The organism is Stenotrophomonas sp. AC248, from assembly GCF_979258185.1.
The window spans coordinates 3230667-3461352 of the sequence record NZ_OZ409840.1; the positions used below are offsets into that span (position 1 = coordinate 3230667).

A 230686-nucleotide genomic window follows, 5' to 3' on the forward strand; every position below is an offset into this window, starting at 1 on the left:
CCCTGCCGTTGAAATGGGTGTCCACGCGATTTTTTCAACGTTTTGACGCCACCCTCCCACCCCGCTTACTACGCTGTCCGTGTCCAAGGAGTCCGCATGACCATCCACGTTGGCGACCGCATTCCCGAAGTCACCCTCAAACGCATCCGCGAGGGCATGGAGACCATCGACACCCATGCCCTGTTCGACGGACGCCGGGCGGTGCTGTTCGCCGTGCCCGGTGCGTTCACGCCCACCTGTTCGGCCCGCCACCTGCCCGGCTATGTGGAGCACTTCGCCGATTTCCGCCACCGCGGCATCGACGTGTTCTGCATGGCGGTCAACGACCCGTTCGTGATGAAGGCCTGGGGCGAAAGCCAGCACGTGCCCGACGGCCTGCAGCTGCTGTCCGACGGCAACGGCGAGTTCACCCGCGCGCTCGGGCTGGAGATGGATGCCAGCAGTTCGGGCATGGGCCTGCGGTCGCGCCGCTTCGCGCTCTACGTCGAAGACGGCGTGGTGCGCCAGACCTTCATCGAGGAACCCGGCCAGTTCGAGGTGTCCTCGGCAACGTACGTGCTGGAGCACCTGCCCAGCTGATCCCCCGCAACAAAGGAACCCGGCCAGCCATGTCAACGCCAGCCAAGCAATCCAGCACCGCCCCCGCCACCCGCCGCACCGGCCCGGACGGCATCAGCGATACCGCCACCCTGCGTGCCCGCGCGCGCAAGGACATCGAGGACGGCGCGATCACGCCGACCTACAGCGCCGACCGCGAGGCGGTGATCAAGCTGCTCAACGATGCACTAGCCACCGAGTACGTGTGCGTGCTCCGCTACTACCGCCACTACTTCATGGCCAAGGGCATGCTCGCCGACGCGGTCAAGGGTGAGTTCCTGGAGCACGCCCAGCAGGAGCAGGCACACGCCGGCAAGCTGGCCGAGCGCATCGTGCAGCTGGGCGGCGAACCGGATCTCAACCCGGACACCCTGACCGCGCGTTCGCATGCCGAATACAAGGAAGGCAAGGACCTGCGCGACATGGTCCGCGAGAACCTCATCGCCGAGCGCATCGCGATCGACAGCTATCGCGAAATGATCAATTTCGTCGGCGACAAGGACACCACCACCAAGCGCATCCTCGAAGAGATCCTGGCCCAGGAAGAGGAACACGCCGACGAGTTCGCCGACCTGCTGGACGGCTGGATCGGGGAATAACCCCCACGCATCTGGAACCGGTAGTGCCGGCCGCTGGCCGGCTCTTCCGGTCCCCCTGCCGGAACCGCTGCTGCCCCGGCCCCTGCTCGCGGATGATCAAACCGGTAGGGTCGCGCCCCAGCCGACTGCCGATACGCCCTCAACATTCGGTGATGGCATGACCTGTGGCGAGGACGGCGCTGTTGCGCTTTTCCGACACAGGTCATGCCCTACCGGATGCGGAAGATGCACCGGCAGTCGGCTGGGGCGCGACCCTACCGGTGTCACCGCGTGACGTTGGGATGGATGCGGGTGCCGTTGGATGGATGCGCGGGGCGTTGCGATCGGTGCGCGCCACCGCGGGTTGCTACCGCAGGATGCGGAACCGGACCTGCGTCCACGCACCATCGGAGGCGAGCGCGGTAAGGGTGTGCTCGCCGGTTTCGTCGAAATCGCGCTGGAACAGGCGCGCGCCCTCGGTGCGGGCGATCCAGCGACCATCCAGCAGCCAGTCGATGCTGTTGTCGTTGCCGAGCGCGCGCAGCTGCAGGCGCACGCCGTGCTCGGCGTTGGGCGCGCGGGCCAGTGTGGCGCGGTCGTTGAGGCCTTCGATGTGCAGGCTGCCCCCGCTCTCGCGGCCATCGTCGCTGCAGTCCAGCGACAACGCCGGCAGCTGCGACGCATGCCGCTGTGCCAAGGGCAACCACGGGGACAACAGGGCCGGCCAGCGCGCGATCTCGCGCGCCTCGGTCTCGTGCGGCAGGCGGCAATCCGGCGACACCCGCAGGCCGCTGCGTGCGTCCACGTTGAACCGCTGGCGCCCCGGCTGCCACAGCCGCGCGTCGCGTTCGGCGAAGGTGGGCGGCACCACGCCGTCCAGCACGAACGCATCCAGGCGGCGTTGGCACAACGCGTCCTCGGTGCGCTCGGCCAGCTCCCCGGTCGGCCAGCAGATCGCCTCGCGGGTCACGTTGGGCGGCATCGGCGCGCCACTGGCGTCGCCGGCCTGGCGCGGCAGGCTGTCCACCACCTCGAACATCAGCGGCAACGCGGTGACCGCACCGTACTGCCCGGGCAACGGCGTGCCATCGGGCCGCCCCACCCACACCCCCACGGTGTAGTGGCGGGTACTGCCGATCGCCCAGGCATCGCGGTAGCCGTAGCTGGTGCCGGTCTTCCACGCCACCCGCGGGCGCCCGGTGACATCGAAGGTGCCGCTGCCGTACCCCGGCCGCGGGTTGGACTCGAGCACTTCGCGGGTGATCCACGCCGCACCCGGCGACATCAGGCGGCGTTCGATCACCGGATCGGCCGCGGTATAGCGCACACGGCCGGCGATGCCGTTGCGGTTGAATCCGGCAAATGCCCCAACCAGATCTTCCAGGCGCGCACCGGTGCCGCCGAGGATCAGCGACAGGTTGGGCGCGCTGCCATGCGGGAAGCGCAGCGTGATGCCGGCGTGCGACAGCCGCGCGGCGAAGCGCGCCGAGCCGACCCGGTCCAGCAGGTCCACCGCCGGCACGTTGAGCGACAGCCGCAATGCCGTGGCCGAACTGACCGGCCCGTTGAACGCCGCATCGAAATTGCCCGGGCGGTAACCACCGAACGCCTGCGGTGCGTCCACCATCAGGCTTTCCGAATGGATGAGCCCATCATCCAGCGCCATGCCGTACAGGAACGGCTTGAGCGTGGAGCCGGGCGAGCGCCAGGCCTGCACCATGTCCACGTGGCCCAGCCGCTGCTTGTCGCCGAAAGCCACCGAACCGACGTAGGCGCGGGCCTCCAGGGTGCGGTTGTCGACCACCAGCAACGCCGCCGACGTACGTTCGGGCAGCTGCGAGAAGTACGACGACACCCGTTCTTCCAGCGTGCGCTGCAGGCCGATGTCCAACGTGCTTTCGATCCGCGCCGCACGCGGTTGCGCCGACCGCAGCCGTTGCGCCAGCAGCGCGGCATGCAGCGGCGGCTGCAGCGCGCGGGTGACCACCGGCTCGATGCGGGCATCGTCCACGTCGTCACGGCTCCACACGCCCAGCGCGACCATGCGCTCGAGCACCTTGTCGCGCGCGCGTTGCGCCGCTTCGGGGTGGCGGTCCGGGCGCAGCCGGCTGGGCGCCTGCGGCAACACCGCCAGCAATGCGGCTTCGGCCTGCGACAGCCGCGCAGCCGGCTTGCCCAGGTAGGCCCAGCTGGCCGCCTCCACGCCTTCGATGGTGCCGCCATACGGTGCGCGTTCCAGGTACAGCGCCAGGATCTGCGCCTTGCTCAGGTGCACTTCCAGCTGCACCGCACGCAGCATCTGCTTGGCCTTGCCCCACGGCGTGCGCGTATGCGGGTCGAGGATGCGCGCCACCTGCATGGTCAGGGTGGAACCACCGGACACGATCCGCCCCTGCAGCAGCCATTGCTTGCCGGCGCGCAGCAACCCCCACGGGTTGATCCCGGGGTGCCGCCAGAACCAGCGGTCTTCGTAATTGAGCAGCGCCTGCAGGTACAGCGGCGACACGCTGTCGATGGACGCCGGGTACCGCCACACACCGTCGGCATCGGCGAACGCGCGCAGCGGCGTGCCGTCGCGGGCGACCACCAGGGTACTGGTGTCGCGCAGCTTCGGCAGCGGCGGCGGGAACGCCAGGTCAAGCACCAGCAGCAGGCTGAGCACGGCCACCGTGCCCCACCGCAGCGTGGGCAACAGCCACTGCCGCGCCCGCAGTGCCAGGCGCTTGAAGGGGAATGACGTCATCGGCTGAACGACAGCGTGGTGCGGGCCATCGCGGCGGCGATGGCCCGCACCCGGCTCACGGTTGGACCACGGTCAACGTGGTCGGGTAGCTGCGGCCCACCCCACGCAGATCGGGGCGGTACATGTCTTCCACCAGCGGCGGCGGCACCGTGTAGGTGCCCGGGGTGACCGCGCGCACCAGGTAGAACACCTTGGCGGTGCTGCCCCGCGACAGCTTCACCGCGGCCACGTAGCGGTCGTCGCGGAACTCCTCGTGGCGCAGCGTGGCGGCATCGCCGCGGTCGTTGACGTTGAGCCCGTCCACCACCACGTCGGCCCACTGCTTGGCGTCGCCCAGGTTGAAGTTCTCGATCTCAAGGCCAGCGGGCAACAGGTCCGTCAGCAGCGCGTCGGGCATGTCCACGTTCGGGGTGATGCTGACCCGCACGATCAACGCCTCGCCTTCCTTCAACGCGCGCGGCGTCCACGGCTTGCCGTCCGTGGTGTACCAGGTGCGTTCCACGCCCAGGTGGCGGCTGTCCGGCTCCGGTGCGGTGCGCGGGATGCCGGCCACGTCCAGGCTGGCGAACATCGGCGGCTCCCCCTGCGGGGTGAAGCGCACGCCCTTGGCCAGCGCGGCGTAGTCGAAGCTGCGCCCGAACAGGCGACGCGCGGCGATGGCCTCCACCTCACCGCCCACAGCCAGTTCGCCGGACACCAGCTTCTTCTGGTTGGCCGACAGGGCCTTGCCCAGGCGCGCGATGGCGACCTGTTCCTGCGTGCTCAACCACAGCCCGCTGCTGCTGCGGCGTGCATCCAGGGCCCGGCCCAGGTCGACCGCACGGGCGTCATAGCCCGGCTTGGACAGCTTGCGCTCGTGCAGCAGCGCGATCATCAGTGCGTCATCGCGCACCGCGCTGCCGTAGTCACCGAAGTACTGCGGGCGTTCGCTGCTCGGCTTGGCAAAGCCGGCGGCAATGGCCGCATCGCCACGCTTGTGGTCGCCCTGCAGCGACAACGCGATGCCCAGGTGGACCAGCGGCAGGCCGGTCAGTGCCTTGCTGCGTTCGTTGTCATACAGCGCGCGCAGCGTACCCAGCGGCGCGCGGTTGACTCGCGCCAGCACGTAACCGGAGTACGCCTGGTTGGCGAACTTGAGGTTCTCGCGGCGGTCTTCACCGTAGAACTGGTTGCCACCGGACAGCAGGTCTTCGCTCAGGCGGTTGAGCGCCTTCTGCAGCACGCTGTCGGGCACCGCGAAACCTCCGTCCTTGGCATCCAGCAGGAACTCGGCGATGTACGGGGTGAGCCATGGGTTCACATAGCCGTCGTCGCCCCACATCGAGAAGTTGCCGTTGGCCACCTGCATCGAGGCCAGCCGGCCGAACGCGCCTTCCATGCGCTCACGGCGGGTCTTGGCATCCAGGCCGTCGGCACCGAGCATGGCCGAGGTCGCCTCGTCCAGCATCAGTGCCGCGTAACCCTTGCTGGTGGTCTGCTCGGCGCAGCCATACGGATACTTCAGTGCGTCGTTGAGCGCGCTGGCAAACGGAATCGGCGGCAGCGCGCTGACCAGCATGCGGGCGGTCACCGAATCGCTCATCAGGCCATCGGCCAGGCCGCTGCCCATCTCCACTGCACCCAGCGGGTCCAGCGTGCGGGTCTGCGAGCGAAGGATCTGCGGCCAGGCGGCGCGCACCGGCAGGTCGTAGCGGCGATCCACCTTGAATCCGTTGCCGTCCACCCGCACCCGCACCTTGGCCACCGTGTAGCCCTCGCGCGCGGTCAGCGGGAAGCTGAGGGTGGTCTTGGCGTCGGCCTTGAGCTGCAGCGTGCGGGTCGGTTCACCCAGGGCGAGCGGACCGATGCCGTCGACCTGCACCTTGAACTCGCCCGGCGTGCCGGTGAAGTTCTGCACGTCCAGGGTGACCGTGCTGCGGTCGCCCGGCGCCATCACCCGCGGCATGCTGGCTTCGGCCAGGATCGGCGCGCGCACCACCGTTTCCACATCGCGCTTGCCGTACTGGTCATCGGAATACACCACCGCCGACACCCGCAGGGTGCCGTTGAAGTCCGGCACCTTCAGCGCGATCCGGGCGATGCCCTTGGCATCGAGCTTCACCGGTCCGGAGAACAGGTCCACGGTCTGCACACGCGCGGTGGGACGCTTGGCCTGGGGCATCGCCGCCAGCGCCATGTCGCCGCCGAACTTGAGCTTGCCGCTGCTGCCGTCGAAGCTTTCGATCACGCGGCTGTAGATGTCATAGGCATCCACGTCCAGGCGGCGCTGCGCGAAGAAGTGGCCGGCCGCGTCGGGCACCGGGAAGCGGGTGATGTTGAGGATGCCCACGTCCACCGCCGACACGGTCACGTGCGCGACCTTGCCCGCCAGCTGCGGCGCGCTCACCGTCACCGGCAGGATCTGCTCGGGGCGCATCTGCTTGGGCGCCGACAGGCCGACCGCGATCTGGCGCGCCTTGCGGTCCATCGGCACGTGCACCACGCCCACCGCACGGGCCGGGGTGATCTTGCTCGGCGCACTGCCGCCACGGAACACCAGCGCGGTGATGTAGACGTCGTGGCGCTCCCACTCGGCGGTGACCGGGATGTCGAAGGTGCTGCCCGGCTTGGCGTCGATCTCCTGCACGTACAGCATCTTGTCGCTTTCCACCATCAGGATGCCCTTGCCGGCATGCGGCGGGGTGACGGTGACGCGGACCTTGTCGCCGGCCTTGTAGCCGGTCTTGTCCAGGCCCAGCTTGATCTTGTCCGGGCGTGCATCCAGGCCGCGGTTGTCGTCGTTCCAGCTCCAGCCGGCGCGGAACGGATAGCGGCTGGTCAGCCCGGTGGTCGGATCGAACACCTCCAGGCGGTACTCGCCCCACTCCACCGGCAGGTCGACCGTGGTGGCCGCGGTGCTGGCGTCGACAGTGCGGGTGTCCTTGTTCTCGAAGCGGCGGGTGAAGTCGTAATCCCAGCGGTTGTCGTTGAAGGTCCAGTGGTAGTCGCGCAGCTCGCGCACCAGGGTGATCTTCAGGCCCTTGGCCGGCTGCGGCTTGCCTGCGGCGTCCACACGCATCACTTCGAAGCGCGCGCTGCTGTTGGCATCGGCGCCGTCATCGGGATTGAACAGCGGACGCACGCCGACCAGCGCCGGCGCCGGCCACATCACCCGCTTCAGCGTGCGGGTGACGGTGCGCCCGCCGGTTTCGTACACGCTGCCGGACACCACCACCGCGATCGGGGCGGTCGGCTTGACCTCATCGGGCAGCGCCACGTCCTGGCGCAGCTTGCCGTCGGCCGGGAATTCGGTGTCGATGATGTCGCGTGCCTCACGCGGCAGTGCAATGGTGGGGTCACCGAAGAAGTAGCCCGGCAACGCCTCCACCGGGGACTGCTCGGCCGCCACGGCCAGGCGCGCGGTGAAGCGGTTGCCGTCGGCGGGCGCGCCGTACAGGTAGGCCGCATCGGCGATCAGCTTGAGCGGCTCACCCGGCTTGAGGGTCTTCTGGGCACTGTCCAGGTCCAGCTTCATGCGCTCGGGCAGGAACTCCTCGATGCGCAGGGTCATGCCCTGGATGGCTTCCTTGCTGGCCGGGTTGGTGCGGAATTCCACCTGCCAGCGCCCGGTCGGGGCTTCGGCCGGAATGGTCTGTTCGAAGCTGAAATAGCCCTGCTCGCCCGGCTGCAGGCGGGTTTCGCGGAAGGTCTTGCCGTCCGGCTGCTTCAGGCGCAGGAAGACCGGCTGCGGCTTGGTCGGCTTGCCATCGTTGTCGCGCAGCAGCGCGGAGATGCGCACCGTTTCACCGGGGCGGTACAGGTCGCGGCCGGACCAGGCGAACACGTCGAACCAGGCGTTGTCGCGCCCGGCCACCGCGAACTCGCTCAGGTCCAGCGCCGGCTGGTTGAACGGCAGCATCGAGGTGTCCGCACCGCTGCTGGCGATCAGCACGTGGCTGGCATCGAGCGTGTAGTTGAGCAGTGCATTGCCGTTGCCGTCGGTGCTGCCCTTGAGCACCACCTCGCCCTTGCCGTCGAGGATGCGCAGCTCGATCTTCTTCAGCGCCGCCCCGCTCTGCAGCGAGGCGGTATGCACGAACAGCTTGTCCTTGTAGGCGCGGGTGTGCAGGCCGATGTCGCTGACGGTGAAGAAGGCGGTGTCGAACTCGCTTTCGAACGAGCCGCTGCGCTTCATCACCGCGAAGTACAGGCCGGGCTCCTGCAGCTGCTTGATCTCCTGGGTGGGCAGGTAGGTCAGCACGCGCTCGTTCTGCTTGCCGCCCAGCACGAACCGGTTGACGTACACCGGCTCGGCCAGCTTGGACATCGGCACGCGGTCGTCATAGTCGCTGTCCAGGTCCCAGCTGCCGCGACGCCCGCCGCGCTGGTACTGGCTGAAGAAGGTGGGCAGCTGGTTCTCGCGCACGCGCAGGAACTCCACGTCCACTTCCTGCACGTTCACCGACACCACCGGCAGGCCACGGCTGTCCTTGGCCGGCAGCACGCTGCCCTGCGAAGCGAAGCCGGCCACCGGCTTGAGCTCGCCGGTGAACACTTTCTGGCGAAGCTCCTTGCCGATCCGGCTGCCATCGGCGGCCAGCAGGTCGGGCGAGACGATCAGGTTGTATTCCTTGGCCGCCTCGACGAACGGGTAGCGCAGGGTCAGTCCGTCATCGGACAGGGTCCAGCTGCTGTCCTCGGTGCCCACCTTCTCGGCGAAGCGGACCAGTGCGTCGAAGTCCTGGGTGCCCACCAGCGGGCGCGAGAATTCCAGCGCCAGCGACACGCCGTCACCCTTCTGGTCGGGGTAAGCCCGCACCAGGGTGAACTCACTGACCTTCTCGGCCTTGGCCGCGATCGGTGCGCCGGACGGGGTGGGCAGCTGTCCGCTGTTGTTGCGGTTGCAGCCCCCGATGCCCAGGGCCAGGCCGGCGACCAGCGCCAGGCCCGCGATTCCCTTCCAGCTCCACTGCCCGACCCGACTGCGGCTAGCCATGATGACGCTCCTTGATCAAGGCGGCCAGTATAGAGGGCGACCCGGCTCGAGCGGAGCCGGGTGACGGTCGGGTCTGCGTGGCGTCCGGGGTAGCCGACCAACGGTCGGCTCTACCGGGGATGTGGTGTGGCCGACCGCGCGTCGGGTGCGGCCGGCTGGGGATGTGCCAGCCGACCGACGGTCGGCTCTACCCGGCTACGTAGAGGTTTACGTAGTCGTGTACGGGCATCGCTTCCAGCACCACCGGGTCCAGTGAGGCGTCGAGGATGCGGCGCTGCTGCTGGGTCGGGTAGGTGGCGGTGAGGTGGGCGCGGAACTTGTCCTCCAGCAGCGGGATGCCCTCGGCGCGGCGGCGGGCGTGGCCCAGCGGGTACTCCACCTCGGCCTCCAGGGTGCTGCCGTCGGTGAACGCCACCGCCAGCGCGTTGGCGATGCTGCGCTTGTCCGGGTCCAGGTAGTCGGCGGTGTAGCGCGGCTCCTCGACGCAGGTGATCTTCGCGCGCAGCGCATCGATGCGCGGGTCGGCGGCCACGTCGTCCTCGTAATCCTCGGCCACCAGGCGGCCGAAGATCAGCGCGATGGCGACCATGTACTGCACGCAGTGGTCGCGGTCGGCCGGGTTATGCAGCGGGCCGGGCTTGTCGATGATGCGCAGGCAGGCCTGCTGGGTGCGCAGGGTGATGTGGGCGATGTCCTCGCTGCGCTTGCCGGCCGCGCGCATGCGCGCATGCAGCTGCATCGCCGCCTCCACGGCGGTCTGCCCGTGGAATTCGGCCGGGTAGCTGATCTTGAACAGCACGTTTTCCATCACGTAGCTGCCATACGGGCGCTGGAAGCGGAACGGCTGCCCGCCAAAGCTGACGTCGTAGAACCCCCAGGTGGGTGCGGTCAGCGCACTCGGGTAGCCCATCTCGCCCGCCGCGGCCATCAGTGCCAGCCGCACGGCGCGGCTGGTGGCATCGCCGGCCGCCCAGCTCTTGCGCGACCCGGTATTGGGGGCGTGCCGGTAGGTGCGCAGCGACTGCCCGTCCACCCAGGCCAGCGACACCGCGTTGAGCATGCGCTCGCGGTCCAGCCCGAGCAGGTGCGCGACCACGGCGGTGGAGGCCACCTTGACCAGCACCACGTGGTCCAGCCCGACCCGGTTGAATGCGTTTTCCAACGCCAGGCAGCCTTGGATCTCATGCGCCTTGACCATCGCCACGAGCACGTCGCGCATGGTCAACGGCGGCCGCCTCAGTGCTTCGGCGTTGCGGCTGAGCCAGTCGGCGGTGGCCAGGATGCCGCCGAGATTGTCGGACGGATGGCCCCATTCGGCGGCCAGCCAGGTGTCGTTGAAGTCCAGCCAGCGCACCATCGCGCCGATGTTGAAGGCGGCCTGCACCGGGTCCAGTTCGAAGCGCGTGCCCGGCACGCGCGCGCCGTTGACCACCCGGGTGCCAGGCACCAGCGGTCCGAGCAGCTTGCTGCAGGCGGGAAACGCCAGGGCCGCCAGGCCGCAGCCAAGCGTGTCGATCAGGCAATGGCGCGCGGTGCTGAAGGCCAGCGGCGACTCCACCCGGAAGTCGCGCACGTAGTCCACGATGTCGGTCATGACCGCATCCCATGGCGGTCGCTGGTTGCTGCTGTGGTCGTGACCGGACATCGTGATCTCCTGTTGAACCTACAAGGTGTCGGCGGGTACCCGCACCGCGCCTTCCATCAGCACGCGTGCACTGCGGCTCATGATGGCCTTGGTGACCGTCCACTGCCCGTCAACGAACGCCGCCTGTGCGCCCACCCGCAGCGTGCCGGACGGATGCCCGAAGGTGACCGCTTCACGCTCGCCGCCACCGGCGGCCCGATTGACCAGCGTGCCGGGGATCGCGGCGGCGGTGCCGATCGCAACCGCCGCCGTGCCCATCATCGCGTGGTGCAGCTTGCCCATCGACAGCGCGCGCGCGTGCAGGTCGATGTCGCCCGCCGCGATCTGCTTGCCGCTGGAAGACACGTAGTCCTGCGCCGGGGCGACGAACGCCACCTTGGGCGTGTGCTGGCGGGTGGCGGCCTGGTCGATGCTGTCGATCAGGCCCATGCGCACCGCGCCGTGCGCACGGATCGCCTCGAAGCGGGCCAGTGCGGCCTTGTCCTCGTTGATCGCCGGCTGCAGTTCGGTACCGGTGTACCCCAGGTCGGCCGCGTTGAGGAAGATGGTGGGAATGCCGGCGGTGATCATCGTCACCTGAAAGCTGCCCACGCCGGGCACGTCCAGGGTGTCGACCAGGTTGCCGGTCGGGAACATCGACCCGCCCTCGCCGTCGCCGTCATCGGACGGGTCGAGGAACTCCAGCTGGATCTCGGCCGCCGGGAAGGTCACCCCGTCCAGCTCGAAATCGCCGATCTCCTGCACCTGGCCATCCACGACCGGCACGTGGGCCAGGATGGTCTTGCCGATATTGGCCTGCCAGATCCGCACGGTGCAGATGCCGTTGTGCGGGATGCGCGCCGGGTCGATGAAGCCGTTGCTGATCGCAAACGGGCCTACCGCGGTGCTGAGGTTGCCGCAGTTGCCGCTCCAATCCACGAACGCGGTATCGATGGCGACCTGACCATACAGATAGTCCACGTCATGATCGGGCACCGACGCGGCGGCGATGATCACGCACTTGCTGGTGCTGGAGGTGGCACCGCCCATGCCGTCGGTGTGCTTGCCATACGGGTCGGGCGAGCCGATCACGCGCATCAGCAGCGCATCGCGGGCCGGGCCCGGCACCTGCGCCGCCACCGGCAGGTCGGTCAGCCGGAAGAACACGCCCTTGCTGGTACCGCCACGCAGGTAGGTGGCCGGAATGCGGAGCTGGGGGAGGAAGGTCATAACGGATGCCTTGGAAGTCTCGGAAAAATCAGCGCTGGGCGACCAGCGCAGGAAGAGGATGACGTTTGTGCGCGGCCATGGCGCTGCGCTGCTCCCAGCGGAACAGCCACAGGATGGCCAGCTTGGTGCTGCCGCTGACCACGGCCAGCAGCAACAGCGGCCAGCCCAGGCGCAGCCCCATCGCGAAGGCGAAGACGACCGTGGAAACATCCATCAGCAGGATCAGCTGGCTCATCCGCAGCGATACCGCACCGGTGCGGCCGGAGCGCCAGATCAGCAGGATCTGGTGCGCATACCCCTGCGCCAGCAACGCGGTGATGGCCACGATCATCGCCGAGGCCAGTACCCGCCCTTCGTCGACGTGGCGCTGCCCCCAAACCAGCCCGGCCAGCGCACACAGCAGTGCCAGGCAGGCCAGCGCCAGCCCGGTGGTGGCCGCGCGGCTGCGACGGTCCGTCCAGATCTCGCGCAGGATCAGCAGCACCAGCACCGAGGCGAGCAGGCGCGGCCAGACAATGAAGTGGTTGAACGGCTGGATGGTGTAGCCGTAGACGAAGAACGACAGATAGGCCAGGAAACTGACCGTGAACTGGTTGAGCGACAGGATGTCGGTGGCGCCACCGTTGGCCGCGCCCGCGCTGCGGCGTCGCCAGACCTTGCGCAGCTGCGCCCACACGCCGACCAGGCTGAGCAGGATGAACGCGGTGTTGATGATGCCCGCCACGGTGTAGAACATGTCGCCGACCGTCCTGTCTGGTATCGCTTGCCAGCGCATCGGTGGCCCCATGCCACCGACGCTGCGGGCGCGCACACCGGGTGCGCGCCCGTGTTGCCCTCACGCCACCTGCGACGCTTCCAGGAAGTCCTGGGCGAAGCGCTGCAGCACGCCACCGGCCTCGTAGATGGACACCTCCTCGGCAGTGTCCAGGCGGCAGGTGACCGGCACCTTCAGCTGTTCACCGTTGCGGCGGTGGATCACCAGGGTCAGCTCGGCACGCGGCACGCGTTCGCCGATCACATCGAAGGTTTCGGTGCCGTCGATGCCCAGCGTCTTGCGGTTCACGCCGTCCTTGAACTCCAGCGGCAGCACGCCCATGCCGATCAGGTTGGTGCGATGGATGCGTTCGAAGCCTTCGGCGGCAATCGCCTCCACGCCGGCCAGGCGCACGCCCTTGGCGGCCCAGTCGCGCGAACTGCCCTGGCCGTAATCGGCACCGGCAATGATGATCAGCGGCTGCTTGCGCGCCATGTAGGTTTCAATGGCTTCCCACATGCGCGTGACCTGCCCGTCCGGCTCCACGCGCGCCAACGAGCCCTGCTTGACCTGGCCATCGACCACGGCCATTTCGTTGATCAGCTTCGGGTTGGCGAAGGTGGCGCGCTGTGCGGTGAGGTGGTCGCCGCGGTGGGTGGCGTAGGAATTGAAGTCCTCTTCCGGCAGGCCCATCTTGGCCAGGTATTCACCGGCGGCGCTGCTGGCCATGATCGCGTTGGACGGCGACAGGTGGTCGGTGGTGATGTTGTCGCCGAGCACGGCCAGCGGACGCATGCCACTGAGCGAGCGCGCACCGGCCAGAGCGCCTTCCCAGTACGGCGGGCGGCGGATGTAGGTGCTCTGCTCGCGCCACGCATACAGCGGGCTGATCGGCGCGCCGTGCTCCACCTTGAAGGTGAACATCGGGTCGTAGACCTGGCGGAACTGCTCCGGCTTGACGCAGGCCTTGACCACCGCATCGATCTCGGCATCGCTGGGCCACAGGTCCTTCAGCGTGATCGGGTTGCCATCGGCGTCGTGGCCCAGGGCGTCCTTCTCGATATCGAACCGCACGGTACCGGCGATCGCGTAGGCCACCACCAGCGGCGGCGAGGCCAGGAACGCCTGCTTGGCGTACGGATGGATGCGCCCGTCGAAGTTGCGGTTGCCCGACAACACCGCCGTGGCGTACAGGTCGCGGTCGATCACTTCCTGCTGGATCTTCGGGTCCAGCGCGCCGCTCATGCCGTTGCAGGTGGTGCAGGCGAAGGCCACGATGCCAAAGCCCATCTGTTCCAGGTCGCCCAGCAGGCCGGCCTCTTCCAGGTACAGCTGCACGGCCTTGGAACCGGGTGCCAGCGAGCTCTTCACCCACGGCTTGCGGGCCAGCCCGGCGCGGTTGGCGTTGCGCGCCAGCAGGGCGGCGGAGATGACGTTGCGCGGGTTGCTGGTGTTGGTGCAGCTGGTGATGGCGGCGATGATCACCGCGCCATCGGGCATCAGCCCCTGTTCCTGCTCCAGCTTGCCCGAGGCCAGCTTGGCTTCATCGGCGATGCCGCGTGCGGCCAGCTCGCTGGTGGCCACGCGCTTGTGCGGGTTGGACGGGCCGGCCATGTTGCGCACCACGCTGGACAGGTCGAACTGCAGCACGCGCTCGTACTGCACGTTGGCCAGGTCGTCCGACCACAGGCCGGTGGCCTTGGCGTAGGTTTCCACCAGCTGCACCTGGGCTTCCTCGCGGCCGGTCAGGCGCAGATAGTCCAGGGTCTGCTGGTCGATGGAGAACATCGCCGCGGTGGCGCCGAACTCCGGGGTCATGTTGGAAATGGTGGCGCGGTCGCCGATGGTCAGCGCGGTGGCGCCTTCACCGAAGAACTCGATCCACGCCCCCACCACGCGCTCCTTGCGCAGGTATTCGGTCAGCGCCAGCACGATGTCGGTGCAGGTGATGCCCGGCTGCGGGCGACCGGTGAGTTCCACGCCGATGATGTCGGGCAGGCGCATCCACGAGGCGCGGCCGAGCATCACGCTCTCGGCTTCCAGGCCGCCCACGCCGATGGCGATCACGCCCAGCGCGTCCACGTGCGGGGTGTGGCTGTCGGTGCCCACGCAGGTATCGGGGAAGGCCACGCCGTCGCGCACCTGCACCACCGGGGACATCTTCTCCAGGTTGATCTGGTGCATGATCCCGTTGCCCGGTGGAATCACGTCGACGTTCTTGAACGCCTTCTTGGTCCAGTTGATGAAGTGGAACCGGTCTTCGTTGCGACGGTCCTCGATGGCGCGGTTCTTCTCGAACGCAGCCTTGTCGAAGCCGGGGAATTCCACGGCCAGCGAGTGATCGACGATCAGCTGGGTCGGCACCACCGGATTGATCTGGGCCGGGTCGCCACCGGCATCGGCGATGGCATCCCGCAGGCCGGCCAGGTCCACCAGCGCGGTCTGGCCCAGGATGTCATGGCACACCACGCGCGCGGGGAACCACGGGAAATCCAGGTCCTGGCGGCGCTCGATCAGCTGCCGCAGCGAGGCCTCGAGGGTGGCCGGGTCGCAGCGGCGCACCAGGTTTTCCGCCAGCACGCGCGAGGTATACGGCAGCGTGGCATAGGCGCCGGGCTGGATCGCATCGACCGCGGCCCGGGTATCGAAATAGTCCAGCGCGGTGCCGGAGAGGTTCTTGCGGTACTGAGTATTCATGGCTGGCGATAGCTGCTTGTTGGCGGGCCGGGGCGTCGTGACACCGGCGAAGAAGGAGTAGCGACGCCGCAACGGAGTAGACCGGCATCACGCCGGCCTGCTCCGCAAGGCACCCGCGAACGGGTGCGGTACGTCTGTCTTACCTGCGCTGGTCGATCGGCACGAAGGCCTGGTCTTCCGGGCCGGTGTAGTTGGCGCTGGGGCGGATGATCTTGCCGTCGATGCGCTGCTCGATGATGTGCGCGCTCCAGCCGGAGGTGCGTGCGATGACGAACAGCGGGGTGAACATCGCCGTGGGCACGCCCATCATGTGGTAGCTGACCGCGCTGAACCAGTCCAGGTTCGGGAACATCTTCTTGATGTCCCACATCACCGTTTCCAGGCGCTCGGCGATGTCGAACATCTTTACGTTCTGCTGCTCGGCCGACAGGTCGCGCGCCACTTCCTTGATGATGTTGTTGCGCGGATCGCTCACGGTGTACACCGGATGGCCGAAGCCGATCACCACTTCCTTGCGCTCGACGCGGGCCTTAATGTCGGCCTCGGCGTCGTCCGGGCTGTCGTAGCGCTTCTGCACTTCGAAGGCCACTTCATTGGCGCCGCCGTGCTTGGGACCCCGCAGCGCGCCGATGCCGCCGGTGATGCAGCTGTACATGTCGCTGCCGGTGCCAGCAATGACGCGGCAGGCAAAGGTGGACGCATTGAATTCATGCTCGGCGTACAGGATCAGCGAGGTGTGCATCGCCTTCACCCACGAGTCCTGCGGCTTCTCGCCATGCAGCAGGTGCAGGAAGTGGCCGCCGATGGAGTCATCGTCGGTTTCCACGTCGATGGCGCGGCCGTTGTGGCTCCAGTGGTACCAGTACAGCAGCATCGAGCCCAGGCAGGCCATCAGCTTGTCGGCGATGTCGCGCGCGCCCGGATGGTTGTGGTCATCCTTTTCCGGCGACACGCAGCCCAGCACGGACACACCGGTACGCATCACGTCCATCGGGTGCGCCGACGGCGGCAGTTCTTCCAGCGCGGCCTTGACCGCGGCCGGGATGCCGCGCAGCGATTTCAGCTTGGACTTGTAGGCCACCAGCTCGGCGCGGGTGGGCAGCTTGCCATGCACCAGCAGGTGGGCGATTTCCTCGAACTCGCTGGTGTTGGCCAGGTCCAGGATGTCGTAGCCCCGGTAGTGCAGGTCGTTGCCGCTGCGGCCCACCGTGCACAGCGCGGTGTTGCCCGCAGCGGTGCCGGACAGGGCGACGGATTTCTTCGGCTTGAAGCCGGGCGCGGTGGTTGCTTCGCTCATGATCCCTCCAGAAAACAAGTGGTGCGACGTTACTTCTTGGCGGCGAACAGCGCATCGAGCTGCTGCTCGAAGGCGTGGTAGCCGATACGGTCGTACAGCTCTTCGCGCGTCTGCATCGCATCGACCACATTACGCTGGTGGCCGTCGCGGCGGATGGTCTCATACACATTCTCGGCGGCCTTGTTGGCGGCGCGGAACGCGGACAGCGGGAACAGCTGGATGGCAACGCCGGCCGAGGCCAGTTCGTCGCGGGTGAACAGCGGGGTCTTGCCGAACTCGGTGATGTTGGCCAGCACCGGCACCTTCACCGCGTCGACGAAGCGGCGGTAGGTGGCCAGGTCGTAGGCAGCCTCGGCGAAGATGCCGTCAGCGCCGGCCTCGACGCAGGCAATGGCACGTTCGATGGCCGCATCCACGCCGTCCACCTGGATGGCATCGGTGCGCGCGATCAGGAAGAAGTCCGGGTCGGTCTTGGCGTCGGCGGCCGCCTTCACCCGATCGACCATCTCGCCCTGGGTGACGATTTCCTTGCCCGGGCGGTGACCGCAGCGCTTGGCGCCGACCTGGTCTTCGATATGGCAGGCGGCGGCGCCGGCCTTGATCAGCGACTTCACGGTGCGCGCGATGTTGAACGCGCTGGGGCCGAAGCCGGTGTCGATGTCCACCATCAGCGGCAGGTCGCACACATCGGTGATGCGGCGCACGTCGATCAGCACGTCTTCCAGGGTGTTGATGCCCAGGTCCGGCAGGCCCAGCGAACCGGCCGCGACGCCGCCACCGGACAGGTAGATGGCGCGGTAGCCGGCGCGCTGCGCCAGCAGGGCGTGGTTGGCGTTGATCGCGCCGATCACCTGCAGGGGCGATTCGGCAGCCAGTGCGGCGCGGAAACGGGCGCCAGCGGAAGAAACAGGGGTGCTCATCGGGCAGCATTCCAGGGTGGTTGACAGGAGTGAAGGCGCAAGGGCCGTGCCAAGTGCCAAGTGTCTGATTTGATTGAGACAGGGCGGTAACAGGCACGTTTCACCGTGCAACATTGAAACACCTGTAACATGGACGGAACTGAAACATTGAAACGCCGCCATGTCGATCAGCCTGCCCCGCCACCGTTCCCGCCTGCCCGACCCGGACGCCGGCAGCCTGCCGGTGATCTGGACCGTCAGCGTGTCGCGCCTGACCGGGCTGCTGGGCGATGTGATCCCCGAGTTCGACCGCCGCGCGCGGACCGTGCCGATCAACCTCGGCTTCGAGGAAGCGGTGGACGTGATCGGCCAACGCCTGCGCCGCGAGCACTGCGACGTGGTCATCGCCGGCGGCTCCAACGCGGCCTACCTGCGCAGCCGGCTGGAGGTGCCGCTGGTGCCGATCCAGGCCAACGGCTTCGACCTGATGGAGGCGCTGGCGCGGGCGCGCCGGATCGCGCCCCGGATCGGTCTGGTTACCCACGCCACCGACGTGCCCACCTTCGGCAGCTTCCAGCACAGCTTCGGGCTGGACATCGAGCACCGCCGCTTCGTGACCCGTGAAGACGCACGCGACTGCATCGCCGACATGCGCGCCAACGGCATCGAAGTGATCGTCGGCACCGGCATGGCCATCGACCATGCCGAACAGGTGGGCCTGCCCGGGGTGCTGTTGTACTCGGCCGATTCGGTGCGCCAGGCGTTCGAGCACGCACTGGAACTCACCCAGACGCTGGCGCGGGTGGGCGCCCCCTCGCCGCGGCGTCGTCCGCCGGCCCGTCGCCGCGATGCCGACCACGCGCTGCTCGGCGACAGCGCCGCGATGCAGCAGGTCCGCGACCGCATCGCACTGTATGCCCCGCACGACAGCACGGTACTGGTAACCGGCGCGACCGGCACCGGCAAGGAACTGGTGGCCCGGCAACTGCACGGCAGCAGTGGCCGGCGCGGGCGGTTTGTCGCGCTCAACTGCGGGGCCATCAGTGAATCGCTGCTGGAAGCGGAGCTGTTCGGCTACACCGAAGGCGCCTTCACCGGCGCGCGGCGCGGCGGCCGTGTCGGCCTGGTCGAGGCGGCCGATGGCGGCACCCTGTTCCTGGACGAGATCGGCGAGTTGCCGCTGCCGTTGCAGACACGGCTGCTGCGGGTACTGGAGGAGCGCGAAGTGCTGCGCGTGGGTGCCACCGAACCTACCCCGGTGGACGTGCGCGTGGTTGCGGCCACGCTGCAGACGCTGGAATCGCTGGTGGATGCCCAGCGCTTCCGCCGCGACCTTTACTACCGCCTGGCTGCGTTGCGGATCGCGTTGCCGACCCTGCACGAACGCCGCGACGACGTGCCGCTGCTGCTGGAACACTTCTTCACCCTGCTGGCCGGTACGCCGTCACCGCTCGCCGCCGCGGCGCTGCAGCGGCTGTGCGATTACGCGTGGCCGGGCAACGTGCGCGAGCTGCGCAACACGGTCGACCGGCTGCGCATCCATTGGCCGCATGGGCAGGGCGAGCTGTCGCTGGCGCAGATGCAGGCCTGGCTGCCGGAGCTGTCATCGGTCCCCACCGCGCCGCTCGCCTTGGCCGGCGCAGTGCCGGGTGGCGTGGCCCAGCGCGTGGGGGCGCGCCCCGGCAGCGACACGCTGCAGCAGCTGCTCGACGACCACGGCGGTAACCGTGAGCAGGTCGCCCAGCGCCTGGGCGTGTCGCGTACCACGCTGTGGCGCTGGCTGCGCAGCACCACGGAGTAACGATGCGGCTTACGCCACGCCGCGCAGGTCCACCGTGGGCCGCTGCGCTGCCGAGCCATTCCAGTCCACCGCCAGCCCCGCCGCACTGAACGCATCCACGATCATGCGCCCCACCTGTTCCATGGCGGCGCTGGCGCCCTCCGGCCCGGCCCAGAAGCCCAGGCTGAGATCGCTGCTGCGCTTGGCGCGGTTGAGATCCTGGCGGGTGTAGAAGCACAGACCCACCAGGCCGGCGTCCATACCGCCGCGTTCGATGAACTGCTGGGCGGTGTCGGCGAAGCCATCGTCCTGGGTCAGGCCAATGTCCTGCGCGGTGACGATGCCCTCGGCCTCAAGACCGGCGAACACCGCCGTGATCTTCGCGTGGGCGGCGCGCCAGTCGGCGGCCCGCATCTTCTGCGGCGGCCGGGGCTCAACCTGCACCGGAATGGGAAAGCCGGTCACCGCAGACAGCAGCGCCTGTACCTCCGGCATCATCGCGTTGACGACGATATGGTTGCCGCCGCCGTCGCGCACCGCCGGGTTCGCACCGGCGTCGAGCAGCATCTGCACCGGCGCGCAATCCAGCGCAAATTCAGCGGCCAGGTACAACGCGGTCCGACCGCCGCCACCGAGATGTTCCAGCGGGCTTCCTGCATCGATGAGCAAACGCAGTACCTGCAGATGCTGGGCCGCCGGGGTGTCATTGGTTGCGCGCGCCGCACATTCCAGCGCAGTGAAGCCATGGGCGCTTTCTGCGCTGACATCGGCGCCCGCCGCAAGGCCGGCCTGCACTGCCGCCACGTCGGCCGCCAGGGCGGCCGCGCAGAGATCGATGGCCGGCGAAGAAGCGGGTGCGATGGTCATGCGGCAGATCCGTGTGTGGGTGGATGTCTCCGCAAGTATGCAGGAGCCCGCATCGCGGGCGCTGCGCGCCACCGTTCATGCCATGGGCGAAGCGCCGCGTCCCGTCCACAGCGCATAACGCCCCGCGCCCAGCACGCACACCCACGCCAGGGCCACGCCCAGTGGCACCTCCGGCAGATACAGGAACCAGCTCAGCCAATCCAAAGGCCCCAGGCCGGCCGGGATGCGCCCGATACCGTCGGTGAAGGCCGCTACCGCGCAGATCATCATCAGCGCTGCGGCCGACAGGCGCGGCAGCACGCCAAGCACCAGGGTGGCTCCCAGCACCCACTCCACCATCGCCACTGCAGGGGCACTGGCCGCCGGCCACGGGATACCCGCCTCGGCGAGTGTGGCCAGCATGCGATCCCTGCCGTCATCGGTGAACAGCTTGTTCCATCCCGATACGGCAAACATCGTGCCCGCGACGATGCGCGACAGCAGCAACAACAGCGAGGCGGGGATACGGGTCTCGACAGGCAGGGCAGAAATGGGCATGACAGCGCGGTTCCAGGGCAGACAGTGTCGTCCGCCCCGATCCTAACCGGCGGTTTCCCACCCCCGCGTGCCGCGCGCAGTTTTCGATGGACGCGCCCTTACGGGAACAGCAACCGCTTGTTCCACTGCCCGTCGTGATCGACCTCGTAGCACCAGCGCTCGTGCAGCCGGAACTGCGCGCCGTACCAGAACTCGATCCGCTGCGGGACCACGCGCAGCCCGCTCCAGCCCTCCGGGCGTGGCACCTCGCGGTCGGCGAAGCTGGCTTCGGTGGTGGCTACCCGCGCGTCGAACTCCTCGCGCGATGCCAGCGTTTTGGATTGCAGCGAGGCCCATGCGCCGATCTGGCTCATGCGCGGGCGCGAGGCGAAGTAGGCGTCGGCTTCGGCATCGTCCACCTGCTCGACACGGCCTTCGATCCGCACCTGGATGCCCGCCTCGCGCAGGCTGCGCCACAGGAACAGCAGGGCCGCGCGCGGGTTGCTGCGCAACTCGCGGCCCTTGTGGCTGTCCAGATGGGTATAGAACACGAACCCACGCGCGTCGAAGGCCTTCAGCAGCACGGTGCGTGCCGACGGCTGGCCGCTGGTGTCGGCTGTCGCCACAGTCATCGCATTGGGTTCGATTTCCGCGCTGTGCTTGGCCTCCTCGAACAGCGCGGCAAAGGTGGACAACGCTTCGGTATACAGATCGGTCATGGTTGGTTTCTTGCCATTCGATTTGGGTTTATTGTCACCGCATGCCTGCTACCGCGTACATGCCCCGCAACAAAGGATTTCCCGATGCACTGGTCGCCCAGGCACTGGAAGATGCGCTGGCAGCGGGCACGGAAGTGCCAGTATTGGCGATCAGCGGGCTGCAGGGCAGCGGCAAATCGACGCTGGCAGCCCAGGTGGTGGCGCTGGCCGAACAGCGCGGGCTGCGCGCAGCGGCCCTGTCCATCGACGATTTCTACCTGACCCGCAGTCAACGCCAACGCCTGGCCCGTCAGGTCCATCCGCTGCTGCTTACCCGCGGCCCGCCGGGCACGCACGACCTGCCACTGGCGCATGCCACCCTGGACGCCATCGCCGCACGCCAGCCGGTGGCATTGCCCCGGTTCGACAAGCTGGCCGACGAACGTCTGGCGCAGGCCGAGTGGCCGCGCGTGAGCGGTCCGCTGGACCTGCTGGTGTTCGAAGGCTGGTTCCTGGGCACGCCTGCCCAGCCCGAGGTGGACCTGCAGCCGCCCTTGAACGCACTGGAGCGCGACGCCGATGCTGACGGACGCTGGCGGCAGTGGTGCAACCAGGCGTTGGCCGCGCACTACCCCGCGCTGTGGCAGCGCTGCGACCGCCTCTGGTTCCTGCAGCCGCCGGACTTCGCGGTGGTGCCGCGCTGGCGCTGGCAACAGGAACAGAACCTGCAGGCTGCCCAGCCGGAACGCAGCAGCATGAGCCGCGCCCAGCTGGAGCGCTTCGTGCAGTACTACGAACGGGTCAGCCGCCAGGCGTTGCGCACCCTGCCGGGGCTGGCCGACCGGGTCATCGCGCTGGACGAGCAGCGGCAGGTCGTCACGGCGCCTGTGTAGGCGGCGCCGATCCCGGTCAAATCGACCGGGCGGCCACCGTTTTTCTCAGCCCACCACGAAGGTCACCCGCAGGTTGACCCGCCATTCGGTGATGTTGCCCTCCCCGTCGGTGACCACCTTGGTTTCGTTGATCCATGCGCCCTGGATGCCCTTGACCGTTTCGGACACCTTCTTCAGCCCGCTGCGCACCGCGTCTTCGACGCTGGTCTTGGAGGACGCATTGATCTCGATGATTTTGGCCACTGACATGGGCACGCTCCGGCTGCCTGCGGGACATTCCGCAGCCCCCACCATGGGGGCCGGTGCGTAAAGGCCACGGCACGGAAATGTTAGGATCGGGGGTAATGAACCCTGCTCCGAACCTGATCCTGATTGGCCCGATGGGCGCCGGCAAAACCTGCATCGGGCGCCGCCTGGCCGAGCGCTTCACGCTGGACTTCGTGGACGCCGACCAGGCCATCGTGGACGCCGCCGGGGCCAGCATCCCGGCGATCTTCGAGCACTCCGGCGAGGCCGGCTTCCGCCAGTACGAACGTCAGGCGCTGCAGACCCTGCTGCGCGGGCGCAACCAGCTGGTCTCCACCGGCGGCGGCGCCGTGCTGGACCCCGACAACCGCGCCATCATCGCCGAACGTGGTTTCGTGGTGTACCTGCGGGTCAGCGTGGGCGGGCAGCTGGAACGGCTGGCCCGCGACCGCACCCGGCCGCTGCTGCAGCGCCCGGACCGCGAGCAGGTGCTGCACGAGATGGCGGCGCTGCGCGACCCGCTGTACCGCGCATTGGCCGACCTGGCCCTGGATACCGACCTCTACACCCCCGCCGAGGCCACCGCGCAGCTCGTGCTGCGGCTGGCCGCCCAATGGCAGCGACAGGACCCACCCGCATGACCCCCGCCCCCCGTACCGTCGCCGTTGGCGGCGACACGCCCTACACCATCCATATCGGCCCCGGCCTGCTGGGCCAGGGTGACCTGCTTGCCCGCCACGTGCGCGGCCGCCACGTGCTGCTGCTCAGCGATTCCTCGGTGGCCCCGCTGTACCTGGCCGGCGTGAAAGCAGCGCTGCTGGCCGCACGCCCGGACCTGCGGGTCGGCGAGCTGGTGCTGCCGGCCGGTGAAGCGTCCAAGACCCTGGCCAACTTCGGCGCGGCCATCACTGCCTTGGCCGCCCTCGGCGCAACCCGCGATGCCTGCGTGCTGGCCCTGGGCGGCGGCGTTGCCGGCGACCTGGCCGGCTTCGCGGCCGCCTGCTGGATGCGCGGCGTCGACTGCGTACAGCTGCCCACCTCGCTGCTGGCGATGGTCGACTCCTCGGTGGGCGGCAAAACGGCCGTGGACATCCCCGAAGGCAAGAACCTGGTCGGCGCGTTCCACCCGCCGCGCGCGGTGATCGCCGACACGGCCGCGCTGCGCACCCTGCCCCCGCGCGAACTGCGCGCCGGGCTGGCCGAGGTGATCAAGTACGGCGCCATCCGCGACCCGCTGTTCTTCCAGTGGCTGCAGGCCGAACACGCCGCGCTGCTGGCTGGCGACGATACCGCGCTGGCCCAGGCGATCGCGCGCAGCTGCGAGCACAAGGCCGAGATCGTGGCCCGCGACCCGCATGAGAAGGGCGAACGCGCCCTGCTCAACCTCGGCCACACTTTCGGCCATGCAATCGAAACCGAACAGGGCTATGGCGCGCCCGGCAACGACAACCTCAACCACGGCGAAGCGGTCGCGGTGGGCATGGTGCTGGCGGCGCGCCTGTCGGCCCAGCTGGGCATGAGCAGCGAGGCCGACACCGCGCAGCTGCGCGACCTGCTGCTGCGCTACGAATTGCCGGTGGAAATTCCCGCCGGGCTGGCCCCGGAGGCGCTGCTGGCGCGCATGCGCCTGGACAAGAAGAACATCGCCGGGCGCCTGCGCCTGGTGCTGTGGCGGGGCATCGGCCGCGCCGAAGTGGTGGCGGACGTCGACGAACCCGACGTGCTGCGCGTGCTGGCCGCCCGCTGACCTGCGACCGTTGGCCGCAGGTGGGGTGGGCCACCACGGCCTGCCCCGGCGTTCACGGCTACAATCGCGGCCATGCGCGTCTTCCTGCAGCACCACCCCGGCGGCACTGAACCGGCCCGCTACCTTCAGCTGACCCTGCAGCCGGACCTGTTCGGCAGTTGGGAACTGCTGCACGAATCGGGCGTGGTTGGCGGTCGCGCGCGGTTGCGGTGCGAGGTGTTCACGGAGGCCGAACCGGCCCAGCGCGCCTTCGAGAAGACGCGCGACATCCACCTGCAACGTGGCTACCAGATCACCTACACCAGCGGCACCGCGCCGCGCTGAGCGCCGGCCCGGCCCCGCTCTTTCACCCCGGCCCCGTGCCACCAGAGTCCAAGGAAGCGTTACGTGACCAGCCCCTCCCGCCATGATCGCCTGCTGCGCGCCCTGCGCCGCGAACCGGTGGACTGCACCCCCGTCTGGCTGATGCGCCAGGCCGGCCGCTACCTGCCCGAATACCGCGCCACCCGCGCCAAGGCCGGCAGCTTCCTGGCCATGGCCAAGAACCCCGACATCGCCTGCGAAGTGACCCTGCAGCCGCTGCGTCGCTTCGACCTGGATGCGGCGATCCTGTTCTCGGACATCCTCACCATTCCCGACGCGATGGGCCTGGAGCTGTACTTCGTCGATGGCGAAGGCCCCAAGTTCCGTCACCCGGTGCGCGACACCGCCGCCATCGCCAAACTGGCCGTGCCGGACATGGAAACCGAGCTGCGCTACGTCATGGACGCGGTCCGCGTGATCCGCCGCGAACTGGACGGCAGCGTGCCGCTGATCGGCTTCTCCGGCAGCCCGTGGACCCTGGCCTGCTACATGGTTGAAGGCGGCGGCAGCAAGGACTTTGCCCGCATCAAGGCCATGGCCCTGAACGAACCGGCCGCCCTGCACCAGCTGCTGTCGGTGGTCACCGACGCGGTCATCGCCTACCTGGCCGCCCAGCGCGCCGCCGGCGCGCAGGTACTGCAGGTCTTCGACACCTGGGGCGGCGTGCTCAGCCCCGGCATGTACCGCGAATTCTCGCTGCGCTACCTGACCCGCATCGCCCAGGAACTCGAACGCGGCCAAGGCGACCAGCGCACCCCGCTGATCCTGTTCGGCAAGGGCACCGGCCTGCACCTGGGCGCACTGGCCGACACCGGCGCCGACGCCCTCGGCGTGGACTGGACCCTCGATCTGTCCGACGCACTCGCCCGCACCGGCGGCCGCGTCGCCCTGCAGGGCAACCTGGATCCCGCCACCCTGTACGGCAACCCCGCAGCCATCGAACGCGCCGCCGCCCGCGTGCTCGACAGCTACGCCGACGGCAACGGCGGCTCCCGCGAAGGCCACGTGTTCAACCTGGGGCACGGCATGTCCCCCGACATGAACCCCGAACACGTGGGCGTGCTGGTCGAGGCCGTGCACCGGTTGAGCAAGCGCTGATCCATCGGCGCGGAGGGCAGCCGACCAACGGTCGGCTCTACCTCCAAACACCGGCGGTCACACCAACCACCCCGCCACCGGCGGTCACACCGAGCCACCCCGCCACCGGCATTCGCACCCAACAACCCCGCCACCGGTAGAGCCACCCCATGGGTGGCTACACGTAAGGCCGGAAAGAACAGCCGCCACGCGAGCCCGTGCATCGGTTGATGTAAGCGTTGATCGATCGGCGTGGAGGGCAGCCGACCAACGGTCGGCTCTACCCCCAAACACCGGCGGTCACACCAACCATCCCGCAACCGGTAGGGCCACCCGGTATGTGGTTACGCAGCACCGGCAACAACAGCAGTCCCGCATGGCGTGGCTCTACCGCTGTCGCCATGCACACCGACAAAGTGTCGGGGGCTGGCGTGGGTGGGTTGGCGGGACCGTTGGGCGCCATGGATGGCGCCCACGAGCCCCCATGGATGGGTTTACGGCGTGTCCCGCCAACCCACCCACGCCAGCCCAGCCAGGTCGCCACCGAACCAAGCGCTCCGGCTCCGGCTCCGGCTCCGGCTTCGGCTCGAGCTCTAGCTCTGGCTCTGGCTCTGGCTCCAGCTTCTGAAAAAAGACTTTGCCAATCCAGTCCACAACCACATCTTGACCACACCCTGATCCCACATCGGCGATCATGTGCGCCTCGTTGATGAAGGCCCCCACGATGACGACCAGCAGCTACGCCTCGATCCGGCCCCTGTTGTGGCTCGTATCGCTGGCAATCTTCATGCAGATGCTGGATTCCACAATCGTCAACACCGCCCTCCCCGCCATGGCCCGCAGCCTCGGCGAAAGCCCCCTGCAGATGCAGTCGGTCGTCTTCAGCTACGCCCTCGCCGTCGCCACCTTCATCCCCGCCTCCGGCTGGATCGCCGACCGCTTCGGCACCCGGCGCACCTTCCTCGTCGCCATCATCCTGTTCACCCTCGGCTCGCTCGCCTGCGCCCTGGCCCAAACCCTCCACCAACTCGTCGGCGCCCGCGTCCTGCAGGGCATCGGCGGCGCCATGCTGCTCCCCGTCGGCCGCCTCGCCGTCATGCGTTCCGTCTCGCGCGAAGAATTCCTCCGCGCCATGAGCTTCATCGCCATCCCCGCCCTCATCGGCCCCCTCATCGGCCCCACCCTCGGCGGCTGGCTGGTCGAAGTGGCCTCCTGGCACTGGGTCTTCCTGATCAACCTGCCCATCGGCGTCATCGGCTACATCGCCGCCACGAACGTCATGCCCGACCACTACGCCGAACACCGCACCCGCTTCGACATCGCCGGCTACCTCATGCTCGCCTTCGGCATGATCGTCCTGTCGCTCGCACTCGACGGCATCTCCGGCATGGCCACCCCGCACGCCCTGGTCATGCTCATGACCGTCGCCGGCCTGGCCGCCCTCGTCGGCTACTGGCTGCACGCCGCCAATTCCACCGCCCCGCTGTTCTCGCTGGCCCTCTTCCACGTGCCCAGCTACCGCATCGGCATCCTCGGCAACCTGTTCTCGCGCATCGGCAGCAGCGCCATGCCGCTGCTGATCCCCCTGCTGCTGCAGGTAGGCATGGGCATGAGCCCGATGAATGCCGGCCTGCTCATGATCCCCGTCGCCGCCGCCGGCATGCTGGCCAAACGCTACGCGGTCAAACTGGTCGAACGCTTCGGCTATCGCCGCGTGCTGATGGTCAACACCGTGCTGGTCGGCCTGGCCATGGCCAGTTTCATCTTCATGACCCCCGGCCAGCCGCTGTGGGTACGCGTCATCCAGCTGGCGCTGTTCGGCGCCGTCAATTCCCTGCAGTTCACCGTCATGAACACTGTCACCCTGCGCGACCTCGACCGCGACTTCGCCAGTGCCGGCAACAGCCTGCTCTCCATGGTGATGATGCTCGCCACCGGCTTTGGCGCCGCCGCCGCCGGCAGCCTGCTGGCCGCCTTCGCGCACCTGGACCAGCTGCATGGCGCCACTGCCGCCCTGCACGCCACGTTCGTCTGCGTCGGCGCCATCACCCTGACCTCCACGCTCATCTTCTGGCAGCTGCCCGACACCCGCCCATCGCCGCGCGATGTGGAGGAGGTCGCCGAATAGGCGACCTCCGGGTAGCATCGGACCGTTGGTCCGATGACCTTTAAAAAACGCGTTTACCCACCGCGCCCGTTGGTCCGATGAAAGGCCAGCGCACCAACGGTGCGCTGCTACCCTGGTTCGTCCGATGACCCACCAGCGCACCAACGGTGCGCCGCTACCCTGGATCGTCCGATCACCCCCCAGCGCAGCAACGGTGCGCTGCTACCCGCGCGGTTGCCGCAGCGCCCGCGCGATCGCCTCCACCAGCAGGTCGCCGGTCACCGGCTTGCGCAGGAAGCCGCTGAAACCGGCCTCGTGCACCTGCTGCTCGATCCCCGGGTCGGTACGCGCCGTCACCGCGATCATCGGCATCTCGTAGCCCTGGTTGTGCAGGTGCCCGGCCAACTCGATGCCGCCCAGACCCGGCAGGTCCAGGTCCAGCAGCGCCACGTCGAACGGCGTCCCGCTGACCTCGCGCAACGCAGCCAGCGCATGTTCGGCATGGACCATGTCATGCCCGCGCGCGCCCAGCAGACCGGTGATCACACTGGCCACCGTTGCATCGTCCTCCACCAGCAGAATGCGCAGCGGCGGCAGGCGCAGGCTCTCACTGCCCGGCTCGCCGCCAGCCGGCAGCGCGGCGATGTGCAGCGGCAACGGCAGGCTCACGCTGAAGCGCGTGCCCACGCCCAGCTGGCTCTCCACCCCGATCTGGCCCTGCATCGCCAACGCCAGCTCCCGGCAGATCGCCAGGCCCAGCCCGCTGCCGCCGTACTGCGCCGCCGTGCGCGCCCCGTCGGCCTGCTCGAAACGCCGGAACAGGCGCTGCTGCTGGTCGGCGCCGATGCCCGGCCCGGTGTCGGATACCTCGAAATGCAGGCCACGCTCGGACGACAGCGTGGTTGCCTTCAGCCGCACCTCGCCATGCGTGGTGAACTTCACCGCATTGCCCAGCAGGTTGAGCAGGATCTGCCGCACCCGCACCGCATCGCCCACGCTGGCCAGGCCCGGTGGCAACTGGTTGTCCACCACGAAACGCACGTGCTTCTGCTCGGCAAGCGCGGCCATCAGCGTGCAGACATCGCTCACCACGTTGTGGACGTCGAACGGCTGCGACTGCAGCTGCAGCCGCCCGGACTCGATGCGGGCCAGGTCCAGCGCATCGTTCACCAGATGCAGTAGATGCTCGCCGGCATGCCGGATGGACGCGGTCCAACTGCGCTGCTGCGGGTCCAGCGACGACCCCAGCAGCAGCTCGCTCATGCCCAGCACGCCGGTCATCGGCGTGCGCACCTCATGCCCCAGGTTGGCCAGGAAGCGGGTCTTGGCCGCTGATGCCTGCTCGGCCAGTTCCTGCTTCTGCAAGGCCAGCTGGTAGGCATGCCGACGCTGCAACCGGCGACGGTACAACCACGCAATCAGGCTCATCAACAGCAGCGTCATCGAGGTCAGTACCAGCAGCCCGGACATGCTCCGCCACCACGGCGGCATCACCCGGAATTCCAGCGACTGCACCCGCGACCACACCTGGTCGGCCGAACGCGCCTGCACCTCCAGCCGATAGCGACCCGGTGGCAACCGCGAGAACACGCGCTCGCCGGCCGGCCCCACTTCCACCCAGTCCGGGTCGTAGCCGGCCAGCCGGTAGCGGTAGCTGTTGGACGACGAATCGGCGAACGACAACAGACGCGCCACGATGCGCAGATCGCGGTCGGCGTCAGCGACCTCCAGCGGGGTCAGGTGGGTCAGGTCGGCGACGCGGTCGCCGCGACGCACCTCGACCCGTTCGATCACCAGCGGCGCACGCCGGTTGGACGGCCGCACCTGGCGCGGGTCGAACACCACCACGCCGGCCGGCGTGCCGCCAACGATGCGGCCGCTGGCGGTGCGGCTCAGCGTGCTGCGACGGAACTCCTGGCTGGGCAGGCCATCGTGCACGCCATACAGGCGCACGTTGCCCATCTGCGGGTCGACCCGGATCAGGCCACGTGCGCTGGCCGCCCACACCACGCCCTGCGCATCGACCACCAGCCCGGTTGCCGACACTTCCGGATAGCCCGCGCCACCGCCGATGACCGCCTGCAGCAACAGCCGTCCGTCCTGCCACCGGTACTGGCTCAACCGCCCTTCTTCGGACAGCCACACGCTGTCATCGTCGGCGCGCGCCAGCGCGTGGATCGCCGCCGCTGGACCACCCGGCACGGGTTCAAACCGTGAACGGCCCGGCATCCACTGCAGCAGGCCCTGGTTGGTGGCCACCCACAGCGTATCGTCCGGTCCGCACAGCAGGTCCAGGGCCAGTTGCCCGGCCGCGAGCCCGGCATGCCCGGCCGGCACCCGGTGCAGCACGCGACCGTCCAGGTCGCGCTGCTGCAACCCGGTCGACGCAGCGCTCCACAGGCGTTGGCCGTCGCAGACCGCCAACGATTCCAGCTGGCCCTCCATCGCCGCGTCAACGGCAGCATCGTGCCCCCAGCGGCGGATCGATGCATCCTTGGGGTCATAGCGCAGCAAGGCCGACGCCGAGCCGATCCAGACCTGGCCGCGGGGATCTTCCTGTACCGATTGCAGCCACTGCGTCCCGTCCACACCCCTCCGATGCTGGGTCACACGGCCGCTGACCGGATCAAACTTGTCCAGCGCCCCGTGCGTTCCCACCGCCCATACCCCGCCGTCGGCGGCGGCGGACGTGCCCAGCACGTAACCATTGCGCAGCGACCCCGGATCGTCCTCCAGGCGCGACAGCACCGAGAACTGCCACCAGCGCGGCAACAGGTGCCACAACCCGCCGTTGATGCTGGCCAGCCAGATCCCGCCTTCGCGGTCTTCATAGGCGCCGGTCCAGTTCGGGCGTACCTGGCCACGCGCCACCGCGCTGTACAGCGGCACCTGCTGAAACTGGTTGTCGTAGGCGCGCCCCAGCCCGGACCGGGTATCGAGCCAGTAGCCGCCCTGCTCGTCGCGCAGCATCATGCCCAGCACCTGGTCGCCGGCCGCCACCTTCCACGGTGCCGGTTCGAAGCGTCCGTCCGGCCGCCGCACCAACACGCCGGTATTGGTGCCGATCCAGAGGCTGCCATCGATCTCGGCGGTCAAGCCGTTGATCACCTGCGCCGGCACATCGCGGGTGGATACCCGTTCGAAATCCGTGCCGGTCCAACGTGCCAGGCCAGCCTGCGTGCCCACCCACAGGCTGCCATCGCGGGTGGTGGTCAGCTGTGTCACCGACGCGGCGGGCAGGCTGCGCGGATTGCCGCGCTCGGGCATGAAACGGGTGACCTTGCCGTCACGGTCCAGGCGGTGCAGGCCGCCTTCGTAAGTCCCGAACCACACGGTGCCATCGGCGGTGGAGGTGATCGACCAGATGGTGTTGCTGCCGATCTGCGGGTGGCTGGCGCGGTCGAAGAAGCGCAGCTCGCGGCGGTCGGCCGACATCATCGCCAGGCCGGCATTCTCGGTGCCGATCCACAGCTGGTTGCGGGCATCCACATGCACGCTCCACACGTGGTTGTCGCGCAGGCCATCCTCGGCGCGCCAGACCCGGTAGTTGCGCCCGTCGTAGCGGGCCAGCCCGTCGTTGGTGGCGATCCACAGGTAGCCGTAGCCATCTTCGGCCATGCGGTTGACCGTGTTGGACGGCAGTCCATCGAACACGGTCAGCTGGCGTGGCGTTGGCGGCACGGGCTGGGCCTGGCCGAAGGTCGGCCACAGCCATGCAATCCCGATCAGGAGCAGCCAACGCAATGACACCACTGGTGGATCTCCCCATCGTCCATGGATGCACCCCAGGGGCTACGGGCGCGCGTTGCTGCCGGCGCGCCGATCCTGGGCCAGTCCGCATGGTAAACGGTTCGCTACGCGGCGACGATCCGCTCAGGCCTGCCGCGCCGCACGCACCGCCGCCAGCAACTGCTCGCCGCTGGCCGGCTTGTGCAGCCATCCTGCCGCGCCGGCCGCCGCCGAACGTCGGGCGAGGTCGGGCTCACGGCGTGCGGTCAGGACCACCACCGGCACCGCGCATCCCTGTGCAGCCAGCATGTCCAGCAGTTGCCACCCGTCCACGCCGGGCAGGTCCAGGTCCAGCAGCACCACATCGAATGGCGCCACCGCCAGTTCGCCCAACGCGGCCAGGGCATGCGCGGCGGTCACCACCTGCGCGCCGCCTGCCGCCAGCAGGCCGGCGTGCACGTCGGCCACCAACGGCTCGTCTTCGACCAGCAGAACCCGCTCACCGTGGCGTATCGCCGCCGTGTCCGCGGCCACCCCCGACGGGGCCGGTATGCAGGTGGCGCATTCCGCGCCCGTCACCATCGGCAGGCTCAGCAGCACGCGCCCACCCGACCCGCCCCCGGCGCTGACCAGCCGCACGCATCCACCCAAGGCGTGCGCGCCGGCCTGTGCGGACTCCAACGCGTCGCCGGACAACGTCCCTGACGGCAGCGGCGCTGCTGACGTGGCGACCGCGTCGATATCCACCAGCAGGCCGCTGCGGCCTGGCAGCCAGCTGGCACGGAACGACATCCTGCACGCGCCCAGCGTCTGCACCATCACATCCACTACCCGTTGCAGCACCTGCTGCACGCGCGCCGGGTCGGTATGCACGGGCGCCGCGCCGGGCAGGTCCACGCACGCCGCCAGGCTGCTGCCACGCGCGCACAGGTCCAGCTGCGCGGACTGCCGCCAGCGCTGCAGCAGCGTCGCCAGATCAACGTCGCTGCACTGCAGTGGCAACCGGCCTGCATCCATGCGGGCGTCATCCAGTGCCTGGTTCACGATCGCCAGCAACTGCCGACCGCCCCGATCGATCCGTTGCAGCCGCTGCCGTTGCTGTGCGTCCAGCGGCGAGGCCAGCAGCAGCTCGGTCATCCCCAGTACGCCGGTCAATGGCGTGCGTACCTCGTGCCCGAACGTGGCCAGGTAATGCGCCTTGGCCTGCGCCGACTGCTGCGCCCACGCGTGCCGCTGCTCCGCGGCGCGGCGCGCGCGCGAACGCGCCAGACTCCGCCCGCCCAGCCAGGCCAACAGCCCCAGCATCGCGACCACGCTGGCGGCATGCACAACCGACGGCTGCCGGTGCGGCCAGCCATCGGGCTGCACGTTGAGCACCAGGGTCTGCACGGCCGACCAACGGCCCTCGCCGCTGCGCTCCTGGTAATCCAGCGCATGCCGACCCGGCGCCAGCGTCGGAAACTCCACCGTCCCACGGCTGCGGGTTCGGCGCCATCCACGTGTGCCATCGCGCAGCCGGAAGCGATACTGCTGGCCCGGGTCGAGCTGGGCCGACAGCACCCTGGCGGTGATCTGGATTTCACGATCCCCTTCATGCAGCTGCAGCGACGCCGCCGGGGGCAGCGTGAGCAGGCGCTGGTCGCGACGCAGCTGCACCCGCTCGATCACCAGCGCCGATGGCGTGGCCGGGCGCGCCAGCAGGGAAGGATCGAACGCGATCGCGCCGTCGGCATCGATGGCCAGCATCTGCCGACCCTGCGCCTGCAGGCGGGCCTTCAGCAGGGCGGGTGGGATGCCGTCGTCGCGCGTGTAGATGTGCACCTCACGCCAAGGGGCTGCAACCCGCAACAGGCCATGGTGGGACACCCCCCACAGCACGCCGTCGGCGTCGGTGGCCAGTGCATGCACCGCCTGTTCCGGCATGCCATCGCGGTCGTCCAGGCGCAGGCTGCGCAACAGGCGTCCCTGCTGCCACTGGTAACGTTGCAGGGCGCCGGTGCTGGCCACCCACAAGTGCCCATCGGCGGCAACGTGCAATGCACTGATCGCTGCGGGTGCACCGGCGACCGGGTGCAGTTGCGCGCCGTTCCAACGCATCAGCCCATCGCGGCTGCCCAGCCACACGCCACCGTCGCCGGCGCAGTGCAGCGACACCGGCCCGCGCAGCGGTGCCTGCCCAGCCCCCTGCAGCGGCCAGCGCACCTGGCGGCGCCGCGCCGGTCCACGGCCCTCCAGCATGCCGTTGTGGATGCGCCAATAGCGTGCGTCGTCGCAGGCCAGTTCCTCACTTACCCGCGCCGATTCGGGCAAAAATCCGTCCAGCCCCAACCGACGCACGGGCGCATGCTGCCGCGCGAACCGGGACCAGCGCGGCAGCAGGCGCCACATGCCCAGGTGGCGTCCCAGCAGCCAGACGCCCCCATCCCGATCCTCGAAGACCGCCCGCAGGCTGGGCGGTGCGCCACGCCCGGCCGCGGCGAGCGACACCGGCGTTGCAGCCGCGCCGTCCACTGGCTGGCGCCAGATCCGGTCGGCTTCGGCCAGCCAGTGCGCCCCATCGGAACCGATGCCCAACAACCGGCGCTGTGCAGGCACCGGTGCGGCCTGCAACGTGCTGCACGCGGTGCCATGCCACTGGCCCACCGCCGTGCTGGCCCACACCACGCCTGCGGTGTCCTGGTGCAGTCCGGTGACCGACGCGTGGGCCAGGCGGGGATCGGGCGGCCGATGGAAGCGCCCGGCCTGCCAACAGGCCAACCCGTGCGATGTGCCTATCCACAGCACGCCACGGTCATCGGCCAACAAGTACCCGACATCGCCCGCCGGCACCCCGTCATCGCGCAGGGTCGGCAGGAACTGGCGGATACGCTGTTGCCGGTCCAGCCGGAACAGTCCGGCGCCACGGGTGCCGAACCACACCCCGCCTTCTGCGTCGGGCAGCACCGCGCTGATCGGCACCCCGGCCAGGGCCGGGTGGGTGTCGCCACCAAACCCGTCGATCCGGCTGCGATCGGCCGACATCCGCATCAGCGTGCCATAGCCGGTGCCCATCCAGAGCTGGTCCTGGGCGTCTACGGCCAGACTGAGCAGCGCGTTGTCGGCCAATCCCTGCTCGCGGCGCCAGAGGCGGAACTGGCGTCCATCGAAACGCGCGAGCCCATCGTCGGTGGCGAACCACAGGTACCCCTGCCGATCCTGGACAACCTGGTGCACGGCATTGGAAGGCAGGCCATCGGCGGTAGTGAAACGGGCGGCCTCGGGCAAGCGCGCCGCCGCGGCCGATGCGACCAATGCCAGCAGCAACAGGGCCATGCACCGGCATGCCGACCGGCACGTCATCGTCCTGCCCGGCACTGCAGCAGGGCCGCACGCAGGGCAGCATCGCCCAGGGGCAGCCGGATGAACGCAGCGTAGCCAGCCGCCATCGCATCGCGTTCTGCATCAGCATCGGCACGCGCGGTCAACGCCAGTCGCGGCACCCCGGGCCAGCGCCGCGCCAGCCACGCGCCGGCCAACACATCGCCGATCCGCAGATCCGGATCGGTTGCCAGCAGCTGCCACGGTGCGTCCGGTACGCCGGGCACGGCCCTCGGATCATCACACCCCACGACCACCCGACACCCCTGCGCGCGCAAGAGCGCCGCAACGACCTCGGCGATGTCCGGATCGGGCAACACCAACAGGACCGACATGCCAACCAGCACCGCCTCACCGGTCACCGCGTCCGTGGCAGACGCGATTGCCGGGGGTGATGTGGTTGCCAGCGGCACCTGCACCTCGAACCGGGTGCCGAGCCCCGGCCGGCTGTCGACCGTGATATCGCCCCCCATCGCCTGGGCCAGTTCGCGGCTGATCGCCAACCCCAGGCCACTGCCGCCGTGGCGCGCCATCGTCGCGGCCCCATCGGCCTGTTCGAAGCGCTGGAACAACCGCTGCACCTGGGCTGCGGTCATGCCCGGTCCCGTGTCGGCCACCACCAGCTGCAGGCCCTGCCCTCCCGCGCCCGGTTGCACCGATACCTCGACGCTTCCCTGCGCGGTGAACTTCAGCGCATTGCCGACCAGGTTGAGCAGTATCTGACGCAACCGCCGCGGGTCGCCCAGCAGCCATCGCTGCGGGTCCAGGTGGCTGCTCCAGTGCAGCCGCACGCCCTTTGCATCGGCCACCGGCGCCATCAGCGCGTGCAGGTCGTGCAGCAGGGCGACCGGCGAAAACGCCACGTGGTCCAGCTGCAGGCGCCCGGCTTCGATGCTGGCCAGGTCCAGGGCGTCGTCCACCAGTTGCACCAGGTGCAGGCCTGCGCGGCGCAGGCTGTCGGCGCGTGCCTGCTGTGGCGGCGAGAGCGGTCCTTGCAGCAGCAGTTCGCTCCAGCCGGCGATGATTGTCATCGGGATGCGGATGCGCCTGCCAAGACGCCCCAGGAACCGCGTGCGGCGCGCCGACGCCTGCTCGGCCAGGCAGCGCTGCACGCGCGCCTCGCGCAGGGCGGCCCGCTGCCGCAACACGCATGTGACCAGCCGGCCCAGCAGGACCACCACCAGGGTCACCAACATCAGTACTACACCCTTGCCTGCGGCGGTCTCCCACCACCCCGGCGCAACCCGCAGCAGCCGCTCGGAAGGCGCCGACCACGTCCCTTCGCCCTGCCGTGCCTGTATCTCCACGCGGTGCTCGCCCGGCGGTAGGCGCGCGAAAGTGCGCAGCGCAACCGGCCCGGTCTCCACCCAGTCCGGGTCGTGCCCGTCCAGTCGGAACCGATGCTGGATGCGATCGGCATCGCCCGCGCCCAGCAGATTGACCGCGATCTGAATGTTGCGGTCGCTGCTGGCCAATGCCACGTTCGCCGCATCGGCGCGCACGGTCACCGGGGTGCCATTGCGCTCGACGCGCACCGCGTTGACCACCAATACCGGCGGCGGGCCACGCTCGACCACGGCCGCCGGGTCGATCAGCAGCAGTCCGCCCTCGCGCACGGCGGCGGCCAGCGCCCCGGTGCCCAGCCGTACCAGCCGGTGCGCAAGAATCTCCTGCACCGGCAGGCCCTCGGCGCTGCCCAGCACGCGCACCCCACCGCGCGCCGGGTCCAGCCGCACCATGCCGCGCGCGGCACCGGCCCACACCACGCCCTGGCCATCCACCACCAGTGCCTCGGCGCGCAGCAGCGGGTAGCCCTGCGCGCCATCGAACCGGCGCAGCCGCTGCAGCGCGCGTCCATCCCAGCGATGCTGTTCCAGTGCATCCTGGCGGCTGAGCCAGAGGCTTCCATCGTCGGCCTCGGCAATGGCCGCCACTGCAGCGCCCGTGCGTTCGGCGGCCACGAAGCGGCCACGGGGCGCATCCCAGGTCTTGAGCCCGTCGCGGTCGGTCGCCCACAGCACACCGTCGCGCGCGCACAGCAGCTGCCGTCGCGACATTGCCCCGCTCAGGCCCAAGTCGCCCGGTGGCTGCGCCAGTTGTCGCTGGCCATGCGGCGACCATTGCTGGATCTGCCCGCTTCCGGCCAACCACACCGTGCCATCCGGGCAGACCTGCAGATGCAGCGCACCGTCGGCCGATGGCCAGTCCAGCGGCCACCGGCGTACCTCGCCCCGTGCAGGGTCGTAGCGGGTCAACTGCCCGGCACTGGCGATCCAGAGCCGCTGCTGCCGATCCTCGGCCATCCCCACCGGCTGCACGCTGAGCCCGGCGTGGGGAAGGTCAAGATGATCGCTGCTTGCACCGGTGCGCAGGTCCAGGCGTTGCAGCCGCCCCTGGCTGCCGGCCACCCACAGCCGACCATCCGCCGCCCCGGCCAGGGCCAGCGCGTAGTGGCTGCGAATACCCGGAAGCCCCTCGCCCGCCATGGGCAATGCGGTGAACTCACGCCACCGCGCCGGCAGCCGCCACACGCCATGCGTCCTGCTCAGGAACCAGATGTCGCCGTGCCGGTCCTGCACCGCCGCGTCCATCTCCACCGCGCGCGTTGACGGCCCCTGCAATGGCCGGAGGGGAACGCGCTGGGTGTGCGTTCCGCGCGACAGGTACAGGCCCGTGTCGCGCTGAGTCCACAAGGCGCCATCGGCGCTGCGCAGCAGCGGTCGCCCGGCCCCCGGCGCGGTGCCGGACGTCCGGCCCACGGCTTCCCGCCATGTGCGCACTCCGTTGCTGGCATGGATGCCGCCTTGGGGATCGGGCCACACGGCCTGTATGGGACCGTCAGCAGCCGGGGGGGTACCGGCCCGCTGCAGGCGGCCGTCGGCGAAGCGACGCAGTCCCTGCGACGTTCCCACCCACAGACGCCCGGCGTGGTCGATGGCCAGGGCGGTGACGGTATCCGCCGCGGCATCCACCACCTGCCAGCGCGCATCCAGCGCCGGCAGCATGTAGAGACGATGATCCGACCCGATCACCCATAGCGTGCTGCCACCACCGCCCGCAATGCCGTGGATGGTGCCGCTACGCACGGCCCACGGCATCTGTGTACCGGCGCGCTCGAAGCGGCGACGGTCGCCTCCCAGCATCAACAGCCCCTGCGAGACGGTGCCAACCCATACCCTGTCGGCGGCATCGACATGCAGCGCGCGCAAGGTGGTGTCGTGCAACCCGTGTTCGTCCCCCCACACCCGCGACCGCCGCCCGTCGAAGCGCAGCAGGCCCTCGCTGCTGGCCATCCACAGATAGCCGGTGGCATCTTCGGCCATGGCGTGGATGCCGGTGGTGGGCAGGCCATCGATGACCCCCAGCTGCCGGGGCCATGGCAGATCGAGCACGGCCGCCAGCAGGGCCCATGGCCAGCACCCGAGCACCAGTGCTATCAGCCAGCGGCTGCCGATGCGCCGCATTGTCCTGCTCAAACGCACCTGTCAATCGAACGGCAACCAAGTCATCGCGGGAACGATAGAGCGGCGACAGCAGGAACACAGCCCCCGCCTCGGCGCGGGATCACATTCTGGAGAATTCCAGATTGGATCGAATGCCGACTATCGACTGATGCGATGAATCACGAGCGGCGTTCAACTCTCCCGCTGACGCAATGCACGCGCCTGGGCAATGGCATCGATGAGTAGGTCACCGGTCACCGGCTTGCGCAGGAAGCCGTCGAAACCGCCCTCCAGCACCTGCTGTTCGGCGTAGGCATCGGACCGTGCCGTGACGGCGATCAGCGGCAACTCATAGCCCATGGCTCGGAGCTGGCCAGCGATGGCGATACCGTCCAGCGCCGGCAGGTCCAGATCAAGCAGCCCCGCATCGAAGCGGCCCGCAGCCACTTCCGACAACGCGGCCAATCCGTGCAGCACGTGCACCACCTCGTGGCCACGCGCCTGCAGCAGGCCGGCAATCACATCGGCCACGGTCGGGTCGTCTTCCACCAGCAGCAGTCGCAAGGGCGGCAACTGGATCCGCGCGGCGTCCGACGCGTGGCTGGCGACGTTGCCCTGCTGCTGCGTCCACGGCAGCGGCAGCTGCACGCTGAACCGTGCGCCATGGCCAAGCCGGCTGTCGATGTCGATACGCCCGCCCATCGCCACCGCCAGTTCCTGGCAGATCGCCAGGCCCAGCCCGCTTCCGCCATAGCGCGATGCGGTACGCGGGCCATCGGCCTGTTCGAAGCGATGGAACAGGCGCTGCTGCTGATCGGTGTTGATGCCGGGCCCGGTGTCGGCGACCTCGAAAATGATGCCCATGCCGCCATCGATCAGCTCGGCGCCCAGGCTTACGTGCCCGCGCTCGGTGAATTTGATCGCATTGCCCAGCAGGTTCATCAGGATCTGCCGCACGCGCATTTCGTCGCCACTGACCAGGATCGGGCCGGGCAGATTGAAACTGCGCTCGAACGCCAGGCCACGGTGATGCGCCATCGGCTCCATCAGCGCCTGCACCTGGGCCAGCATCGACATCAGGTCGAACGGACGGATGTCCAGTTCCAGGCGACCGGCTTCGATACGGGCCAGGTCCAGCGCATCGTTGACCAGCCGCAGCAGGTGCGTGCCGGCATGCTGGATCGAGGCCGCATAGCCACGCTGCAGTTCATCCAGCGGCGTGGCCAGCAGCAGTTCGCTCATGCCCAGCACGCCGGTCATCGGCGTGCGCACTTCGTGGCCCAGCGTGGCCAGGAACTGGCTCTTGGCCTGCGATGCCTGCTCCGCGATCTGCTGCTTGTGCACGGTCAGCTGCCATTGCTGGCGACGGCGCAGGCGCACGCGTGCCACGTACACCACCACGGCCACCAGCAGCAGCCACAGCAGCAGATAGCCCAGAATCGCCCAGCTGCTGCGCCACCAGGGCGGCAGCACTTCCACGCTCAGCGTACGCGAGGGCGTCCACTGCCCCTGCGGCGTGGCCGCCTGCACGTCGATGGCATAGTGGCCGGAGGGCAGGCGCGACAGCAGGCGTTCGCCATCGGCTGCCTGCATCACCCAGTTCTGGTCGTAGCCGGACACGCGGTAGCGATAGCGGTTGCCCTGCGGATTGGCGAAGGACAACAGCCGTGCGGTGATGATCAGGTCGCGGTCCTGCGGCCCCAGCACGATCGGCGCATCCGGTGGCAGCGACTGCTGGCCTTCGGCGTCGTCGCGGCGTACCTGCACGTTGTCGATCACCAGCTGCGAGGGCGGCAGCGGCACATCGGCGGCATCCGGGTCGAAGCCGACCAGCCCCGTCGCGGTCACTGCCAGCATCCGCCCGTTGGCCGCACGCACCGGCGGCCGGCCACTGAATTCCACGTCGGGCAGCCCGTCGCGCTCACCGTAGACGCGCAACCGGCGCTGCGCGCCATCCCAGCGCACCAGCCCGCGCGGCGTGGTGGCCCAGACCTGGCCCTGACGGCCGGTGACCACCCCGCCCATCGATACCGCCGGCAAACCCTGCGCAGCACCCACGCGCTCGCGCAGGGTCATGCTCAGGCCGTCCCAGCTGTACCGCTCCAGCGCGCCGTTGCGCGCCAGCCAGACGTCGCCGGGACTGGTCCAGGTGATGTCGTAGATGCTGCCCCGTGAAATGCCCGGGACCTGCTCGAAGCGGTCCTCGTTCCAGCGCAGCAGGCCCATGTCGCCCATGATCCAGAGCTGCCCGCGCGGGTCGAACAGCATCTGCTCGACCGGGTTCTCGGTCAGCCCGCGGCCTTCTTCAATGCGGATGGTGTCCAGCAGGTTGCCCTGCGCATCGCGCCGCTGGATGCCCAGGCTCATGACCGACAGCCACAGCTCACCGTTGGGTGCCTGGCGGATCAGATCGATGCGCTGACGTACATCCGAACCGCCGCCGATCTTCCATTCGCGCAACTGGCCGGTACGTGGCTGGTACAGGCCCAGCCGCCCGCCCCGACCGATCCACAGCGCGCCATCGGCGCGCGGCAGCACCGACCAGATGGCGCCCACGCCCACCTGCGTATCGTCGGCGATCTGGCGCAGCGTGCCCTGCACGTCCAGCTGGTAGATGCCGTGCGCACCGCCGATGTAGAAATCATTGCCGGCCGCGGCGGCGCTCAGCAGGTAGACACTGTCCAGCGGCTTCCCATCCAGCTGGTACCAGGTGGAAAAGCGCTTCCACCCCGGCGGCAGGTAGGCCAACCCCTGGGTCAGCATGGCCACCCACAGTCCGCCTTCGTGGTCCTGCAACATGTCCAGCACGCCACTGCGCGCGGTCAGGAAACCGCTACCGGCGTCGCCGGCCAGCAGGTGCACGCCGGCCGCGTCGCCGCGGTACAGGCCATCGGCCGTTCCCAGCCAATAGCCGCCGTTGCGGTCATGGATGACGGTGGCCGCACGCACATCGGCGCTGAGCGTCCACGGCGCCTTGCGCACGCTGCCATCGGCATCAATGCGGAACAGACCGCCTTCGGTGCCGGCCCACACGGTGCCATCGGGTTCGCGGGTCAGGCGGAACACGCTCTTGCCGCCCAGCAATGCCGGTGCGATGCGATGGAAGCGCTGTCCGTCCCAGCGGGCCACGCCACTACCGGTGCCCACCCACACATGCCCCTTCGGGTCGGCCAGCATCGTGTAAATGGTGTCATCGGGCAGGCTGGTGGGATCGTTGGGATCGGCGTGGTACTGCACCAGGCTGCCGTCTTCGCCCCGCCGGCAGATGCCGTGCCGGTTGGTGCCGATCCACAGCGACTTGGCCGCATAGGCCAGCGACCAGAACTGGCCATCGCAGCGGGCATTGAGGTCGGTGAAATGCTGGAACGCCGCACGCCCGGGGGCCAACATGCTCAGGCCGACGCCGTTCACCCCCACCCACACGCGGTCCATGGGGTCCACCAGCAGGGTTTCCACCTCGTTGCCGGGAATCGAGCCGGGGTCGGCCGGGTCGTGCCGCCAGACCCGCAGGCCCACGCCATCCACGCGTGCCAGGCCGTCGTCGGTGGCTGCCCATATGTAGCCCTGGCGATCCTGTGCCAGCGCCAACACCATGCGCGACGGCATGCCGTCGGCAGCGCCGAGGCGACGCATGCGCGGCGTTTCTGCCGATGATCCAGCCGTTGTTTCTGCGGCCCATGCCGCCGCCGGCACCAGGCACAGTGCCAGTACCAGCAGCACGATGCCCGCGCAGCAGCCACGCGTTCCCATCGCCATCCAGATCTCCCTGTAGCCGCTGATTGTCCCACAGCCCCTGCGCCCGCGCGCGGGCGTCAACTGCCGCCGGGCCGCCCGAACCGGAAAGTTGCACCACGATCTGTTGCAGCCATGACACTGCTGCCGATAACGGTGCAGTGCGTATGATCGGCCCTGACCTTCCCGGAGCCCGGCCATGATCCAGCGCCTGACCCTTGCCCTGCTGCTGTGCACTGCCCCCTGGGCAGCGCATGCCGCGCCCGATACCTACCGCCTGGATCCGGTCCACACCCGCGTGCTGTTCGCGGTGGAACACGCCGGCTTCTCCCACGCGCTGGGCACGGTGTCCGGCAGCGAAGGGGTGCTGGTGTTCGATCCGCAGGACTGGCGAACCGCCACCCTCAGCGTGAGCGTTCCGATCCAGCGGCTGGACCTGGGCGATGAAAAATGGAACACGGCTACCCTGGCACGCAACCTGCTGGATGCCGAGCGCTTCCCGCAGGCCCGGTTCGTCTCCACCCGGGTCGAGCCCATCGACGACACCCACGCCAACGTAACCGGCCAGCTGACCCTGCACGGCGTCACCGCCGAGGTCACCCTGGCGGTCACCCTCAACGCCCTCAAGCGTCACCCGCTGCCCCCGTTCCGCCGTACCGCCGGTTTCTCCGCCACCGCCACGCTCAGCCGCAGCGCGTTCGGCGTATCTGGCTGGCCGTCGATGATCGGCGACGCGGTGGACCTGCGGATCGAAGCGGAAGCCGTTCGCGACAGAAACGCCGCCGATCCGGCCGATACGCCGCCGGTCGATGCCACGGGAACTCCCGTGCCGCGCGACGACTCCCAGGTTCCATCCCCACCGCCGGTCGAGGAGACCACGCCATGACTGCCAAGAACACCGCGACCCGCTGGGGCGGCGTCAGCCAGACCCTGCACTGGGTGATCGCCCTGCTGATCCTGGCCATGGGCATCCTGGGCCTGACCATGGGCGAGTTCCCCAAGACGCCCAAGTACTTCTGGATCTACACGCTGCACAAGTCGGTGGGCATCACCGTGCTGGCGCTGGTGGTGGCCCGGCTGGGCTGGCGCCTGTACGCCGGCGCCCCGGCCCCGGTGCCCGGCACGCCGACCTGGCAGGAACGCATCGCCTCGGCCACGCATTGGCTGCTGTACGTGCTGATGTTCGCCCTTCCGCTGTCGGGTTGGCTGTACGACTCGGCCAGCGGGCTGCGCCCGTTCCGCTGGTTCGGGCTGGTCAACGTGCCCAAGCTCAGCGGTCCGGATGAACGCACCACGCAGCTGTCCCATGCCATCCACGAATGGGGCTTCTGGCTGCTCATCGCGGTGGTGCTGGCCCACGCCGGCGCCGCGCTTTACCACCATTTTTACCAACGCGATGCCACCCTTGCGCGCATGCTGCCGCAGCGCTGGCTTGCCTCCCCCCAGAAGGACTGACCATGAACATCAAGCTCTCCACTCCCGCGGCCGTGGCCGCTGCCCTGGCCGGGCTGATGGCCACCGCGCCGGTGCTGGCCGCCGATTACGTGCAGGCGCCGGGTTCGGTGCTGGTGTTTGCCACCAAGTACGACGGTGAAGTGTTCACCGGCAGCTTCCCCGGTTTCGACACCAAGCTCAGCTTCGACCCGGCCAAGCTGGACGGATCGAAGCTGGAAGTGACCATCCCGCTGGCCGGCGCCAAGAGCGGCAACAACGACCGCGATTCCACGCTGCAGGGCGCGGACTTCTTCAACGTCGGCAAGTTCGCCCAGGCCAAGTACAGCGCCAGCAAGTTCCGCGCCCTGGGCAACAACCAGTACGCCGCCGACGGCACCCTGGAACTGCGCGGCGTCAGCAAGCCGGTCACCCTCACCTTCACCTGGACCCCGGGCGCGCAGCCGGTGCTGAGCGGCAAGGCCACGGTCAAGCGCCTGGACTTCGGCGTGGGCGGCGGCGACTGGGCCGACACCAAGACCATCCCGAACGAAACCGCGATCAGCACCAAGGTCGTGCTGAAGGCAAAGTAACCCGCCCAGGTGCCGGCCGGCTCGCCCAAACCGGGTAGAGCCGACCGTTGGTCGGCTGCCGTCGTCCGCGCAGCCGACCAACGGTCGGCTCTACCGGATCCAGGCTTCCACCGCCGCCACATCAAACGGCCAGTCCAGTTCCCGCCCCTGCGCATCGCGCAGCACCGGCACGCGCAGGCCGTAACGGGCCTCCAAGGCTGCATCGTCGTCAACGAACACACTGTCCAGCCCAGGCACCCGGGCCTGGGCCAGGACCGCCAGGGCCTGGTCGCACAGATGGCAGTCATCACGCTGGAACAAGGTAAACACCGGCCCACCCGCCTTCGGAAATGTTGCGCCGCACTCAAGGCTGGCGCCTGCGACAGCATAGAATAGTGCTCCATCCGATACCCGCAGTTTGGCAATCATGGCTGTCAGCACGTTCGACGTTTTCAAGATCGGCATTGGCCCGAGCTCCTCGCACACCGTGGGACCGATGAAGGCCGCCGAACGCTTCGTGCACCGCTGGTTGCTGGACCCGGGCCGCCTGCAGGACGTGGTGCGCATCCGCGCCGACGTGTACGGCTCGCTGGCCCTGACCGGGCGCGGGCACGGCACCGACAAGGCGGTCCTGCTCGGGCTGGAAGGCCAGCGCCCCAACCTGATCGACCCGGACATCATCCCCGAGACCCTCGAACGCATCCGCAGCAGCAAGCGGATCCAGCTGATGGGCACCCACGAGATCGCCTTCGACGAGAAGCGCGACCTGGGCCTGAACAAGCGCCAGAAGCTGCCGTACCACACCAACGGCATGCGCTTTACCGCCTATGACGCCGACGAGCAGGTCATCGCCACGCGCGATTACTACTCGGTCGGGGGCGGCTTCGTGGTCAACCAGGACGATGCCGCCGACGACCGCATCGTACCCGATGAAACCCCGCTGCCCTACCCGTTCAAGAGCGGCGACGAACTGCTGGCGCAGACCGCGCGCAGCGGGCTGAGCATTGCCCAGATGATGTTCGAGAACGAGAAGTGCTGGCGCAGCGAAGACGAGATCCGCGAGCAGCTGCGCGAGATCTGGGGCGCGATGCAGGCCTGCGTGGCCCGTGGCATCCGCCAGGAAGGCACCCTGCCCGGCGGCCTGCACGTGTCCCGTCGCGCCCCGGCGCTGTACCGCGAGCTGTCGTCCAAGCCCGAAGCGGGCATGCGCGACCCGCTGACCACCCTGGACTGGGTGAATCTGTACGCGCTGGCGGTCAATGAAGAAAACGCCGCCGGTGGCCGCGTAGTCACCGCGCCGACCAACGGTGCGGCCGGCGTGCTGCCGGCGGTGCTGCATTACTTCGACCGTTTCTGCCCCGGCGCCAACGAACAACGCATCTTCGACTTCCTGCTGACCTCGGCGGCCATCGGTATCCTGTACAAGGAAAACGCCTCGATCTCCGGCGCCGAAGTGGGCTGCCAGGGCGAGGTGGGCGTGGCCTGCTCGATGGCGGCCGGCGGCCTGGTCGCCGCGCTCGGCGGCAACCCCAGCCAGATCGAGAACGCCGCCGAAATCGGCATGGAGCACAACCTCGGCCTGACCTGCGACCCGATCGGCGGGCTGGTGCAGATTCCCTGCATCGAGCGCAACGCGATGGGCGCGGTGAAGGCGATCAACGCCAGCCGCATGGCCATGCGCGGCGACGGCAAGCACAAGGTCTCGCTGGACAAGGTGATCAAGACCATGCGCGACACCGGCCGCGACATGCAGGACAAGTACAAGGAAACCAGCCGCGGCGGGCTGGCGGTCAACGTCATCGAGTGCTGATCGACCGCCCCCGGCGGTAGAGCCGACCGTTGGTCGGCTGCTCCCTGATTCCGCCCAAGGCAGCCGACCAACGGTCGGCTCTACGCGGGCATGCCATCGCTGCCGCTGCACATTTGCTCCGAGGTAGAGCCGACCGTTGGTCGGCTGCTCGCATGCGCATGATCGGCCCGCCTGCACGGCCGCTCCGGTACAGTCGGCACTCCCCTGTTCCGGAGACCGCCATGCGCATCCTGGCTGCCGCCCTGCTTGCCTGCCTGCCGCTGACCACGCTTGCCGCCGACACCTACGGCCCCCGCCTGGAGGGCTTCGACTACCCGTGGCCGGTCAAGACCTTCGACCTGGAATCACAGCGGCAGCCGCTGCAGATGGCCTATCTGGATGTCCCCCCGTCCGGCACGGCCGTGGCGGGCACGGTGGTGCTGCTGCACGGCAAGAACTTCTGCGCGGCCACCTGGAAAGACACCATCACCGCGCTCAGCGCGGCCGGCTACCGGGTGATCGCGCCGGACCAGATCGGGTTCTGCAAATCCAGCAAGCCCGAGCGCTACCAGTACTCGTTCGGCCAACTGGCTGCCAACACGCATGCGCTGCTCGCCCACCTCGGCCTGGATGCGGCCCAGGTCGACCTGGTCGGCCATTCGATGGGCGGCATGCTGGCCGCGCGCTATGCGCTGATGTACCCGCAGCAGCTGCGCCGGCTGGCGCTGGTCAACCCGATCGGACTGGAAGACTGGAAAGCCAAGGGCGTGCCCTGGCGCAGCGTGGATGCATGGTATGCGGGCGAACTGAAGACCAGCTTCGAGAGCATCAAGAAGTACCAGCTGGACGTGTACTACAACGGCGACTGGACGCCGGCGTACGCGCAGTGGGCGCGCATGCAGTCAGGCATGTACGACGGCCCCGGAAAACAGGCGGTTGCCTGGAGCCAGGCACTGACCTCGGACATGGTGTTCAACCAGCCGGTGGTCTACGAGCTGCCGGACATCCGCGTCCCCACCACGCTTTTCATCGGGCAGAAAGACCGCACCGCGATCGGCCGCGACCTGGCGCCGCCCGCCCTCAAGGCCACCCTCGGCGACTATCCCGCATTGGGCAAAGCCGCAGCAGCCGCCATCCCCGGTGCCACCTTGGTGACCTTCGACGACCTGGGCCATTCGCCGCAGGTGCAGGCGCCCGCACGGTTCAACGCCGCGCTGCTGAAGGCGCTGTCCACCGCCCCCTGACCACCGGCGTAGAGATGCATAAGCAACAACATGCCAGGTCCGCCGCTGCGCCCGCACCGGTAGAGCCGACCGTTGGTCGGCTGCCGCTCGCGCGAGGCATGACATCAAGGGCAACCCACCAACGGTAGGCGTTACCGCCGCACGATCGCCAGTACGTCATCCAGCAACGCCGCCGCAGTGACGTCCGCGCCTGCACCCGGCCCCTGGATCAGCAGCGGCTGGGTGGGATAGCGATCGCTGTGGATGGCCACGCGGTTGTCGGTCTGGCCGCCACCGGCCAGCGGATGGCCCAGCGGCAGGATGCGCAGGCCCACCGTTGCACCGTCATGGTCGAAGCCGCCCACGAACCGCAGGCAGCCGCCCTGCTCCTGCGCCTGCTGCCAGAACGCCTGCAGCGGTGCATCCAGCAACGACAACTGTGCCAACGCGGTGTCAGTCGGCAGCGCGGCGAGCGCGGCCGGTACCAGCGAGGTCACCGCCACCTGCTCACCGCGCAGTGCGATGCCACTGGCCCGCGCCAGGATCAGCAGCTTGCGGCGCACGTCCTCACCGGACAGGTCCACGCGTGGATCCGGCTCGGTATACCCGGCGCTGGCCGCCTCGCGCACCCATTCTGAAAATGCGCGCTGGCCGTCGTAGTGATGGAACAGCCAGGCCAACGAACCGGACAGCACGCCTTCCACGCGGTGGATGCGGTCGCCGCCGGCCACCAGCGCGCGCAGGCTGCTGAGCAGGGGCAGCCCGGCACCGACCGTGGCGCTATCGCCGTACTGCGCACCGCCGCCCAGCCGCCCTTCGGTGATCGCCTGCGCCCGCGCCAGCTGCGCACCCTGGCCCAGCTTGTTGGCGGTCACCACGTGCACGCCACGCGCCAGCCATTGTTCGTGCCAGTTGGCCACGTCGTCGCTGGCCGTGGCATCCACTACCACGTCGCCACGTTGCAGGCCTTCCGCTTCCGCCCACGGTTGCAGCGCCGGCGCGCCGCGCACGGCCAGGTTGGCCTGCTGCAGTTCGTGGTCGGGTGCCTGCGCGCAGGCACGGGCGGTACGCGAATTGGCCAGCCACGAGAACGCCGGCAAGGCCACGCCGCGCGCCTGCAGTGACTGGTAGCGCTGCACGAACGCAGTGCCCACGGTGCCGGTACCCAGCAGCGCCAGGCGGCGTGCGGGCGCGGCCACCAGGGACAGAACCGCGCTCATGCATCCACCTGTTTGCGCACCACGGCCTGCGCGTGCAGGTCGATCACCGCCTGCGCGCGCTCCAGCCCGGCCTGCAGGTCGGCCACCAGGTCTTCCGGCGACTCGATGCCCACCGACAGGCGCAGCAGGCCCTCGCTGATGCCGGCATGCGCGCGCGCTTCGGGCGTCATGGCCGCGTGGGTCATGGTGGCCGGGTGCGCCACCAGGCTTTCGACACCGCCCAGCGATTCGGCCAGGGTGAAACAGCGCAGGCCATCCACGAACGCGCGCACCGCCGCATGCGGATCATCACCCGGGCAGGAGGCCAGTTCGAAGGACAGCATCGCGCCGAAGCCGTCCTGCTGCCGGGCGGCAATGGCATGGCCGGGGTGGTCGGCCAGACCCGGGTAGTAAACCTTGGCCACCGCATCGCTGGCGGCCAGCAGGTTGACCACCTCGGTGGTGTTTTCCTGGTGCGCGCGCAGGCGTGCACCCAGCGTGCGCAGGCCACGCAGGGTCAGGAACGCGTCGAACGGGGAGCCGGTCAGGCCCAGCGCGTTGGCCCACCACACCAGCTGCTCGTGCAGGGCCGGATCGCGCGCGATCACCGCGCCGCCGACCACGTCGCTGTGGCCGTTGATGTACTTGGTGGTGGAATGCAGCACCAGATCCGCGCCGAAGGCGATCGGCCGCTGCAGCGCCGGCGACAGGAACGTGTTGTCCACCACCACCTTGGCCCCGGCCTTGTGCGCGGCATCGATGACGAAGCGCAGGTCGGTGATGCGCAGCAGCGGGTTGGACGGGGTTTCCACCAGCACCAGCGTGGGCGACTGTGCCAGCGCATCGGCCAGCGAGCGCGGGTCGGTGAGGTCGGCGGTGATCAGGCCGAAGTGGCCCTTCTTCGCCAGTGCGTTGAACAGGCGCCAGCTGCCGCCGTAGGCATCGTGCGGCACCACCAGCGTGTCACCGGGCTGCAGCAGCGCGTTGAGTACCAGGTTGATCGCGCCCATGCCGGTGGAGGTGATCACGCCGCCCGCGCCGCCTTCCAGCTCGGCCAATGCTTCGCCCAGCAGGTCGCGGGTCGGGTTGCCACTGCGGGTGTAGTCGTACTGGCGCTTGTTGCCGAAGCCATCAAAGCTGAAATTGGAGGACAGCACGATCGGCGGGGTCACCGCGCCGTGGGCGGTGTCGCGGTCGATGCCGGCGCGCACGGCGGCGGTGACACGGCTACAGGACGGCTCGGTACCGGTGGACAGGCTCATGCGGTTTCTCCCAGGGAACGGATGGCGTTGGCGAGGATCGCGTCGATGCGATCGGTTTCTTTGAGGAAGGCGTCGTGCCCGTAGGGCGAGCGCAGCACGCGCAGGCTGCCGCGCGGACCCAGCCCTTCGACCAGGCCGACGCAGTCGGCCAGCGGCACCAGGCGGTCGCCTTCCACGGCCACCACGACGGTCGGCACCAGGATGGCGGCCGGGTCGACGCGATGCAGGTCGATCGATTCGGACAAGCGCAGGTAGGCATCCACCGGAGTGCGCGCGGCGTACTGCGCGCCGGCGGCATCCAGGTAGTCTTCGGCGGCGACGCGCACGCGACCATTGACCACTTCCGGCGGCGCATCGAAGCGCTCGCCGAATTCTTCAGGCGTGCGGTAGCTGAGCATCGCGAACTGGCGGGCCAGTGCCAGCCCGTGGCTTTCAGCGCACTGCAGTTGGCCCAGCGCTACGGCACGGCGCTGCAGCGCGCGCCACGCGGCGGCGTAAGGATGCGGGCGATGCGCGCCACTCACCGCCACCAGCTTGAGCAGGCGCTGGCGGTGGCGGATGGCAAACTGCTGTCCCACCAGCGCGCCGTAGGAGTAGCCAACGAAGCACTGCAGCTGGGGGATGCCAAGATGATCGAGCAGCAGCGCCAGCGCGTCGGCCTGGTCGGCGGTGTCGATCGGCAGGTCGAGCGCGCCATCGGCACCGATGAAATCGAACGCCAGGATGCGCTGCACCGCAGGATCCAGCGCGCGGCCGGCCGCGACCAGTCCTTCGGCCCAGCCCTTCTCGGGGAACTCGGCATTGGCGGCCACGTGGCGATGCGCGGAAATGCCCCCGGCCAGCACCACCACCGGCGCATCGCCACGCCCGACCAGTTCATAGCGCAGCCGGACCGGGCGCGGGCCGTTGTGACGCATCGACAGCACCGCGGCGAATTCGCCGCGCACGGCGTGCAATCCGGCGTCGAGCGGGACGCTGACGGGGGCGAAAGTGTCGGTGGCAACAGCGGCGGCAGTGGCGAAACCCATGGCGGTATCCAAAGTAGGAAAACGGCCATCGAGCTTTCGCGGAGCTCGCGTTCGAAGCGCACGCACGGTGCACGGTTCGAACCATCTTTCGGAAGACGCCAACGGTCTCCGCAGGATTTGGCACCTACGCAGGTCGCTTTCGCGTCTGCGGGCTGCCCCGGCTTCAAAGGGCCTGTCCCTCTGCCGGTCTCGATGGTGGAGCCACGATGCCAGCCCTTTCCGGGCATGTCAATCCTTTCATCGGGATGAAGCGATATAGTTTTTTCTCATCAGGCGCCCAGGCCCGCCCGCAGCGGCACCTTTCCTGAATGAACCGTGTTGCGTACAGTCGCGCCCATCGTCATTGGATGCCTGCCATGCGCCGTACCCTGCTGCTGACCGTGCTGCTTGTTCCCCTGGCCCTGCAGGCGGCCACCGTGCCCGGCGGCGCGGGCTGGCGCGCGGGCTGGGGCCTGGTCGGAACGCCCCCGGCCAACGCCCCCACGGCGCCGGTCAGCGCGGGCATTGCCACGGTCCGGCTGGAGGGCGCCGGCAGCCGCTGGCAGGCCCGGGTGGACAACCACCTGCTGGGGCCGGTGCAGGTGGCACTGCGCCAGCCGGCCGGGGCCACCGCCCTGCCGGGACTGCCGATGCAGACCGTGCTGGCGGGTTCGGCCAGCGTGGTGGTCAGCCGGCTGCAGCTGCCCGGCGACGTGCCGCGCCTGGACCTGTTGCTGGACGCCGTACCGGGCGACCCGGCTGCCAGCCCCCAGGACGTGCCATACGCGCTGCCCTTCGACGCCAAGCGTTTCCAGGTCAGCCAGGCCCCGCAGGGCCGCTTCAGCCATACCGATGCCGAGAACCGCGATGCCATCGACTTCGCCCTCCCCGAGGGCACCCCGGTGCTGGCCGCGCGGGCCGGCCGGGTGATGCAGGTGCAGGGCAACTTCGTTGACCACGGCCTGGATCCGCAGCGCGATCGCGACCGGGCCAACTTCATCCGGATCCTGCACGAGGACGGCAGCATGGCGGTCTACGCCCACCTGCAGGCCAATGGCGTGCTGGTGCGCAGCGGCCAGCGGGTGGAAGCCGGCCAGCGCATCGGGGTGTCGGGCAACACCGGCTACAGCACCGCCCCGCACCTTCACTTCGTGGTCCAGGCCAACAGCGGCATGCAACTGCGCTCGGTGCCGGTGCGTATCGTGACCCCGCAGGGCGAGCTGCACTTCGCCCGCGAGGCCGCCGCCGGCGGCGACGCCGGGCAACCCTGACCCCGGCCGCCCCCTACCCCCGCTATACTGGGCGGCTTATCTCCATGAAAAGCGCCCCGGGCGGGCGCGTCACGCCATGTCCGAAGTCGCTACCGAAGCTGCGCGCCGCCGTACCTTCGCCATCATTTCCCATCCTGACGCCGGCAAGACCACGCTGACCGAAAAGCTGCTGCTGTTCGGCGGTGCGATCCAGATGGCCGGCTCGGTGAAGGGCCGCAAGGCCGCCCGCCACGCCACGTCCGACTGGATGGCGCTGGAAAAGGAGCGCGGGATCTCGGTCACCTCCTCGGTGATGCAGTTCCCGTATGAAGGCAAGATCGTCAACCTGCTCGACACCCCCGGCCACGCCGACTTCGGCGAGGACACCTACCGCGTGCTCACCGCGGTGGACTCGGCGCTGATGGTGATCGACGTGGCCAAGGGCGTCGAAGAGCGCACCATCAAGCTGATGGAAGTGTGCCGCCTGCGTGACACGCCGATCATGACCTTCATCAACAAGCTGGACCGCGAAGGCAAAGAGCCGATCGATCTGCTGGATGAAGTGGAGAGCGTGCTGGGCATCCAGTGCGCGCCGGTGACCTGGCCGATCGGCATGGGCCAGCGCCTGAAGGGCGTGGTCCACCTGATCAGCGGCGAAGTGCACCTGTACGAGCAGGGCCGCAACTTCACCCGCCAGGATTCGACCATCTTCCCGTCGATCGATTCGCCGGGCCTGGCCGAGAAGATCGGCGAGCGCATGCTGGCCGACCTGCGCGACGAACTGGAACTGGTGCAGGGCGCCAGCCATCCGTTCGACCTGGAGGCTTACCTGGCCGGAAAGCAGACCCCGGTATTCTTCGGCTCGGGCGTGAACAACTTCGGCGTGCAGCCGCTGCTGGACTTCTTCGTCGAGCACGCGCCGTCGCCGCAGCCGCGCGCCACCACCGGCCGGGTGATCGCCCCGCAGGAAAACAAGCTGACCGGTTTCGTGTTCAAGATCCAGGCCAACATGGACCCGCAGCACCGCGACCGCGTGGCCTTCATGCGGGTGTGTTCGGGGCGTTTCGTGGCCGGCATGAAGACCTTCCACGTGCGCACCGGCAAGGAGATGAAGTTGGCCAACGCGCTGACCTTCATGGCCAGCGACCGCGAGATCGCCGCCGAGGCATGGCCGGGCGATGTGATCGGCATCCACAACCACGGCACGATCTCCATCGGTGACACCTTCACCGAAGGCGAGGCGGTGAGCTTCACGGGCATCCCGAACTTCGCCCCGGAACTGTTCCGCCGCGCACGCCTGCGCGATCCGCTGAAGCTCAAGCAGCTACAGAAGGGCCTGGCGCAGCTGTCCGAAGAGGGCGCCACCCAGTTCTTCCGACCGCTGATGAGCAACGACCTGATCCTGGGCGCGGTGGGTGTGCTGCAGTTCGACGTGGCGGCCTACCGCCTGAAGGACGAGTACGGCGTGGAAGCCACCTTCGAGCCGGTCAGCGTGACCACGGCGCGCTGGGTGACCTGCAGCAATGAAAAGAAGCTGGAGGAGTTCCGCGAGAAGAACGCGGGCAACCTGAGCATCGATGCCGCCGGCCAGCTGGTTTACCTGGCACCGACGCGGGTCAATCTGCAGTTGGCGCAGGAACGCGCACCGGACGTGCGGTTCGCGGCCACGCGCGAGGCGGCGCACAGCATTTCGGTGTCCTGAGACAGCGGCTGAACAGGCACGCGTGCATGCGCGTGCCAACGCGGCGATGATAGGGGGGAGCGGGTCCCCCTCCCCGCACCGTCGATGGCCATGACTACAGTTGCTTCTGTTCGTGAAGAAATCGCCAGCGCCTTGACCCACGGGCTGGGCGCGGTTGCCGCGCTCGCCGCCAGTGCGGTGCTGATCACCCTTGCCGCCATCCATGGCGACGGCTGGCAGTTGGCCAGCGCGATCGTGTTCGGGGTGGCACTGTTACTGCTGTACACGGCATCGACGCTGTACCACGCGATCCAGCACCCGGTGGCGAAGGGGCGGCTGAAGGTCTTCGATCATTGTGCGATCTATGTGTTGATCGCCGGTACGTATACGCCGTTCACGCTGATCGGTCTGCGCGGGGGGCCGTGGGGCTGGGGGATGTTCACAGCGATCTGGGCGCTGGCGCTGGCCGGGGTGATCTTCAAGCTGTTCTTTACGGGCCGCTTCAAGCTGCTGTCGACGATCATCTACATCGCGATGGGCTGGATGGTGATGGTGGCGATCAAGCCGATGTGGGCGTCGATCGACGGCTGGACGTTGGGCTGGCTGCTGGCCGGCGGGCTGTCCTATACGTTGGGCACGTACTTCTACCACCGCGAGTCGATCCGCTATTCGCACGCGATCTGGCATCTGTTCGTGATCGGCGGCAGCGTCTGCCATTTCGTCGCGGTTACTGCGCAGATTCTTTGAGGTTGTTGGTTTTTTTCGGCAACTTTTTAACGGCCAGGTCAACGTCAAGGTCAACTTCAGCTTCAACTGCTGGAGCCGGTTGGCCGGTGCTGTCGGTCGGGTCGGGGCGGGTGGGTTGGCGGGACACGCCGTGAATCCATCCCTGGAGGCTCGTGGGCGCCATCCATGGCGCCCAACGGTCCCGCCAACCCACCCGCCCCGACCCCTGACAGTTTTTCGGGCCTCTTGGTGAAAGCGGTGGAGCGGAGCTGAGCTATTGCCGCTTTTGTGGGAGGGGTAAGGGCATGCCGACCGGAGGTCGGCACTGAGCGAGTGCAGGAGCGACGGCAAGGCAACAGCCAGCGCCTCTCCTCCCCCTCCTCCCCCACACACGTTCCCCAATACCCCAAACGCCCAAATCCCCGCCCGAGAATCGACGGCCCACACACCTCGGCATCCATCAAGATCAGCCACCCATGGGGTGGCTCTACTCCTGGCACACCGGGGTCTGTCGGGGGGTGGCGCGGGTGGGTTTACGGGACCGTTGGGCGCCATGGATGGCGCTCACGAGCTTACATGGACGTACTTGTAGCGTGTCCCGTAAACCCACCCGCGCCGCGCCAACCAGCAAAACCCTCAGCCAAAGGCCGTTGAAGTTGCAGTTGCAGTTGCTGTGGCTGTTGCTCTTGCTGTTGCTGTTGCTCCAAAGCTTCTAAAAAAAACCGCACCCTGACACCATCCTTACCAATGCTTCGCACCCCCTGCACGATGAACAGGGAAGGATGGAGCATGTGAACACTGTCGACTCCCCTGCCCCATCCCCCGTGTCGCGCCGTTGGCGCTGGCGTCGTCCCGGCAAACGTGGACAGCGCTGGCTGGCCATCCTCGTCTTCCTCTTCGCCGCCATCCTCCTGCTCATCGCGCTGTGGGACTGGAACTGGTTCAAAGGCCCCGTCGAACGCGCCGTCCAGGCCAAGACCGGGCGCGAGTTCCATATCAACGGCGACCTCGACGTCGACCTTGGCCGCACCACCACCATTCGCGCCGACCGCCTCACCTTCGCCAACGCCACCTGGGCGAAGACCCCGCAGATGGCCAGCGCCGACCGCGCGGAAATCGCCATCCGCGTCTGGCCCCTGCTGCGCGGCCAGGTTCATATCCCCGAAGTCCGCCTCACCCGCCCGGACCTGCTGCTCGAAACCGGGCCCGGCAAGGACACGCCCGGCAACTGGGATTTCCTGGGGCCCTCCACCGGCAACCCGCCGCAGTTGCAGCGCCTGCTCATCGATGATGGCCGCCTGAAGTTCCTCGATGCCGCCGGGCGCACCGACGTGCTGGTGGCCCTCAACAGCGGCAAACCGCGCAGCGCAGACAGCGCCCCGCCCCTGCTGGTCAGTGGCAAGGGCCGCTGGAAAGGCAACCCGTTCTCCCTGGACGGCAGCACCGAATCGCCACTGGAACTGACCAACAGCGACCACCCGTTCCGCATCCACCTGGACGGGCGCGCCGGTGGCACCCATGCCATCGCCAGCGGCACCCTGACCAACCCCTTCGCGCTGCGCACCTTCGATCTTGAACTGATGCTCAGTGGCCAGGACATGGAGGACCTGTTCCCGCTGATCGGCGTGGCCATGCCCTCCACGCCGCCGTACCGTTTGAAGGGCCGGCTCAAGCGCAACAACGACATCTGGCGCTACGAGAATTTCACCGGGACCGCCGGCGACAGCGACCTGGGCGGCACCGCGCAGATCGACGTCGGTGGCGAACGCCCGTTCCTGAAGGCCGACCTGGTCTCCAAGCGCCTGGACTTCGATGATCTGGCCGGCTTCATCGGGGCGCCCCCGAAGACCGGCGCCGGCGAGACCGCCAACGCCGAACAGAAGGCCAAGGCCGCCGCGCTCGCCGCACGCGCCAAGGTGCTGCCGGACACTCCGTACAACCTCACCAAGCTGCGCGCCATGGACGCCGACGTGCGCTGGAAGGCGCAGCGGATCAATTCGCCGGTGCTGCCGCTGGACGACATGGACGCGCACCTCAAGCTGGAGGCCGGCCTGCTGCGCCTGGAGCCGCTGAATTTCGGCGTGGCCGGCGGCGACATCCGCAGCACCATCCGCATGGATGCCCGCAAGGACACCATCGCCACACAGTTGCAGGCCAGCCTGCGCAAGATCCAGCTCGGCAAGCTGATGCCTGATTCCAAACTGGCCGAGCAGGCCTCCGGCGGCATCAGCGGCGACCTCACCTTGGCCGGCACGGGCAACTCGGTTGCGGCCATGCTGGGCAGTTCGGACGGCAACGTCGCCCTCGGGATCGGCCGCGGGCATGTCGGTAACCTGGTGATGGAGTTGGCGGGGCTGGACGTGGCCGAGTCGCTGAAATTCCTGTTCACCGGCGACAAACAGATTCCGCTGCGCTGCGCCTTCGGTGACTTCGGCGTGGCCAACGGGGTGATGACTTCGCGCGCGCTTGCCTTCGATACCACCGACACGCTGATCGTCGGCGAGGGCACCGTGGACCTCAAGCAGGAGCAGCTGGACCTGCTGCTGCGACCGCGCCCGAAGGACATCAGCATCCTCGCCCTGCGCTCGCCGCTGCGCATCGGCGGCAGCTTCAAGGACCCGTCGTTCCGCCCGGACTTCAAGGCACTCGGCATCCGCGGTGCGATCGCCCTGACCCTGGGCAGCATCGCCCCGCCCGCCGCGCTGCTGGCCACCATCGAAACCGGTCCGGGCAAGGATTCGAACTGCGGCGGTCGTTACGCGAAGTGAGTGCGCCGCGTCAGCGTACCGACCAACGGTCGGTACCTACCGGGAGCGGTGTGCGTGTATCGCGCGATCGGACTAAGCACAAGGTAGGTGTCGACCGTTGGTCGACACGCTCCGCCCCTCTTCCAACCGCGCGCTCAAGAACTGTCCAGAGCCCGTGGGCAGGCCGGTGCAGGACCGTTGGGCGGCATGGATGCCGCCCACGAGCCCCCACGGATGGGTTCACGGCGTGTCCTGCACCGGCCTGCCCATGGGCTCAGCCACGTGCCAGCAACGCGCCAACCGCGCTTACTTACCCCGCGACGATGTACTGCTGCAGCTGGTCCAGCTTCTGGGCCTGCTCGTCGATCACCGATTTCACCAGGTCACCGATCGAGATCACGCCCACCACGCTGCCGCCGTCCACCACCGGCAGGTGCCGGATCCGGTAGTCGGTCACCAGTTGCAGGCAATGCTCCACCTGCTCGGACAGCGCCACCGTCACCACCTTGGCGGTCATGATGTCGCTCACCCGCGTGGTCCGCGACGACCGCTCATGCAGCACGATCTTGCGCGCGTAATCGCGCTCGGACAGGATGCCAACCAGTTGCCGGCCCTCCATCACCAGCACGGCGCCGATGCCTTTTTCGGCCATCAGCCGGATCGCGTCGATCACCGCCGATTCCGGGCCTACCGCGAAAACCTCAGGGGACTTGCCGTCCAACAGCTGTCGTACCGTGGTCATCTCGTTGCTCTCCACCGATGGGATGCACGGCCGAGTCTGCCACGATCGGGGGCTGCCAGGTGTCAACCAGGTACAACGGCCGCTGCTTGGATTCTTCGTACAGGCGCCCCAGGTATTCCCCGATCAGGCCCAGCGCGATCAGCTGCACCCCGCCCAGGAACAGGATCGCCGCCATCATGGTCGGCCACCCCGCCACGCGGTCGCCGTACATCGCCGCCTTGGCCACCACCCATACGGCGAACACGAACGCCACGCTGGCCGTGAACAGCCCCAGGTAGGTGGTCACCCGCAGCGGCGCCGTGGAGAAACCGGTGATGCCCTCCAGCGCGAAATTCCACAGCTTCCACAGCCCGAACTTGCTGTCGCCCACCATCCGCGCGTGCCGATGGTAGGGCAGCGCCTTGCGTCGGAAACCGACCCAGCCGAACAGCCCCTTCATGAACCGGTGGCGCTCGCGCAGCTGCCCCAGCGCCTGCAGCGCGCGCGGCGAAAGCAGGCGGAAATCGCCGGTGTCGGCCGGGATCGGCGTCTTGGACAGTCGCCCGATCACCCGGTAGAAAGCGGCGGCCGCGCTGCGCTTGAGCCAGCTTTCACCGTCGCGCGCCAACCGCGTGCCGTACACGTTGTCATAGCCCTGCTGCCACAGCGCGACGAACTCGGGAATCAGCTCCGGCGGGTCCTGGCCATCGGCGTCGAGGATGATCACCGCGCCGTCGTCGACAAAATCCAGCCCCGCCGTCAGCGCCGCTTCCTTGCCGAAGTTGCGCGACAGCCGCAGCACGCCCACGTCGGGATCGGCCGCGGCCAGCGCCTGCATCACCGACCAGGTGGCATCGCTGCTGCCGTCATCGATGTACAGCACCCGCCCCTCGATATCGTCCAGCCCGTCCAGCACCGCGCGCAGGCGCGGATGCAGCAGCGGCAGGGCCAGTGCTTCATTGTGGGCGGCGATGACAACAGTCAGGCGTTGGGCAGTCATGCCGGGATTGTAGGCGGGGCGCGTCACGATCATGAATCGTCAGTCGTCGGCCAGGTACGCAGTGCCGCCCAGCTGCCGGGCCTGGCGCTGGATCCAGGCCGCGCGGCGCTGCACGAACGGCCCCGGCTTGGCCGCGTTGTAGCGCCGCGGCGCCGGCAACACGGCGGCCAGGCGGGCGCTTTCGGCCGGACTCAGCCGCGCCGCGTCCTTGCCCCAGTACTGCCGTGCGGCCGCCTGGGCGCCGTAAATGCCGTCGCCGAACTCGGCGATGTTGGCGTACACCTCCAGGATCCGCGACTTCGGCCACAGCGCCTCGATCAGCACCGTGTACCAGACCTCCAGGCCCTTTCGCACCCAACTGCGGCCCTGCCACAGGAACAGGTTCTTGGCCACCTGCTGGCTGATCGTGCTGGCCCCGCGCAGGCGGCCCCCCTTGGCATTGTGGTCGCGCGCCTTTTCGATGGCCTGCAGGTCGAAGCCGTTGTGCACGGGGAAGCGCTGGTCCTCGGCGGCCACCAGCGAAATGGGCAGGCTGGGCGCCATCTGGTCCAGGTCGCGCCACTGGTAGTGCAGCCGGTAGCCCCACTCGCCCTGGCCCAGTGCCTCGCCGTACCGCCACAGCATCACCGTGGACACCGGCGGGTCGATGAAACGCAGCACCAGTACCTGCAGCACGCTGAACGCGGCAAACAGCACCGGCAGCCACAGCAGTCGCTTCCAGTGCCAGCGTCGCGGGCGCGGTGGTTCCAGGCCCGGTTCGGCCTTGAGGTTGCTGCGCTCTGCCCCCATTAGTGGTGCATCCTTTGCTTGCACGGTTGTCGGCGCATTATCCGGCAACTGCATCCCACTTCGCGCGCCCATAGAACCGATGACCGCCCAATCCGACACCCTTGTCCGTTTCCTGCTCCCCGATGCCGGCGTCCGCGGCGTGCATGTCCACCTCGATGCGAGCTGGGCTGAAATCCTGTCGCACGCGGTCTACCCGCCGGCCGCTGCCGAGCTGCTGGGCGAAGCCGCCGTCGCCTCGGCCCTGTTCACCGGCCACACCAAGGTCGATGGCCGCCTGTCGATCCAGCTGCGCAGCAACACCGCCATGCGCACGCTGTTCGCCGAATGCACGGCCGCCGGCACCCTGCGCGGCATCGTGCAGCTGGCCGACGGCGGCGATGCCCCGCGTGACCTCACCACCCTGGGCGATGACGCGCTGCTGGCCATCACCATCGAAAACCCGGGCCTGGACCCGCGCGAACCGCAGCGCTACCAGAGCCTGGTCGGGCTGACCGCCGCCGGCCTGGACGAGGCATTCGAAGACTACTTCCGGCAGTCCGAGCAGTTGCCCACGCGCCTGCTGCTGGCCGCCGACGGCACCCGGGCCGCCGGCCTGCTGCTGCAGAAGCTGCCCGGCGACGAAGGCGACAACGACGGCTGGTCACGCGCCAGCGCCTTGTTCGAGACCCTGGGCAAGCAGGAACTGCTGGACGTGGCGGGCAATGACCTGCTGCACCGCCTGTTCCATGAAGAGAGGCCGGAACTGCTCGGCGAGCGGGGGCTGCGCTTCGCATGCTCGTGCTCGCGCGAGCGGGTGGAAGGCATGCTGCAGTCGCTGGGCGAGGAAGAAGCCCGCGCGGCCGCCGAACCGACCGGTGCGGTGGAAGTGCGTTGCGAATTCTGCGGACAGGAGTATCACTTTCCGTTGACGGAGTTCGCCATACTGTTCAGCGACACCGGTGTTTCCTCACCGGCACCTGAACGGCTTCAGTAATTGCCGCACGAGTTTTGTTCTGGGGAGAACCAAGACTTGTTAAGAATTCATAAACGCCCTAGGATCAGTGTCCCGCTTCGGCGGGAACTTGTGCTCACCGCTGCTGTCTGAGAGTTCCCATGCGCTCCCTTCTGCGTCTACCGCTGGCCCTTGTGATCGCCCTCGCCGCGATCACGGGCGCGCATGCGCAGAACAAGCCGCGGCAGGACAGCACGGTGATTCCGGTGTGGAACAAGGGCAGCGGCAAGGTCGAGGCCCTGTTGTACCTGGAACCCACCGGCGAACAGGCCGTGGGCGCCCGCTGGCACTTCGGCCGCAGTTCGCTCGACGCCGCCTTCGGGTTGTCCTCGGGCGACTCGCTGGGCCTGCTGTGCAACAGCAGCCGCGGCACCAGCATCAGCGGCCTGGCCAGTCATTGCATGCTGGCCAGCCTGGGCGATGACGACGAGAACACCGCGTTGAGTCGCCGGGTCAGCGGTACCGCTGCGTTCAACCGCCCCGGCGGTCGCCTGGGCATCACCGCCGGCACCGGCCGTGACACCCTGCCGGCGTGGTTGGCCGGCCCGAACAAATCCCCGGCGTTGCGCGCCGAGCAGAACGACCTGACCGTGTTCGGCCAGAAGAACATCGGTCGCGAAGGCTTCGTCTCGATCGGTGGCACCTACGCCAAGGCGCGCCTGGTGCCGCTGTCCGACGCCTCCCCGGCCATCGTGGACCGCTGGGACAGCAAGAGCCTGACCATCGGCGCCGGCTACGGCAACTTCAGCGGCAACATCATCGGCCGCGTGGTCGATGTGCCCGGCCAGCCCGGCAAGTGGGAAGGCCTCGGGGTCGGCTTGACCTGGCGCACCCCCTGGAGCGGCCAGCTCACCGTGGGTGCCGAGAACGTGATTACCCGCGGCAAGAATCCGTTCGCACCGCGTAACGAGAGCACCGACGAAGGCACCGTGCCGTACGTCCGTTACGAACAGGATCTGTGATCGGCGGGCGCCGAGCGGCGCCGTCGAAGTAGTCAAAAACACGCGCCTCATGGCGCGTTTTTTTATGCCTGCACTCCTACCCTCAAACGGCATCGCCCCTGCGAGCCGGTGCCAGGGCGTGCCCGGTGTATCGCCGATGTCGCATTTGGCGTGCCGATGCGACGTGTCGATACGCGCTGATACATTCCGTTACAAATCAACTGCAACTATTTTCATCACAAATGCTTAACCAATGAGACCCGAAAGGCGTGTTTCTGCGGAAAATCATTGATCCACAACGACTTTGCCGAATTTAACCTAGTTCACACCTTCCATTAACGTGGCTTTAATTCTCTCCGGTCGGCAGTTACTATCGAGTCAGCCTCGTGGTGATTGGCGCTCATTTGGTGCCGCTGCAGGCAAACACCCCAGTGAATACCCAAGATTCCCTTGGAGAGAGAGAGCAATGAATTTCAAATCCAACAAACTGCGTGACGCGGTAATCGTCGCGTTGGTCGCGACGGGTGCCACCGGCGCCGTGCAGGCCCAGGATGTTCCGGCCTCCGGCCCGACCAACCTGGATCGCATCCAGGTCACCGGCTCGCGCATCCGCTCGGTTGATCTGGAAACCCAGCAGCCCGTCCTCACCCTGACCCGCGAAGCCATCCAGCAGACCGGTCGCACCAACGTCGCCGAAGTGCTGCAGCAGATCGCCAGCAACGGCGCGGCGATCAATACCCAGTTCAACAACGGCGGTGACGGCTCGGCCGGCGTCGACCTGCGCAACCTGGGTTCCTCGCGCACCCTGGTGCTGGTCAACGGCCGTCGTTGGGTGCAGGCCCTGGACGGCACCGTCGACCTGAACACCATCCCGACCGCGATCGTGGAGCGCATTGAAGTCCTCAAGGACGGCGCCTCCTCCATCTACGGTTCGGACGCCATCGCCGGCGTGGTCAACATCATCACCCGCGACAATTTCAACGGTGGCGAAGCGCACGTCTACTACGGCCAGTTCAGCAAGGGCGACGGCCAGCGCCAGGCGCTCGACCTGACCCTGGGCAGCAGCAACGACCGCGGCAGCCTGGTGTTTGGTGCCAGCTACGTGGAAGAGAAGCCGGTGATGGCCCGCGCGCGCAAGATCTCGCGCGATCCGGTGTACAGCCTGGGTGCTTCGCAGTACAGCGGCCAGACCTCCTCTGGCGGCCTGTGGGACCTGACCATTGATGGCGTCGGCACCGACGACGTCGACACCTGGTCCGACCTTTCCGGCAGCGAAGATGCGGCTACCCGGGCACGTGCCGGCATCAACCGTCTCGTGATCAACCCCGACGCGGCCGGTACGAACCTCGCCAACTTCCACAAGTTCACCAGCGCCGATGCGTACAACTATGCGGGCGACAACTACCTGCGTACGCCGCAGGAGCGCAAGTCGATCTTCATCCAGGGCCGTTACGACCTGACTGACTCGATCGCCATCCGCACCGACGCGCTGTACAACCAGCGCCTGTCGGCCCAGCAGCTGGCCGGCTACCCGCTGAGCGCGGGCAGCTACCTGGGCAGCGGCCCGGGACTGTCGGCTGACAGCTACTACAACCCGACCAAGAACACCGGCAACCCGCGCGAGCTGAACTGGAACCGCCGCCTGGTCGAGCAGGACCGCTTCTACGAACAGGACGTCAAGACGTTCCATTGGTACGGCGGCCTGGAAGGTTCGTTCCAGTTTGCTGACCGGTTCTTCAGCTGGGATGCGGGCGTGAGCTACAACGTGTCCGACCAGATCGACACCCAGGTTGGCGACGTCAACATGGGCAACCTGTTCGCCGCCACCGGCGCGTCCTTCCTGGACACCGACGGCGTGGTCAAGTGCGGCGCCCCGGGCGCGGTAGTGGCCGGCTGCGTGCCGTTCAACCCGTTCTCCAGCGCCGGCAACATGCCGCAGGATCAGCTGGACTACATCCTGTTCAACGCCAAGGACAAGTTCCAGAACAAGTCCAAGGCCTTCACCGCCAACCTGTCCGGCGACATCGTCGAACTGCCGGGCGGCATGATGGGCTTCGCGGCCGGTGTGGAAAAGCGCAAGGAATCGGGCTACGACATGCCGGACGCCTTCGTTTCGGCCGGCCTGAGCTCGGGCAATGGCCGCCAGCCCACCTCCGGTGGCTACGACCTGACCGACGTCTACCTGGAACTGGCCGTGCCGCTGCTGAAGGACCTGCCGGGCGCCAAGCTGCTGGAACTCAGCGCCGCGACCCGTCGTTCGGACTACAGCAACTTCGGCGACACGCTCAACAGCAAGTTCGGCTTCAAGTGGAAGCCGATCGAAGACGTGATGGTGCGTGGTAACTGGGCCGAAGGCTTCCGTGCCCCGTCCATCTCCAACCTGTTCGGCGGTGCCGGCGAGTCCTACGACAGCTACGGCGACCCGTGCTCGGTCGGCAGCCCGTACATCTCCAACGCGTCGGTAGCTGCCCGTTGCGCCGCTGCAGGCATTCCGAGTGGTTACGAGCAGCGTGAAGGCTATGGCGCCCAGACCGCCTATCCGTTCGAGTGGAAGTCCAACACCGCGCTGAAGCCGGAAACCTCCACCTCCAAGAGCCTGGGCATCGTGTACAGCCCGAGCTACGTCAGCGGCTTCGACATCTCGCTTGACTGGTGGAAGATCAACATCAAGGACGTGATCAGCCGCCCGACCGCCGATTACATGCTGGAACAGTGCTATGTGGAAGGCAACGCGGGCTGGTGCGACGTGCTGGGTAATTCCGGCCTGACCCGCAACTCGCTGGGCCAGATCACCTACATGGCGCGCTTCCTGCAGAACCTGGGCGAGCTGGAAGTCGAAGGCTACGATCTGACGCTGCGCTACTCGATCCCGGATACGCGCTTTGGTTCGTTCTCCTTCGTGTCCGACAGCGTGTACATGTCCAAGTACCGCACCAAGTCCACCCCGGAATCGGAGTGGGATCCGTCTGACGTGGGTACCTACTCGCGCGACTCGCCGGTGTGGCGCATCCGTTCCAACCTGACCGCGAACTGGACCTACGGTGACTTCGGCGCAAGCTGGACCGTGCGTTACTTCTCGGCCCTGAAGGAAAACTGCAAGTTCCAGCTGGAACCGCAGCTGTGCAGCGATCCGAACAAGCTCGGCATCGATGGCAAGCCGGATCCGAAGAACAAGCTGGCCGCGACCACGTACCACGACCTGCAGATGCGCTACAACCTGCCGTGGAACGGTACCGTCTCGGTGGGTCTGAACAACGTATTCGCCAAGGAACCGCCGGTGGCCACCCAGGCCTTCGCCAACTCCTTCGACTACCAGTACGACACCCCCGGGCGTTACATGTACATGGAGTACCGTCAGCGCTTCTGATCGCAGTTGACCGCGATCTGACGGTGTAAACCAACGGCCCCGAAAGGGGCCGTTGTCTTTTGCGCAGCATCGGCACTCTTGATGCGCGCCCACGAAAAAGGCCGCGTTTCCGCGGCCTTTTCTTCGTCGCAACACAGGCACCTGCGTCAGCCGAGCGGGATCAACGTCTCGATCACATGCTCCACGTAGGCCTCGAAATCCTCGCGGGCCTGCTTGGGCTGCTGCAGCTGCAGCGACAGCTGCAGGAAGCCCACATACGCCGCATACGCCAGGCGCGCGCGGTGCTGCGCATCGGTACGGCTCAGCCCGGCCTGGCGGAACGAGGCCACCAGGTACTCCAGCCGGCGGTGCGAGACGCGGTCGATGACCGGGCGCACCATCGGGTGGTCCAACGCCTTGAGCAGCTCGCTGTAGATGATGTGCGGCTGCACTTCATGGGCCACCACCTGGAACAGCTGGCGCAGGCGCGCACGCGGGTCCGGCACGTCTTCCAGGCTGCCGAACACCTGCTCCTGCTCGAACAGTTCCCAGCGTTCCAGCGCGGCCTGCAGCAGCGCATCACGAGACGGGAAGTGCCAGTAGAAGCTGCCCTTGGTGACCCCCAGGCGACGCGCCAGCGGCTCCACCGCCACGGCACCGACACCTTGTTCTGCAATCAGGTCCAGGGCGGCCTGGGCCCAGTCTTCCGCGCTCAGGCGGCTGTTGCGGCCGGCACGTGGCTCGCCGGCGGAAGCTTCAGGTTCATTCATGGCGTTGATTTAACCATACGCCGGGGTCCGTGTCCGCCAAAATGGCACGCCGCGACCCGCGCCAACGCCCGCAGCGTGGCGGACTTGGCGCCCTTCCGGCGGTCCGCGGCAGGCCTCCATACCCCCAAGTATTGACATGCCCACGGGCAGGTCCATACTAGCGAGTATGGTCATTCCTTCTTCTACCCTGCCCCGCGTTGACGATGAGCGACTGACCGGCGCGCACGATGCCGTGCTGGCCGCCACCCGCACCTCGCCCGGGCGCCGCGGCACCGTGCTGTTCGCCCATGGCTTCGGCCAGACCCGGCATGCCTGGACGTCCACCGCACAATCCCTCGCCGCCGCCGGTTACCAGACGTTGGCCTACGATGCGCGCGGCCATGGCGACTCGGACTGGAACCCGGCCGACCTGCCCTACCACGGCGAACAGTTCGCCGATGACCTGATCGTCCTGGCCGGCGAACAGCCGCAGCCGCCGATCCTGGTCGCCGCGTCGATGGGCGGGCTGTTCGGGCTGCTCGCCGAATCGCGCTGGCCGGGCCTGTTCTCGGCGATGGTGCTGGTGGACATCACCCCGCGCTGGGACACCGCCGGGGTCGAAAAGATCCTGATGTTCATGACCGCCCATCCGGACGGCTTCGCCTCGCTGGCGCAGGCCGCCGATGTGATCTCGGCCTACATGCCGCATCGGCCGCGCAAGTCCGAAGACTCGCTGCGCGCCCTGCTGCGCGAGGATGGTCATGGCCGCTGGCGCTGGCATTGGGACCCGCGCCTGGTGGCCGAACTGGCGCGCGACAGCGAACAGCACCAGGACGCGCTTGCCGAGGCGGCGCGCCAGGTCAAATGCCCGTTGCTGCTGGTCAGCGGCGGGCGCAGCACGCTGGTCACCCCGCAGACGGTGGCCGAATTCCTCGCGTTGGTGCCGCATGCGCGCCATGTGCAGTTGCCGGAGGCCACCCATATGGTCGCCGGTGATGACAACAACGCCTTTACCGCTACTGTGTTGGACTATCTGGACGTGTTGCCCTCGGCCTCCGCCGTTGCACAGTCCGCCACTACCGAGCACGTCACCGGAGCACGCTCATGAGCATTGTCGTTCCCTTCCTGGCCATCCTGCTGGCGGGCGCCATCGTCGCCTACCACCGGATGCGGCTGATCACCTGGACGATCGTCAGCCTGGTGCTGCTGGCCGCCTGCTGGTTCATCCCGTACATCAACCAGACTGCCACCATCGTCGCTGCGGCCATCGTGGCGGTCATCGCCGTGCCGCTGCTGCTGCCCTTCATCCGCAAGCCGCTGCTGACCGCGCCGATGATGAAGGTGTTCCGCAAGGTGCTGCCGCCGCTGTCGCAGACCGAGCGCATCGCGCTGGAAACCGGCTCGGTCGGCTTTGAAGGCGAGCTGTTCACCGGCGACCCGGACTGGAACATCCTGCTGAACTATCCCAAGCCGCAGCTCACCGCCGAGGAACAGGCCTTCCTGGATGGCCCGGTCGAAGAGCTGTGCAAAATGGTCAACGACTGGGAAATCACCCACGTCTACGCCGACCTGCCGCCGGAACTGTGGAGCTTCATCAAGAAGAACAAGTTCTTCGGCATGATTATTCCGAAGGAATACGGCGGCCTGGGCTTCAGCGCGCTGGCCCACCACAAGGTGATCCAGAAGCTGGCCTCGGTGTCGAGCGTGGTCAGCTCCACCGTCGGCGTGCCCAACTCGCTCGGCCCGGGCGAACTGCTCAACCATTACGGCACCCAGGCACAGAAGGACCAGTACCTGCCGCGCCTGGCCGATGGCCGCGAAGTGCCCTGCTTCGGCCTGACCGGCCCGTTCGCCGGCTCGGACGCCACCTCGATTCCCGATTACGGCATCGTCTGCAAGGGCGAATGGAACGGCGAGCAGGTGCTCGGCGTCAAGCTCACCTTCGACAAGCGCTACATCACGCTCGCTCCGGTGGCCACGCTGATCGGCCTGGCGTTCCGCATGTACGATCCGGACGGCCTGATCGGCACCACCCGCGACATCGGCATCACCCTGGCGCTGCTGCCGCGTGACACCGCCGGCGTGGAAATCGGCCGCCGCCACTTCCCGCTCAACTCGACCTTCCAGAACGGCCCGATCCGCGGCAAGGACGTGTTCATTCCGCTCACCCAGCTGATCGGCGGCGCCGAGAAGGCCGGCAAGGGCTGGAACATGCTCAATGAGTGCCTGGCCGTGGGCCGCTCGATCACCCTGCCGTCCACCGCCAGTGGCGGTGCCAAGGCCGGCGCGGTGGTGACCGGTGCCTACGCGCGCATCCGCAAGCAGTTCGGCCTGTCGGTCGGCCGCTTCGAGGGCGTGGAAGAAGCGCTGGCGCGCATCGGCGGCAAGGCCTATGCGATCAGCGCGCTGTGCCAGGCCACGGCTGCTGCGGTGGACCGCGGCGACGTGCCGTCGGTGCCGTCGGCGATTGCCAAGTACCACTGCACCACCATGAGCCGTGAAGTGATCTCGGACATGATGGATGTGATCGGCGGCAAGGGCATCATCCTGGGGCCGCGCAACTTCGCCGGCCGCAGCTGGCAGGCCGCGCCGATCGCCATCACGGTGGAAGGCGCCAACATCATGACCCGCAGCCTGCTGATCTTCGGCCAGGGTGCGATCCTCTGCCACCCGTGGGTGCTGAAGGAAATGAAGGCCGCGCAGGATCCGGACACCCGTGCCGGCCTGCAGGAGTTCGACCGCAGCCTGTTCGGCCACATCCGCTTCGGCATCTCCAACGCCGTGCGTTCGTTCTGGTTCGGCCTGACCGGCGCGCGCTTCGGTGCCGCCCCGGGCGATGCCTACACCCGCCGCTATTTCCGCAAGCTGGACCGTTACTCGGCGAACCTGGCGCTGATGGCCGACATCTCGATGATGACCCTCGGCGGCAAGCTGAAGTTCAAGGAATCGCTGTCCGGCCGCCTGGGCGATGTGCTGAGCCACATCTACATGACCAGCGCCATGCTCAAGCGCTACCACGACGAAGGCGCGCCGGTGGCCGACCAGCCGCTGCTGGCCTGGGCCTTCCATGACAGCGTGCACACGATCGAAACGTCGCTGTCGGCGGCGTTGCGCAACTTCCCGATCCGTCCGATCGGCTGGCTGATGTGGCTGCTGATCTTCCCGTTCGGCCGCCGTGCCGAGGCCCCGGGCGACCGCCTGGGCCACCGCGTGGCCGCGCTGCTGATGGCCCCCAACGAAGCCCGCGACCGTCTGGCCAGTGGCGTCTTCCTGACCCCGTGCGAGAACAACCCGGGTGGCCGCATCAACAGCTACCTGTCCAAGGCGATCATGGCCGAGCCGGTCGAGCGCAAGTTCATCAAGGCGGTCAAGACCAAGGGCATCGAAGCCCTGGACTTCACCACCCAGCTGGACGAAGCGGTCGCCGAAGGCGTGATCACCCAGGACGAACGCACCCTGCTCGAAGAGCTGCGCGCGCTCACCCTGGAAACCATCACCGTGGACGATTTCGATCCGCACGAACTGCGCTCGGCCGGTTACTACGACCGCGAGCGCAAGGACGCACAGTCGCAGGAAGCGGCGTGATCGACGCAGCAACGTAATCCACAACGGCGGACTTCGGTCCGCCGTTTTTTTGAGAGGCGTCCATGTCCGCTCCCCTGTTGAATCTGTATCGCCGCATGCAGCGCTGGCCTGCCGGCAGCTGGCTGTTCTCCCGCGCGGTGTGTTTCAAGGCGCCCTACTTCGCCAGCATCGCCCCGCGCATCACCCTGCTCGAGCCCGGCCGTTGCGAAGGGCGCATCGCGCACCGGCGCAAAGTCACCAACCATATCGGCACCGTGCACGCGATCGCGCTGTGCAATCTGGCCGAGCTCACCGCGGGGCTGATGGTCGATGCCTCGCTGCCCAAGGGCATGCGCTGGATCCCCAAGGGCATGGAGGTGCAGTACCTGGCCAAGGCAACGGGCACGCAGCATGCCGTGGCCACGCCGGAGCAGCCGATCGTGGCCGCCGAGGCCGGCTATGCGCTGCCGGTGAATGTGCAGGTGTGCGACGACGCCGGCACGGCCGTGTTCCAGGCGCGGATCGCCATGTGGGTGTCACCGGTCAAGCGCTGATTGGTGCCGCGCAGCCACCCATGGGGTGGCTCTACCGCAGGGGTCAGGCGGGGACCATCCACCACGCGGCCACGGCCAGGATCGCCGGCACGGCCTGGATGAAGAAGATGCGCTTGTTGACGCTGTAGGCGCCGTAGCAGCCGGCCACGATCACGCAGCCCAGCATGAAGTTGACCAGCATCGGCAGGTGGTCGAACAGCCCCCAGAACAGCCCGGCGGCGAGGAAGCCGTTGTAGAGCCCCTGGTTGGCCGCCAGCACGCGGGTGGTTTCGGCCTTTTCCGGCGTGTTGCGGAAGGTCTTCAACCCCAACGGCTTGGTCCACAGGAACATTTCCAGCACGAGGAAATACACGTGCAGCAGGGCGACCAGCAGGGTCAGGGTCAGTGCGGTCCAGTACATGGGCAGGCCTTGAAGAGGGTCGATGAAGCTTACTCCGGGCGCTCGCCCGGCAGCTTCTTTTCTTCGTGCAGCAGGCCGATGGCCGCGGCCGTCATGCAGCCAGCAACCACCACGCCCCCGGCGAACACCGCGTGCGACCCGAACAGCGACAGCCCCTTGTGCACCCAGGCGAAGGTCAGGTCGGCCCCGCGGTAGACCACCGTGTCGATCGCCGCGCCGGCCTTGTAGCGCCACTGGCGGTCCACCCGGGTGTAGATCGTTTCGCGCGCGGGCTTGGCCAGCGAGAACTCGCTGGCGCGGGTCATCACCTGCACGATCGCCACCATCAGCGCCAACGGCCAGGCGGCCAGCAGCAGGAAGCCGAAGATGATCGCCACGCCGGGAATCAGCAGTGCTGGCGCGATGCCGTGGCGCGACAGCAGCCACCGGGTCAGGCCCAGCTGCAGCACCAGGGTCAGCGCGTTCACCGCCAGGTCGATCTGCGAATAGAACGCGGTCCGCGCCGCCTCGTCCGGATAGAACTGGCGGGCGATCGCGGCCTGCTCGTTGTACAGCAGCGTGCCCACCCCCACCCCGAACAGCACCAGCACCGCCAGCCAGCGCAGCAGCGGCTCACGCGCGATCAGCTTCAGGCCATCGAGCACGCTGCCACCCATCGGCGTTTCACCGGAGGCCAGCTGCTGCTCCTGCTCGCGCGCCACCGCCCACAACCGCAGCCGCCAGATGCACACCAGGCAGGCGCTCAGGAAGCCGGCCGAGACCAGCATCAGATTGGCGATCCCGACCCGCTGCACCAGCGCCGCGGTGATGATCGGCCCCAGGAACGCGCCGAGGGTGCCGGCCGCCCCGATGTAGCCGTACACCGCGCGCGCCTGGGCGTTGGAGAACACGTCGGCCATGAAGCTCCAGAACACCGCCACCGCAAACAGGTTGAACACCGCGGCCCAGAAGAAGAACGCCATGCCACGCCCCGGCACGCCGCTGTCGAACATCAGGTAGAAGCCCAGCAGGCAGACAATGAAGAAGCCATACACCGCCGGCAGGAATACCCGCCGCGCGTAGCGGCTGACCACCGCGCCATACAGCGGCTGCAGCACCAGCATGATCAGGAACACACCGGTGAACAGGAACTGCAGCACGAAGTCCTGCATCGCGATGCCGTGTGCGCTGAACCAGTTGATCAACACGGGCGGGAACACTGCCTGCGCGTCGGCCGAGGCGGCCATCGCCTCACGCACCGGGCGCAGCACGTAGTAGCCGCTGAGCAGGCAGAAGAAGTACACGCACGCCCAGATCAGCGGCGGCGACTGCCGCAGCGCCCCGCGCAGGCCCGGCCGCACCGGGGCCGTTGCTGCAGCACTCATCGCACCCACTCCCGGTACGGGCGGCGTGACAACGGCGGCATCGTGGAAACTCCGGGCAGGAAAGCGCGCAAGGTAAACGATGCACCGCAACATCGCCAGTAGCAGCGCCCCTCATCCGCGCAACGCTGCGTAGCCATGATCGCGTTGCCCCGCCGCGGGCCGCGCTGCCCTATGCTCGGGGCTACCTATCGAAGGGGCCGCCAGCCGTGGGGACGGACACGTACGACTACATCATCGTCGGCGCAGGGTCGGCCGGCTGCGTGCTGGCCAACCGGCTCAGCGCCGACCCGCGTTGCCGCGTGCTGCTGCTGGAAGCCGGTCCGCGCGACCGCAACCCGTTCATCCACATGCCGGCCGGATTGGCGCGGCTGGTCAACAACCGCCGCATCAACTGGAACCTGGACACCGACGCCGAGCCGGCCCTGGCAGGCCGCCGGCTGTGGTGGCCGCGTGGCAAGGTGCTGGGCGGTTCCAGTGCGATCAACGCGATGTGCTATGTGCGCGGCGTACCCGCCGACTACGACGGCTGGGCCGCCGACGGCGCCGAGGGCTGGGGGTGGGCGCAGGTGCTGCCGTGGTTCCTGTACAGCGAAACCAACAGCCGCGGCGGCAGCACCCTGCACGGCGACGCCGGCCCGTTGTCGGTCGCCGACCTGCGCCACCACAACCCGCTCTCCGACGCGTTCCTCGATGCTGCCGTGCAGGCCGGGCATGCGCGCAACGACGACTTCAACGGCGCCGGGCAGCTCGGGGTGGGCCTGTACCAGGTCACCCAGCGCGATGGCGCGCGGTGCTCCAGCGCGACCGCCTACCTGCACCCGGCCCGTGCCCGGCGCAACCTCACCGTGCTCACCGGCGCGCATGCCACCGCGCTGGGCTTCGATGGCGACACCGCCACGGGGGTGTATTTCCGCCACGGTCGCCGGCATCGGCATGCCGCGGCCAGCGCCGAGGTGATCCTCAGCGCCGGTGCGGTGCACTCGCCGCAGCTGCTGATGCTGTCGGGCATCGGCGGGGCCGCCCCGCTGCGCGCGCAGGGCATCGACGTGCGTGCCGACCTGCCGGGCGTGGGTGCGAACCTGCAGGACCACCTGGACATCTGCACGCTGGTGCATACCCATCCGGGCGTGAGCTACGACCGCAGCAGCCAGGCGCGGATCGCCTTCGACTACTTCCTGCGTGGCCGCCGCGGCGCCGGCACCAGCAACATTGCCGAAGCCGGTGGCTTCGCCCGCTCACCGCTGGCCGGCGACGCACGCGCCGACGTGCAGTTCCACTTCGTGCCGGCGATGCTGGACAACCACGGCCGCCACCGCCTGCCGGGCGACGGCTACACGCTGCATGCGTGTGCCCTGCACCCGCGCAGCCGGGGCCGGATCAGTCTGCGCGATGCCAACCCCGCCTCGCCGCCGCGGATCCAGGCCAACTACCTCAGTGACGCCGAGGGGGCGGATCTGGCGATGATGAAAGCATGCGTGCGGATGTCGGCCGAGATCCTGCGCCAGCCGGCGTTCGACCGCTGGCGCGGGGCGCCGATCTACCCGCCGCGCCAGGACCTGGACGAGGCGGCGCTGGAGGCCTTCATCCGCGCCAAGGCCGAGACCATCTACCACCCGGTGGGCACCTGCGCGATGGGCACCCATGCCGACGCCGTGGTCGACCCGCAACTGCGCGTGCGCGGCGTGCGCGGTCTTCGCGTGGTGGACGCGTCGGTGATGCCCCGCCTGGTCAGCGGCAATACCAACGCACCCACCATCATGCTGGCCGAACGCGCCGCGCAGTGGATCATCGAGGCGGCCGGGGCAAGCTGAACAGGGCTGCGCCGCCGGTGCTGGCAGGGCGCACGCTACGGATGCAAAAACCGCGCCTTTTCAACCAGATACGCATTCATCTTCGCTTGGTTTGTGCAATCAGGAAAAGCAGCGCTAGAATCACGCACAGCAGTTGCGCACGGGTCCAGAACGATGAATCAGAACAGCAGGCGTCGCCCGATCCGTTCGGCGGCCACCGGGTTGCTGGGCATGTTGATGCCCATCGCCATGTCGTCTACTGCACAGACGCCCAGTGCTGCGCCGGGCGCCTTCCCGGTCAACATCGAAAACACCGCGACGATCGCGCACACCCAGCCGGCCGCCTATCGCACCACGTCCGCGAATGTGCAGGTGCTGCCGCCGGCACAGGGCTTCAACGTGGCCGCGATCGAAGCCATGGCCCAGCAGCTGACCTACGGCGAGCGCGTGCCCGGCATGGCCGTGGCCATCGTCCAGGGCGGCCGCGTGCTCAGCGCGCGCGGCTACGGCGTCACCGACGTCAACAACCCGCAGATGGTCGATGCGCACACCGTGTTCCGCCTGGCATCGCTGTCCAAGGCCTTCGCCGGCACCATGGCCGGCCTGCTGGTCAACGACGGCACGCTGCGCTGGGACAGCAAGGTCACCGACTACGTGCCCGGCTTCCAGCTGAGCTCGCCGGAGGCCACCGAACGCCTGACCGTGGCCGACCTGCTCAGCCACCGCGTCGGCCTGCCCTACAACGCGTACGACCGCGACGTGGAAGCCAACGCCGAGTACTACACGCTCACCCACAAGCTGGCCTCGACCTCGCTCAAGTGCCTGCCGGGCGATTGCTATGCCTACCAGAACGTGGCCTTCAGCCTGATCGGCGACGTGGTCTACGCGGCCTCCGGCAGCTTCTACGAACAGTCGGTGGAACGCCGCCTGTTCAAGCCGCTGGGCATGGACGACGCCAGCCTCGGCCTGGCCGGCATCCAGGCCAGTTCGCGCTGGGCGCGCCCGCACGTGCGCAGCCGCAACGGCTGGGTGTCGCTGAACCCCAAGCCCACCTACTATCGCCTGGCGCCTGCAGCCGGCGTCAATGCCAGCGCCAGCGACATGGCGCAGTGGCTGCTGGCCCACACCGGCCACCGTCCCGACGTGCTGCCAGCGCCGCTGCTGGCCACGCTGCACTCGACCCTGATCAACACCCCCGGCGAGATGCGCTCGGGCTGGCGCCGCGAGCGCCTGCACTCGGCCGGGTATGCACTGGGCTGGCGCAACTTCGACTACGCCGGGCATGAGGTGATTTTCCACGCCGGTGCCGTGCAGGGCTATCGCGGCCTGGTCGCGCTGGTGCCCGAACGCGACCTGGGCATCGCCATCATGTGGAACGGCGAAAGCAGCCTGCCCAGCGGCCTGCTGCCGACCGTGCTGGACCAGGCCATGGGCCTGCCCACCCAACGCTGGCTGGACGTGGACACCGACTTCGGCAGTGACAACCTGATGGTGGAAGACGGCGCCCCGGCGACCAAGCGCAAGGGCGTGTCGTCCAACCGCGCGGTGGCGTCGCCACGCTGATCGCGGCGCGGGATGGATCGAAAAGGCGGCCGGTTGGCCGCCTTTTTTTTTGGTTTGGGGTGCGATGGGGAGCCTACCGACCAACGGTCGGTACCTACCGGGATGCGGGCGTACCGCCCAACGTCGGGCCGACGGAAAAGATGTCGTAGAGCCGACCGTTGGTCGGCTGCCGTGCAATCGCCGCAGAGGCAGCCGACCAACGGTCGGCTCTACCGGACACCGTGATCCGCATACGGAATGCGGGGCCGTGCCGACCAACGTCGCGGCCGACGGGAATCGGGGCAGCGTGCAGATGCCGTAGAGCCGACCGTTGGTCGGCTGCCTTGCAATCGCCGCAGGGGCAGCCGACCAACGGTCGGCTCTACCGGACACCGCGATCCGCATACGGAATGCGGGGCCGTGCCGACCAACGTCGCGGCCTACGGGAATCGGGGCGGCGTGCAGATGCCGTAGAGCCGACCGTTGGTCGGCTGCCTTGCAATCGCCGCAAAGCCAGCCGACCAACGGTCGGCTCTACCGGACACCGCGCGCTGTGATCCGCATACCGAATGCCCATAAAAAAACCCCCTCCCCGCTGGGCTGCCAGGGAAGGGGTTTCAGTTACGGCATCGGGAACTGCGTTAGATCAGCGGTGCCGGGGTTGCCGGCAGGGCGACCGGAGCGGCCTTCTTCTTGCGAACGGCCGGCTTGCGCTTTGCAACCTTCTTCACCGCTTTCTTGGCGGACGCCTTCTTGGCCGGAGCCTTGCGCGCGGTCGCCTTCTTCGCGGTGGCCTTCTTGGCTACCTTGCGTACGGCCTTCTTTGCTGTTTTCTTTGCAGCCTTCTTGGTCGCCTTCTTGGCCGTGGCCTTCTTGGCTACCTTGCGAACGGCTTTCTTGGCGGTCTTCTTGGCGGCGGCCTTCTTGGCGACCTTGCGGACTGCCTTCTTCGCCGTCTTCTTCACTGCCTTTTTCGCGGTCTTCTTGGCGGCGGCCTTCTTGGCAACCTTGCGGACTGCCTTCTTTGCCGTCTTCTTCACTGCCTTGCGGGCGGTCGCCTTCTTCGCTGCCTTCTTCACCGTCTTCTTGGCAGCCGCCTTCTTGGCTACCTTCTTCACGGCCTTCTTGGCGGCGGCTTTCTTGGCTACCTTCTTGACGGCCTTTTTGGCGGCCGGCTTTTTCTTCGCAGCTTTCTTGGTTGCCATGGGATGGCTCCTCGTCAGTGATCTATGGAGTGGAAACGCCCAGGTAAAGCAAACCCGCAGTGCGACATCGCGGGGACCGCCGTCGCGTCAAGCGCGTCGTGACGGATACGGGGATACCCACCGCAGGTGGCCAGGCGGGTATCGAATGGGAAGGGGCCTTGCGGTTCGCTGAGGGAAGCGAAGCCATCTCCACCGTCTTCTGACGCGAGGTGGATGTCCAGGTTGTGCTTCGCGACTGGATGTCGATTCTGCTCACTCTGTTCGCAGCAAGGTCTGCTGTGGCGAAACCTAATCACGCTTTTTTTCACTGTCAACAACCCCGGCGAAAAATTTTCACACCGAACGCCCCCGCAACCGGTTGCCGGCACCCTCGCCGAACACCGCCAGCGGCGTGCAATGCTGCCGCGCGCGCAGCGACCGGACACGCGACACACGCACTACGCGAAAAGAAAACCGCTTAAAAGAAGCACTTTCGTATTTTTGGTGCGCACGCACCGCGTGTATCCGGGCAACCGTGCACGCGCACCCGGTGGCGCGCCGGACGCTACCCACACCGCACCCAAACGGAGGCGAAAACTTTTCACATCTTCGATCGCTTTTTGCTACCGGATTTACGCAAATGCGCAAACTTTCAGGCGGTCGCCGCCACCCCGATCGCACCGGTTCGACGTGCCGCGACCGACGCGCGCGACCCGGATGTGCACCGCGCACGCGCTCGGCGAGGACACCCGACGCACGCGCCGACACCCCGACGCGTGCTCATGACCGGACACCGATGCGTACCCCACCGATGCGCATAAGCCGGCGACGGCGTCGCGATGGACGACCACATCGCCGGGGTTTTCGTCACACACGGATAACGATGACGCCGACGGCCACCGCGCAGGCAAAAAAACGGCCGCACCAGGCGGCCGTTCTTCGCGATCAGGCGACGATCAGTGCTCGTCGTCTTCCAGCAGCTCGGCGTACTCGTCCGGGCCCAGCAGATCGTTCAACTCGTCGTTGGCCGAGAACTCGACCACGTAGATCCAGCCTTCGCCGTAGGCATCTTCGTTGATGGTTTCCGGCTTGTCCGACAGCGCTTCGTTGACTTCGACAACGGTGCCGGTGACCGGGCTGTACACGTCCGAGGCGGCCTTCACCGACTCGACCACGGCGGCCTGCTGGCCCGCCTTCACTTCGTCGCCCACCGCCGGCAGTTCGACGTACACCAGGTCGCCAAGCAGGCCCTGGGCGTGGTCGGAAATACCGACGGTGACGCGGCCATTGCCTTCGACACGTGCCCACTCATGGGATTTGAGGAATTTGAGGTCGCCGGGGATCTCGCTCATGGGACTGCTCCGAGGAATTTCAGGGGTCAAGAAACGGGGGTAGTGTAACCACCGGCGCCGACCACTGACAGGTCGGCGCCGGGAAAAAATCAGGCGTCGGCGAGCACGCCCGGCTGGGCCTGGCCTTCGCGCACGAACGGGAACTTCACCACGCGCACCGGCACCTGCTTGCCGCGGATGTCCACGTGCACCTGGCCCAGTTCGCCGGCCGGCACCCGCGCGAACGCGATGCCCTTGCCCAGCGTCGGGGAGAACGTGCCGGACAGGATCTCGCCCTGGCCGCTGGCGGTGAGCACCGGCTGGCCGTGGCGCAACACGCCCTTCTCGTCCATCACCAGGCCGATCAGCTGGCGCGCGTCGCCCGCCGCCTTCTGCGCTTCCAGCACGTCACGGCCGATGAACGGGCGGCCCTCGTCCAGCGCCACGGTCCAGGCCAGCGCGGCTTCGTAGGGGGTGATGTCTTCGTCCATGTCCTGGCCGTACAGGTTCATGCCGGCTTCCAGGCGCAGCGTGTCGCGCGCGCCCAGCCCGGCCGGGCGCACGCCTGCGGCGGCCAGCGCATTCCAGAACGCCACCACGTCGGCCTGCGGCAGCAGGATCTCGAAACCGTCTTCACCGGTGTAGCCGGTACGCGCCACGAACAGCGGCGTGCCACTGGCAGCGGTAGCCTCCAGCGCGGCGAAGCGGCCCAGCTTCTCAAGCGCGGCACGGTCGCCGTCGGCGGCCAGGCCGATCACCCGCTCACGCGCGGTCGGGCCCTGCACGGCGATGATCGCCAGGTCGTCGCGCTCGGTGACGTCCACGTTGAACGCGGCAGCCTGCTCGCGGATCCAGGCCAGGTCCTTTTCGCGGGTGGAGGCGTTGACCACCATGCGGAAGAAGTCGTCGGCCAGGTAGTACACGATCAGGTCGTCGATGACCCCGCCGCGCGGGTTGAGCATGCACGAATACAGCGCCTTGCCGGTGGCCTTCAGCTTGTCCACCGAATTGGCCAGCAGCGTGCGCAGGAACGGCTTGACCTGCTCACCGCGCAGGTCGACCACGGTCATGTGGCTGACGTCGAACATGCCGGCATCGGCGCGCACCAGGTGGTGCTCGTCCAGCTGCGAGCCGTAATGGATGGGCATGTCCCAGCCACCGAAATCGACCATCTTTGCGCCGAGTGCGCGGTGGGTGTCGTTGAGAAGCGTCTTCTGGGTCATGACCGTTTTTCCGGGGGAATGAAGGCAAGACCGGCATTATCCCAGAACCGTCTTCACAACGCCTGCGGCGTTGCGTCAGACCGGCTGCACCTGCAGTGTCATGCCCTCCACCGCCACCACCCGCACGCGGGTGCCCGCCGGCAGATCCGGCCCGGCCACCACCCAGAACGCGTCGTCGATCTTGGCCCGGCCCTTGCCCGCCACGATGTCCTGGTCGATCACCACCACCCGCCCCACCAGCTGCTCCGCGCGGCGGTTCAACAGCGGCGTGTCGCTCTGCCGGTCGCGGCCCCGTCCCCAGTGCCGGTAGCACTGGATGGACACCACCGACAGCAGCACGAAGGCCACCACCTGCCACAGCAGGGGAACGTCGCTGAACACTGCCACCAGCACGAAGACCGCCGCCGCACCGATGCCGATCCACAGCATGAAGGCACCCGGCGCCAGCGCCTCGGCGGCGAACAACACCAGCGCCAGCGCGCCCCACCCGACAACTTCCCAGCGCATCTCAGCCTCCTGCCCGCGGCGGAACGGCGCGCGGGGTTCGCTTGTCTTCCTGTTTGGCAAACGCCTCGCGCGCCAGTTCGGCAACGCCGGCGATCGAGCCGATGACGCCGCTGGCCTCCATCGGCATCAGCACCAGCTTCTGGTTGGGCGAGGTGGCCAGCTCCTTGAACGCTTCCACATACTTCTGCGCGATGAAGTAATTGATCGCCTGCACATCGCCCTGGGCGATGGCTTCGGACACCATCCGGGTCGCGTTGGCCTCGGCTTCGGCCGACCGCTCGCGTGCTTCGGCATCGCGGAACGCGGCCTCCTTGCGTCCTTCAGCCTCCAGCACGGCGGCCTGCTTCTCGCCTTCGGCGCGCAGGATCTCCGACTGCCGCGACCCTTCGGCCTCCAGGATCTGCGCACGCTTCTCGCGCTCGGCCTTCATCTGCCGCGCCATGGCGTCGAGCAGGTCGCGCGGCGGCTGGATGTCGCGGATCTCGATCCGGTTGACCTTCACTCCCCACGGGTTGGTCGCGTGATCGACCACGTTCAGCAGCTTGGCGTTGATCACCTCGCGCTGGCTGAGCGATTCATCCAGGTCCATCGAGCCGATCACGGTGCGGATGTTGGTCTGCACCAGCGCGATCATCGCCACCTCCAGCACCGACACCTCATAGGCCGCCTTGGAGGCGTCCAGCACCTGGAAGAACACCACGCCGTCCACGCGCACCGCCGCGTTGTCCTTGGTGATCACCTCCTGGCCGGGGACGTCCAGCACCTGCTCCATCATGTTCACCTTGCGCCCTACCCCGTACACGATGGGGATCAGGAAGTGCAGGCCGGGCGACATGGTTTGGGTGTAGCGCCCGAAGCGCTCCACCGTCCATTCATACCCCTGCGGCACCATCCGCACCGCCTTGAACAGGATGACCACGGCCACGAAAGCCAGGACCAGCGAAAACAGTACGGTTGGAAACATCGAAGTACTCCTTTACCCCGGGCGTGGCCCGGGCATGGCGACGCTGACGCTACAGCCGGATCCGGCCACGGAGGATGTCCCAGAACATCACCCAGTCGCCGGCGAAGGAATAAAACGGATGCTGGAAGGTGGCGGGCCGGTTCTTCTCGAAGAAAAAATGGCCGACCCAGGCGAACCCATAGCCACAGCCAAGCGCGGCCAGCAGCCAGCCGGGGTGGCCGCGCACGATCGCAACGGCCACCAGCAGCAGCACGCCGCAGCTGCCGATGAAATGCAGCCGGCACGACACCGGATGGCGGTGTTCGTCCAGATAGAACGGATAAAAGGCACGGAAGCTGGCGAAGCGGGACATGGCACGCCCTGCAGGACCGGATGACCGCAGCATAGCGCGTTACCCGGGCAGTGCCGGCCGCTGGCCGGCTCTGCACAGACGTCGAGGAGCCGGCCAGCGGCCGGCGCTACCGCGTGCGTGGATGGTTTCCGGGGAGCCGGCCAGCGGCCGGCACTACCGCGTGCCTGGGTGGTTTCCGTGGAGCCGGCCAGCGGCCGGCGCTACCGCGTGCGTGGATGGTTTCCGGGGAGCCGGCCAGCGGCCGGCACTACCGCGTGCGTGGGTGGTTTCCGGGGAGCCGGCCAGCGGCCGGCACTACCGCGTGCGTGGATGGTTTTCGTGGTGACCGCCGGCGATCGGTGGCACCGGTTTACGCGGTGCGCGGGGCGAACATGATGACCATCATGCCGGCCAGGCACAGCCCGACCCCGAGCAGGTCCCAGCGGCTGGGGCGAATGCCGTCCACCAGCCACAGCCACATCAACGCGGTGCCGATGTAGACCCCGCCGTAGGCCGCATAGACCCGCCCGCTGGCCGCCGGATGCAGGGTCAACAGCCACGCGAACAGGGCCAGGCTGGCCGCCGCCGGCAGCAGCAGCCAGGCGCTGCCGTCCTTGCGCAGCCACAGCCACGGCAGGTAGCAGCCGACGATTTCAGCCACGGCGGTGAGGATGAACAGCAGCAGCGTTTTCACGGGGTGGCTTCGTCGGCCTTGGCCTGCTGCCACAGCTGTTCCTGCGCGTCCAGGTCCAGCGCAGCCATCGACTGGCCGGCGGCCGCGGCCTGCGCTTCCATCGCCCGGAAGCGGCGTTCGAACTTGTGGTTGGCCTGGCGCAGCGCCGCGCCCACGTCCACCTTGGCGTGGCGGGCCAGGTTGGCGCAGACGAACAGCAGGTCGCCCAGTTCTTCCTGCAGGCGGGCGTGGTTGTCCTCCACCGCGCCATGCGCGAACTCGGCGGCCACCTCGTCCAGTTCCTCGCGCACCTTGTCGATCACCGGTGCCGGGCCGGGCCAGTCGAACCCGACCCGCGCCGCACGCGCCTGCAGCTTCATCGCCCGCTGCCACTCCGGCAGGCCGCGCGAAATGCCGGCCAGTGCGGAGGTGTCGGCATGGCCCTTGGCGGCACGCTCGGCACGCTTGATCGCTTCCCAGTTCGCGTTCACGTCCTCGGCGCCGTCGACCTGCACCTGCGCGAACACGTGCGGGTGGCGGCGCTGCATCTTGTCGCTGATCGAACGGGCCACGTCGGCAAAGCCGAACGCACCCTGCTCACTGGCCATCTGCGCATGGAACACCACCTGCAGCAGCAGATCGCCCAGCTCGTCCTGCAGGTCGACCAGATCACCGCGGTCGATCGCGTCGGCTACTTCGTAGGCTTCCTCGATGGTGTACGGCGCGATGCTGGAAAAATCCTGCTGCAGGTCCCAGGGGCAGCCGCCCTGCGGGTCGCGCAGCCGCGCCATGATGCCCAGCAGGCGGTCCAGTTCAGCGGTGGCGGTCATGCAGTGCTCCTTCGGCAGCGGGTCAGGCCGGCAGCCACGCGCGCCACGGCAGGCGGGTGTCGCCGAGGGCGATGAAATCGCCGTTCAACAGGCTTTCGCGGCGGTTGTAGCGGAACGGTTTGCCGGTGGCCGCCGACAGCACCGCGCCCCCGGCGGCGTGCAGCACGCACTGGCCGGCGGCGGTGTCCCATTCGGAGGTGGGGCCCAGCCGCGGGTACACGTCCAGCGTGCCTTCGGCGATCCGGCAGAATTTGAGCGAGGAGCCCTGTGCAACCACCTCGATGTCCCCCATGCGCGCCAGCAGGGCCTCGGTCTGCGCGCTGCGGTGCGAGCGGCTGGCCGCTACTTTCAGCGGCGGCGTGGCCGGTGCGCGCGCGCGCAGCACGGTGTCGTGCATGCCCAGGCGGCGGTAGGCCAGCTCCCCGCGCATGGCGTGCCAGGCAATGCCGCTGACCGGGGCCAGCACCACGCCGAAGGCCGGCGCGCCCTGGTAGATCAGGGCGATGTTGACGCTGAATTCGTCGTTGCGCTTGACGAACTCGCGGGTGCCATCCAGCGGGTCCACCAGCCAGTAGGCGCCCCAGTGCTGGCGCACCTCCCACGGCACCTGGGCCGACTCTTCGGACAGGATCGGCAGGTCCGGGGTGAGCTGCTGCAGACCGCGTTCGATCACCGCGTTGGCGGCCAGGTCGGCGGCGGTAACCGGGCTGTGGTCGGATTTGATCGTCACATCGAATGGCGTGGCATACACCGCCATGATGGCGGCGGCGGCGTCCTGGGCGATGGCGATGGCGGTTTCGCGCAGATCGGTGGTGAGCTTGATCATTCCCCGCGTTCCAGCCACTGCCGGGCGATGAACAACGCCGCCAGTGATCGGCCCTCGGAAAAATCCTCACGCAGCATCAGCTGGTCCAGCTCGGCCAGCTTCCAGGGCACCACTTCCAGTTCCTCGGGCTCGTCGCCGACCAGGCGCTCGGGATACAGGTCGCGTGCCACCACCAGCCACGACTGGTGGCTCATGTAGGTGGGGGCCAGGGTCATCGCGCGCAGCACGTCCAGGCGCCGGGCGCCGTAACCGGCCTCTTCCTTCAATTCACGGTCGGCGGCCTGCTCGGGGCTTTCGCCGGCATCGATGCGGCCCTTGACCAGGCCAAGCTCGTAGCGGTGCATGCCAGCGGCGTATTCACGCACCAGCAGCACCGTCTCATCGTCCAGCATCGGCACCACCACCACCGCGCCGTGGCCATGGCTGACCAGCCGCTCGAAGCGGCGGCGCTCGCCATTGGAGAATTCCAGGTCAAGGTGCTGGCGCTGGAACGGCCCGCTCTGCTCGTCCGTGATCTTGTGGATGATGGGCAGGCGACGGCTCATACGAGCATCTCTAGAATGGGAGCTGGTGAAAACGTCTTCATGAGCCTGAAATGCTAGCAGACCCAGCCCCCTTAACGCTGGCCGATCGGTGGCGGCAACGCGACCTGGCCGTGCTGTGGCATCCGTGCACGCAGATGCGCGAGCACCCCGACACCCTGCCGCTGGTGCCGATCGCGCGGGGCGAAGGCCCGTGGCTGATCGATCACGACGGCAAACGCTACCTGGACGCGGTCAGCAGCTGGTGGACCAATCTGTTCGGCCATGCGCACCCGCGGATCGGTGCGGCCATCGCCCAGCAGGCCACCCAGCTGGAACAGGTGATGCTGGCCGGCTTCAGCCATGAGCCGGCCGTGGCGCTGGCCGAGCGCCTGCTGGCGATCGCCCCGCGCCAGGCCGGGCGTGACCCGCTGGCCAAGGTGTTCTATGCCGACAACGGCTCGGCCGGGGTCGAGGTAGCCCTGAAGATGGCCTTCCACTACTTCCGCAACCGGGGCGAGCACCACCGCACCCGCTTCGTGGCGCTGGAGAACGGCTACCACGGCGAGACCCTGGGCGCGCTGTCGGTGGGCGACATCCCGCTGTACCGCCGGGTGTATGCGCCGCTGTTGACCGAGGCGCTGTTTGCCCCCTCGCCGGACGCCTACCTGGCCGAGGACGGGCAGACCGCCGCGCAGCGCGCGCACCAGGCGGCCGATGCGCTGGCCACGCTGTTCGACCAACACCCCGGCGAGATCTGCGCGGTGATCCTGGAACCGCGGCTGCAGTGCGCCGGCGGCATGCGCATGCACGACCCGGTGTACCTGCAGCGTGCGCGCGAACTGTGCGATGCCAACGGCGCGTTCCTGATCGCCGACGAGATCGCCACCGGCTTCGGGCGCACCGGCACGATGTTCGCCTGCGAACAGGCCGGGGTGATGCCCGACCTGCTGTGCCTGTCCAAGGGCCTGACCGGCGGCTTCCTGCCACTGTCGGCGGTGCTGGCCACCCAGGCGTTGTATGACGCGTTCCTGGACGATTCGCGCGAGCGCGCATTCCTGCACTCGCACAGTTACACCGGCAATCCGCTGGCCTGCGCCGCGGCGCTGGCCACGCTGGACATCTTCGCCGGCGAGGACGTGATCGCGCGCAACCGCAGCACCGCCGAGGTGATGCGCACGCTGGCCGCCCCGTTCACCGACCACCCGCATGTGGCCGACGTGCGCCAGGCGGGGATGGTGGTGGCCTTCGAACTGACCCGCAACGGCGACAAGCGCACCCCGTTCCCCGCCGAGGCACGGGTGGGCCTGCATGCCTACACCGCCGCGCTCAAGCGCGGCGTGGTGCTGCGCCCGCTGGGCAACGTGCTGTACTGGATGCCGCCGTACTGCGTGGACGACGACCACCTGGACCTGTTGGCCCAGACCACCCTGGCCGCGATCGAGGAGGCTGTTGCATGCGCGTGACCCGGTGCCATGTAGAGAATCCGCTGGCGGTGGGCCAGACCCTGTCGCTGCCCGAGGAGGCGGCCAATCACCTGGTCCGGGTGATGCGCCTGCGCGAGGGCGACGGCTGCGTGCTGTTCAACGGCGACGGCCACGATTACAGCGCCACCCTGGTGGTGGTGGGCAAGCGCGATGCCCAGGTGCGCATCGACGCCGCGCTGGCGGTGGCCAACGAATCGCCGCTGCACATCACCCTGCTGCAGGGCATCGCCCGCGGCGAGAAGATGGACCTGATCCTGCAGAAGGCCACCGAACTGGGGGTCAACGCGATCGTGCCGGTCAACGCCGAACGTACCGAAGTGAAACTGGATGCGGCGCGCGCGGAAAAGCGGCTGGCGCACTGGAACAGCGTGGTGGTGTCGGCCTGTGGCCAGTCCGGGCGTGCGCGGGTGCCGAGCGTTGCGGCGCCGCAATCGCTGCTGGACGCCGCACGGCAGGTGCCGGCCGAGGCGCTCAAACTCACCCTGGACCCGCTGGGCGAGCATCGCCTGTCCACCCTGAAGCCGGCGCCAGGTGGCGTGGTGATCGCCATCGGTCCGGAGGGCGGCTGGTCGCCACGGGATCGGCAGGCATTGGCCGAGGCGGGCTTCCAGGGGCTGCAGCTGGGTCCGCGCATCCTGCGCACCGAAACGGCCGGGTTGGCCGCCATCGCGGCGGTACAGGCGCGGCTGGGCGACCTGGGCTGACCGATCACATTGCGGTGGGTGCCGACCGTTGGTCGGTGCACGAATGGCCGATGCGTGATGTGCCAGCGCACGCCGAGCCAGCGGGTGGAACAGCCCCCTTGAGTCAAGGGGGCGCGCCGCCAGGCGCGGGGATCTGGAGAATTGTTTGCGGGGGGCCCGCGATCTGCGCCGCAGATCGTGGGAGGTTTCGCGAATGCGAACCTACCCCGCGACGGGGTAGGCCTCGTCCAGCGCGGCTTCCAGCGCGTCCAGGTCGGGCAGCAGCGCGCTCTGTTCGCCCAGCAGCACGCGCATGTGCACGCCCTGCGGCAGGGTTTCCTCGGAGGCGTCGGCGAGCAGGCCGTCACGCGGCACCGAGATCAGCTGCGGGAAGGTCTGGGTGAGCAGCGCGAAATACGGGCGCTTCGCGTTGCCGCCCAGCGCCTTGAGCACCACCACCTTGTTGTTGCTGGTGACCAGTTCGTCGCCCAGCCCGGACAGCCGCGCGAACGACAGCAGCGGCACGTCCCAACCGTGCCAGGCAATCTGGCCGACCAGCCAGGCCGGCGCATCCGGCACGCCCTGCACGGCCACCTTGGACATCATCTCGGCCACGGTGGCATTGGGCAGCAGCACGCGTTCGTGCCCGGCCTGGATCAATACCCCGCGGATTTCGTCGTTGCTGGCGTAACTCATGGCGTGATTCCTGAAAAGGGTACGGCGCGGCGATTACTCGCTCACACCCCAACGTTCGACGATGCTCTGGGCCAACTGCGGGGGCTCGCCCGCGTCCATCCCGGCGGCCACCGCGGCGTTTGCGGCGGCCGGGTCGTAACAGCCTTCGCCGACCTGTGCGCCTACCCAGGCGCCGGCGGCGGCCAGGGCCAGCACGTCGTCGACCTGGGCCGTGTCGGCGCCACTGAGCAGCACCACGGCGCTGTGCGCCGGCGGCAGCGTGGCCACCTGGACGCCCTGTGCATCACCGTGGAAATACAGGCCGCGCTGGCGTTCGGCCAGGCCGATGTCGTCGGGCAGGATGTAGGCGTTGCCAGCCTGGACCGGCTGGTCGGCTTCGGCCAGCAGCACCGGCAACGCGGACACGCGCGCCATCTGCTTGACCAGGTTGCCGTAGCGGCCGCCATCCAGGCGCATGTGCACCAGCACCGGCGTGGCCAGCCCCGCCGGCAACGTGGCCAGCAGGCGGCGCAGCGCGTCCGGGCCGCCGATACCGGCCAGCACCAGCACGGCACCTGCGGCGGCGCCGTCGTTGGGGCGCTCGGCCTCCAGTTCGACCAGCGACAGCCGTTCGATATCGAACGCAGACAGCGGCGGCGGTGCCGCGTCGGTGCCGGCCGACGCGCTTGCCGGCGCGGCAGCGGCGGTGTCGGCACTGTCATCCACCAGCGACCAGCTGCTGTGGTCGCCCAGCGGCGCGCGGGCAACGGCCGGCGGCGCCGAAGGCGGCACCGGCGGCGGCACGGATGGTGCAGCGGCCGGCGAAGGCGGCTGCAGGGCGGCCAGCGCTTCTTCCAGCGACATCGGTTCGCTCAACGCATCCGGGGCCTGGTACAGGCCATCGGCCGGAACGTCCGCGGCGGCATCGAAGGCCTCGCGGACGTGGAAGTCCAGCGGGGCATCGGCATGCAGTTCGGCCGGCGTGGTGGGCATGCCGGGCTCGGGCTGGAGCAGGCTGTCCTGTTCCGAACCCGGCGGCAACACGTCGTGGTGGCCGTGCAGCTTGGCCACCAGGTGCCGTGCCCAGCGCTGCGCTTCCCAGCCTTCACGGCGGGCGGCCAGTTCGGCTTCGTCGAAGATCAGGGTCAGCGACGGCGAGCCCAGCACCGGGTCCAGGCGCTCCAGCGCGTCTTCGATCGCCGGTTCCAGCGCGATCAGCACCGCGCCCGGCGCCGCATCGCGCAGCACCTGCACGTCCAGCGTGTTGGGATCCTCTTCCAGCACCAGGGTGGCGCCGGCCTGGGCCAACGCGTCGCGCAGGCGCTCGCGGGCCTGCCCCGGACGCGCCAGCAACGCTACCGACAACAGCAAAGGCAGGTCATTCGCGGACACGGGCGATCCCCAGCAGGTCGTACACGTTTCGCATCAGATCCAGTTCCTGGTAAGGCTTGCCCAGGTAACGCTGGACGCCGATTTCGAAGGCGCGCTGACGGTGCTTGTCGCCACTGCGCGAGGTGATCATCACGATCGGCACATCCTTGTAGCGCGGATCGGCGCGCATCGCCGTGGCCAGTTCATAGCCATCCATGCGCGGCATTTCGATATCCAGCAGCATCAGGTCGGGGACCCGCTCCTCCAGACGCTCCAGTGCTTCCACACCATCGCGGGCCACCGCCACTTCGAAGTTGTGGCGCTCCAGGATGCGGCCGGTGACTTTGCGCATGGTCAGCGAATCGTCGACCACCATCACCAGCGGTGCCTGGCGGTCGCTGACCTGGCTGGTCACGGCGATCGGCTTGTGCGGGTTGGCCTGGAAGCGGCGGACCAGCGGTGCAACGTCGAGGATGACCACCACGCGGCCATCGCCGGTGATGGTGGCGCCGTAGATACCCGGCACCGACGCGATCTGCAGGCCCACCGGCTTGACCACGATTTCGCGGTTGCCCAGCACCTGGTCGATCGCCACGGCCGCGCGCAGTTCACCGGCACGCACCAGCAGCAGCGGCACCTGCGCCTGGCCCTCGGCACGCGCCGGGCCTTGGCCCACCAGCGTACCCAGGTCGTGCAGGGCGAAGGCTTCGCCACCGTAGTGGTAGTCGCCGTCGATGGTTTCAAAGCGCTCGCGCGAGATCCGGCCGATACCGCTGACCGAGGCCACCGGCACTGCGTAGGTGGTCTCGCCGATCTGCACGAACACCGCCTGGGTGACCGCCAGCGTCTGCGGCAGGCGCAGGGTGAAGGTGACGCCCTGGCCGCGCACCGAGTGGATGTCCACCGAGCCGCCCAGCTGCCGCACTTCGTTGTGCACCACGTCCATGCCCACGCCGCGGCCGGCCAGCTGGCTGACCTGGTCGGCGGTGCTGAAGCCTGGCGAGAAGATCATCGCGTCCAGTTCGGCCTCGCCGAGCACGGCATCGGCCTGCACCAGGCCACGCTGTTCGGCGCGGCGACGGATCGCCTCGCGGTCCAGCCCGGCGCCGTCGTCGGCCACTTCCAGCACGATTTCCGAGCCTTCGCGGCGCAGACGGATGGCGATCTCGCCCTCTTCCGGCTTGCCGGCAGCGCGGCGCTGTTCCGGCGTCTCCAACCCATGGGCAACCGAGTTGCGCAGCATGTGTTCCAGCGGCGCGACCATGCGATCCAGGACGTTGCGGTCCAGTTCGCCGTGGGTGCCTTCCAGGATCACGTGAACCTGCTTGCCGGTGTCCTGGCCGGCCTGGCGGACCACGCGACGCAGGCGCGGCACCAGACCATCGAACGGCACCATGCGCGCACGCATCAGGCCATCCTGCAGTTCCGAGCTGACGCGCGACTGCTGTTGCAGCAGCACGTCGTACTGGCGCGACAGGTCGTCCAGCACGCCCTGCAGGCCGCCCAAGTCGGCGGCAGACTCGTTCAGCGCGCGGCTGAGCTGCTGCAGCGTGGAGAAGCGGTCCAGTTCGAGCGGATCGAACTTGTGGTCGGCCTGATCCTGCTCACGCTGGTAGCGGGCAACGATCTGCGCTTCGGTTTCCAGGTCCAGGCGGCGCAGCTGGTCGCGCAGACGCGCGTTGGTGCGGTCCAGTTCGCCCATGGCGCCACGGAACGCGCCAAGCTGCTGTTCCAGGCGCGAGCGGTAGATCGCCACTTCACCGGCGTGGTTGACCAGGCGGTCGAGCAGGTCGGCGCGCACGCGCACCTGTTCCTGCTGCGGACGGGCCAGGGCATCGTCGTCGCTGCTGGTTTCCAGCGGCACCGGTGCCGAGAGCGGCGCCGCGGCGACGGCCGTATCGACCTCGACCGGTGCGCTGTCCTGCACGGTGTCGGCACGGGTATCCACGGCCACGTCCACCCGGCCCAGCGTGCGCTGTTCGAAGGCATGGATCAGGTCGTCGGGCATCGACACGCTGCGGTGCTGCCCGGTCCGGGTCAGCAGCTGATGCAGGCGATCGAAGCCGCGTTCAAGCAGGTGCACGTCGCTGCGGTCGATGTCGGTGCGGTTGGCCGCAACGGCTTCCAGCAGCGATTCGATGCCATGGCCCAGGTCGCCGATCGGGTTGATCCCGGCCATGCGTGCGCCCCCCTTGAGGGTGTGCAGGTCACGCTGCAGGCCGGCAATGACATCGCGGTCGTTGGGCGCGGCGCGCAGTTCGCTGATCAGGCCATCGCAATGGTCGAGCAGGTCCTTGCCTTCTTCCACGAAGATGTCGACCAGCTCCTGGTCGAGCACGCTGAAGTCCAGCGCGTCGGCGCTGTCTTCATCGTCGGCGTCATCGGCGTCGGTATCGAGCACGGTGTCGGTGACAACGGTTGCCTCGGCCGGGCTGGCCGGATCCTCGTGCGTGGACAGCGCGGCCAGGGCGGCAACCGATGCGCCGGCGGCAGCCACGGGCGCATCTTCCAGTTCGAAGAACGGCGTCGGCGTGGTGGTGTCGGTGTCGGTCACATCCTCGGCGAAGGCGTCGGCCTCGTCGCGCTGTTCCTGCGCGTCGTGGACGGCATCCAGGCCCAGCACGCTGTCGGCCGCGTCGTCGGCCTGCGGCGCGTCGATCACGGTCAGCCCGTCGTCCAGTGCCTGCTGTTCGTCGACCAGTTCGCCGAACGCCGGCGTCGGCGGCAGGGCCTCGTCCAGTGCGTCGCGCGTGTCCTGATCGTCTGCATCCAGCGCCTGTTCCGGTGCGGCGGGTGCCGCGTCGTCGGTTGCGTCGAGCGGCGCGTCCAACGAGGTGTTGGCGTCTGCGTCTACGGTCGCTTCGGCTTCGGCTTCGGCTTCGACTTCGACTTCGACTTCGACTTCGGCCACAGGGTCCGGCGTCTCAGCGCCAGCAACTACCGGCGCGTCATCGAGGACCACGTCTTCGATCGAGGTGTCGTCTGCGGCGGCGTCCGTAGCGGCGGCAACGTCGCCGCTCGCCTCGGCCACCGGCGTCACCTCGGCGTCGAAGAAGCGCGACAGGTCGTCGGCGCCGGTCAGTTCGACCGCCTCCAGACCGTCGTGCGCGCCCTCCCCGTCCGCTGCGGCATCGTGCGGTACCGCATCGAACGCTGCGGCTTCGGCAACGCCTACGTCTGCGCGGCCTGCGTCAGGCTGTGCGTCGTCCAGCGTGATCTCGTTGCCCGCGGTGGGCGCGGCATTCACCGGAAGATCGGCATCGAAGTACGCCGACAGGTCATCGCTGCCGGTCAGTTCGTCCACCACCAGCGCATCGGCGTCCAGCGCGTCACCGGCCTCCGTCTCAACCGCAGCGGTCTCAACCGCGATCGGCTCGACCACGGTCAGGGCGTCGGCATCGATCTCGGCCAGCTGCAGGTCGGCATCGGCGCTGTCGTCCAGGCCCGCGTAACCGCCCTGCGCGTCTGCCTGCGGCAGCGTGGCCAGGGCGTCGTCGTCGTTCGCGGCGACGTCGTCGCCGGTCCGCGGAGCGGCTGCATCGAGGGACGCGACGGCGTCCACGGCGTCCGGATCCACGGCCTGCGGCTCGGCAGCGCCCGGCTCGACGGCATCGCCGTCCAGCGCGTCCTGCTCGAAGGCCAGGTCGTCTTCTTCATCGTCGGCCACCAGGGCCGGCCAGCGCGCTTCGGGCAGCGTGTCGGCCAGCGCCTGCAGGCGCGCGGCAAGCGCGGCCTGCACCGGAATACGCGGCGCGTCGGCCTGCAGGGCCGTCATCGTGGCGGTGATCGCCTCGGCGGTGGCCGACAGCGCGTCCACGCCATCGGCGTCCGGGGTGGTATCGGCCGCCAGCGAGCGCTTGATGAAGCTCTCGGCGCCCCCGGTGACGGCGGTGATTTCAGGCACGTCGGTCATCGCGAACGCACCGTTCATGGTGTGCACCGCGCGCAGCAGGGTGTCGGTGACCGGCTGCGGAGCCACGCTGGCCTCGCGCAACCAGGCCTGCAAGGTGGCCTGATGGGTATCCACCTCGGCTTCGAGGATCTCGCGCAGCACTTCGTCGATGTTGGCCGGGGTACCGGCGGCTTCGACGACGGCGGTGGCTTCGGGGGCTTCCGCCACCTCCACCGGCGCGGCCACGACGGGCGCGGCCCGCTGCAGCGGCACATGGAAGGTTTCTTCGCCGGCCGCCACGCGATCGGCAATAGCCTGCATGGCCTGCAGGTCGGCCGTCACGCGACCTTCGCCGCGCAGCGCTGCGTTGAGCTGCGGCAGCACCTCATACGCCTGGGTGACCATGGCCACCACGGCCGGGGTGGCCGGCCGGGTACCGTCGAGCACGCGGTTGAGCATGCCTTCGATCTTCCAGCTGAACTCGCCCAGGGTACGCGCGCCGACGAGTCGGCCGCTGCCCTTGAGCGTGTGGAAAACGCGGCGGATCGGACGCAGACGGTCCAGGTTGTCCGGCGCGGCGCGCCAGACCGGCAGCAGGTTGCCGAGGTTGACCAGTTCCTCGTCGAACTCTTCGATGAAGACCTCGCGGATGTCCTGGTCGATGTTCTCGCCATCGTCTTCGAACCCGGCTTCGATGCTGTCGGTGTCACTGACCGCATTGGCCGGCGATACCGCGGCCAGGGCATCCGGGGTGATCGCAGGCGCGGTGCTGAACTGCGCGGCGGCCGCATCCAGCTCGGCCAGGAAGCGCGCGGACTCGTCGTCCAGCTCGATCGTGCCGATCACTGCGGCATGCACGCCGGTGCTGCTGTGGGTCACGACCGGGGTCGGATCCGGCGCAACAACGTCGTCAAGGCGGGTGTGGTCGTCGGTGTCGGTCAGTGCTGTCGCATCGACGGATGCGTCTGCGACGGCGCTGTCGTCTGCGACCAGGGCCGGCGCGATAGCCTCGACCGGTGCAGCAATGATCGCGTCGATGGGCTCAACGGCATCGGCGTCGGTCGCCTGCAGGAACGAGGGCAACTGGGCCACGTCCAGGTCGGGCGCGGTATCGGCAACCGGCGCCACGGCGGGCGCGACGGTATCGTCGATCTGCAGCGACAGCACGTCGCCGGCATTGTGCAGCGGCGCATCGAAGGTGAATTCGATCGGCTCGTCGCTGAACTCCAGCGCGTCATGCTCGGCGGCAACGGGGTCGAACCCACCGCTGAAGGACACCTCTTCCTGCACGTGCGCGTCGGCCTGCGCGGACACCGTCTCGGTGGCGTCCAGCGTATCCAGGGCGACATGCATCGGCGGCAGCGCGTCCCAGCGCACCGCGGGGTTGTCCTCGGCAATCACCGGGTCGAAACGGGCGAAGCTCGGTTCGGTGTGGTCGGCGGCCGCATCGGCCTCGGCGGACAGCGTCCACTGCGGGGCCTCCGGCGCGGGCGCGGTCGATGCGTCGAACACCAGCGACGCACCTGCTGCCGCGGTGGCGGCCAGGGCGGTGTCAGGCAGCGGGTCGAAGGTGAGGTCCGGGAACGACGGCGGCACGCTGCCCGGCGGCGGTGCGCTCGGGGTGACGGCCACGGCGATCGGCTCGACCGACGGCGCATCCCACTGCGTCAACTCGATCGGCTCGGCGGCCACCGGCAGGGCCTCTGCGGTGGTATCCGGCTGGACGGCATTGACGTCCGGCAACGGCCAGTAACGCAGCGTTTCCAGGCTGGTGCGGGTGATATCGAGGATCTCCTCGCGGCCCGGGCGGCGTTCGCGCAGGGCTTCGAGGTAGTACTCCAGGCTGGCCATGGCATCGGCCAGCGTATCCAGCTGGCGCCCGCTCGGCACGCGCTGGCGGCCGATCAGTTCCACCGTGATGTACTGGCGCACACCCTGCAGGTAGTCGGCCGGCGTGGCCAGGTCGAGCATGCGCAACGCACCGGACACCTCGCCCAGCAGGCGCGGCACTTCCGTCAGCTGCTGGTGGTTCCAGTTGGTTTCGATGAAGGCGACGAAGTGCTCGCGCGCGGCGGCGAAATTGGCGATGGCTTCATGCGCCAGCACCTCCACCGTGCGCCGGTTTTCCACCGCGCTCGGATCGTCCTCGCCACTGCCGCCGGCGCCCAGATGGGCGACCTGGTCGTCCAGCGAGGCGTCCACGTACAGCAGCGCCCCGGCGATATCCAGCAGCAGGCTTTCGTCGATCTGCTGTTCGCCCTGTACCACGCCGCGCAGCGCATCGCGCTGTTGCACGACCACGCCGCGGGCCACACCCAGGCCCATCATGCCCAGGGTGTCGGCAACCGCACCCAGTTCGTTGACCTGGGTCTGCAGCTGTACCGGATCGCCACCGGTGCGCAGGTGCAGGTCCAGTGCGTCCTTGATCCGCAGCAGCTCTTCCTTGACCGCATTGCCCACGGTATCGAGCAGCTCGCGGTTGCGCCCGCTCAGGCTGCCACGGGCGTGGTCGAGTTCGGCCTCGGTGGCGGTCACGCTGTCCGGGGCAAATGCGAACAACACGCTCTCGTTGATACCCGGCGCGGCGCGTGCCGAGCGGATGTCGTTGAGCAACGGCAGCAGCACGATGGGAATGTCGCGGTGACCGTTCTGCAGGCGCTCCAGGTAGTCGGGCAGCAGCACGCTGCCGCGCATCAGGGTGGCGCAGGCTTCGTCACGGTCGGGCACCTCGCCGGCGCCGATGGCGTTGGCCAGCTGCTCCAGTTCTTCGGCCACCATCGCCGGGGCATACAACTCCACCATGCGCAGGGTGCCCTGCACCTGGTGCAGGTAGCCGGCGCAGAAGCGCATGCGGCCGGCATCGGAGGGGTCTTCGGCGTAGTACTCCACCTCGTTGCGCACCTGGCGCAGGGTTTCGTCCAGTTCCGGCTTGACCCAGCCCAGGGCGGCGTGGCTCATGGCATCGCGCAGCGTGCTCATGCCAGGTCTCCCGGCAGGGGCGCGCGCGTGTCGTGCTGTGGTTTATCGCGATGCATCATCTGCTGATTCCTTCCCTCTCCGCCCTGCCCGCGGCTCACGCCGGCAGCTTGAAGTCGGCAACCGAGCGGCGCAGGTCGGCCGCCAGCTGTGCCAAATGACCGATCGACTCGGCGGTCTGTCCCGCACCCTGCGAGGTCTGGCCGGTAATCTGACGGATCACGCCCATGGTGCGGGTGATGTCCGAGGCGGCCGACGACTGCTGCTGGGCGGCGATCGAGATGTTCTTGATGAGGTTGTTGAGCGCGTTGGACACGCGTTCGATTTCAGTCAGTGCGGTACCGGCGTCTTCGGCCAGGCGCGCACCGGACACCACTTCGGCGGTGGTCTGCTCCATCGAGCTGACCGCTTCGTTGGTATCGGCCTGAATGGCCTGGACCAGGCCTTCAATGCGTCGTGTCGCACCGGAGGTGCGTTCTGCCAGGCGCTGCACTTCGTCGGCCACCACGGCGAAACCACGGCCGGCCTCACCGGCCGAGGCCGCCTGCACTGCGGCGTTCAACGCCAGGATGTTGGTCTGCTCGGAAATGTCGTTGATCAGTTCCACGATCGAGCCGATTTCCTGCGACGATTCGCCCAGGCGCTTGATGCGCTTGGAGGTTTCCTGGATCTGGTCGCGGATCTGGTCCATGCCCTGGATGGTCTCGCGGACCACGCCGGCGCCTTCGGCGGCGATCACCACCGAGCGTTGTGCCACGTCGGCCGACTCGGCCGAGTTGCGCGACACCTGTTCGATGCTCGAGGCGATTTCGCCGATGCGGTCCGATGCCGAGGTGATCTGGTTGGCCTGGTGGCCGGCCGCTTCGGCCAGCTGCATGGCCGTGGCCTGGGTTTCCTGGGTGGACAGCGCGACCTTGGCCGAGGTGTCGTTGATGGTGGTCACCAGGTGGCGCAGTTCGTCCACGGCGTAGTTGATGGCGTCTGCGATCGCGCCGGTCATGTCCTCGGTCACCGAGGCCTTCACCGTCAGGTCGCCCTCACCCAGCGAGCTGATTTCGTCCAGCAGCCGCATGATGGCCTGCTGGTTGCGGCTGTTGAATTCCACCTGCGTCTGGTAACGCAGGTCCTGCTCGCGCGACCGGCTGCGCACGGTGCTGCTGACGAAGCCGATGATGGCGATCAGCGACAGCGCACCGGAAATCACACCCAGCCAGAAGTTCGGGAACAGGCGCGTGTCGCGCACCGAACCGAACGAGGAGAAGGCTTCAAACAGCTTCTTGCTGTCGTCCAGCATGCGGGTGGCACCACCGGTCAGCGCGGCTGCCGAGGACTGCGCCGAGAACAGCTGGCGCGAACTGGCCAGGATCGCGTCGGCGTCCTTCTTCATGGTGTCCCACTGCTTCTGGGACTGCTCCAGCGCAGCCAGCGCGCCGGCATTGCGCACCGGGGTGATGCCCAGTTCTTCGTTGCCGTTGCGCAGGGCGTCCAGCACCTGGGTGAACACCACCGAGTCGCGGGCGAGCGCGTCGCCCGCCGCGGCGGCATTGGCACCGCCGGCGCGCATTTCGGTGACCCGGCGGGCCATCGAGCCCACCACCACCACCTGCTGCAGCGCGTTGTACACCTGCGAGGCCGGCGCACCGCCAGCGGACATCGCGCGCACCACTTCGTTCAGCTGTGCCTGCAGTGCCGGCACGCCGTTGACGAAGTTGTTGGCGTTGCCGGCCAAGGCCAGCACCGCCGGCTCACTGGCCACCAGCTGGGCGGCGCTCTTGCCGAGCGGCTCCCAGGTCTGGCTGAGCTGGGTGAGCGGGCCGGACACGTTGGCCTCGGACCCGTAGCGGCCCTGCAGGCTGCTCACCGTGCTCTCGATGCGGGTCTTGGTGTCCTTGAAGGCGGTGAACGCCTGGGCGTTGCCCGAGACCGCTTCACGGCCCTGGTTGGCCAGCTGCTGGGACAACACCTGCAGATCGGCCGCGCCGGTACTGGCGCCGGCCAGGCGACTGCCCTGCCAGGTGGCGACGCCGGTGTTGACGCCGAACACGATCATCGACAGGGCCAGCAGGCCGAGCCAGAAATTGGTTCCCACCGACCCGAGCTTGCCGGCCTTGGCGGATTCCGAAGTAGTACTCATCGTTCAACCTCGATCATCAAATACGGTGAGACAGGCGGCAGCGATCAGGCTGCGGCCTGCCTGAATTCGGGAGTGCGCGACAGCAGCGACAGCGAGAACACGCCCCAATCGTGGCCATCGCCGTGGAAGGCACGGTCGATGAAGTGGGCGTAGCGGCCGCTGGCGAGGTCGCCGATGGCGATGTCCTGGCCCTGGTCGAAGCTGCGCTGGCCAAACAGTTCATCGATGGTCAGCGCGACGTCGCCGCCGGCCTGGCGCATGATCAACACGCGCTGGCCTTCCTGGTGCACGGTGCGCTCGCCTTCCAGGAAGTACTTCAGGTCCACCACCGGGAACAGGTTGCCGCGCAGGTTGCCCACGCCCAGCAGCCACGGCTGTGCGCCGGGCACCGGGGTGATCGGCGGCATCGGCACGATTTCAACCACTTCGCGGAAATCCGACACCAGGTGGCGCTTGCCCACGCGGTAACCGACGCCACGCCACAGGTCCTGCGCGAACTGACGTTCGGGCAGCTGCACGGCATGGGCCAGGCTGCGCCGTTCGTAGGCTTCGAGGATGTCGAAAGGAGAACGCATCAGACCACCAACTGGTTGATCCGCGCGATCAGTTCCTCCTCGCGCGGCGGCTTGACGATGTAGTCGGCCGCCCCCTGGCGCAGCCCCCACGCCTTGTCGGTCTCCATCGCCTTGGTGCTGACGATGACGACCGGAATATGTTTGATGGCCGCATCACGCGCCATCGCACGGGTGGCCTGGAAGCCACTCATGCCCGGCAGGACGACGTCCATCAGCACCAGCTGCGGCGCATGCTCGCGCACGAGCACCAGCCCGTCCTCGGCGTTGTCCGCTTCCAGTACTTCGTGCCCGGCCTTGGTCAACCACTGCGTGAACACCGCACGGTCGGTCGGTGAATCCTCGATCAGAACGATTCGAGCCATTGTGCCTTTCCCCCTGGTCAGGCGTTGACGTATGTGCGGATGGCACCCAGCAGTTCTTCACGCGTGAATGGCTTGGTCAGGTACTGCTCCGAGCCGACGATGCGCCCGCGCGCCTTGTCGAACAGGCCGTCCTTGGAGGACAGCATGATCACCGGGGTCGACTTGAACAGCTGGTTGCCCTTGATCAGCGCACAGGTCTGATAGCCATCCAGCCGCGGCATCATGATGTCCACGAAGATGATCTGCGGCTGTTGGTCGGCGATCTTGGCCAACGCCTCGAAACCATCGGTCGCGGTCACCACCTCGCAGCCTTCGCGCTTGAGCAGTGTTTCGGCGGTCCTGCGAATGGTCTTCGAATCATCGATGACCATGACCCTAAGCCCTGCGAGTTCCCCACCCGCAGCCATGTTTTCAGTCATTACCTTTCCCCGGGCGCGCGACGCTTCTGCTTGGTCCGGCGTCGCTGCGAAAGCGTATCTATATCGCACTTCCCGCGCAGGCTACAAGCGCGGCCACTTCAGCCAAGCCGCAGACGGGTCGGACCGGGCCGGATCGGCCGGTTTTGCGCAAACCCGGGGCCGGGCGGACGCAGCGTTGCACCCCGCCGGGCAGGCAACCGGGCCCGGTTGCGGCTACCATCATCGCCCTGCCCGCCAGGTTGCGACCATGCCGTTGAATGTCATCGTGGTGATGGACCCCATCGCCCACATCAAGATTGCCAAGGACACCACCTTCGCGATGCTGCTGGAAGCCCAGCGCCGCGGCCATGCCCTGCACTACGTCAGCCCCGGCGGGCTGGCCCTGCGCGACGGCCAGGCGGTCGCCCGCACCGCGCCGCTGCAGGTGCGCGAGGACAAGGCCGACTGGTTCACCCTGGGCGAATTCAGCCAGACCGTGTTCGGCCCCGGCCAGGTCGTGCTGGTGCGCAAGGACCCGCCCGTGGATGCCGAATTCATCTACGACACCCATGTGCTCAGCGTGGCCCAGCAGGCCGGCGCCCTGGTGGTCAACGACCCCCAGGGACTGCGCGATTTCAACGAGAAGCTGGCCGCGCTGCTGTTCCCGCAGTGCTGCCCGCCGACCCTGGTCAGCCGCCGCAACGCCGACCTGAAAGCCTTCGTGCTCGAACACGGCCAGGCCGTGCTCAAGCCGCTGGACGGCATGGGCGGGCGCTCGATCTTCCGCAGCGGCACCGGCGACCCCAACCTCAACGTGATCCTGGAAACCCTGACCGACGGCGAGCGCACGCTGGCCCTGGCGCAGAAGTTCATCCCGGACATCACCGCCGGCGACAAGCGCATCCTGCTGGTCGACGGCGAGCCGGTGGATTACTGCCTGGCGCGGATCCCGCAGGGCGACGAATTCCGCGGCAACCTGGCCGCCGGTGGCCGCGGTGAAGGCCGCCCGTTGAGCGACCGCGACCGCTGGATCGCCGCCCAGGTCGGGCCGGAAATGAAGCGCCGCGGCATGCGCTTTGTCGGCCTGGACGTGATCGGCGACTACCTGACCGAAGTCAACGTCACCAGCCCCACCTGCGTACGCGAGCTGGATGCCCAGTTCGGGCTGAACATCGCCGGCACGTTGTTCGACGCCATCGAGGCCAGCCTGCCGCGATGAGTGCGACGGTTGCACCGCTGACGCCGCTGCAGGCGCGCGAATCGCAGCGCCTGGGCGCGACCCTGGCGCTGTCGCTGCTGGTGCATGCGCTGCTGATCCTGGGGGTGGGCTTTGCGGTGACCGACAAGGCCGCGCTGGTGCCCACCCTGGAGGTGATCTTCAGCCAGACCCAGACCGCGCTGACGCCCAAGCAGGCCGATTTCCTGGCCCAGGCCAACCAGCAGGGCGGCGGCGACCACGACAAGGCCCAGCGCCCGCGCGACAACCAGGCCGGGATCGTGCCGCAGCCGCAGGCCGGGCTGTCGCCGGTGCCGCAGCAGCGCCAGGACGCGGCCAGCCCACCCCCGCCGCAGACGCGGGTGGTGTCCAGCCGCAACAGCACCGAGCAGGTGGCCAGCGCGCAGCCGCAGCCGTTGCCCGAGCACCCGCAGCCGGACGCCCCGCTGAATGCGCGCGAGCAGCGCGACGCGGAAATGGCCCGGCTGGCCGCCGAGGTGCACCTGCGCTCGGCGCAGTACGCCAAGCGCCCGAACCGCAAGTTCGTGTCGGCCAGCACCAAGGAATACGCCTACGCCAACTACCTGCGGGCGTGGGTGGACCGCGCCGAGCGCGTGGGCAACCTCAATTACCCCGACGAAGCCCGCCAGCGCCGCCTCGGTGGGCAGGTGGTGATCACCGTCGGCGTGCGCCGCGACGGCAGCGTGGAAAGTGCGCGGATCCTGCGCAGCAGCGGCACCCCGTTGCTGGATGAGGCCGCCCTGCGCGTGGTCCGCCTGGCCCAGCCGTTCCCGCCGTTGCCCAAGACCGAGGACGGCGTGGAGATCCTGCAGGTGACCCGGACCTGGGCGTTCCTGCCCGGCGGTACGTTGCGCGACGACCGGTGAGGTTGGGGGCGGCTGACTGACGGTCGGGTTTACGGGAGATCAGCCGACCAACGGTCGGCTCTACCGGTGTTGCGGGCAGCCGACCAACGCTCGGCTCTACCGGGCGGCCTTGGCGGCGCGGGCGGCCTGCTGTTCCACGAGCGTCAGCGCCACGTTGTTGCGCAGGTAGGCCGGTTCGACACGTTCCGGGGCCACGCCTTCGCCGCGCGCGAACGCCGGCACTGCCAGCGTCAGCAGGTCCGATGCACGCGGCAGCGCCTGCGCATCGACGCCGTCGAGCTGATCGGCCAGGCGCGTGGCCAGCAGACCGTCGGCAGCGCCGAAGCCGGTGCCCACGCCGAACCAGCGGCTGCCCTCGGGCAGGACCACCGCCTCGGGCGCACACACGATTTCTTCGCCCTGCAGCTGCCACTGGCCGTCCACGCGCACCTGCCGCGCCGCATACACCTCGCCCATGCGGGCATCGATGCTGCTGAGCACCAGGTCGGCGCCGGCCGGCGCACGCAGCGCCAGCACCTGCAGCGTGGACACCGGCACCAGCGGGCGGTCCAGCGCCAAGGCGATGCCCTGCGCGATGGCAATGGCCAGGCGCACGCCCGTGAACGCGCCGGGGCCGCGCCCGAGCGCGATGGCATCCAGCTGCGAACGCGCGATGCCGGCTTCGGCCAGCAGTTGCTCGGCCCACGGCAGGCTCAGCTCGGCGTGGCGGCGCGGGGCGATCTCGAACCGCTCACGCACCTGCCCATCCACATACAGGGCGACGGAACAGGCTTCGGTGGCGGTTTCAAAGGCGAGCAGTTTCATGGCGGTCAGAACAGGGAAGTGGGGAAGTCATCGGGTGCCGCGGGTGACACAGGGGCTGCAGCGGGCGCCGCCGTTACCGCGCGCGGTGCCGGCAGCGCTTCAGGCGGCCATTGTGGCGCAAAGAAGCCGCGCACATCGTCCAGCGCGCGGGTGCGCCGGAACGGTGGCAGCGAATCCAGGAAGATCCGCCCGTAGCTGCGGCTGAGCAGCCGCGGGTCGCACAGCACCAGCACGCCGCGGTCGGTCTCGCTGCGGATCAGCCGCCCGACGCCCTGCTTGAGTGCGATCACTGCCTGCGGCAGCTGCTCATCGCGGAACGGATTGCCGCCGTCGCGCCGGATCGCGTCCAGCCGCGCCTCGAACACCGGATCATCCGGCGCGGCGAACGGCAGCTTGTCGATCACCACCACGCTCAGCGCATCGCCCACCACGTCCACGCCTTCGCGGAAACTGGCCGAGCCCAGCAGCACGCCGTTGCCCGATTCGCGGAAGCGCTGCAACAGGGTCGCGCGCGGCGCCTCGCCCTGCACGAACAGGGGCCACGGTGCATCACGCAGCGCTTCGGCCGCTTCACGCAGCGCGCGGTGCGAGGCAAACAGCAGGAACGCCCTGCCCTGCGATGCCTCCAGCACCGGGGTGAGTGCCCGGATCAGGGCGGTGCCGAACCCGCGCGCCGCCGGGTCGGGCAGATCGGTGGGCAGGTAGCACAGCGCCTGCGTTGCCCAGTCGAACGGGCTGGGTTGCAGCAGGGTGACCGGATCGTCCAGCCCCAGCCGCTGCGAAATATGCGCAAACCCACCGTCCACGGTCAGCGTGGCCGAGGTGAATACCCAGGCCGCCATCGAGCGCTGCCGATGCTCGCGCAGCGGCCCGGACACGTCCATCGGGGTGCGCTGGCAGCGGAAGCCGCGCGGGGTCAGTTCGTACCACAGCACGTCCGCCGGGGCCGCGGCCAGTTCCGGGTCGGCGTCGAAATCGAGCATCGGGGCGTCTTCGCCGAGCCAGCGCGACAACCGCGCCACCGCTTCCAGCGCCCGTGCGTGGCAGGCGTCCAGGCCCGGCGACGCCTCGCGCACGCCGACCAGCGCGTCGCGCAGCGACACCAGGGCCGACATCGCCGCATCGAAGCCATCGCGCACCTGCGGCACCGCCAGCGCGCGCCATTGGGTGCCGCGCGGTGGCAGCCCGTCCATGGCGGTGCGCAGGTCGCGCAGGGTCTGTTCCAGCGCGGCAGCGGGTACCTGCAGCGCGGCCTGCGCACCGGCCACGCTGCGGCTTTCGGCCAGGCAGTCGCGCGCCAGTTCCTGCCACGGCCGCATGCCGAACCCTTCGCCGAAGAAGTTGGCGGCCAGTTCCGGCAGCTGGTGCGCCTCGTCGATCACGAAGGCCTGCGCGCCCGGCAGGATCTCGCCGAAGCCTTCCTGCTTGAGCGCCAGGTCGGCCAGCAGCAGGTGATGGTTGACCACCACCACGTCGGCCGCCTGTGCACGCTGGCGCGCCTGCACCACGAAACAGTCGTCCCAGAACGGGCACTCGTTGCCCAGGCAGTTGTCGACGGTGGAGGTGACCATCGGGTACAGCGGCGAGTCTTCCGGCAGCGCTTCCAGCTCGGCCATGTCGCCGAAGCGGCTGCGCCCGGACCAGGCCAGGATGCGCTGGAACTGCGCCACCTGCTCAGGCGAACTGAAGCGGGGTTCGCCGCGGGCCTGCTGCAGGCGGTAGCGGCACAGATAGTTCGCACGGCCCTTGAGCAACGCACTGCTGTGGCCCACCCCGAGCGCCGCGCGCACCCGCGGCAGGTCGCGGTGGTACAGCTGGTCCTGCAGCGCGCGGGTGCCGGTGGAAATGATGATCTTCAGCCCCGACAACAGCGCCGGCACCAGGTACGCATAGGTCTTGCCGGTGCCGGTACCGGCTTCGGCCAGCAGCACGTCGCGCTGGTCGAAGGCTTCGGCGATGGCAGCGGTCAGGCGCAGCTGCGCCGGGCGAGCAACGAAGGCATCCAACTGGCTGGCAAGCGTCCCGCCCTCGCTGAGGGCTTCGCTGCTGGCATGGGCAAGGCGTGACATGCGCCCATGATAAAGGCTGCCACCCGCCCCATGGATCGCGCGCGCGCAAGGAACGTAACCCCCGCATGGACTGCGCGGGCGGAACGCAAACCCCACGTAGAGCGGGGCTCTGCCCCGCTGCCCTGAATCCGGTGCAGCGGGGCAGAGCCCCGCTCTACGGGGGTTGCCTGCGGTCAGTACCGCTTGATGCCCGGCACCGTGCAGCCTTCCAGCTGGGCGTGCGCGGAGGCGGCGTTTTCCTTCTGGCCCCGCGCCAGGCGCGACTGTTCGATGGTGGCCCAGTGACGACGGCACAACGGGCCGGTCTTCGAGCCCAGGTCGACCGCCTTGCGCGCCAGCGATTCGGCACGCGGCCAGTCGCCCTGCAGCAAGGCGATTTCGGCGCGTTCCTGCAGGATAGACGGATCGCCTTCGGAGATCAGCAGCGCCTGGTTCAACGCTTCGGCGGCGGCGGGCAGGTCGTTGGCCTGGCGGCGCACCTGCGCGGTCATGCGCAGGTCTTCGATCTCGGCGTCGCGCAGCGGCTGCACGGCCAGTTCCTTGTCATCGGCCCCCACGGCCACCGCCTCCACGGCCGCCATGCGCTGGGCCGGGGTGGTGGTGTCCACGGGCGCCTTCACCGGCGGTGCCGGGGTGACGCACGCAGTGAGTGCCAGGCCCAGGCTGAGCAGGCAGGCGGAACGGATCAGGGTTCGGGTAGTCATGCGGGCCGGCCTCGCTCCGGAATCATCGCGCTGGGGGAGTGGTGGCAGGTGCCGGCGCCGGCTCGGCGGCTGGCTCCGGCTTCTTGCCCATGCCGAACCAGCTGCGCCAGCCACCGCCTTCGGTGCTGCCTTCGCCACCCTCTTCTTCAGGCAGGGCGGCCGGCGGCGGAGCGCACGGCGCATACGCCGGTGCGTAGCCCACCACGAACGGGAAGCGCCGGGCGCCCGGGCAACTTTCATCGGTGCTGGACGTGCCGCTGGCTTCCACGTACTGCCAGTCCAGGCCCTTGCTGCTGACCTTCAACGGCGCGCTCGGCAGGCGTTGGAAAATGCTCGACCACACGCGCATCGAACCAGTGGCGCCGTACAGCCCGGCCTGCTCGTTCTGGTCGTTGCCCATCCAGATCACGGCCAGGTGGTCGCCGGTGTAGCCGGCATACCAGCTGTCGCGGCCATCGTTGGTGGTGCCGGTCTTGCCGGCCGGCTGCAGGCGGCCCAGGCCGTCGGCATTCAAGCGTTGCGCGGTGCCGCTGGCCACCACCTGCTGCAGGCCGATGCTGATCAGGTTGGCGGCGATCGAGTCGCCTTCCTGGGCCGGTGCGGGCGACTTGTCGTAGCGCTTCATCAGCTTGCCCTGCGGGTCCAGCACGCCACGCACGGCATGCAGCGGCTGGATCTCACCGCCGGAGGCGAGGAACTGATACAGCTGGGCCATCGCATACGGGCTCTGGTCGGTGGAGCCGAGGATGACTGCCGGATTGGGCTCGGCCTTGATCCCGGCCAGCACGTGGATCAGCTGGGTCACGCGCTCCGGGCCGACCTGCATGCCTACCCGGACCGTGGCCTGGTTGTAGGAATGGGCCAGCGCGTCGATCAGGCGTACGGTGCCGTGGCTGCGGTTGTCGGCGTTGCCGGGCGACCAGTTGCGGCCACGCGACAGCTGCACCGTCACCGGCGAATCGTCCACCCAGCTGGCCAGCGAATAGCGATCCGGCTGGGCCAGTGCCAGCAGGTACACGAACGGCTTGAGCAGCGAGCCGACCGGGCGCTGCGCCTCGATGGCACGGTTGAAGCCGGGCTCGGCGAAATCGCGGCTGCCCACCACGGCCAGCACGTCGCCGTTGTGCACGTCGGTCAGCACCATGCCGGCCTGCAGCTCGGGGCGCTTCTTGCTTTCCAGCGACTTGATCGTCTTGGTGACCGCGCCTTCGGCGTAGGCCTGGGCCGACGGCGCCATGCCGGTCATCACGCTCAGCCCGGCGCCCTGCAGCACCGATTCGGGGTAGTCGTGGCCCAGCTGGCGACGCACCAGGTCCACGTAGGCCGGGAACCGGTTGGCGGCGATCAGGCCCGGGGTCTTGGGCACGCCCAGCGGCGCCTTCAGCGCACGCTGGTATTCGGCGTCGTCGATCAGCTGGCTTTCGTGCAGCTTGCCCAGCACGAAGTTGCGGCGGTCCAGCGCGCGCTCGGGATTGCGGCGCGGGTCGTAGTAGGACGGACCTTTCACCAGGCCAATCAGCAACGCGACATGTTCGGTGTTGAGCGAGGACAGATCGCGGCCAAACCAGAACTCGGCACCGGACGACATGCCGTGGATGGCCTGGCTGCCACGCTGGCCCAGGTACACCTGGTTGAGATAGGCCTCCAGGATGGTGCGCTTGTCGTAGCGCGCTTCCATGATCAGCGCGTACAGCACTTCATTGAACTTGCGGGTGACGGTCTGTTCCTTGCCGATACCCAGCAGGCCGCTGCGGGCCAGCTGCTGGGTGAGCGTGGACGCGCCCTGGCGGCTCTGGCCACCGGAACGCACGGTCACCCAGATCGCGCGGGCGATGCCGCTCAGGTCGATGCCGTGGTGGCGGTTGAAATCCTTGTCTTCCACCGCCTGCAGGCCGGTGACCAGCAGTTCGGGGGTTTCCTCGATCCGCACCAGCCGGCGTTCTTCCTGCTTCTGGCCGTACAAAGTGGCGATACGCGCCGGATCCAGGCGCGCGGCCTTGAGTGCCTTGCGGCTGTCGGCATCGCGCAGCGAGGCGATCTGCCCGCCGGACAGACTCAGCTCGACGCGGCGCGGGGCCACCGGGCCATCGACATCGCTGTAGCCGCGGCTGGCAATGACGAAGCGACCGCCTTCCTGCTGGTAGGTGGCCGCCGATTTGCCGGTGCCGTCATCGCGGTAGGCCGCGGCGGCCAGCTCGGTCTTGAGCGTGGAGGCATCCATCGCCACGCCCGGCGCCAAGGCCAGGGGGCGGGCATACACCCGGGTCGGGATCTGCCAGCGCAGCTCACCGAAACGCTGGGTGACCTGCTTGTTCAGATAGACCGTATAGGGAATCAGGAAGCCCAGCGACAGCGCGACTGCGGCCATCCCCCAGGTGATCAGCCGACGCCGCCACAGCGGGCCGTGGCTGTCGGTGTCGTCGTCGAACTCGTCGGTGTCGTCGGTATCGTAGCGTCGGGGCACGGGCATCGGGAAACAGTGGGCTCGGCGCAGTCTAACGCAGCACACCAGCGCCGGCGGTATCGCGGCGGCGCCCGTTCGGGCGCACTACAGCAAGCGTTAGGGCGTTGGCATGGGACCGCTGCGGCCGCGCACGCCGTCCCACAGCCCCCGGCACATGAACCGCAGTCGAATCCAGCGGGGCGCGATGAACATCCCATTGCCGATCAGCTTGAGCACCAGCCGCGGCAGGTCCTGGGCCACCCACACCCGCGGCGTGCTGGCGCGCGGGTACAGCAGCACCCGGTTGCGCATGATGTAGTACAGCCGGAACGGCTTGTGCACCACCACCCCATCGCGCTTGACCCGCGAGGCACGCAGCTGTTCGCCGATGCGATGGTGCATCTGCGCGTCGCACACGCCATACAGGGCCAGCCCCGCCGCCTTGGCCCGGAAGCACCAGTCCATGTCGATGTTGTCGATGAACAACGATTCGTCCATGCCACCGACCCGGTCCAGCATCGTCAGCGGAATCAGCGAGCCGGAGGTGATCAGGAAATCGCAGGAGACCGTCTGCCCCGGCCCGCCGTAGTCCTTGTCGTTGAGCGGAAAGCCCATCCGCACGAACGGCGCCGGCCGGCCGCTGCGCGCATCCACGAACTGCGGCCCCACCGCTGCCACCGGCCCCTGCTGCGACAGCGTGGCCAGGGCCTGCGCCAGGGTGGCCACCATGCCCGCATCGAGCACGCTGTCCTGGTCCATCAACAGCACATGGCCGAAACCCAGCGCGCGTGCGCGTTCGATCGCACGGTTCAACGCCGCCGCCAGCCCCACGTTGGAGGCCGAGGCGACCACGCTGACCGCCGCCCTCCCTGACAGTCCGGCAGCGACATCCATGCCGGGGCTGCCGTTGTCGAACACCACCACATGGCCCACCTGGGGCTGCACGCTGTCCAGCACCTGGGTCAGCAGGTCCGGTTCGGGCGCGTAGGTGACGATCACCGCACAGATGTCGGCGGCGGCGATGGCAGGGCGCCCGCTGGCCGATGGAAGGGTGCGGGTGGCAGCGGGTTCTGGAGGGGTCATACCAAGGACAAGGCAGGCAAAAACGCGCCCGCACTATAGCCGACCCACCCGACCACGGTGGTGCGCTGTGTTCAGCGTTCCAGCGTGGCCGCGTCGCGCAGCCGCGCCTGCAGCGGTTCGATCTCGCTGGCCGGCACGCCCAACGCCTGCGCCTGCTGCAACGCCTCGCGGGCGTAGCGCGCGTCCCCTGCCCCCAGCCGCTCGCTGCCAATGGCCAGCCAGCGCCGCCCCAACCGCCGTCGCGCCTCGCCCAGTTCGTTGTCGCGTGCGGCCAGTGCCTGCCAGGCCTGCAGGCAATCGCCCGCCGCGCGCACGCGGTTGCGCCGCAGTTCATCGTCAAAGCACGTCACCAGCACCGGCAACAGCTGATGCGCGGCCGCCAGCACGGCCGGGTCGGTCGGCGCCAGCGCCTGCGCGGCGCGCAAGGCATCGAATGCGCTGCGGCCCGGCGGCAGCAGCCAGTCGCCGCGCGCCTGCGCCTGTTCGAAACGCGCCAGCAGCACGCGCAATTCGCCCTTGGTGCGGGTCGACGGCGGAACGCGCAACGCCTGCTGGGCATGCCGGGCCTGATCGATGGCAGTGCGCGCGGCGGCCAGCGACGGTGCCTGCGGGTCGATCGCCATCGCTTTATCCAGGGCCTGGCTGGCCTGCGCAAAGCGGAAATCACCCGCCAGGCGCGTGGCGTGGCGGGCCTGGCGATCGGCCAGTTCGCGCAGCCCGGCCTGGGCGCGGGCATGCCCGGGCGCCGCTGCCGCTGCCGCGCGGTAGCCCGCCCAGGCCGCGTCCGCACGCCCGCGTGCCAGATCGCGGTCGGCACGGCCGAGGGCCTGTTCCAGCGCCGCATTGAACTGCGCCTCGGTCTGCGGCAGGTCCACATGCCCGGGGTCGTAGCGGCGGGCGCTGCCAAGCAGTGTCGCCGCCAAGGCCAGGTCACCGCTGGCGCAGGCGCTGCGTGCCTGCAGCAGCAGGTCGGACAACGCATCTTCGCGCCCCTCCAGCGCGCGCAGCTGGTTGGGCGCCACCGCCAGCACCTGCTGGAACAACGGCAGCGCACTGTCCGGGCCGTCATCCAGGCGCTGTGCCTGCAGCGCCGCCTCGGCGCGCCCCAGCAGCACCGCAATGCCGGCGTGGGCACTGCCGCGTTGCTGCAGCTGGTGTGCCAGTTGATCGGCATCGCGCTGTGGCACCTGCAGTTCGCGCGCCAGCGCCAGCGCACGCCGTGCGGCGTCCAGGTCGCCCGCGTCCAGCGCATCGCGGGCCTGCTGCAGCGCCGCCTGCGCCGTGCGCGCCAGGCCGGTGCGGGCTTGGCTGCGGTCCCCGTCCAGCGCCAGTGCGGCCTGGTACCACTCCCGCGCGCCGCTGCCGTCGGCTGCACTCAGGCGGCCGGCGGCCAGCGCACGATCGCCCTGGTCCAGCAACTGTTCGATCTGGGGTTCGTTCCAGAACCAGTTGGCCAAGGGACGCCGCAGCAGCACCAGTGCCACGAACAGCAGCACGGCCACCAGCAGCGCCCAGCGCCACACGCGGCGTGCATGCCGCGCCTGCAGCCACCACCAGCGTCCTTCGCGGCGCACCCGGCGCAGCGCGGGGTGGACGGCATCCTCGCGGTCGGAATGACGGCTCATCCGCTGAGCCTAGCGGCTGTCACGTGATGTCAGCCTAGACGCCGGGCATCGCTGACACCGGGCAGCGCATCCAGCTTGCCCAGCAGCGTGGAGAGCTGGCCGTAGTCGCTGACCTTCAGGCGCAGGCGCAGATGCGCGCGCCCGCTGTTGCGCACGTTGTCGCTGTGAATGTCCAGCACGTAGGCATCTTCTTGGGCGATCAGGTTGGTGATGTCCTTGAGCAGCCAGCGGCGGTCCACCGCATCGACCACCACGTCCACCTCATAGCCACCGCCGGCCTGGCCCCACTCCACCGGCAGGATCCGCTGCGGGCTGGCCGCCGACAACCGCGCCAGCGCGGCGCAGTCGGTGCGGTGCACGGTCACGCCGCGGGTACGGGTGAGGTAGCCGACGATCGGTTCGCCGGCCACCGGCTGGCAGCAGCGCGCCAGCTGCACCAGCAGGTTGCCCACGCCCTGCACCGTGAATTTGGACTTGCCCAGGCTGTCGCGGCGCGCGGTCGGGCGCGGCAACGCCGGGGCAGCAGGCTGGCTGGCGGCGCGCTCGGCTTCCAGCAGTGCACGGCTGACCTGGTTGGGCCCGGTGTCGCCCAGCGCCACCTGGATGTACAGGTCGTCCACGCTGTCGGCATGGAATTTCTTCGCCGCCACGGCGAGGTCGGCATGTTGCAGGCCAAGCCGCTTCAGTTCGCGGTCGAGCAGGTCGCGACCGGCCTGCACATTGCGGGCGCGATCGAGCTTGTGGAACCAGCCGCGCACCTTTTCGCGCGAACGGTTGCTGGCCAGGAAACCGTTGGACGCCAGCAGCCAGTCGCGGCGTGGATCGGCTTCCTTGGAAGTCAGGATTTCCACGCGGTCGCCGCTGCGCAGCCGGTAGGTCAGCGGCACGATGCGGCCGTTGACCTTGGCCCCGCGGCAACGGTGCCCGACCATGGTGTGCACGTGGTACGCGAAATCCAGCGGGGTGGCGCCCTGCGGCAGATCCATCACCTCGCCCTTGGGGCTGAGCGCGTACACCCGGTCTTCGGTGAGCTCGGCATCCAGGGCACCGGCCAGTTCACCGGCGGGGCTGTCCTGGGCGTGTTCCAGCAGCTGCCGCATCCAGGTGATCTTGCGGTCGAACGCCTTCTCCGCGCCCTTGCTGCCTTCCTTGTAGCGCCAGTGCGCGGCCACGCCAAGCTCGGCCTGGGCATGCATGTCGTGGCTGCGGATCTGCACTTCGATGGTGCGCCCGTCCGGACCGATCACCGCCGTATGCAGCGAGCGGTAGTCATTGGCCTTGGGCCGGGCGATGTAATCGTCGAACTCGCTCGGCACCGGCGCCCACAGCGAATGCACCACGCCCAGCGCGGCGTAGCAGGCGGCCACGTCCTGCACCATCACGCGCACCGCGCGGATGTCGTAGAGCTGCTCGAAGGCGAGCTTCTTCTTCTGCATCTTCCGCCAGATGCTGTAGATGTGCTTCGGGCGGCCACTGACCTCCGCGTTGATGCCCTGGGCGAGCAGTTCGCGCGACAGCACCTTCTTGACCGTCTCGACGTAGCGCTCGCGCGCCAGCCGGGTCTCGTCCACTTCGCGCGCGATGCGGCGGTAGGTGTCCGGTTCCAGGTGGCGGAAGGCCAGGTCTTCCAGTTCCCACTTGAGCTGCCAGATGCCCAACCGGTTGGCCAACGGGGCATGGATGTCACGGGTCAGCTGCGCAAGTGCCCGGCGCTCTTCTTCGGGCAGGCGGTCGGCGCCGCGCATGCGCGCCAGTTGCCGCGCCAGCAGGATCGGCACCACCCGCAGGTCCTGGATGATCGACAACAGCAGCCGGCGAAGGCCTTCGCTGTTGCGCCCGGCATCGCGCCCGGCGTGCAGCGCCCAGACCTGGTCGGCCGCATCCTGGCCGTCCAGCAGGCCAGCCACCGCCGGCTTCAGCGTCCCCAGCGGCAGCGTGTCCAGCCCGGCGCGCAACCCGGGCAGGTCGAACAGCAGCGTGGCCAGCAGCGCGCTTTCATCGGCCGACAGCAGCGCCAGCGCATCCAGCGTATCGGCCAGCACCGACCAGCTGGAGTGCATCTGCGCGTCGGCATCGGGCAGCTGCCAGCGCTGCAGCAGCGCCTCGCGCAGGGCGGGCGGCAGCGACGCCGCCGAGGGTCGGTTCAACAAGGCATCCAGGCCGGGGACAGAAGCGCGGTTCACAGCATCGTGCAGGCAAGACAGAGACCCCTACACTAGCGCCGAGGCCGGTCGCGGACAATCAAAACCACCGCATCGGCCGGCATGTCGTCATGCCGGGCCCGCGCCAACACCACCCCGCTGGCCCTACACTGCGGCAAACCCAAGGAGATCTGCCATGCGCTTTTCGCGTCTTCGCCTGCTGGCCAGTGCGGCCGTCCTGTTGAGCCTGGCCAGCCCGGCGCTTGCCCAGCGCGTGGTCGACGGTGACCTGCAGCAGCAGATGTCGCCGGCCGAGTTCAAGGCCGCCGGCCTGGACAAGCTCAGCCCGGCCGAACTGACCGCGCTCAACGGCTGGCTGCAGGGCAAGGTGGCGGCGGTGGCCGCCGATACGCGCGAGCAGGTGCGTGAGCAGGTCCGCGAACAGGCGCGTGAGGAAGGCCGCCAGGAAGTCATCGTCAAGAACCGCGGCTTCTTCGACTTCGGCAGCAACGAGCCGATCACCAGCACCCTGCAGGGCGAGTTCCGCGGCTTTGGCAAGGCGCGCACGTTCGTTCTGGCCAATGGCCAGGAATGGGAGCAGGAAGACGACACCGTGCTCTCCGGCGTGCGCAAGACCAATCCGGCGGTGTCCATCAGCCCCGGCGTCATGGGCGTCTGGTACCTGCGCGTGGACGGGGTGAACACCCGCGCCAAGGTCCACCGCACCAAGTAGGCGAGGCGTCGACCCGGGCGCGGGGCGTTCTCAGAGCTGGCGCAATGCGTCCATCCGCTGCGCCAGCTTCTTGGCCGAAATGCCGGTCTTGGCCCCCAGTTCCTGCGCGAACAACGACACCCGCAGTTCCTCCAGGTCCCAACGCAGCGCCTGCCACTGCGGGCGTTGGCGCAGACCGCGGCGCTCGGCCTCGTCCAATGCGTCGATGAACGGCCGCAGTTCCAGCATGCGTGCCTGGTCACGCGGTGGGTCGCGCTTGGCCCGTTCGCTGCGCAGGATCATCGCGCGCAGGTAGCGCGGATACTGGGCCAGTGCATCGGCCGGGGTATCCCGCAGGAACCCGGGGTGGACCAACCCGGCCAGCTGCTGCTCCAGGTCGTCCAGGTTGCCGCGCGCCCAGCCCATCAGCGTGGACTGCAGCGACGGCTTGAGCTCGGCCACGTGGGCCAGAATGTTCTCGGCCAGCTTCAGCCGCGCCATCGCCTCGGCGAACAACCCCTTGCCGGCCGCATCGCGGCGCTGTGCAAAGGCGGCCGGGTCGCGGATATCGCCCAGGCCGTCGGCCAGCACCGCGTTCAAGGCGGCATCCACCAGGTCGCCACGCAGGCGCTCCTGTGATTCGATCGCGGCGTACAGCAGCCCGGTCTTGGGCGGCACGGGCAGCTGCTTGCGTGCCTGCTTGGCCTTGTCGGCCAGGGCAATGTCGAACAGGCGACGGACCCCGTGTGGGTGCTGCTCGGCCGCTTCGTTGCGGTCGGCGAAGATCCGCAGCGCCGCACTCTCGCCGGTATCCACCAGCGCCGGGTAAGCGGGAACGCCGGCTTCGCCGGGCACCTGCACCGGGATCGGCGTGGCCGGGAAATCGCGCAGGCCTTCCACCGCCAGCGCGCGCCCGGCGCGGGCGGCGAACGCCTCGCCGGCCTGCCCGCCGAAGCGTGCGCGCAGTGCATCCAGGTCGCGGGCACTGGCCAGCAGCTTGCCCTGCGCGTCGAACAACCGCAGGTTCATGTGCAGGTGGGTGTCCAGCGCAGCCAGGTCGAAATCGGTGGCCGCCACCTGGGCACCGGTGGCCCGCGACAGGAACCGCGCCAGCTCACCGCGGATGTCGTCGGCACTCGGGTCGGGGAACGCTTCGGCGAAGGCACGCCCGAAATCCGGCGCCGGCACGTAGTTGCGACGCATCGCCTTGGGCAGGCTGCGGATCAACGCCGATGCCTTGTCGGCGACGAAGCCCGGGGCCAGCCACGACAGGCGCGCGGCATCGAGCGCGTTGAGCAGGTGCAGCGGCACGTCCAGGCTGACGCCATCGTCGTCGCTGCCCGGCTCGAAGCGGTAATGCAGCGCCAGGCGTGCGTCGCCCAGCGGCAGGTACTTGGGATAGCGCTCGGCATCGCTGCCTTCGCCGGGCAACAGGTCGGCCAGCGACCAGGCCAGGCCATGGCGTTTCTCCGGGGTCAGGCCCTTCCACCAGGTATCCAGCGCGGTGGCCGAGTGGATCTCCGACGGCACCCGGTCCAGGTACCAGCGCGCCTGCCAGGCTTCGTCGGCGACGATACCGGCGCGGCGCAGCTTGGCCTCCTCCTCGCGCGCCTGTTCGAGCACGGTGAGGTTGTCGGCGATGACGCTGGCGCGGGTGTTGATCTCGCCGGTCACCAAACCCTGGCGGACGAAGATGTCGTGCGCCTCGCCGGGGGCGATGCGACCGTAGTGCACCGGCTTCTTCGGTGCCAGCACCAGCCCGAACAGGCTGATCTGCTCCGACGCCAGCACCTGGCCCTGCGCACGCGACCAATGCGGGTCGAAGTGTTTGCGCAGCAGCAGGTGCGGCAACTCGGCGATCACCCAGTCCGGTTCGATCGCTGCGTTGGTGAGGCCCCAGATCTTCTGCGTGTCCAGCAGCGTCGCGGTGAGCAGCCACGGTGGCGGCCGCTTGGCCAGCACCGAGCCGGGGAACGGCAGGAAGCGCCGCTGGCGCGGCGCAAGGAAATCGCCCTTGTCGCTGCGATGGCCGATCTGCGTGGGCAGCCCGGCAATCAGCGCACGGTGCAGGGTCTGATAGGCCGCGGCACGCACCTTCTCGCTGAAGGCACTGCGCGCCTCGCGGCCCTCCACGGCCGACGCAGCGGCCGGCACCGGGGCGGCCGGCTCGCTCTTGCCTTCGCGGGCCAGGCGCGCGGCGCGGTGCTGCTGGCCGCGCGTCACCTTGGCCTTGGCTTCGTCATCGCGCGCCGGGGCCGGCGCCGACGAACCGGCCAGCAACGGGTCCAGCGCACTGGTGGCCGGTTCTTCGGTCCAGCCCAGTTCCTCGCACAGCACGCGCAGCTGGCGATGCAGCTCGCGCCATTCGCGCATGCGCAGGAAGCCCAGGAAATGCCGCTCGCACCACCCACGCAGCTTGGACTGGGTGAGGTCCTCGTGGGCCTGGCGGTAGCCATCCCACAGGCGCAGCACGCCCACGAATTCCGACCGCCCATCGGCGAACAGTGCATGCGCGGTATCGGCCGCGCCACGGGCTTCCGGCGGGCGCTCGCGCGGGTCCTGGATGCCCAGGAACGAGGCGATCACCAGCATCGGCCGCAGGCAGCCCTGGGCCTGCGCGGCCACCAGCATCCGCGCCAGCTTGACGTCCACCGGCAACCGCGCCATCTGCCGCCCGACCGGCGTCAGCCGGCGCTGGTCATCCACCGCACCCAGCTCGCCCAGCTGCTGCCAGCCGTCGGCGATGGCGCGCTCATCGGGCGCTTCCAGGAACGGGAAATCCTCGATCCGGCCCAGGCCCAGCTGCAGCATCCGCAGGATTACCCCGGACAGGCTGGAACGGCGGATTTCCGGATCGGTGAATGCATCGCGCGACTGGAAATCGGCTTCCGAGTACAGCCGGTAGCAGATGCCTTCGGACACGCGCCCGCAACGGCCCTTGCGCTGGTTGGCGCTGGCCTGCGACACCGGTTCGATATGCAGCCGGTCCAGTTTCTGGCGCGGGCTGTAGCGCTTGACCCGGGCCAGGCCGGGATCGACCACGTAGCGGATACGCGGCACCGTCAGCGAGGTTTCGGCCACGTTGGTGGCCAGCACGATGCGGCGCTTGCTGCCGGGGTTGAAGACTTCGTCCTGGTCCTTCACCGACAGCCGCGCATACAGCGGCAGCACCTCGGTTTCGCGGTACTTGCGCCGTTCCAGCGCCTGGTGCGCGTCGCGGATCTCGCGTTCGCCGGGGAAGAACATCAGGATGTCGCCGCGCGGATCGATGCGCGTGATCTCGTCCACTGCGGCCACGATGGCCTCGTTGACGGTGCGCTCGCCATCGCGCCCGCCCTCCTTGTCACCCCCGCCCTCGCCTTCCAGCGGGCGGTAGCGCACCTCCACCGGGAAGGTGCGGCCTTCGACGCTGATCACCGGCGCATCGTTGAAATGCTCGGCGAAGCGCGAGGTGTCGATGGTCGCCGAGGTGACGATCAGCTTCAGGTCGGGGCGCTTGTGCAGCAGCTGCTTGAGATAGCCCAGCAGGAAGTCGATGTTGAGACTGCGCTCGTGCGCCTCGTCGACAATGAGGGTGTCGTACTGGGACAGATAGCGGTCGCTGCTGATTTCAGCCAGCAGGATGCCGTCGGTCATGAACTTGATGCGGGTGTCGTCGCCGACGCGATCGGTGAAGCGCACCTGGTAGCCCACCACCGTGCCCAGTTCGGATTTCAGCTCCTGCGCGACGCGGGTGGCCACCGCACGTGCGGCAATCCGTCGCGGCTGGGTGCAGCCGATCATGCCGGCCACGCCGCGACCGGCGGCCAGGCACAGCTTGGGCAGCTGGGTGGTCTTGCCCGACCCGGTTTCGCCGGCGATCACCACGACCTGGTGGTCGCGGATCAGGGCGGTGATGCGCTCGGCTTCACGCGCAATGGGCAGGCTGTCGTCCAGACTGATCGACGGCTGGTGCCGGGCGCGGCTCTCGCGCCGCTGCACCGACGCCTGCAGGGCCTGTTCGAACGCGGCGGCCACGCCTGCATCGTTGGGCTTGGACTGGCAGCGCGAGAGCAGGCCGAGCAGGCGACCACGGTCACGGCTCATGCCAGCGTCGATCGCGGCGCGCTGTTGGCGCAGGCGGGAAGCAGATTGTTTGTCGATAGTGCTCATCAATCGAATCGGTTAGAACTTTGATTACTACTGAAAGGTTAGTCTGATCTATTGTGAAGGCCATCCATTCCACAAGGAGAATCACCCCCATGGCGAAGACCAAGACACCGGTGAAGAAGACCCAGACCGGTAAGCAGAAGCTGGCGTCGGCCGCCCCTTCGGCCCCGAATATCGATATCGGGATCAAGGAAGGCGATCGCAAGAAGATTGCCGATGGGCTGGCATCGTTCCAGGCCGATGCGTTCACGCTCTACCTGAAGACGCACAACTTCCATTGGAATGTCACCGGGTCGATGTTCAACTCGCTGCACACCATGTTCGAGACCCAGTACACCGAGCAGTGGGCAGCCCTGGACGACGTCGCTGAACGTATCCGCGCATTGGGCTTCAATGCCCCGGGCTCCTACCGCGAGTTCGCGGCCCTGACCTCGATCGCCGAGGAACCGGGCCTGACCGACAGTGCGGACTGGCGTGAGATGGTACGCCAGTTGGTGGCCGCCAACGAGGCGGTGTGCCGGACGGCGCGCAAGGTGCTGGACGTGGCCGACGACGCCGACGACGCACCCACCGAGGACCTGATGACCCAGCGCCTGCAGACGCACGAGAAGTACGCCTGGATGTTGCGGTCGTTGTTGCAGTAACAGTAAAGCGTTTGCGCTTCTGTTATCTGAGCGCGGCGAGGGTTCCACCCCCTTGCCGGGACACGCCGTAAATCCATCCTTGGAGGCTCGTGGGCGCCATCCATGGCGCCCAACGGTCCCGGCAAGGGGCTGGAACCCTCGCCCAGATGGATTTGTGCATCCGGCGGTTGGGAAGAGATAGAAGCATGCAGAACAGGCGCCCGGTGGCGCCTGTTCTGCGTTTTGGGCCCCTTTTCCAGCGATTGGGGAAAGAAATCCGGCTCTGGCTCTGGCTCTGGCTTCTGCTCTGCCTTTGCCTTTGCCTCTGCCTTTTGCCCTTGCCTCTGCCTCTGCCTTTGCCATTGACTCAGCCTCTGCCCTCGGCTCTGCCTTCGCCTTCGGCTCCACCCCCAAACGCACCGGAAAACTGTCGGGGCGTGGGGTGGGTGGGTTGGCGGGACCGTTGGGCGCCATGGATGGCGCTCACGAGCCTCCAGGGATGGATTTACGGCGTGTCCCGCCAACCCACCCACCCCGCGCCAACCATCGGCAGTGAAACCATGGGCTCTGGCTCTGGCTCTGGCTCTGGCTCTGGCTCTGGCTCTGGCTCTGGCTCTGGCTCTGGCTCTGGCTCTGGCTCTGGCTTGAGATTCGGCCTGGGGAGGCCAGTGGGCAAGCCCCTACCCACTGATCCGCTGTTGGAGGACACGGCCGGCCCGCGTCGCGGGGTAAACTAGTGCGATGCCTTCCAGCCCCGCGCACGACCTGCTCAGCCGCATTTTTGGTTACGACGATTTCCGCGGTCCGCAGCAGGCGATCGTTGAACATGTCGCTGCCGGCAATGACGCCCTCGTATTGATGCCCACCGGCGGCGGCAAGTCGCTGTGCTACCAGGTGCCTTCCCTCCTCCGCGAGGGTACCGGCATCGTCATCTCCCCGCTCATCGCCCTCATGCAGGACCAGGTCGAAGCCCTGCGCCAGCTCGGCGTGCGCGCCGAATTCCTCAATTCCACCCTCGACGGCGACACCGCCGCCCGGGTCGAACGCGACCTGCTCGCCGGCGAGCTCGACATGCTTTATGTCGCCCCCGAGCGCCTGCTCACTGGCCGCTTCCTGTCCCTGCTCTCGCGCAGCCGCATCGCCCTGTTCGCCATCGACGAAGCCCACTGCGTCTCCCAGTGGGGCCACGACTTCCGGCCCGAATACCGCCAGCTTACCGTCCTGCATGAACGCTGGCCCGACGTCCCGCGCATCGCCCTCACCGCCACCGCCGACCCGCCCACCCAGCGCGAAATCGCCGAACGCCTCGACCTCACCGGCGCCCAGCACTTCGTCAGCTCCTTCGACCGCCCCAACATCCGCTACACCGTCGTCCAGAAAGACAACGCCAAGCGCCAGCTGCTCGACTTCCTCAAAGTCCACCGCCAGGAAGCCGGCATCGTCTACTGCATGTCGCGGCGCAAGGTCGAGGAAACCGCCGAATTCCTGTGCAAGGAAGGCCTCAACGCCCTGCCCTACCACGCCGGCCTGCCCGCTGAAGTGCGTGCCGCCAACCAGCGCCGCTTCCTGCGCGAGGATGGCATCGTCATGTGCGCCACCATCGCCTTCGGCATGGGCATCGACAAACCCGACGTCCGCTTCGTCGCCCACACCGACCTGCCCAAGTCCATGGAAGGGTATTACCAGGAAACCGGCCGTGCCGGCCGCGACGGCGAACCCGCCGAAGCCTGGCTCTGCTACGGCCTGGGCGACGTGGTGCTGCTCAAGCAGATGATCGAACAGTCCGAGGCCGGCGAAGAACGCAAAAGCCTCGAACGCAACAAGCTCGACCACCTGCTCGGCTACTGCGAATCCATGCAGTGCCGGCGCCAGGTGCTGCTGGCCGGGTTCGGCGAAACCTACCCCCAGCCCTGCGGCAACTGCGACAACTGCCTGGTGCCCCCCGACGCCTGGGATGCCAGCGTGGCCGCCCAGAAAGCGCTCAGCTGCGTCTACCGCAGCGGCCAGCGCTTCGGCGTGGGCCACCTAATCGACATCCTGCGCGGCGGCGAGAACGACAAGATCCGCCAGTTCGGCCACAGCGAACTGAGCACCTACGGCATCGGCAAGGACCTCGATGCCCGTACCTGGCGCAGCGTGTTCCGCCAGCTGGTGGCCGCCAGCCTGCTCGAAGTGGACACCGAAGCCTACGGCGGCCTGCGCCTCACCGACGGCAGCCGCGAAGTCCTCAAGGGCCAGCGCAAGGTCATGATGCGCCGTGAAAACCCCAAGACCCGCGAGCGCGACCGCAGCGGCCAGCGTACCGGCCTGTCCGTGCTGCCCGAAGACCTGGTCCTGTTCAACGCGCTGCGCAGCCTGCGCGCCGAACTGGCCAAGGAACAGAACGTACCGGCGTTTGTGATCTTCCACGACAGCACCCTCCGCAACATCGCCGAACAGCGCCCTACCAGCATCGACGCGCTTGGCAAGGTCGGCGGCATCGGCGGCACCAAGCTCGCCCGCTACGGCGAGCGCCTGGTCGAGATCGTCCGCGAGGAAGGCTGATGCCCACCTGCGCCCGCACCGACCTGCCTCCAGAGTTGAACGCCGCGTTCAGCCACAGGTGCGCACGCCCCGGTTTGGCGCTAGGGTGACGCCCATGACCCCCGGTGGCCTGCTCCTGCGCGTGGTATTGATGCTCAGCCTGTTGCTCAACGGGCTGAACGCCGCCATGGCCGGCCCGATGACCCTGGCCATGGCGCATGCCACCAGCGCCGAGCCCGCAGCGCCCTGCCACGGCGATGCTCCGGCCTCTGCCATGCCCGCCTATCACGACCACGCCGCTGCCGACACCGCCGGCACCCAGGCGCCGCACGATGGCGACCACTGCAAGATCAAGGACTGCCTGCGCAGCTGTGCGCAGCAGCCCAGCCTGACCGTGTCCGTCGCGTGGCTGCCCAGCCCGCCGCCGCCCGCGCTGGCGCCCCTGGGCCACACCCGCGCGGCGTTGCCGATGCCGCCCCTGGACCGCATCACCCGCCCTCCGATCGGCTGAGCCTGCGCTCACTGCGAGCGCCTGTGCGAAGCGATGCCGTGCGCCCCCGTGCGTATGCGTCTTGACGGCACCTGCGTGCCTTTCGAATCCGATGCGGAGTTGCAATGTCCTTTTCCCTTCCCCCCGGCCCGGGCGCACCGCCCATGCCGTCGCGCCGCCTGTTCGTGCAGGGCGCTGCCGCCGGTGGCGTGGTCGCCGGCCTGGTGGCCAGCGGCCTGCCCGCCCGCGCCTTCGCTGCCGCCGGCCCGGTCGTGGCCACCGCCCCGCAGGTGCTCAGCGGACCCGACGTCCAGTTGAGCATCGGCGAATCGCTGGCCAACTTCACCGGCCGCACCCGCCCGGCGATCACCGTCAACGGCAGCCTGCCCGCCCCGATCCTGCGCTGGCGCGAAGGCGACACCGTCAGCGTGCGCGTGGCCAACAGCCTGCAGGCCCACCCCACCTCGATCCACTGGCACGGCATCCTGCTGCCGGCCAACATGGACGGCGTGCCGGGCCTGAGCTTCAACGGCATCGCCCCGGGCGAGGCCTACCAGTACCGCTTCACCCTCAAACAGTCCGGCACCTACTGGTACCACAGCCATTCGATGTTCCAGGAGCAGGCCGGCCTGTACGGTGCGCTGATCATCGATCCGCTGCAGCCGGCTCCGTACCGCTTCGACCGCGAGCACGTGATCATGCTCTCGGACTGGACCGACATGGACCCGGGCGCGCTGTTCCGGCGCATGAAAAAGCTGGCCGAGTTCGACAACTACTACAAGCGCACCCTGCCCGATTTCCTGCGCGACGTGCGCCGTGACGGCTGGGGCGCGGCCACCGCCGACCGCGGCATGTGGGGCCGGATGCGGATGACCCCCACCGACATCTCCGACATCAACGCGCACACCTACACCTACCTGCTCAACGGCACCGCGCCCGCCGGCAACTGGACCGGGCTGTTCCGCAGCGGGGAGAAGGTGCTGCTGCGCTTCATCAACGGCGGCTCGATGACCTACTTCGACGTGCGCATCCCCGGCTTGAAGATGACCGTGGTGGCCGCCGATGGGCAGTACATCCATCCGGTCAGCATTGATGAGTTCCGCATCGCGCCGGCGGAAACCTTCGACGTGATCGTGGAGCCCACCGGCCAGGACGCGTTCACCATTTTCTGCCAGGACATGGGCCGGACCGGCTTCGCTGCCGGCACCCTGGCGGTGCGGCATGGCCTGCAGGCGCCGATTCCCGCCCGCGATCCGCGACCACTGTTGACCATGGGCGACATGGGCCACGACATGGGCAGCATGGGCCATGACATGGCCGGCATGGGCCACGACATGAAGGGCATGGAAGGCGGCTGCGGTGCCAGCATGGGGCATGCCGCACACGGCGGCAGCGACAAGGCCCCGCGCCACCCGGCCAGCGAGAAAGGCAACCCGCTGATCGACATGCAGAGCATGGCCACCGAGCCCAAGCTGGATGACCCGGGCATCGGCCTGCGCGACAACGGCCGCAACGTGCTGACCTACGGCGCGATGCGCAGCCTGTTCGACGACCCGGACGGCCGCGAACCCAGCCGCGAGGTCGAGCTGCACCTGACCGGCCACATGGAGAAATTCAGCTGGTCGTTCGACGGTATCCCGTTCGCCAGCGCCGAACCGCTGCGCCTGAACTACGGCGAGCGCATGCGCATCGTGCTGGTCAACGACACCATGATGCAGCACCCGATCCATCTGCACGGCGTGTGGAGCGATCTGGAAAATGCCGACGGCCAGTTCCACCTGCGCAAGCACACCATCGACATGCCCCCGGGTACCCGCCGCACCTACCGCGTGCGCGCCGACGCGCTGGGCCGCTGGGCCTACCACTGCCACCTGCTGTACCACATGGAAGCGGGCATGATGCGCGAAGTGAGGATCGAAGAATGAGCCGCTTCCCCACGCCAACCCGCCGCCTGCTCACCGCCGCGCTGCTGATCGCGCTGACCACCCCGGCCTGGGCGCAGTCGCATGCGCACGGCACCGCCGCTGCACCCGCGGCCACCAAAGAAATGCCGGTGGATCCGCCGGTCGACCACGGCAGCATGGATCACAGCCAGATGGACCATTCGAAAATGGACCATGGCAGCATGGACCACAGCCAGATGGACCACTCGAAAATGGACCACGGCAGCATGGACCACGCCGCGCACAAGACGACCGCGCCGAGCGAACCGCGGGAGCCGATTCCCGCCGTCACCGCCGCCGACCGCCTCGCCGCGTTCCCGCCCATCGAACACGGTGCGATGGGACACCCCCCGACGATCCACAGCATGCTGCTGGTCAACCGCCTGGAGCAGTGGGATGGCCAGCACGGCAACGGCCAGGCGTGGGAAGCCAGCGGCTGGATCGGCGGCAACATCCACCGGGTGTGGGTGCGCAGCGAAGGCGAGCGCAGCGGCGGGCGTACGGAAGCGGCCGATGTCGAAGTGCTGTACGGGCGCAGCGTGTCACCGTGGTGGGATGTGCTGGTGGGCGTCAAGCAGGACCTCGGCCCCGGCGATTCGCGCACGTGGGCGGCGCTGGGCATCCAGGGCCTGGCACCGTACAAGTTCGAGACCTCGGCCACCGCCTATGTGGGCGAAGGGGGCCAGGTGATGGCCAGTGCCGAGATCGAGTACGAACTGCTGTTGACCAACCGCCTGATCCTGCAGCCGTTGCTGGAGGCCACGCTCGCGGCCAAGGACGATCCGCGCCATGGCACCGGCAGCGGCTTGAACAAAGTGGAAGCCGGGCTGCGCCTGCGCTACGAGTTCAACCGGCGTTTCGCGCCGTACATCGGCATCAGCCACGAACGCCTGTTCGGCGATACCGCCGATTACCACCAGGCCGCCGGCGAGCGCGCGCGTGATACCCGCTGGGTGGCCGGCGTGCGCGTCTGGTTCTGAGGCCGGCACCGGCGTAAAAAAGTCCCGGGCGCGGCATGCGCCCGGGACAACACAACAGGGATGGTGCAAGCCGGATCCGACGGGCCCGAACGGGGCGTCACAGGACGTGCGCGTACAGCGGCGCGCCCTGCCCGACACCCGGGTGCCGTGCTCAGCGGCGCTCCCGGATAGTGATGTGATGCGCCGGGGCCAGGGTTCCGCCATCCTCGCCCGGTTTTTGTCCGGGGCACCCCGGATGGCGTACGCTGCCACCCCCTTCCGTGCACCCCCTGCCATGTCCCTGCAGATCCGTCGCGCGACCCCGGCCGATGCACAGGCTGTGTCGGCGATCGCCATCGCCACCTACACCGAAACCTTCGGCGATTCCTACCCGCCGCAGGACCTGCATGCGTTCCTGGAAGAGCACTACAGCCCCGCACCGCAGCGGCGCGAACTGGAGGATCCCCGCAGTGCGGTATGGCTGCTGGAAGAGGACGGGCGCGCGGTGGGCTACCTGGCCGCCGGTGCGAATACCCTGGCGCACGCCGATGCCGTCGACGGTGACGTCGAACTCAAACGTTTGTATGTGCTGGCCAGCCACCAGTCCGGTGGCCACGGTGCACGCCTGATGGAGGCGTTCCTGCAGTGGCTGGATCACCCGGCACGCCGCACCCTGTGGGTGGGCGTGTGGTCGGAGAACTTCGGCGCGCAGCGCTTCTATGCACGCTACGGCTGCGTCCAAGTCGGCACCTATTACTTTGTGGTGGGGGACAGCCGCGACCTGGAATTCATCCTGCGCCGGCCCTGATCAGACAGGGCTGGCACCCGGCTCAGAAATCGAACAGGTCCGACAGGAAGCCTTCTTTCTTCTTCTTGCGGTAGCCGTGCTGGTCGCCGTACTGCTGCTGGCCCAGGTGGCGGGTATCGCGATGCTGCACGGCCTGCGGCGGCGGTGGCGGCGTGGCGGCCCGTACCGGGGCGGCCGCATCGGTCGAGCGCTCGATGATCTTGTCCAGTTCGCCGCGGTCCAGCCACACGCCGCGGCACTGCGGGCAGTAGTCGATCTCGATGCCCTGGCGCTCGGACATCACCAGCGCCTGGGTCTTGCATACGGGGCATTGCATCGTCGCGGCTCCATGGTTCAAACCCCGACTCTACCCTGCCGCGCCTGAGCGCCGCGCAACGTGCGCATGACCGGGGTCCCCCCAGACCTATGCCCCACGACTCACTGAACATGGCCTGGAACGTCATGCAGGTCAGCGAAACCACGGCGATCGGCTGGCAGGGCAACAGCCTGCGGCTGTCCGCCGCGCTGCTGGCGGTACTGGGCCTGCTGGCACTGCGACGCTGGCGGCAGCGCGCGGAATGCCGCCGCGCCTGACGTGCACGATCCCCTCACCCGGTGCCGCCGCATACTTGCGCGCCATTCCGAACCACTGCCAGGGAACATTGCGTCATGTTGCTGTCCAAGCGCCACGTTGCACCGCGCGTGCTGTTGATCGAAGACACCGAAGAAACCCGCGAACTCAGCCGCATGGTGCTGGAAAGCCAGGCCTGTGATGTCGCCGCCGTCAGTTCGGCAGAAGCCGCGCTCGGCCTGCTGCAGGCCGGCGAACGGTTCGACCTGGTCTTCACCGATGTGTGCCTGGGCGGGGTGAGCGGCATCGAAGCGGCGCACCGCATCAAGCAGTACCAGCCCAGCCTGCCGGTGCTGGTGACCTCGGGACTGGAACCGTCCGACGTCCTGCCGCAGCTGCGCCCGGGCATCCACTTCCTGCCCAAGCCGTATTCGATGAGCGAACTGCTGGACGCCATCCGTGCCTGCTTCCAGCAGCAGGACGTCGGCCAGGCTGCCTGATCGGCGGGTCTTCATCCGGTTTTCATCGGCAACTGTCATCGTCCGGCTCGACAGCCCGCTGTCGCGCCCGCCCGGGCCAGCGGTGCACAGCTTCCCTGCCACCGGAACCGACACCATGCAGATCCGCCTGTTGCTGACCGCTCCGCTGTTGTTTGCCGCGTCGATGGCCGACGCGCGCGCCGATGATGTGGTGACCTGCGAAAGCCGCAACAACCGCTACCAGTCGTGCACGCTGCCCCGCGCCGGCTACGTCAGCTTGGAGCGCACCTTGTCCGGAGCCGAGTGCCGTCAAGGCCGAAACTGGGATTACGACCGCCGCCAGGTGTGGGTGGATGACGGGTGCCGCGCCACCTTCCGCGTACACGACGGCGGTTCGCACGACGGCGACGACCATGGCGACAACCACGATGCCAAAGTGGCCGCCGGTGTGCTGATCGGCGCGGCCATCCTTGGCGCGCTGGTGCACAACGCCAACAAGCAGGACGACCGCTACGACGACGACTCCTACCAGGGGCCGCGCCACAGCTCCTATGTGCCGGGCTGGATGGTGGGCGAGTTCGAAGGCTACAACCCCATCTACGGCGCCGACATCCGCATGCGCATCGACAGCGACGGGCGCATGCCTGCCCAGGCCCGCGGGCAGAACCTGAGCGGGTGGGTCAACGGCGGCCAGCTCAACGTGGGCAGCAGCGTGTTCGACATCAACCAGAGCCGGGACGGCTTTGTCACCACCGAGGTGGGCGACCGCCAGAACGAAGTGCGCTACCGCCGGGTGCGGTAGCGCACCGGGTTCAACCGCCGGCCTTGCAGCTCAGCGTGGTGCCGTAGAAGTCCAGCGTTGCCTCGCCCTGGTGTTCCCAGAACTCCACGCCTTCGCGGGTGTAGCGGCTGCCGCTTGCGGCCTGGGCCGGGAACACGATCGCCTGGTCCTTGCCCAGGCTGACCACCGCGGCCTGCGGGTCCAGTTCGTTGTAGAACACCACGCTGACCGGCTTGCTGGCGTCATCGCATTGGTAGTGCACCGGGGTGGGCGCCGGCATGCCGCCACTGCCGATGTTCAGTTCGACAATGCGGGTCTGGTAGGACTCGATCAGGCACCGGTGCCGGTCGACCGCCTGCCAGCAGGCGTCACGGCCTTTGACCCAGCCCCGTTGCTCGGCGGCGATATCCAGTTCATCCGGGCTGGTCTGCACGCGCTTGTAGAGCGCGGCCAGCTGACGGTCGAGCGCGGCCAGGCGGGCGTCACCGCAGACCAGTTTCTCCGACTCGGACTGCGCCTTTGCGCAATCAAACGACGGCGGCTGCAACGTGGCATCGGTCGCGGCGGCCGGCGCGCTTGGTGTCGGCGCAGGCGTAGCGGCGGCGGGCGGTTGCGCCGGCGCGGCGGTATCGGACGGGGCCGGTTTGGAACAGGCCGCGAGCGCAAGCGCCCCCACCCCCAGCAGGACGAATCGGTTCATGGCACCTCCAACAACAGTCAGCAAAAGACGCGCTATTGTGCGCCCGCCGCCGCGTGTTGGGTGTGCACAAACAGATCGATCGTGGACATGAACGCGACACCGCGCATGAACGCCAGGCAATGCTCACGGCCACCCTGACCCTACCCTCATGCGAGTGCGACCGCTGCGTAACAGCACCCGGTCCAGTGTGGATCGCACGACATCACGTCGTCCTGGAGTACCGCAATGTCCACCATGCAGAACAACGAAAACAACGTCCAGAAAAATGCCGCCGCGCAGACCGACCAGCAGAAGGAGCAGGAGCGCAAGGACACGTTGGCCAAGCAGCAGAAGCAGCAACAGGACAACAAAGACGCCCCGAAGAACCCGCAGCAGAAGTAACCGCGGCGCACATAGTGGGGCTGCGCGCTGCGCGCAGCCTCATGCTGCCGGTGGCGCTTCCCGGCACCTTCTGGTGAGCAGCGCTACACCTGGCGCGCGCGAAGACCGTTCAGCCGACCATGCAGTTGCTGCCAGTCGTGCTGCGCATGACGCTCCATCTCTTCCAGCACCTGCCGTGCATCACCCGGCAGTGTTTGGTCGTGCAACGCAGCCTGCAGGACGCTGATCAGCCGGGCCCGTGACGCCTGCCCCTGGCTGACGTACTGAATGCCGGCATCCCCCAGCACCGTCCCCAACCAGCCGAAGCCTGCGCGCACGCCACCGAGCACGGTGCCATGCCGTGCGGGGCGCCCGCCGGCCTGACGCACGTGCCTGCCAAGCGTATCGATGATGGCCGCGCTTGAGCCGGCCATGCGCATCATCACCGCGCACAGCGGAGCATCGTCGCCCTGCGTCCGGGCCACGGCACGGGCATGCAGGGCGTGGCCGTCGTGCGCCACCGCGATGATGCGGTTGAGCAGGCGGATGTAGTGTTGGCGGCTCACGGTGTGCGTCGACATCACACGGCTCCGCTGGAGTACGGCCCCAGCTTTTCCATCGCCTCCAACCTGCGCCCGGCAGTGGAACGGCAATGTGAGGCCAATGTTATGCCACGCCCCTGCGCGCTTTCGCCACCGGGCCGGGTTGGCTAGGATCGGGGTTCGCAGGCGCAGGCAGCGCCTTGGCAGGGAGCAATGCGATGTCGGCAGGACACACACCGAAAGCAGGGGCGCTGATGGCCATGGCGCTGTCGATGGCGTTTGCCAGCCACGCCGCCCCCGGCATTGATCGCGATGCCTGGCGCGGCGATCTGGCGGTACTGAAGCAGACCCTGCAGGACGACTATGCGCACCTGGCGTGGGTGGCCTCCGCGCAGAGCGGCGTGGACCTGCCCGCGCTCGAACGCGATGCGCAGCATGCCATCACCACCGCCAGCAGCGATGCGCAGGCGGAACAGGCGCTGCGCACGTTCCTGGCCGGGTTTCACGATGGCCACCTGAAACTGCTGGACCGGCAGGCAGCCGGCACGTCCTCCCCTGCCCCTGCCGCGGTGGACCCGCGCACGCTGGATGCGTCCACCGGCTGCGCGGCGCTGGGCGTGCTGGACGAAGGCCGGCACGACTACAGCGTGCCACTGCAGGCCTTGCCCGGCTACCACGCCACAGCCCGTGGGGCTGACCCGGCGCTGCGCAGCGGCGTGATCGCGCTGGCCGATGGCCACCGCCTGGGTCTGCTGCGCCTGCACGAATTCGACGCGCTGCGTTACCCCGGCCTGTGCCACCGCCTGTGGGGTCAACTGCGGCATGCCGACGCGGTGAACGACATGCGGTCCACGTTGAATGACGCGTGGGTGGCCGAGATCGCCGCCACGCTGCGGCGCTTCCAGCAGCAGGGCGTGGATGCGGTGCTGGTGGATGTGGGCACCAACCCGGGCGGCGACGACAGCGGCGACACGCTCACGCGCCTGTTCACTGGCGCGCCGGTGCAGTCGGCGCCACTGTGGGTCAGCCAGTCGGCGGCCGGCCGCGACTACCTGCAGGAGCAGTACGAGCGCATCGACGATGCCCTGCGCCACCATCATCCCGACGCCACCGCACGGCCGCTGCTGGTCCAGCAGCGCGACCGCTTCGCCGCGTCCCTGCGCGCCACGCAGTCGCCGCCCTGCGACATGACGTGGGTGTGGCAGTCGCCGCGCGACTGGCAGGCGCTGCCCTGTCGGCACCTGGTCGCCGCCGGCAGTTCGGGCGGTCCCCTTGCCACCCCGGCAGTGGACGCGATCCCCGATTTCCTGATTGCCCACCGCCTGGACTGGGCGCAGGACCTGCGCCGACACTGGGCCGCCTGGCAGGGGCCGGTGTATGTGCTTACCGATGCGAAGACCGCCTCTTCGGCAGAAATGTTCGCCGCACGTCTGCAGGACAACAGCATCGCACGCGTGGTCGGTAGCACCACCGGCGGCTATGGCTGCGGCTTCATGAGCCCGCCGCCACCGCGCACCTTGCCGCACGCGCAGCTGCGCATGCGCATCCCGAACTGCGTGCGCCTGCGTGCCGATGGCAGCGACGAAGTGGCCGGCATTACGCCGGACCTGCCCATCGACATGCGCGCCAATGAATCGGCCCGCGCCCGCGCGCAGCGGGTGCTGGATGCGGTGGGCGTGGACCTGGCCCGGCACTGACCCGCGGCGGTCAGTCCACCGTGCAGTCTGCGTCGCGCATCGGATGCGGCAGCACTTCGATGGAGTGCTCGGCCAACTGCGCCAGCACCGCTTCCGGCCCGCGCTGGCTGCGCCAGCCCAGGCCGATGCTGGCCGCAGTGGCGTCGTGGATGCGGTCGATCACCGGCAGCGCCCAGCCGCGGCGGTCGTACTCGGCCAGCCACTGCGGGCAGCGCCGCGCCAGCACCGCGCGCGGGTCACTGACCAGCCGTTCGCAGTCTTCCGGGCCAAACGGCGTGGCGCCGCTGGCGATATAGCGCTGGAACATCGGCCCGGTGTTACGCAGGGCCGCCGCATGCGCATCGGCCACATCGCGCACGTCGATGCCACGGTGCAGGCGATACAGCAGCATGCGCTGGGCGGTTTCAGGGAAGCACCGCGACATCCGGATCACCCGCACCTGGAACGCGGGGCTGGCGGCCTCCTCCAGCCAGTGCTCGGCCGCCAGTTTTGACCGGTGGTAGACCGTGCGCGGTTGCGGCGGGGTGCGCTCGTCGATCCACGTGCAGCGGCCGGGCACGATCGCATGGCCGTACAGCGCGGTGGTGCTGGTGAACACGAAGCGCGACACCCCGGCATCGCGGGCCAGCATCGCCAGGGTGCGGGTGCCTTCGACATTGATGCGATGGAATTCGGTGTCGGGCATCAGCCCCACGTGCGGGGCGTGCAGCGCTGCGCAGTGGATCACGGCATCCACGCCCACCAGCGCCGTGCGCAGCGTGCGCATATCAGTGATATCGGCCACGTGCCGGGTGGTGTTGAAGGGGCTGCGGTCAACCCCGACCACCTCGTGCCGTGCGGACAGCGCGCCGAAGATCGCGCGCCCCACCCGGCCTGAACTTCCTGTCAGGAGAATCTTCACTGTGTGGCACTTGGTCAGCGCCCGGGAGCTACCGGGATGGTTTGATTGTAGCCAGAGTCGACGCCCGGGCGTCCACGGCTGCTGCCGGCCAGCCGTCGGAATCGTTGCGACCTGTGCACGCGCTCAGCGCCCGGCCTGGCCTACCGGCTGTGCAGTGGACCCGCAGGTGTCCCAACGCAGCGCGCCGTCCTTTCCCTGCTGGACCGCGTTGATCTTCGGTGCGCCGCCTGCGTCAACTACGCAGAAGTAGCCGTTGAACCAGCGCGACTGAGGCGGCCCGCGCTGTGCCGGTGCACTGCCCCACATTTCCACCTGGTACCGCTTGCCAGGCTGCAGGCGCGGCGGTGGCGACGTACCACCGTCGCCGTAACGCAGGCATTGATCCGGGGCGAGCGTGGGTTCGGCCTGGCCATCCCGCAGAAAATCACGTTCCCAGATCGCCGCGCCGCCCGAGCCGACCTCCATCACCGACACCCCAGTTATCTTCGCAGGCGCATCGCCCGTGCGGATTGCCGGCACGCCAAAACAGGGCACGCCCTGCTGTTCCTTGACCAGCGCCTGCTGATACCGGCCGGCGGGCGAGGCGCAGCTTGCCAGGCCCGGCACCAGCACACCGATCAACAGCAGGGAAACATGCAAACGGCTCATTGCGTCGTCCTGGGCAGGTTGTTTTTGTCACTGCGCGCGGCAAGGAAGGGCTGCAGGGTGCGCTCGAGCTGCGCACCGATATCGGGCACGGTACGGTAACGCACATTATTCATGCGTGACTGGGAACCGCGGAAGGCCACCAGAAAATAGTCGGCCAGCATGTCGCCCTGCGCTTCCATGTTGTAGTCGGGGAACAAGCGGATCTCATCCAGCACGTAGTCGTAACTCATGTTGGGACGCGGCGCGCGGACCAGTTTGACGTTGTAACCGAGCTGGTATTGCCAGACATGCGTCATTTCATGGATGAAGAACTGCTGGAAGCTGACGCTGTCGGTCGAATAGTCGTCCTTGTAGATACCCTTGGGGAAATACATCTCCCCGTTGGGTGTCACCGCGGTGTCCTTGTTCTGGAACCCGAAGAACATCCAGTAGCCGTGGTTGTGGACCTTCACCTGGGCGTAGTCGACCGCATCGCCAAAGACCAGGCGGGCCATGTCGATCTCCCCCGGCGTCAGGCCGCGCTCGTGGCCGGGCGCGGTAACCGGGGCGATCGACGTGCCCAGTGCCTCCGATGTGGTCACCACGCCGTCGACGTCGAAAACCTCCACGTCTTCGGCGTCGTCCGGCGCCACGCGCGCGCAGCAACCGACCGGCTGTGCGGGCGCGCGCAGTTCCGCGCGCACGATGGTCTGGCTCTGCTCTGTCGAGACGCGCGTGGTTTCTCCTTGGGCATCGGTGGTTCCAGACACCGTGCGGCCATCGGCCAGGTGCAGGGTGTAAGGCACCTCGGCCAACGGCGTACCCCCTTTGCCAACGAAGCGGATTGCCTGATCGAACGTCGCCGCCGAGGCCAACACCGCTTTCAGGACACCTGCTGCGCCAGCCGCCGCACTGCCCGCCCCGGCGGCGGCAGCGGTGCCTGCGCCAGCGGCGGCGGCGCCTCCCGCGGCCGCACCACTTTCAGCGAAGACGTTGGCCTGCTGGCCAGACAGTACGCGACACCCACAGGCCAACGCGCAACCGTGCAAGGCCACGGGCTGTCCATCCACCAGGATCGTGATGTCCCCATCGACGATAGGGAAAATACCCTTGTGCAGCTTCGGGCAAGTGGCCTTGTCGCCTATCCGCGCAACGCCCATTCCCATGATGTCGGTTTCGTTCGATGCCGTGATGACCTGCCCGCCACTGCTGGTGGGGTCTCCCATCACAATCCAGTTCCGTGCCATGGCGCCATCCTTGGATTCGTCAGAGTAAATGGAGCGAATAATCATCTACTGCTTTATCACGCCGATTGAACACCAAACCGCGCGCTTGATCACAAAACCGACTATACATAATCCCCGTGGAAGACGAAGGATGGTCCGGCCGTGGCGGTAAACGGGCTCCGGCCACCCCCACGAAAGCGTGCCGTGCGGCGCTCAGCGACACGCCATGGATACGCGTTGCCCGCCGATGCGGCAGGGGGCAGACGGCGGGTGCCCTCCGTGCGCGCGCGTGTTGGGCTACCGTCCGTACGCTGCAACTTTTTCCTGATGGAGATCCCATGCTGCTGGATGCGTACCTGCGCGATTACTTTGTCGACAGATCCACCTGCGCAGCGCTGGCAGGCATCACCGTGCAGCGTCTGGATGCGCTGATTGCGGCCGAGGCCATTCCCGCGCCGACGTACCGCTGTAACGCGGGGACGATCCACTCCGCCGCGTTCGGATCGATCGACACCGATTCGCGGGTATCCGGTGCGTTCTTCCGCCCCGAGTGCACACGCTGGGTCCGCATCGCCGCAGACGCCGCCGCAGGCGAGGAGCGCGCGGCAGTGGTCTCGACGTTGGCGGGCGAACTGGCGGCGCATCTGCGCACCTGCGGCGACGACGCGCACCGGGTGGACGCAAAGGTAGCAGCGCTGCTTCCCCACTTTTTCAACGGCACATTCGGCCTGTGCGTCGCCGATCCGTCCAGTGGCAGGGGCATTGTGCGAAAAGAGCTGCTGCAGGAAACCCTGGTTGCGTTGACCTGCAACGGAAGCGACCCCGCCCCGCACGGCATCACCGCTGGCGAGCTGCTGACGTTGATCGATGATTACGCCGACTCCGCCATGCCCTTCTCGCCTGCCGAGTACGCGCGCAGCAGCAGGAAGCGGCTGGTGGAAGACCTGCGTCCACGCGTGCTCAGCGCCCATCAGGCTACCCAGGAAGGCGCGGCATAGAGTTGCGGGGGCGCGACGTGCTCCCAGCGGGATGCATCACAGCAGCAAGGAGATGGAGATGTCAGCGGAGTTCGTGCTGTCGTTTGAAGACAAGGGGTGGTATGCGTCCCATCGTGACGAGGTGAAGCAGCAGATCACCCAGCTTGAGACGTTTTCCCGCTGTGTGGGCGCGCACGAATTCCGGCTGGTAGGCACGGAGCCGAGGGGCGCGGATGCGTGGTGCCACGACGTACGCGTGTTCCTGGAAGAGGGACGCGTGTTTCTTGAGATCAGCGCTCACCCGACCAGCATCGAAGCGGATCTTGCGCGGCTGTTTGGCTGGGTTCGCACCTGCACCGGGATGTCGGTGGACGATGAGGATGGCGAGCCATCTGGCTGGTAGCGGGGATGAGCTGCGCTGCGGTAGCGGCGGCACGCTTTGGATCCCTGACCGGGCCGTCGCGCGGCGGTACTGCCGAGCGGGCAGTGATGGCCCCAGGCCACAAAAAAGGCGCCCGATGGGCGCCTGATTCGTTGCTGCAATGGTGGGCCGTGATGGATTCGAACCATCGACCAAAAGATTAAAAGTCTTCTGCTCTACCAACTGAGCTAACGGCCCATTGCATGCCCCGGCATCGCTGCCGGGGGTGCGCATTCTAACCCACAAGGCGCTCAGGCGAAACCACTTATCGCTCAGGCGTAACGGGTCGGGTCGGCCACGCCGGCATCGGTGAAGCCCTGCGCGCGCAGGCGGCAGGCATCGCAATGGCCGCAGGCCGCGCCGGTGTCGTCGGCGTTGTAGCAGGACACGGTCAGGCCGAAGTCCACGCCCAGGCGCACGCCTTCACGCACGATGTCGGCCTTGCTCAGGAACTGCAGCGGCGCGTGCACCTGGATGCCCGCGCCTTCGACGCCGGCCTTGGTGGCCAGGTTGGCCAGGGCCTGGAAGGCGGCGATGAACTCGGGGCGGCAATCGGGGTAGCCGGAATAGTCCACGGCGTTGACGCCGCAGAAGATATCGCTGGCGCCCAGCACTTCGGCCCAGCCCAGCGCGACCGACAGCATGATGGTATTGCGCGCCGGCACGTAGGTGACCGGAATGCCCTCACCGCCCGCCTCGGGTACGTCGATGTCATCGGTCAGGGCCGAGCCGCCGATGCTGCGCAGGTCCACGTTGACGGTCTTGTGTGCCACCACGCCCAGCGCCTGGGCAACCGCGGCGGCCGCATCCAGTTCAGAGGTGTGGCGCTGGCCATAGCGCACGCTGAGCGCATGCACGGCGAAACCCTGTTCCTGGGCGATGGCGATGACGGCGGCGGAGTCCATGCCGCCGGACAGGAGGACGACTGCTTTTTTCATGAGGGGGTGTTTCCGGTGGGTTGCGGGAGCCAGCACGCTGTCCCGCGCCGGGATGAAAACTGGAAAATGAGGCGTGGCGAGCGGGCGTCGCGCGCTCGATAGCCGACCTCAGCGGCCGGGTTCGTCGTTCCAGAGCAGCTTGTGCAGCTGCATCTGGAAGCGCACCGGCAGGCGGTCTTCGACGATCCAGTCGGCCAGCTGGCGCGGGCTCACCTGGTCCTTGCTGGGCGAAAACAGCACCATGCTGCGTTCGTTGAGGCGGTGCTCGGCGACCATGCCGCGTGCCCACTCGTAGTCCTCGCGGCTGCACAGCACGAACTTGATCTGGTCGCGGCGGGTCAGCAACGGCAGGTTCTCCAGCCGGTTGCGGGCCAGTTCGCCGGAGCCGGGGGTCTTCAGGTCCACCACGCGCGATACGCGCGGGTCAACCGCGCTGACGTCCAGCGCGCCGGAGGTTTCCAGCGACACGTCCAGGCCTGCGTCGCACAGCTTCTCCAGCAGCACCAGGCAACGCTTCTGCGCCAGCGGCTCGCCGCCGGTCACGCAGACGTGGTGCACGCCCTGGGCCAGCACCTCGGCCACGATCGCATCGATGTCCCACCAGGTGCCGCCATGGAAGGCGTAGGCGGTGTCGCAATAGGTGCAGCGCAGGGGGCAGCCGGTCAGGCGCACGAACACGGTCGGCCAGCCGGCGGTATCGGCTTCACCCTGCAGCGAGGTGAAGATCTCGGTGATCTTCAGGCGCGGGAGGGGTGACTGCACGATCTCGCTGGGGAGCGCGGCGGCGGCGGACAGGGAAACGGTCATGGCGGTGATTCTTGGGAATGCGGCATCGGAAACGACAACAGCCGGACGTGCCCGGCGGTTCATGCAGCCGGGCAGAGCCCGGCTCTACGAGGGATCATTATAGCGGGGCGGCCTTGACGGTGCCCGGACGGCGGTTCAGCGGATCTGCTGGCCCAGCCGGATCGACTGCAGGCGGTCCTGCGCGGTGCGCGCGGCATCGCTGCCGGGATAGGTGGACACCACCTGTTCCAGGGTGGCCTGGGCCTGGTCGACCTTGCCTTCGCCATACTGCGAGAGGCCGATCTTGAGCAGGCCGCCCGACGCCTTGTCGTGGGTCGGGTAGCGCGAGATGAGGTCGCGGAACTGCGCCTCAGCCAGCGGGAAATTTCGGGTGGCGTAGTAACTCTCGCCCAGCCAGTACAGCGCATTGGGGGCGTAGACGCCGTTGGGGTACAACTCAAGGAAGCTCAGGAACAGCTGCGCCGAGTCGTCGTACTTGCCGGCCTTGAGCGAATTGAAGGCGACGTTGTAGGCAGTACGCTCGTCACCATTGGCAGCCAGGCTGCCGGCATCGCCATGCACGGAGGGCGGCCGCTCGGAAGCGGCCGTTGCCGGTTTCGGTGCTGCAGCGGCGGGCGCAGGTGCGCTCGCAGCGGGTGCGGCAGGCAGCAGCGGGGCGCCACCTTCCAGTCGGTTCAAGCGGCTGTCCAGGTCCAGGTACTGGTCCTTGGCGGTCTGCTTCAGCTGCTCGTTGTCATGCTGCAACTGCTCCACCTGCGACTGCAGGGCCTGCACCTGGGTGCGAAGCTGGGTGAGCTGGTTGAGCATGTCCATGTTGGACTGGTTGTTCTGGGCCTGCTGCTCAAGCGCGCCAACGCGGTCGGCCAGGCTCTGGCGCTGCGCATTGGCCGGTGCGGCAGCCACGAGGGCTGCCGCAACGATCATCGATAGAAATCGAAAGCGCATCTATTACTGAGCCGTGTACACGATCTCGACGCGACGGTTCTGCGACCAGCAGGACTCGCCCGACTCGGTGCAGACCGGACGCTCTTCGCCGTAGGACACGACGGTCAGCTGCGAAGCCGAGCCACCGTTGGCCTGCAGAGCCGAGTTGACGCCGTTGCCACGACGCTCGCCCAGGGCCTGGTTGTACGCGCGCGAACCACGCTCGTCGGTGTGGCCCTGCAGGGTGATGCGCGAGGACGGACGGTCACGCAGGTACTTGGCGTGGCAGGCCATGATGGCCTGGAATTCCGGCTTCACTTCTTCCTTGTCCAGGTCGAAGTACACCACGCGCTGGCGCAGGCAGGAATCGGTGTCCAGGTCGCCCGGGCCGTACAGGCCGGAGGTCGACGGGCCGCTCGGGGTGGTGGTCGAGGAGCCGGTGTCAACCGGGGCTGCCGGCTGTTCCTTCACCTTCTTGGAGCAACCGGCCAGGGCGGCCACGGACAACAGGGAGACAAGCAGAACGCGGGTGGTCTTGTTCATGGCGATACCTTTGAGGCTCCTAAAGCCGGATGTGGGATGAATACGGTGGAAATCTTAACACTCTGTTAGCGCTTTGTACGGTAAGGCGACCAAGAAGGCTCACGGACGTCACCGTCGGCCAACACCAGCCGCTGGCGCACGCGCGCATCGGCCGAGACGGCGTACAACACGCCGCGCCCACCCTCACGGGCGGCGTACAGCACCATGCTCGCGTTGGGCGCAAAGCTCGGCGATTCATCCAGCGACCCCGGGGACAGCGTGCTCCAGCGCGCCGAACCCAGGCTGCTGTCCATCATCGCGATCTTGTAGGTATTGCCGCTGCCCTGGGCCACCACCAGCTTCTTGCCGTCGAAGGACAGGCTGGGCGTGGCGTTGTAGTTGCCTTGGAAGGTCACACGCGAGGCGCTGCCGCCACTGGAGGGCACCTGGTAGATCTGCGGGCGGCCGCCACGGTCGGAGGTGAAGTAGACGTTGGAGCCGTCGGCGCTCCAGGTCGGCTCGGTGTCGATGGCGAAGTGGTTGGTCAGCTGGGTCAGCTGCTTGCTGCCCAGGTCCATCACGTAGATCTCCGGGTTGCCGCTGCGCGACAGCGACAGGGCCAGGCGGCGGCCGTCCGGGGAGAACGACGGGGCGCTGTTGATGCCGCGGAAGCTGGTGACCAGTTCGCGGGCGCCGGTGGAGATGTTCTGGATGTAGATGGCGGAATTGCCCCGCTCGAAGCTGACGTACGCCAGGCGGTTGCCATCCGGGCTCCACGACGGCGACAGCAGCGGCTCGGCCGAGCGCACGATGGTCTGCGGGTTGAAGCCGTCCGAATCGGCCACCATCAGCGCATAGCGCATGGCATCGCCCTTGCCGCTGGCGGTGACATAGGCGATACGGGTCCAGAAGGCGCCGCGGACGCCGGTGATCTTTTCGTAGATGGCGTCGGCCATCTGGTGGGCAACGTCGCGCATGGCATTGCCACGGGCGGTCATCGCCAGGCCCAGCAGGCGCTCGCCCTTGGGCACGTCATACAGTTCGTATTCGACCCGGTAGGCGCCGGCACCGGCGTCCATGACCCGGCCCACCACGATGTAGTTCTGCTTCAGCGCGCGCCAGGTGGCGAACTGGATCTCGCTGCCCCGGGTCGGCTTTTCCACGATCTGCGCTTCCGGCAGGGTGCGGAACTGGCCCGAACGCTCCAGGTCGGCGCGCACCACGGCGGCGACGTCGGTCTGCGGTGCACCCGCCGAGCCCTGGTAGGGCATCGGGACCACGGTGATCGGGGTTGCGGACGAATTGCCGCCGATGATGTCGATATCCAGCCCCTTCTGCTGCGCCAAGGCAGCAAAGGGCAACAACAGGGCCGCAACAACGGCAAGCCAACGAGGCATTTTCTTCATGGACCACTCAAGGGAAGGAAAACCGGAACGAGGGATAGCAGGACGGCGGTGAACCGTTTCGCAATCATGAACCAAAGGGACGTGAAAGCAGAGTCACCGCGGTACAAAACTCACATTGCATTAACGATTGGCATCCCTGCCAGCGCCCCTGCAGGATCAGGGCGAGGTAAAACCGATGTTGAGGCTGCGGTCGAACACGGCCTCGAAACCTTTATAAGGCAGCGGCTGGGCGCGCAATACCGCCCGCTCCAGCGCCGCCTTGCCGGCCGCATCGAACTGGCAGGCCGCATCCAGCTTGACGCTGACGATCGTTCCGCCCGGCAGTTGGGTAATGGCCGACCCGGCAGTGCTGGCCCGATGCCATCGACGCCGGGGGCAACCAGGACGCGATGATCCGGTCCCGGATCGCCACCGCATAGGCGGTGCGCAGGCTGACCTGGCCCGGCACCGGCGCGGCATGGGCCAGCGCCGGCAGCAGCAGGGGCAGCAACAGGGCCATGGCCATCCGGGGAAGCATCGTCATCATGCGGCGCTCTGCGCAGGCAGGGCCCAAGGCCAACGGCCCGGGCTCAGTCCTGCGCGGTGAAGGTGAAGTTGATGGTGCGCTGGAAGACCGTCTCGAAGCCCCGGTACGGCAGCGGCTGGGCATTGAGCACGGCGGCCTCGATCGAGCGGCGGCCGGCCTCGTCGAACGGGCAGTCCGGGCTGACCTTGGCGCTGTTCACGGTGCCACCGGGCAGCTGCTGGATGACGATCTTGCAGCGCTGGCCGAACGGCACGTTGTCCGGGCGGGTCCACGAGGCCAGCACCTTCTGCTGGATCGCGGCGGCGTACTTGGCCTGCAGGTCGTCGCTGGTGCCGCCCGCGCCGGCCGCCGGCTTGGCGACGCCGGTCGCGCCGGTGGTGGCCGCGGTGCCGCTGGCCGCGCGCGCCGCTGCGACCTGGCGCAGCTTCTGCTCGGCCAGCTTGGCTTCCTTCTCGGCCTGCTCGCGCTTGCGCCGGATCTCGGCGATTTTCTGCTGGCGCTCGGCTTCGGCCTTGGTGTCGTTGGCCTTCTGCTGCTGGTCGGCCAGCTTCTTCTTCTCGGCCTCTTCCTGCTGCTTGGCCAGGCGCAGCTTCTGCTCGGCCTGCTCCTGGCGCTGGCGCTCGGTCAGGTCGATCTGTTCCTGGCGGCGCTTGGCTTCCTGCTCCTGCTTGGCCTTCTCGGCCGAGATCGCCAGCGCGTTGACCGCGTCCTGGTCGATCTTGTCGGGCTGGGCCACGCGCTCCTGTGCCTGTTGCTGCTGCGGGGTGGGCGCGTCCTGCGGGCGCGGCTCCTCGATCGGCTGCGGCGGCGGCACGGTGTCTTCGGGAATGGGCTCGGGCTGGGCGACCGGTTCGGGCAGGTCGGGCAGCTTTTCCGAGGCACGCAGCGCCTGGCGCGCGGCGGCGGCCTCAGACGCGGACAACTGCAGGCTGGCCTCGATCGCCGGGTCGCCGGCGGCGGCTTCGGTGGTGCGTTGCGGCGACCACAGCCAGGCGCCGATGAACACCAGCGCGAGCAGCAGGTGCACGCCAAGCGCCAGCGCGATCGGCAGACCCCACTTTTCTTCCGGCTGGCGCTGCGGTGGCAGGGCTTCAGCGTGCATCGGTCGCCAGGCCCACCTTTTCCACGTTGGCGCGCTTGATCACGTCCATCGCCGCGACCACCTTTTCATAGGCCACGGCCTTGTCGGCGGCCACGATGACGCGCAGGTTCTTGTCCTGTGCGGCCAACGCGCCCAGCTGCGCCTGCAGCTGGTCGGGGTCCATCGGGGCCGGTTCCTTGGCGTCGGGCAGCTTCAGGCTGAGCTGGCCGTCCAGGCGCACCGACACGATCACCGGGTCCTGCTTGCTTTCCAGGGCCTTGGCCTGGGAGCTGGGCAGGTCGACTTCAAAGCTCAGCGTCAGCAGCGGCGCGGTGACCATGAAGATGATCAGCAGCACCAGCATGACGTCGATGTACGGCACGACGTTGATTTCGGATTTGAGCTTGCGGCGCTTGCGGCGGCCGATGGCAGCAGTCATGGCAGGGTCCTTGGTGCGGGGCGCTTACTCGTCGCCGGCGCTCTGGCGCTGCAGGATCGAGCTGAACTCTTCTGCGAAGGTTTCAAAACGGACCGACATGCGCTCCACGCGGGTGGTGAAGCGGTTGTAGGCCCACACCGCCGGGATGGCCACGAACAGGCCGATGGCGGTGGCGAACAGGGCTTCGGAGATGCCCGGGGCCACCGAGGCGATACCGGCCTGCTCACCGCTGTTGATCATGTCGTGCATGGTCACCATGATGCCGAACACGGTGCCGACCAGGCCCACGTACGGGGCGGTCGAACCGATGTTGGCCAGCAGCTCCAGGCTGCGCTCCATCTGGTCCACTTCGCGGGTGTAGGTGGTGCGCATGGCGCGCTGGGCACCTTCCAGCTGCGCGCGACCGTCCAGCCGGCGCTTGTCGCGCAGGCGGGTGAACTCGCGGAAGCCGGCTTCGAAGATCGCTTCCAGGCCGCCCACCTTGCGGTTGCGGTCCGTGGCCGAGCTGTACAGCTTGCCCAGGTCGGCGCCGGACCAGAAGCGGCTTTCGAACTCGTCGGCTTCGCGGTTGGCGGCGTTGAACACGCGCGCCTTGCGGAAGATGATCACCCAGCTGATGAACGACCCGGCCAGCAGCAGCAGCACGATGATCTTCACCGGCAGGCTGGCCTTGACCATCAGGTCCAGGTAATTGATGCCACCGCCATGCGCGGCCTGCGCAACCGTCTGCGCCGCAGCACTGGTCACTTCCTGCGGCAGCGCCTCGGTCACCGTGGCCTGCAGGGCCAGGAGCATTGCGATCATCCGTTGTTCCTCACTGTGCGGATACTTGAAGTTCGTAGGGTTTCAACGCGGCAAGGAGGACATCGTCCATGCCGCGCGGTTTGAAAGTGGAGGCATCCAATGCCGCGATCCTGACCTGGGCGGTCAGCAGCGTTTCATCGCCGCGACACACGCGCTGGTCGAACACCATGCTGGCGCGCTTGCACTGCACCAGCGTGGCGGTCACCTCCAGCGCATCGTCCAGCCGCGCCGGCTTGAGGAAGTCCATGGTCATCGCGCGGACCGCGAATACCAGGCCATGGTCGGTGCGCGTGCGCTCCTGGCCAAAGCCCAATGCCCGCATCCATTCGGTCCGTGCCCGCTCCATGAAGGCCACGTAGCGTGCGTGGTAGACCACGCCGCCAGCGTCGGTATCTTCCCAGTAAATGCGTGTCGGCCAACTGAACCGGGGCTCAATTTCCATCAATGGCCTCGGCAAACAGATCGGCCGGCGGGTTTTTCGGCTTCAGCCCCATGTGCCGGTAGGCCTTGTGGGTGCACATGCGGCCGCGCGCGGTGCGGATCAGGAAGCCCTGCTGGATCAGGTAGGGCTCGACCACGTCTTCCAGCGTGCCGCGTTCTTCGGACAGGGCGGCAGCCAGCGACTCGATGCCCACCGGGCCGCCGTCGAAGTAGTCGACCATGGTCCGCAGCATGCGCCGGTCCAGCTCGTCGAAGCCTTCCGGGTCCACCTTGAGCATCTGCATGGCCGCCTGCGCCACGTCCTGGTCGATATGCCCGGCGGCCTTGACCTGGGCGTAATCGCGCACGCGGCGCAGCAGGCGGTTGGCGATACGCGGGGTGCCGCGCGAGCGCCGCGCGATTTCGGCCGCGCCTTCGGCGGTGCAGTCGATGTTGAGGATGGCGGCCGAGCGACGGACGATCTTGGTCAGCTCTTCCGGGGTGTAGAACTCCAGCCGGTGCACGATGCCGAAGCGGTCGCGCAGCGGCGCGGTCAGCAGCCCGGCGCGGGTGGTGGCCCCGATCAGGGTGAACGGCGGCAGGTCGATCTTGATCGAGCGGGCCGCCGGGCCCTCGCCGATCATGATGTCGATCTGGAAATCTTCCATCGCCGGGTACAGCACCTCCTCGACCACGGGCGAGAGGCGGTGGATTTCGTCGATGAACAGCACGTCGTGCGGCTGCAGGTTGGTCAGCAGCGCGGCCAGGTCGCCGGCCTTTTCGATCACCGGGCCGGAGGTGACCCGCAGGGCCACGCCCAGCTCATTGGCGATCACGTGGCTCAGGGTGGTCTTGCCCAGCCCGGGCGGGCCGAAGATCAGCACATGGTCGAGCGCGTCGCCACGGGCCTTGGTCGCCTCGATATAGATCGACAGCTGCTCGCGCACCGGCGCCTGGCCCAGGTAGTCGGCCATGCGCTTGGGGCGGATGCTGGCGTCGGTGCCCTCGTCTTCACGGGTGGCACCGGCACCGATGATGCGGTCGTCTGTCATGCGGCAATTATGCGGCAAAAGGGGCGCGATCCGCGCCCCGGTAGTGCCGGCCGCTGGCCGGCTCCACGCGCTCCACGCTCGAGGTAGTGCCGGCCGCTGGCCGGCTCCACGCAATGCAGGGGTCATGGGGAGCCGGCCAGCGGCCGGCACTACCGGGAACGCGCGGAGGGGCACGCCGAAGGCGCGGGGATCAGGTGGAATGCCCCGGGGCCCACGGTTTGCGTAGCAAAGCGTGGGGCGTAGCGCAGGTGGAGATTAAATCTCCACCTGCGCCCCAAGCTCCACGAGCCGGTTGCCCGGAATCCGGAAGAACCCGGTCGCCGGGGCGGCGTTGCGGTGCATCAGCGCGAACAGCTTGTCGCGCCAGATCGGCATGCCCCGGTTGGCGGTGGCCACGATGGTCTCGCGGCTGGCGAAGAAGGTGGTGTCCATCGGGTCGAAATAGATCCCGCCGTGGTCGCACGAGCGCATCAGCGCCAGCGGCACGTCCGGGGTTTCCATGAAGCCGAAGCGCACGTAGATGCGGTAGAACTCATCGCCTACCGACTCGATCTTCAGGCGCTGCCCCTCCGGCGCGTACGGCACCGGCAGGGTCACCACATGCAGGAACACGTTGCGCTCATGCAGCACCTTGTTGTGCTTGAGGTTGTGCATCAGCGCATGCGGGGCCACGGTGGGGTCGGCGGTGAGGAACACCGCGGTGCCCGGCACCCGTACCGGCGGGGCCAGCATCAGCCCGGGCAGGAAGGTGTCGATGCGGATGCCGTCCTTGCGGATCTCATCACGCAGCAGCTCGCGGCCACGCCGCCAGGTGCGCATCATGGTGAACAGCACGATGCCCAGTACCACCGGGAACCAGGCGCCCTGCAGCAGCTTGGCGCCGTTGGCGATCACAAAGCCCAGGTCGATGATGAAGAACACCACGCACAGCGGGATGATCCAGTAGCGCGAGGTCGGCCACAGCGCGCGGGCCACCAGCGCCAGCAACAGGGTATCGATCAGCATGGTCGCCGACACCGAGATGCCGTAGGCCACGGCCAGGTTGGACGAGCTGCGGAAGGCCAGCACCAGCCCGATCACCATCACAGCGATGCCCCAGTTGATGCCCGGGATGTAGATCTGGCCGATGGTGTCGTGGGAGGTGTGGGTGATGCGCATGCGCGGGATGTAGCCCAGCTGCATGGCCTGGCGCGAGACCGAGAAGGCGCCGGTGATCACCGACTGCGAGGCGATCACCGCGGCCATGGTCGCCAGGATGATCATCGGGTACAGCGCCCAGTCGGGCACGGCCTCGAAGAACGGGTTCTTCACCGCTTCGGGGTTGTTGAGCACCAGCGCGCCCTGCCCCAGGTAGTTCAGCACCAGGCACGGCAGCACGAAGAAGTACCACGCATGGCGGATCGGCTTGGCACCGAAGTGGCCCATGTCGGCGTACAGCGCCTCGCCACCGGTGACCGCCAGGACCACCGCGCCCAGGATGAAGATGCCGTGCCAGCCGTGCTCCATGAAGAAGCGCAGCGCCCACATCGGGTTGAAGGCCTTGAGCACTTCCGGCGCGTCGACGATGTTCCAGATGCCGATCGCGGCCAGCGAGATGAACCAGATCGAGGTGATCGGCCCGAACAGTTTGCCGATCTTCTCGGTGCCAAAGCGCTGCACCGCAAACACCGCCAGCAGCACCACCACCGTGATCGGCACGATGAACGCATGCAGCCCGGGCGCGGCGACCTCCAGGCCTTCGACCGCACCCAGCACCGAGATGGCCGGGGTGATCACCCCGTCGCCGAAGAACAGCGAGGCCCCGAAGATGCCCAGGATGCCCACCACGTAGGCCGAGCGCGAGCCGTGCCGCAGGGTGCGCTGGGTCAGCGCCATCAGCGCCATGATCCCGCCCTCGCCCTCGTTGTCGGCGCGCATGATGATGGTGACGTACTTGAGCGTGACCACGATGTTCAGCGCCCAGAACGCCAGCGACAGCACGCCCAGGACGGTGTCGTGGTCGCTGTTGAGGCCGTAATGCGGCGAGAACGCTTCCTTCAACGTGTACAGCGGGCTGGTGCCGATGTCGCCGAATACCACGCCGATGGCGCCGATCATCAGGGCCATGCCGCCGGCCGCCGGCGCGTGGCCGTGCGCGGCGTGGCCGTTGTCGTGCTGGGTGGAAGAGGTGGACATGGTGCTCCGGGCGGACGCGGTCGGTATCAGGAAGTAGGCAGCGCGCGGGTCAGCGCAGCGCGGCCTGCAGGGCCTTGCGGATGACGGTGGCGACATCGTCGCCCTCGGCGTTGGCATCGCGCGCCATGCGCGCCGCCTCGGCCGGCTTGTAGCCCAGCTGCTGCAGGGCCACGGTGGCCTCGGAGACCGGGTCGGTGGCCGGCGCGGCACCGGCCAGGGGCGCACCGCCCCCGCCGAAGTTGGCCGCGCGGTCGCGCAGCTCCAGCACCATGCGCTCGGCGGTCTTCTTGCCGATGCCGGGAATGCGGGTCAGCGCGGTGATGTCACCGGCCTGCAACATGCGCGCGAACTCGTCCACGCTCACCCCCGACAGCACCGCCAGCGCGATCTTGGCGCCGATCCCGCTGACCTTCTGCACGTCGCGGAACAGGCGGCGCTCGCCCTCGCGCAGGAAGCCATACAGCGACACGCTGTCTTCCTTCTGCGCGTAGTGGGTGAACAGGGTGACCTCGCGGCCCAGCTCGGGCAGGTCGTAGAAGGTGCTCATCGGCGCCTCCAGCTCGTAACCGACGCCGTTGACGTCGATGAGCAGCCACGGCGGCGCCTTGTAGGCCACGATCCCGCGCAGACGACCAATCATGCAGCTTTCCTCATTTGCGGCTCCAGGCCATGCGGGCGTTGACGCCCAGGCGTTGCGCCGTTGCCCGTACGTGGGCGTGGGTGATGGCCACGGCCAACGCATCGGCGGCGTCGGCCTGCAGCTTGGTTTTCAGGTTGAGCATGAGCCCGACCATGTGTTGGACCTGTTGTTTTTCCGCGCCACCGCGGCCGACCACGGCCAGCTTGATTTCGGTGGCCGCGTACTCGCTGACCGGCAGGTCGCGCATGACCACGGCCGAGATGGCCGCGCCGCGGGCCTGGCCCAGCTTCAGGGCCGAGTCGGGGTTGCGCGCCATGAACACTTTTTCGATCGCCACTTCGTCGGGGCGGTATTCCTCGACCAGAGCGTTCAGGCCCAGCACCAGCAGCTTCATGCGCTGCGGGAAATCGTCGGCGCCCAGCAACACCAGCGGCAGGTGGTGCACGTGCACGACCTTGCCGGTGGCATCCACGTCAATGATGCCCACCCCGGTGCGTTGCGAACCGGGGTCGATGCCGAGGATGCGGGTCATGCGGCACGCACGCGGCCGGGCAGGACCCGGAACGGAGCAGTGCGGCGGCGATGGCAGGGAACGGCGGGAGTCGTCATGGTCCGCATTGTCCGCCCACCGGTCGCCAAAGGCGACCGGTAGCGCGTCCGGTCAGGCGTAGGCGTCCGCGCCGAGGTCGGCGTTGGAGAACACGTCCTGCACGTCGTCCAGGTCTTCCAGCATGTCCAGCAGCTTCTTGACCTGCAGGGCGGTGTCGCCTTCGACCTTGATGTCGTTGTCGGCGCGGAAGGTCAGTTCGGCGTGGTCCGGGGTCAGCTTGGCCGCTTCCATGGCGTCCTTGACCGCGTGGTAGCTGTCGGCGGCGGTCAACACGTCGATCGCGCCGTCTTCCGGGTACACCACGATGTCGTCCGCGCCGGCCTCGATGGCCGCCTCGGTGATGGTCTCTTCATCGGCGCCGGCGGCGAAATGCAGCACGCCCACGCGCTTGAACATGAAGGCCACCGAGCCTTCGGTGCCCATGTTGCCGCCGCACTTGCTGAACGCGTGGCGGACATCGGCCACGGTGCGCACGCGGTTGTCGGTCAGGCAGTCCACGATCACGGCCACGCCACCGGGGGCATAGCCCTCGTAGCGGATCTCTTCGTATTCCACGCCTTCCAGTTCGCCGGTGGCCTTTTTGATGGCGCGCTCGATCACGTCCTTGGACATGTTCGAGGCCAGGCCCTTGTCCATGGCAACCCGCAGGCGCGGGTTGTTGTTGGGGTCCCCTCCACCGCCGCGCGCGGCAACGCCGATCTCGCGGATGATCTTGGTGAAAATCTTGCCGCGCTTCGCGTCAGACGCGTTTTTGCGGTTCTCGATCGAGGGACCTCTACCCATGGGTATTACCGTGCTTGCATGAGGAACAGGGCGCGGATTCTACCTGATCGCCCGCCGCGACCGTGTTAGTCGTGGCCGGGGGGCCGCCCGGGCTCAGGCGGCGTGGGCGGCGCGGTCGGGCCGGAAGCGACCATCGCGCAGGAACGCGGCGGTCTGGCGCGCGGCCTCGGGGGAAAACACCAGCCCGCTGTGGCTGGCCGGGACCACGCAATGGTCGGCCAGGCCCGGCAGGTGGGTCTCATCCAGCGCCACGGTGCCGTCGGAGGCCTCGCCGATGGCGCCCAGCAGGCTGCCCAGGCCGTGCGGGACCGAGCCGGCAATCAATCCCACCTGCGCCCTGCCCTCCCAGGCCGGCAGGCCGTCGAGCAGCAGGTCGCTGCTGCGGCCGAGCGCCAGCGACCAGCCATGCTCGGCCAGCGACCGGGCGGTGCCGCTGCCGCGCAACGGCGAACCCAGGCAGACCACCCGCGACACCGGCAGGTCCGGCTGCTGGCGCAATGCCTCCAGCGCCACCAGCCCGCCCAGGCTGTGGCCGACCAGCGACACCGGGCCGCTGCCCTTGAGACGTTCCAGCAGTTGCGGCACCGCCACGTCGGGACCGCCGAAGACGCTGGAATAGCCGAAGGTGTCCACGCTGAAGCCACGCGCGCGCAGCCGCCAGGCCAACGGGCCAACCCACGCGCGGGCATTCCAGATGCCATGAAGCAGTAAAACAGGGGGATTCATGCACTCAGCCTAGCCGGTTGGCTTGGGACCTGCGGGAGAAAACACGGCCATTAGACGAATAGACCGTGCAACGGCGGGTGAAGCCGTTGCGGTCCAGTGCGATGGAGGCGGAAATGGGCCGGGCGCTCAGCGCGCCGGGCCGGCCGGTCGGCGCAGGATGAATTCCAGGTCGCGCACGCTGCCGACCGGGAATTCGTAGCTACCCACCTTGTTGAAGCCGTAGCGGGCATAAAAACGCTGCGCGCCGAAGTTCTCCGACCACACGCCCAACCATAGGGTGTGCGGGCCGTCGCGTTCGAGCCAGTCCAGCGCCGTTTCCAGCAACCGGCTGCCCCAGCCGCAGCTCTGTTCGTCCTTGATCAGGTACAGGCGCTTGAGTTCGCGATCGCCCGGCTGCACGTCCGGGTGCGGCAGGCCACAGGGGCCGGCCGCGGCATGGCCAACCGCCACGCCGTCCCGTTCCAGCAGCCACACCGCGTAGTCCGGGTGGGCCAGGATGGTGTGCTGGCGGTCGACCGCATAGGCCTCGTCGAGGAAATCCTGCAGGTCCTGCGCAGGATAGAGATGGCCGAAGGTTTCCACGAAGGTACGCGTGGCCAGCACCGACAGGGTCGGTGCATCGTCAACGGTGGCGCGGCGGATGGTGTACATGGCGGGCGTCCGGGCAGGCCTCAGGCCTGCGCTCCGTGGGGGGCGTCTTCTTCCTCGTCGCCCTCCTCTTCGTCCTCGTCCTCGTCCTCGTACTCTTCCTCGTCCTCTTCCTCGTCCTCTTCGCCTTCTTCTTCCTCTTCCTCGTCGAGGTCTTCTTCGTCTTCTTCGTAGTCTTCCACGCCGAAGTCCTCGCCATCCCAGCGACCTTCGCCGTCATGCACGAAGGTCAGGGCCATCGCGGCGGGACTGGTACCCACGCGCACCAGCCAGCCACCGAACACGCGTGCGCGTTCGGTTACCAGGGCGGCGTCGGCGCCTTCATTACCCAGCCTTTCCCATTCCAACGAAAACGCGAATTCGCTCATTACAGGATCTCCGGGGTTTGGTGGGGCTTGCCGGGCAGAGCCCGGCACTACGTTGGCGGGGTCAGGCCTTGCGCGGGCGAACCTGGATGTGCACTTCGGCCAGCTGCTCGTCCGGGATCGGCGATGGGGCGCCGGTCATCAGGCACTGCGCGCCGGTGGTCTTCGGGAACGGAATGACGTCGCGGATCGACTCGGTGCCGGCCATCAGCGCGGCGATGCGGTCGATGCCGAAGGCGATGCCACCGTGCGGCGGCGCGCCGAAGCGCAGCGCGTCGAGCAGGAAGCCGAACTTGGCCTCGGCCTCTTCGGCACCGATGCCCAGCAGGTCGAACACCGTGCTCTGCATGTCCGAGCGGTGGATACGGATCGAACCGCCGCCGATCTCGTTGCCGTTGAGCACCATGTCATAGCCGCGCGACACGGCGGTCTTGGCGTTGGCGCGCAGGTCGGCGATGTCGTCCACGGCCGGAGCGGTGAAGGGGTGATGCAGGGCGACGTAGCGCTGGGCTTCGTCGTCGTACTCGAACATCGGGAAATCGGTGACCCACAGCGGCGCCCACCCGGCAGCGACCAGGTTGAATTCCTTGCCGGCCTTCAGGCGCAGCGCGCCCATGAAGTCGGACACCTTGTTGTAGCCACCGGCGCCGAAGAACACGATGTCGCCGTTGCCGGCGCCGACGTGGGCCACCAGCGCGGCGAAGGCCTCCTCGCTGAAGAACTTGGCGATCGGCGAGCTGACTTCGCCGGTGTCGCCGATCTTGATGTAGGCCAGGCCCTTGGCGCCGTACTTGGCGGCATGCGCGGCGTACTCGTCGATCTGCTTGCGGCTCAGCGTGGCACCGCCGGGGATGCGCAGCGCGGCCACGCGGCCGTCGGCGTCGTTGGCGGCGGCGGTGAACACCGGGAACTCACTGGTCTTGACCAGTTCGGCCACGTCCACCAGCTCCAGCGCGATGCGCAGGTCCGGCTTGTCCGACCCGAAGCGACGCATCGCCTCGGCCCAGGTCAGGCGCGGGAAGCTGGCGGCCAGCTCCACGTCCACCACTTCCTTGAAGATGGCGCGGATCATGTCTTCGACGAAGTCCTGCACGTCGCGCTCGCGCACGAAGGCGAACTCCATGTCCAGCTGGGTGAATTCCAGCTGGCGGTCGGCACGCAGGGCCTCGTCGCGGAAGCAGCGCGCGATCTGGTAGTAGCGGTCGAAGCCGGCCACCATCAGGATCTGCTTGAACAGCTGCGGGCTCTGCGGCAGGGCGTAGAACTCGCCCGGGTGCATGCGCGCCGGCACCAGGAAGTCGCGGGCGCCTTCCGGGGTGGCCTTGGTCAGGATCGGGGTTTCGATGTCCTGGAAGCCGGTGGCGTCCAGGTGGCGGCGCAACGCCTGTACCAGCTTGATGCGGGTGCGCTGCATGCGCTGCATTTCCGGGCGGCGCAGATCCAGGTAACGGTACTTCAGGCGGGTTTCCTCGCCCGGGTTCTCGTGGGCGTGGAACGGCAGCGGCTCGGCCTTGTTGAGGATGGTGATGGCCGTGGCGATCACTTCCACCTTGCCGGTGCGGATCTTGTCGTTGACCGCATGACGCGCGCGCACCACGCCTTCCACCTGCAACACGTCCTCGTAGCCCAGGCTGGCGGCCACGGCGAACACGGCCGCGTTGTCGACTTCCACCGTCACCTGCACGATGCCTTCATGATCGCGCAGATCGATGAAGCACACGCCGCCCTGGTTGCGGGCAACGTCGGTCCAGCCGGCGAGGGTAACGGTTTGGCCAATCAGGGTCTCATCGACCAGGCCACAGAAGTGGGTACGCATGGGGGTAAAGCTCCGCAGGAGAATGCCGGCACCAGGTTGCGCCGGATAGCCCTTTATTCTGCGGCGTAGCCTGCGCCGGGGCAAATGGGCCGTGGCCCGCCCCCTGCCCCGCCCGCCCCTGCGACCCCGCCCGGCGGGCATCACGCGCCGTGAACCCGGCCCGTTCCTATAGTCCGCGCACCAACGACCGCAAGGGGATGTCGCCATGAACCGTCGTCTCACCGTTGTCTGCCTGGCCCTGGCGCTGGGCTGTAGCGCCCCGGCCGCCCAGGCCCAGATGAGTACCCGCGCCTACGCCCCTGAGAACCTGTCGCAGCTGTCCTCCAGCGACCGCTCGCGGGTGATCACCCAGGAATATGCCGATCAGTCCAATGGCCGCCGCATTCCCGACGACCAGCTGCGCTTCTATCTGGCCCAGGTCAATTCGGGCTGGGGCTTCTCGCGGATCAAGCAGGACATCGCCACCTCGTTGCGCGGCAGCGGCGGCGGTGGGGGCTGGAACGGTGGCGGCGAGGGCAACAACGGCGGCACCGTGCGCTGCGAGAGCCAGAACAACCGCGAGCGGGTCTGCAACACCGGCTGGCGCAGTGCCCAGCTGTCGCGGCAGATCTCCGGCTCGGCCTGCCAGGAAGGGCGCACCTGGGGCTCGCGCAACGGCACCGTGTGGGTCACCGGCGGCTGCCGCGCCGAGTTCGTCGAAGGGCGCGGCAATGGCGGCAACTGGGGCGGTGGCGGCGGCAGCACCGGCGGCACCATCCGCTGCGAAAGCCAGGACAACCGCGAGCGCAGCTGCAACACCGGCTGGCGCAACGCCACCCTGGTCCGGCAGATCTCGGGCTCGGCCTGCGTGGAAGGCCAGACCTGGGGCGTGCGCAATGGCGCGGTATGGGTCAACCGCGGCTGCCGAGGCGAGTTCGCCGAGGCCCGCGGCGGCTGGGGCGGCGGTAACGGCGGCGGCAACAGCAACTACAGCGTGACCTGCAGCAGCAACAGCAACCGCCAGCAGACGTGCGCCTGGGACGCCCGCCAAGGCCGCCCGGTGCTGCAGCAGCAGCTGTCCGGCAGCGCCTGCGTGGAAGGCCGCAGTTGGGGCTATACCAACAGCAGCCTGTGGGTCAGCAACGGCTGCCGCGCCCGGTTCGGGGTGCGGTAGACGCAGCAACGGGTAATGCCGCCGCTGGCCGGCAACCTCGTGAACCCGTGGCAGGTGCGCGAACGGCAGCGGGGCAGAGCCCCGCTCTACGCGGCGGCGAACGGGCGCCCCCGCACGAAACGGTAGTGCCGGCCGCTGGCCGGCAACCCCATCAATCCGTGGCAGGTGCGCAAACCGCAGCGGGGCAGAGCCCCGCTCTACGCGGCGGCGAACGGGTGCCCCCGCACGAAACGGTAGTGCCGGCCGCTGGCCGGCAACCTCGTGAACCCGTGGCAGGTGCGCAAACCGCAGCGGGGCAGAGCCCCGCTCTACGGGGTGCTGCCCCACGGCGCGGGCGGCAGCGCGACTGGCTTGCTCAGGTCGAACTCGACCTGGAAGCGGCGACCGCCCGGGCGGGTGAGTTCGTAGATGAAGCGCTGGTCCGGCTCGATGTCCATCGCCCAGGTGTTGTGTACGGACGGCAGCATGTCGGCTTTGCGGAACATCGCCACCGAGTCGGCATCCACCGGGAAGCTCTGGCGCTGCGCGGTACCCGGTGGCTTGCTGTCACCGCCGTACATGGTCACCGCATCGGGGCTGCCATCCTGGTGGCGGTGATCGTGCTTCAGGCGCAGGCCGGTCTCGGTGCGGCTGATCACCCAGGTACGCGAATGATCGTCGCCGACATGGAACGGAATGCGTAGCCCGTGTGCGGGGTCGTCGCACCCGCGCACGTGCATCACCAGCCGCTTGCCCTCGAAGGGATCGGGTGCATCGGTGCGCGGTTCGTTGGCAATCACCTTGCCTTCGTAAGCCTTGCCGCAATGGGCGGCGACCGCGGCAAGGAATGCATCGGCCGGTGCATTGGCTACGTCGTGGGCCACGCTGTCCTGCCGCCCACCGCAGGCGGCGAGCAACAACGCAATGGCGAGCGGTGCAACAACGTTGGGAACATTCATCGCCCTACCCTAGCCTGCATGCACAGGCAGTGCAAACGCGCGGGCGTGGCTGCAACCAGGGCTTCATCGTGGCTGTGTTACGGTAGATCAGGTGTTGTTTACTGCCTTCCCACCCAGGCCGCGCGCATGCTGCGGCTGACCGCCCTGCTCACCGGCGTCGCGCTGCTGCTCACCGGCAGCGGGCTTCTGGGCACCCTGCTGGCGGTGCGCGGCGGCCAGGCCGGCTTCGGTGCCGGCACGCTGGGGCTGGTGATGTCCGGGTATTTCGCCGGCTTCTTCATCGGTACCTTTTTCGCGCCCTCGCTGATCGGCCGCATCGGGCATATCCGTGCGTTCGCGTTCTTCGCCGCCCTCGCGGCGATTGCCGTGCTGCTGCATCCCCTCTGGCTGCATCCCGTCGCCTGGGGCGTGCTGCGCATTGCCACCGGCATCGCGCTGGTGGGGCTGTATACGGTGATCGAGAGCTGGCTCAATGCCGAGCCCGATCCGGCCCGGCGCAGCCGCGCGTTCTCGCTGTACATGGTGGTCAATCTTTCTGCGCTGGCGCTGGGCCAGGTGCTGCTGATGCTGGGCGATGCCAGCGCGATGGCGATGTTCATGCTGACCGCGATCCTGATCTGCGCGGCGGTGTTGCCGGTGACTGCCACCCGGCTGCGTCAACCGGACGTGCCGGTCGTATCGCGGCTCACCCTGGGCCGGCTGTATGCGATGGCGCCGGTGGCCACCGTGGCGGCGGGCCTGTCCGGGCTGGCGATGGGTGCCTTCTGGGGCCTGCTGCCGGTGTATGCCGGTGCGGTGGGCCTGGATGGCAATGGCGTGGCGCTGTTCATGCTCACCGCGATCCTGGGCGGTGCGTTGCTGCAGTGGCCGCTGGGCCATATCAGCAACGGCCACGATCGCCGCAGCGGGCTGGTGGCGCTGAGCCTGGCCGCCGCCGGCATCGCGGTGGTGGCATCGCTGCCGATGATCCAGTTGCAGACGCACCTGCTGTTTGGGCTGTTCTTCTGCTACGGCGGGCTGGCCTTCGCGCTGTATCCGTTCGCGGTGGCGCACATGCTCGACTACCTGCCGCGCCAGCACCTGCTGTCGGGTTGTTCCAGCCTGCTGCTGGTGCACGGCGTGGGCGCGGCCTTGGGCCCGGCGCTGGCCGGTGCGGCCATGCAGCGCTTCGGTCCCGCCGCACTGCCGCTGTACTTCGCCGTGGTGCTGATGCTGCTGGCGCTGTTCACCGGCGCGCGCCTGCTGCGGTTCCAGCGGGTGCGCACGCATCCGGTCGGGTTCCGGCTGATGCTGCGTACCACGCCGTCGGCGCTGGAGCTGATGCCCGAGACCGACCTCGAGGCGCCGCCCGACACCCCCTATTCCACCCGTTCCGATAAGGAAGCCCATTGACTGTATCGACACCCTCTCTCTCTACTCCGACCCGTACACCGCCGGCCACGCCGGCACCGCAACTGATCCTTGCCACCGACCTGGATGGCACCTTCCTCGCCGGCGATGCCGCCGCGCGCCACCGGTTGTACCGGCTGGTTGACCAACACCCCGGCATCGCCCTGATCTTCATTACCGGCCGCGGCCTGGAAGCGGTGATGCCGCTGCTCTCCGACCCGGCGATCCCGCGCCCGGACTACGTGGTCTGCGATGTCGGCGCGACCGTGGTGGATGGCCACACGCTGCAACCCCTGCAGCCGCTGCAGTCGATGATCGATGCGCACTGGCCCGGCGAACACGTGGTGGCCGCGGCGATGCGCCCGTTCACCGCGCTGCAGCGCCAGGATGTGCCGCAGGAACGGCGCTGCTCGTATTTCTGCGATCCCCAGACGCTGGCGCCGCTGCGCGCGCAGATCCAGGCCGCCGCCCAGGCGCTGGGCTGCGACGTGCTGTATTCGGCGGACCGCTACCTGGACATCCTGCCGCCGGACACCGACAAGGGCCGTACCCTGGCCGCGCTTGCGCGCCTGCTGGACCTGCCGCGCGAGCGCATCCTGGTGGCTGGCGACACCCTCAATGACCTGTCGATGTACACCGCCGGCTTCCGCGGCGTGTGCGTGGGCGATTCCGAGCCGGCGCTGACCGAGGCGACCGCCACGCTGGCCACCACCTTCCACGCGCAGGCGCCGGGGTGTGGCGGCATCCTGGAGGCGATCGAGCACTTCGCGCTGCTCGCCGACGATGACCGTTACCTGTACCCGCCCAAGCAGGCCCGCGCCGCCGGCGCTGACCTGGTGATGGTCTACCACCGCCTGCCCTTCGACGAAGTGATGGAGAACGGCGTGCTGGTGCAGCGCCCGCCGCGCTCGCCCAACGGCATCATTCCCTCGCTGCTGAGCTTCTTCGAAGGCGGCCAGAAAGGCTCCTGGGTGGCATGGGGCATCGACGATCCCAAACGCGGCCCGTTCCAGACCCACCTGGCGGTGGACGCCGAGCGCTACCCCACCCTCACCGCCGCACGGGTGCCGTTGAGCCGGCAGGAAGTGGACATCTTCTACAAGCGCTTCTCCAAGGAAGCGTTCTGGCCGATGCTGCATGTGTTCTGGGAACGCGCGAAGTTCCGCGAGGACGACTGGCAGGTGTTCCTGAAGGTCAACCGCAAGTTCGCCGAGGCCACTGCCGCCGAAGCCGCGCACGGGGCCACGGTGTGGATCCACGACTACAACCTGTGGATGGTGCCGGCCACGCTGCGCGAACTGCGCCCGGACCTGAAAATCGCCTTCTTCCACCACACCTACTTCCCGTCGGCGGATGTGTTCAACGTGGTGCCGTGGCGCCGCGAGATCATCGGCAGCCTGCTGTCGTGCGACTACATCGGCTTCCACATTCCGCGCCAGGTGGAGAACTTCGTGGACGTGGTGCGCGGCGCCGTGCCGGCCGAGCGCTTGGCGTGGGAGAGCTGTGCCCCGCGCTTCCTCACCTATGGCTGCGCGGTGGGGCTGGACACCATGACCACGCGCCTGCGCGTGGGCGACCGTGAAATCGCACTGGGCGCGCACCCGGTGGGCACCGACCTGCGCCGCATCCATAACGTGCTGGCGCGCAGCGATGTGCGCAATGACATCTTCAAACTGCGCCGCGAGATCGGGGCACGCAAGCTGGTGCTGTCGGTGGAGCGGCTGGACTACACCAAGGGCACGCTGGCCAAGCTGGAGGCCTTCGAACGCCTGCTGGAACAGCATCCCGAACGCCAGGGCAAGGTGACCTTGTTGATGGTGTGCGTACCGGCCGCGCGCGAGATGACCGTGTACCGCACCCTGCAGAACCAGATCGAGCAGGCGGTGGGACGCATCAACGGACGTTTCTCGCGGCTGGACTGGACGCCGGTGCGGTTCTTCGCGCAGGCACTGCCGTTCGAGGAGGTAGTGGCGCACTACGCGGCGGCGCAGGTGATGTGGATCACCCCGTTGCGCGATGGCCTGAACCTGGTGGCCAAGGAGTTCGTGGCCAGCCCATGGCATCGAAGGCAGCAGCGGCGTGCTGGTGCTGAGCGAGTTCGCCGGCGCGGCAGCGGAGTTGAAGGGCGCGGTGCTGACCAACCCGCACGATCCAGCCGACCTGACCGCGGGGCTGCTGCAGGCGTTGTCGATGCCGGAGGAAGAGGCCACCGGGCGCATGCGGCAGTTGTTCGGCAGCGTGGAGTATTACGACGTGGACCGTTGGGGGCGCGAGTTCCTGGAGGCGGTGCGCGGTTGAGGTGTAGAGCCGGCCTCTGCCCGGCGGCCATTGAATCCGGCATTGCGTGGAGCCGACCAACGGTCGGCTCTACCGAGAGGATGCAGCCGACCAACGGTCGGCTCTACCGGGGGATGTGCTGTTCGGCGATGACGGCCACCTGGCGCAGGACATCGTTGCGGCCAGCACCATCGAGGCGGGCGCCTTGCAGGTAGCTGGTGAGCACCCACGGTGCGCCGCCGGTCAGTGGCCAGAGGATGGCGATGTCGTTGGTGGTGTCTTCGCCGTTGCTGCCGGTCTTGTCGCCTACCCGCCATGCGTTGGACAGGCCGGCGCGCAGGTGCGCATCGCCGGTTTCGTTGTCGATCAGCCAGTCGGCCAGTTGCTGGCGCGAGGCCGGCTGCAACAGCTCGCCCAGCAGCAGCCGCTGCAGGCTGGCGGCCATCGCGGCCGGGCTGGTGGTATCGCGCGGATCGCCGGGGGCGAAGCGGTTCACCTCCGGCTCGTAACGGTCGTTGCGGGTCACGTCATCACCGCTGGCGCGCAGAAACGCGGTCACGCCGGCCGGGCCGCCCACCACACGCAGGAGCAGGTTGGCGGCCGGGTTGTCGCTGGTGACCATGGTGGCGCGGCACAGGTCGCGCACGGTGACGTCCTTGCCCACGTGGCGGGCGGTCACCGGTGCATGCGACAGCAGGTCCTGCGTGGTCATGGCAAGGCGCCGGTCCAGCGAGAGTTTTCCCTGGTCTGCCAACCGCAGCACGGTCGCGCACAGCGCGAACTTGAACGTGCTGCACATCGGGAAGCGCTCGTCCTGGCGGTGGCCGATACGCTGGCCGCTGCCGGTGTTCAGCAGCGTGACCCCGAGGCGGCCGCCACTGGCCGCTTCAAGCGCGGCGAAGTCGCGGGCGGTGGACCGGGGCGCTGCCGCCACGGCGGGGGTCTTCGCAAACGTACTGGCGGCCAGCGCCGAGAGGGCGGCAGCGCCGGTCCATTGCAGAAAATGACGTCGAGCGAGCATGCGGATCCTCCGTGGCAAAGGCAGAGTATTGCCAGTGCCCCGCCCGGCCCACCAGCAACCATTTTCAGCGGAAGACATAATGTGACCTAATGCGTGTCGATCGCGACAAAGAATGACGCCAAGGGAAAACCGCCTCTGCATTCACTCCAGGCGGCATACGCGCCGCAGGAATGCGATGATCCCATCACTCCAGCTCACGGCTCCCCTGCATGCTCCGCCCCCAGTTGCCGCTCAATGCCCTGCGCGCCTTCGAGGCCGCCGCCCGCCACCAGAACTTCACCCGGGCCGCGCTGGAGCTGTGTGTCAGCCAGGCCGCGCTCAGCCACCAGATCCGGGCGTTGGAAGACCGTCTTGGGGTGTCGTTGTTCAATCGCCTGCCGCGTGGGGTGGCGCTTACCGATGAAGGGGCGCGGCTATACCCGGTGCTCAATGAGGCCTTCGACCGCATCGCGGTGAGCCTGGACCGGTTCGTCGGGGGACACTTCCGCGACGTGCTCGGGGTGGGCGTGGTGGGCACGTTCGCCACCGGCTGGCTACTGCCGCGGCTGGCCGATTTTTCCGCGCGCCATGCCGATATCGACCTGCGCGTGCAGACCCACAACAACCGCATCGACCTGGCCGGCGAAGGCCTGGACCTGGCGATCCGGTTCGGCGATGGCGACTGGCAGGGCCAGGTGAGCACGCCGGTGCTGGATGCTCCGTTCGCCCCGCTGTGCGCGCCGGCCCTGGCGCGTACGTTGCGCGATCCGCGCGACCTGGCGAACGTGGCGTTGCTGCGGTCCTACCGCAGTGACGAATGGCCGCGCTGGCTGCAGGCGGCCGGCGTGGCCGAGCTGGAGGCGCGCGGCCCGGTGTTTGATTCGTCGCTGACGTTGGCCAGTGCAGCGGCGTCCGGTGCGGGCGTGGCGCTGCTGCCGTTGAAGATGTTCGAGCAGGACCTGGCGCAGGGGCGATTGGTCCAGCCGTTCGCGCGGACCCTGGACCTGGGGCGATATTGGCTGACGCGCCTGCGCTCGCGCGCCGAAAGCGATGCGGTGCGGCGGTTCCGGGAATGGTTGGAGGCGCAGGACGGCGCCCCCCGTAGAGCCGGGCCCTGCCCGGCTTGCCTGACGGAAAGGCGCACCCACCGGCGTCCCGTTCTTGCGCGTCCCGGTGAAGCAGCCGGGCAGAGCCCGGCTCTACGCGGCTTGCCCGATGCAGGCACCCACCGGCACCGCTTGCCCGGTAGATGCCGACCGTTGGTCGGCATACCGTTTACGCGTCCAGCAGTTCCATCCAGGTCTGCTCGGCCTTGCTGAGCAGCGTGGCGGTGGCCTCGCGGTCGCGGCCGAGCACGGCCATGCGGGTGCTGTCGGCGTAGTTGGACGGATCAGCCAGCTGCCGGTCCAGATCCGCCAGCAGGGCTTCCAGTTCGCCCACCTTGGCTTCGGCCGCGGCCAGCTTGTGCGGGTTGACCGGCTTCTTCGGCGGCAGCGGCGGGGTCGGCGGCACCGGTTCCGGCGCGGCGGCGGCCATCTTCTGCTTGGTGCCCTGCGCGGCAGGACGCGAGCGCAGCCACGCCGCGTACGCATCCAGGTCGCCGTCGAACGGCTCCACCACGCCATCGGCCACGCGCCAGAAGGTATCGCAGACCAAGCCGATCAGATGGCGGTCATGCGACACCATCACGATCGCGCCCTCGAAGTCGGCCAGCGCCTCGGCCAGCGCTTCGCGCATTTCCAGGTCAAGGTGGTTGGTCGGTTCGTCGAGCAGCAGCACGTTGGGCTGCTGGAAGGCGATCAGCGCCAGGGCCAGGCGCGCACGCTCGCCACCGGAGAACCCATCCACCGGCTCGAAGGCACGGTCACCGGCGAAATTCCACTTGCCGAGGAAGTCGCGGAACACCTGGTTCGGCGCATCGCGGTCCAGGTCGCGGAAGTGCTCCATCGGCGACTGGCCTTCGTGCAGCGACTCCACCGTGTGCTGGGCGAAGTAGCCGATGCGCAGGTCAGGGTGCGCGGCGCGCTCACCGGTCAGCGGGGCCAGCTCGCCCACCAGGGTCTTCACCAGCGTGGTCTTGCCCGCGCCGTTGGGACCCAGCAGGCCGATGCGCTGGCCGGCTTCCAGGCCGAACCCCACGTTGTGCAGGATCACCGAATCGGCGCCATACCCGGCGTCGACGTGGTTGAGGCGGATCAGCGAGAACGGCAGCTTGGCCGGCGGCGAGAACTCGATGCGGAACTCGCGCTCGGCGCGCACCGCCTCGGTGCCGGCCAGCTTGGCCAGGCGCTTCATGCGGCTTTGCGCCTGGGCGGCCTTGCTGGCCTGCGCCTTGAAGCGGTCGATGAAGCTCTGCAGGTGGGCGCGCTCGGCTTGTTCCTTGTCGTGCGCGATCTGCTGCTGGCGCAGCTGCTCGGCGCGCTGGCGCTCGAAATCGGTGTAGCCGCCCGGGTACAGCTTGGCGCCACCACCATGCAGGTGCAGGGTGTGGGTGGCCACGTTGTCCAGGAACTCGCGGTCATGCGAGATCAGCAGCAGCGTGCCCGGGTACTTCAGCAGCCACTGTTCCAGCCAGAACACCGCGTCCAGATCCAGATGGTTGGTCGGCTCATCGAGAAGCAGCAGGTCGCTGGGCATCATCAGCGCGCGGGCCAGGTTCAGGCGCACGCGCCAGCCGCCGGAGAACGAGGACACCGCCCGCGAGTGGGTCTCGGCCGGGAAGCCCAAGCCATGCAGCAGCTTGCCGGCACGGGCTTCGGCGTCGTAGGCGCCGATCTCGGCCATCTTCTGGTGCGCGGTGGCCACCGCCTCCCAGTCTTCGCGCGCGGCGGCATCGGCCTCTTCGCGCATGACCGCGGCCACCTCGGTGTCGCCCTCCAGCACGAACTGCAGCGCCGGGTCGGGCAGCGACGGGGTTTCCTGGGCCACGCTGGCGATGCGGACCTTGCCGGGCAGGTCGACATCGCCCTTGTCGGCCTCCAGCTCGCCCTTCACGGCGGCAAACAGGCTGGACTTGCCGGCACCGTTGCGGCCGACCACGCCAACGCGGTACCCCGCGTGCAGGGTCAGGTCGACATTGGACAACAGCAGCCGCTCGCCACGGCGCAAGGCGAAGTTACGGAGGGAAATCATCTTGGGGGGTCCATATAACGGAATGGAATGTGCTGGTGAGCACCCTTCCTGCGACGTAATTCTAACGTTAACGAATACTTGACGCGCCCCGGGATGCGCAGCAGGCCTCGTTCCTCTCTCCCACGACCCTGCCTGCGCTTCCCCGGGACCCTGATGTCGGGCCTGCCAGTTCACGTAAATGGTTGCTTCTGCAACGTTTTTTGCAGATATGGCGGTTATTTGACAAGCGATGAATATCCCGTTAATTCCTTTATTGCGCACCGCAACACCCGCCTTCGCCGACCCGCTTCCTTCCGTCGAGATGTCGTTCCGGTGCCGCATCGTCCCTACCGGAGCCACGCCCTGATGAACCGCAAGACCAGTACGCTCGCCGCCGCCGTAGCTGTCGTGCTCGGTGTCTCCAGCTTCGCCGCCAGCGCCCAGGACACCCCTGCGCGCACCGCCGCCAACACGCTGGACACCATCATCGTCACCGGCACCCGGGTCGCCGACCGCACCGTGGCCGAGTCGCAGTCGCCGATCGACATCATCACCCCCGAGGCGCTGCAGTCCACCGGCACCACCGAGCTGGCCACCGCGCTGTCGCGGGCCCTGCCCTCGCTGAACTTCCCGCGCCCGGCCCTCACCGACGGCACCAGCGGCATCCGCCCGGCGCAGCTGCGCGGGCTGTCGCCGGATCAGGTGCTGGTACTGGTGAACGGCAAGCGCCGGCATACCTCGGCGCAGATCAACGTCAACGGCAGCATCGGCCGGGGCTCCTCGGCCGTGGACATCAACGCGATCCCGATCTCGGCGATCGAACGGGTGGAAGTGCTGCGCGATGGCGCCTCGGCCCAGTACGGCTCGGACGCGATCGCCGGCGTGGTCAACATCGTGCTGAAGGGCTCGTCCGCCGGGGGCAGCCTGGCCGTGGACGCGGGCCAGTACTCGGCCGGTGACGGCAACAAGTACCAGCTCTCCGGCGATGCCGGGATCGGCTTCGCCGACGGCCGCGGCAGCGTGCACGTGGCCGGACAGATCCTGCAGCAGGACGAGAGCAACCGTGCCGGCCCCTACCAGGGCACCACGCCGAACACCGGCAACTTCCCCGACATCGGCCAGACCACCTTCGTGGTCGGCGATCCGCGGGTGGACGCCACCGCCGCCTCGGTCAACGCCAGCTTCCAGTTCAGCGACCACGTGTCGGCCTACGCCACGGCGATGGCCAGCAACCGCGACATCACCTCGTTCGCGTTCTACCGCTCGCGCACCAACAGCGGCCAGGGCCCGTTGCTGGCGCAGACCTACCCGGACGGCTTCGTGCCGCAGATCAACCAGTACTCCAAGGACCGCTCGCTGGTGGCCGGGGTCAAGGGCAACACCGACAGCGGCTGGACCTGGGATGTGAGCGCCAACCACGGCGAGAACACCATCGATTTCCACACCCGCAACAGCATCAACTACAGCCTCGGCCTGCCCAGCCCGCGCTCGTTCTACGACGGTGCGCTGAAGTACACCCAGGACATCTTCAACGCCGACCTGACCAAGTCGCTGGACTGGGGCCTGGCCTACCCGGTCACGCTGTCCTTCGGCGGTGAGTACCGCCGCGAGAACTGGGAGCAGTCGGCCGGTGAAGCCAACGCGTACTTCGGCAGCGGCGCGCAGGGCTTCGGCGGCTTCACCCCGCTCAACGCGGTGGACGCCGACCGCCACAACTACGCGGTATATGCCGGGCTGGAAGCCGACCTCACCGACAAGTTCTCGGCGGGCGTGACCGGCCGCTACGAGGACTACTCGGACTTCGGCGACAAGTTCTCCGGCAAGCTGTCGGCACGCTATGCGTTCACCGACAAGATCGCGCTGCGCGCCACCGCCTCGTCCGGCTTCCGCGCTCCGTCGCTGGCCCAGCAGAGCTACCAGGCGGTCACCAGCACGATCATCAACGGTGCCTTCGTCGAGCGCGGCACCTTCCCCACCACCAGTGCCGCCGCACAGGCGCTGGGTGCCAGCCCGCTGAAGGCCGAAAGCTCCACCTCCTACAGCGTGGGCCTGGTGCTGCAGCCGATCGATCGCCTGTACCTGACGGTGGATGCGTACCAGATCGACATCGACGACCGCATCGTGCTGTCCACCAACATCACCACCAATGCCGCCGCCAATTCGCTGCTGGCCGGGTTGGGGCTGCCCGGTGTCACCGCGTTCTCGTACTTCACCAACGGCGTGGATACCCGCACCCGCGGCATCGATGCGGTGTCCAGCTACTCGATCCCGTTCAGCGCCAGCACGCTGGAACTGACCGCGGCCTACAGCTACAACGACACCGAGGTGAAGCAGTTCATCGCCTCGCCGCCGGTGTTCGGCACGCTGGGCATCACCCAGCCGCTGATCGGCCGCGACGAGATTGGCCGCATCGAAGACAGCTACCCGCGCAACAAGACCATCCTGAGCGGTACCTGGCGCAGCGACCATTGGGACCTGAACCTGGCGGCCACGCGCTACGGCAGCTTCACCGTGCGCAACTCGGCCACCGCGCTGCGTGACCAGACCTACGACGGCTCGTGGGTGCTGGACGCCTCGGTGAGCTACAAGCCCAGCGAGAACTGGGCCCTCACCCTGGGCGCGGACAACCTGCTGGACGAGTACCCCGACCGCACCGTGGACCTGCAGAACTCCACCTGGGGCATGCTGCCGTACAGCAACTACTCGCCGTACGGGTTCAATGGCGCCTACGTGTACGGCCGCATTACGTACAAGTGGTAACAGGGTAGTGCCGGCCGCCGGCCGGCAACCCCATGAAACCCCGGGCATCGCGTGGTTGCCGGCCAGCGGCCGGCACTACCGATTGCACATGAACCTTGGCGTCGCGTGACTGCCGGCCAGCGGCCGGCACTACCGATTGCACATGAACCTTGGCATCGCGTGGTTGCCGGCCAGCGGCCGGCACGACCGATTTCCCCATGCCCCGGTCTTCCGGGGCATGTGCGTTTTCGGCCCGCACCGGGGCGATTCCGCGCATTCATGCCTGTCATGCGCGTCTGTCCCGGACAGCACATCACCTGACCACGCGGACATAGCAGCATTGCGGTCGCCGATGTTTGCTCGATACCACCGCATCGGTGAAAATCGGGACATCCCCTATTTCTGCGAGCCCCGATGCACCATGACACCGACCTGATCAACATCGTTGCCGTTGGCCTTGGGCTCGCCTTCATCTTCGGCGCGCTGGCCAACAAGCTGCGTTTGTCTCCCCTGGTCGGTTATCTGGTTGCGGGCATCTGCGTAGGACCGTTCACCCCCGGCTTCGTCGCCGACCAGGCACTGGCCAACCAGCTGGCCGAGATCGGCGTGATGCTGCTGATGTTCGGGGTGGGCCTGCATTTCTCGCTGAAAGACCTGATGGCGGTCAAGGCGATCGCCATTCCCGGCGCGATCGGGCAGATCCTGGTGGCCACCCTGCTCGGCTGGGGGTTGGCGGCCCTGATGGGCTGGCCGGTCATCCATGGCGTGGTGTTCGGCTTCGCGTTGGCCACTGCCAGTACCGTGGTGCTGCTGCGCGCGATGGAAGAACGCCGCCTGCTGGAAACCCAGCGCGGCAAGATCGCGGTGGGCTGGCTGATCGTCGAGGACCTGGCCTGCGTCCTGGCACTGGTGATGATGCCGGTCCTGGCCGGCGTGTTCGGGCCGGACTCGGCCAATGAAACCCACACCCTCGGCAGCGTGCTGGCCAGCATCGGCTGGACATTCGTGCAGCTGGGGCTGTTCGTGGCGGTGATGCTGGTGGTCGGCCGCCGGGTGATTCCGTGGATCCTGGAGCGCATCGCCGGCACCGGCTCGCGCGAGCTGTTCACCCTGGCGGTGCTGGCCATCGCGCTGGGCGTGGCGTTCGGCTCGGCGATGCTGTTCGGCGTGTCCTTCGCGCTGGGTGCGTTCTTCGCCGGCATGCTGCTCAACGAATCGGAGTTGAGCCACAAGGCCGCCAACGATTCGCTGCCGCTGCGCGATGCGTTCGCGGTGCTGTTCTTCGTCTCGGTAGGCATGTTGTTCAACCCCGCCATCCTGATCGAACACCCGTGGCAGGTGCTGGCCACTGCGGCGATCATCATGTTCGGCAAGTCCGCCGCCGCGTTCGTGATCGTGCGCGCGTTCGGCCACCCGACCGGCACCGCGCTGACCATCTCGGCCAGCCTGGCGCAGATCGGTGAGTTCGCCTTCATCATCGCCGGGCTCGGCGTGACCCTGAAGATCCTGCCGCCCACCGGCCAGGCGCTGGTGCTGGCCGGCGCGCTGATCTCGATCATGCTCAACCCGGTGGTGTTCGGCCTGCTCGACCGCTGGTTGCTCAAGCACCAGGAGACCACGCCGACCGCAGTGGAAATCGATTTGCCGCCGGGCCCGTCGCTGGACCTGCACGACCATGCCATCGTGATCGGCTACGGCCGCGTTGGCAGTGCGCTGGCCCAGGTGCTGCGTGACCGCGGCGTGCCGGTGCTGGTGATCGACGACAACAAGGAACACGTGGCCGAAGCCCACGCGGCGGGCCTGCCCGGCATCCGCGGCAGCGCCGCCTCGGACAAGGTGCTGGCCGAAGCCCACCCCGAGCGCGCGAAGATCGCGGTGCTGGCGATCCCGCAGCCGCTGGAAGCCGGTGAAACCCTGGCCAAGCTGCGCGCGCTCAACCCGGGCCTGACCCTGCTGGCCCGCGCGCACAGCGACGCCGAAGTGAAGCACCTGCTGGAGCACGGCGCCGACGGCACGGTGATGGCAGAGCGCGAACTGGCCTATTCGCTGGCTGAAATGGTCATGGCCACCCCGCCGTACCGCACCATGGGCAAGCACAGCATCCCGGTGGTGTAACGCCCTGCCATGCGGGATGCCGGCTGGGGTTTGGCATCGCGTGCAGCCACCCATGGGGTGGCTCTACCCCCGGCGCGCCGATACACCAGACACCGCCACATCGATGCGCCACGTACCACCGCACCGATGCGCCACGTATCACCCCGTCAACGCACCGCCGGTAGAGCCACCCCATGGGTGGCTGCTTTTCATTCCGGCCACGCGTACCGGCCTTGTGTCCGGTCAGCGCACCGGCATGCAGATGTCCGCGCGCAGGATCGCCTCGGGCACGTCTTCGGGATCGTCCAGGTAGTGGTAGTACAGCGGCGCGTCGCGCAGTGCGCGCCCGCTGTCGGGCAGCCACTGGCGCAGCAGGGCGTCGGTGGCCGCTTCCAACCCGGCGTAGCTGCCCACATGGCGCAGCACGGCATACTCACCGCCACCCAGGGTTAGCGCGCGCAACGGCGCGGGGATGTCGGCCAAGGCGCGGCCAAAGCCCATGCCGCACTCGAACTCGCACGCATCGGCCGGCACATCGCGATGGTCGTTCAGCGCGATGCCCACCAGCGCCTGCAGGTGCTCGGCCAGGCCCTGTTCCGCGGCCCAGGCATACACCTGCCCGAACGCCTGGTCGGGGTCGTCGAAGGCGCCGCGCGTGCGCAATACCACCACGTCGAACGGCTCCAGCGCGGTCACCTGCACCTGCAGCGGGGGCGTGTCGTCGTTGCCGTCACCGGCCGGCAGCGACAGCCGTTGCTGCCAGTGCGCGCGCAGCGCCGCATCTTCGCGCAACGCGCTGGGGGTGGCGTCCACGGCCTGCCGGCAGGCGCGGGCCAACGCCTGCGGGCTTTCAAAGCCCACCTCCAGCGCCACCTCGGTCACCCGGCTGTCGGCGTGGGCCAGCAACTGCAGCGCGCGCAGCAGGCGAAGACGGGCCACGGTGCGCCCCGGGGTTTCGCCGGTCAGCGCGCGGTACAGGCGATGAAAATGGAACGGCGACTGGTGCGCAATGGCGGCCAGCGCATCCAGATCGGGCAAAGGCTGGCCGCTACGCAGGCACTGCTGCAGGTGGGCGATCACACGGTCGATGCCGTGGCGCTGGCGTAGCTGGGCAATGCGGCTCATGACGGGCTCCGTGTCGGGGTGACGTCCAGCATGCGTCGGTGCCCGCCACGGCGCGTGGCCGATCTTGCGCAGTTTCAGGACCCGTCATCATCGGTGCCGAGCGTTGGTCGACACGCGCAACCAGTCTAGTCCGCGCCGCCGCCCCCGCGTGGCCAGCACGCGCCCCGGTCCGACAACGCAGCTTCGGGGACGTCAAAAACCCCACGGCGGCCGGCCCGCACCGGCCGCCGTGGGCCCCACCTCTACGCCTTCGCCAACGCCTGCTGCAGGTCGGCCAGCAGGTCGTCGATATGTTCGATGCCGATCGACAGCCGCACGGTGTCCTCGCTGACCCCGGCCTTTTCCAGTTCGGCCGCGTCCAGCTGCCGATGGGTGGTCGAGGCCGGATGGGTCGCCAGCGACTTCGCATCGCCCAGGTTCACCAGCCGGGTGAACAACTGCAACGCATCCAGGAAGCGCGCGCCGGCCGCACGGCCGCCGGGCAGGCCGAAGGTGAGCACGCCCGAGCCGTGGCCGCGCAGGTACTTCTGCACCAGCGCATGCTCGGGGTGGTCCGGCAGCGCGGCATAGTTCACCCAGTCCACCTTGGCGTGGTCGCGCAGGAACGTGGCCACCGCCAGCGCGTTGGCGTTGATCCGGTCCAGGCGCAGCGCCAGGGTCTCGATGCCCTGCAGGATCAGGAACGAGTTGAACGGCGAGATCGCCGCACCGGTGTTGCGCAGGGGCACCACGCGTGCGCGGCCGATATAGGCGGCCGGACCCAGCGCCTCGGTGTAGACCACGCCGTGGTAGCTCACGTCCGGCTCGTTGAGCCGGCGGAAGCGCTGCTTGTGCTCGGCCCATGGGAAGCGGCCCGAATCGACGATGGCACCGCCCAGGCTGGTGCCGTGGCCGCCGAGATACTTGGTCAGCGAGTGCACCACGATGTCCGCGCCGAAGTCGAACGAGCGCTGCAGATAAGGGGTGGCCACGGTGTTGTCCACGATCACCGGTACGCCGTGCGCGTGGGCGATCTTCGCCACCGCTTCAATATCGGTGATGTTGCCGCGCGGGTTGCCGATCGATTCGACGAAGACGGCCTTGGTGCGATCGTCGATCAGGGCCGCGAACGCCTCGGGGTCGTTGTAGTCGGCAAACCGGGTCTGGATGCCGAACTGCGGCAGGGTATGCGCGAACAGGTTGTAGGTGCCGCCATACAGCGCGCTGGAGGAGACGATGTTGTCGCCGGCTTCGGCGATGGTCTGGATCGCGTAGGTAATGGCCGCCTGCCCGGAGGCCAGCGCCAGCGCGCCGATACCGCCTTCGAGCGCGGCGATGCGCTGCTCCAGCACGTCGGTGGTGGGATTCATGATGCGGGTGTAGATGTTGCCCGGCACCTTCAGGTCGAACAGGTCCGCGCCGTGCTGGGTGTCATCGAAGGCATAGGCCACGGTCTGGTAGATCGGCACCGCCACCGCGCGCGTCGTCGGGTCGGGTTTGTAGCCGCCGTGCACGGCGATGGTTTCCGCTTTCCATTCGGGACTGCCGTGCTCAGACATCGCGCCTCCTCCGGTTGAATGCCGACGATACCGAACAAAAACCCCCGCCGGAGCGGGGGTTGATGGTCATGCAGCATGGCCTGAGCACGAACGGTTATCAGCAGGCCAAGGACGGGGCTCAGCCCTTGTTGAAGACCAGCTTGCCCTCGGCCGCATCGACCTGGATCACCTCGCCACTGGCGAACTCGCCGGACAGGATCTTCTGCGCCAGCGGATTTTCCAGCTGCGACTGGATGGCGCGCTTCAGCGGCCGCGCCCCGTAGACCGGATCGAAGCCGACGTTGCCCAGCAGCTGGAAGGCGTCGTCGCTGACCTCGATGCGCAGCCCGCGTTCGCTCAGGCGCTTCTCCAGGCCCTGCATCTGGATGCGGGCGATCTGCTTGATCTGCACCTTGTCCAGCGGATGGAACACCACGATGTCGTCCAGCCGGTTGATGAACTCCGGGCGGAAGTGCGCCTGCACCACGCCCATCACCGCGGCCTTCATCTGCGTGTAGGCCTCCGGCGTGTCGTCGCCACTCATGTCCTGGATCTGGTGCGAGCCCAGGTTGGAGGTCATCACGATGACCGTGTTGCGGAAGTCCACCGTGCGGCCCTGGCCGTCGGTGAGGCGGCCGTCGTCGAGCACCTGCAACAGGATGTTGAACACATCCGGGTGCGCCTTCTCCACCTCATCCAGCAGGATCAGCGAATACGGACGGCGACGCACGGCCTCGGTGAGGTAGCCGCCTTCTTCGTAGCCCACATACCCCGGCGGCGCACCGATCAGGCGGGCGACGCTGTGCTTCTCCATGAACTCGCTCATGTCGATGCGGATCATCGCGTCGGTGCTGTCGAACAGGAACTCGGCCAGCGCCTTGCACAGCTCGGTCTTGCCCACGCCGGTGGGTCCGAGGAACAGGAACGAACCGCTGGGGCGATCCGGATCGGACAAGCCGGCACGCGAACGCCGCACCGCGTCGGACACGACCTTGATCGCCTCCTCCTGGCCCACTACGCGCTCATGCAGCATCTGCTCCATGCGCAGCAGCTTGTCGCGCTCGCCTTCCAGCATCCGGTTGACCGGAATGCCGGTCCAGCGCGACACCACTTCGGCGATTTCCTCGGCGGTGACCCGGTCCTGCACCAGCTTGAACTCGGTGGTCTCCACTTCCTGCGCCGCGGCCAGCTGCTTTTCCAGCTGCGGCAACTGGCCGTACTGGATCTCGCTCATGCGGCCGAAATCCTGGCGGCGCTGGGCAGACTCCAGTTCCAGCTTGGCGTGCTCGATCTGCTCCTTGATCTTCGTGGCCCCCTGCAGCGTGGCCTTCTCCGACTTCCAGATTTCATTGAGATCGGAGAACTCGCGCTCCAGCGCGTCGATGTCACTTTCCAGGTCGGCCAGGCGCTGGCGCGAGGCCTCGTCCTTTTCCTTCTTGAGCATTTCGCGCTGGATCTTCAGCTGGATCAGGCGCCGCTCCAGGCGGTCCAGCTCTTCGGGCTTGGAATCGATCTCCATGCGGATGCGCGAGGCGGCCTCGTCCATCAGGTCGATGGCCTTGTCGGGCAGCTGGCGGTCGGCGATGTAGCGGTGCGACAGCGTGGCGGCCGCCACGATCGCCGGGTCGGTGATTTCCACGCCATGGTGCACGGCGTACTTTTCCTTCAGCCCGCGCAGGATGGCGATGGTGTCTTCCACGCTGGGCTCGCCCACCAGCACCTTCTGGAAGCGGCGCTCCAGCGCGGCGTCCTTCTCGATGTACTTGCGGTACTCGTCCAGCGTGGTGGCGCCCACGCAATGCAGCTCACCGCGCGCAAGCGCCGGCTTGAGCATGTTGCCGGCATCCATCGCGCCATCGGCCTTGCCCGCGCCCACCATGGTGTGCAGCTCGTCGATGAACAGAATCACCTGCCCCTCGCTCTTGGCCAGGTCGTTGAGCACGCCCTTGAGGCGTTCTTCGAATTCACCGCGGAACTTGGCACCGGCAATCAACGCGCCCATGTCCAGTGACAGCACGCGCTTGCCGCGCAGGCCTTCGGGCACTTCGTCGTTGATGATGCGCTGGGCCAGGCCTTCCACGATCGCGGTCTTGCCCACGCCGGGTTCGCCGATCAGCACCGGGTTGTTCTTGGTCCGGCGCTGCAGCACCTGGATGGTGCGGCGGATTTCCTCGTCGCGCCCGATCACCGGGTCCAGCTTGCCGCTCTCGGCACGCGCGGTCAGGTCGATGGTGTACTTTTCCAGCGCCTGACGCTGGTCTTCGGCATTCTCCGACTGCACGCTTTCGCCACCGCGGATCTTGTCGATCGCCGCGTCAATGCGGGTCTTGTCGGCACCGGCGGCGCGCAGCGCCATACCCAGCGTGCCGCCGTCGTCCAGCGCCGCCAGCACGAACCACTCGCTGGCGATGAAGGCATCGCCGTGCTGCTGGGCCAGCTTGTCGGTGTTGTTGAGCAACCGGTTGAGGTCATTGCCGATCGACAGGTTGCCTTCCTGCCCGGACACCTTGGGCAGCGCATCCATCGCCTCGTTGAGGCGCTCGCGCAGCACCGGCACGTTGACCCCGGCCTGGGACAGCAGCGGGCGCGTGCTGCCGCCCTGCTGGTCCAGCAGCGCGGTAAATACGTGCACCGGTTCGATGATGTTGTGGTCGCGGCCCACGGCCAGCGACTGGGCGTCTGCCAGCGCCTGCTGGAAACGCGAGGTGAGCTTGTCCATCCGCATGGGGAATTCCTCTTTCATGTCATGGCCAGCGTGGCTGGCAGATGTAACGGATATGCGGTTGTCGCGCAGTGATTCAAGACAATCCGCGCTGGCAATACAGCCTCCGTATTGCCATACTTGCGAATCATTCTCATTCTTATCCAGTGACCGGCATTGCCGTGCCTGGCCTTCCGGGCGACTCCCATGCACCCACAACGCGAGATCGTCGGCGCCCTGTACCGGGACCATCGCCGCTGGCTGCAGGGCTGGCTGGGCGGTCGCGTGGGCTGCCGGGAAACCGCCGCCGATCTCACCCAGGACACCTTCGCGCGCCTGCTGCAGGACCGCGACCTGTCGGCCCTGCGCGAGCCGCGCGCCTTCCTGACCACGGTGGCGCGCGGGCTGGCGGCCAACTGGTTCCGGCGGCAGGCGCTGGAGCGGGCGTATCTGGAGCAGCTGGCATCCCTGCCCGACGCATGGGTCCCATCGCTGGAGGACCAGGCGCTGGTGCGCGAAGCGCTGCAACAGATCGACGCGATGCTCGACGCCCTGCCCGCCGCGGCCCGCCAGGTGTTCCTGCTGGCCCAGTTCGAAGGCCTGCGCTACGAGGCCATCGCGCAGCGCCTGCAGCTGTCGCTGAGTACCGTGAAGCGGCACATGAAGCGGGCGCTGGTGGGATGCCTTGCGCATGCCGGCTGATCCGGCCGCGGCCGACCCGGCTCTATCGGCGGTCGTGCTGGAGCAGGCCGCCGAGTGGCTGCTACGGCTGCACGACGACGACAGCACCCGCACCCGCGCTGCCTGCGCGCAGTGGTGCGCAGAGCACCCCGACCATGCGCGCGCGTGGCAGCGTGCGCAGCGGTTGCAGGCGCTGGTGGCGCAGGTGCCCTCCGGTTGGGCGCTGCCGGTGCTGGGCCGGTCGCGCGGCGGCGCCCGCAGCCGCCGTGCGGCGATCAAGCGCATCGGCCTGTGGCTGACCCTGGTTCCGGCCGGCTGGGCCGGCTGGCAGCTGGCCGTTCCCGGCGCACCCGGGCAGCGCGAACGGACCGCGGTCGGCCAGCGGCGTCTGCGGATCCTTCCCGATGGCAGCACCGTGCACCTGGACACCGACACCCAGCTGCAGGTGCAGTTCGATCCGCTGCAGCGCCAACTGCAACTGGTACGCGGCCAGGTCCTGGTGGAAACCGCGCCGGATCGGCAGTCGCCCGCGCGCCCCTTCCAGGTGGTCACCGCGCACGGGCAGATACGCGCCCTGGGCACGCGCTTCAACGTCCGACTCGATGACCAGCGCACCGAGCTGTCCCTGTATGCGGGCGGCCTCGAAATCCGCGCAGGTGGCAGCGACGCGTGGCGACTGCACGTCGGTGAGCAGGCCTGGTTCGATGCCGCCGGCGGGCATGCCGTCGCCGCACTGGATGACAGCGCCAGCGCGTGGGTCGAGGGCATGCTGGTGGTCGACGCCCGGCCGTTGGGAGAGGTGGTGGCCGAACTCGCCCGCCACCGCCGCGGCGTGCTGCGCTGCGACCCGCAGGTAGCGCTGTTGCCGGTGTCCGGCGCCTTTCCACTGGACGACAGCGACCGCAGCCTGGCCCTGCTGGAGGCAACGTACCCCGTGCGCGTGCAGCGCAGCCCGGGCGGCTGGTGGGTGCTGGTGGCGGCACGCTGACACTTTTTTCGATCTCACGGGGCAACACAGAGAACCCCTGCATTCCAGACCCCCACCATGACCCGATCTTCCCGCCTGCTGACCCTGAGCGCCCTGTCGCTGGCCGTGCTGTCCACGTCCATGCTGCACGCCGCTGCCGCCGATGCGCCGTCCACCTCCCCCGCCCTGCAACGCGTGGTGCCCCTGGGCCGGGCGCTGTCCAACTTCGCCAGCCAGCACGGCGTCGCACTTGCGTTCGATCCGGCGCTGACCGCCGGGCGGCGCGCGCCCTCCGTGCCGGCCAACCTGCCGCTGGAAGACGGCCTGGCGGCATTGCTGGCCGGCACCGGACTACGCGCCGTGCGGCGCGACGATGGCAGCTACACCCTGGAACAGCCCGCCCAGACCAGCCGCGGCGGCACCATGCCCGCGCTGAGGGTGGGCAGCACGGGCGCGTCCCTGTTCGGCGAAGGCATGACGCTTGGCCAGGATTACGTGCAGGCCCAACCGGCCGGCAATGGCGACATCACCAGCCTGTTGAAGATCAACCCGGCGGTGCAGTTCGACAACGCGCAGCTGGGCAGTTTCAACCCGGGCGAGATCAGCCCCGCCGAGATCAGCATCAACGGCGCCAAGTTCTACCAGAACGCGTTCCTGGTGGATGGCGTGAGCTTCAACAACGACATCGACCCGGCCGCCGACGCTTCGCCCTACCGGCTGGACAGCGTCCCCGGCGGCGCGCAGGCCCTGGCGCTGGACACCCACCTGCTGGAGGACATCACGGTGCTCGACAGCAACATCTCGGCGGCCTATGGCGGCTTCAATGGCGGCGTGGTCGATGCGACTACGCGCCGCCCGAGCCGCACGCTGTCCGGCAGCGTGTCCACCCAGATGGCCCGTTCGGAATGGACGCGCTACCACCTCAACGGTGACATCGCCGACAGCTACAACAAAGCCTCCAGCTACAACGATGGCCAGCCGGAGTTCAAGAAGGAAATCACCCGCGCCACCCTGGAAGGCTACGTCACCGACACCGTCGGCCTGCTGGCCAGCGTGACCCGCAAGCGCTCCACCATTCCCAGCTATTTCTATTCCTCGCACCTGGTCGATACCTACGGCGCGCAGAAGGAAACCCAGCGTCGCGCCAGCGACAACGTCTTCGTCAAGGCCGTCTGGGAGGCCAGCGACCGGCTCGACCTGGACGCGAGCGTGACCTACGCGCCCAGTGAGAATCACTACTTCCGCTCCAACAGCGCCGACGGCGCGTTGGACATCGACAGCGGCGGTCTGCAGGCGCAGGTAAAGGCAAACTGGCAGGCCAACTGGGGCCGCCTGCAGCACCAGCTGAGCTGGAGCGACACCGAGCAGTCGCGGCAAGCCGACGCCAACGACTTCTACACCTGGCTGCACTCGGCGTCCAAACCGTGGGGCACCACGGCGTCGTCGACGCAGGGCGAGTACGGCAGCATCGAGCAGCAGAGTTCGCGGCTGCAGTACAAGGTGGATGCCAACGCCGATGCGTTTCAATGGCTGGGCATGACCCATCGGCTGTCGGCCGGCCTGCAGGTGGCGCACGAGCGCGTGTCCTTCGAGCGCCTGGAGGACGCAAGCTCCTACGTGGTGCCGGTACGCACCGACACCTGCACCAACCGCGCCGGTGTCACCGACACCGCCACCTGCTCGCTGGGCCTCACCGACACCGGCGCGGCCCGCACCACCGGGTGGCCGGGCCAGTACTTCAGCCAGCGCACCCGCTTTGCCGCCGGTCGCATCGGCTTCAACGTGGACAGCGGCGCCGCCTATCTGGAAGACGACATCCAGATCGGCGCGCTGCAACTGCGCCCGGGCCTGCGTGTCGACGCGGACAGCTACATGGACCAGACCACCGTGGCCCCGCGCCTGGCCGCCGCCTACCAGCTGCACGATGCCGGCAACACCCGCCTGCTGGCGGGCGCCAACCGCTACTACGGTCGCAATGCGGCCACCTGGCAGCTGCGCGATGGCGTCAACCGCCTGCGCTACAACAGCGAGCGGCGCAGCAGCCTGGACGCCGAATGGACGCTGGGCACCCAGGCCACCAACCAGGTGCGCTTCAACGAACTGAAGGTGGCCTACGACGACGAATGGATGCTGGGTGCGCAGCAGCAGTGGGGCGGTTTCGACGTGCTGTTCAAGTACGTCAACCGCACCGGGCGCGACCAGGTGATCCAGGTGCCCGGCCGTGACCTCGGCGCGCCGGCCGACGACCCCACCCTGTCCAACAGCTACACCACCTGGACCAACGACGGCCGCAGCCGCACCGACATCTACAGCCTGGTGATCAAACCGCTGCGCGCCCTGCGCTGGGGCAACACCTACACCACCGGCATGCTCGCCCTGGACTGGACCGACAGCCGCGCCTCCGCCCCGGATTACGAGAATGAAGACGGGCGCATGTACTACCTCGACCCGATCATCCGCTACCAGGGTGACTTCATGCGCTACCGCGACCGCCCGGCGGACAACTTCAACCGCCCGTGGACCGCGCGCCTGACCACGATGACGCGCATTCCCGCCGCCCACCTGACGGTGAGCAACTTCCTGCGCTACCGCGCCGCCTTCAGCGCCGTGGCCGACACCAACCTCAACACCATGTACGAGGGCCAGTCGGTGGACATCTGGGAGGAACGCAGCTTCAGCCCCGCCCTCACCTGGGACCTGCGCCTGGCCTGGGAACTGCCGGTGGGTACGCGTGGGACGGTCTTCAGCAACGTGGATGTGTTCAACCTGCTCGATGCCAGCAACGTGAACGGCGTATCCAACGGCCCGGTGTCGGTGCCGTACTACGAGATGGGCCGTTCGTTCTGGGTCGAGGTGGGTTACCGGTTCTGAGTGCGACAACCGCCCGATCGAGCGTCCTGCACCGCTGGCTGCGCCGCCTGGCAGCCAGCGCTCTGTTGCTGTGCGCGCTGCCGGCGGGCGCCCAGCGCGACAGACTGCAGGCGCCGCCGGCCGGCTGCGGGCCGACGCTGCCAGACACGCCGATGCCCAGCGCCGTGTGCCTGCGCTATCGCTACACCCAACCCACCGCGCAGTGGCCGGCGCCGCACATCGACCCCGGCGTGGCCTGGCAGGAACTGGCCCCGCTCGGGCCACCACCGCAACCGCGCGACAATCCGTCCACGCCGGCCAAAGTCGCCCTGGGCCAGCGCCTGTTCAACGACCCGCGCCTGTCGCGCTCGGGGCAGATCGCCTGCGCGAGCTGCCACGAACGCGACCTCGGTTTCGCCGATGGTCGGCGCGTGTCGTTCGGCCACGACCGCCAGCCCGGCCGCCGCAATGCCCCCAGCGTGGCGATGGCCGGTTACGCGCACACGCTGTTTTGGGACGGTCGCGCGGCCACGCTGGAAGACCAGGCGCTGGAGCCGATCGCCGACCCGAAGGAAATGGCCTTCCATGCCGAGGATGCGGCTACGCGCGTGCGCGCCGATGCCGACTACCGCACGGCCTTTGCCGCCGTGTTCGGCGATGACCGCGTGGATACCCGCCAACTGGCCCAGGCCATCGCCGCCTTCGAGCGCAGCCTGGCCCCCTCCCGCAACCGTTTCGACCGCTTTCTCGGTGGCCAGTCCAGCGCCCTGGACGACGCGCAGCTGCGGGGTCTGCACCTGTTCCGCACGCGCGCTGGCTGCATGAACTGCCACAGCGGTCCCGCGTTGACCGACAACGGCTTCCACAACCTGGGCCTGCATTTCCACGGCCGCGCGCGCCAGGACCTGGGACGTTATGAGGTGACCGGACACCCGGCCGACAGCGGCCGTTTCCGCACGCCCTCGTTGCGCGGCGTGGCCAACACCGCGCCTTACATGCACAACGGCCTGTTGCCGCGGCTGGACGGCGTGCTGGCGTTCTACAACGTGGGCGGTGGCAAACCGCGCGCGCCGGCAGGGGCTGCTGCCGACGCGTCGCCCTTCCCGCAACCGGACCCGCTGCTGCGCCCGCGCGGGCTCAGCCGCCAGGAGCTGCAGGACCTGGAAGCGTTCCTGCGCGCCCTGTAGCGCGTGCGATCAGCCGCGGCTGATGGCCGCGCGGATCGCCCGCAGCTGCTGCTTCACTGCGCGCGCCTGCGCGGCGTCCATGCGCAGCAGCAGTTTCTGCCCCACCGAGCGTGACTGCAACGCAGGATCGACAAAGCGATAGCGGCCGCGCTCATCGCGCGTCACCGCCAACGGACGCGGCGGCTCCGGTGTCTGCAGCAGGTGGTCGATCACCGCCACCAACCGGTCGTTGAAGTAGGCGTTGGGCTGGCCCAGTTCGGCATACACCTGCTGCAGCAACGGGTAGACGCGCACATAGGCCTTACCCGCTGCGCCCGCATCCAATGCAGTAAACGCCTTCACGTAGGGAGCGTAGCGCTCGGCATTGGCCTTGGCGATGTACACCGTGCCATCCATCGTCTCGACCTGCAGGCTGCCGGGCAACGCACGCACCGCCATCGCGGGCGTTGGCACGCTGGGCTTGTCGAGGTTGTCGATATGGGTGACCACGCGCTGGACCAGATGGTCGCGTAGCAGCAGTGCCAGTGCGCCGTCGCCATTGAACAGCGCGCTCAGTGTGTCGAATACCGGGCCGTCGCTGTCGGCCAACGTGGGCAGTGCCGGATCAGCCGCATCACGGGGATCGACCGGATGCTGGATGGGAGGCGGCGCCGGCGCCGCAGGTGATGCAGGAACGGGCGGTATCTTCGTAGCCGCGCCCTGTTGTACTGCCGGCGCCTGCACCGGCACCTGTATGTCATCAACAAGACCGCGCACGGTGTCGCTGAACAACCACGTTCCCGCACCGCCGATGACCACCACACCCAACACCCATGGCCAGATCGCCTTTCCGCTCTTCTGCATGTTGCCGTACCTCGCGTTTCACGTGCCTGGACACCGTATGACCCCCGCCATCGGACGGGGTTCCCCGCGCACCTGCATGACCGCAGCGCGCGCGTTGTCACCGCATCATCCCGCAGGCGCGATGAACCGCTGCCACGTGAACCACCACACGCTCACGCCCGCTTTGCATGGGCACGCCGATGCTGTGCACTGTTCTTGTGGAGCACCGTGATGCATTACGAGCTTTACTACTGGACCGGCATCCAGGGCCGTGGCGAGTTCATCCGGCTTGCGTTGGAAGATGCCGGCGCTGCTTACACCGACATGACGCGCGTGCATGGCGACGCGGTGATGCAGCCGTTCCTGCAGGGCAAGGAAGACGGCCTGCGCCCGTTCGCCCCGCCCTTTTTGAAGAGTGGCAGGCAGGTAGTCGCCCAGGTGGGCGCGATCCTCGACTACCTTGCGCCGGAGCTCGGCCTGGTGCCGGAGGCCGCCTCACGCCGGCAGCAGGCCCTGCAGCTGCAGCTGACCATCGCCGACCTGGTCGCCGAAGTGCACGACACCCACCACCCGATCTCCGCATCGACGTACTACGAAGACCAGAAGCGCGAAGCCAAGGCACGCGCCGAGGCAATGCGTGCCGAGCGGCTGCCGAAATTCCTGGGCTACTTCGAAGGCGTGCTGAAGGACAACGGCGAGCGCCATCCGCTGCGCGAGCATTCCTACGTGGACCTGTCGCTGTTCCAGCTGCTGAGCGGGCTGGACTACATGTTCCCGCGGCGCATGCAGGCGCTGTGGCCCACCGTGCCGTTGCTGCGCGCGCTCAAGGACCGGGTGGAACGGCGACCGAACATCGCCGCCTACCTGGCATCCGACCGCCGGCTGGCGTTCAACACCAACGGCATCTTCCGCCATTACCCGGAACTGGACGGCGACCGGTAATCACGACCGTTGGTCGTGATTACCCTGCTGCGATTCCGCACCGACCAACGGTCTGTGCCTACCGGGTAGTGATCGGTAGATCACGACCGTTGGTCGTGATCCACGCGCGGCTGCTTCTGCAGCGACAGCAGCGCCAGCAACCCGGCCAGTGCCACGTAGGCCCCGGCGAACTGCCACATGATGAGCTTGGGCAACCCCTCCAGCTGCCACGGCAGGTAGATGCCGCCGCGCGGGTCCACCGAGTGGATCAGCCCGAACAGGGTCAACGCCGCCGCCACCAGCAGGAACCCGGACGAGCGCAGCAACCTGCCATCGATCATCGCCACCACCGCGGCAATCCACAGCATCGAGGTGATGATGAAGCCGTTGCCCAGGGTGAAGATCACCGCCAGTTCCGGCAGGCCGTGCCCGTCCAGCGTGGTGGTCATCGCCGCCAGCTGCTCCGGCGCGATCCAGCCCGGTGCCTTGATCGCCAGCAGATAGGCCACCGAAGGCAGGAAGCCCAGCACCATCGCCCCGGCATGTTCGCGCGGGGTGGCCTGGAAGGCCTGGGTGGTGATGTCGATGGCCACGTACACGATGATCGGCGCCAGCACCGCCAGCGGCAGCCACTGCACCAGCCCGGAGATCACCCCGAGGATGCCGCCGATACCGACGAACAGGCCGGTCAGCAGCGTGTAGCCGCTGCGCGCGCCCATGTGCTTGTAGGCCGGCTGGCCGATGTAGGGGGTGGTCTGCGCCACGCCACCGCACAGCCCGGCCACCAGCGTTGCCACCGCTTCCACCAGCAGGATGTCGCGGGTGCGGTAATCGTCGCCGGCCGCGCGCGCGCTCTCGGACACATTGATGCCGCCCACCACCATCAGCAGGCCGAACGGCAGCAGCAGCGGCAGGTAGGTCATGGCCGTGGGCAGGCCGTCGATGAAGCCCAGCGTGGGCCACGGCAGCACCACCTGCGGCGGCGTCCAGGCCGGTACGTGGAAGCCCGGCGCTCCCAGCCCGGCCAGCCCCAGCCCGTAGTACAGGGCGGTGCCGAACACGAAAGCGACCAGCACGCCCGGCGCGCGGATCGGCAACTTGCGCTTGGCGATCAGCACGTACAGCAGCAGGCCCAGGGTGACGAATCCGACGACCGGCGAGCGCAGCGTTTCCAGCAGCGGCAGGAAGCCCATCAGCACGATGGCGATGCCGGCGATGGAACCCAGCAGCGACGCGCGCGGCAGCGCGCGGGTGACCGCCTCGCCGAAGAAGGAAAGGATCACCTTCAGCACGCCCATGATCACCAGCGAGGCCATGCCCAGCTGCCAGGTGGCGATCGCCGCGTCGTGCGGCGCCAGGCCCTGCGCCTTGAAGGCGATGAAGGCCGGGCCCAGCACCAGCAGCGCCATGCCGATGCTGGTGGGCGCGTCCAGGCCGAGCGGCATCGCGGTGACATCGTCACGGCCGGCGCGCGTGGCCAGCCGCCGCGCCATCCACGTATAGAGCACGTTGCCGACCAGCACGCCAAAGGCGGTGCCGGGGAACATGCGGCCGAACACCACGTCGGCCGGGAACTGGAAGATGCCGACCAGCGCCATCGCGATGAAGCCCAGGATCGACAGGTTGTCGACCACCAAGCCAAAGAAACCATTGAAATCGCCGGCAACGAACCAGCGGAGGGGTCCGGAGCGGACGGGAGCGGGGGCGGACATGCGCGGCACTGCCGTGGGGAGGGGGTAGCCGATGGTAGGGCCTCACCGCCGCCAGTAACAGGCGCATGGGTGGAACGCCGGGGGTGTACGCGTCAGCGCATACGCGCTGCCGCCCCGTGATCCAAGCGGCCATTGCATCCGGTAGTGCCGGCCGCTGGCCGGCTCCTCAGATGCATCCGGCGGTATCGGGAGCCGGCCAGCGGCCGGCACTACCTTGGTGGGTCCGACGGTGCCGGGAGCCGGCCAGCGGCCGGCACTACCGGGGTGGGTCCGACGGTGTCGGCAGCCAGCCAGCGCCGTTCCGACCAACGGTCGGCACCCACCCGGTAGGTCACCACCGTTGGTGGTGACCCTCCACGGGCTCAGGGCTTGTTGAGGAAATTGTTCGCCAGCAGATCACGCACGTCGCCCACCCGCCCGCTCAGCAACGCCTTGGCCGCATACAGCGCGGTGCCGGCCACCTGCTTGGCTTCCACCTGGGGCGGCATTACCAGCTCGGTCGGGCTGGTGTGCACGTCCAGCAGCGCCGGGCCCGGATGGGCCAGGAAATCCTTCACCGCCTGCTCCAGGTCTTCCGAGCGGGTCACGGTGCGCCCGTAGAAACCGATCACCTCGGCCAGGCGGCCGAAATCGGGGTTCTTCAGGTCGGTGTAGTTGTCGAGCAGGCCTTCCACCTTCTGCTCCAGCTCCACGAAGTTCAGCGAGCTGTTGTTGTAGACCACCACCTTGATCGGCAGGTCTTCCTGCACGGCGGTGAGCAGGTCGCCCAGCAGCATCGCAATGCCGCCATCGCCCGACAGCGAGATCACCTGCCGGCCCGGATACGCCTTCTGCAGGCCCAGCGCCTGCGGCATCGCATTGGCCATCGTGCCGTGCAGCAGGCTGGTCAGGGTGCGGCGGCGGCCATTGGTGCGGATATGGCGCAGGATCCACACCATCGGCGAGCCACCGTCGGCGGTGAACAGCGCATCGTCGTTGGCGTGGCGGTTGATCAAGGCGGTGAGGTGCTGCGGATGGATCAGTTCGCCCTCGCCCGGCTGCTCTTCCTTCTCGCGCGTGGCCAGCGCCTTTTCGCGGTGTTCGATGCACTCGTCCAAGAAGCTGCGGTCCTGCCGCGGGGGCAGCATCGGAAGCAGGGCGTCCAGGGTCGGGCCAATGTCGCCCACCACGCCCAGGGTGACCGGGTGGCGGCGCCCAAGGTGGCTGCCATCGCGGTCGACCTGGATCAGCGTGGCCTTGTCCGGGTAGTACTGGCCCCAGGCGAAATCGGCGCCGAGCAGCAGCAGCGTGTCGCAGGCCATCAGCGTGTGGTAGCCCGATTCAATCCCGAAGATGCCGGTCATGCCCATGTTGTAGGGGTTGTCATGCTCGACGAAATCCTTGGCCCGCGAGGTGTGTGCGATCGGCGCCTGCAGCCGCTCGCCCAGCGCCACCAGCGCGTCGTGCGCATGCTCGCAGCCAGCCCCTGCGTAGATGCCCACGCGCTTGCCGTCACCGATCAAGGCCACGATGCGCTGCAGCTCGTCATCGCTGGGGCGCAGCACCGGCTGGGTGTGGTGCACCGAGAACGGCACGTCGTGCTTGACCATCGCTTCGCTGATGTCGGCCGGCAGGATCACCACGGCCACGCCGCGCCGGCTGATGGCCGCCTGGCAGGCCAGCGCCACCACGCGGCGCGCCTGTTCGGGGCTGTGCACCTGCTCGCAGAACACGCTGCAGCTGGCATACACCGCCTTGAAATCGACCTCCTGCGGAAACTCCATGCCCAGCTCGGCAGTAACCACCTGGCTGGCAATCAGCACCATCGGCGCGCGGTTGCGGTTGGTCTCGAATACACCATTGATGAAGTGCAGCCCGCCCGGCCCGCACGAACCGGCGCAGGCGGTGAGCTGCCCACTGATCAGCGATTCGGCGCCGGCGGCGAACGCGGCCACTTCCTCATGGCGCATATGCACCCACTCGATATCGCTGTGGTGGATGGCATCGGTGACGTAGTTGAGGGTATCGCCGACGATGCCGTAACAATGACGGACACCGGCAGCCTGCAGGGTTTCAACCACGATCTCGGCAACGCGCTTGCTCATGGGGGAACAGCCTTGGACGGGGGACCCCCAGCCTAGCCAGCCGCAGGTGATCTTCCTGTAGGCAGGTGGCGTGAAATGCCTATACATTGGCTGGCCCGTTCACTGGCCTTCAGGCTCATGCAGATTGCGCTGCGCTGCGCCACCACGCAGCAGTTCCTGTCCTTCCATGAGCAGCAGTGGCTGCACGCCATCGACCCGGCGGCACACCCGTGGCTGGCGCAGCTGCTGCGTGCACCCCGCGGCGGTGTCGCGCCCGATGACCTGCCGGCCGCGATGGACGAACTGCTGGCCTGCCTGGCCTTGCAGGACTCCACCGATACGATCATCCGCCGCAGCGGCCTGCGGCTCCTGCTGTTGCTAGCCACCGGCCAGCGCCAAGGCCAGCCGGTGAGCTGGCAGCACCGGTGAGCCCGGGAGGCGCGCATGGCATTTGACCTGTACCTGGACGACGCCGGGCCGCGCATGCGGCATGCGTGGATCGACACCCACGAAGAGGCCATTCTCAGCCCCGACACCAGCCGCTACCCGCAGCTGAGCCGGCTACAGCAGGAGTTCTACGGCGCGCCGCGTATTTCGCCGGGGCAGGCCGCCGCGCTGGTGCAGGAAGTGATCGACCGGTTGCTGGAGCAACCCGATGGCGCGGAGGGGCCGTTGGCCGAGGTGGGCCTGCGCCTGATCCTGCTGTTCGACCAGGCGCAGCGCCACGGCCTGCATATCCAGTGCGAGGGCGACTGAGCGTGGCTCAGGGGTTGGCGTTGACCCAGCCCAGAATCTCGCCCCGGGTCGGGTTGGCGTAGCGCACCTTCACCCAGCCGTCCTTCTCGTCCAGCAGTTCCACCCGGTCCTCGCGCACCAGATAGCGGCGGGTGGCGGTGTCGCCGGGACGGGCGTACAGCGGCAGCCGCGCCGGCACCACCTGGCCGCTGAAGGCCAGCAATCGCCGGTCACTACGCGGTGCCACCAGCCCGTCGGAGATCGCTGTTTCCAGCACCTTGCCGGTAGGGTCATACGTGGTCCAGACCGCCATCGGGCCACTGTCGGCGGTCTGCTTGACGAAGATCGTCGCCTCCAGCGCGTCGCCCAGCATCAGCGTGCGCTCGGCGCGGTACAGGTAGAGGCGCCCGTCGTGGTAGCGGTATTGGTCCACGTACCACATCGGGCCACTGCGGCAGCTGCTGCTCAGGGTGCGGTTGGCCGCGTCCACGTCCAGCCCCATCAACCCACCGCATTGTTCGTGCGAACTGGCGGGTAGTGCCAGTGGCACGAACCGCGCCTGCGGGATGTCGAACCGGTAGACGGCCACCGCTTCGTTGACCTGCCCCACCGAAGCACGCGCCACCAGCTCGGGACGGCCATCGAAATCGACGTCCAGCTGGCTCAGGCGCGCGCCGCCGTCGGCATCGGCCACGCCGTCCAGCCGCTGCTGGCGGCCTGACGGCAGCAGCAGCGCCAGGGTACCCTGCGTTTCCACCCGCGCGGTGGCCACCTGGTACGGCCCGACCACCATGCGCAGCACTGGGTCATCGGCGGCCGCCGACACACCCATCCACAGCAGCGCGGCGCACAGCACCGCGTAACGCCCGCCCTTGACCTTGTTCATCGTTGCATCCTGCCGCGCCCCGCGGGCGCACTGGATCAGAACGATACTTCAACCGCCTGCTGCGCCCACAGTACCGACTGGTGGCCGGTGGCCTGCTTCCAGGCCAGCCGGATCGCTTCGATGTCGGCGCGGCGCTGCGGGGTGTTCTCGTGCAGCACCACCAGCACCTTGGTGCGCAGGCGGTTGGGCTCGGCCGCGCCGCGGAACAACCACTGGCCATAGGCGTCGAACACGGTCAGCCCGTCGGGAAAGCGCGGGGTGACCTGCTTGTCGAGGAAAGCACGCCACTGCGTGTCGGTGATCGCGTCGGTCTGCGTGCGCTCGGAGGCGCCGCTTTCCTCGCCCACGCCGAAGTACAGCTCGCTGCGCACCCACCCGGCGGCGGCATCCGGGCGGGCGGCATCGCCCTGCAGGGTGGCGGTGGCCGTGGCCGGCGGGGCCGGCTTGGCGGTGGGCGCGGCGGTGGCGCAGCCGCTGGCGGCCAGCACCAGGGCGAACAGAACAGCGTAGGACTTCATCGAAAGGCTCCAGGAAAGCAGGCGTACAGGGGGAGGAAGGGTGCAGGACATCCGATGCCTGCATGGATCACCAGCGGTTATCTGTTGATGACCATAGGCAATGGGACTTGCATCACATCGGCCATCACGCCAAGATAATATATCGCTTCATCCGGATGGATTGGTAGTGCCAACCACTGGTCGGCAACGCCAGCTCCCCCCGCCCCTCCCTCCCCCTCGTCGTCCTGCTGGAGTCCGCATGTCCCGTCCGTCCGCGTCGCGCCTTGGCCTTGCCATCGCGCTCGTCCTCTCCTCCCCCTGCTCGCCCAGGACGTACATGCGCAGGACGCGCCCGGCTCGGCCACCACGCTGGACACCGTCATTGTCACCGGCACCCGCGCGGTGGACCGCACCGTGCTGGAGTCCACCTCGCCGGTGGACGTGCTCACCGCCGAGGACATCCGCAAGGCCGGTGTGGTCAATGGTGAACTGGGTAGCGCGCTGCAGGCGCTGCTGCCCTCGTTCAACTTCCCGCGCCAGTCCAACTCCGGCGGCGCCGACCACATCCGCGCCGCGCAGCTGCGCGGCCTGTCGCCCGACCAGGTGCTGGTGCTGGTGAACGGCAAGCGCCGCCACAGCAGCGCGCTGGTCAACACCGACAGCAAGATCGGCAAGGGCACCACGCCGGTGGACTTCAACGCCATCCCGATCAGCGCGATCAAGCGCATCGAAGTGCTGCGCGACGGCGCCGGCGCGCTGTACGGCTCCGACGCGGTGGCCGGGGTCATCAACGTGATCCTCGACGACGCCCCGGAAGGCGGCGCGTTCGAGGCCAGCTTCGGTGCCAACCACACCGACCTCAAGCCGATCGACCGCACCATCACCGACGGCCAGACCAGCTACGCCAGCGCCAAGGTCGGCACCCGGCTGGGCGATGAGGGCGGCTTCCTGCGCGTGGGCCTGGAGCTGAAGAACCACGAAGGCACCAACCGCGCCGGCTTCGACCAGATCCCGCCGTGGGACCAGAGCGCCACCAACCTGGCCCTGCAGGGCAAGCGCAACTACGTGCTGGGCGACGGCAAGACCAAGGATCTGAACGCCTGGATCAATACCGAGCTGCCGTTCGGTGAGACGTCCAAGTTCTACTTCTTCAGCACCTTCAACCAGCGCGACAGCGAAGGCGCCAACTACTTCCGCTACCCCGACAGCGACGCCAACTGGGCGCAGGTGTACCCGAACGGCTACCGGCCGATTTCCGAGGGTGAAAACCGCGACGTGCAGGCCGTGGCCGGCGCCAAGGGCCAGTGGGGCGAGTGGAACTACGACGCCAGCCTGGACTACGGCACCAACAGCTTCACCTACCGCCTGCGCAACTCGCTCAATGCCTCGCTGGGCCCCACCAGCCCAACCCGCTTCAAGACCGGCGATTACCGCAACGAGCTGACCGTGGCCAACCTCGACCTGGGTCGGGTGTTCAGCCAGGGCGAGAACATCACCCACAGCCTTGGCCTGGGCGTGGAGGCGCGGCGCGACCACTACCAGACCCGCCCGGGCGACCCGAGCAGCTATGCCGCCGGCCCGTTCACCGACCGCCCGACCGGCTCGCAGGCCGGCGGCGGCCTGACCCCGCAGGACGCCACCACGCTGTCGCGCGACGTGGCCAGCGCCTACGTCAGCCTGTCCAGCCAGTTCGGCGAGCACTTCTCCAGTGACCTGGCCGCGCGTTACGAGCACAGCGACGACTTCGGCGGCGAGCTCACCGGCAAGCTCGGCCTGCGTTACGAGTTCGCCCCGGCGTTCGCGTTGCGTGGTGCGATCTCCAACAACTTCCGCGCCCCGTCGCTGGCGCAGATCGGCTACGAATCCACCTCCACCGGCTACAACGCGGCCGGGCAGCTGGTGCAGGGCCGGGTGCTGTCGGTGAACAACCCGATCGCGCGCGGCCTGGGCGCCACCGCGCTGAAGCCGGAGAAGTCGCTCAATACCAGCCTGGGCTTCACCAGCCGCATCGGCGACCACTTCGATGTGTCGCTGGATTTCTTCCAGATCGATATCGACGACCGCATCGCGCTGTCGGAAAGCATCACCGGCGATGCCCTCACCGACTACGTGCAGCAGCAGTTCGGCGTGGCCGGCCTGCAGAGCGCCAGCTTCTTCGTCAACGCCGCCGACACCCGCACCCGCGGTGCCGAGCTGGTGAGCAACTGGCGGCAGTCGCTGGGCAACGGTGAGCTGGTGCTGACCGGCACCTACGCGTACACCAAGACCACGCTGAAGAACGTGCTGGCCACGCCGGCCAGCCTGCTCGCGCTGGACCCGGACTACGTGCTGTTTGGCGTGGAGGAAACCAACACCCTCACCGACGCCACCCCGCGCACCCGCGGTTCGGTGGCGGCCAGCTGGAGCAATGACCGCTGGTCGCTGAGCAGCCGGGTCAACCGTTATGGCAGCGTCACCCGCGTGTTCAACTTCGGCGACGGCTTCATTCCGCGCCAGACCTACGGCGCCGAGTGGCAGCTGGATGCGGAAGTGGAGTTCAAGATCACCCCGCAGTGGAGCGTGGCGGTGGGCGGGCAGAACCTGACCGACAACTACTCGGACCTGTCCAACGACGATATCTACTACTACGGTAACCTGCCGTATGACGTGTTGTCGCCGGTGGGCAGCAACGGCGCGTATTACTACGGACGCGTGCGGTATACGTTCTGACCGGGGGTGCAGCCGACCAACGGTCGGCTCTACCGTATTGTGCAGCCGACCAACGGTCGGCTCTACCGGGCGGTGAACGGGAACAGGTAGAGCCGACCGTTGGTCGGCTGCTCTGATCCCGGCCGCCATACATGCGCCGCGGCGGAATGCACCGCCGCACCGCGTGTGAAAACAACGCGCCGCGCCATGCCATGACCTGACGATCACACCCACGCTGGCATGTTGGCGGGCATGGCCAACGACCTCCCCCCACGTCCGCCGCCGCCGTTGCTGGACGATGCCTGCGCGTTGTTCCTCGACGTGGATGGCACCCTGATTGAATTCGAACGCGACCCCGAAGCGGTCACGCTGCTGCCGGAAGTGCGTGATGCGATCGGGCGCATCAGTGATCGCCTGGAAGGCGCGGTCGCGCTGATCAGCGGCCGTCCGCTCGGCCAGCTCGACGATCTGTTCGCCCCCCTGCACCTGCCTGCCGCCGGCCTGCACGGCCACGAGCTGCGCAGTGCCAATGGCCGCCTCGACAGTCCCACGGACACCACCGACACCAGTGAATGGCTGCACGCCGTGCACCAGCAGGCCATGCGGTTCGCGCACGGCCATCCCGGCGTGCTGGTCGAAGACAAGGGCCGCAGCTTGGCCCTGCACTGGCGTGGCGCGCCGCACGCAGCCAGCGACGTACGCGCGTTCGCCGAGCGGCACATCCGCGGCAATGCCGGCTACCGCCTGCAACCTGGCGACCACGTCGTGGAGTTTGTTCCCGAAGGCAGCGACAAGGGCCGCGCCCTGCAGCAACTGATGCAGCACCCGCCGTTCCGTGGCCGCCTGCCGGTATTCCTGGGCGATGACCTCACCGACGAGTTCGGCTTCGATGCGGCCAATGCGCAGCATGGCTGGAGCGTCCTGGTGGGCGCGCGCAGCCCCAGTGCCGCCGTGTTCGCGCTGCCGCACATCCGCAGCGTGCATGCCTGGCTGCAGGAAAACGCCTACTGATCCTTCCCGCCGCCCGCGCCACACTGCGCGTGGGCGCCCCATCCAACGTGCCGCTGGCCTTGCGTGCAGCGGCCTGCCTTGAGCGAGATTGCAGTGCCCATGAAACAACCTGATCTGAATCTTGGCGTGGTCGGCAATGGCAGCTTCGGCGCCCTGATCGACCAGCAGGCGCGCGTGGTGTGGAGTTGCCTGCCCACCTTCGACGGCGACCCCACCTTCTGCGCCCTGCTCAGCCCCAACCAGAACGAAGGCGGTGATTTCGCGATCGAGCTCGAAGACCTGGTCGGCACCGAGCAGAGCTACCTCACCAACACCGCGATCCTGCGCACCGTATTGCACGACAAGCACGGCGGCGCACTGGAGATCATCGATTTCGCGCCGCGCTGGCGTCAGAACGACCGCTTCTACCGCCCGGTCAGCCTGATCCGCCAGGTGCGCCCGCTGGCTGGCAACCCGCGCATCATCGTGCGCGCCCGCCCGCTGGCCGACTGGGGCGCACGCGTGCCGGCCTCCACATGGGGCAGCAACCACATCCGCTGGGAGCTGCCCGACCACGTGCTGCGCCTCACCACCGACGTGCCGCTGCGGTTCGTGCGCGACGGCCTGCCGTTCGTGCTCAGCCACCCGGTGCACCTGGTGCTGGGCGTGGACGAATCGTTGAACCGCTCGCTCAGCGGGTACGTGCAGGAGTCCTTCCAGCGCACCCGCGACTACTGGCGCGAATGGGTGCGCTACCTGTCCATTCCGCTGGAATGGCAGGACGCGGTGATCCGCAGCGCAATCACCCTCAAGCTGTGCCAGTACGAAGACAGCGGCGCGATCATCGCCGCGATGACCACCTCCATTCCCGAAGCGCCCGGCAGCATCCGCAACTGGGACTACCGCTACTGCTGGCTGCGCGATGCCGCCTTCGTGGTGCGCACGCTCAACCGGCTCGGTGCCACCCGCACCATGGAACAGTTCCTGGGCTACATCTTCAACCTGGCCACCACCGATGGCAGCCTGCAGCCGCTGTATGGCATCGGCTTCGAGGCCAAGCTGGAGGAAACCGAAGTGGCCTCGCTGGACGGCTACCGCGGCATGGGCCCGGTGCGGCGCGGCAACCTGGCCTGGGTACAGCGCCAGCACGACGTGTACGGCAGCGTGGTGCTGGCTTCCACGCAGCTGTTCTTCGACCAGCGCCTGCAGGACCCCGGCGACGCGCACACCTTCGCGCGACTGGAGCCACTGGGCGAGCAGGCCTTCGCCCTGCACGACGTGCCCGATGCGGGGCTGTGGGAATTCCGCGGCCGCACCGAAGTGCACACCTATACCAGTGCGATGTGCTGGGCCGCGTGCGACCGGCTGTGCAAGATCGCCATCCGCCTGAAGCTGGACGACCGCTCGGACTACTGGCGCGACCGTGCCAACACCATTCACGCGCGCATCCTGCATGAAGCGTGGAGCGACGATCTGGGCCATTTCACCGACACCTTCGGTGGCCACCGCCTGGATGCCTCGTTGCTGTTGCTGGCCGACATCGGCTTCATCGAAGCGCACGATGCGCGCTTCATTGCCACCGTCGAGGCGATCGGCCGCGACCTCAAGCACGGCAATGCGCTGTACCGCTACGTCGCACCGGATGACTTCGGCGAGCCGGAAACCAGCTTCACCATCTGCACCTTCTGGTACATCGACGCGCTGGCCGCGATCGGCCGCATGGACGAAGCGCGCGACATGTTCGAGACCCTGCTGGAACGCCGCAACCACTTGGGCCTGCTCTCCGAAGATCTGGCGTTCGACAACGGGGAGGCCTGGGGCAACTTCCCGCAGACCTATTCGCACGTAGGCCTGATCACCGCAGCGATGCGTCTGTCGCGCAGCTGGCAGGAAGCATCATGAGCCGGCTGGTTGTTGTCTCCAACCGCGTCGCGGCACCCGGCGTGGCCGCGCCCGGCGGGCTTGCAGTAGGGCTGCTGGCCGCGCTGAAGGAACGCGGTGGCCTGTGGTTCGGCTGGAGCGGCAAGTCGGTGCGCGACGCCAGCGGTGCGCTGCATGAGCAGACCGAGGGGGACATCCGTTACGTCACCATGGACCTCAACAAGCCCGACGTGGACGGCTACTACAATGGTTTCGCCAACCGCACGCTGTGGCCGCTGCTGCACTTCCGCCTGGACCTGGTGGACTACGACCGCGCCACGCGCGAAACCTACCGCCGGGTCAATGCACTGTTCGCCGAAAAGCTGGCGCCGCTGCTGCGCGAAGACGACATCGTGTGGATCCACGACTACCACCTGATTCCGCTGGCCTCGCTGCTGCGCGAGCGTGGCATCGGGTGCCGCATCGGGTTCTTCCTGCACGTGCCGATGCCCTCGGCCGACCTGCTGCAGGCCATGCCCGACCACCTGCGGCTGTTTTCCAGCCTATACGCCTACGACCTGGTGGGCTTCCAGACCCAGCGCGACACCGACCGTTTCCAGTCCTACGTGCGCCTGTTCGGGGGCGGCCGGGTGTTGTCCGATGGCGAACTGGAAGCGCCCGGTGGCCGACGCTTCCGTGCCGCCGCCTTCCCGATCGGCATCGATACCGGCCACATCGAGCGCCAGGCCAAGGCCGGCGCCAACAAGCCTGCCGTGCGCGACCTGCGCAACAGCCTGCGCGACCGCCAGCTGGCCATCGGCGTGGACCGGCTGGACTATTCCAAGGGCCTGCCGGAGCGCTTCCAGGGCTTCGAGCGGTATCTGGAACGCCATCCCGACCAGCGCGGCAGCCTTACCTACCTGCAGATCGCGCCGGTGTCGCGCGGTGATGTCACCGAGTACCGCCAGCTGCGCGGCCAGCTGGAACAGATCGCCGGGCACATCAACGGTGGCCATGCGGCACCGGACTGGACCCCGCTGCGCTACGTCAACCAGAACTTCACCCATGCCACCCTGACCGGCTTTTACCGTGCGGCGTCCGTGGGCCTGGTCACCCCGCTGCGCGATGGCATGAACCTGGTCGCCAAGGAATACGTGGCCTCGCAGGACCCGGAGAACCCCGGCGTGCTGGTGCTGTCGCTGCTGGCCGGCGCGGCCGATGAACTCAAGCAGGCGCTGCTGGTGAACCCGCACGACCTGGACGGCGTGGCCGATGCAATCGCCACCGCCGCCACCATGCCCCTGCGCAAACGCACCGAGCGTTGGCAGGCCATGATGGAGCACCTGCGCACTTACGACATCAACCACTGGCGGCAGACCTACCTGCAGGCGCTGGAGGGCTGATCGCGGACCCAGTGCAATGCGGGCCCCTCAGGGGTAGAGCCGACCGTTGGTCGGCTGCCCTTCCTCCCGGCGCCGCGATACCCGATGCATGCACCGCGCATTGCGCGGTGCAGCCGACCAACGGTCGGCTCTACCCGCTTGTTCGCGTCGGCTCCCGGCGCAATGTGGGTCCCTCCAGCGTAGAGCCGACCGTTGGTCGGCTGCCCTTCCTCCCGGCGCCGCGATACCCGATGCATGCACCGCGCCCCGCGCGGTGCAGCCGACCAACGCTCGGCTCTACCGGGGTGTTCGTATCGTCACCCGGCGCAATGTGATTTCTCACGGGTAGAGCCGACCGTTGGTCGGCTGCCCTCCCTCCCGGCGCCGCGATACCTGATGGATGCACCGCGCCCCGCGCGGCGCAGCCGACCAACGGTCGGCTCTACCCGCTTGCTCGCGTCGGCTCCCGGCGCAACGTGGATCCCTCCGGCGTAGAGCCGACCGTTGGTCGGCTGCCCTTCCTCCCGGCGCCGCGATACCCGATGCATGCACCGCGCCTTGCGCGGCGCAGCCGACCAACGGTCGGCTCTACCGGCTTGTTCGCCGGCCGACCATCGGCACCCACCGGATTGTTCGTGCCGGCCGGCCATCGACACCCACCAACTTATTCGTATCGGCCAACGGGCACCGCGCAACAGATGACGCTTTCCGCACGAATTGATTGCAGATGAAACAAGTCGTCCGGCGCGCGGCCATCGCCCAGCCAGATGTCGCAATCAACCCGCCTCACGACGCAATCGTCGGCGCCACAACGCCTTACGGCAATAGACCTCGTTTATCGCGATCCCGCTGCGGCATGCAGAGACGAAAGCACGCGCGAAATTTCATTTCGCATTGACGGTCCCTGACCAAAGTGACGCCCCCAAGAGCCCATCCATATCGCATGGGCCGGTTCGTGCACCGTCGCGTGCACGGTTCATTCAAGGGGATGGATTGCATGTCAGCGCTCGACCGTTTCATCAATGATGCCGCCGCACGACTGGAGCTGGGCTACCGCGCCCGCAGCGTAGTGAACGTGCTGGCCGGCTGGATCGCGTCGCACCCACTGGGCCTGGACGGCCTGGCGCAACAGTTCGAGCAGGCCGGGCTGGGCGCCCAGTTCCGTAGCTGGCAGCGACCGACCGAACCCTCCCGCCCGGTGCTGGCGAGCGAACTGGAGCACGCCGTCGGCACCCATGCGCTGGTCACGATGGCACGCCGTGCCGGCTTTCCGCCCGGCACGTTCCGGGTGATCGCCTGCGAGCTGCTGCCCGGCCTGGTCGCGCTGGCCAGCGCGTCCGGTCCTGTGCGCGCCGCTGCACTCGGTCCTGCGGGCCTGCATCGCCCACGGGGACTCACGCCCGCCCCGGCGCGCACGGTGCAGGGCCTGGCCCTGCGCGGCATGCTGTGGATGCTGGCCGGCGTCGCGCTGATCGGGTTCACCAGCTGGCTGCACCTGAAGATCCGCGCGCCACACTGGGTGGCCCCGGTCATCACCGAACAACGCGATGCGCGGCTGTCGATGCACCAGTACGGCGACCGCCTCCTGGTGCAGGGGCGCCTGCCCAGCGAGGCCGCCCGCCGCCAGGTCTGGAATGCGCTCACCGCCCTGTATGGGCGCGACAACGTGCGCGGCGGGATCGAGCTGGATCCTGCTACCCGCCCTCCACGCTGGCTGGACCGGCTCACCGCCCGCATTGCGCAGCTGGAAGGCGACGGATTGTTGCTGGACTTCAACGGCGATGCATTGCGGGTGGACACCTCGGCGATGGTCGCCGAGCAGCGCCTGGAGGTATCCCGGCTGCTCCGCCACCACTTCGCCGACCTGCAGACCACCGGGCTGTGGGGACCGGGACTGGCCGCGCTGGCCACCCTGCCTGCGCATGCCGAGGCCACCACGGTGGTAGAGGCGTTGAACCGGACCACGCTGAAGTTCCGTGCAGGCTCGGCGGCGCTGACCGGCGACAGTGCCGACACCGTGGATGCCGTGGCGGCCGCACTGACGCTGCTGCCGGCGAGCACGCGCATCGATGTGGCCGCGCACACCGACAGCACCGGCCACGCCGACGCCAGCCTGCTGCTGAGCCAACAGCGCGCCGCGGCGGTGGTGCAGGCACTGCAGGAACGCGGCGTACCGGCCTCGATGCTGGTCGCCACCGGCCTCGGGCAGCAGTACCCGGTGGCCGACAACCGCGACGATGCCGGACGCGCACGCAATCGACGGATCACCTACACGGTGCGTGCGCCGGAGCGCGACGCAGGGAACGCCGTTGCGGTGGCCTGGCAGGACCGGTGAAACCGGCTCAGTCGAGGAATCGCCCGGCCTGTCCGGGCGCCGGCAGGTAACAGCTGTCATGCCGACCGAACCAGCGGTAGCGGTTGCGCGCCAGCGCGCGGTAGGCGCGATCGCGCCAGCCCGAAGGCAACAGCCGCAGCACGGCCGTCAGCCGCCAGGCACCGCCAAGCCCGGCCAGCACCCGCAGGATCGCGTCGGTATCGGTCCAGGCCTGGCCGTTCTCCAGCAACAGGAACGACAGCGGATCGTCCGGGTCGAGCCCGTGCTGCTGCAGCAACCCACGGCCGTGGCTGCCCTGCATCGCCGCGAACCGGTAGCGCCCCTGCCGGTCGAACCGCAGCAGGAACCGAACCCAGCGGCTGCACAGCGCGCAGACCCCGTCGAACACGATCACCGCGTGGTCGGCACTGCGGTTGACGTCGGCGGGGGTGCGGTCCATGGGCTCAGCGCGCCATCCAGGCCAGGGTCGCCATGCGCCCGGTACGGCGGTCGCGCCGGTGCGAGTAGAACCGCTGCGGGTCATCGATGCTGCACAGCTGGCCGCCGCTGATCTGCGCCGGGTCGACCCCCACGCTGTGCAGGCGTCGCCGGGCCAGCGCGTACAGGTCCACCTTCCAATGCCCCGGGCGGGTGGCCACGAACGCCGCTTCGGCGCCCGCGTCGCGTTCGACGAAGGCGGCGAATACGTCCTCGCCCACCTCGTAATGGGCCGGGCCGGCGGCCGGGCCCAGCCACGCCTGCAGCTGGGCCGCCGGGGTGCGCATGGCGGCCACGGTGGCTTCCAGCATGCCGTCGGCCAGGCCGCGCCACCCGGCATGGGCCGCGCCGATCTCGCTGCCGTCGCGGGCGGCCAGCACCACCGGCAGGCAGTCGGCGGTCAGGATGGCCAGCACCACGCCGGGCACCGAGGTGACCGCCGCATCGGCGGTCGGCTCGGTCTCCACGCCCTGCGCGGTGGGCGCAGCATCGAACCGCAGCACCGTGGTGCCGTGCACCTGGCGCAGCCAGTGCGGCGCCGACGGCAGGGCCAGGCCGGCCTGCAGCAGGTCACGGTTGCGCTGCACCTGGGCCGGATCGTCGCCCTCGGCGGCGTAGCGGTTGCCCATGTTGAACTGGTCGAACGGCGGCACCGACCCACCCGCGCCGTAGCGCAGGGTGGTACCCGCCTGTACCCCGGCAGGCGCAGGCCAGTCGGCCGCCAGCAGCGGAACCGGCGTTGGCATCAGCGACGCCCGCGTTCCAGCTCGGCGAAGCGCTTGCTGTCTTCGCGCAGCGCGTGCATCAAGGCCAGCATGTCCGCCGGCGGCGGCGCGCTGTTGGTGATGGTCTCACCGGTGATGGGGTGCACGAACTCCAGCGTTTCGGCGTGCAGCGCCTGGCGCTTGAAGCCACGCAGCTGCGCAACCAGTTCATCGCTGGCACCCTTGGGCAGCTTCAGCGCGCCGCCGTACAGCTGGTCGCCGATGATCGGGTGGCGCAGGTGCGCCATGTGCACGCGGATCTGGTGGGTGCGGCCGGTTTCCAGGCGGCATTCCAGCGCGGTGTGCGCACGGAAGCGCTCGCGCAGGCGGTAATGGGTGATCGCGTCCTTGCCGTCTTCACGCACGGCCATGCGCACGCGGTCGCGCGGATGGCGGTCGATGGCCGCATCGGCGGTGCCACCGGACACCAGCGCGCCCACCACGATGGCCAGGTACTGGCGGTGCACTTCGCGCGCCGACAGCTGCTCGACCAGCGCGGTCTGCGCCTGGATCGTGCGGGCGATCACCATCACCCCGCTGGTGTCCTTGTCCAGGCGGTGCACGATGCCCGCGCGCGGCAGTACCGACAGCGAGGGGTCGCGGAACAGCAGTGCGTTGACCAGCGTGCCGGTGGGGTTGCCCGCACCGGGGTGGACCACCAGCCCGACCGGCTTGTTGATGACGAACACGTGCTCGTCCTCGTACAGCACGTCCAACGGGATGTCTTCCGGCTCGGCATGGGTCTGGGTGTCAAGCACGACATGCAGGCTGGCCACCTCGCCGCCCCGCACCGGGTCGCGCCCGCGCACGGTCTGGCCGTCCAGCAGGACGTCCCCGGACTTGATCCACTCGGTCAGCTTGGACCGGGAGAATTCAGGGAACAGCTCGGCCAGGACGGCGTCGAAGCGCCGTCCAGCGGCGGTATCGGGCACCACGGCCTGGCGGGGGGATTCGGATTCGGAAGCGTTATCGGACATGGGGAAAGCACCGCTGGGAGACAAATTTGGGGTCCCGTCGACCACTTTCAGTCGCAGGACAGGCCACTAGGCTATCATCGACCCTTCGTATTCCAGCCGCGTCCCGCCCTGACCCCATGATCCGACGCTCTTCTTTGCTGTCCGCGCCCGTCCGCACCGCCGCCCTGCTGCTGGTCCTGGCCCTCGTCGCCACTGGCTGCCACCGCGGCACCAAAGGTGACAATCCGGACGAAGGCCTGCCGGTCGAACAGATCTACGAGAAGAGCCACCGCCTGATGGAAGGCGGCAACTGGAGCGGGGCCGAAGCCAACTTCCGCCGCCTGATCGCCCAGTACCCGTATGGCCCGTACACCGAGCAGGCGATGATCGAAACCGCCTACGCCCAGTACAAGGCCGGCAAGCACGATGACGCGGTGTCCAGCGTGGACCGCTTCATCCGGACCTACCCGACCCACCGCAACATCGCCTACATGTACTACCTGCGCGGCCTGTCCAACGGTAACCGCAATACGGTGTTCCTGCGCCGGGTATGGGCGCTCGACCCGAGCCGCCGCGACCTGTCCACCCCGCACCAGGCCTACGCCGACTTCAATATCGTCGTCGACCGTTACCCCAACAGCCGTTACGCCGCCGACGCGCGCCAGCGCATGATCGAGCTGCGCGACGTGTTCGCCCAGCACGAGCTGGACAACGCCCTGTACTACCTGCGCCGCCAGGCCTGGGTATCGGCAGCGGGCCGTGCCAACTACCTGCTGGAAACCTACCCGCAGAGCGCCTTCCAGTACGACGCCGTGGCCACCCTGGGCGAGGCCTACACCCGCCTGGGCAACAAGACCCTGGCCGACGACGCCCGCCGCGTGCTGGAGCTGAACCAGCCCGAGCACCCCTGGCTGCAGGGCAACTGGCCGAAGTACCCGTGGATGGTGCGCAAGCTGAACCCCTTCGCCGGCGAGAAGTCCGCCAGCACCGGGCAGCGCAACGCCAAGATGGAACGCAAATAATAAAAAGGCCCCGAAAGGGGCCTTTTTTGTTTTGGGTGACCCGTCCTGAATTGGGTTGACACCTTTTCCCACAGGAAGAGGAATGTTCAATGGATTCAACACTCAGGCGCAGCCAGCGGGATTACTCGTTGGCCTTCAAATTGTCGGTGGTCGACCAGGTCGAGCGCGGGGAACTGACCTACAAAAAGGCCCAGGAGCGATACGGGATCCAAGGAAGGAGCACTGTGCTTGGCTGGCTTCGCCGCCATGGTCGGCAGGATTGGTCCGGTGGTGCATCATCTGCCCCCATGACCACTTCACCCAAAAGCGGGGCGGCCAAGCCGCTGACGCCGGAACAACAGATCAAGGCCTTGCAGGTACAACTGCGGGAGGCCAACGAGAAAGCGCAGCTTTTCGAAGCCATCGTCGATGTCCTCAAAGAGGACTACGGGGTACGCATCGTAAAAAAGCCTTCCGGCAAGTCCTCACGCAAGGGCGCCTCCAAGGCGTAAGCGTGGCAAGGGCTTGCCGACATTTCGGCATTAGTCGGCAGGCGTACTACAAAGCCGGCCATCGCCAACAACAGCAGCTGGTCGAGGGCGCGCGGGCGATCGCCTTGGTGGGTGGCTATCGGGCCCGTCAGCCACGCATCGGCACCCGCAAGCTCCACGGTCTGATCAGGCCGGCACTGCAGGAATCGGGGATAGCGATGGGGCGGGACCGCCTGTTTGGTGTCCTTCGTGATGCCCGGCTCCTGGTGCCCATGCGGCGGGCATATCACAAGACAACCGACAGCCATCACCGCTTCCGACGGCACCCCAACCTGCTCAAAGCTGGCGAGGGGCGCGTGGTACCCACCGGCTGCGAGCAGGTGTGGGTCGCCGACATCACCTACCTGCCGACGCAAGGAAAATTCGTCTATCTGAGCCTGATTACGGATGCTTGGTCACGCAAGATCGTCGGCTGGAGTGTGCACGACACGCTGCAGACCGAGCAGGTTGCCCAGGCGTTGCAGATGGCGCTGAAAGGACGAAAAACGCGTCAACAACTGGTCCACCACTCCGATCGAGGTATCCAATACTGCTCGGATTACTACCAGAAGATCCACGCCGCGCACGGCGTAACCTGCTCGATGACCGACGGCTACGACTGCTACCAGAATGCGTTGGCAGAACGGGTAAATGGGATCTTGAAAGGCGAATTCCTGCTGCATCGCCATCGGGACCTGGCGCAGGCACGGCAGATGGTGGCCGAGTCGGTGGCGATCTATAACGCCGAGCGGCCGCACCTGTCCCTTAAAATGCAGACGCCCGATGCAGTGCATCGGGCGTCCTTGGCCGCCTGACGGCGGCCGATTCATCCGCCACAGGTGTCAACCTATGGCAGGACGGGTCAGGGACCATGCCGACCAACGGTCTGCACCTACCCGGGACGAGCGCGCCGACCAACGGTCGGCACCTACCTGGGATGGCCGGTAGCGCCCGACCGTTGGTCGGGCCGATCGCCCGTCAGCCCTTGTACCCGTTACTGATCGGGTACCGTCGCTCGCGCCCGAACGCGCGCCGCGACACCTTCGGCCCCGGCGCAGCCTGGTGGCGCTTCCATTCGCTGGTGCGCACCAGGCGCAGCACACGGTCCACCACCTCGGCGGCATACCCGGCGGCCACGATCTCCTCGCGCGACTGCTCCTGGTCCACGTAGCGGTACAGGATGCCGTCCAGCACGTCGTAGGCTGGCAGCGAGTCCTGGTCGGTCTGGTTGTCGCGCAGTTCGGCCGAGGGCGGGCGGCTGATCACCGCCGGCGGGATCACCGGCGCCCCACCCACGGTGTTGCGCCACTTGGACAGGCCGAACACCTCGGTCTTGTACAGGTCCTTCAGCGGCGCGTAGCCACCGCACATGTCGCCGTAGATGGTGGCGTAGCCGACCGCATACTCGCTCTTGTTGCCGGTGGTCAGCAGCAGCCCGCCGAACTTGTTCGACAGCGCCATCAGGATCACCCCGCGGCTGCGCGACTGCAGGTTCTCTTCGGTCACATCGGCGGCCTGGCCCTCGAACATCGGCCCCAGCGCGGCCATCAGGCCTTCGAACACCGGCTCGATCGAAACGGCCTCCAGCTTCACGCCCAGCGCGCGGCACTGCTCGGCCGCCAGGTCGTTGGACATGCCGGCGGTATAGCGCGACGGCAGGCGCACCGCGGTGACGTTCTCCGCGCCCAGCGCATCGACCGCCATGGCCAGCACCAGGGCCGAATCGATGCCGCCGGACAGGCCCAGCCACACCTTCTTGAAGCCGTTCTTGCGGCAATAGTCCTGGATGCCGCGGGTGACCGCGCGCCAGGCCAGCGCATCCATGCTTTCATCGCCGTCGTCGATCCACTCACGCGGCATGAAGCGGCGCGTGGCGGCGTCGTAGTCCACCACCAGCCACTGGTCGGTGAAGGCGGCGGCGGCCGGGTGCACGGTGCCGTCGCCATCGGCCACGACCGAAGCGCCATCGAACACCAGCGCGTCCTGGCCGCCCACCACGTTCAGGTAGGCAATGGCCGCCCCACTCTCGCGGGTACGCTCGGCCAGCAGCGCATCGCGCTGGGCGTGCTTTCCCCGCTCGTACGGAGAGGCATTGGGCACCACCACCAGCTGCGCGCCTTCGCGCACGGTATCGGCCAGCGGCTCGGCGAACCACAGGTCTTCGCAGACCAGCACGCCCACCGGCACGCCTTTCAGCTCGAACACGCAGCTGCCGCCGTCCGGGTCCACGTCGAAGTAACGGCGTTCGTCGAACACGGCGTAATTGGGCAGCTCGCGCTTGCGGTAGGTGTGCTCGACCTTGCCATCGCGCAGCACGCTGGCGGCGTTGTACACCACCGAGCCGGTGGCCTGCGGCCAGCCGACCACGGCGGCAATGCCGTGGGTGGCCGCGGCAATGCGCTTGAGTGCCTGCTCGCAGTCGTACAGGAAGCCCGGGCGCAGCAGCAGGTCTTCCGGCGGGTAGCCGCTGATGGCCAGTTCCGGAAACACCACCAGTTCGGCGCCGTACTCATCGCGCGCCTCGGCGATCATGGCGATGATGTTGTCGGTGTTCTGCGCCACGGCGCCTACCGGGAAATCAAACTGCGCCATCGCGATGCGGATCGAAGCCATGAAGGTCCAGCCTGTAGTTGCAATGCGCTCATTGTAGTGCCGGGCTCTGCCCGGCAACCATGCATGCGCTGATCGCATGATCGGGCGGCGACCAGAACGCAGAAAGGCCGCCCGGAGGCGGCCTTTCTATTTCGGGCAGCTGACCAACGGTCAGCTCTACCAGGGCGTAGCTGACCAACGGTCAGCTCTACCAGGGCGTAGCTGACCAACGGTCAGCTCTACCAAGGCGCAGCTGACCAAGGGTCAGCTCTACCCACACGTCGGCCGCAGGTGCGGCCGGCGGTTTATTTCACCAGCTTGGCGATGGCAGCGCCCAGGTCGCCCGGCGAACGGACGGTGACAACACCGGCCGCTTCCATGGCGGCGAACTTGCCTTCTGCCGTGCCCTTGCCACCCGAGGCGATCGCACCGGCGTGGCCCATGCGCTTGCCGGCCGGAGCCGACGCACCGGCGATGAAACCGACGACCGGCTTCTTCACGTGGTTCTTGATGTACTCGGCACCGGCTTCTTCAGCGTCGCCGCCGATTTCGCCGACCATGATGATGCCCAGGGTCTGCGGATCTTCGTTGAACAGCTTCAGGCAGTCGACGAAGTTCAGGCCGTTGATCGGGTCACCGCCGATGCCGATGCAGGTGGACTGGCCCAGGCCGACTTCGGTGGTCTGCTTGACCGCTTCATAGGTCAGGGTGCCCGAGCGCGACACGATGCCGATCTTGCCCGGCATGTGGATGTGGCCCGGCATGATGCCGATCTTGCACTCGCCCGGGGTGATGACGCCGGGGCAGTTCGGACCGACCAGCACGGTGTCCGGATGGGCACGGGTCAGCACGTTCTTGACGCGCAGCATGTCCAGCACCGGAATGCCTTCGGTGATGCACACGATGACCTTGATGCCGGCAGCCGCAGCTTCCAGGATCGCGTCAGCCGCGTACGGCGGCGGCACGTAGATGACCGACGCGTTGGCGCCGGTGCTCTGCACGGCGTCGGCAACGGTGTTGAAGACCGGCAGGTCGATGTGGGTGGTGCCGCCCTTGCCGGGGGTCACGCCGCCAACAACCTGGGTGCCGTACTCGATCATCTGAGTGGCGTGGAAGGTACCCTGCTGGCCGGTGAAGCCCTGCACGATCACCTTGGTGTTCTTGTTGATCAAAACTGACATTGGATTTCCTTCGGTGTCGGATCAGGCGGCGGCTTTGACAGCAGCGACGACCTTCTTGGCACCGTCGTTGATGTTGTCGGCCGGGATGATGGCCATGCCGCTGTCACGCAGCAGCTGCTTGCCTTCTTCCACGTTGGTGCCTTCCAGGCGCACCACGACCGGCACCTTGACGCCCACTTCCTTCACGGCGGCGATGATGCCTTCGGCAATCATGTCGCAACGGACGATGCCGCCGAAGATGTTGACGAAGATGCCTTCGACCTTGTCCGAGGACAGGATCAGCTTGAACGCTTCGATGACGCGCTGCTTGTTGGCACCGCCGCCCACGTCCAGGAAGTTCGCCGGCTCGCCGCCGTTGAGCTTGATGACGTCCATGGTGGCCATGGCCAGGCCTGCGCCGTTGACCATGCAGCCGATGTTGCCGTCCATGGTGACGTAGTTGATGTCCAGCTCCGACGCGATCACTTCGGTCGGATCTTCCTGGGTCTTGTCGCGCATGGCGACCAGGGCCTTCTGACGGAACGCGGCGTTGTCGTCGCTGTCGAACTTGCCGTCCAGCGCGTACAGGTTGCCGTCGTCCAGGATGGCCAGCGGGTTGATTTCAACCAGGGCCAGGTCCTTTTCGTTGAACAGGCGGTACAGGTTCACCATGATGCTGGCGAACTGGCCGGCCTGCTTGGCGGTCAGGCCCAGCTTGAAGCCGAAATCACGGCCGTGGTAACCCTGCACGCCTTCAACGAAGTCGACGTTGAGCGAGTGGATCAGCTCGGGGGTTTCAGCGGCAACCTGCTCGATCTCCACGCCGCCTTCCGAAGAAGCGATGTAGGTGATGGTCTTGGTGCCACGGTCAACCAGCACCGACAGGTACAGTTCCTTGACGATCTCGCCGGCGGTGGTCACCAGCACCAGGTTGACCGGCAGTTCGACGCCGGCGGTCTGGTAGGTGGCCATCTTGGTGCCGAGCATCTTGGCCGCAGCGGCCTTCACGTCGTCGGTGGTCTTGCAGAACTTGACGCCGCCTGCCTTGCCGCGACCGCCAGCATGGATCTGCGCCTTGACCATCCAGGGGCCCTGGCCCAGCGACTGGGCAGCTTCGACCGCTTCGTCCGGGGTAGCGGCGACCTTGCCGGCCGGGACCGGGATGCCGTACTCGGCAAGCAGTTGTTTTGACTGGTATTCGTGGAAATTCATGCGTCACCGTGGGAATAGGAACGACCGCACGCATCTCCAAGGCTCCCTCACGGGGCACCGGCACGGACCGCGGCGGGCCCACTATTGTGGACGAGCCGGCGCGCAGGCGCAAAGACACGCGAGCCGGCGCCGGAGCCCGGGCAGTTTTCCACCTTCATTCAGACAGTTGCGGCACGCCTGCCGGGCCGCGCCCGGGTCGGAGGCGGCCCGATTGCGCGGCAACGGGCGATTGGCGGGCCCCATCCGGGGGTGGCGTGCCTATACTGATCCCTCTACGGGCCGGCCCAGGCCGTTGAAACGCCGTCGAGCCTGGCTCGGCGTTACCAGGGCAGCCAGAAGGGGAGTTCCGGCGTGTCACCCAGTGCTTCATTGATCGACCGCATCGAATCGATACCGAAGCGGGAGCTGTACTTTTTCGCGCTGTATCGCCTGCTGATCACCGCCGTGATCGCCGCGCTGCTGTTCAGCCCGCTCAATACCCTGATTGGCGAGGCCGACCACCCGCGCCTGGCGTTCTGGGTCAGCGGCATCTATCTGGGGTTGGCGCTGCTGATCCTGCTGGTGGGCAGGAGCGAGCGCTGGCTGCATCGCATCGTCGTGGCCGGCGTGGGGGTGGACATCATCGCCGCCACCCTGCTCGCCCATGCCCTGCCCGGCGCCAGCGCCGGCATCTCGATGACGCTGCTGTTCAACATCGCCGCGGCCGCCACCCTGCTGCCGCTCAGCCTGGGCATGGGCCTGGCGGTCGCCGCCAGCGTCGCCACCGCCGGCGAGTACGTCTGGAAGCTTCTGGAAGGCGGTGCCCCCACCCGCACCCTGGCCGAACTGGCGATGTTCATCACCAGCTACCTGGCCCTGGCATTCGTCAGCTACCAGGTGGGCAACCGCGCGCGCCGCAACCAGCAACTGGCCAACCAGCGCGGCGACGAAGTGGCCAACCTGTTCGAGATCAACGAGCTGATCATCCGCCGCATGCGCACCGGCGTGCTGGTGGTGGATGGCGCCAACCGCATCACCCTGGCCAACGAAGCGGCCTCCACCCTGATCGGTGACGCCGACGGCAACGGCGGCAGCGGACGGCTCGAACTGGGCAGCGCCGCACCGGACCTGAGCCGCCGCCTGCTGCGCTGGCGCAACGGCTGGACCAACGAAGAAACGCCGCTGCAGCTGTCCCCGGACCAGCCCGAAGTACAGCCGCGTTTCGCCCGCCTGCTGGCCGGCAGCGACCTCACCCTGGTCTTCCTGGACGACTCCACCGTGGTCTCGCGCCGCGCCGAATCGCTGACGCTGTCGGCGATGGGGCGCTTCTCGGCCAGCCTGGCGCACGAGATCCGCAACCCGCTGGCGGCGATCAACTACGCCGCCCAGCTGCTGGAAGAATCCACCGCCATCGGCGACACCGACCGCCGCCTGCTGCAGATCATCCACCAGCAGTGCCAGCGCACCAACGGCATCGTCGAAAGCGTGCTCGGCCTGGCCCGGCGCGAACGCGCCAACCCGGAGAACCTGGACCTGGCCGCGTTCGTGCGCCGTTTCGTGCTCGAGTACAAACAGGGCATCACCCTGGAGACGGACAGCATCGAGCCGATCATCACCGAAACCTCGGTGCACGCCCTGATCGACCCGCGCCACCTGCACCAGATCCTCACCGTGCTGGTCCACAACGCGCTCAAGTACGGCCGCATCGGCCAGGAACCGGCACGGGTGCGGCTGCGCGTGGCCCGCCAGGAGCGCGCCGCCGTCATCGACGTGATGGACCGCGGCCCGGGCATCCCAGAAACGGTGGCCAGCCAGCTGTTCCGCCCGTTCTTCACCACCTCCGAGCACGGCACCGGGCTGGGTCTGTATATCGCCCGCGAGCTGTGCAAGGCCAACCAGGCCAACCTGGAATACGTGTCGGTGCCGGCCGGTGGCGCGTGCTTCCGGCTGGTCCTGGCCGGCCCACACACGATGCTGCCGCAATGAACCGTTCACGGCAGGCGGCCCCCTCGCGGGTTGCCGCATGCGTCAAACATTTGTCGGATACAACCGCCCTCGGCTATCTTTCCCCCATATGAACGACACCCGCAGCGCCCTCGTCGTCGACGACGAACGTGACATCCGCGAACTGCTGGTACTGACCCTGGGCCGCATGGGCCTGCGCATCAGCACCGCCGCCAACCTCGCCGAAGCCCGCGAGTTGCTCGCCAGCAACCCGTACGACCTGTGCATCACCGACATGCGCCTGCCCGACGGCAACGGCATCGAGCTGGTCACCGAGATCGCCCAGCACTACCCGCGCACGCCGGTGGCGATGATCACCGCGTTCGGCAGCATGGACCTGGCCGTGGAGGCCTTGAAGGCCGGCGCCTTCGACTTCGTCAGCAAGCCGGTGGACATCTCCGTGCTGCGCGGGCTGGTCAAGCACGCGCTGGAGCTCAACAACACCGAGCGCGCCGCACCCGCCGCGCCGCCCTCGGAACAGGCCGCCCGCCTGCTGGGGGATTCGCCGGCGATGGACGTGCTGCGCACCACCATCACCAAGGTCGCGCGCAGTCAGGCCCCGGTCTACATCCTGGGCGAATCGGGCGTGGGCAAGGAACTGGTGGCCCGCACCATCCACGCACAGAGCGCGCGCTCGGCCGGCCCGTTCGTTCCGGTCAATTGCGGCGCGATTCCGTCGGAGCTGATGGAAAGCGAGTTCTTCGGGCACAAGAAGGGCAGCTTCAGCGGTGCCCACGCCGACAAGCCCGGCCTGTTCCAGGCCGCGCATGGCGGCACCCTGTTCCTGGACGAAGTGGCCGAACTGCCGCTGCAGATGCAGGTCAAGCTGCTGCGCGCCATCCAGGAAAAGTCGATCCGCCCGGTCGGTGCCGCCACCGAAGTGCCGGTGGATGTGCGCATCCTGTCGGCCACGCACAAGGATCTGGGCGAACTGGTCGAGGACGGCCGCTTCCGCCACGACCTGTATTACCGCATCAACGTGATCGAACTGCGCGTGCCGCCGCTGCGCGAGCGCCGCAGCGACCTGCCGCAACTGGCCGCCTCGATCCTGGCGCGGCTGGCCCGCACCCACGAACGCCCCACCCCGTTGCTGGCGCCGTCGGCCATCGATGCGCTGGCGCATTACCACTTCCCGGGCAACGTGCGCGAGCTGGAGAACATCCTGGAACGCGCCCTGGCCCTGGCCGAATCGGACAGCATCGGCGCCAGTGACCTGCGCCTGCCCCAGCACGCCACGCCGCGCCACGGTGCCGGCCCGGCACCAATGCACGAAGAAGCCGTGGTCGACCTGCCCGCCGGCAATGGTGCCCTGCCCTCCTACATCGAACAGATGGAGCGCACCGCCATCCAGAAGGCGCTGGAAGAGAACCGCTGGAACAAGACCCGCACCGCCGCGCAGCTCGGCATCACCTTCCGCGCGTTGCGCTACAAGCTGAAGAAGCTGGGCATGGATTGACCCCAACCCGGTAGAGCCACCCCATGGGTGGCTGCACGACGATCCGCACACATGAAAAGGCCCGCATCCGCGGGCCTTTTCCGTCCAACCGCACCCGCCAATCAATCCTTGGTAACGCGATTGATCTCAGCCAGGCTGGTCGTACCCGCCGCCGCCTTGACCAGCGCCGACTGCCGCAGGTCATTCACCCCGGCGCGCTGCGCGGCCTCGGCAATCTGGATGGCGTTGCCACCGGCCAGCACGATCACCGAGATTTCCTCACTCATCGGCATCACCTGGTAGATACCGGTACGGCCCTTGTAGCCCTCGGTGCACTCCTCGCACCCCACCGGCTCGAACAGGCGGATGCCTGCATCGATCTGCGCCTGGGTGAAGCCTTCGGCCAGCAACGCATGCGCCGGCAGCTCGATCGGCCGCTTGCAGTTGCTGCACAGCCGCCGGGCCAGACGCTGCGCGATCACCAGCGTGACCGAACTGGTGATGTTGAACGGTGCGATGCCCATGTTCATCAGGCGCGCGATGGTCTGCGGCGCATCGTTGGTATGCAGCGTGGACAGCACCATGTGGCCGGTCTGCGCGGCCTTGATCGCGATCTCGGCGGTTTCAAGGTCGCGGATTTCGCCGACCATGATGATGTCCGGATCCTGGCGCAGGAACGAACGCAGCGCCGCGGCGAAGGTCATGCCGCGCTTGTTGTTCTGCTGCACCTGGTTGACACCGGGCAGGCGGATTTCGACCGGGTCTTCGGCGGTAGAAATGTTGCGCGTTTCATCGTTGAGGATGCCCAGCGCGGTATACAGCGACACCGTCTTGCCCGAGCCGGTCGGGCCGGTCACCAGCACCATGCCGTAGGGCTTGTGGATGGCCTCCAGGAACAGCTGCTGCTGCGCCGGCTCGTAGCCCAGCTTATCGATGCCCAGCTTGGCCGCGCTGCCATCCAGGATACGCAGCACGATCTTCTCGCCGAACAGCGTGGGCAGCGTGCTCACGCGGAAGTCGATCTGGCGGGTCTTGGACAGGTTGAGCTTGATGCGCCCATCCTGCGGCACGCGCTTTTCAGCGATGTCCAGCTGCGACATCACCTTCAGGCGCGCCGCGATGCGCTGGTTGAGCTTGACCGGGGCCTTGGCCACGTTCTTGAGCAGGCCATCGATGCGGAAGCGCACCCGGTAATCGTCTTCGTACGGCTCGAAATGGATGTCCGAGGCGCCCTTGCGGATCGCATCGATCAGCACCTTGTTGACGAACTTCACCACCGGGGTGTCGTCGCCCTTGGCGTCTACGCCGGAGTCGGTGGAGCCGCCCTCCTCGTCACCGCCAGCGACGTCCAGGTCGCCCATGCCGTCATCGTCGCCGCCCAGCGCCGAGCCCAGCGTGTCGTGCTTGGACTGCCACTGTTCCAGCGTACGCTTGATCTGCTCCTCGTCGACCAGGATCGGCTCCACCACCAGGTTGGTGTGGAACTTGATCTCGTCCAGTGAGTGGGTGGGATCGCTGGTACCCACGAACAGCTTGCCGCCGCGCTTGAACAGCGGCAGGACACGGTGCTTGCGGAGGAGTTCTTCGCTGACCAGGCTGATGGCGTTCTGGGCGCCGTCGAAAATGGAGACGTCGAGCAGCGGCATGCCGAACTCGAGGGCATTGGCCGCCGCCAGCTGGGCTGCGGTGACCAGCTTCTTCTCCGCGAACCATTGCGGAAGGGGCTGCTTGGCGGCACCAGCCTTGGCCATGGCGTCGCGGGCCGTAGCCTCGTCGAGCACACCGTCTTGGACCAGGCGGCGGGCGATGCCGGTAATCCCGACTAGATTCGCAGTGATGACGGCGTTCATTGGATCAATTTTCCCAGGTCATGGCCAAAGATTACTTCATATTCAATGCTGACTGGGTCCCGCGCCCCTCCCTGCCGACTCACCTCGACCCTCCCCTCGGCGTTGGCGCCGGGTTAACATTGGGCCGGGGAATCGGGGAAAACAACGTGGAACGCATCAGCATCATCCTGCCTGCCAAGAACGAAGCGGAGGGTCTGCGCCGCACATTGCCGGCGTTGCACAAGCTCTATCCGGAGGCTGAACTCATCGTGGTCGATGACGGTTCCACCGACGCCACCGCCGAAATCGGCCGCACCCATGGTGCCAAAGTGTTGTCCAGCCCGTATTCCATGGGCAATGGAGCGGCGATCAAGCGCGGCGCCCGGGCTGCTACGGGGGATGTCCTTGTGTTCATGGATGCAGACGGCCAGCATGATCCGGCGTACATCCACGCGCTGTTGGGAAAGCTCGCCGAGGGCTACGACATGGTAGTGGGCGCGCGCGACAGCAGTGGCCAGGCCAATCTTCACCGGGGTCTGGCCAACCGGTTCTATAACTGGCTTGCGAGCCAGATGACCGGTTTTCGCATCCTGGACCTCACGTCAGGCTTCCGCGCCGCCCGTGCCCATCGCTTCCGGGAGTTCCTGCATCTTCTGCCAAACGGCTTCAGTTACCCAACCACCAGCACCATGGCCTTCTTCCGAAGCGCCTACCCGGTCGCCTATGTGCCCATTCCCGTGTCAAAACGGGTCGGCAACGGCAGTCATATTCGTCCGATCAAGGATGGTGTTCGGTTCCTGCTTATCATATTCAAGATCGCCACGCTGTACTCCCCGTTGAAACTGTTCGCACCGATCGCAGCAGCCTTCTTTCTGCTGGGAGTGGGCTACTACGGCTATACGTTCACCACCATGCATCGTTTCACCAACATGAGCGCGCTGCTGTTCAGCGCTTCGGTGATTGTCTTCTTGATCGGGTTGATCTCTGAACAGATCACCGGATTGACCTACCTCGCCGCGCGGGATGGGCGGAACCGGGAATGAGCGGGTCGGCTTCCGCCCAAACAGCCGGACGCCGACCTCGCCTGCTGGTGCTGGCCTCCACGTATCCGCGCTGGCGCGCTGACCCTGAGCCGGGATTCGTGCATGAGCTGAGCCGACGCCTTGCCAAACAGTTCGACGTCACCGTGTTGTGTCCGCATGCCAAAAATGCACTGCCGCGCGAGCGGCTGAATGGGGTGGATGTGGTGCGCTATCGGTATGCGCCAGCCCGGCTGGAGCGGCTGGTCAACGATGGCGGCATTGTCGGCAATCTGCGTCACCGGCCGTGGACGGCGCTACTGCTCCCTGGCTTCCTGCTTGCACAGGCATGGGCACTGCGCCGCTTGCTTGCCGACATCCGGCCGGACGTCATTCATGCGCATTGGATAGTGCCCCAGGGATCGATGGTGGCCCTGCTGGGCTGGATGGGCGTCCGTACACCGCCCACGTTGGTGACATCGCACGGCGCCGACCTGTTCGCTCTGCGTGGCCGCCTGCCGATGTGGCTCAAGCGGCAGACCATGCGGCGGGTGCAAGCTAGTTCAGTCGTCAGCAGCGCCATGCATGAATCGATGGCGGCACTCGGGGTAGATCCGGATCATGTTGTCGTCGCACCGATGGGTGTGGATCTACAAGGCCGTTTCACCCCCTGTGCGAAAACGCCGCGGGCGCGCAGCGCGCTGCTGTTTGTTGGACGCCTTGTCGAGAAGAAAGGCTTGACTCACCTACTCGACGCACTACCTATGGTGCTGCAGCGCCATCCCGACGTGGTGCTGGAGATCGTGGGTTTTGGTCCGGAGCTGAAGCGCTGCCAGCAGCAGGTCAAGCGCTTGGGAATCGACGCCCACGTGCGTTTCCTCGGTGCGCTATCGCAGGATGCGCTTCCTGAGATTTTCCGGCGCAGCACAATGCTAGTGGCGCCGTTCGTAGAGGCGCGCTCGGGTGATCAAGAAGGACTGGGGCTGGTAATGGTGGAAGCGCTGGGTTGCGGCTGCCCGGTGGTAACCACGCAGCTGCCCGCCATTCGCGAACTGCAGGACGGTGCGTGGCCTCCATATCTGGCCAAGCCGGGTGATCCGCTCACGCTGGCCATGCAGATCAATGCACTGCTTGACGATCCCGAGGCGGGCCTAACCTGGGTGGAACAGTTGCGCCCGTCGCTCCTGCAGCGTTTTGATTACCAGTCTGTCGCCAATGGTTATGCGGCACGACTCCTGCGCCTGGTCAGCGCTCCGGAACAACACGACCGATTGCCTGCCGCACGATGAAATGGCCCCTGTCGCCGGGAAAGCTGGTGCGCACTTCCCTGCAGGTGATGATCTGGCAGGGCGTCCGCCTGGTTTGTCTGGCTGGCTGGATCGTCATGGCTGCACGAACTTTGGGCGCGCAGGACTACGGCGTCTTCTCCGGCATTGCCGGTACCGCCTCGGCCCTGGCTGGGCTGGCGGGCCTGGGCAGCGGCATGCTCATGTTCCAGTACAGCGCATCGGACCACGCGAAGTTCTCCCGATACTGGAAGCAGACATGGGTGCTGTGCGGCCTCACGTCGTTGCCACTGGCACTGCTCCTGTTCCCCTCCGTTCTGGGATCTGCGTCCATCTCTACCATCGGCATCGCCCTCATCGCCGCGTCGGAGATTCTGGCATTTCCTTTCGTCACCAATGCCGCCTTTGCATTCTCGGCGCATGAGCGCATGGGATGGGCGGCCGCATTGCCTGCCATCAGTGCATTGTTACGGCTGATCGCCATCAGCGTGTTCGGGCTGCTTCCCATCGACCGGGACCTGGACCATTACTTGCTGCTGCATTTGCTCTCGTCCCTCTCCGGCGCCGCATTCGCACTGTTTGCGGTGCGTCGACTACTGAAGCCCGCGCGAATCCCCTTGCGCATCCGCCCAAGCGACCTGCGCCATGGCGCTGGTCATGCTGCAAGTTGGACCTCTGCGACAGCGGTGACCACATTGGACAAGTCATTCGTGCTTCGCGCTGGTGGTGATACGACGGCAGGCCTCTACACGGCCTGCTACAGGATCGCAGCCGTTGCGGCGATGCCGTTGGACGCCATGGTGATGTCAGCAATGCCCCGCCTGTTCCGCGCCCGCGAAGAAGGCGCCCGCCATGGGCGCTTGGTACTGGCGATGATGTCCGCCGCCGTAGGCTACTCGGCGGTGGTGGCACTGCTTTTGTGGTGGGGCGCGGTGTTGCTGCCGCGCCTGCTCGGCCCGGATTTCGCTCCCGCCGCTGCCGCCCTCCGCTGGATGGGCTTGTTCATCCTGGCCTACAGTCTGCGCCAGATTGCCTGCCATGCCCTGGTGGGTCGCGGATTCAAATTACGCAAGTCCATGATCGAAGCCGGGGGGCTGCTCGTGATGGCAACACTGAGCGCATGGCTGATTCCCGTGTATGGCTTGGCCGGCGCCGTGTGGATGGGAATCCATGCCGAGGCAGGCATGGCGCTCGCCGCCTGGTCCACCTTGTTGGTCAGCGGACGTAAGCAGGCTCACTCCGCCCAGACACCGAAGTGAATACTTCCACATACGCATCCACCGCACGATCAATCGAGAATTCTGCGGCTCGGCCCAGTAAGGCCCGGGGATCGACGTGGAAACGCCCCGCCAGGCTGGACAGCAGTGCCTCTCCCAGCGCCTGCGGATCGCCAACCGGTACCAGCTGACCATAGCGGCCATGATCAAGAATCTCAGCAGGACCGCTGGGACAATCGGTCGCGACGATCTGGGTCGCGCACTGCATGGCTTCGACCAGAACGTTGCCAAAGCCTTCGTAATCCGATGGTAGTGCCAAAACATCACTGTGCTGAATCCAGGGTAGTACGTCAGCGACCCGCCCTACCAGCTGGCACTCGGCGTCCACACCATGGGCCATGATCCACCCACGAAGTGGCACGGCCATTCCTCCATCACCTACAACCAACAGGCGCACGGGGTGCTGCGCCCTGACCTGCAGAAACGCTGCGAACAGCAGGTCCAGCCGCTTTTCCTGGGACAGTCGTCCAACGAAAATCACCACCGGGACGCCATCCTGAGCAAACGGCCAAGCGTCGGGTCGTGGCCGTGCCGGCACTATTCGCGTGGAATGGCCAGCCGCTACGATTGGATTGTGGATCACCCGGATCGCCGATGCCGGCAAGCCGAGCTCTGCGCACATATCAGCCGCTACCGCTGCGGATACGGCAACAATTGCATCTGCCGTGGGGAATCCCAACCGCATGGCACAACGGACGCATTCCAGCTTCAGTCGGCGCAGGCCCCGTGCTCCGGTGCGAGGCCCGGAGATGGCCAGATGCTGCGTCACCACCACTGCACTTCGCATACGCAGAAGTCGGCGCCAAAGCAGCACCCACACCGCGATATCGTTGGAAGTGGTCACCAACACCCCGGGGGGACGCATCCGCATCCACTTCGGCAGGCGCCACAGAAAATCCCAGGCACCGCGGGGCGCGATACAGTACATGCGGAGGTTGGGGTGGGGCTGGAGATCGGAAGCCACGATCTGCCTGCCGGCAACAATTTCCACTGTCTTGCCACGCTTCGCCAGCGCCTCGGCCAGATTGACCTGGACCCGCTCCAGCCCACCGGCATCCAACCGACTCAGCAGAAGTGAGATCATCGAACTTCTGTAACCTCGCGTACGCCTTCCTCTGGAAGACAGATGACATCCTGATATTCGGTGAGCGCATCGACGTCGATTGCCGTCAATCGCCCGCCCTCTTCAAGCCGATGGAAGCGATAGCCAAGGGGCGACAGCAGGTCGAGGATGTCCCGACCCTGGTAGCCGGCGATCCGAGCCGAGCGCTCCTGCACCTCAACTGCCACGATGGGACGGAAACGCTCAAGTGCCCGCATTGCGCCTTTCAGGCAAGGCAGTTCACCGCCTTCAATGTCCACTTTCAAAATATCCATGCGCTGCAGGTCCAGCGTTTCGACTACTTCGTCCAACGTCACGACATCAATCAGCCCCAGAACTCTGTTCGTATTCGGATCGCCGTGCAGACTGCCCAACCCGCGGTGCGATTCGACCACGTCATGCTGACCGCATGACTCGTAGATGTTGAACTGACCGGCGCTGTCCGCAAGCCCCTGACGACGCACCTCCACCACAGACTGCAGCGCATTGCGTTGAAGATTACGCTCAAGCTCCTCGGCGATCGCTGCGACAGGCTCGAACGCGATCACACGCCCCTTTACCCCTACCCGGGTGGCGCACACCATGCTGATCTCACCAATGTTCGCCCCTACGTCCACAACCACCATGCCCGGCTTCAGTATGCGCTCCAGTACAGCGACCAGCCGAAGGTTGTAATACCCCATCCAGAAGATCCGTCGTTGCATGTGCTCGGCAAGGTCGAGCTCAATCGACAGATGACGGTCAAAATCATCAACGCGCACCACACCTCGTGCACGCCGGAAGAAGCGGCGCATTGCCGATTGCGGGATCGTCGAACCCATGGCCGAAAGGCCATTGCCCAGTGCTCGAAATAGCAACAACAGCTGCAAAATCATTTCTCCCGGATCGTGTCACACTCTGTTACACCCGGCGGCCTGGTTCGCCACCACTGTTCCGGCCAGCCCAACCGCTGGGCGCCCCTGATGAATATACTCGTCCTCTGCAAACGCCAGTACACCGCCCGGGATCTACTGACGGACCGCTATGGGCGCCTGTTCGAGATACCAGAGGGCTTGGCAGCCTTGGGCCACCGTGTACATGGCCTGGCTTCAAGCTATCGGCCCCGGCTGAGCGTCGCACGCTTGGAAACACCGGCAGGCGTAAGCTGGCGATCGGTCAACGCTGTTCCCTGGGGGCCATTCCATGCCACCAGTGCGCTGCGCGACATCGTCGAGGACGCGTCGCCGGATATCATATGGGCAAGTTCAGATGCACTGCATGCGATCTGGGCAAGCGAGGTCGCCGATGCGTTGCAGATCCCGGTGGTGATCGACCTTTACGACAACTACGAGCATTTTGGCCTGAGTCGCCTGCCGTCGGTTGAGCGGAGGTTCCACGCGGCCTGCCAGAGTGCAGCTGGATTGAGCATCGTCAGCAATTCGCTCAAGCGCCATCTCGACGAAACCTGCCAGCCGCGAGGCATTTGTCGCGTGATCGGTAATGGCGTGGACCCCAAGATATTCCATTCACGCTCTCAGCCTGAATGCAGGGCTGCCCTGGGTCTGCCGCATCACGCCAGAATCATGGGTTGCGCCGGTGCAATCCGGCACGATCGCGGCATTGACGACCTGTTCGATGCATTTGAACTACTCGCCCGCGGCGACCCCTCACTTTATCTGGCCTTCGCCGGACCGCGTGATGGGATCCCCATGCGCTACCACCATCCCCGCATTATCGATCTGGGCATCCTGGACTGGCACCAGGTCCCGCTGCTCATAAATTCCCTGGACGTCGTGGTGGTGTGCAACAAGGATTCCAGCTTCGGGCGCTACTGTTCCCCCCTCAAACTCAATGAGGCACTCGCCTGTCAAGTGCCCGTCGTCGCCGCAAGGGTGGGGGATGTCAGCGACATGCTCCGGGCGAATTTGCCTGTTCATGGCTACTCACCAGGCAACGCGGCCGAACTAGCCTTTAAGGTGAAGCAGCTACTAGATCACAGCCGCCCTCCCCCTTCGAGCTTTCCCCCAGCCAATGATTGGTTGAAGCTGGCAATTGACACTGCCGACCTATTGCAACTGGCCTGGCAGCAGCCCACCAATCATCGACAGGATGCTGGCAGGTAACGTTGATCCAGGCCGCCGCAGGCCCAACTCACGCTTCCGGAGCGATCAGTAGCCTGCAGGGTCAAGGTCTGGCCGGCAATCTTGCCGCTAGCGGAACTGGCGAAGGCGACCGTGATCGAACCGGTGCTCTCTACGCTGACAGACGCAACGTACGTGCCCGATACCGATGCTGGGCGCGCCATCCCGGCCGCCGCATTGTCTGCCGGGAACTGACCATGATCGGAGTAATAGGTCGCAATGGCCTCCTTGGCCCCGGTGGATAGCGACAATCCTTCGGCCACTTGCGCTCTGGCCACATAGTCCTGGTAGGCCGGCAGCGCAATCGCTGCCAATATGGCGATGATGGCCACCACGATCATCACCTCGATCAAGGTAAATCCGCGCTGCTTCATTTCTCTTCCCCGATGTCAGCGCTGCGTTGCCAGCCATTGGCGCAGCGCTTGAATGTCTTGGCCATAGGCATGCTGGTTGTCCGCCGCGACCAGCACCCCCAGTGCAGATCGCGCTTCCTTGGACTCAAGCAAGTTTGATGCCAACCCCATCCGGACAAGCCATATCCTGTATCCGATGTCCTGCGGAGAAAGGGCTGCGGCCTCACGGATGAGCAGCATGGCAAGCTGCGGGTCGCTCAGCACGTTAAAAGCATAGTTGGCGTAGATCGCGCGGATTCGAGCCGACGCAGGGTTGGTTTGAGTCAGACGGGGCAGCAGTTGCATTAGTACTTGCATACCGTCTTGGGGACATCGCCGGGAGGCCTGGCATTCCACGATCGCTTCCAGCGCCGAGAACTGCTGCGGCCCCAGTGCGCGGCGGGTCAACTTGCGCTCCAGGCCCGCCCAGGCATCAGGCGGAGCTGGGTGCCCGGCATGGGCTGCCATGATGATCACCGCCTGCTCGGCCAATGGCGAGTTGCCCGGCAGCCCGGCCGCGTGCTCGAACTCCTTCTCCGCCAGCGACCAGGCTGGTGAACGGACGTCATCGTTCGCGGCCGCCAGAAGGATGCGGCCGAACTCATAGCCTGCCCTCGGCGAATCCGGATTTCGGGTTGCCATTGTCATAGCCAAGCGAGCGGGGTCGCTCCAACTCAGTACCTGCACGAATCCCATCGTTGCAACAAAGGTCAGCAATGCTCCCAGTAGAAGCAGGCGCGCACCGGTACCCAGCGGCCTCAATACACAGGCCATCGGTTGTGCCAACGCCAGCAGTACGCCGAACAAAGCAAAGTAGTTGCGGTGCTCGAACACCAATTCGAGCGGGTACACGTTACTCGTCAGTGCGTGCGCGACCAGGAACCAGCCCACGCCGAGGGACAGCAGCGGCCAGCGATGACGTAAGCACCAAGCGAGCAGCACCAAGGCCACCAGGCATATCCACGACCAGACAACCCCCGCATCCAACCCGGAGTGCACAGGGAAATTATCGTAGTAGAACGATAGCGACTCAGGCCAAGGCAACACGATCTGCTTGAGATAGTGAAGCAATACTGGTGCTTGCGTGAGCATGCGCTCGACAAGACTGAAATCACGCGCGGCATAGGTCGCAGGTTCCATCGCAACGGGCAGTACCTTGAGCAGGAACACGGCTGCAGCAGCCGTGGCGCCAATGGCATAGCCCCCCACCAACCACCATTGGCGGCGCCCTTGGCGATCCGCGAATTTCAGGATGAACACTTCCAGCATGAGCGTGTAGCCCGGAACCAGCAGCGCGGTTTCCTTGAAGCCCAGGCCGAGCAAGGTCCCGGCCGCCACGCCGCACCACCATGGAAATGCGCGCCAACCGCGCTGGGAACCTGCTCGCGCTCTCAAGTAGCAGAGTAAGGCGACAAGCACGCCGGTACACGCACCCAGCTCCATCCGCTGCACGACATACAAAACGGTTGAAACCTGCAATGGATGCACCATCCACAGGCATGCGAGCAGCCCTGCCACTGCATCGGCCCGGGGGGCTGCCGCCGCCCAGGCCCGTTGTACCAATGCAAGGACCAGACCGTAAACCAGTACAGTGTTGACCAGGTGCAATGCCAGGCCGGATGCCTTCATTGCCACCGGATTCATGCCGGTGAAGTAGTGATTCAAGGCAAAACTGAGCAAAGCCAAGGGGCGGCCAAAGTCGCTGGTGATCCCCGAAGACACCACTCGCACCAACGATGGCCAGTCCAGGGAGACCAACTTCCAGTCCGGGTCTTCGACCAGATTGGGGAAATCATCGAATACGAATCCGCCGGCAAGACCTTTCCAATACACCAGCAGCCCCACGACCGGCAGCAGCATCAACAGGACAAGCCTTTCGCGCATTGACTTCACTCCGCCTTCTACAAAAAAGAAAGGGTCGCGAAGCGACCCTTTCTCGAACAACCTAGCTCGCCCTGCGATTAACGGCAGGAAGACGGGCGATACTTGGCATCGATGGTGCCGCTGCTCTTGCAATCCCAGGTGATGCTGCCGCCGGCATCGAGCGGGGACAGCACAAAGGTCTTGCCAGCCACCTTGGCGCTGACCGAGCCGGAGCCCTTGAGCATCGCGGTGATCGCGCCAGCGGTACCGACCGTCACGCTGGTCACATACTTGCCGTTGATCGAAGAGGCCGAAGCCAGACCCGCCATGGCGTTGGTGGTCGGGAAGGCGCCCTTGTCAGCGTAGTACTCGGTGACGGCCGTCTTGGCGCCCGAGCTCAGCGTCATCGCTTCGGAGACCTGCGAACGTGCGACGTAGTCCTGATAGGCCGGCAGCGCAATAGCAGCCAGAATGGCAATGATCGCGACAACGATCATCAGTTCGATGAGGGTAAAGCCCTGCTGCTTCTTCATGAGTACATCCCCTAGAGGTAGGTAGAAAGTGAACACTGGGTCGCGGCCTGGCCGGCGGGCCGGCTGAGCTAAGGCGAAGCGCCCGTGCGGGTGGATCAAAGCAGGTTGCGTGCCAACTTATCAGCAATGCTCCCCAGCATTCCCCGCTGCAATGATCGCACCAATCTTCAGGATTGGAACCCCCCTCACAGCAATTTGCGACCAACCCGGCAGAGTGACGTGCTGCGTCACCTTGTGACCCGGGCGGTCCTGGATAAAGGTCACGGTTCCCTTCACGACAGGGATGCCACCAGCCCCCGGAACCGGCTACCATGCGCCGAGATAGCCCGCCTGGGGATGGTGTGGCTGGGGAGCCCTGTATGTCCGTTAGCCGTAGTGCAATCAAAAAAGAGCCCGTGGCGCGAAGCACCATGGAGATGCAGCCGTTTGTCTGGGAGGGGACCGACAAGCGGGGCATCAAGATGAAGGGCGAACAGCCCGCAAAGAATGCCAACCTGCTGCGCGCGGAGCTGCGCAGGCAGGGCATCACGCCCAACGTGGTCAAGCCGAAACCGAAACCGCTGTTCGGGGCTGCCGGAAAAGCGGTGACGCCAAAGGACATTGCGTTCTTCAGCCGCCAGATGGCCACCATGATGAAGTCCGGCGTGCCGATTGTCTCCTCGCTTGAGATCATTGGAGAAGGGCACAAGAATCCTCGGATGAAGAAGATGGTGGGGGCCATCCGTACGGACATCGAGGGGGGCTCATCCCTCTATGAAGCCGTCAGCAAGCATCCGGTCCAGTTCGACGAGCTCTACCGCAATCTGGTCAAGGCCGGCGAAGGCGCAGGCGTGCTGGAAACTGTGCTTGACACGGTGGCAACCTATAAAGAGAACATCGAGGCCCTCAAGGGCAAGATCAAGAAGGCGATGTTCTACCCTGCGATGGTCGTGGTGGTTGCCCTGCTGGTCAGCAGTATCCTGTTGGTGTGGGTAGTGCCACAGTTCGAAGACGTCTTCCGCGGATTTGGCGCCGAGCTTCCCGCGTTCACCCAGATGATCGTCGCCATGTCACGCTTCATGGTGTCGTGGTGGTGGCTTCTGTTGATCGTATCGGTCGGGTCAGTGGTGGGCTTCATCTTTGCGTACAAGCGCTCACCATCAATGCAACATGGAATGGACCGTGCCATCCTGAAGATGCCCGTTCTAGGCCAGATCATGCACAACAGCGCGATCGCCCGCTTCGCTCGGACAACCGCTGTAACCTTCAAGGCAGGCGTGCCCTTGGTCGAGGCGCTAAGCATCGTCGCCGGCGCCACCGGCAACAAAGTCTACGAAGAGGCCGTACTGCGCATGCGTGATGACGTGTCGGTCGGTTACCCGGTCAACATGGGAATGAAACAGACCAATCTTTTCCCGCATATGGTCATCCAGATGACGGCCATCGGCGAAGAGGCAGGCGCCCTGGACACCATGCTATTCAAGGTGGCCGAGTACTATGAGCAGGAAGTAAACAATGCTGTCGACGCATTGAGCAGCCTGCTGGAGCCACTGATCATGATCTTCATTGGTACCATCGTGGGCGGCATGGTGATTGGCATGTACCTGCCCATCTTCAAACTCGCTTCGGTGGTCTGATACACACATGGCATTTCTCGACCAGCATCCCGGCCTCGGCTATCCCGCCGCGGCCGGACTGGGGCTGCTGCTGGGCAGCTTCCTCAACGTAGTCATCCTGCGCCTGCCCAAGCGGCTGGAGTGGCAGTGGAAGCGCGACGCCCGCGAAGTGCTGGAAGAGCCGGACATCTACGAGCCGCCGCCGCCGGGGATCGTGGTGGAGCCGTCGCACTGCCCGCACTGCAAGCACAAGCTTTCCTGGTACGAGAACATCCCGCTGTTCAGCTGGCTGGCCCTGCGTGGCAAGTGCCGCCATTGCCACGCCCCCATCTCGATCCAGTACCCACTGGTGGAGCTGGTGACCGCGCTGCTGGTGCTGGCCAGCGTGTGGCAGTTCGGCTTTGGCTGGCAGGGCTTCGGCGCGATCGTGCTGAGCTGCTTCCTGGTGGCCCTGTCCGGGATCGACCTGCGCACCCAACTGCTGCCGGACCAGTTGACCCTGCCCCTGATGTGGCTGGGCTTGATTGCGGCCAGCGACAATCTCTACATGCCGGCCAAACCGGCCCTGCTGGGCGCCCTGGCCGGCTACCTCTCGCTGTGGTCGGTGTGGTGGCTGTTCAAGCAGATCACCGGCAAGGAAGGCATGGGCCACGGCGATTTCAAGCTGCTGGCCGCGCTGGGGGCCTGGTGTGGCTTGAAGGGCATCCTGCCGATCATCATGCTGTCCTCGATCGTCGGCGCCATCATCGGCTCGATCTGGATCTACTCGCGCGGCCGCGACCGTGCCACGCCCATTCCGTTCGGGCCGTATCTGGCCATCGCCGGCTGGATCGTCTTCATGTGGGGCGAGCAGATCATCAACGCCTACATGGGCTACGCCGGCCTGCGCTGAGGGCCGGCCGATGAGCAGCTACATCATCGGCCTGACCGGCGGCATCGCCGCCGGCAAGAGTGAGCTCAGCCGCCGCTTCGAGGCACTGGGCATCACCGTGGCCGACGCCGACGTGGCGGCCCGCGACGTGGTCGCCCCCGGCAGCGAAGGCCTGGCCCGGATCACCGCACACTTTGGACCCGACATCCTGCTGGCCGATGGCCAGCTGGACCGTGCGGCGCTGCGCGAGCGCATCTTCGCTTCCGCGCAGGAGCGCCAAGCCCTGGAAGCCATTACCCATCCGGCGATCCGGCAGCGGCTGCGCGCCACCTGCGAGCAGGCCGCCGGGCCTTATGCGATGGCCGCCATTCCGCTGCTGGCCGAGGCCGGCGGCCGCCAGCAATACCCCTGGCTCGACCGGGTGCTGGTGGTGGACGTGCCGGTGGCGGTGCAGCACGCACGCCTGCTGCAGCGCGATGGCATTACGGCCGAACTGGCCGACCGGATGATTGCCGCCCAGGCCAGTAGGGAACAGCGCCTGGCCTTGGCCGATGACGTGGTGGTCAATGATGGCCAGCCGGAGCATCTGCAGGCGAAGGTGGAGCAGCTGGACCGCCTGTACCGCGAATTGGCGACCAGCCCCCGGTAGAGCCACCCCATGGGTGGCTGCGCGATGCCCGTATGCCGTGAAGAACAGCCACCCATGGGGTGGCTCTACCCTGCGTCGGAAACGCGGATGCCGCCTTACAGCGCTGGCGCAAACGTCAGTGTGGCCACCACGCCGCGCTCAACACCCGGGCGCACACTCACCTGCCAGCCGTACAGGTCGCACAGCCGGCTGACGATCGACAGGCCGATGCCGCCGCCCTGCGAATGGCCGGCATGGGTGCCGCGGTAGCCGCGCTGGAACAGCTTGGCCGCGTCTTCGGCGCTCAGGCCGGGGCCGCTGTCGATCACGTCCACGCGGTTGCCACTGACCCGCACGCGCACCGAGCCTTCCTGCGAATACTTCACGGCGTTGCCGATCAGGTTGCCCAGCGCGACTGACAAGGCCGATTCGGGCGCATCGATGACCAGATCGCGGTCGCCTTCGAGTACCAGCTCCAGCGGCTTGCCGCCCAGCTGCGCACGGTGCGCGTCCAGCAGCTGCTCGGTCACGCGCGCGACATTGCTGTTGCCCTGCCCGCGCTCGTTGCGCGACAGCAGCAGCAGCGACCCGATCAGGTCGGTGCATTGCTGTTCGGCGCGCTGGATGCGCTGCAGGCGCTGCACCACTTTTTCGTCCAGCCCCGGGCGCGCCAGCAGCAGCTCGGTAGCGCCGCGAATCACCGCCAGCGGCGTGCGCAGTTCGTGGCTGACGTCGGCGTTGAACTCGCGATCGCGCTGCACCACTTCGGTGAGCCGCGACGAATAGTCATCCAGCGCCTGGGCCAACTGGCCCACTTCGTCATCGGGGAAGCGCGGGGCCAACGGCTCCGGTTCGCTGGTGCCGCCGCGATAGGCGCGCAGGCGCGCGGCCAGGTCGGACACCGGCTTCATCACCTTGGACGCCGACCACCAGCCCAGTACCAGCGACAGCACGCTGAAGACCAGGACGGAGAAGAACAGCGCGCGGTTGAGCTGGGCTTCGCCGCGGATGCTCTCGGTCATGTCGTACGCGAGGAAGAACCACGCATCGGGCGTCTTGCGGACGGCCAGCTTGTAGGAAAACGGGCGATTCTCTTCGTCCACCCCGGCCACGTTGTAGTTGCCCGTGGCGTAGGCAGCCCATTCCGGTCGCTCCTCACGTACCCGGTCGAACTTGTCCTTGGGGTAGGCAAACGCGCGCACCTGCTGGAAAGGCACTTCCGGGCTGCGGCCCGGATCGAGTTGATACCGCATCGCGAACTCGTCGATGTTGCGGTTCAACACGTCTTCCACCAGCTGGTTTTCCACGCGTGCGCGGGTCCAGTTGGTGGCAAACGCAAACAGCGCCGTCAGGCACAAGCCCAACAGCGCGAAGGACACGATGATGCGACTGCGCAGCCGACGCCGGTACGGTGCCCGGCGGCGCTCCCCCTTCGCCGTCACCGGATCAGGCTTCCGGGGCGGCGATGCGGTATCCGATGCCATGGCGGGTCTGGATCAACGGCACCTCGAAGGGCTTGTCCACCACTGCGCGCAGGCCGTGGATGTGCACGCGCAGCGAGTCCGAATCCGGCAGCTCCTCGCCCCACACGCGGGTTTCCAGCTCCTGACGGGTCACCACGGCCGGGGCCGCTTCCATCAGCGCCTGCAGGATCTTCAGTGCGGTCGGGTTGAGCTGCAGCAGCTTGCCCTGGCGGCGCACTTCCAGCGTGTCCAGGTTGTATTCCAGGTCGCCGGTTTCCAGCACGCGGGTCTGCACGCCCTTGCCGCGACGCGACAGGGCGTTCAGACGGACTTCGACTTCCTGCAGCGCGAATGGCTTGATCAGGTAGTCGTCCGCGCCGGAATCGAACCCGGCCAGCTTGTTGTCCAGCGAATCCCGTGCGGTCAGCATGAGCACCGGGGTCTGCTTGCGGGCTTCATTGCGAAGCTTGCGGCAGACCTCGATTCCATCCATGCCCGGCAGATTGAGATCCAGCACGATCGCGTCGAACTCATGGACCACGGCCAGATGCAGGCCGGTCACACCATCGGCGGCGAAGTCCACGGTATGCCCGCGGTCTTCAAGATAATCGCCCAGGTTGGCGGCAATGTCGCTGTTGTCTTCAATTACAAGAATTCGCACTGTGACCTCTGTTTCATGAGGGATTGGCCTGGACCGCGATGCTGCGGCACGGAGCCGCAGCATCGATTTCCTTGCGCTGCCTGCTGAACGATACAGGCTTGATTCTTAATAGTAGACACCGAGCGATGCGATGCCCGCGTCATTTTGTCTCGATTTTGATCGTCTGGTTGCCGCGCTGCTGGTTGTCGAGCAGCCTGCGGCTGTCCTCGGTGTCGCGCCGGCGCTGGGCAACCGTGCGGCAGGTGCTCTGCTGCATGTTGCTGCCGGTGACGCGCTCGCGGCGGCAGACCATCCGGCTGTCTTCCTTGGCGCGGGTCATCACGGTATTGACCACTTCCTGGTCGTTGAATATCGCAGTGCGCGCCTGCGGATTGAGCTCATCGAAGCGGCTATGGCCTTCCATCTTCAGCCGGATACGACCGATGGCCTGCTGGACGGTGTTCTTGTCCTCGAGGGTCATCTCACTGTAATTCTCACTGCGAAGGGCGGCTTCCAGGCGATCAAGCTGAGCGGCCGCCGGTTCATCGGGGCTGAGGCGCACAGACTCATCAGTGGACTTCGCCCAGGCACCACCAACGGCAAGCAGGGCCAGAACCAATACGGTGTATCGACGCATTTTCACAACTCCCATCCTTCCATGAACGAAGCGCTGACTTTACGAGTCCACACGGGCCGTAACAAGGGACTGATGGCAGGGGGAGAAGGTTCCCGGACGGCTGGAAAAAGGCCCAGACGGTAAACCGCCTGGGCCTGAAGTGTGTTCCCGATTACCGATCCTGCTGAAGAGGGCAGAGCTGCGGTTCGTAGAAGCCTACGCCGGGGTCGATTAAACCGGTGTTAAGCGCTCCGAAAGGTTTCAGAAAGCCAATCAAGCCTTTGAAATGGAAGGCTTTTTCATGGATGCCACGTGATCGATGATGCGGCCGGCCAAGTCGGCCTGGCAGATTGCCTCGATGCCCTCCAGCCCGGGCGTGGAATTGACCTCCAGCACCAGCGGACCGCGGCTGGAGCGGATCAGGTCGACCCCGGCCACGCTCAACCCCAGCGCCTTGGCCGAGCGCACCGCCACCTGCTGTTCGGCGCGGCTGGCCTTGGCCGCGCGGGCACTGCCGCCAGCATGCAGGTTGGACCGGAAATCCCCGTCCGGGGCTTGGCGCTGCATGGCGCCCACCACCTGGTCGCCGACCACCAAGCAGCGCAGGTCGGCGCCCTGGGCCTCGCCGATGAATTCCTGCATCAGGAAGTTGGCGTACAACCCGCGCAGGGCCTCGACAATGCCGCGCGACGCGCTGGCCTTCTCGGTCAGGATCACCCCCCTGCCCTGGGTGCCCTCATTGAGCTTTACCACGTGCGGCGGCGGGCCGAGCATCGACAACAGGTCGACGGTGTCGTCGGGGTTGTCGCCGAAGACGGTCACCGGCATGTCGATGCCCTTGGAGGCCAGGATCTGGTGTGCACGCAGCTTGTCGCGGGCCCGCAGGATGGCGTCGGAGGGGTTGGGCGTGCGCGCGCCCATCATCTCGAACTGGCGCAACACCGCGGTCCCATAGCGGGTGACCGAGGCCCCGATGCGCGGGATCACCGCATCCACCCCGGTGATCGGGCGGCCCTTGTAATGCATGGTGAAGCCGTCGGCGGCGATCCGCATGTAGCAGCGCAACGGATCGAGCACCCGCACGGTGTGGCCGCGGGTGCGCGCGGCTTCGACCAGGCGGCGCGTGGAGTACAGCTTGCTGTTGCGGGACAGGATGGCGAGTTTCATCGCGGTGCGAAGGGGCGGGAAAGCGCGCAGCATAGCGCGGGGCTACCGTGTCCAGATGACGGTGTGCGCCCGCGCATGCATGCCCCCGGATGAATGCCCGGTCAGCCCTTGGGCACCGCCAGCCGCGCGCGTAGGCCACTGCCGCCCACCGACACTGCGGTCTGCCGCCACTCCACCACCACGTACAGGGGAACGTTCACCAGCGGCTCCCGATGCCAGCCATCGGCGTCTGCCCATTCGGTATAGGCCTGCAATTCCAGACGGCCGTCGTCGCCCGCAGCGAGCACCTCCAGCCAGGCGCTGCGACGCTGCTTGCCCTGCCCGGCAAACACATGGCGCCCCACCGCCTGCCAGCGGCCGTGCCAGTAGACCAGCCACACGCCTTCCACTGGCCGATGGGTGGCGTCCAGGCAGGAGCCGGCCACCACAATGCACTGGCCGCCGGGACTGGCAATGACGTTGTCCAGATCGCAGACGTGGCGCCCGCTGTCAACGCCGTCCAGGGCCAGCGCGTACGGCTGCGTGCGCGTGAACAGCTCCGGGTGTGCGGTCAGCCGCAGGTCGTCGGGCAACAGCAGGCCTGCGCTGAGCTCGCGACCATCGGGCAGGCGGTGACGCAGCTGCGCCTGCATCGGGCTGGCCAAGGCCGGGTCATCAGGCGCCAGCCAAAGGCCGTGGTAAGCAACCAGCGCAGTGGCCACATGCGGCTGGCGCAGCACCCACGCCGCCGCGGCGGCGTCCCCGTCAGCCTGGCGCCGTTCGCCGAGCATCTGCCAGAACACATGGGGGACCGCATTGAAGTGAAGCAGGACCTTGCGCTGCGCGTCATACCCAAGCACCGCCCCACTGCGGTCAACGTAGGCCAACGTGAGGCGCAGCGGCGTTCCTGCCAGGTCGGTCCACGTGCTGCTTCGCGCATTTCCGCCTTCGCAGGCGATGTCACCCACGATCGCACCGTCGCGCAACATCTGGGTGCAGTACGCGGGGCCACCCATGCCCAGCTCGGCCCAGCCCAAGGTCACATCGCCGGTGGGGGGCTGGCGGGCGAAGGGCGACAACGGCGTCGAGTGCAGTGTCGCGCCACCGACCGGCAGCACGTCGCCGGCCAGGTCGAAGCGCTCCAGCACGCTTTGTACGGCAATAGAGGCGGCCAATGCCGCAATCACGCCCAATGGCGACCACCAGGCGATGCACACCGCCACCAGCACCCCAATGGGCAACCAGCGGGTGTAGCGACGCAACGCCGTACGGTCGGCGGGCCCCGGCGAGGGCGACACGGCGCGCTTATTCCCGCGGGACATGCGGCGCATCCATCCGCACCTTTGGGGTGCAGACACTGTCGTACTGCGCGGTGGCCAGCCAGTCGAGGTTGGTTCCTGCCGGAATGCGCGCTACCGGTCCGTCGATGGTGCTGCGCTCCCAACCTTCTCCGCGTCGCCGTGCGGCATATCGCAGGTCCCACTGCCCCTTCTCCAACTGGTACATCGCGACGCTGCCCCGGGTGCAGTCGGCCTCGATCCGGTACGTTTTGTAGCCAGGCACACGCCCTTCCACGCGACGCGTGCCATCGGGCAAGGTGGTGCGCGTCGACACCGTCGCCTGTACGCCGGGCTCGGCCGGAAACTGCTCCAACGGCGGCAGCACCGCCCACGCGGGCGCGACCATTGCGGTGAAGGCGGGCACCAGCAGATACCGCAGTCGAGACGCTGTGCGGTCGACACTGCGACGGATCATGAACGTTCCTTTTTCAGATCGGGCAAGCGGATAGTATGACGGCGGCCCCGTGCCACGATCCCGTCATCCTCACCCGCCGATGCACGGTGAATCGTGTCGACGCCGCGCAGGCCTGCACTCTCCAATGGATTTCCCATGAAACGGATCATTCCCGCCGGCATTGCCCTGCTGAGCCTTCTCCTGTCGGCGACGACACAGGCTGCACCGGGTTCCTTCACCAACTACGGGGATTTCTACCGCTCGCTGGGCGGCAGCCTGTTCCAGGGATCGGGGACGGACATGGCAATGCCCTGCACAGACGCGCCTCGCAACTGCGTCTGGGTGACCTCGATGGGCCAGGCGCTACGACGCTTCGACCAGACGCTCTGGAGCGGGCCGGGCGACCTGGCCATGACAGCCCCTGCCGGCGTACCCGAGGTGGCGTTCGATGGCGAGGCGTTGGTGGTGGGCACGCAGCGCTGGCCCCTGAGCCGTGCGATCAACCTCGCGCCCGCACCGTGGAATGACAACGCGCCGATCGCTCCCGAGAACGTCGCGGTCATGACGCTGTGGCACCGCGGCAGCTCGGTGTGCCTGGACATCCGCCAGGTCAGCAGCGGCAAGGGCGACCGCTACACCAAGGTCCTGCTGCTGCATGAGAAGCAACTCTACGTGCTGCCCCCGCTGTTCGGCACCTGTGCCGCGGTTCGCGAAGCGCCGCACCAGGGGTTCAGCTATCCGAGCAACAGCTACCTGGGCGCGGGGATGGAAACCGATCCGGAAGGCCTGCAGGTGGACTACCTGCTGTCTGACGGCATCACGCGCATCGCGCGATACCGGCTGCGCTTTCCCGACCACGACAATCCCTTCGTGTTCGAGGCCATGCGCGAGTAAGTGGGGATGGCAGCGGCCAACGCGTGCCGATGGCTCCCAAGCGATGTCATTGGAAGTGCCCGGATCTGGCGCCCTGTGTGGATGCCGCACGCGAAAGACGCGATGGCGGTGCGCAGGCAGAAAGAGGGGAATGCGCTTCGTTCAAAGGCTTGCTAGAGCGCCGCAGGCTGCGGCGGAAGCCAATGATGGAGCGGGTGAAGGGAATCGAACCCTCGTCAGTAGCTTGGGAAGCTACAGCTCTACCATTGAGCTACACCCGCGTTGCGCCGGGCAAGTTTATGCGGCGGGGCGGTAAAAACGCAACGGGCGGCACTGGGCCGCCCGTTGCGGCTGGCTTTCGCCAGCCGCCGGCAACGCCCCGTGCGGGGCGTTGCGCGCGGTGGATCAGAAGCTGCCGCTGAAGCTGGCGAACAGCGACACGTCGCGGGCACGCTTCTGCAGCGTGGTGGTGCTCATGCCCACGTTGCTGTTCAGGCCCCACAGGTTCAGGCGCGCACCCAGCACAGCGGTGGCGTAGTTCTTGTCGAACTCCAGGCCCGGCACCTTGTACATGCCCACGTCCGGCATCGACTGCAGCCACGCGCTGGCCTGCTTGCCGTCTTCGAACTCGTGGTCGTAGGTGACCTGCACGTACGGCTTGACGCTGCCGCCGTCGAAACGGGCCTGCCAGCCGATGCGGCCGACGGTGGAATCGACATCCTGGTCGCCATAGCCCAGCGCGGTGGCGCTCGGGTTGCTTTCGGTGTAACCGTCCAGCTTGACCTTCTGCCAGATCACCGCGGCCACCGGGCCATGGCGGAAGCCGCCCTCAGCGCCGAACTCATACCCGGCGTTCAACGCGGCGGTCAGGTTGCTGCCTTCCGGCGAGCCTTCATGGATACGGGTCGCCGGGCCCAGCTGGACCTTGCGGGTGACGTCATAGTCCAGCCAGCTGTAGCTGACCTGGCCGTTGACCCACACGCGCTCGCCGTACCAGCCGGCGAACAGACCCAGCGAGGTATCGGACTGGGTGAAGTCGCCCTTGCTGTTGCCGAAGTCGGCGTCCATGCGGCCATAGCCGGCGAAGCCGCCGACCACCATGCCGTCACGCGCCCAATCCACGCCGAACAGGCCGGCCGGGGCCATGCCGTCGTACAGATCGGCATGCGCGTAGCGCTGCATGTCGCCGCGCAGGTTGCCCCACCAGCTCAGGCCGTCGGCCGGACGGCCGTCCAGATGCCAGCTGACCTGGTCGGCGCGCGAACGACCGATGGTCTGCGCCGAGTGGGTGAGGATCTGCTGGTTGCGCGGGGCTTCCAGGATCGACAGGGTGTACTGGCCCAGCATTTCGTGGGTCGCGTTGGACGGGTGCACGCCATCGGCGAACACGTAGGTATTGTAGGCGTCCGGGGTCGCATAGGCGGCCGGGCTGCAGGTCAGCGAGGTCGCGGTGAGGCAGGCCTTGTCGGTGACATTGACGAAGCCGTAGGTGGACGGGCTGGCGACGATTTCCTGCAGGATGTGGAAGGTGTCCACCGGAATTACCTGCAGGCCGGCCGCTTTCAGGCCACCGAACAGCGCGTCGTTGTAGGCCTTGGCCAGTGCGGTGCCGCCCGCCATGCCAACCGGGCCAGCCGCACGCGCGTCCGGGGTCAGGCCGATGTCGGGAATGGTGGGCACCACCACGTACTGGGCACCGGCCGCCTTCAGGGTGCCGACGATGCCGACCTGATCGGTCACCGCCGCGCCCAGGGTGGCGGCCAGCGGCGCGCCGCGCTGGATGGCGAACAGGTCATTGGCGCCGCCCCATACGGTGTACAGCGCGTTCGGGTCGGCCTTGCCGCCATTGGCGGCCAGGTACTGGTTCATCTGGGTCTTGAGCGAGTACACCGGCACTGCCGGCGTACCCGGCACCAGCACCTGGCTGGTATCCACACCGACCCGGGCGCCGCCGATGGCGTAGTTGTCACCGCCCTGGCCGTTGCCGTGCGCGCCGCCGTTGGTGCCGTAATAGTCGGCCACGTACTCGGACCAGATCCAACCGGGGTTGGTGGTGAACTGGCCGATGATCGGGTTCGCGCTGGCCGGCAGCAGCGGGCGGAAGTAGCCGGCGTCGCTCAGGCTGTCGCCAAATACCACGGTCTTGGTATACGGCGACTGGGCCATGGCCGGCAGGGCGGCCATGGCGATGGCCACGGCCATCAGGGAACGCAGGGGGCGCTTGCTGAGCAGCATGTAAAGCTCCTTGAAGTGGGGGAACAGCCGGACGTACGCCGGCGCACGGTGGCAATGGTTTCACTGCGCCCCGGGCAATTCACGCTGCGTCGCCGCATGAAATCGCCCCGGGCCTCTGGAAACCCCGCACGGCGGCCTCCGCCGCCCCGGCAGCGGGCCGGCAAGGGTACGCACACCGGCCACAATTAGGGACAATGGCGTCATGAACATCGTCCTCAATGGCGACACCCGCCAGCTTCCGCAAAGCGCCACCGTCCACGACCTGCTGCACACCGAGCAGCTGCTTGAGCGCCGGGTGGCGGTGGAGGTCAACGGCGAGATCGTCACCCGCAGCCGGCACGCCAGCCACGCCCTGCAGGACGGCGACGTGGTCGAGATCGTGCACGCACTGGGCGGCGGTTGACCGTGTTGGACCGCGCGTGCACGGGCGCAGCATCGTGACGCGCGATAGGCGATAATTCGCGCCATGAATCCACACGCCCCCAACGACGCGCTGGTGATCGCCGGCAAGACTTACGGTTCCCGGCTGTTGACCGGCACCGGCAAGTTCAAGGACCTGGAAGAAACCCGCATCGCCACCGATGCCGCCGGTGCCCAGATCGTGACCGTGGCGATCCGCCGCACCAACATCGGGCAGAACCCGGGCGAGCCGAACCTGCTCGACGTGCTGCCGCCGGACCGCTACACCATCCTGCCCAACACCGCCGGCTGCTACACCGCCGAAGACGCCGTGCGCACCTGCCGCCTGGCCCGCGAGCTGCTGGATGGCCACAACCTGACCAAGCTGGAAGTGCTGGGCGACCAGAAGACCCTGTACCCGGACGTGGTGCAGACCCTCAAGGCCGCCGAACAGCTGGTCAAGGATGGCTTCGCGGTCATGGTCTACACCTCCGACGATCCGATCCTGGCCAAGCGCCTGGAAGAGATCGGCTGCGCCGCGGTGATGCCGCTGGCTGCGCCGATCGGCTCGGGCCTGGGCATCCAGAACAAGTACAACCTGCTGCAGATCATCGAAGACGCCAAGGTGCCGATCATCGTCGACGCCGGCGTGGGCACCGCGTCGGATGCGGCCATCGCGATGGAGCTGGGCTGCGACGGTGTGCTGATGAACACCGCCATTGCCGGCGCCCGCAACCCGGTGCTGATGGCCAGCGCGATGCGCAAGGCGGTCGAGGCCGGGCGCGAGGCGTTCCTGGCCGGGCGTATTCCGCGCAAGCGCTACGCCAGTGCCTCCTCGCCGGTGGACGGGCTGATCTGATGACCAATCCCTTCGACAGCGCCGGCGCCAAGGCCCCCGCCAAGCCGTTCACCATTACCGAAGGCCGCCGCGAGGTACGCAGCTTCGTGCTGCGCCAGGGCCGCTTCACCCCCGCCCAGCAGCGTGCGTTCGACGACCGCTGGCCGCGCTTCGGCCTGGACTTCACCGGCGAGCCGCGCGACCTGGACGCCACCTTCGGCCGCGATGCGCGCAAGGTGCTGGAAATCGGCTTCGGCAACGGCGCCGCGCTGCGCTTTGCCGCCCAGCAGGACCCCAGCCGCGACTACATCGGCCTGGAAGTGCACGCCCCCGGCGTGGGCCGTCTGCTCAACGCGCTGGCCGACGACAACGCCGACCACGTGCGCCTGTACCACCACGACGCGGTGGAGGTGCTGGAAAAGGAAATCGCCGATGGCGTGCTCGACGAAGTGCGCATCTATTTCCCGGACCCGTGGCACAAGAAGCGCCACAACAAGCGTCGCCTGATCCAGCCGGGGTTCGCTGCACTGCTGGTGCGCAAGCTGCGCAGCGGCGGCCGCCTGCACTGCGCCACCGACTGGGAAGACTACGCCGAGCAGATGTGGGAGGTGCTGGACGCCACGGACGGGCTGACCAACCGCGCCGGTCCGCGCGGCCAGGTGGACCGTCCCGAATGGCGCCCGCAGACCCACTTCGAAACCCGTGGCCAGAAGCTGGGCCATGGCGTGTGGGACCTGTTGTACGACCGCACCTGATCCCCGCCCAAGGAACCGCGCCACCCCATGGATACCGCGCTGACGCTGACCACCGATATGAAGCTCGTGCTCGGGCTGGTCGGCTTCACGATGGCGATGTTCCTGTTCGAGCGCATCCGCGCCGACGTGGTGGCGCTGGTGGTGCTGGTGGTACTGGGTGTCACCGGCCTGATCGCGCCGGAGGAAATCTTCGGCGGCTTCTCCGGTAACGCGGTGATGAGCATCATCGCCACCACCATCCTCGGTGCGGGCCTGGACCGCACCGGGGCGTTGAACCGGCTGGCCGCCTGGCTGCTGCGACGCGGGCACGGGGTGGAAACCCGCCTGCTGATGATGACCACGGCCATTGCCGGCTTGAACTCCTCGTTCATGCAGAACCCGTCGGTGATGGCGCTGTACCTGCCGGTGGCCTCGCGGCTGGCCGCACGCACCGGGCTGACCCTGCAGCGCCTGCTGCTGCCGATCGCCGCGGCGATCGTGATGGGCGGCGCGCTGACCATGGTGGGCAATTCGCCGCTGATCCTGCTCAACGATCTCCTGGCGTCGGCCAACAACAACCTGCCCTCGGGCCTGGCCACCATCGAACCGTTGCGCATGTTCGCGCCGCTGCCGATCGGCGTGGCGCTGCTGGTCGCCTCGCTGCTGTATTTCCGCTACTTCGGCGACCGCAAGCTGGTCGAAGAGGAAACCCTGGCCAACGACGGGGTCACCCCGGCGCGCACCGAGAGCTACTTCGCCAAGACCTACGGCATCGAAGGCGACGTATTCGAACTGGTGGTCAGCGCCGAGAGCCCGCTGGTGGGCATGACCCTGGGCGAAGCGGAGAACGTGCACGACGCGCCGCTGCTGCTGGCGCTCAAGACCGGCAATGACACCCGGCTGGCACCGCCGGCGGAGATGCGCATCTGGGTGGGCAGCGTGCTGGGGGTGATGGGCGCCCGCGCGCAGGTCAACGACTTCGCGCAGAACCAGTTCCTGCGCATGTCCTCGCGGCTGAAGCACCTGGGCGACCTGTTCAACCCCAGCCGCGCCGGTATTTCCGAGGCCGTGATCCCGCCCACCTCGGACGTGATCGGCAAGACCGCCTCGGAACTGCGCCTGCGCAAGCAGCGCGGGATCAGCCTGCTGGCGATCAACCGCGACAAGCAGGTGATCCGCGAAGACGTGCGCAACGTGGCCCTGCGCGCCGGCGACATGCTGGTCTTCCACAGCATCTGGACCGACCTGGCCCAAGCCGCCAAGAGCCGCGATTTCGTGGTGGTCACCGACTACCCCAAAGGCGAGCAGCGCCCGCACAAGTTCAAGATCGCGATGAGCATCTTCGCCATCACCATCCTGATCGCGCTGACCTCCAAGCTGCCGGTGGCGCTGACCCTGATGACCGGCGTGGCCGGCATGCTGCTCACCGGCGTGCTGCGCATGGACGAGGCGTATGCCTCGATCAACTGGAAGACCATCTTCATGATGGCCGGCCTGATTCCGCTGGGTTGGGCCATGGACAGCAGCGGCGCGGCGGCGTGGGTGGCCGGGCACACCATCGACCGCCTGCCCACCGGCATTCCGGTGTGGGTACTGGAGATCGCGCTGGCGCTGTTGACCACGGTGTTCTCGCTGACCATCAGCCACGTGGGCGCGACCATCGTGATGGTGCCCATCGCGGTCAACCTGGCGCTGGCTGCTGGCGGCAACCCCACCGCGTTCGCGTTGATCGTGGCGTTGTCGGCGTCCAACAACCTGATGACCGCGTCCAATCCGGTGATCTCGATGATCACCGGGCCGGCCAACTACACCCCGCGCGAGCTATGGCGCGTCGGTGCGCCCCTGTCGTTGATCTACACCATCGTGGTGGTGGCGATGATCAACCTGATGTTCTGAGGAAAGCGTAGCGACCCACGGTCGCTACCTACCCGAGCCACACCTGGCCGTCGCGCACCTGCAGCGGTACCGCGCGCAGGCGGTCGCCCTTGCACGGGCCGGCCACGCAGCTGCCATCGTCGAGCGAGAACGACGCGCCGTGCGCGGCGCACACCAGATGGCCTTCACGGCTTTTCAGGAACTGTCCCGGTGCCCAGTCCAACCGTCGCCCGGCA

At 67.7% G+C, this 230686-nt stretch carries 184 protein-coding genes, 2 tRNA genes, 2 pseudogenes and 1 riboswitch (1 of these 189 running past the window's edge); of the genes and pseudogenes, 78 read left to right on the top strand and 110 right to left on the bottom strand.

Features of this window, described 5'->3' with window-relative positions; all coding sequences use genetic code 11:
* Positions 1 to 96: 96 nt before the first annotated feature.
* Positions 97 to 579, top strand: a complete 483-nt coding sequence (locus tag ACZ0AE_RS14715; RefSeq protein ID WP_038686925.1) for a peroxiredoxin — start codon at positions 97 to 99, stop codon at positions 577 to 579.
* Positions 580 to 608: 29 nt separating this feature from the next.
* Complete coding sequence (locus ACZ0AE_RS14720; RefSeq protein ID WP_463601457.1) at positions 609 to 1196, top strand: ferritin-like domain-containing protein; 588 nt, start codon at positions 609 to 611, stop codon at positions 1194 to 1196.
* 346 nt (positions 1197 to 1542) lie between these two features.
* On the opposite strand, the gene pbpC is transcribed toward ACZ0AE_RS14720, so the two are convergent.
* The 8 genes from pbpC to prpB form a co-directional block, all read right to left on the bottom strand.
* The gene (gene pbpC, locus ACZ0AE_RS14725) at positions 1543 to 3918 is read right to left on the bottom strand and encodes a penicillin-binding protein 1C (RefSeq protein WP_463601458.1); all 2376 of its coding nucleotides are present in this window, start codon (positions 3916 to 3918) and stop codon (positions 1543 to 1545) included.
* A gap of 55 nt (positions 3919 to 3973) precedes the next feature.
* A complete protein-coding gene (locus ACZ0AE_RS14730; RefSeq protein ID WP_463601459.1) occupies positions 3974 to 8893 on the bottom strand; it encodes an alpha-2-macroglobulin family protein in 4920 nt (1639 codons plus the stop codon).
* A gap of 187 nt (positions 8894 to 9080) precedes the next feature.
* A complete protein-coding gene (locus tag ACZ0AE_RS14735; RefSeq protein ID WP_463601460.1) occupies positions 9081 to 10538 on the bottom strand; it encodes a bifunctional 2-methylcitrate dehydratase/aconitate hydratase in 1458 nt (485 codons plus the stop codon).
* Between the two features lie 18 nt (positions 10539 to 10556).
* Positions 10557 to 11747, bottom strand: a complete 1191-nt coding sequence (gene prpF / locus ACZ0AE_RS14740) for a 2-methylaconitate cis-trans isomerase PrpF (RefSeq protein ID WP_038686915.1) — start codon at positions 11745 to 11747, stop codon at positions 10557 to 10559.
* 28 nt (positions 11748 to 11775) lie between these two features.
* Positions 11776 to 12483, bottom strand: coding sequence for a hypothetical protein (locus ACZ0AE_RS14745; protein WP_463601461.1), 708 nt, complete (start codon positions 12481 to 12483; stop codon positions 11776 to 11778).
* A 99-nt stretch (positions 12484 to 12582) separates the two neighbouring features.
* Positions 12583 to 15198: a Fe/S-dependent 2-methylisocitrate dehydratase AcnD gene (gene acnD / locus ACZ0AE_RS14750; protein WP_463601462.1), complete on the bottom strand. Its 2616-nt coding sequence runs from the start codon at positions 15196 to 15198 to the stop codon at positions 12583 to 12585.
* A gap of 139 nt (positions 15199 to 15337) precedes the next feature.
* On the bottom strand, positions 15338 to 16495 hold the full coding sequence (gene prpC / locus ACZ0AE_RS14755; protein ID WP_038686909.1) for a bifunctional 2-methylcitrate synthase/citrate synthase: 1158 nt from the start codon (positions 16493 to 16495) through the stop codon (positions 15338 to 15340).
* Between the two features lie 29 nt (positions 16496 to 16524).
* Positions 16525 to 17415 carry a methylisocitrate lyase gene (prpB, locus tag ACZ0AE_RS14760; protein ID WP_038686907.1) on the bottom strand — a complete coding sequence of 297 codons (891 nt, stop codon included), beginning with the start codon at positions 17413 to 17415 and terminating at the stop codon, positions 16525 to 16527.
* Positions 17416 to 17575: 160 nt separating this feature from the next.
* Between prpB and prpR the strand changes: the two genes are divergently transcribed.
* Positions 17576 to 19195, top strand: a complete 1620-nt coding sequence (gene prpR / locus ACZ0AE_RS14765) for a propionate catabolism operon regulatory protein PrpR (protein ID WP_463601463.1) — start codon at positions 17576 to 17578, stop codon at positions 19193 to 19195.
* Between the two features lie 9 nt (positions 19196 to 19204).
* On the opposite strand, the gene ACZ0AE_RS14770 is transcribed toward prpR, so the two are convergent.
* The 3 genes from ACZ0AE_RS14770 to pdxH all read right to left on the bottom strand — a co-directional run bounded on the left by ACZ0AE_RS14770 (position 19205) and on the right by pdxH (position 21276).
* Positions 19205 to 20041 carry an ankyrin repeat domain-containing protein gene (locus ACZ0AE_RS14770; RefSeq protein ID WP_463601464.1) on the bottom strand — a complete coding sequence of 279 codons (837 nt, stop codon included), beginning with the start codon at positions 20039 to 20041 and terminating at the stop codon, positions 19205 to 19207.
* 75 nt (positions 20042 to 20116) lie between these two features.
* On the bottom strand, positions 20117 to 20578 hold the full coding sequence (locus ACZ0AE_RS14775; protein WP_463601465.1) for a DoxX family protein: 462 nt from the start codon (positions 20576 to 20578) through the stop codon (positions 20117 to 20119).
* A 98-nt stretch (positions 20579 to 20676) separates the two neighbouring features.
* Complete coding sequence (gene pdxH, locus ACZ0AE_RS14780) at positions 20677 to 21276, bottom strand: pyridoxamine 5'-phosphate oxidase (protein ID WP_038686900.1); 600 nt, start codon at positions 21274 to 21276, stop codon at positions 20677 to 20679.
* Between the two features lie 41 nt (positions 21277 to 21317).
* Here pdxH and ACZ0AE_RS14785 point away from each other — a divergent pair, with 41 nt between their 5' ends.
* Positions 21318 to 22148, top strand: coding sequence for a kinase (locus ACZ0AE_RS14785; protein ID WP_463601466.1), 831 nt, complete (start codon positions 21318 to 21320; stop codon positions 22146 to 22148).
* A 45-nt stretch (positions 22149 to 22193) separates the two neighbouring features.
* Here ACZ0AE_RS14785 and ACZ0AE_RS14790 read toward each other — a convergent pair whose 3' ends face one another.
* Positions 22194 to 22397, bottom strand: a complete 204-nt coding sequence (locus tag ACZ0AE_RS14790) for a dodecin family protein (RefSeq protein WP_038686896.1) — start codon at positions 22395 to 22397, stop codon at positions 22194 to 22196.
* A 95-nt stretch (positions 22398 to 22492) separates the two neighbouring features.
* Here ACZ0AE_RS14790 and ACZ0AE_RS14795 point away from each other — a divergent pair, with 95 nt between their 5' ends.
* The 5 genes from ACZ0AE_RS14795 to mdtD all read left to right on the top strand — a co-directional run bounded on the left by ACZ0AE_RS14795 (position 22493) and on the right by mdtD (position 27709).
* On the top strand, positions 22493 to 23035 hold the full coding sequence (locus ACZ0AE_RS14795) for a shikimate kinase (protein WP_463601467.1): 543 nt from the start codon (positions 22493 to 22495) through the stop codon (positions 23033 to 23035).
* Positions 23032 to 24141 (top strand): 3-dehydroquinate synthase, encoded by a 1110-nt coding sequence (gene aroB / locus ACZ0AE_RS14800; protein WP_463601468.1) that lies wholly within the window; start codon positions 23032 to 23034, stop codon positions 24139 to 24141. Before ACZ0AE_RS14795 ends, aroB begins: the two co-directional genes overlap by 4 nt.
* A gap of 72 nt (positions 24142 to 24213) precedes the next feature.
* The gene (locus tag ACZ0AE_RS14805) at positions 24214 to 24465 is read left to right on the top strand and encodes a WGR domain-containing protein (protein ID WP_463601469.1); all 252 of its coding nucleotides are present in this window, start codon (positions 24214 to 24216) and stop codon (positions 24463 to 24465) included.
* 63 nt (positions 24466 to 24528) lie between these two features.
* Positions 24529 to 25602, top strand: a complete 1074-nt coding sequence (hemE, locus tag ACZ0AE_RS14810; protein ID WP_038686889.1) for a uroporphyrinogen decarboxylase — start codon at positions 24529 to 24531, stop codon at positions 25600 to 25602.
* Positions 25603 to 26305: 703 nt separating this feature from the next.
* Positions 26306 to 27709: a multidrug transporter subunit MdtD gene (gene mdtD, locus ACZ0AE_RS14815; RefSeq protein ID WP_141057596.1), complete on the top strand. Its 1404-nt coding sequence runs from the start codon at positions 26306 to 26308 to the stop codon at positions 27707 to 27709.
* A gap of 201 nt (positions 27710 to 27910) precedes the next feature.
* On the opposite strand, the gene ACZ0AE_RS14820 is transcribed toward mdtD, so the two are convergent.
* The 4 genes from ACZ0AE_RS14820 to ACZ0AE_RS14835 form a co-directional block, all read right to left on the bottom strand.
* Positions 27911 to 31441 (bottom strand): hybrid sensor histidine kinase/response regulator, encoded by a 3531-nt coding sequence (locus ACZ0AE_RS14820; RefSeq protein WP_463601470.1) that lies wholly within the window; start codon positions 31439 to 31441, stop codon positions 27911 to 27913.
* Between the two features lie 120 nt (positions 31442 to 31561).
* Positions 31562 to 34729 (bottom strand): hybrid sensor histidine kinase/response regulator, encoded by a 3168-nt coding sequence (locus ACZ0AE_RS14825; RefSeq protein ID WP_463601471.1) that lies wholly within the window; start codon positions 34727 to 34729, stop codon positions 31562 to 31564.
* Positions 34730 to 34752: 23 nt separating this feature from the next.
* Positions 34753 to 38250 (bottom strand): ATP-binding protein, encoded by a 3498-nt coding sequence (locus ACZ0AE_RS14830; protein ID WP_463601472.1) that lies wholly within the window; start codon positions 38248 to 38250, stop codon positions 34753 to 34755.
* A gap of 159 nt (positions 38251 to 38409) precedes the next feature.
* Entirely contained in the window at positions 38410 to 41973 is a 3564-nt protein-coding gene (locus ACZ0AE_RS14835) for a hybrid sensor histidine kinase/response regulator (protein WP_463601473.1), read from the bottom strand.
* 175 nt (positions 41974 to 42148) lie between these two features.
* Between ACZ0AE_RS14835 and ACZ0AE_RS14840 the strand changes: the two genes are divergently transcribed.
* Genes ACZ0AE_RS14840 through ACZ0AE_RS14850 form a run of 3 tightly spaced genes read left to right on the top strand, consistent with a single transcriptional unit; the run spans position 42149 to position 43973 of the window.
* On the top strand, positions 42149 to 42835 hold the full coding sequence (locus ACZ0AE_RS14840) for a YceI family protein (protein WP_038686882.1): 687 nt from the start codon (positions 42149 to 42151) through the stop codon (positions 42833 to 42835).
* The gene (locus ACZ0AE_RS14845) at positions 42832 to 43404 is read left to right on the top strand and encodes a cytochrome b (protein ID WP_354286505.1); all 573 of its coding nucleotides are present in this window, start codon (positions 42832 to 42834) and stop codon (positions 43402 to 43404) included. The genes ACZ0AE_RS14840 and ACZ0AE_RS14845 overlap by 4 nt, the downstream gene beginning before the upstream one ends.
* Before the next feature lie 2 nt (positions 43405 to 43406).
* Positions 43407 to 43973, top strand: coding sequence for a YceI family protein (locus ACZ0AE_RS14850; protein WP_038686878.1), 567 nt, complete (start codon positions 43407 to 43409; stop codon positions 43971 to 43973).
* A 90-nt stretch (positions 43974 to 44063) separates the two neighbouring features.
* Here ACZ0AE_RS14850 and ACZ0AE_RS14855 read toward each other — a convergent pair whose 3' ends face one another.
* The gene (locus ACZ0AE_RS14855; protein WP_137191676.1) at positions 44064 to 44282 is read right to left on the bottom strand and encodes a glutaredoxin family protein; all 219 of its coding nucleotides are present in this window, start codon (positions 44280 to 44282) and stop codon (positions 44064 to 44066) included.
* 97 nt (positions 44283 to 44379) lie between these two features.
* Between ACZ0AE_RS14855 and ACZ0AE_RS14860 the strand changes: the two genes are divergently transcribed.
* Together ACZ0AE_RS14860 and ACZ0AE_RS14865 are read left to right on the top strand one after the other, a co-directional pair.
* Positions 44380 to 45762 carry an L-serine ammonia-lyase gene (locus ACZ0AE_RS14860; RefSeq protein WP_038686874.1) on the top strand — a complete coding sequence of 461 codons (1383 nt, stop codon included), beginning with the start codon at positions 44380 to 44382 and terminating at the stop codon, positions 45760 to 45762.
* A gap of 221 nt (positions 45763 to 45983) precedes the next feature.
* The gene (locus ACZ0AE_RS14865; protein ID WP_463601474.1) at positions 45984 to 46985 is read left to right on the top strand and encodes an alpha/beta fold hydrolase; all 1002 of its coding nucleotides are present in this window, start codon (positions 45984 to 45986) and stop codon (positions 46983 to 46985) included.
* A gap of 131 nt (positions 46986 to 47116) precedes the next feature.
* Here the strand turns inward: ACZ0AE_RS14865 and ACZ0AE_RS14870 are convergent, their stop codons facing one another.
* From ACZ0AE_RS14870 to metX, 3 genes are read right to left on the bottom strand one after another with little or no spacing between them, the layout of a single operon-like run.
* A complete protein-coding gene (locus tag ACZ0AE_RS14870) occupies positions 47117 to 48184 on the bottom strand; it encodes a homoserine dehydrogenase family protein (protein WP_448134204.1) in 1068 nt (355 codons plus the stop codon).
* Positions 48181 to 49425, bottom strand: a complete 1245-nt coding sequence (locus ACZ0AE_RS14875; RefSeq protein ID WP_463601475.1) for an O-succinylhomoserine (thiol)-lyase — start codon at positions 49423 to 49425, stop codon at positions 48181 to 48183. The genes ACZ0AE_RS14870 and ACZ0AE_RS14875 overlap by 4 nt, the downstream gene beginning before the upstream one ends.
* The gene (gene metX / locus ACZ0AE_RS14880; protein ID WP_448134205.1) at positions 49422 to 50453 is read right to left on the bottom strand and encodes a homoserine O-succinyltransferase MetX; all 1032 of its coding nucleotides are present in this window, start codon (positions 50451 to 50453) and stop codon (positions 49422 to 49424) included. Before metX ends, ACZ0AE_RS14875 begins: the two co-directional genes overlap by 4 nt.
* Positions 50454 to 50531: 78 nt before the next feature.
* Positions 50532 to 50652: riboswitch (SAM riboswitch) on the bottom strand.
* A gap of 157 nt (positions 50653 to 50809) precedes the next feature.
* Here metX and ACZ0AE_RS14885 point away from each other — a divergent pair.
* The 3 genes from ACZ0AE_RS14885 (at position 50810) to trhA (ending at position 54110) form a co-directional block, all read left to right on the top strand.
* Positions 50810 to 51703 (top strand): M23 family metallopeptidase, encoded by an 894-nt coding sequence (locus tag ACZ0AE_RS14885; RefSeq protein ID WP_463601476.1) that lies wholly within the window; start codon positions 50810 to 50812, stop codon positions 51701 to 51703.
* 76 nt (positions 51704 to 51779) lie between these two features.
* On the top strand, positions 51780 to 53384 hold the full coding sequence (locus ACZ0AE_RS14890) for a peptide chain release factor 3 (RefSeq protein WP_038686843.1): 1605 nt from the start codon (positions 51780 to 51782) through the stop codon (positions 53382 to 53384).
* Positions 53385 to 53468: 84 nt separating this feature from the next.
* A complete protein-coding gene (gene trhA / locus ACZ0AE_RS14895) occupies positions 53469 to 54110 on the top strand; it encodes a PAQR family membrane homeostasis protein TrhA (RefSeq protein ID WP_038686842.1) in 642 nt (213 codons plus the stop codon).
* Here the strand turns inward: trhA and ACZ0AE_RS14900 are convergent.
* Entirely contained in the window at positions 54091 to 54237 is a 147-nt protein-coding gene (locus ACZ0AE_RS14900) for a hypothetical protein (protein ID WP_463601477.1), read from the bottom strand. The genes trhA and ACZ0AE_RS14900 overlap by 20 nt on opposite strands.
* Before the next feature lie 634 nt (positions 54238 to 54871).
* Here ACZ0AE_RS14900 and ACZ0AE_RS14905 point away from each other — a divergent pair.
* Positions 54872 to 56857: an AsmA family protein gene (locus tag ACZ0AE_RS14905; RefSeq protein WP_081797151.1), complete on the top strand. Its 1986-nt coding sequence runs from the start codon at positions 54872 to 54874 to the stop codon at positions 56855 to 56857.
* A 289-nt stretch (positions 56858 to 57146) separates the two neighbouring features.
* On the opposite strand, the gene ACZ0AE_RS14910 is transcribed toward ACZ0AE_RS14905, so the two are convergent.
* From ACZ0AE_RS14910 to mtgA, 3 genes are read right to left on the bottom strand one after another with little or no spacing between them, the layout of a single operon-like run.
* Complete coding sequence (locus ACZ0AE_RS14910; RefSeq protein WP_038686840.1) at positions 57147 to 57578, bottom strand: CBS domain-containing protein; 432 nt, start codon at positions 57576 to 57578, stop codon at positions 57147 to 57149.
* Positions 57538 to 58557 (bottom strand): glycosyltransferase family 2 protein, encoded by a 1020-nt coding sequence (locus ACZ0AE_RS14915; protein ID WP_447595186.1) that lies wholly within the window; start codon positions 58555 to 58557, stop codon positions 57538 to 57540. Before ACZ0AE_RS14915 ends, ACZ0AE_RS14910 begins: the two co-directional genes overlap by 41 nt.
* 39 nt (positions 58558 to 58596) lie before the next feature.
* The gene (mtgA, locus tag ACZ0AE_RS14920) at positions 58597 to 59346 is read right to left on the bottom strand and encodes a monofunctional biosynthetic peptidoglycan transglycosylase (RefSeq protein ID WP_463601478.1); all 750 of its coding nucleotides are present in this window, start codon (positions 59344 to 59346) and stop codon (positions 58597 to 58599) included.
* Positions 59347 to 59425: 79 nt separating this feature from the next.
* Between mtgA and hslO the strand changes: the two genes are divergently transcribed.
* From hslO to ACZ0AE_RS14935, 3 genes are all read left to right on the top strand, one after another.
* Positions 59426 to 60319 (top strand): Hsp33 family molecular chaperone HslO, encoded by an 894-nt coding sequence (hslO, locus tag ACZ0AE_RS14925; RefSeq protein WP_038686836.1) that lies wholly within the window; start codon positions 59426 to 59428, stop codon positions 60317 to 60319.
* A 119-nt stretch (positions 60320 to 60438) separates the two neighbouring features.
* Positions 60439 to 61299, top strand: a complete 861-nt coding sequence (locus tag ACZ0AE_RS14930; protein ID WP_463601479.1) for an XOO1806 family protein — start codon at positions 60439 to 60441, stop codon at positions 61297 to 61299.
* Positions 61300 to 61744: 445 nt separating this feature from the next.
* Entirely contained in the window at positions 61745 to 64645 is a 2901-nt protein-coding gene (locus tag ACZ0AE_RS14935) for a TonB-dependent receptor domain-containing protein (protein ID WP_463601480.1), read from the top strand.
* Positions 64646 to 64791: 146 nt separating this feature from the next.
* On the opposite strand, the gene ACZ0AE_RS14940 is transcribed toward ACZ0AE_RS14935, so the two are convergent.
* Positions 64792 to 65394: a TetR/AcrR family transcriptional regulator gene (locus tag ACZ0AE_RS14940; RefSeq protein ID WP_038686830.1), complete on the bottom strand. Its 603-nt coding sequence runs from the start codon at positions 65392 to 65394 to the stop codon at positions 64792 to 64794.
* Between the two features lie 166 nt (positions 65395 to 65560).
* Here ACZ0AE_RS14940 and ACZ0AE_RS14945 point away from each other — a divergent pair, with 166 nt between their 5' ends.
* From ACZ0AE_RS14945 to ACZ0AE_RS14955, 3 genes are all read left to right on the top strand, one after another.
* Positions 65561 to 66481 carry an alpha/beta fold hydrolase gene (locus ACZ0AE_RS14945; RefSeq protein WP_463601481.1) on the top strand — a complete coding sequence of 307 codons (921 nt, stop codon included), beginning with the start codon at positions 65561 to 65563 and terminating at the stop codon, positions 66479 to 66481.
* Positions 66478 to 68958 carry an acyl-CoA dehydrogenase gene (locus tag ACZ0AE_RS14950; protein ID WP_038686826.1) on the top strand — a complete coding sequence of 827 codons (2481 nt, stop codon included), beginning with the start codon at positions 66478 to 66480 and terminating at the stop codon, positions 68956 to 68958. Before ACZ0AE_RS14945 ends, ACZ0AE_RS14950 begins: the two co-directional genes overlap by 4 nt.
* Positions 68959 to 69020: 62 nt before the next feature.
* Entirely contained in the window at positions 69021 to 69491 is a 471-nt protein-coding gene (locus ACZ0AE_RS14955; protein WP_463601482.1) for a hotdog fold domain-containing protein, read from the top strand.
* Between the two features lie 43 nt (positions 69492 to 69534).
* Here the strand turns inward: ACZ0AE_RS14955 and ACZ0AE_RS14960 are convergent, their stop codons facing one another.
* Both ACZ0AE_RS14960 and ACZ0AE_RS14965 read right to left on the bottom strand, forming a co-directional pair.
* A complete protein-coding gene (locus ACZ0AE_RS14960; protein ID WP_038686823.1) occupies positions 69535 to 69891 on the bottom strand; it encodes a DUF1304 domain-containing protein in 357 nt (118 codons plus the stop codon).
* 29 nt (positions 69892 to 69920) lie between these two features.
* Positions 69921 to 71255: an NTP/NDP exchange transporter gene (locus ACZ0AE_RS14965; RefSeq protein WP_463601483.1), complete on the bottom strand. Its 1335-nt coding sequence runs from the start codon at positions 71253 to 71255 to the stop codon at positions 69921 to 69923.
* A gap of 206 nt (positions 71256 to 71461) precedes the next feature.
* On the opposite strand from ACZ0AE_RS14965, the gene ACZ0AE_RS14970 reads away from it, so the two are divergent.
* Both ACZ0AE_RS14970 and ACZ0AE_RS14975 read left to right on the top strand, forming a co-directional pair.
* Positions 71462 to 73066 (top strand): GMC family oxidoreductase, encoded by a 1605-nt coding sequence (locus ACZ0AE_RS14970; protein WP_463601484.1) that lies wholly within the window; start codon positions 71462 to 71464, stop codon positions 73064 to 73066.
* Positions 73067 to 73219: 153 nt separating this feature from the next.
* Positions 73220 to 74608, top strand: a complete 1389-nt coding sequence (locus ACZ0AE_RS14975) for a serine hydrolase domain-containing protein (RefSeq protein WP_038686817.1) — start codon at positions 73220 to 73222, stop codon at positions 74606 to 74608.
* A 620-nt stretch (positions 74609 to 75228) separates the two neighbouring features.
* Here the strand turns inward: ACZ0AE_RS14975 and ACZ0AE_RS14980 are convergent.
* From ACZ0AE_RS14980 to nudE, 10 genes are all read right to left on the bottom strand, one after another.
* Positions 75229 to 75792, bottom strand: a complete 564-nt coding sequence (locus ACZ0AE_RS14980; protein ID WP_038686815.1) for a hypothetical protein — start codon at positions 75790 to 75792, stop codon at positions 75229 to 75231.
* A gap of 935 nt (positions 75793 to 76727) precedes the next feature.
* The gene (gene gcvH / locus ACZ0AE_RS14985; RefSeq protein WP_038686813.1) at positions 76728 to 77123 is read right to left on the bottom strand and encodes a glycine cleavage system protein GcvH; all 396 of its coding nucleotides are present in this window, start codon (positions 77121 to 77123) and stop codon (positions 76728 to 76730) included.
* 89 nt (positions 77124 to 77212) lie between these two features.
* The gene (gcvT, locus tag ACZ0AE_RS14990; protein ID WP_463601485.1) at positions 77213 to 78325 is read right to left on the bottom strand and encodes a glycine cleavage system aminomethyltransferase GcvT; all 1113 of its coding nucleotides are present in this window, start codon (positions 78323 to 78325) and stop codon (positions 77213 to 77215) included.
* 75 nt (positions 78326 to 78400) lie between these two features.
* Positions 78401 to 78832, bottom strand: a complete 432-nt coding sequence (locus tag ACZ0AE_RS14995) for an NfeD family protein (RefSeq protein ID WP_463601486.1) — start codon at positions 78830 to 78832, stop codon at positions 78401 to 78403.
* A 1-nt stretch (position 78833) separates the two neighbouring features.
* A complete protein-coding gene (locus ACZ0AE_RS15000; RefSeq protein WP_463601487.1) occupies positions 78834 to 79796 on the bottom strand; it encodes an SPFH domain-containing protein in 963 nt (320 codons plus the stop codon).
* A gap of 49 nt (positions 79797 to 79845) precedes the next feature.
* Positions 79846 to 80148: an Mpo1-like protein gene (locus ACZ0AE_RS15005; protein ID WP_463601488.1), complete on the bottom strand. Its 303-nt coding sequence runs from the start codon at positions 80146 to 80148 to the stop codon at positions 79846 to 79848.
* Between the two features lie 349 nt (positions 80149 to 80497).
* Positions 80498 to 80821 carry a YnfA family protein gene (locus ACZ0AE_RS15010; protein ID WP_038686803.1) on the bottom strand — a complete coding sequence of 108 codons (324 nt, stop codon included), beginning with the start codon at positions 80819 to 80821 and terminating at the stop codon, positions 80498 to 80500.
* Entirely contained in the window at positions 80818 to 81630 is an 813-nt protein-coding gene (gene mazG, locus ACZ0AE_RS15015; RefSeq protein WP_463601489.1) for a nucleoside triphosphate pyrophosphohydrolase, read from the bottom strand. Before mazG ends, ACZ0AE_RS15010 begins: the two co-directional genes overlap by 4 nt.
* A 22-nt stretch (positions 81631 to 81652) precedes the next feature.
* On the bottom strand, positions 81653 to 82456 hold the full coding sequence (cysQ, locus tag ACZ0AE_RS15020) for a 3'(2'),5'-bisphosphate nucleotidase CysQ (RefSeq protein WP_463601490.1): 804 nt from the start codon (positions 82454 to 82456) through the stop codon (positions 81653 to 81655).
* Positions 82453 to 83001: an ADP compounds hydrolase NudE gene (gene nudE / locus ACZ0AE_RS15025; protein WP_038686798.1), complete on the bottom strand. Its 549-nt coding sequence runs from the start codon at positions 82999 to 83001 to the stop codon at positions 82453 to 82455. The genes cysQ and nudE overlap by 4 nt, the downstream gene beginning before the upstream one ends.
* 50 nt (positions 83002 to 83051) lie before the next feature.
* On the opposite strand from nudE, the gene bioA reads away from it, so the two are divergent.
* Positions 83052 to 84443, top strand: a complete 1392-nt coding sequence (bioA, locus tag ACZ0AE_RS15030; RefSeq protein WP_141057572.1) for an adenosylmethionine--8-amino-7-oxononanoate transaminase — start codon at positions 83052 to 83054, stop codon at positions 84441 to 84443.
* Positions 84434 to 85168: a 16S rRNA (uracil(1498)-N(3))-methyltransferase gene (locus ACZ0AE_RS15035; RefSeq protein ID WP_463601491.1), complete on the top strand. Its 735-nt coding sequence runs from the start codon at positions 84434 to 84436 to the stop codon at positions 85166 to 85168. Before bioA ends, ACZ0AE_RS15035 begins: the two co-directional genes overlap by 10 nt.
* Before the next feature lie 201 nt (positions 85169 to 85369).
* On the opposite strand, the gene ACZ0AE_RS15040 is transcribed toward ACZ0AE_RS15035, so the two are convergent.
* The 7 genes from ACZ0AE_RS15040 to pilG all read right to left on the bottom strand — a co-directional run bounded on the left by ACZ0AE_RS15040 (position 85370) and on the right by pilG (position 97551).
* Complete coding sequence (locus tag ACZ0AE_RS15040; RefSeq protein ID WP_038686792.1) at positions 85370 to 85843, bottom strand: chemotaxis protein CheW; 474 nt, start codon at positions 85841 to 85843, stop codon at positions 85370 to 85372.
* Between the two features lie 33 nt (positions 85844 to 85876).
* Complete coding sequence (locus ACZ0AE_RS15045) at positions 85877 to 87214, bottom strand: chemotaxis protein CheB (protein WP_463601492.1); 1338 nt, start codon at positions 87212 to 87214, stop codon at positions 85877 to 85879.
* Positions 87201 to 94064: an Hpt domain-containing protein gene (locus ACZ0AE_RS15050; protein ID WP_463601493.1), complete on the bottom strand. Its 6864-nt coding sequence runs from the start codon at positions 94062 to 94064 to the stop codon at positions 87201 to 87203. The genes ACZ0AE_RS15045 and ACZ0AE_RS15050 overlap by 14 nt, the downstream gene beginning before the upstream one ends.
* Positions 94065 to 94158: 94 nt before the next feature.
* Positions 94159 to 96195, bottom strand: coding sequence for a methyl-accepting chemotaxis protein (locus ACZ0AE_RS15055; protein ID WP_038686787.1), 2037 nt, complete (start codon positions 96193 to 96195; stop codon positions 94159 to 94161).
* A 44-nt stretch (positions 96196 to 96239) separates the two neighbouring features.
* The gene (locus ACZ0AE_RS15060) at positions 96240 to 96770 is read right to left on the bottom strand and encodes a chemotaxis protein CheW (RefSeq protein WP_038686785.1); all 531 of its coding nucleotides are present in this window, start codon (positions 96768 to 96770) and stop codon (positions 96240 to 96242) included.
* Positions 96770 to 97132, bottom strand: a complete 363-nt coding sequence (locus ACZ0AE_RS15065) for a response regulator transcription factor (RefSeq protein WP_038686783.1) — start codon at positions 97130 to 97132, stop codon at positions 96770 to 96772. The genes ACZ0AE_RS15060 and ACZ0AE_RS15065 overlap by 1 nt, the downstream gene beginning before the upstream one ends.
* 17 nt (positions 97133 to 97149) lie before the next feature.
* Positions 97150 to 97551: a twitching motility response regulator PilG gene (gene pilG, locus ACZ0AE_RS15070; RefSeq protein ID WP_017356958.1), complete on the bottom strand. Its 402-nt coding sequence runs from the start codon at positions 97549 to 97551 to the stop codon at positions 97150 to 97152.
* A 247-nt stretch (positions 97552 to 97798) separates the two neighbouring features.
* Between pilG and gshB the strand changes: the two genes are divergently transcribed.
* Together gshB and ACZ0AE_RS15080 are read left to right on the top strand one after the other, a co-directional pair.
* Complete coding sequence (gene gshB / locus ACZ0AE_RS15075; RefSeq protein WP_463601494.1) at positions 97799 to 98749, top strand: glutathione synthase; 951 nt, start codon at positions 97799 to 97801, stop codon at positions 98747 to 98749.
* A complete protein-coding gene (locus tag ACZ0AE_RS15080) occupies positions 98746 to 99633 on the top strand; it encodes a TonB family protein (protein ID WP_313245252.1) in 888 nt (295 codons plus the stop codon). Before gshB ends, ACZ0AE_RS15080 begins: the two co-directional genes overlap by 4 nt.
* Positions 99634 to 99729: 96 nt before the next feature.
* Here the strand turns inward: ACZ0AE_RS15080 and tsaB are convergent, their stop codons facing one another.
* The 7 genes from tsaB to ACZ0AE_RS15115 all read right to left on the bottom strand — a co-directional run bounded on the left by tsaB (position 99730) and on the right by ACZ0AE_RS15115 (position 110544).
* Entirely contained in the window at positions 99730 to 100437 is a 708-nt protein-coding gene (gene tsaB / locus ACZ0AE_RS15085; RefSeq protein WP_463601495.1) for a tRNA (adenosine(37)-N6)-threonylcarbamoyltransferase complex dimerization subunit type 1 TsaB, read from the bottom strand.
* A gap of 5 nt (positions 100438 to 100442) precedes the next feature.
* Positions 100443 to 102506: an ATP-dependent DNA helicase gene (locus ACZ0AE_RS15090; protein ID WP_463601496.1), complete on the bottom strand. Its 2064-nt coding sequence runs from the start codon at positions 102504 to 102506 to the stop codon at positions 100443 to 100445.
* A gap of 173 nt (positions 102507 to 102679) precedes the next feature.
* Positions 102680 to 103210 carry a tetratricopeptide repeat protein gene (locus tag ACZ0AE_RS15095; RefSeq protein ID WP_038686773.1) on the bottom strand — a complete coding sequence of 177 codons (531 nt, stop codon included), beginning with the start codon at positions 103208 to 103210 and terminating at the stop codon, positions 102680 to 102682.
* A 22-nt stretch (positions 103211 to 103232) separates the two neighbouring features.
* The gene (mrcB, locus tag ACZ0AE_RS15100; RefSeq protein WP_137191667.1) at positions 103233 to 105674 is read right to left on the bottom strand and encodes a penicillin-binding protein 1B; all 2442 of its coding nucleotides are present in this window, start codon (positions 105672 to 105674) and stop codon (positions 103233 to 103235) included.
* A gap of 96 nt (positions 105675 to 105770) precedes the next feature.
* A complete protein-coding gene (locus ACZ0AE_RS15105; RefSeq protein WP_463601497.1) occupies positions 105771 to 106736 on the bottom strand; it encodes a glycosyltransferase family 2 protein in 966 nt (321 codons plus the stop codon).
* Between the two features lie 71 nt (positions 106737 to 106807).
* Positions 106808 to 108361 (bottom strand): hypothetical protein, encoded by a 1554-nt coding sequence (locus ACZ0AE_RS15110; protein ID WP_463601498.1) that lies wholly within the window; start codon positions 108359 to 108361, stop codon positions 106808 to 106810.
* Between the two features lie 29 nt (positions 108362 to 108390).
* Positions 108391 to 110544: a RelA/SpoT family protein gene (locus ACZ0AE_RS15115; RefSeq protein ID WP_038686768.1), complete on the bottom strand. Its 2154-nt coding sequence runs from the start codon at positions 110542 to 110544 to the stop codon at positions 108391 to 108393.
* 154 nt (positions 110545 to 110698) lie between these two features.
* Here ACZ0AE_RS15115 and ACZ0AE_RS15120 point away from each other — a divergent pair, with 154 nt between their 5' ends.
* Entirely contained in the window at positions 110699 to 111235 is a 537-nt protein-coding gene (locus ACZ0AE_RS15120; protein ID WP_448134221.1) for a hypothetical protein, read from the top strand.
* 30 nt (positions 111236 to 111265) lie between these two features.
* On the opposite strand, the gene hrpA is transcribed toward ACZ0AE_RS15120, so the two are convergent.
* Positions 111266 to 115366: an ATP-dependent RNA helicase HrpA gene (hrpA, locus tag ACZ0AE_RS15125; protein ID WP_463601499.1), complete on the bottom strand. Its 4101-nt coding sequence runs from the start codon at positions 115364 to 115366 to the stop codon at positions 111266 to 111268.
* 89 nt (positions 115367 to 115455) lie between these two features.
* Here hrpA and ACZ0AE_RS15130 point away from each other — a divergent pair, with 89 nt between their 5' ends.
* The 6 genes from ACZ0AE_RS15130 (at position 115456) to ACZ0AE_RS15155 (ending at position 122709) form a co-directional block, all read left to right on the top strand.
* The gene (locus ACZ0AE_RS15130; protein WP_038686762.1) at positions 115456 to 116007 is read left to right on the top strand and encodes a Dps family protein; all 552 of its coding nucleotides are present in this window, start codon (positions 115456 to 115458) and stop codon (positions 116005 to 116007) included.
* Between the two features lie 720 nt (positions 116008 to 116727).
* Positions 116728 to 118530 (top strand): DNA helicase RecQ, encoded by a 1803-nt coding sequence (gene recQ, locus ACZ0AE_RS15135; protein ID WP_463601500.1) that lies wholly within the window; start codon positions 116728 to 116730, stop codon positions 118528 to 118530.
* A 94-nt stretch (positions 118531 to 118624) separates the two neighbouring features.
* Positions 118625 to 119020, top strand: a complete 396-nt coding sequence (locus tag ACZ0AE_RS15140; protein ID WP_463601501.1) for a CopL family metal-binding regulatory protein — start codon at positions 118625 to 118627, stop codon at positions 119018 to 119020.
* A 104-nt stretch (positions 119021 to 119124) separates the two neighbouring features.
* Positions 119125 to 120924 (top strand): copper resistance system multicopper oxidase, encoded by a 1800-nt coding sequence (locus ACZ0AE_RS15145; protein ID WP_463601502.1) that lies wholly within the window; start codon positions 119125 to 119127, stop codon positions 120922 to 120924.
* Positions 120921 to 121922, top strand: coding sequence for a copper resistance protein B (locus ACZ0AE_RS15150; RefSeq protein WP_463601503.1), 1002 nt, complete (start codon positions 120921 to 120923; stop codon positions 121920 to 121922). The genes ACZ0AE_RS15145 and ACZ0AE_RS15150 overlap by 4 nt, the downstream gene beginning before the upstream one ends.
* A gap of 274 nt (positions 121923 to 122196) precedes the next feature.
* Complete coding sequence (locus ACZ0AE_RS15155; protein WP_463601504.1) at positions 122197 to 122709, top strand: GNAT family N-acetyltransferase; 513 nt, start codon at positions 122197 to 122199, stop codon at positions 122707 to 122709.
* A 22-nt stretch (positions 122710 to 122731) separates the two neighbouring features.
* On the opposite strand, the gene ACZ0AE_RS15160 is transcribed toward ACZ0AE_RS15155, so the two are convergent.
* Entirely contained in the window at positions 122732 to 123025 is a 294-nt protein-coding gene (locus tag ACZ0AE_RS15160; RefSeq protein ID WP_038686751.1) for a TFIIB-type zinc ribbon-containing protein, read from the bottom strand.
* 110 nt (positions 123026 to 123135) lie between these two features.
* Here ACZ0AE_RS15160 and ACZ0AE_RS15165 point away from each other — a divergent pair, with 110 nt between their 5' ends.
* From ACZ0AE_RS15165 to ACZ0AE_RS15175, 3 genes are all read left to right on the top strand, one after another.
* Positions 123136 to 123282, top strand: coding sequence for a hypothetical protein (locus ACZ0AE_RS15165; RefSeq protein WP_463601505.1), 147 nt, complete (start codon positions 123136 to 123138; stop codon positions 123280 to 123282).
* 75 nt (positions 123283 to 123357) lie between these two features.
* Positions 123358 to 123759, top strand: coding sequence for a response regulator (locus ACZ0AE_RS15170; RefSeq protein WP_038686749.1), 402 nt, complete (start codon positions 123358 to 123360; stop codon positions 123757 to 123759).
* A 115-nt stretch (positions 123760 to 123874) separates the two neighbouring features.
* Positions 123875 to 124540, top strand: a complete 666-nt coding sequence (locus ACZ0AE_RS15175; RefSeq protein ID WP_463601506.1) for a DUF3011 domain-containing protein — start codon at positions 123875 to 123877, stop codon at positions 124538 to 124540.
* Between the two features lie 10 nt (positions 124541 to 124550).
* On the opposite strand, the gene ACZ0AE_RS15180 is transcribed toward ACZ0AE_RS15175, so the two are convergent.
* Positions 124551 to 125219 (bottom strand): MliC family protein, encoded by a 669-nt coding sequence (locus ACZ0AE_RS15180; protein WP_463601507.1) that lies wholly within the window; start codon positions 125217 to 125219, stop codon positions 124551 to 124553.
* Positions 125220 to 125444: 225 nt separating this feature from the next.
* Here ACZ0AE_RS15180 and ACZ0AE_RS15185 point away from each other — a divergent pair, with 225 nt between their 5' ends.
* Positions 125445 to 125600 carry a hypothetical protein gene (locus ACZ0AE_RS15185; protein ID WP_185753461.1) on the top strand — a complete coding sequence of 52 codons (156 nt, stop codon included), beginning with the start codon at positions 125445 to 125447 and terminating at the stop codon, positions 125598 to 125600.
* An 83-nt stretch (positions 125601 to 125683) separates the two neighbouring features.
* Here the strand turns inward: ACZ0AE_RS15185 and ACZ0AE_RS15190 are convergent, their stop codons facing one another.
* Positions 125684 to 126160: a ferritin family protein gene (locus ACZ0AE_RS15190; protein ID WP_463601508.1), complete on the bottom strand. Its 477-nt coding sequence runs from the start codon at positions 126158 to 126160 to the stop codon at positions 125684 to 125686.
* 179 nt (positions 126161 to 126339) lie between these two features.
* Here ACZ0AE_RS15190 and ACZ0AE_RS15195 point away from each other — a divergent pair, with 179 nt between their 5' ends.
* Positions 126340 to 127818 carry a S41 family peptidase gene (locus ACZ0AE_RS15195; RefSeq protein ID WP_463601509.1) on the top strand — a complete coding sequence of 493 codons (1479 nt, stop codon included), beginning with the start codon at positions 126340 to 126342 and terminating at the stop codon, positions 127816 to 127818.
* Between the two features lie 10 nt (positions 127819 to 127828).
* Here ACZ0AE_RS15195 and ACZ0AE_RS15200 read toward each other — a convergent pair whose 3' ends face one another.
* From ACZ0AE_RS15200 to ACZ0AE_RS15210, 3 genes are all read right to left on the bottom strand, one after another.
* Positions 127829 to 128719, bottom strand: a complete 891-nt coding sequence (locus ACZ0AE_RS15200; protein WP_463601510.1) for an NAD-dependent epimerase/dehydratase family protein — start codon at positions 128717 to 128719, stop codon at positions 127829 to 127831.
* A gap of 123 nt (positions 128720 to 128842) precedes the next feature.
* Complete coding sequence (locus ACZ0AE_RS15205) at positions 128843 to 129367, bottom strand: hypothetical protein (protein ID WP_463601511.1); 525 nt, start codon at positions 129365 to 129367, stop codon at positions 128843 to 128845.
* Positions 129364 to 130638: a PAAR domain-containing protein gene (locus ACZ0AE_RS15210; protein WP_463601512.1), complete on the bottom strand. Its 1275-nt coding sequence runs from the start codon at positions 130636 to 130638 to the stop codon at positions 129364 to 129366. The genes ACZ0AE_RS15205 and ACZ0AE_RS15210 overlap by 4 nt, the downstream gene beginning before the upstream one ends.
* 272 nt (positions 130639 to 130910) lie before the next feature.
* Between ACZ0AE_RS15210 and ACZ0AE_RS15215 the strand changes: the two genes are divergently transcribed.
* Positions 130911 to 131570 carry a DUF6058 family natural product biosynthesis protein gene (locus ACZ0AE_RS15215; protein ID WP_463601513.1) on the top strand — a complete coding sequence of 220 codons (660 nt, stop codon included), beginning with the start codon at positions 130911 to 130913 and terminating at the stop codon, positions 131568 to 131570.
* A gap of 58 nt (positions 131571 to 131628) precedes the next feature.
* Positions 131629 to 131952, top strand: a complete 324-nt coding sequence (locus tag ACZ0AE_RS15220) for a hypothetical protein (RefSeq protein WP_463601514.1) — start codon at positions 131629 to 131631, stop codon at positions 131950 to 131952.
* Between the two features lie 140 nt (positions 131953 to 132092).
* Here the strand turns inward: ACZ0AE_RS15220 and ACZ0AE_RS15225 are convergent.
* The 20 genes from ACZ0AE_RS15225 to aspS form a co-directional block, all read right to left on the bottom strand.
* Positions 132093 to 132168: transfer RNA gene (locus tag ACZ0AE_RS15225), tRNA-Lys, on the bottom strand.
* A gap of 74 nt (positions 132169 to 132242) precedes the next feature.
* Positions 132243 to 132908 (bottom strand): 7-cyano-7-deazaguanine synthase QueC, encoded by a 666-nt coding sequence (gene queC, locus ACZ0AE_RS15230; protein ID WP_038686732.1) that lies wholly within the window; start codon positions 132906 to 132908, stop codon positions 132243 to 132245.
* A gap of 108 nt (positions 132909 to 133016) precedes the next feature.
* Positions 133017 to 133715: a 7-carboxy-7-deazaguanine synthase QueE gene (gene queE, locus ACZ0AE_RS15235; protein WP_038686731.1), complete on the bottom strand. Its 699-nt coding sequence runs from the start codon at positions 133713 to 133715 to the stop codon at positions 133017 to 133019.
* Between the two features lie 135 nt (positions 133716 to 133850).
* Positions 133851 to 134660 carry a tol-pal system protein YbgF gene (gene ybgF / locus ACZ0AE_RS15240; RefSeq protein ID WP_038686729.1) on the bottom strand — a complete coding sequence of 270 codons (810 nt, stop codon included), beginning with the start codon at positions 134658 to 134660 and terminating at the stop codon, positions 133851 to 133853.
* 3 nt (positions 134661 to 134663) lie between these two features.
* Positions 134664 to 135182, bottom strand: coding sequence for a peptidoglycan-associated lipoprotein Pal (pal, locus tag ACZ0AE_RS15245; RefSeq protein WP_038686727.1), 519 nt, complete (start codon positions 135180 to 135182; stop codon positions 134664 to 134666).
* A 65-nt stretch (positions 135183 to 135247) separates the two neighbouring features.
* Positions 135248 to 136567, bottom strand: coding sequence for a Tol-Pal system beta propeller repeat protein TolB (tolB, locus tag ACZ0AE_RS15250; RefSeq protein WP_463601515.1), 1320 nt, complete (start codon positions 136565 to 136567; stop codon positions 135248 to 135250).
* Between the two features lie 211 nt (positions 136568 to 136778).
* Positions 136779 to 137093, bottom strand: coding sequence for a hypothetical protein (locus ACZ0AE_RS15255; protein WP_463601516.1), 315 nt, complete (start codon positions 137091 to 137093; stop codon positions 136779 to 136781).
* A 43-nt stretch (positions 137094 to 137136) separates the two neighbouring features.
* Positions 137137 to 138195 (bottom strand): cell envelope integrity protein TolA, encoded by a 1059-nt coding sequence (tolA, locus tag ACZ0AE_RS15260; RefSeq protein ID WP_038686721.1) that lies wholly within the window; start codon positions 138193 to 138195, stop codon positions 137137 to 137139.
* Positions 138185 to 138613: a protein TolR gene (gene tolR, locus ACZ0AE_RS15265; protein ID WP_463601517.1), complete on the bottom strand. Its 429-nt coding sequence runs from the start codon at positions 138611 to 138613 to the stop codon at positions 138185 to 138187. Before tolR ends, tolA begins: the two co-directional genes overlap by 11 nt.
* Before the next feature lie 24 nt (positions 138614 to 138637).
* Positions 138638 to 139417 carry a protein TolQ gene (tolQ, locus tag ACZ0AE_RS15270; protein WP_038686716.1) on the bottom strand — a complete coding sequence of 260 codons (780 nt, stop codon included), beginning with the start codon at positions 139415 to 139417 and terminating at the stop codon, positions 138638 to 138640.
* Between the two features lie 10 nt (positions 139418 to 139427).
* Positions 139428 to 139859, bottom strand: a complete 432-nt coding sequence (gene ybgC, locus ACZ0AE_RS15275) for a tol-pal system-associated acyl-CoA thioesterase (RefSeq protein WP_141057541.1) — start codon at positions 139857 to 139859, stop codon at positions 139428 to 139430.
* Positions 139849 to 140889: a Holliday junction branch migration DNA helicase RuvB gene (gene ruvB / locus ACZ0AE_RS15280; RefSeq protein ID WP_038686712.1), complete on the bottom strand. Its 1041-nt coding sequence runs from the start codon at positions 140887 to 140889 to the stop codon at positions 139849 to 139851. The genes ybgC and ruvB overlap by 11 nt, the downstream gene beginning before the upstream one ends.
* A 255-nt stretch (positions 140890 to 141144) precedes the next feature.
* The gene (locus ACZ0AE_RS15285) at positions 141145 to 143064 is read right to left on the bottom strand and encodes a potassium transporter Kup (protein ID WP_038686710.1); all 1920 of its coding nucleotides are present in this window, start codon (positions 143062 to 143064) and stop codon (positions 141145 to 141147) included.
* Between the two features lie 49 nt (positions 143065 to 143113).
* Complete coding sequence (gene ruvA, locus ACZ0AE_RS15290) at positions 143114 to 143704, bottom strand: Holliday junction branch migration protein RuvA (protein ID WP_038686709.1); 591 nt, start codon at positions 143702 to 143704, stop codon at positions 143114 to 143116.
* A 10-nt stretch (positions 143705 to 143714) separates the two neighbouring features.
* Entirely contained in the window at positions 143715 to 144236 is a 522-nt protein-coding gene (gene ruvC, locus ACZ0AE_RS15295) for a crossover junction endodeoxyribonuclease RuvC (protein WP_038686707.1), read from the bottom strand.
* A gap of 129 nt (positions 144237 to 144365) precedes the next feature.
* On the bottom strand, positions 144366 to 145097 hold the full coding sequence (locus ACZ0AE_RS15300) for a YebC/PmpR family DNA-binding transcriptional regulator (protein ID WP_038686704.1): 732 nt from the start codon (positions 145095 to 145097) through the stop codon (positions 144366 to 144368).
* Positions 145098 to 145190: 93 nt separating this feature from the next.
* Complete coding sequence (locus ACZ0AE_RS15305) at positions 145191 to 145823, bottom strand: esterase/lipase family protein (protein WP_448134238.1); 633 nt, start codon at positions 145821 to 145823, stop codon at positions 145191 to 145193.
* Between the two features lie 126 nt (positions 145824 to 145949).
* Entirely contained in the window at positions 145950 to 146474 is a 525-nt protein-coding gene (locus ACZ0AE_RS15310; RefSeq protein ID WP_448134239.1) for a GNAT family N-acetyltransferase, read from the bottom strand.
* A 20-nt stretch (positions 146475 to 146494) separates the two neighbouring features.
* A complete protein-coding gene (locus ACZ0AE_RS15315) occupies positions 146495 to 146839 on the bottom strand; it encodes a DNA primase (protein WP_463601518.1) in 345 nt (114 codons plus the stop codon).
* 61 nt (positions 146840 to 146900) lie between these two features.
* Positions 146901 to 148652 carry an aspartate--tRNA ligase gene (gene aspS, locus ACZ0AE_RS15320; protein ID WP_463601519.1) on the bottom strand — a complete coding sequence of 584 codons (1752 nt, stop codon included), beginning with the start codon at positions 148650 to 148652 and terminating at the stop codon, positions 146901 to 146903.
* A gap of 277 nt (positions 148653 to 148929) precedes the next feature.
* Here aspS and ACZ0AE_RS15325 point away from each other — a divergent pair, with 277 nt between their 5' ends.
* Positions 148930 to 149805, top strand: a complete 876-nt coding sequence (locus ACZ0AE_RS15325; protein ID WP_463602105.1) for a DUF3011 domain-containing protein — start codon at positions 148930 to 148932, stop codon at positions 149803 to 149805.
* A 308-nt stretch (positions 149806 to 150113) separates the two neighbouring features.
* Here ACZ0AE_RS15325 and ACZ0AE_RS15330 read toward each other — a convergent pair whose 3' ends face one another.
* Positions 150114 to 150743 (bottom strand): hypothetical protein, encoded by a 630-nt coding sequence (locus ACZ0AE_RS15330; protein ID WP_038686693.1) that lies wholly within the window; start codon positions 150741 to 150743, stop codon positions 150114 to 150116.
* A gap of 126 nt (positions 150744 to 150869) precedes the next feature.
* On the opposite strand from ACZ0AE_RS15330, the gene ACZ0AE_RS15335 reads away from it, so the two are divergent.
* The gene (locus tag ACZ0AE_RS15335) at positions 150870 to 152135 is read left to right on the top strand and encodes an MFS transporter (protein ID WP_463601520.1); all 1266 of its coding nucleotides are present in this window, start codon (positions 150870 to 150872) and stop codon (positions 152133 to 152135) included.
* Complete coding sequence (gene ggpS, locus ACZ0AE_RS15340; RefSeq protein ID WP_463601521.1) at positions 152132 to 154624, top strand: glucosylglycerol-phosphate synthase; 2493 nt, start codon at positions 152132 to 152134, stop codon at positions 154622 to 154624. Before ACZ0AE_RS15335 ends, ggpS begins: the two co-directional genes overlap by 4 nt.
* Here the strand turns inward: ggpS and blaL2 are convergent.
* The gene (gene blaL2, locus ACZ0AE_RS15345) at positions 154534 to 155430 is read right to left on the bottom strand and encodes a L2 family extended-spectrum class A beta-lactamase (RefSeq protein WP_463601522.1); all 897 of its coding nucleotides are present in this window, start codon (positions 155428 to 155430) and stop codon (positions 154534 to 154536) included. The two genes, ggpS and blaL2, sit on opposite strands and share 91 nt — an antisense overlap.
* Positions 155431 to 155639: 209 nt before the next feature.
* Here blaL2 and ACZ0AE_RS15350 point away from each other — a divergent pair.
* Positions 155640 to 156497 (top strand): annotated as a pseudogene (locus ACZ0AE_RS15350) (LysR family transcriptional regulator); the annotation flags it as partial.
* Between the two features lie 187 nt (positions 156498 to 156684).
* Here the strand turns inward: ACZ0AE_RS15350 and ACZ0AE_RS15355 are convergent.
* Complete coding sequence (locus ACZ0AE_RS15355) at positions 156685 to 158541, bottom strand: ABC-F family ATP-binding cassette domain-containing protein (RefSeq protein ID WP_038686686.1); 1857 nt, start codon at positions 158539 to 158541, stop codon at positions 156685 to 156687.
* 345 nt (positions 158542 to 158886) lie between these two features.
* On the opposite strand from ACZ0AE_RS15355, the gene ACZ0AE_RS15360 reads away from it, so the two are divergent.
* Complete coding sequence (locus tag ACZ0AE_RS15360) at positions 158887 to 161280, top strand: TonB-dependent receptor plug domain-containing protein (protein ID WP_038686684.1); 2394 nt, start codon at positions 158887 to 158889, stop codon at positions 161278 to 161280.
* 393 nt (positions 161281 to 161673) lie between these two features.
* Positions 161674 to 163374, top strand: coding sequence for a YbaL family putative K(+) efflux transporter (ybaL, locus tag ACZ0AE_RS15365; RefSeq protein WP_463601523.1), 1701 nt, complete (start codon positions 161674 to 161676; stop codon positions 163372 to 163374).
* Between the two features lie 222 nt (positions 163375 to 163596).
* Here ybaL and ACZ0AE_RS15370 read toward each other — a convergent pair whose 3' ends face one another.
* The 3 genes from ACZ0AE_RS15370 to clpB form a co-directional block, all read right to left on the bottom strand.
* Positions 163597 to 164478, bottom strand: coding sequence for an AraC family transcriptional regulator (locus tag ACZ0AE_RS15370; RefSeq protein WP_463601524.1), 882 nt, complete (start codon positions 164476 to 164478; stop codon positions 163597 to 163599).
* Positions 164479 to 164720: 242 nt separating this feature from the next.
* Positions 164721 to 166016 carry an O-acetylhomoserine aminocarboxypropyltransferase/cysteine synthase family protein gene (locus ACZ0AE_RS15375; RefSeq protein WP_038686677.1) on the bottom strand — a complete coding sequence of 432 codons (1296 nt, stop codon included), beginning with the start codon at positions 166014 to 166016 and terminating at the stop codon, positions 164721 to 164723.
* Positions 166017 to 166134: 118 nt separating this feature from the next.
* Positions 166135 to 168720: an ATP-dependent chaperone ClpB gene (gene clpB / locus ACZ0AE_RS15380; RefSeq protein WP_038686675.1), complete on the bottom strand. Its 2586-nt coding sequence runs from the start codon at positions 168718 to 168720 to the stop codon at positions 166135 to 166137.
* A 183-nt stretch (positions 168721 to 168903) separates the two neighbouring features.
* On the opposite strand from clpB, the gene ACZ0AE_RS15385 reads away from it, so the two are divergent.
* From ACZ0AE_RS15385 to ACZ0AE_RS15400, 4 genes are all read left to right on the top strand, one after another.
* Positions 168904 to 169398, top strand: coding sequence for a sigma-70 family RNA polymerase sigma factor (locus ACZ0AE_RS15385; protein ID WP_038686673.1), 495 nt, complete (start codon positions 168904 to 168906; stop codon positions 169396 to 169398).
* On the top strand, positions 169388 to 170365 hold the full coding sequence (locus ACZ0AE_RS15390) for a FecR domain-containing protein (protein ID WP_463601525.1): 978 nt from the start codon (positions 169388 to 169390) through the stop codon (positions 170363 to 170365). Before ACZ0AE_RS15385 ends, ACZ0AE_RS15390 begins: the two co-directional genes overlap by 11 nt.
* 57 nt (positions 170366 to 170422) lie before the next feature.
* Positions 170423 to 173215, top strand: a complete 2793-nt coding sequence (locus ACZ0AE_RS15395) for a secretin and TonB N-terminal domain-containing protein (protein ID WP_463601526.1) — start codon at positions 170423 to 170425, stop codon at positions 173213 to 173215.
* A gap of 152 nt (positions 173216 to 173367) precedes the next feature.
* Positions 173368 to 174381: a cytochrome-c peroxidase gene (locus ACZ0AE_RS15400; protein ID WP_463601527.1), complete on the top strand. Its 1014-nt coding sequence runs from the start codon at positions 173368 to 173370 to the stop codon at positions 174379 to 174381.
* 9 nt (positions 174382 to 174390) lie between these two features.
* Here the strand turns inward: ACZ0AE_RS15400 and ACZ0AE_RS15405 are convergent, their stop codons facing one another.
* On the bottom strand, positions 174391 to 175224 hold the full coding sequence (locus tag ACZ0AE_RS15405) for a DUF3014 domain-containing protein (protein ID WP_463601528.1): 834 nt from the start codon (positions 175222 to 175224) through the stop codon (positions 174391 to 174393).
* Between the two features lie 210 nt (positions 175225 to 175434).
* Between ACZ0AE_RS15405 and ACZ0AE_RS15410 the strand changes: the two genes are divergently transcribed.
* Entirely contained in the window at positions 175435 to 176145 is a 711-nt protein-coding gene (locus ACZ0AE_RS15410) for a glutathione S-transferase (RefSeq protein ID WP_463601529.1), read from the top strand.
* Positions 176146 to 176225: 80 nt separating this feature from the next.
* Here ACZ0AE_RS15410 and ACZ0AE_RS15415 read toward each other — a convergent pair whose 3' ends face one another.
* Both ACZ0AE_RS15415 and ACZ0AE_RS15420 read right to left on the bottom strand, forming a co-directional pair.
* Entirely contained in the window at positions 176226 to 177836 is a 1611-nt protein-coding gene (locus ACZ0AE_RS15415; protein ID WP_463601530.1) for a SulP family inorganic anion transporter, read from the bottom strand.
* A gap of 362 nt (positions 177837 to 178198) precedes the next feature.
* Positions 178199 to 179920, bottom strand: coding sequence for a thiamine pyrophosphate-dependent enzyme (locus ACZ0AE_RS15420; RefSeq protein ID WP_463601531.1), 1722 nt, complete (start codon positions 179918 to 179920; stop codon positions 178199 to 178201).
* 75 nt (positions 179921 to 179995) lie between these two features.
* On the opposite strand from ACZ0AE_RS15420, the gene ACZ0AE_RS15425 reads away from it, so the two are divergent.
* A complete protein-coding gene (locus ACZ0AE_RS15425) occupies positions 179996 to 180328 on the top strand; it encodes a hypothetical protein (protein WP_463601532.1) in 333 nt (110 codons plus the stop codon).
* Positions 180329 to 180343: 15 nt separating this feature from the next.
* Complete coding sequence (locus tag ACZ0AE_RS15430) at positions 180344 to 180655, top strand: hypothetical protein (RefSeq protein ID WP_463601533.1); 312 nt, start codon at positions 180344 to 180346, stop codon at positions 180653 to 180655.
* A 7-nt stretch (positions 180656 to 180662) separates the two neighbouring features.
* Here ACZ0AE_RS15430 and ACZ0AE_RS15435 read toward each other — a convergent pair whose 3' ends face one another.
* Both ACZ0AE_RS15435 and ACZ0AE_RS15440 read right to left on the bottom strand, forming a co-directional pair.
* Positions 180663 to 181520, bottom strand: coding sequence for an SH3 domain-containing protein (locus tag ACZ0AE_RS15435; RefSeq protein WP_463601534.1), 858 nt, complete (start codon positions 181518 to 181520; stop codon positions 180663 to 180665).
* 35 nt (positions 181521 to 181555) lie between these two features.
* A complete protein-coding gene (locus ACZ0AE_RS15440) occupies positions 181556 to 182038 on the bottom strand; it encodes a DUF3574 domain-containing protein (RefSeq protein WP_463601535.1) in 483 nt (160 codons plus the stop codon).
* Positions 182039 to 182276: 238 nt separating this feature from the next.
* On the opposite strand from ACZ0AE_RS15440, the pseudogene ACZ0AE_RS15445 reads away from it, so the two are divergent.
* The 5 genes and pseudogenes from ACZ0AE_RS15445 to ACZ0AE_RS15465 all read left to right on the top strand — a co-directional run bounded on the left by ACZ0AE_RS15445 (position 182277) and on the right by ACZ0AE_RS15465 (position 191272).
* Positions 182277 to 184726: pseudogene (locus ACZ0AE_RS15445) on the top strand (TonB-dependent receptor plug domain-containing protein).
* 231 nt (positions 184727 to 184957) lie between these two features.
* Positions 184958 to 185716, top strand: a complete 759-nt coding sequence (gene otsB, locus ACZ0AE_RS15450) for a trehalose-phosphatase (RefSeq protein ID WP_038691895.1) — start codon at positions 184958 to 184960, stop codon at positions 185714 to 185716.
* Positions 185717 to 185815: 99 nt separating this feature from the next.
* Positions 185816 to 187597 (top strand): glycoside hydrolase family 15 protein, encoded by a 1782-nt coding sequence (locus tag ACZ0AE_RS15455; RefSeq protein WP_463601536.1) that lies wholly within the window; start codon positions 185816 to 185818, stop codon positions 187595 to 187597.
* On the top strand, positions 187594 to 188958 hold the full coding sequence (otsA, locus tag ACZ0AE_RS15460; protein ID WP_038686655.1) for an alpha,alpha-trehalose-phosphate synthase (UDP-forming): 1365 nt from the start codon (positions 187594 to 187596) through the stop codon (positions 188956 to 188958). The genes ACZ0AE_RS15455 and otsA overlap by 4 nt, the downstream gene beginning before the upstream one ends.
* 976 nt (positions 188959 to 189934) lie before the next feature.
* Entirely contained in the window at positions 189935 to 191272 is a 1338-nt protein-coding gene (locus tag ACZ0AE_RS15465) for an OmpA family protein (protein WP_463601537.1), read from the top strand.
* A gap of 7 nt (positions 191273 to 191279) precedes the next feature.
* On the opposite strand, the gene ACZ0AE_RS15470 is transcribed toward ACZ0AE_RS15465, so the two are convergent.
* Genes ACZ0AE_RS15470 through rluD form a run of 3 tightly spaced genes read right to left on the bottom strand, consistent with a single transcriptional unit; the run spans position 191280 to position 193490 of the window.
* On the bottom strand, positions 191280 to 191711 hold the full coding sequence (locus ACZ0AE_RS15470) for a thiol-disulfide oxidoreductase DCC family protein (protein WP_463601538.1): 432 nt from the start codon (positions 191709 to 191711) through the stop codon (positions 191280 to 191282).
* Between the two features lie 4 nt (positions 191712 to 191715).
* On the bottom strand, positions 191716 to 192495 hold the full coding sequence (pgeF, locus tag ACZ0AE_RS15475) for a peptidoglycan editing factor PgeF (RefSeq protein WP_463601539.1): 780 nt from the start codon (positions 192493 to 192495) through the stop codon (positions 191716 to 191718).
* The gene (gene rluD, locus ACZ0AE_RS15480) at positions 192495 to 193490 is read right to left on the bottom strand and encodes a 23S rRNA pseudouridine(1911/1915/1917) synthase RluD (protein WP_141057511.1); all 996 of its coding nucleotides are present in this window, start codon (positions 193488 to 193490) and stop codon (positions 192495 to 192497) included. Before rluD ends, pgeF begins: the two co-directional genes overlap by 1 nt.
* Before the next feature lie 116 nt (positions 193491 to 193606).
* Between rluD and ACZ0AE_RS15485 the strand changes: the two genes are divergently transcribed.
* Both ACZ0AE_RS15485 and ACZ0AE_RS15490 read left to right on the top strand, forming a co-directional pair.
* Complete coding sequence (locus ACZ0AE_RS15485; protein ID WP_038686647.1) at positions 193607 to 194491, top strand: outer membrane protein assembly factor BamD; 885 nt, start codon at positions 193607 to 193609, stop codon at positions 194489 to 194491.
* Between the two features lie 89 nt (positions 194492 to 194580).
* A protein-coding gene (locus tag ACZ0AE_RS15490) for an IS3 family transposase (RefSeq protein ID WP_463601455.1) occupies positions 194581 to 195815 on the top strand; the annotation gives its coding sequence in 2 pieces (ribosomal slippage) (positions 194581 to 194932 and positions 194932 to 195815; 1236 coding nt in all).
* A 163-nt stretch (positions 195816 to 195978) separates the two neighbouring features.
* Here ACZ0AE_RS15490 and ACZ0AE_RS15495 read toward each other — a convergent pair.
* From ACZ0AE_RS15495 to sucC, 3 genes are all read right to left on the bottom strand, one after another.
* A complete protein-coding gene (locus ACZ0AE_RS15495; protein WP_463601540.1) occupies positions 195979 to 197613 on the bottom strand; it encodes an NAD+ synthase in 1635 nt (544 codons plus the stop codon).
* Positions 197614 to 197897: 284 nt separating this feature from the next.
* The gene (gene sucD / locus ACZ0AE_RS15500; RefSeq protein WP_038686639.1) at positions 197898 to 198773 is read right to left on the bottom strand and encodes a succinate--CoA ligase subunit alpha; all 876 of its coding nucleotides are present in this window, start codon (positions 198771 to 198773) and stop codon (positions 197898 to 197900) included.
* Positions 198774 to 198794: 21 nt separating this feature from the next.
* Positions 198795 to 199964 (bottom strand): ADP-forming succinate--CoA ligase subunit beta, encoded by a 1170-nt coding sequence (gene sucC, locus ACZ0AE_RS15505; protein WP_447595343.1) that lies wholly within the window; start codon positions 199962 to 199964, stop codon positions 198795 to 198797.
* 351 nt (positions 199965 to 200315) lie between these two features.
* Here sucC and ACZ0AE_RS15510 point away from each other — a divergent pair, with 351 nt between their 5' ends.
* Together ACZ0AE_RS15510 and ACZ0AE_RS15515 are read left to right on the top strand one after the other, a co-directional pair.
* Positions 200316 to 201929: a sensor histidine kinase gene (locus ACZ0AE_RS15510; protein WP_448134265.1), complete on the top strand. Its 1614-nt coding sequence runs from the start codon at positions 200316 to 200318 to the stop codon at positions 201927 to 201929.
* Positions 201930 to 202017: 88 nt separating this feature from the next.
* On the top strand, positions 202018 to 203403 hold the full coding sequence (locus ACZ0AE_RS15515) for a sigma-54-dependent transcriptional regulator (protein ID WP_463601541.1): 1386 nt from the start codon (positions 202018 to 202020) through the stop codon (positions 203401 to 203403).
* Between the two features lie 101 nt (positions 203404 to 203504).
* On the opposite strand, the gene pilB is transcribed toward ACZ0AE_RS15515, so the two are convergent.
* Positions 203505 to 205232 (bottom strand): type IV-A pilus assembly ATPase PilB, encoded by a 1728-nt coding sequence (gene pilB / locus ACZ0AE_RS15520; protein WP_463601542.1) that lies wholly within the window; start codon positions 205230 to 205232, stop codon positions 203505 to 203507.
* Between the two features lie 146 nt (positions 205233 to 205378).
* Here pilB and ACZ0AE_RS15525 point away from each other — a divergent pair, with 146 nt between their 5' ends.
* From ACZ0AE_RS15525 to ACZ0AE_RS15535, 3 genes are read left to right on the top strand one after another with little or no spacing between them, the layout of a single operon-like run.
* Positions 205379 to 206254, top strand: coding sequence for a glycosyltransferase family 2 protein (locus ACZ0AE_RS15525; protein WP_463601543.1), 876 nt, complete (start codon positions 205379 to 205381; stop codon positions 206252 to 206254).
* Positions 206251 to 207519 carry a glycosyltransferase gene (locus ACZ0AE_RS15530; RefSeq protein ID WP_463601544.1) on the top strand — a complete coding sequence of 423 codons (1269 nt, stop codon included), beginning with the start codon at positions 206251 to 206253 and terminating at the stop codon, positions 207517 to 207519. Before ACZ0AE_RS15525 ends, ACZ0AE_RS15530 begins: the two co-directional genes overlap by 4 nt.
* A 26-nt stretch (positions 207520 to 207545) precedes the next feature.
* Positions 207546 to 208775: a lipopolysaccharide biosynthesis protein gene (locus ACZ0AE_RS15535; RefSeq protein WP_463601545.1), complete on the top strand. Its 1230-nt coding sequence runs from the start codon at positions 207546 to 207548 to the stop codon at positions 208773 to 208775.
* Here the strand turns inward: ACZ0AE_RS15535 and ACZ0AE_RS15540 are convergent.
* On the bottom strand, positions 208732 to 209877 hold the full coding sequence (locus ACZ0AE_RS15540; protein WP_463601546.1) for a glycosyltransferase: 1146 nt from the start codon (positions 209875 to 209877) through the stop codon (positions 208732 to 208734). The genes ACZ0AE_RS15535 and ACZ0AE_RS15540 overlap by 44 nt on opposite strands.
* Positions 209874 to 210770, bottom strand: coding sequence for an FkbM family methyltransferase (locus tag ACZ0AE_RS15545; protein WP_463601547.1), 897 nt, complete (start codon positions 210768 to 210770; stop codon positions 209874 to 209876). Before ACZ0AE_RS15545 ends, ACZ0AE_RS15540 begins: the two co-directional genes overlap by 4 nt.
* An 87-nt stretch (positions 210771 to 210857) precedes the next feature.
* Between ACZ0AE_RS15545 and ACZ0AE_RS15550 the strand changes: the two genes are divergently transcribed.
* Positions 210858 to 211997, top strand: a complete 1140-nt coding sequence (locus tag ACZ0AE_RS15550; protein WP_463601548.1) for a glycosyltransferase — start codon at positions 210858 to 210860, stop codon at positions 211995 to 211997.
* Here the strand turns inward: ACZ0AE_RS15550 and ACZ0AE_RS15555 are convergent.
* The 3 genes from ACZ0AE_RS15555 to ACZ0AE_RS15565 form a co-directional block, all read right to left on the bottom strand.
* Positions 211973 to 212389: a pilin gene (locus tag ACZ0AE_RS15555; RefSeq protein ID WP_463601549.1), complete on the bottom strand. Its 417-nt coding sequence runs from the start codon at positions 212387 to 212389 to the stop codon at positions 211973 to 211975. The genes ACZ0AE_RS15550 and ACZ0AE_RS15555 overlap by 25 nt on opposite strands.
* A gap of 15 nt (positions 212390 to 212404) precedes the next feature.
* Positions 212405 to 214291 (bottom strand): hypothetical protein, encoded by a 1887-nt coding sequence (locus ACZ0AE_RS15560; RefSeq protein ID WP_463601550.1) that lies wholly within the window; start codon positions 214289 to 214291, stop codon positions 212405 to 212407.
* 77 nt (positions 214292 to 214368) lie between these two features.
* The gene (locus tag ACZ0AE_RS15565) at positions 214369 to 214803 is read right to left on the bottom strand and encodes a pilin (protein WP_463601551.1); all 435 of its coding nucleotides are present in this window, start codon (positions 214801 to 214803) and stop codon (positions 214369 to 214371) included.
* Positions 214804 to 215162: 359 nt separating this feature from the next.
* Here ACZ0AE_RS15565 and ACZ0AE_RS15570 point away from each other — a divergent pair, with 359 nt between their 5' ends.
* From ACZ0AE_RS15570 to coaE, 3 genes are read left to right on the top strand one after another with little or no spacing between them, the layout of a single operon-like run.
* Positions 215163 to 216419 (top strand): type II secretion system F family protein, encoded by a 1257-nt coding sequence (locus ACZ0AE_RS15570; protein ID WP_463601552.1) that lies wholly within the window; start codon positions 215163 to 215165, stop codon positions 216417 to 216419.
* A gap of 7 nt (positions 216420 to 216426) precedes the next feature.
* Complete coding sequence (locus tag ACZ0AE_RS15575) at positions 216427 to 217290, top strand: prepilin peptidase (RefSeq protein ID WP_354286766.1); 864 nt, start codon at positions 216427 to 216429, stop codon at positions 217288 to 217290.
* 10 nt (positions 217291 to 217300) lie between these two features.
* Entirely contained in the window at positions 217301 to 217918 is a 618-nt protein-coding gene (gene coaE / locus ACZ0AE_RS15580) for a dephospho-CoA kinase (protein ID WP_463601553.1), read from the top strand.
* A 95-nt stretch (positions 217919 to 218013) separates the two neighbouring features.
* On the opposite strand, the gene ACZ0AE_RS15585 is transcribed toward coaE, so the two are convergent.
* From ACZ0AE_RS15585 to ACZ0AE_RS15610, 6 genes are all read right to left on the bottom strand, one after another.
* Positions 218014 to 219381, bottom strand: a complete 1368-nt coding sequence (locus ACZ0AE_RS15585) for a sensor histidine kinase (protein ID WP_051598742.1) — start codon at positions 219379 to 219381, stop codon at positions 218014 to 218016.
* Positions 219344 to 220021, bottom strand: coding sequence for a response regulator transcription factor (locus tag ACZ0AE_RS15590; RefSeq protein WP_017356179.1), 678 nt, complete (start codon positions 220019 to 220021; stop codon positions 219344 to 219346). Before ACZ0AE_RS15590 ends, ACZ0AE_RS15585 begins: the two co-directional genes overlap by 38 nt.
* 139 nt (positions 220022 to 220160) lie before the next feature.
* A complete protein-coding gene (locus tag ACZ0AE_RS15595) occupies positions 220161 to 220637 on the bottom strand; it encodes a hypothetical protein (protein ID WP_463601554.1) in 477 nt (158 codons plus the stop codon).
* Between the two features lie 252 nt (positions 220638 to 220889).
* Positions 220890 to 221783, bottom strand: coding sequence for a 30S ribosomal protein S6--L-glutamate ligase (gene rimK, locus ACZ0AE_RS15600; protein ID WP_038686616.1), 894 nt, complete (start codon positions 221781 to 221783; stop codon positions 220890 to 220892).
* Between the two features lie 101 nt (positions 221784 to 221884).
* Entirely contained in the window at positions 221885 to 223084 is a 1200-nt protein-coding gene (locus ACZ0AE_RS15605) for a hypothetical protein (RefSeq protein WP_463601555.1), read from the bottom strand.
* Positions 223068 to 223517: a hypothetical protein gene (locus ACZ0AE_RS15610; RefSeq protein WP_038686611.1), complete on the bottom strand. Its 450-nt coding sequence runs from the start codon at positions 223515 to 223517 to the stop codon at positions 223068 to 223070. The genes ACZ0AE_RS15605 and ACZ0AE_RS15610 overlap by 17 nt, the downstream gene beginning before the upstream one ends.
* A 93-nt stretch (positions 223518 to 223610) precedes the next feature.
* On the opposite strand from ACZ0AE_RS15610, the gene ACZ0AE_RS15615 reads away from it, so the two are divergent.
* Entirely contained in the window at positions 223611 to 224390 is a 780-nt protein-coding gene (locus tag ACZ0AE_RS15615) for a hypothetical protein (protein WP_463601556.1), read from the top strand.
* Positions 224391 to 224576: 186 nt separating this feature from the next.
* On the opposite strand, the gene ACZ0AE_RS15620 is transcribed toward ACZ0AE_RS15615, so the two are convergent.
* Both ACZ0AE_RS15620 and ACZ0AE_RS15625 read right to left on the bottom strand, forming a co-directional pair.
* Positions 224577 to 224650, bottom strand: a tRNA-Gly gene (locus tag ACZ0AE_RS15620).
* A gap of 124 nt (positions 224651 to 224774) precedes the next feature.
* A complete protein-coding gene (locus ACZ0AE_RS15625) occupies positions 224775 to 226604 on the bottom strand; it encodes an autotransporter outer membrane beta-barrel domain-containing protein (protein ID WP_463601557.1) in 1830 nt (609 codons plus the stop codon).
* A gap of 202 nt (positions 226605 to 226806) precedes the next feature.
* Here ACZ0AE_RS15625 and thiS point away from each other — a divergent pair, with 202 nt between their 5' ends.
* The 4 genes from thiS to ACZ0AE_RS15645 all read left to right on the top strand — a co-directional run bounded on the left by thiS (position 226807) and on the right by ACZ0AE_RS15645 (position 230471).
* Positions 226807 to 227007, top strand: a complete 201-nt coding sequence (gene thiS, locus ACZ0AE_RS15630; RefSeq protein ID WP_447595370.1) for a sulfur carrier protein ThiS — start codon at positions 226807 to 226809, stop codon at positions 227005 to 227007.
* A 63-nt stretch (positions 227008 to 227070) separates the two neighbouring features.
* Entirely contained in the window at positions 227071 to 227862 is a 792-nt protein-coding gene (locus ACZ0AE_RS15635) for a thiazole synthase (protein ID WP_128096404.1), read from the top strand.
* Positions 227862 to 228596, top strand: a complete 735-nt coding sequence (trmB, locus tag ACZ0AE_RS15640) for a tRNA (guanosine(46)-N7)-methyltransferase TrmB (RefSeq protein ID WP_038686604.1) — start codon at positions 227862 to 227864, stop codon at positions 228594 to 228596. The genes ACZ0AE_RS15635 and trmB overlap by 1 nt, the downstream gene beginning before the upstream one ends.
* Before the next feature lie 27 nt (positions 228597 to 228623).
* Complete coding sequence (locus tag ACZ0AE_RS15645) at positions 228624 to 230471, top strand: SLC13 family permease (protein WP_038686602.1); 1848 nt, start codon at positions 228624 to 228626, stop codon at positions 230469 to 230471.
* Between the two features lie 28 nt (positions 230472 to 230499).
* Here ACZ0AE_RS15645 and ACZ0AE_RS15650 read toward each other — a convergent pair whose 3' ends face one another.
* Positions 230500 to 230686: the 3' portion of a Rieske (2Fe-2S) protein gene (locus tag ACZ0AE_RS15650; protein WP_038691887.1), read on the bottom strand. 161 nt of this gene lie beyond the right edge of the window; 187 of the gene's 348 nt are visible here — the last part of the coding sequence; the start codon falls outside the window, past its right edge; its stop codon occupies positions 230500 to 230502.

What these genes read in the sequence shown, in the direction of transcription:
- ACZ0AE_RS14715 (WP_038686925.1), top strand. Translation starts at nt 97, where the DNA reads ATGACCATCCACGTTGGCGACCGCATTCCCGAAGTCACCCTCAAACGC.
- ACZ0AE_RS14720 (WP_463601457.1), top strand. Translation starts at nt 609, where the DNA reads ATGTCAACGCCAGCCAAGCAATCCAGCACCGCCCCCGCCACCCGCCGC.
- pbpC (WP_463601458.1), bottom strand. Translation starts at nt 3,918, where the DNA reads ATGACGTCATTCCCCTTCAAGCGCCTGGCACTGCGGGCGCGGCAGTGG.
- ACZ0AE_RS14730 (WP_463601459.1), bottom strand. Translation starts at nt 8,893, where the DNA reads ATGGCTAGCCGCAGTCGGGTCGGGCAGTGGAGCTGGAAGGGAATCGCG.
- ACZ0AE_RS14735 (WP_463601460.1), bottom strand. Translation starts at nt 10,538, where the DNA reads ATGTCCGGTCACGACCACAGCAGCAACCAGCGACCGCCATGGGATGCG.
- prpF (WP_038686915.1), bottom strand. Translation starts at nt 11,747, where the DNA reads ATGACCTTCCTCCCCCAGCTCCGCATTCCGGCCACCTACCTGCGTGGC.
- ACZ0AE_RS14745 (WP_463601461.1), bottom strand. Translation starts at nt 12,483, where the DNA reads ATGTTCTACACCGTGGCGGGCATCATCAACACCGCGTTCATCCTGCTC.
- acnD (WP_463601462.1), bottom strand. Translation starts at nt 15,198, where the DNA reads ATGAATACTCAGTACCGCAAGAACCTCTCCGGCACCGCGCTGGACTAT.
- prpC (WP_038686909.1), bottom strand. Translation starts at nt 16,495, where the DNA reads ATGAGCGAAGCAACCACCGCGCCCGGCTTCAAGCCGAAGAAATCCGTC.
- prpB (WP_038686907.1), bottom strand. Translation starts at nt 17,415, where the DNA reads ATGAGCACCCCTGTTTCTTCCGCTGGCGCCCGTTTCCGCGCCGCACTG.
- prpR (WP_463601463.1), top strand. Translation starts at nt 17,576, where the DNA reads ATGTCGATCAGCCTGCCCCGCCACCGTTCCCGCCTGCCCGACCCGGAC.
- ACZ0AE_RS14770 (WP_463601464.1), bottom strand. Translation starts at nt 20,041, where the DNA reads ATGACCATCGCACCCGCTTCTTCGCCGGCCATCGATCTCTGCGCGGCC.
- ACZ0AE_RS14775 (WP_463601465.1), bottom strand. Translation starts at nt 20,578, where the DNA reads ATGCCCATTTCTGCCCTGCCTGTCGAGACCCGTATCCCCGCCTCGCTG.
- pdxH (WP_038686900.1), bottom strand. Translation starts at nt 21,276, where the DNA reads ATGACCGATCTGTATACCGAAGCGTTGTCCACCTTTGCCGCGCTGTTC.
- ACZ0AE_RS14785 (WP_463601466.1), top strand. Translation starts at nt 21,318, where the DNA reads ATGCCTGCTACCGCGTACATGCCCCGCAACAAAGGATTTCCCGATGCA.
- ACZ0AE_RS14790 (WP_038686896.1), bottom strand. Translation starts at nt 22,397, where the DNA reads ATGTCAGTGGCCAAAATCATCGAGATCAATGCGTCCTCCAAGACCAGC.
- ACZ0AE_RS14795 (WP_463601467.1), top strand. Translation starts at nt 22,493, where the DNA reads ATGAACCCTGCTCCGAACCTGATCCTGATTGGCCCGATGGGCGCCGGC.
- aroB (WP_463601468.1), top strand. Translation starts at nt 23,032, where the DNA reads ATGACCCCCGCCCCCCGTACCGTCGCCGTTGGCGGCGACACGCCCTAC.
- ACZ0AE_RS14805 (WP_463601469.1), top strand. Translation starts at nt 24,214, where the DNA reads ATGCGCGTCTTCCTGCAGCACCACCCCGGCGGCACTGAACCGGCCCGC.
- mdtD (WP_141057596.1), top strand. Translation starts at nt 26,306, where the DNA reads ATGACGACCAGCAGCTACGCCTCGATCCGGCCCCTGTTGTGGCTCGTA.
- ACZ0AE_RS14825 (WP_463601471.1), bottom strand. Translation starts at nt 34,729, where the DNA reads ATGGCCCTGTTGCTGCTGGCATTGGTCGCATCGGCCGCGGCGGCGCGC.
- ACZ0AE_RS14835 (WP_463601473.1), bottom strand. Translation starts at nt 41,973, where the DNA reads ATGGCGATGGGAACGCGTGGCTGCTGCGCGGGCATCGTGCTGCTGGTA.
- ACZ0AE_RS14840 (WP_038686882.1), top strand. Translation starts at nt 42,149, where the DNA reads ATGATCCAGCGCCTGACCCTTGCCCTGCTGCTGTGCACTGCCCCCTGG.
- ACZ0AE_RS14845 (WP_354286505.1), top strand. Translation starts at nt 42,832, where the DNA reads ATGACTGCCAAGAACACCGCGACCCGCTGGGGCGGCGTCAGCCAGACC.
- ACZ0AE_RS14850 (WP_038686878.1), top strand. Translation starts at nt 43,407, where the DNA reads ATGAACATCAAGCTCTCCACTCCCGCGGCCGTGGCCGCTGCCCTGGCC.
- ACZ0AE_RS14860 (WP_038686874.1), top strand. Translation starts at nt 44,380, where the DNA reads ATGGCTGTCAGCACGTTCGACGTTTTCAAGATCGGCATTGGCCCGAGC.
- ACZ0AE_RS14865 (WP_463601474.1), top strand. Translation starts at nt 45,984, where the DNA reads ATGCGCATCCTGGCTGCCGCCCTGCTTGCCTGCCTGCCGCTGACCACG.
- ACZ0AE_RS14870 (WP_448134204.1), bottom strand. Translation starts at nt 48,184, where the DNA reads ATGAGCGCGGTTCTGTCCCTGGTGGCCGCGCCCGCACGCCGCCTGGCG.
- ACZ0AE_RS14875 (WP_463601475.1), bottom strand. Translation starts at nt 49,425, where the DNA reads ATGAGCCTGTCCACCGGTACCGAGCCGTCCTGTAGCCGTGTCACCGCC.
- metX (WP_448134205.1), bottom strand. Translation starts at nt 50,453, where the DNA reads ATGGGTTTCGCCACTGCCGCCGCTGTTGCCACCGACACTTTCGCCCCC.
- ACZ0AE_RS14885 (WP_463601476.1), top strand. Translation starts at nt 50,810, where the DNA reads ATGCGCCGTACCCTGCTGCTGACCGTGCTGCTTGTTCCCCTGGCCCTG.
- ACZ0AE_RS14890 (WP_038686843.1), top strand. Translation starts at nt 51,780, where the DNA reads ATGTCCGAAGTCGCTACCGAAGCTGCGCGCCGCCGTACCTTCGCCATC.
- trhA (WP_038686842.1), top strand. Translation starts at nt 53,469, where the DNA reads ATGGCCATGACTACAGTTGCTTCTGTTCGTGAAGAAATCGCCAGCGCC.
- ACZ0AE_RS14905 (WP_081797151.1), top strand. Translation starts at nt 54,872, where the DNA reads ATGGAGCATGTGAACACTGTCGACTCCCCTGCCCCATCCCCCGTGTCG.
- ACZ0AE_RS14910 (WP_038686840.1), bottom strand. Translation starts at nt 57,578, where the DNA reads ATGACCACGGTACGACAGCTGTTGGACGGCAAGTCCCCTGAGGTTTTC.
- ACZ0AE_RS14915 (WP_447595186.1), bottom strand. Translation starts at nt 58,557, where the DNA reads ATGACTGCCCAACGCCTGACTGTTGTCATCGCCGCCCACAATGAAGCA.
- mtgA (WP_463601478.1), bottom strand. Translation starts at nt 59,346, where the DNA reads ATGGGGGCAGAGCGCAGCAACCTCAAGGCCGAACCGGGCCTGGAACCA.
- hslO (WP_038686836.1), top strand. Translation starts at nt 59,426, where the DNA reads ATGACCGCCCAATCCGACACCCTTGTCCGTTTCCTGCTCCCCGATGCC.
- ACZ0AE_RS14930 (WP_463601479.1), top strand. Translation starts at nt 60,439, where the DNA reads ATGCGCTCCCTTCTGCGTCTACCGCTGGCCCTTGTGATCGCCCTCGCC.
- ACZ0AE_RS14935 (WP_463601480.1), top strand. Translation starts at nt 61,745, where the DNA reads ATGAATTTCAAATCCAACAAACTGCGTGACGCGGTAATCGTCGCGTTG.
- ACZ0AE_RS14940 (WP_038686830.1), bottom strand. Translation starts at nt 65,394, where the DNA reads ATGAATGAACCTGAAGCTTCCGCCGGCGAGCCACGTGCCGGCCGCAAC.
- ACZ0AE_RS14945 (WP_463601481.1), top strand. Translation starts at nt 65,561, where the DNA reads ATGGTCATTCCTTCTTCTACCCTGCCCCGCGTTGACGATGAGCGACTG.
- ACZ0AE_RS14950 (WP_038686826.1), top strand. Translation starts at nt 66,478, where the DNA reads ATGAGCATTGTCGTTCCCTTCCTGGCCATCCTGCTGGCGGGCGCCATC.
- ACZ0AE_RS14955 (WP_463601482.1), top strand. Translation starts at nt 69,021, where the DNA reads ATGTCCGCTCCCCTGTTGAATCTGTATCGCCGCATGCAGCGCTGGCCT.
- ACZ0AE_RS14960 (WP_038686823.1), bottom strand. Translation starts at nt 69,891, where the DNA reads ATGTACTGGACCGCACTGACCCTGACCCTGCTGGTCGCCCTGCTGCAC.
- ACZ0AE_RS14965 (WP_463601483.1), bottom strand. Translation starts at nt 71,255, where the DNA reads ATGAGTGCTGCAGCAACGGCCCCGGTGCGGCCGGGCCTGCGCGGGGCG.
- ACZ0AE_RS14975 (WP_038686817.1), top strand. Translation starts at nt 73,220, where the DNA reads ATGAATCAGAACAGCAGGCGTCGCCCGATCCGTTCGGCGGCCACCGGG.
- ACZ0AE_RS14980 (WP_038686815.1), bottom strand. Translation starts at nt 75,792, where the DNA reads ATGGCAACCAAGAAAGCTGCGAAGAAAAAGCCGGCCGCCAAAAAGGCC.
- gcvH (WP_038686813.1), bottom strand. Translation starts at nt 77,123, where the DNA reads ATGAGCGAGATCCCCGGCGACCTCAAATTCCTCAAATCCCATGAGTGG.
- gcvT (WP_463601485.1), bottom strand. Translation starts at nt 78,325, where the DNA reads ATGACCCAGAAGACGCTTCTCAACGACACCCACCGCGCACTCGGCGCA.
- ACZ0AE_RS14995 (WP_463601486.1), bottom strand. Translation starts at nt 78,832, where the DNA reads ATGCGCTGGGAAGTTGTCGGGTGGGGCGCGCTGGCGCTGGTGTTGTTC.
- ACZ0AE_RS15000 (WP_463601487.1), bottom strand. Translation starts at nt 79,796, where the DNA reads ATGTTTCCAACCGTACTGTTTTCGCTGGTCCTGGCTTTCGTGGCCGTG.
- ACZ0AE_RS15005 (WP_463601488.1), bottom strand. Translation starts at nt 80,148, where the DNA reads ATGTCCCGCTTCGCCAGCTTCCGTGCCTTTTATCCGTTCTATCTGGAC.
- mazG (WP_463601489.1), bottom strand. Translation starts at nt 81,630, where the DNA reads ATGACCGCCACCGCTGAACTGGACCGCCTGCTGGGCATCATGGCGCGG.
- cysQ (WP_463601490.1), bottom strand. Translation starts at nt 82,456, where the DNA reads ATGATCAAGCTCACCACCGATCTGCGCGAAACCGCCATCGCCATCGCC.
- nudE (WP_038686798.1), bottom strand. Translation starts at nt 83,001, where the DNA reads ATGAGCCGTCGCCTGCCCATCATCCACAAGATCACGGACGAGCAGAGC.
- bioA (WP_141057572.1), top strand. Translation starts at nt 83,052, where the DNA reads ATGCTAGCAGACCCAGCCCCCTTAACGCTGGCCGATCGGTGGCGGCAA.
- ACZ0AE_RS15035 (WP_463601491.1), top strand. Translation starts at nt 84,434, where the DNA reads ATGCGCGTGACCCGGTGCCATGTAGAGAATCCGCTGGCGGTGGGCCAG.
- ACZ0AE_RS15040 (WP_038686792.1), bottom strand. Translation starts at nt 85,843, where the DNA reads ATGAGTTACGCCAGCAACGACGAAATCCGCGGGGTATTGATCCAGGCC.
- ACZ0AE_RS15050 (WP_463601493.1), bottom strand. Translation starts at nt 94,064, where the DNA reads ATGAGCACGCTGCGCGATGCCATGAGCCACGCCGCCCTGGGCTGGGTC.
- ACZ0AE_RS15055 (WP_038686787.1), bottom strand. Translation starts at nt 96,195, where the DNA reads ATGAGTACTACTTCGGAATCCGCCAAGGCCGGCAAGCTCGGGTCGGTG.
- ACZ0AE_RS15060 (WP_038686785.1), bottom strand. Translation starts at nt 96,770, where the DNA reads ATGCGTTCTCCTTTCGACATCCTCGAAGCCTACGAACGGCGCAGCCTG.
- ACZ0AE_RS15065 (WP_038686783.1), bottom strand. Translation starts at nt 97,132, where the DNA reads ATGGCTCGAATCGTTCTGATCGAGGATTCACCGACCGACCGTGCGGTG.
- pilG (WP_017356958.1), bottom strand. Translation starts at nt 97,551, where the DNA reads ATGACTGAAAACATGGCTGCGGGTGGGGAACTCGCAGGGCTTAGGGTC.
- gshB (WP_463601494.1), top strand. Translation starts at nt 97,799, where the DNA reads ATGCCGTTGAATGTCATCGTGGTGATGGACCCCATCGCCCACATCAAG.
- ACZ0AE_RS15080 (WP_313245252.1), top strand. Translation starts at nt 98,746, where the DNA reads ATGAGTGCGACGGTTGCACCGCTGACGCCGCTGCAGGCGCGCGAATCG.
- tsaB (WP_463601495.1), bottom strand. Translation starts at nt 100,437, where the DNA reads ATGAAACTGCTCGCCTTTGAAACCGCCACCGAAGCCTGTTCCGTCGCC.
- ACZ0AE_RS15090 (WP_463601496.1), bottom strand. Translation starts at nt 102,506, where the DNA reads ATGTCACGCCTTGCCCATGCCAGCAGCGAAGCCCTCAGCGAGGGCGGG.
- ACZ0AE_RS15095 (WP_038686773.1), bottom strand. Translation starts at nt 103,210, where the DNA reads ATGACTACCCGAACCCTGATCCGTTCCGCCTGCCTGCTCAGCCTGGGC.
- ACZ0AE_RS15105 (WP_463601497.1), bottom strand. Translation starts at nt 106,736, where the DNA reads ATGACCCCTCCAGAACCCGCTGCCACCCGCACCCTTCCATCGGCCAGC.
- ACZ0AE_RS15110 (WP_463601498.1), bottom strand. Translation starts at nt 108,361, where the DNA reads ATGAGCCGTCATTCCGACCGCGAGGATGCCGTCCACCCCGCGCTGCGC.
- ACZ0AE_RS15120 (WP_448134221.1), top strand. Translation starts at nt 110,699, where the DNA reads ATGCGCTTTTCGCGTCTTCGCCTGCTGGCCAGTGCGGCCGTCCTGTTG.
- hrpA (WP_463601499.1), bottom strand. Translation starts at nt 115,366, where the DNA reads ATGAGCACTATCGACAAACAATCTGCTTCCCGCCTGCGCCAACAGCGC.
- ACZ0AE_RS15130 (WP_038686762.1), top strand. Translation starts at nt 115,456, where the DNA reads ATGGCGAAGACCAAGACACCGGTGAAGAAGACCCAGACCGGTAAGCAG.
- recQ (WP_463601500.1), top strand. Translation starts at nt 116,728, where the DNA reads ATGCCTTCCAGCCCCGCGCACGACCTGCTCAGCCGCATTTTTGGTTAC.
- ACZ0AE_RS15140 (WP_463601501.1), top strand. Translation starts at nt 118,625, where the DNA reads ATGACCCCCGGTGGCCTGCTCCTGCGCGTGGTATTGATGCTCAGCCTG.
- ACZ0AE_RS15145 (WP_463601502.1), top strand. Translation starts at nt 119,125, where the DNA reads ATGTCCTTTTCCCTTCCCCCCGGCCCGGGCGCACCGCCCATGCCGTCG.
- ACZ0AE_RS15150 (WP_463601503.1), top strand. Translation starts at nt 120,921, where the DNA reads ATGAGCCGCTTCCCCACGCCAACCCGCCGCCTGCTCACCGCCGCGCTG.
- ACZ0AE_RS15155 (WP_463601504.1), top strand. Translation starts at nt 122,197, where the DNA reads ATGTCCCTGCAGATCCGTCGCGCGACCCCGGCCGATGCACAGGCTGTG.
- ACZ0AE_RS15160 (WP_038686751.1), bottom strand. Translation starts at nt 123,025, where the DNA reads ATGCAATGCCCCGTATGCAAGACCCAGGCGCTGGTGATGTCCGAGCGC.
- ACZ0AE_RS15165 (WP_463601505.1), top strand. Translation starts at nt 123,136, where the DNA reads ATGGCCTGGAACGTCATGCAGGTCAGCGAAACCACGGCGATCGGCTGG.
- ACZ0AE_RS15170 (WP_038686749.1), top strand. Translation starts at nt 123,358, where the DNA reads ATGTTGCTGTCCAAGCGCCACGTTGCACCGCGCGTGCTGTTGATCGAA.
- ACZ0AE_RS15175 (WP_463601506.1), top strand. Translation starts at nt 123,875, where the DNA reads ATGCAGATCCGCCTGTTGCTGACCGCTCCGCTGTTGTTTGCCGCGTCG.
- ACZ0AE_RS15180 (WP_463601507.1), bottom strand. Translation starts at nt 125,219, where the DNA reads ATGAACCGATTCGTCCTGCTGGGGGTGGGGGCGCTTGCGCTCGCGGCC.
- ACZ0AE_RS15185 (WP_185753461.1), top strand. Translation starts at nt 125,445, where the DNA reads ATGTCCACCATGCAGAACAACGAAAACAACGTCCAGAAAAATGCCGCC.
- ACZ0AE_RS15190 (WP_463601508.1), bottom strand. Translation starts at nt 126,160, where the DNA reads ATGTCGACGCACACCGTGAGCCGCCAACACTACATCCGCCTGCTCAAC.
- ACZ0AE_RS15195 (WP_463601509.1), top strand. Translation starts at nt 126,340, where the DNA reads ATGTCGGCAGGACACACACCGAAAGCAGGGGCGCTGATGGCCATGGCG.
- ACZ0AE_RS15205 (WP_463601511.1), bottom strand. Translation starts at nt 129,367, where the DNA reads ATGAGCCGTTTGCATGTTTCCCTGCTGTTGATCGGTGTGCTGGTGCCG.
- ACZ0AE_RS15210 (WP_463601512.1), bottom strand. Translation starts at nt 130,638, where the DNA reads ATGATTATTCGCTCCATTTACTCTGACGAATCCAAGGATGGCGCCATG.
- ACZ0AE_RS15215 (WP_463601513.1), top strand. Translation starts at nt 130,911, where the DNA reads ATGCTGCTGGATGCGTACCTGCGCGATTACTTTGTCGACAGATCCACC.
- ACZ0AE_RS15220 (WP_463601514.1), top strand. Translation starts at nt 131,629, where the DNA reads ATGTCAGCGGAGTTCGTGCTGTCGTTTGAAGACAAGGGGTGGTATGCG.
- queC (WP_038686732.1), bottom strand. Translation starts at nt 132,908, where the DNA reads ATGAAAAAAGCAGTCGTCCTCCTGTCCGGCGGCATGGACTCCGCCGCC.
- queE (WP_038686731.1), bottom strand. Translation starts at nt 133,715, where the DNA reads ATGACCGTTTCCCTGTCCGCCGCCGCCGCGCTCCCCAGCGAGATCGTG.
- ybgF (WP_038686729.1), bottom strand. Translation starts at nt 134,660, where the DNA reads ATGCGCTTTCGATTTCTATCGATGATCGTTGCGGCAGCCCTCGTGGCT.
- pal (WP_038686727.1), bottom strand. Translation starts at nt 135,182, where the DNA reads ATGAACAAGACCACCCGCGTTCTGCTTGTCTCCCTGTTGTCCGTGGCC.
- tolB (WP_463601515.1), bottom strand. Translation starts at nt 136,567, where the DNA reads ATGAAGAAAATGCCTCGTTGGCTTGCCGTTGTTGCGGCCCTGTTGTTG.
- ACZ0AE_RS15255 (WP_463601516.1), bottom strand. Translation starts at nt 137,093, where the DNA reads ATGATGACGATGCTTCCCCGGATGGCCATGGCCCTGTTGCTGCCCCTG.
- tolA (WP_038686721.1), bottom strand. Translation starts at nt 138,195, where the DNA reads ATGCACGCTGAAGCCCTGCCACCGCAGCGCCAGCCGGAAGAAAAGTGG.
- tolR (WP_463601517.1), bottom strand. Translation starts at nt 138,613, where the DNA reads ATGACTGCTGCCATCGGCCGCCGCAAGCGCCGCAAGCTCAAATCCGAA.
- tolQ (WP_038686716.1), bottom strand. Translation starts at nt 139,417, where the DNA reads ATGATCGCAATGCTCCTGGCCCTGCAGGCCACGGTGACCGAGGCGCTG.
- ybgC (WP_141057541.1), bottom strand. Translation starts at nt 139,859, where the DNA reads ATGGAAATTGAGCCCCGGTTCAGTTGGCCGACACGCATTTACTGGGAA.
- ruvB (WP_038686712.1), bottom strand. Translation starts at nt 140,889, where the DNA reads ATGACAGACGACCGCATCATCGGTGCCGGTGCCACCCGTGAAGACGAG.
- ACZ0AE_RS15285 (WP_038686710.1), bottom strand. Translation starts at nt 143,064, where the DNA reads ATGTCCACCTCTTCCACCCAGCACGACAACGGCCACGCCGCGCACGGC.
- ruvA (WP_038686709.1), bottom strand. Translation starts at nt 143,704, where the DNA reads ATGATTGGTCGTCTGCGCGGGATCGTGGCCTACAAGGCGCCGCCGTGG.
- ruvC (WP_038686707.1), bottom strand. Translation starts at nt 144,236, where the DNA reads ATGACCCGCATCCTCGGCATCGACCCCGGTTCGCAACGCACCGGGGTG.
- ACZ0AE_RS15300 (WP_038686704.1), bottom strand. Translation starts at nt 145,097, where the DNA reads ATGGGTAGAGGTCCCTCGATCGAGAACCGCAAAAACGCGTCTGACGCG.
- ACZ0AE_RS15305 (WP_448134238.1), bottom strand. Translation starts at nt 145,823, where the DNA reads ATGAATCCCCCTGTTTTACTGCTTCATGGCATCTGGAATGCCCGCGCG.
- ACZ0AE_RS15310 (WP_448134239.1), bottom strand. Translation starts at nt 146,474, where the DNA reads ATGTACACCATCCGCCGCGCCACCGTTGACGATGCACCGACCCTGTCG.
- ACZ0AE_RS15315 (WP_463601518.1), bottom strand. Translation starts at nt 146,839, where the DNA reads ATGAGCGAATTCGCGTTTTCGTTGGAATGGGAAAGGCTGGGTAATGAA.
- aspS (WP_463601519.1), bottom strand. Translation starts at nt 148,652, where the DNA reads ATGCGTACCCACTTCTGTGGCCTGGTCGATGAGACCCTGATTGGCCAA.
- ACZ0AE_RS15325 (WP_463602105.1), top strand. Translation starts at nt 148,930, where the DNA reads ATGAGTACCCGCGCCTACGCCCCTGAGAACCTGTCGCAGCTGTCCTCC.
- ACZ0AE_RS15330 (WP_038686693.1), bottom strand. Translation starts at nt 150,743, where the DNA reads ATGAATGTTCCCAACGTTGTTGCACCGCTCGCCATTGCGTTGTTGCTC.
- ACZ0AE_RS15335 (WP_463601520.1), top strand. Translation starts at nt 150,870, where the DNA reads ATGCTGCGGCTGACCGCCCTGCTCACCGGCGTCGCGCTGCTGCTCACC.
- blaL2 (WP_463601522.1), bottom strand. Translation starts at nt 155,430, where the DNA reads ATGCTCGCTCGACGTCATTTTCTGCAATGGACCGGCGCTGCCGCCCTC.
- ACZ0AE_RS15355 (WP_038686686.1), bottom strand. Translation starts at nt 158,541, where the DNA reads ATGATTTCCCTCCGTAACTTCGCCTTGCGCCGTGGCGAGCGGCTGCTG.
- ACZ0AE_RS15360 (WP_038686684.1), top strand. Translation starts at nt 158,887, where the DNA reads ATGAACCGCAAGACCAGTACGCTCGCCGCCGCCGTAGCTGTCGTGCTC.
- ybaL (WP_463601523.1), top strand. Translation starts at nt 161,674, where the DNA reads ATGCACCATGACACCGACCTGATCAACATCGTTGCCGTTGGCCTTGGG.
- ACZ0AE_RS15370 (WP_463601524.1), bottom strand. Translation starts at nt 164,478, where the DNA reads ATGAGCCGCATTGCCCAGCTACGCCAGCGCCACGGCATCGACCGTGTG.
- ACZ0AE_RS15375 (WP_038686677.1), bottom strand. Translation starts at nt 166,016, where the DNA reads ATGTCTGAGCACGGCAGTCCCGAATGGAAAGCGGAAACCATCGCCGTG.
- clpB (WP_038686675.1), bottom strand. Translation starts at nt 168,720, where the DNA reads ATGCGGATGGACAAGCTCACCTCGCGTTTCCAGCAGGCGCTGGCAGAC.
- ACZ0AE_RS15385 (WP_038686673.1), top strand. Translation starts at nt 168,904, where the DNA reads ATGCACCCACAACGCGAGATCGTCGGCGCCCTGTACCGGGACCATCGC.
- ACZ0AE_RS15390 (WP_463601525.1), top strand. Translation starts at nt 169,388, where the DNA reads ATGCCGGCTGATCCGGCCGCGGCCGACCCGGCTCTATCGGCGGTCGTG.
- ACZ0AE_RS15395 (WP_463601526.1), top strand. Translation starts at nt 170,423, where the DNA reads ATGACCCGATCTTCCCGCCTGCTGACCCTGAGCGCCCTGTCGCTGGCC.
- ACZ0AE_RS15400 (WP_463601527.1), top strand. Translation starts at nt 173,368, where the DNA reads ATGCCCAGCGCCGTGTGCCTGCGCTATCGCTACACCCAACCCACCGCG.
- ACZ0AE_RS15405 (WP_463601528.1), bottom strand. Translation starts at nt 175,224, where the DNA reads ATGCAGAAGAGCGGAAAGGCGATCTGGCCATGGGTGTTGGGTGTGGTG.
- ACZ0AE_RS15410 (WP_463601529.1), top strand. Translation starts at nt 175,435, where the DNA reads ATGCATTACGAGCTTTACTACTGGACCGGCATCCAGGGCCGTGGCGAG.
- ACZ0AE_RS15415 (WP_463601530.1), bottom strand. Translation starts at nt 177,836, where the DNA reads ATGTCCGCCCCCGCTCCCGTCCGCTCCGGACCCCTCCGCTGGTTCGTT.
- ACZ0AE_RS15420 (WP_463601531.1), bottom strand. Translation starts at nt 179,920, where the DNA reads ATGAGCAAGCGCGTTGCCGAGATCGTGGTTGAAACCCTGCAGGCTGCC.
- ACZ0AE_RS15425 (WP_463601532.1), top strand. Translation starts at nt 179,996, where the DNA reads ATGCCTATACATTGGCTGGCCCGTTCACTGGCCTTCAGGCTCATGCAG.
- ACZ0AE_RS15430 (WP_463601533.1), top strand. Translation starts at nt 180,344, where the DNA reads ATGGCATTTGACCTGTACCTGGACGACGCCGGGCCGCGCATGCGGCAT.
- ACZ0AE_RS15435 (WP_463601534.1), bottom strand. Translation starts at nt 181,520, where the DNA reads ATGAACAAGGTCAAGGGCGGGCGTTACGCGGTGCTGTGCGCCGCGCTG.
- ACZ0AE_RS15440 (WP_463601535.1), bottom strand. Translation starts at nt 182,038, where the DNA reads ATGAAGTCCTACGCTGTTCTGTTCGCCCTGGTGCTGGCCGCCAGCGGC.
- otsB (WP_038691895.1), top strand. Translation starts at nt 184,958, where the DNA reads ATGGCCAACGACCTCCCCCCACGTCCGCCGCCGCCGTTGCTGGACGAT.
- ACZ0AE_RS15455 (WP_463601536.1), top strand. Translation starts at nt 185,816, where the DNA reads ATGAAACAACCTGATCTGAATCTTGGCGTGGTCGGCAATGGCAGCTTC.
- otsA (WP_038686655.1), top strand. Translation starts at nt 187,594, where the DNA reads ATGAGCCGGCTGGTTGTTGTCTCCAACCGCGTCGCGGCACCCGGCGTG.
- ACZ0AE_RS15465 (WP_463601537.1), top strand. Translation starts at nt 189,935, where the DNA reads ATGTCAGCGCTCGACCGTTTCATCAATGATGCCGCCGCACGACTGGAG.
- ACZ0AE_RS15470 (WP_463601538.1), bottom strand. Translation starts at nt 191,711, where the DNA reads ATGGACCGCACCCCCGCCGACGTCAACCGCAGTGCCGACCACGCGGTG.
- pgeF (WP_463601539.1), bottom strand. Translation starts at nt 192,495, where the DNA reads ATGCCAACGCCGGTTCCGCTGCTGGCGGCCGACTGGCCTGCGCCTGCC.
- rluD (WP_141057511.1), bottom strand. Translation starts at nt 193,490, where the DNA reads ATGTCCGATAACGCTTCCGAATCCGAATCCCCCCGCCAGGCCGTGGTG.
- ACZ0AE_RS15485 (WP_038686647.1), top strand. Translation starts at nt 193,607, where the DNA reads ATGATCCGACGCTCTTCTTTGCTGTCCGCGCCCGTCCGCACCGCCGCC.
- ACZ0AE_RS15495 (WP_463601540.1), bottom strand. Translation starts at nt 197,613, where the DNA reads ATGGCTTCGATCCGCATCGCGATGGCGCAGTTTGATTTCCCGGTAGGC.
- sucD (WP_038686639.1), bottom strand. Translation starts at nt 198,773, where the DNA reads ATGTCAGTTTTGATCAACAAGAACACCAAGGTGATCGTGCAGGGCTTC.
- sucC (WP_447595343.1), bottom strand. Translation starts at nt 199,964, where the DNA reads ATGAATTTCCACGAATACCAGTCAAAACAACTGCTTGCCGAGTACGGC.
- ACZ0AE_RS15515 (WP_463601541.1), top strand. Translation starts at nt 202,018, where the DNA reads ATGAACGACACCCGCAGCGCCCTCGTCGTCGACGACGAACGTGACATC.
- pilB (WP_463601542.1), bottom strand. Translation starts at nt 205,232, where the DNA reads ATGAACGCCGTCATCACTGCGAATCTAGTCGGGATTACCGGCATCGCC.
- ACZ0AE_RS15530 (WP_463601544.1), top strand. Translation starts at nt 206,251, where the DNA reads ATGAGCGGGTCGGCTTCCGCCCAAACAGCCGGACGCCGACCTCGCCTG.
- ACZ0AE_RS15540 (WP_463601546.1), bottom strand. Translation starts at nt 209,877, where the DNA reads ATGATCTCACTTCTGCTGAGTCGGTTGGATGCCGGTGGGCTGGAGCGG.
- ACZ0AE_RS15545 (WP_463601547.1), bottom strand. Translation starts at nt 210,770, where the DNA reads ATGATTTTGCAGCTGTTGTTGCTATTTCGAGCACTGGGCAATGGCCTT.
- ACZ0AE_RS15550 (WP_463601548.1), top strand. Translation starts at nt 210,858, where the DNA reads ATGAATATACTCGTCCTCTGCAAACGCCAGTACACCGCCCGGGATCTA.
- ACZ0AE_RS15555 (WP_463601549.1), bottom strand. Translation starts at nt 212,389, where the DNA reads ATGAAGCAGCGCGGATTTACCTTGATCGAGGTGATGATCGTGGTGGCC.
- ACZ0AE_RS15560 (WP_463601550.1), bottom strand. Translation starts at nt 214,291, where the DNA reads ATGCGCGAAAGGCTTGTCCTGTTGATGCTGCTGCCGGTCGTGGGGCTG.
- ACZ0AE_RS15565 (WP_463601551.1), bottom strand. Translation starts at nt 214,803, where the DNA reads ATGAAGAAGCAGCAGGGCTTTACCCTCATCGAACTGATGATCGTTGTC.
- ACZ0AE_RS15570 (WP_463601552.1), top strand. Translation starts at nt 215,163, where the DNA reads ATGTCCGTTAGCCGTAGTGCAATCAAAAAAGAGCCCGTGGCGCGAAGC.
- ACZ0AE_RS15575 (WP_354286766.1), top strand. Translation starts at nt 216,427, where the DNA reads ATGGCATTTCTCGACCAGCATCCCGGCCTCGGCTATCCCGCCGCGGCC.
- coaE (WP_463601553.1), top strand. Translation starts at nt 217,301, where the DNA reads ATGAGCAGCTACATCATCGGCCTGACCGGCGGCATCGCCGCCGGCAAG.
- ACZ0AE_RS15585 (WP_051598742.1), bottom strand. Translation starts at nt 219,381, where the DNA reads ATGGCATCGGATACCGCATCGCCGCCCCGGAAGCCTGATCCGGTGACG.
- ACZ0AE_RS15595 (WP_463601554.1), bottom strand. Translation starts at nt 220,637, where the DNA reads ATGCGTCGATACACCGTATTGGTTCTGGCCCTGCTTGCCGTTGGTGGT.
- rimK (WP_038686616.1), bottom strand. Translation starts at nt 221,783, where the DNA reads ATGAAACTCGCCATCCTGTCCCGCAACAGCAAGCTGTACTCCACGCGC.
- ACZ0AE_RS15605 (WP_463601555.1), bottom strand. Translation starts at nt 223,084, where the DNA reads ATGTCCCGCGGGAATAAGCGCGCCGTGTCGCCCTCGCCGGGGCCCGCC.
- ACZ0AE_RS15610 (WP_038686611.1), bottom strand. Translation starts at nt 223,517, where the DNA reads ATGATCCGTCGCAGTGTCGACCGCACAGCGTCTCGACTGCGGTATCTG.
- ACZ0AE_RS15625 (WP_463601557.1), bottom strand. Translation starts at nt 226,604, where the DNA reads ATGCTGCTCAGCAAGCGCCCCCTGCGTTCCCTGATGGCCGTGGCCATC.
- thiS (WP_447595370.1), top strand. Translation starts at nt 226,807, where the DNA reads ATGAACATCGTCCTCAATGGCGACACCCGCCAGCTTCCGCAAAGCGCC.
- ACZ0AE_RS15635 (WP_128096404.1), top strand. Translation starts at nt 227,071, where the DNA reads ATGAATCCACACGCCCCCAACGACGCGCTGGTGATCGCCGGCAAGACT.
- trmB (WP_038686604.1), top strand. Translation starts at nt 227,862, where the DNA reads ATGACCAATCCCTTCGACAGCGCCGGCGCCAAGGCCCCCGCCAAGCCG.
- ACZ0AE_RS15645 (WP_038686602.1), top strand. Translation starts at nt 228,624, where the DNA reads ATGGATACCGCGCTGACGCTGACCACCGATATGAAGCTCGTGCTCGGG.